Here is a 230,686-nt window from a genome sequence, read left to right on the forward strand (position 1 = left end):
TTCAAGGTATATATATCATCTAATTGAATAAGTGTAGTCATGGGTTTGAAGCAATTATTAAATGACAGTTTTGAAAGGTTTAATGAATAATCAGAGTTATTTGTGTGCATAGTTGGTTCTTGGATGCTATTCAAGTAATTCTTTGAAGTTACGTTATTCGAAACTAATTTATATGGCGATTTATAATGACCCTTTTTAAATAAAAAAATATACTTTTTAGGTGGCATATGGATGTAATATTTAAAATGTTTAGAATAAGTTGTTACATTCAAAAAGCGATATTTAATAGCGACTTCATAGATACTTTTATTATCTTGAATAAGGTCATATAGGGATAAAGCAACTCTTAATGAAGTCGTATAATGTTTAAAATTTATGTTGATATTACTAGAAAATAGTATGGATATATACGACTGTGAAATATAAAACGTTTGAGATAAATGCTTTGTGTTTAATGTCTCGCATATATTTTCGTGAATGTATTTCGTAATACGACCTACTAATGGGTGTTTAGTATTTAAATAAGGTATGTAGATGTTATTTAACATTACCCGTGCTTCTCTTAATAAGAATTCAATAATACTAGATATATACATATTCATACTGAACTCATCTTGGATGGGCTGGTGTATGCTTTCTAGAACTAAGTTCCTAAATTGTTCTACAAATTGAATACGGTTAAAATCGAAATATGATTTTGAAATATTGGTATCTTTTTCAATAAAAAGTGGTAAAGGGATTTTTAACTCTAATAGCTCTTGAACATCTAACATTTGATATAAATCTGCATTATTAACAATTATGCCATCAGTGACTGTAATAGTTGTTCCATTTAAATTGATCTTACAGGGTTTGTTTAATGGGAGCAGTATAACAATTTCATTGATGCATCTTGTTAATTCAGATGTATAATGATTCCTAATAGATAGCGTACTAATCAAAAATATCACCTTTATCTAGATATGAGTCTTTTACCTTGTAGTAGTATGCCTATTGTACAACTCTATACTTTAAAAAAGGTAGACAACTAATAACATTAATAAAATGAATGCTTAGATTAATAAAATGTCATTGTGAAAAGAAGCTAAGGGTATATTTGTTAATAAAATTTTAGTGATATAGTAAAAAAATAAATAGTTATATTGATATATGCTATATAACAGAGTATGAAAGTTTATAAAAGTGAGTAAAAAAATATTTTGTAAAGAGAGTAATACGATCACAAAGGATGTTAAATTGTTATGCTTTTAGTAAAAAGGTTTGAATTTCATAATTAAACTAGGGGGATAAAGGTTAAAAAGAAGGGGATAAAATAATAACTTCACTAAAGTTGATAAGAAGGCAGAATATGAATAAGATCTAAAGCTACTGCCTGAAAGTAACTTTAGATCTTATTTTTTCAAGTAGCAATAATCTACTTGATTAGAATGTTGTGATATATCATGTCTTAAAATGGGTGCATAAAGTCTAATTCTGGGAATGGAATATAACTATGATGATAAATGGCACGTTACTACCTTATGATATATTAGACATTCTATATTAATATTATATAAACAAAATCAAAACCTTGCAATATAAAATTAAATAGTTTTTGAATAGAAGTAGTTAAAAATAATTGAACATAATTAGATACTGCTACCAATTTATTATTTAGAGACGTACTAGTCAAAGTAAGCTATCTGTTTTGTTTATAAAGATCGATTGCTTTGTATAAAAATATTAATACAGAGATAAAGAAAAACAAAGTAAATAAACCGTTAAATATCTCGTTGCTAAATAGACTAACAACTGTTGCACTACTTAGTGTATTTAAAAATAGTGAACCGGTTGTTTCGATTTCAAATAAATCAAATGAAAATAAAACTAATGTGATTAGTAACATGTAACCTACTGCAATAAGAAATAGGTTTAACAAATCAACAAAAAATAATTTTCGCATCACAACCAGCCTCCTCCCTTAGTTCTCTATATCCCATTTGGAAGTAATTAATCTTAAGTATTTGTAATTTTACTTTTAAATAATAGTTTGTCGAATGATTTGTTATTTTCATATTTTGTCTTTAGTAGACGCAAAAGTTTATAAAATAAATAGGAAAAGTAAAATTAATTATTAAATATTAATTGAAATTAAGTTAAAACTGTTTCAACTTAGTCTAAACGTGCTAAACAGTAGGTAAGTCTGATTTTTATCAAGAAAGGGAGGTTATATATGTATAAAGCTATTATTTTTGATGTTTATGGTACAATATTTGATATGAAATCGCTAAAAAACGATATGGATCAATTCAACGAAGTAGAAGCAAAATCCATTTCGCAACTTTGGCGTAAAACTCAGTTAGAGCATATGTTTTTAAGACAAGTGATGCAAAGATATATTCCTTTTGATGAATTGACTAAAGAATCACTGCGGTATGTATTAGATGTTCATGAAATTCAATACAATAGAGAAGATGTAAATCAACTCTTTGAAGCATTTTTAGATTTAGATTATTTTAAAGAAATTCCAAAAGTGCTGTCGGAGTTAAATTCGAAAAACTTAGAAGTTGGTGTATTATCAAATGCTAATGACAATATGTTAATGCCTTTAGTCGACAATTCCGAAATTAATAAGTATATAAATACGGTTATCAGTGTTAATGAGATAAAGCAATATAAGCCTAGTCCTGCTAGCTATTCCTTAATACTGAAATATTATCAAATGGCGCGTGAAGATATTCTATTTGTTTCCTCAAATGCATGGGATGTTTCAGGTGCAGCTAATTTTGGATTTGATACAGTATGGGTAAATCGTAGTAAATCACATTTTGACTATAACGGACAATCTCCAACTATGACAGTAAATAATTTAAATGAAATGGTTAAATGGTTAGAAATGAATAAAAGATAAGGCTTTAATAGTTAAATGAGTACTTAAAAGTACAACTGACTTTTATAAAAATAGGGGCGGGAAGACGTAATCAAAATTTATGATTCGTTTTCCCGCCCCGAACAAGGCTAAGTAGATTGTAATACTAATAATGTTTCGTGTTTAATAAATTTGAACTCAAACATTATTTAGATTGATTTAGATGCTCTGTATTTAGATGCTCTGTTAATAATTGAATGTACAAATCAATGAATGTAAGATATACATCTTTATATACGTATTCATCGACTTGGTGTGCCTGTCCTGTTTCACCTGGACCATACATGACAAATGAGAAATCTTCATCTTTGTCTTTCATTAAATAAGAAGCATCTGTAGTTGCAGTAGAAGAAGTTACTTCTAAATTTCTGTTGAAATATTCGTCGCCTAAAGATTTAGCCAATTTTAAAAATGAGTTATCGCCTGTAGTGTAAACAGGGTCACGATTAACATAAGGATTTACAGTAATGTCTCCGTTACTTTCTTTTTCAATTTTTTCTTTAATACGATTGAATAGTTCTTCGAATTTTTTATTATCAAATTGTGGAATAGTACGCATATTAAATAGCGACTCAGCGTATTCAGGAATAGAGTTAACTTGGTCTCCGCCATTTATAATTGTTGAATTCATCGTAGGAGTGCCTAATAACTCACTACTTGCGTCCACTTTGTTATATTCTTTATTTAAATAATGAATGAAATCAACTAAAGGATTAATTGCATTAAAGCCTAGCTCAGGCATGGAACTATGTGACGATTTCCCTTTAGAAGTAACTTGTATGTCCATCGTACCTTTGTGTGTATAGACAATGCCATCTTGAGATGGTTCTGCAATTAATAATGCGTCTATATCGTCCATGTAGCCTTTTTCATGTAACAAGGCGGCTCCATTACTTGTGACTTCTTCACCAGCTGTAGCCATAAAGCGAATAGACCCCTGCTTCAATAGACCTGCTTCTTTAATTTCAATTAAACTAATTGCTAACGCTACAAGTCCGGATTTCATGTCTGCTGAACCACGGCCGTGTAATCTTCCTTGATCATCTTCAGTTAATTTGAAAGGATCATAATGCCATTTATCGCTATCACCTGTTGTTACGACGTCCATATGTCCTGAAACGCCGACTACAGGTTTACCGTTTCCGATTTCTGCAATAAGGTTAGCACGGGAAGATTCACCATCCAACGTTAGAATTTCTGTATGAATATCATGTTTTTTAAAAAGTTGTTGCAAATAATGAGCAACATCAAGTTCTTTTTCATTTACAGACTGAATTTCAATAACATCTGATAATATTTTCACACGCTCATCTTTTGAAAATACTGCCATATAAACACTTCCTTCAAAATAAATCAATACATTATAATTAATACCACTAAGTCTTAATAACAAAACAAATTAATAATTTACGGCTAAGAGAACGAAATCTATACGAAGAAATTATGTTTAAATCTCGTTCCTAATTTCAGTTTGAAATTATAGAAGTATTGATTTTTGAAAAACATGTTTTAGTTATATATTATTTGTCAAAATTATTTAAATCTAATTGGTAAAATGCAAGATCTAGCCATTTATCGAATTTATAACCTACTTGTTGTATTGTACCTGAATGTGTGAAATTGAATTTTTTATGTAAATAAATACTGTAATCATTTGTAGCATCTATACCAGCAACTAATGTTTTATAGCCACTTCTTTGTGCATGATGGATGATTTCAAGTAATAATTTCGAAGCGATGCCTTTTCCTCTGTGATACTTACTTACATAAATTGAGTGTTCAATAGAATATTGGTAAGCTGGCCAGTCCCTAAATGAACCATAAGTTGCAAAGGCAATAGCTTCGTCATGTTCCACATAAACTAAAATAGGCTCGTTATTCTTTGATTTATTTTCAAACCAAGCCTCGCGCGATTCAAGTGTCTGCGGATTGTAAGTATATACGGCTGTGGTATTTAAAATGGCATCATTGTAAATGTCTAATATATTTGGTAAATCTGATTTAACTGCTTGTCTTATCATAAAAATCCCCCCACGATCTTTTATATTATGTCATATGTTTATTTAACACTTATTTTATGCAAGGTGCAATTTTTTGTTATGAAAATTAACGTGGATATATACATGCTTTTAATGATTTTATATTAATAAATATAATTAATGAATTGTGCTATACTTGATACGACTTTTAAATATGAAATTGCTCAAAAGGAGAAACAAAAAAGATGAAGAAATGGACTAATCACCTGATTACTGTGGTAGGTATATTACTTATTTTAGCGGCGATTTACCTTTTTGCGAAACCACATATCGATGATTATTTAACAAAGAAAGATGATGCAACAAAGATAGAAACTTATGATAAAGATACTTTGAAAAATAAAAATCAAGAAGTTGAAATTCCTAAAGATAAAACGAAAATGGCTGGCTATTTATCAATACCAGATGCAGATATTAAAACGCCAGTCTATCCAGGACCTGCTACACCGGAACAACTCAATAGAGGGGTCAGCTTTGCTGAGGCTGATGAATCATTAGAAGATCAAAACATCTCGATTGCTGGCCATACCTATACAGGAGGTTCAGATTATCAATTTTCAAACTTACCAGAGGCAAAAGTAGGCAGTAAAGTGTATTTTAAAACAGGAAATAAGAAAAATGAGTATAGAATTGTTAAAATCTTTGACGTAAAACCAGAAGACGTAGAAGTGCTTGAAGAACAACAATCGGCTAAACAGCAGCTTACATTAATAACGTGTGACAACTATAACGAACAAACGAATCAATGGGAAGACCGTAAAATATTTATTGCTGAAGCGGTATAATAATAAAATTAAAGTAGCTGAGACATTCATCAATAATGTCTCAGCTACTTTAATTTTATGTGTTTAAAACGTTAATAAATCGTTTGGTAATATCCTTAGGGCGTGTAATGGCACCACCAACAACAGTACAATGTACACCTAAATCTGTCACAGTTTTAAACATTTCAGGAGTGACGACATTGCCTTCAGCTATGACTTTCGCATCGACATGTGCCAATACATCTTTTAGAAATTGGAAGTTATTTTCATATAAAATATGACCTTTAGTATATGACGTATAACCGTGTAAAGTAGTGCCAATATAATCAAAACCAAGTTTATCAGCATTAATTGCTTCATCTAGTGTTGAAATGTCTGCCATAATTTCAATATGAGGTGCTTTTACTCGAACATAGGATACAAGCGATTTTAATGATTCTTTAGGACGTGTTTGTTTGGTAGCATCTAAAGCAATGACTTCACATTGACTTTCAATTAATTCATCAATTTCTTTACTGGTTGCAGTAATGAATACATCAGAATAATCGTAATCTCGTTTGACGATACCAATTACAGGTATATTAATCTCTTGCTTAATCGCTATAATATCTTCTTTAGAATTTGCTCTAATACCAACAGCGCCGCCTTCATAAGCTGCTAACGCCATTTTTGACATGATAAATGACGAGTGTAGCGGTTCATCAGGTAATGCTTGGCATGACACAATTAATCCTTGTGGTAACATAATATACACTCCATAACTTTGATAAATTTAATAATTCATTAAACTCCTTTAGATTTGTAATTTTAATATAACATTGAGAAAATAATAATCAATACATTTAATTGTTATGAAAAATATTTTCATTTATACTGAGATTATATTCATAGATTGAAGAGGAGGATCTAGATGAAATTTGAAAACCGTGTACAACGCTATCGTCACTTATTTACGAAAACAGACAAACAAATAGTTGAATACATTCAAAGTAATCAATTTGATGATGCTTTTTCGACGATTAATTCATTGGCGCATGCTATAGGTACGTCACCAGCAACTATTACGCGCTTTAGTAATAAATTAGATTATGATAACTTCCAAGACTTGAAGTTTAATTTACAACAAGAAATGACAGACAATGTTATAGAAAATAGTCCACTTATCCAACGTATTCATAAGTATCATCAAGATATTATTCAACAGACAGGCGAGTTTATTTCGGATGAAAAAATTCAAAGGCTGGTAAATCAAATTATGCGTAGTCGACAAATTATTTATGCAGGACTAGGGAGTTCTGGCTTATCCGCGACTGAATTTTATTATCGTATGATGCGTATGGGATTAAAAGGGAATGTATCAACAGATGCACATCAAATGAAAATTTTTGCATCGCTATTAACGGCCTCTGATACATTTGTAGCTATTTCAAATAGTGGGGAAACTACTGAACTTATTGCAGCAGCAGAAGTAGCTCATGAACGTGGGGCATTTGTTGTCGCAATTACAAATTACGAGGGTAGTGCGTTAACACAATGTGCAGATTTAGTATTAATTACGACAGATCAGTCTAGAATAAATGATACAAGATTTATTAATACACAAATAGCAACGCTTTTCTTAATTGATATTGTAAGTTATTTGCTATTAGATGATGATTATATGCAAAATGTCTATCAGCATACAAAAAAAATTATATTAAATGAGTAGCTTTCAACTATGTAACTTTAATAAGTGTTCCGTAAAGTAAGAATGTACATAAACATGGATTGAAAGCGTACTTGTACCTATTAGTACTCATGAAAATTATGGATGCGAAACGTTAACTTCAATTGGAAATGAAATTTAGACTTGTTTCGCATCCACAATCAAATTTAGAATGATGATTATAAAAATCTAGATATTGCGCCATATAACGAGGCGTGATTTTGGGTTTGAGTAGTTTGTACTGGAGCGTGACCATAATTGGACGGTAAGAATTCTTCGAGTTTAGGCGTGATATATTTTAGTAATTTCTCGCCTTGAGAAGATATACCGCCACCAATTAAAATTAACCCTGGATCGTAAACGATTTGAATTTGTGCAATGCCTTCTGCGACATGCGTACTCCACCTATCTAGAATGGAGATTGCTAATGCATCTTGTTGCTCAGCTAATTCAAATAGTTTGGGTACATCGTCTGAATAAGCTAATGCATGTGTTTTCATTAGAAACTTTAACGCATTAGTTGAAGCACGTTGCTCAAACGTTAATCTATCCTGTTGTTTGTATAATAAATAACCGATCTCGTTGGCTCTATTTCGCTCACCATTGTATAAATGACCAACTTTATTATAAAAAGCTCCTCCTATACCTGTCCCCAATGTAAGGCAAAAAATATTATCTGCTTCATAATCATGTAAAGTAAGCTCCCCTAATAACGCCGCATTCACATCATTAAACACTTTTACTTCTGCATTTAATGGTGAAAGTAATTTATGAAAGTTTGTGCCAATAAAGTTTGGAATCGTAGGACCCGCATAAACCACAGTTCCTTCTTCTTCATTGATGACACCCGCACTAGAAATGCCCACTTGCAAAGGATGTATCATATAAGTTTCTTTAAAATGAGACACAAGCTCAAAGATTGCATCAGCAATAAATTCATTGATGTTATTTGGTGTAGGTATTCTTTGATAATTTATGAAATTTAAATTTTCATCTAGTACAGCCGCTTTAATATCAGTACCTCCGATATCAATTGCTACTTTATAATTAGTCATAATTCATACCTCCATTCAGTATACTTATATTAATGTGTAGCATTTTTTAATTTAAAAGTTTAGTTATAATAATCTTGAAAAATATTTTCATCAATATTCATAATAAGTGATTAATATTTTCAAAATGCTATTGCTACTATTAATGGTAGCGTTTACAATTTGAACTGTAAATAGAAAAGCTTTATATCCTTAATTAAAATTAATTGTAATTTTAAGGATTAAAAAATATATGAACATAAGATGGAGGGAAATTTATGGAAGAGAAATTTAAAGGATTATATGCAGCATTATTAGTTCCGTTTGATGAACATGGGGAAGTGAAAGAAGATGGCCTAAAACAAATTGCTAAGAATGCAATTGAAACTGAGGGTTTAGATGGTTTATATGTGAACGGTAGTTCAGGAGAAAACTTTTTACTAAGCAAGGAGCAAAAGAAGCAAGTATTCAAAGTTGCCAAAGAAGCGGTTAATGACGATGTAACAATGATTGCACAAGTAGGATCCTTAGATTTAAATGAAGCAATTGAATTAGGGAAATACGCTACACAACTAGGTTATGATGCTATTTCTGCGGTGACACCATTTTATTATCCATTTACCTTCGAAGAAATCAAAGATTACTATTTTGAGCTAATTGAAGCGACACAAAATAACTTGATTATTTATGCAATTCCTGACCTTACAGGTGTCAATATTTCTATTGAACAATTTGCTGAACTCTTTAATCATGAACAAGTAATTGGTGTTAAATACACTGCTCCAAACTTCTTCTTATTAGAACGTATACGTAAAGCTTTTCCTGATAAATTAATACTTTCTGGATTTGATGAAATGCTTGTACAGGCTGCGATTTCAGGTGTAGATGGAGCCATCGGTTCTACGTATAACGTAAATGGTAAACGTGCAAGACAAATATTTGAAAAAGCCCAATGTGGTCAAATTGATGAGGCTTATCAAATTCAGCATGATACAAATGACATTATTGAAACAGTTCTATCTATGGGGATATATTCTACATTAAAAGAAATTTTAACAACACGTGGTATTGATGGTGGTTTACCGAAACGTCCATTTAAACCATTTAATGAAGAGAACAGAAGTAAATTAGCAAAGTTAATCAAAGACTATAACTTATAAGACATCACGTTAGGGGTTGAAGTAAATGCAGCAAGTAGGGTTTGGTGCTTGGAACTGGGTAGCAGTTATTGCTTACCTTGTCGTTATGTTATTAATTGGAGCTTATTTTACGAAACGCGCGAGTCAAAATACAGATAGTTTTTTTACTGCAAGTGGTAGATTACCGTCTTGGGCAGTAGTCTTTTCTATTTATGCTACAACATTAAGTGCAATTACGTTTATGTCTACACCTGAAAAGGCATTTTTGACTGACTGGTCATATATAGCAGGTAATATAGCAATTGTCGCTATTATTCCAGTACTCATTTATTTCTATGTACCATTCTTCAAAAAGTTAAAAGTGACATCGGCATATGAATATTTAGAAGCGAGATTTGGACCTAGTGTCCGTGTTATTGGGTCATTACTTTTTGTATTCTTTCATTTAGGAAGAGTAGCTATTGTAATTTATTTACCGACGCTTGCAATTACAGCAGTATCTGATTTGAATCCATATGTCGTTGCAAGTTTAGTAGGTATTTTATGTATATTATATACATTCTTGGGTGGTTTTGAAGGAGTTGTATGGAGTGATTTTATCCAAGGGGTCATTTTGTTAGGTGGCGCAGCAGCTATTATTATCTTAGGCGTCATGCATATTCAAGGCGGCATGGGTACGGTTGTATCCGATGCACTTGAACATAAAAAGTTCATTAGCGTAGATAATTGGAAACTTAACAGTGCAGCGGCAGCAATTCCAATTATTTTTCTTGGTAATATTTTCAATAATTTACATCAGTACACAGCGAGCCAGGATGTTGTGCAACGTTATCAGGCATCTGAATCTATGAAGGAAACGAAAAAATCATTATGGATGAATGGTGTATTAGCATTAATATCAGCACCTTTATTTTATGGTATGGGAACCATGTTATATTCTTTCTATAACCATGAAAGTTCATTGCCTGAAGGATTTAATACATCTTCAATCGTTCCGTATTTTATTCTTACTGAAATGCCACCATTTATTGCTGGTCTATTAATTGCAGCGATATTTGCTGCAGCACAGTCTACAATTTCATCAAGTTTAAACTCAATTTCAGCTTGTTTATCGGTAGATATCAAACATAGATTCTTTGGTAAAGGCGCAGAAAAAGATGAAGTAAGAACTGCGAGATGGATAATTATTATTTCAGGATTATTTGGATTTGGCATGTCTATTTATTTAATAGCTTCTGATTCAAATGATCTATGGGATTTATTCTTATTAATTACAGGCCTTGTGGGCGTGCCATTAGCAGGTGTGTTTGCTGTAGGGATCTTTACAAGAAGAACAAATACATTTGGTGTTATAGCGGGATTAATATTGGGAATTATTTTTGCATATATCTTTAATGGTATGGGTGGTGGCAACTCACCATTCTTTGTATCGATTATTTCATTTGGTGTTGCATTTATTTGTTCTTACATTATTAGTATCATTATACCTGGTAAACAAAAAGACATTAAAGGCTTAACGATATTTGATATTAAAGAAAGCACCAATTATATTGCGAAGATTCATGACAAAAAAGAAAAATAGTTTAATGTCACGGTGGATGAGTTATTTTCTTAGGCATATCAGTTTCTTTTTAAACGAGGGAAGTTTAATATAAAGCTATTAAATTAGTAATGAAGCGAGGAATGAACTTATGTCTACACTAGTTGTAGTTGCGCATCCAGACATTAACAATTCAACTGTTAATAAGGCATGGAGAGATGAATTGTCTCAACATGAGGAATTGGTAACTGTTCACGAAATTTATCCAGAATACCCTCATGGTCAGATTGATATTGGAAAGGAACAAAAATTGCTTGAAGCACATGATCATATTATTTTTCAATATCCGCTATATTGGTACAACTGTCCACCATTATTAAAGCAATATTTAGATGAAGTGTTTACTCATGGCTGGGCATATGGTTCACAAGGAAATGCGTTAGAAGGAAAGAAAATTGGATTAGCGATATCTATCGGAAGTGTACCTGAAGCTTATACTCTTGAAGGTAACGTTCAGTTTACAATAGATGAGTTAGTTAGTCCGATGATTGCGACAACACGTTTTGTAAAAGCAAATTATGTAGGGGCACATAAATTATATAGTGCATTTACGATTACACCGAGTCAATTAGCAGAAAACACACAATCATATTTAGAATTCATTAAACAAATATAAAATAATTGAGCCTGCGACTAAAACATGTCGTAGGCTCAAATTTGATTTTAATAGTAACTAAATTTATAAGTTTATAAATAATATTACGTAAGCAAAAACTATAAGGACATTGTTGAATTTGAATGAATTATTTTAATTACATTACTAATATTTATAAAGTACATAGGTTTACTTTGAAACAATGAATATTGCCGATATAATGAAAGGGCGTACATATAAATTGGAAGATTTGAGGGGACAATATGATAAAAGCAATTGCAGTTGATATGGATGGTACATTTTTAAATTCAAACAAGACGTATGACGAGCATAGATTTGATATGATATTTCAGCAACTTAAAGCTCAAAATATTAAATTTATAGCAGCAAGTGGTAATCAATATGCAAAATTAAAATCTATATTTGGCGAACGTGATATGTTCTTTGTAGCTGAAAACGGTGCTGTCATTTATGAAGGGAATACTTTATACGACTATCAAGCGTTTGATAGAGATTTTTACCAAGAAATGATTGACTATTTAAATATTGAACGTGAAATTGATAATTTAATTGTATGTGGTCTAAATAGTGCTTATATTTTAAAAGATAATACAGATGCCTTTAAAAAAGACGCTCACTTCTACTATCGCGAACTAAAAGAGATAGATACTTTTCAAGATTTACCAGAAGATGAATATGTGAAAATTGCACTTAACATTAATAGAGAATCTCACCCTACACTAGATGAAGATTTAAGTATAAGATTCAACGAAAATTTAAAGTTAGTGTCTAGTGGCCGTGATAGTATAGATTTAATTATTCCAGGCATGACTAAAGGCAGTGCTTTAGAAAGACTTTTAAAGCATTGGCAATTAGCTGCAGAAGATTTGATGGCTTTTGGTGATGCTAATAATGATTTAGACATGTTGCAATTAGCCAAACATAGTTATGTCATGGCAAATAGTGAAGATGAAACATTATTTAAAATAGCTAATTATGTAGCGCCGTCTCATGATGAACAGGGCGTGTTAACAACGATTGAGGAAAAAGTACTTCAGTCATTAAATTAAGGATGGATGAAGCTTTCGTAACTTGTTGTGAATTTTATAAACATATCGTTTTAATAAGATATGAAATTTGACTATACTAAAAAGTACTTAAATTGAAAGGTAGGGTATAAAAGTTATGGATCAAATGCAACAAACGCTGCTAAATGCTTTTAATTTTAGACATGCAACAAAACGTTTTGATGCTAATAAAAAAATTTCAGATAGTGATTTTAATACTATTTTAGAAACGGGGAGATTGTCTCCGAGCTCATTAGGATTAGAGCCGTGGAAATTTGTAGTAGTTCAAAACCGTGAAATAAGGGATGAACTTAAAAAAATTAGTTGGGGAGCACAAGGTCAATTAGATACGGCAAGTCATTTTGTTTTGATTTTGGCACGTAAAAATGTGACTTCACAATCACCATATGTGCAACATATGATCCGAAACATTAAACAATATAGTGAAGAGAGTATTCCTGCTACAGAACAAAAATTTGATGATTTCCAAACTGGTTTTCATATAAATGATACGCCACAGTCATTACTAGATTGGGCGAGAAAGCAAACTTATATTGCCCTTGGTAATATGATGACAAGTGCGGCATTACTTAATATAGATTCTTGTCCAATAGAAGGATTTGATTTAGATGCTGTCACAGCTTATTTATCAGAAAAAGGTATTGTTGATTCTGAAAATTTTGCCCCTTCAGTTATGGTAGCTTTTGGATATAGAGAAACTGAGCCTAAAGCTAAAGTACGTCAACCACAAACTGATGTCGTGGAATGGTTAGAATAATTAATAAATAAGGAGTAGGACAGTAATTTTGAATTTGAATTACTGTCCTACTCCTTATCTGTTACCAAAGTAATTTAAATTTTATCTGCTACAAAGCTTTCATGGCTGTGTATGATAATTTCAAAACCCTCTGGTCCCTCAAAGTGTGCTCTATCTGCATTTGGTTTGTAAATTGACACTTTTGCTAAACCAAGGCTGCTGTCATTGTCTTGGCGTACGATATTGGATTGCCATGTGTTAATAGCGATGTGATGATGGTAATAATTCGTAGACATGAAAAGTGCTTGAGGAAAATCAGAGATATGCTCAAGCCCTAGCTTATTTAAATAAAAATCTTGTGATGTCTCTAAATTGGCTGCTTTCAAATGTAAGTGGCCAATTTTCGCACCGTCAGGCATGTCTTGCCAACCAGCTTTACTACGTTGTGCCACTAAGTCATCGACATCTACTGCCAGTGTATCCATATTAACTTTATTATCTTCCCATAGCCAATTCTCTTTAGGGCGATCAGCATAAATCTCAATGCCATTACCTTCAGGGTCATCGAAATACAACGCTTCACTTACAAGGTGGTCTCCACCACCAATTTGTACGCCTAAACTTGCGGCATGATATAAAAAGTTACCTAAATCTTGTCTATTAGGCAGTAACAAAGCGATATGAAATAGCCCAGATTCTCTTATAGAAGGACGTCTACCATCTTTGACTTCTTGTAAAGTTAAGGTATGTCCGCCACTTCCTATATTGAAAGTAACGTCTCTATTAGACTCTGACTTTATAGATAAGCCTAAAATTTGTGTGTAGAAAGTTGTCATTTTTGCTAAATCAGCAACATTTAAAGTGATACTAGTGACTTGAATGGATTGATTATCATGAAAAGACATTGTCAAACTCCTTATAGCTTACTTGTATTTTTTATGATTACAAGCATTACTTTAGTATAAAAAGTATACCTAGTCAATGGAATGAGCTTATAATGATGATACTTTTTTAATTAGTATATATGGTATTAAATAGGGTATAACGTTATGACGAAAAATACATAGATAGGACTGTTAAATATGACACACTATTATTTCAAAGAAAACTTTTTTAATGCTTCAAAGTCTAAAATAGATATATACGATGATAATGGGGAAGTAACTTTTGAATTACAATTATTTTATAGCTCTATGGGACAAGAAGCGATGGCATTATTGGGGAACAATAAACAAAACTTTGAAATCACAGATGGCCATGATACCTTTCGGATTTTACAAGAAAGAACGTTTAGTGGTGCTATTAAAACACCATTTAAAACAGTTTGGCAAGTAGAAAAGAATGGTAAAAAAATTGGAATATTCCGCTCTAAAATGGGATTTAAACCTTCTATGCAGTTCGAAGGTGATAAAGGAGATATATTAAAATTCCAATCAGGATTCTTTTCAAGAAGTGTTAAAGTATCTGATGGCAATAACTAGTTGATGCAAACTAAATCAGAAAGGTTCAAATTAGCTTCGAGACATGATTTGTATATTGAAACTAAAACATATCATCCAGCAATGCTTATTATGCTATTTCAAGTTTTTTATGAATTTCAAGAACAACAAAGAAGAAATTCAAATTAACTTTAACGAAATTGGATTTAGTGTAAATGATGTACTTTCAACTTGAACTTAATAACAGAAGACTGAAACCTGAAATCTATGTAAAAGCGCTAGATTTTAGGTTTCTAATTTTTTATGGAATTGTAAGCGAGATTAGTGTGTAAAATATCTATTTTATTGACATATGGTAAGATATAAGGACATAGATAAAAAAGTTCATTGGGGGTGATGAAATGAAAGTATTTTGGAAATTGGGATGGTTTTTTAAACAGCAGAAATTAAGCTATATCATTGGGTTAGGGACATTATTTTTAATTGCACTAATTGAAATCGTGCCACCACAAATTATAGGGCGAGCGATAGATCAAATGACAACAAATCAATTAACAGCTAAGTTATTAATCGTTTATTTAGTTATATTAGTTGTAGTTGCCATATTAACTTATGTACTTAGATATGTATGGAGGTTATCCATATTTGGAACGAGTCAAAAACTAGGACAAATATTAAGGACATATCTTTTCAAAAAGTATACAGATATGAGTGCTATATTCTTTCAAAATAGACGTACAGGAGATTTAATGGCTCATGCCACAAATGATATACGTGCTGTACAAAATGCTGCAGGCGCTGGGATTCTTATGATTGCGGATTCATTGATAACAGGGGGGACCGTGATTTTAACGATGGCTACAACAGTAAGTTGGAAACTTACATTGATTGCCTTGATACCCTTACCATTTATGGTGTTATTAACAAGCTTTTATGGATCGCTTTTAAGTAAAGGATTTAAAAAGGCTCAAGCTGCTTTTAGTAAATTAAATGATAAAACACAAGAAAGTGTTGCAGGTATTAAAGTTACTAAAACATTTGGCTATGAATCCAGTGACCAAGCGGACTTTAAAGATTTAAGTGATGATGTAGTTGATAAAAACCTTAAAGTATCTAAAATAGACGCATTATTTGATCCAACAATTACGTTAGTCATTGGTATGAGTTACTTTTTATCTATCGTGTTTGGAGCAAAAATGGTCTTTCATGAAGAGATAACATTAGGACAACTCATTACGTTTACGACGTATTTAGGAATGTTAGTCTGGCCGTTATTGGCATTGGGATTATTTTTTAACATTGTGCAAAGAGCAAAAGCTTCTTATGAACGTATAGAGGAAATCGGAAACTTACCTAATGGCATCGATACACAATATAAAATTGATAAAAGTCCTCGAGGTGATATTCAATTAAATATCGATCATTTTAATTTCCCGGGTAATGATAAGCGAGGGGTATATGATATTAATTTTACAATCAAACAAGGCACAACCGTAGGTATTGTTGGTCGTACAGGTTCTGGTAAGAGTACATTGATAAGACTATTGTTGAGAGAGTTTGATACCAAAAATGCACAAGATATAACATATGGTGGTTATCCGTTGCGTGACTATAAAGTTGAGTTATTAAGGGAGCAATTTGGTTATGTGCCGCAAGAACACTTCCTATTTTCTACTACGATTCGAAATAATATAGCGTTTAGTAATGAGAATATAGAAGATGAGCAAATATATGAAGTAAGTAGGTTGAGTCATATACATGATGATATTATGAATTTTACTAATGGTTACCAAACCGTTGTAGGCGAGCGAGGCGTATCATTATCAGGTGGACAGAAGCAACGTGTTTCTATAGCAAGAGCTTTATTATTAAATCCTGAAGTACTGATATTGGATGATTCATTATCTGCTGTTGATGCACAAACTGAAGAGGTGATATTAGGTAACTTGGAACGTTTGAGAAAGAATAAAACTAATATCATAACAGCGCATCGTATGAGTGCCGTGAAACATGCTGATCTTATTATTGTTATGGATGAAGGGGAAATAATTGAACGTGGTCATCATGAATCATTAATGCAACAACGTGGCTGGTATTATGAAACTTATCAAGCACAAGCGTTACAAGCCAAGTTGTCGAGAAACTTAGACAATCTTACGAAAGGGGATGGTGAAGATGACTGAATATGAACACGCTAACTTAACGGCTAAAGACCAAGGAAGTGTGATAATAAGGTTATTTAAATACACATTACCCTATAAGTGGATTATTGTTTTAGCATTCTTAACATTGATTATATCAACTGTTGCCAGCATGATGACGCCCTATATGGTAAAAATATTTATTGATGATTATTTAATGCCACAAGACTTTCCGAGGAGTGCTATGATTTGGCTCATTGTGATTTTCTTAAGTGTACAAATAATTGGGGCGTTAACACTTTATTTTAGCCAATATCTCTTTCAATATTTAGCATTTAAAGTGATACAACAATTGAGGATTGATGCTTTTAATAAACTAGGGAAATTAGGCATGAAGTATTTTGATGAGGTACCGAGTGGTAGTATTGTCTCACGACTAACAAATGATACGGAAACAATTGTAGACATGATTGTGGGAGTGTTCTCAACTTTTATTATGGCATTATTTTTGATGATATCTAGTTATATCATGATGTTTGTATTAGACATCAAATTAGCTTTAATAGCGCTTGTCTTTTTGCCGATTATTTTTGTTATTTTGTCTACTTATCGTAAGTATTCAGCGTATTTATTTTCAAAATCAAGACAGCGTTTATCTGATTTAAATTCAAAATTAGCAGAGTCAATTGAAGGCATGAAAATTATACAAGCTTTTAATCAAGAAAGACGATTAAACAAAGAGTTCAATGAGATTAATGACGAACATTATCATTATATGTTGAAAACAGTGAAACTAGATAGTTTACTGTTAAGACCGGCTATTAGTTCTATCTCAATCTTTGCTATTGTAATGATTCTTGGTTATTTCGGTGTAATTAGTTTTACCACTGGCGTGACAGCAGGTGTAGTTTTTGCATTTATTCAATACATGGAACGCTTTTTTGAACCAATTAATCAAGTTAGCCAAAACCTAAATGTTTTACAGCAAGCACTTGTATCGGCCAGCAGAGTTTTTACGTTAATCGATGACGACACTTATGAACCACAACAAAATGAAATTGAATCAAATCACATAAATTCAGGGAAAATAGAGTTTGAAAATATTAGTTTTAGTTATGATGGTAAGACAGATGTACTAAAAGATATTAATTTTACTGCAAATCCTGGAGAAATGATAGCACTTGTTGGACATACGGGATCTGGTAAAAGTTCAATCATCAATTTATTTATGAGGTTTTATGAATATCAACGAGGAGATATTAAGATAGATGGACATTCTCTCAAGACAATACCTAAATTAGAATTAAAAGAAAAGGTTGGCTTAGTATTACAGGATGCATTTATCTTTTATGGATCTATAGCGTCTAATATAAAATTATATCATCCTACAATGACGTATGAACAAGTGAAGGCAGCGGCAGAATTTGTTTATGCTCATCGCTTTATTGAGCAACTACCTGAACAATATCAGCACAAAGTAATTGAAAAAGGTAGTGCTTTTTCAAGTGGTCAAAGACAGTTAATTGCATTTGCTAGAACAATTGCTACGGACCCTAAGATTTTGATTTTAGACGAAGCAACTGCCAATATTGATTCTGAGACTGAAGAGCAGATACAACAGTCATTAAATGAAATGCGTAAAGGTCGCACGACGTTAGCGATAGCTCATCGTTTGTCTACAATTCAAGATGCAGATCAAATCTTTGTTTTGAATCGGGGAGAGATAGTTGAACGTGGTACGCATGAACAATTAATTACGCAAAAAGGGATATATCATAATATGTATTTACTTCAAAATGGTTAACGCTTTGTTCTAAAAGATAGTAGTATATTTATATTTAACATAATAAAAAGGTGAAACTAGGACATTTATTTCTGCTTAGTTTCACCTTTCGTTTGTATGCAAATGAAATAAAGACATGTCGAACGAATCAAATATTAATGCTGTTTGATTTGAAATTATAGCTTTATCCAGCGTATACATCTTGATATTCATCATTTTTTTCAATCACGTCTTTAGCAAATGGGCAACTAGCAACAACTTTTAAATTGTTTTCACGAGCATAATCAACTACGGATTTTACTAGTTGTGAACCGATACCTTGGCCACCTAGTTCTTTAGGAACACCAGTGTGATCAATATTGATTTGATTATCTCCTTGAGGTTGGAAAGTGATTTGTGCTTGTGGATTATTTTCGTCGTCACCGATATAAAACTTGTTTGAACCTTGTTTAATTTCAGCCATACTATCTCTCCTATTTATAAGTCATATATATTAAATATCACATTTTAATGAATGTTAAACAAAACGAGTCTTGAATAAAGAAAAAATATTAGTAGATTAAGTAAAAACCATTGAAATATCATGAAAATAAGTTTATAGTTTTAACGGAATAATTTCGATTTGGAGGGGCGTTTTTTGAGAAAAAGTATAATACTCATTATGGCATGTGTAGTTGTTGTAATGTTAAGTGCATGTGGCAATATCAATAAAGGCGAAAACAAAGACGTCAGTTCAAAAAATAAACTTAAAATTTATACTACAGTATTTGCGTTTCAAAGTTTTACAGAACAAATAGGCGGTAAATATGTAGATGTAGAATCTATCTATCCGCCAGGTGCTGATATGCATACCTTTGAACCGACCCAAAAGAAAATGGTCAACATTGCAAAGGGTGATTTGTTTATTTATTCTAACCAAGAAATGGATCCAGTTGCTAAAAAAATCGCAGGTTCTATTAATAATAAAGATTTGAAATTAGCATTAGCAGCTAACTTTACACATGACGATTTAGTTGTAAATCATGAACATGAGCACGAGCATGAAGGGCATGAACATGCTCACGAAGAGGAAGGACATGAACATGAAGAGGGTAGTGAAGACCCACATGTTTGGCTAGACCCAGTACTTAATAAAAAAATGGTGAAATCGATCAAGGATGATTTAGCAAAAAAAGATCCTCAACATAAAGATTATTATGAGAACAATTATAAGCAAGTTGTTAACGATTTAGATAATATAAACCAGAGATTAACTCAAGTTACGGAGCATCCAAAGCGTGACACTGTAGTGATTTCTCATGATTCTATTGGTTATTTAGCCAATCATTATGGATTTAAACAAGAAGGTGTCAGTGGTATGAATAACGAAGAACCTAGTCAAAGAGATTTGATGGATATCGTTAACAATATCAAACAGACTAAACAACCTTATGTACTTTATGAACAAAATATTTCATCTAAAGTTACCGATGTAATACAGAAAGAATCTAATTCAACGCCATTAAGTTTTCACAATATGGCAACACTTTCTAAAGAAGAAAGCAAAGAGGGAAATATTACTTATCAATCCTTAATGAAACGAAATATAAAGTCATTAGATAAAGCATTAAATGAATAAGATTAACAAACCCCTGAGACAGATAACGTCTCAGGGGTTTTTACTACTATTTGACTAAAAAGATAATTATTTTAAAATTTTCTATATCAAGTTTTTAATCATATCTTATATAAGAAACAGTTGTGTTGTAATATTCTTCTAAACCGTGTACACCATCGGCACCACCAATACCAGATTCTCTCCAACCTGCATGGAATCCGTTCACTACTTCTTCGGCTTCACAATTTGCATAGACTTCACCAAACTTAAGTTTTTCAGTAGCTAACATAATTTCTTTTAAATTTTCAGAGAAAATAAAGGATGATAAACCAGCATTTGTATCATTAGCTTGTGCAATTACAGCATCAAAATCTTGATAAGTTACGATAGGTAGAACAGGACCGAAAATTTCATTTTTAAAAGCATCATCTTCAACGTTTACGTTATCTAAAATAGTTGGTTCATAGAAGAAACCAGAACGCTCTATCTTATGCCCTCCTGTAATTAAAGTAGCGCCATTTTTTATGGCATTTTGTACTTTTTCATCGATACTATCAAGTTGTTGTTGATTAATAATGGCACCGTAATCAGTTTGTTTATCGAATGGGTCACCTACTGTTAATTGTTCCATGCTAGCTTTTAATTTATTTACAAAATCCTCGTGAACGTCCTCGTGCACAAAAATACGTTCAGGGCATGTGCATACTTGTCCAGCATTATTGATTCTGGCAGTAACGATATAATCAACGGCTTTGTCTAAGTTCGCATTAGGAGTTACTAGCACAGGTGCATTACCACCCAATTCTAAATTAACTTTTTTAACTGTATTGGCGCTTTCAGCATACACTGATTTACCAGCTCTCATACTACCTGTAAGTGAAATGAGTTGGATATCAGGGTGTTGTGCTAATTGAGTACCTACTGTTTCTCCTGTACCAGGAAGTATTTGCACAAGTCCTGCTGGTATTGTTGAATCACGAATGAGTTCTGCAATTTTCAGTGTAATTAATGAGGTCGCTTCACTCGGTTTAATTATTACAGAACAACCTGTGATTATCGCAGGAATGACCTTTCTCATTAATACCATAATAGGCGCGTTCCATGGAACGATGCCTGCGGTCACACCTATTGGCTTTTTAGTTAGTAAAATGGTCTCGTTCTCTCTAGTATTTTGTAAAACTTCCCCTTTATTGTTCATACTTAAGCTTGTCATATAATCAATAAATTGTATTGCTTTATCTATTTCACCTTTTGCAGATGCGAGCGTTTTACCTTGTTCTTTAACATATAATGTTGCAAGTTCATCTTTGTTTTTTTCGAGTAGGGGTATTAATAACTTAACGTGATCTGAGCGAGCAGGTTCTGGTGTTTGCTCCCATTCTAGTTGGGCATGTTTAGATTTAGCAACTGCATCGTTCACCTCGTGCTCAGTAGCAAATGTTATTGTATCTATTTTTTCTCCGGTTGCAGGATTGATTACGTCCATAGTGTCTGTTGATTTACTTTCGATAAATTCATTGTTTATAAATAATTGATTCAATGTTTGACACCTCCACACTCTATGCATACCACTGATAATCACTATGAAAACGAAATACTTTATTTTTCTAAGAGTAAATGATTGTAGTTAATAATGAAATTAGGAGCAAAACAGCTTATTAGAGGTTACTCAGGACTTATTGATATAATTTTTATACTTAAACGTTTGACTTATTGAAAAATGGGAGTTATAATTTATCTCGAATTCGAAATAAAATTCAGGAAGTTGGTGAATTCTATGGATCGTACGAAAGAATCTTTAAATTCGTTTGTTGGCTTAAATAGAACGGTAGATCATTTAATGAAGATTGTTAAGAAGGATGTCCAAAGGCATGGCTTAAATGTAACTGAATTTGCAGTTATGGAATTACTTTATAACAAAGGCGACCAACCGATACAACGTATTGGTAATAGAGTACTTATTGCAAGTAGTAGTATTACCTATGTTGTCGATAAACTTGAAGAAAAGGGATGCGTCAGTAGGCAACGTGATGAACAAGATAAACGTGTGACGAATGCATCGTTAACTAAAAAAGGCTATGCAATGATGGATGAAATTTTTCCTGATCATGCTTCAACATTAGAATCAACATTTTCTGTATTAACTAATGATGAATTAACTGTATTGCAACAAGCTTTAAAAAAACTGAGTGCTCAACCTATAGAATAGTAGTAGCACTTAAAATTTTAAATTAAATTACTTCGAAATCGAGATAAAATAATAAAGAGGAGTTTTACTATGACAAATAATCAATTATTAGGAATTCACCATGTAACAGCTATGACAGATGACGCTGAAAGAAACTATAAATTTTTCACTGAAGTCTTAGGCATGAGACTTGTTAAGAAAACAGTCAACCAAGACGATATATACACTTATCACACATTTTTTGCAGATGATGAAGGTTCTCCAGGTACGGATATGACCTTCTTTGATTTTCCTGATATTCCTAAAGGTGCACCTGGCACAAACTCAATTACACGCCCATCATTCAGAGTACCTAATGACGCGGCTCTTGAATATTATGAACAACGTTTTAATGATTTTGGAGTGCAACATGAAGGAATTCAAGAGTTGTTTGGTACAAAAGTATTACCATTTGAAGAAGCAGATGGACAAAGTTACCAACTTGTATCTGATGAACATAATGAAGGCGTTGCACCTGGTAAACCATGGAACAAGGGCCCAGTACCGAATGATAAAGCGATTTATGGTTTAGGACCTATTGAAATTACTGTAAGTTATTTTGAAGACTTTAAGAAAATTTTAGAGGAAATTTATGGTATGAAAGCAATTATTGAAGAATCAGATGTAGCAATTTTAGAAGTTGGCGAAGGCGGTAATGGCGGCCAAGTTATTTTGAGAAAAGATACTGAAGGTCCTGAAGCGAGACAAGGTTATGGTGAAGTACACCACGTATCATTTAGATTGAAAGATCATGAAGCAATTGAACAGTGGTTAGAAAAATATAAAGCAGCTGGCATAGGTAATTCAGGTTTAGTCGATAGATTTTACTTCGAGGCGCTATATGCACGTGTTGGTCATATTTTAATAGAAGTATCAACAGATGGTCCTGGATTTATGGATGATGAACCATATGAAACGTTAGGCGAAAGTTTAGCGTTACCACCATTTTTAGAGTCACAACGTGAGTATATTGAATCAGAAATACGTCCGTTTAACACTAGAAGATAATTAGTTAAGGTCATGATTAAAAAACAAAATTATATTGAAAATATAATAATAAAACAATTAGAAAGTTAGGAGGGAGTAATATGGAGGCAATTCAACATATCCATCATATTTCAGCAATTGTAGGTAACCCTGAAGAAAATATAAAATTTTATAGAGATATATTAAACTTGAAACTAATCAAGAAAACGGTAAATTATGATGATCCTTCAACTTATCATTTATATTTTGCGAATGATTCAGTAGATAATGGCACAATCATTACTTTCTTCAACTGGCCAAATACACACAAAGGACATATTGGTAACGGGCAGGTAGAACGTATTGCTTTCAGAGTTCCAAAAGGATCTATAGAGTCTTGGGCACAGCATTTAGAAGTAAATAAAATAAAAACAACGACTACGCAATTATTTGAAGCTAAAACATTAGAGTTTGAAGATATACACGGATTGCCGCTAGCATTAGTAGAAGATGATAAAGTGCAAAGAGACCAACAAGCCATTATAGGTTTTCATGGTGTCACACTATTATCTTCAAACCCACAAGAGACAGTAAAAACATTGACAACTGATATGGGTCTGGTTAAAACGAACGAAGATGAAGCATATATTCATATTGAAACGCAAGGTAAGTGGCGTCATCATGTTATAGTGAGAAAACAAATTGCTGACACAAACGTTCATTGGGGAGTTGGCGTCGTGCATCACATTGCCTGGTCAGTGCCAACAAACCAAGCACATCTTGATTGGCAAGCTTATATGAGTAATAAAGGTTATCTCGTAACAGAAGTTAAAGATCGTAGCTATTTTAATGCAATTTACATGAAAGAACATGGTGGTATTATCTTTGAATTTGCAACAGAAGGTCCTGGGTTTACAATAGACGAACCATTTGAGCAATTAGGTCAACAGTTAGTATTACCGCCACAGTATGAAGATAGAAGAGAAGAGTTATTACGATTATTACCACAGATACGCATTTAACATTAATGATGAAAAAGGAGATGAAAATTTATGGAACATATTTTTAGAGAAGGTGAAGCAAACGCACCAACGTTCATTTTATTACACGGTACTGGCGGAGATGAAAATGATTTAATACCATTAGGTCAAGCGCTTAATCCTAAATACAATATTCTCAGTATCAGAGGTGAAATTTCTGAGAATGGTATGAATCGTTTCTTCAAAAGACTTGGAGAAGGAAAATACGATTTAGAAGATTTAGAATATCGTACTAATAGATTAATCTCATTTTTAAAAGAAGCGTCTGAACGTTATAGTTTTGACCTATCAAAAGCAATACCTGTTGGATTTTCAAATGGTTCAAACATCGCAATCAGCATGATTTTACATCCGGACACATCTTTTGAAAAAGCTTTATTATATGCGCCATTATACCCAGTAGATCTTGTTAATAACAAAGATTTAAGTGACATGAATGTATTGCTTTCAATGGGGAAAAATGATCCGATTGTTCCTGTTGAAGCTAGTGAAAATGTAATCACTATCTTTGAAAGTCGTGGTGCTCAAGTAGAACAAGTTTGGGTTAATAGTCATGAATTAACACAAGCAGGTGTAGCAGCAGGACAATCATTATTAGATTAATAAAATAATAAGTCATCGACATTATACATTAGTGCAGTATGATGTTCGGTGGCTTTTTTTATATGAGTTTAATTTGAGTAAGTGATTAAAAAATCATTTATAATGTTTGTTGAATACCCAATAGAATAAAAAGGTGGAATTAATAAATGCGGAATCGCCAAGCGCTTATTGTCATGGATATGCAAAATGGAATAGTGAGTGGGTTAAAACAGAAAGATAGCGTTATACATTTTAATAAACAAGCAATCAATTTTGCTCGTCAGCAAAATATACCGGTCATTTTTATACGTGTTGCATTTACAGGAGACTTTTTAGAGGTTTCACCTAATAATAAAATGTTTGCACAAATGAAAGCTAATAGCATAGCGATGAATAAAGTAGATGAAGAGACACAAATTATTGACATATTAGGACGTCAAGCACATGAACCACTAGTTACAAAACATAGATTGAGTGCATTTACAGGCAGTAATTTAGAAGTGTTATTGCGTGGACTACAAGTAGAACACCTGGTTTTGACTGGAGTAAGTACTAGTGGTGTTGTACTATCAACGGCTACTGAAGCGGCAGATAAGGATTATAAACTGACTATATTATCAGATGCTATAACCGACCAAGATGAAGAAAAACATCAATTTTTACTCAATAAAATTTTAACAAGATACGCTGACATAATAACCACAGATTTATGGACAAGTAAATAACTTAATTAAAAAATCCCAAGTCATCGTTTGTGACGCCTAAACATAAGTAATTATGTTTAACGTGTTTGACATGACTTGGGGTTAAATATTACATAAGGCCGATGAGTTTCATCCACAGTGATCCAACGCCTAACCATACTATAAAATAGAAGAAGGCAAGTATTGCATTCATAGTCCACCAGCGATTTTGTGAAACATAGCCAGCTGAATATAGGATGGGTGCGGGGCCACTACTATAGTGTGTTGTAGAAGCCATTAGATTTCCGAAGAAACCTAACATTAATGCGCTATATAATGGTGGAGCTCCCGTAGCGATAGCTACACCGAGTAAGGCTGAGTACATTGCACTAACATGCGCGGTTGAGCTCGCAAATAGATAATGTGAATAGAAATAAAAGAGTATCAAAATAATTAAAACGATTGGCCAACTTAAGCCGCCTAAACTACCTGATATCGATTCACTTAACCAAGGAATAAAGCCGAGTTCATTGAGTTGATTTGCCATCATCACTAGGATTGAGAACCAAACTAATGTATTCCATGCACCAGTCTCTTTAAGGATATCATTCCAAGTGAGAACACCTGTGATGAGTAATAGTGACAGTGCGATAAAGGCAGTTAAAGTGGCATTAATATTTAAAGTACTACCTAGAATCCAAAGTCCAAGTGCAATAATAAAAATTGCAATCATGAACTTTTCACTTTTAGTCATAATACCCATATCAGTGAGTTCGTTTTGTGCCCATGACTTGGCATTTGGTGTTTCCTTAATTTCTGGTGGATACATTTTGTAAATTATAAGTGGTACTAGTATTAACGAAATAATACCTGGAATTAATGCCGCTAAGAACCAGTTCATCCAAGTGATATCAACACCTTGATGTTTTGCAAGAGATTGTGCAAGTGGATTACCAGCCATAGCAGTCAAAAACATAGCTGCGGTAATTAAGTTACCATGAAATTCTGTAAAGATAAGAAAAGCACCCATTTTACGTTGTGTACCATCTTCAGGTTTTGAACCAAATGAACGAGATAGTGCGTTGATAATGGGGAACATAATGCCTCCTGCTCTAGCAGTGTTACTTGGCGTGGCAGGTGCAAGTATTAAATCAACACCGATGAGTGAATACCCTAGGCCAAGGGTTTTCTTACCGAATAATTTAACGAATTGCAATGCAATACGTCGTCCCAAACCAGTTTTCACAAAGCCTCTAGAAATGAAAAAGGCCATTGCAATTAACCAAATACTACTATTACCAAATCCCGCTACAGCAGTATCAATTTTAACCGTATTAGTTAACACAGTTAATGTAAAACCTATCATGGCGATTGCACCTATCGGTAGTGGTTGTGTAATACAACCAATGATTGTTGCTACAAAGATAGCAAACATGTGCCAAGCAGCAGGGTCTAAACCATCTGGTCTAAGTGGTGTGAATAGCCAGATGATAATACCTGCAACGATAGGGAAAATAAACTTTTTGTAGTTAATGCCTTCGTGCATTAGAATCATCTTCCTTTACGTATGATTGTGATAAAAAAATAGTAATATAGAAATGAGAAATATAATTTATAGTGCCCATATATTTTCTTATCCTATTAATTTATTATAAATTTGTCATAATAATTATAATTATGACAATACATATTGTAAAGTTGGTGTTAAATAGATGAATCTTTTGAAAAATTATAATAACGTTTTATAGTACGGTATTAAGCATAAAGTCGCCATGTAAAATTAAATGTGTCTATTTTCGTAATATTCCTTTTACCAAGATTGGTATTAATAGAATAAAACCAAATACGCCCATAACTGGAAATACTTTGCCTATTAATTCAATAAAACCAATAAATGTTGTGGCAAATGTAACGATTGTCATCACAATGATTAGTCGATAATAAGCTTTACTATAAGGAGTAGTGAATCTTGAAGCGAAAGCATACATAAGACCAACAACGGTATTATAAATTACCAATACCATTACAATCGACATAAAAAATCCAATAATTGGAGAAATATGTTTTGCTAACAATAACGAAGGTAACGCAACACCTGTAATTTGAGTAAATTCAGTAATCATACCTAAGTTGAGCATTAAGAGTAAGAAAGTGATGATGATACCGCCTAATATACCTCCCCAAATTGTTGATTTCTCAAATTTTAAACGCCCCCCCATAACTGATAAAAAGCTAAAAGCGGCGGCAATTTGTAGACTGCCGTAATTAATAGCATCAAACCACCACCATTGATCTGAGCGACCTTCACTGTTTGCATAATGATGTGCAGCATTGAAGTTTAATTGACCTGTAGAAAAATAATATATAGCAATGATTGTAACAATAATCACTAGAAATGGTGTGACCATACCTAAAACAGTAATAAGACGATCAAATTTTAAGAACAGTGTTAGTAAAATAATGAGAACTAAAATTAATGAACTTAATACATAAGGCATTCCTGTACTTTCGTGAATTGTTGATGCGCCACCAGCTGTCATTATCATAGCTAGCGCAAATAAGAATAATGTCAAAATAATATCGAATACTGTTGCGATAGGACGCGGTAAATAGTGCTTAATTGGTTCAGTATGATTATGAGAGCGTAGAAGATAGCCAGTACGTAGTACAAAAACACCGCCAATTGTAATGATGAAGCCTGTAATAAACACACCATAAACACTAAAATTCCCATTACTTGTAAAAAACTGAAAAATTTCTTGCCCGGTTGCAAATCCAGCGCCCACAACAACGCCAACAAATGCAAAAGCTACAATAATAATTTCCTTCAAGTTTGTCATAAAAGTTGAAATCCTTTCATTGTTTTAGATTATAAAATTTTTTAGAAAAGTATCACAATGAATCATTCTATATGAAAATAAAGTAAAATTAAACATTAAAGTTTATATAGTGAGTACAATTGTTTATATAGGGTGAACTTTCGGGAGCGAGATAAAGTAATAAAATAAAAGGAAAACACTTTTAGTGCGTTAAGATATAATTTTTGATAATATGTTTTCTTATTGCTTTATTTTATGCTTTAATTCAGTAGCTAATTACATAAAAATACCGGGTAATAAATATAAAAAATTGGGAGAGTGTGAGTCATGTGTCATTATTAAATTTACCTTTAACATTACTCATTGTTATATTTTTGGCATTGGGTATTTTTAGTCAATGGTTTGCGAATAGAATTAAATGGCCGTCTATCGTAGTTATGGCTATCGTTGGATTGCTTGTAGGACCAGTATTTGGTTTGATCAATCCACAAGAAAGTTTAGGAGAAGAAGTATTTAGTCCCTTAGTTTCATTAGCAGTGGCAATTATCCTGTTTGAGGGAAGCAGTAATTTAGATTTTCGTGAAATTAAAGGAATTTCTAAAGCGGTTATACGCATTATCACAATAGGTGCAATTATTGCTTGGATACTTGGGGCAGTCACGCTACATTATATTATTGGTTTTTCACTATCTATTTCGTTAGTGTTGGGTGGCTTATTTTTGATTACGGGACCCACTGTAATTCAGCCATTATTAAAACAAGCTAAAGTTAAAAAGCGTGTTGATTCAATACTAAGGTGGGAAAGTATTATCCTTGATCCTATTGGACCAATGCTTGCTTTAGGCGCATTTTATATTTTTCAAATTATAGAACAAGGGTTTGATTTGCAATTAATAGCTAAATTTATTATAAGTTTATTCATTGCAATTGCTATAGGGTTTGGTGCATCATACTTATTTATGTGGTTAATTAAAAAAGACCTTATACCACAAAATTTAATGCCACCGATACAATTAATTTTTATCTTATTAATTTTTTCAATATGTGATGAGATTTTACCGGAATCAGGCCTATTAGCAGTTACAATATTTGGTCTGATGATGGCGCGTATGAAGAGACATGATTTAATCTTTAAGGAATCAGATCATTTTATTGAAAATACATCATCGATCATGATTTCTACTGTATTTATATTAATCACTTCTTCGTTAACTTTAGAAGTATTAAAAAGTGTCATGTCTTGGAAATTATTTATTTTTTGTGCAATTATGATTATCTTAGTAAGACCAATTTCTATCCTATTGTCTACAGTAAACACTGAGATATCTAAACGTGAGAGAGCAATGGTGTCAATGATGGCTCCTAGAGGTATTGTTGTACTAACTGTAGCGCAATTTTTCGGTGGTTTATTTATTGAAAAAGGAACACCGATGGCAGAATATATAACGCCAGTTACTTTTGGCTTAGTGTTTATTACTGTTGTGATATATGGGTTTAGCTTTTTACCATTAAGTAAAATTATGCGTATATCTAGTACTGAACCACCTGGTATTATTATAGTAGGGGAAAGTGAATTTTCTTTTCATCTTGGAGCAAAATTAAAAAGTCATAATATACCAGTTATGACATTTAATTTATTTAGTAATACAACACAACGTTCAAAAGAATTAGGTTTTGAAGTTTTTGATGGAAACTTACTATCAAGTAATGATCGAATATACGCAGATATGACAAGATACAATAAATGTATATTGATGACACAATCTTTTATATTTAATAGTTTAGCATTTAATGAGTTAGTTCCAGAATTTGGTTTGAAGCATGTAGATATGATGCCAGTGTCGTTTAGCGATGAACATGAGCGTAGTAACCTAGATGGACCAATTAGAAATCATATTCTGTTTGATTGGAATTTCACGTCACGTTGGTTTAATCGTTATATAAGTGAACACAATATTTTAGAAATACCAGCGAAAAAACAAAATCAATTAACTAAAAATGATATGGTACTCTATCATATAGATAATAATAGTGTAGTAACATTTAAGCGTAGTAATCAACTTGTCTTTGAAGCTGAAGATGGCGTAATAGGCTATTTAAAAGATGCTTACTCACATCAAAATATATAAGAAGTGACAAAAAGTGAGAACATGTTCTCAGCCTAAACTGTCGGCAAAACATTTAGCTTTGTCGACAGTTTTTTTGTATGTTTTATAGAGGCTTCTTATATTCATAGAAAATCCGAGACATAAAACTATGTCTCGGATTATTTTATATATTCTGTTTTATGAGTATATCTAGTTTACAAAACGATCATGCATTAATTCTTTTAAAATATCAATCTGTGCTTGAATTTCATGCCCAGTATTTGTATCGCGAATTTTTTTACGTTGTAATTCTTTATCTACGACACGACGAATTGATAATTCATCAGCGCCGTTAAGCAATACGTGCTTTTTAGAGTTGAAGTGTTGATGGGCCACCAACTGCATACCAAACGAATTATAGAGTAGCGTATATCCTGCAATACCTGTTGTTGATTGATAAGCTTTTGAGAATCCACCATCTATGACAATCATCTTACCATCAGCTTTAATTGGGTCTTCCCCATCAATTTCTTTCACTGGTGTATGACCATTAATGATATGACCTTGTTCAGGATCTAGACCGAAGTCTTTTAGCATTTTTTTACACATATCTACATCTTCACGTAAATAATAATAAGGATTTTTAGTTTCTTTATGCGCTGTTTTATCTTTAATGAAATAGCGCTCAAATGTAGTCATTGCACGTTTACCAAATAGGGAAGAGTATTTACCAGTCCATAAATACCAAACTAAATCTGTTGCTAAATCATCTTGAATATCTTTATGGTCAAATGCTATTCGTACATACTCTTCGAAATGGTCTAATAAATCTCTGCCATAACATTTCACTCCATCAATCACCATTGATTCCATTTCGCCTTGTTCATCGACGGGAATGCAACCATGGATAAGTAAGTTTCCATTATAAGGTAAGTAGAGTTTACCTTTTTGCATAAGGAAAGTCATGTGACGTTTTAGCTTTTCAGATTGTTGAACTGATAATAATAATTTATCGATGACATCTGCTTCTTCATCAGTTAATTTGTTTGGGTCATTAGGATCAACTGTTTGGAAACAAGTGTGTTCTAATGGATATGTTTTTCCGTAAAGTGTTGCTTCATTTTTATCATAGTCAATTTTTTCTAATACTAAACGTTCTTCCATTTCAAATGCAGGTCGACGTTTGATAATTGGTGCTTCTAATTTAAATTGTATAATAGCTATAGCTTGATGGAGTTTAGTGATTTGTTCTAACTCTAACTCAGATAAACCTTCGGCATTTTTAGGACGGAAAGCTGGATTTGAGCCATCATAATACTTGTCGGCAAGTGTTAATAACGGTCGTAAATTGATTCCATATGCATCTTCAATAATATCTAAATTGTCATAACGTGCACAAATTCTAAGTAAATTTGCAAGGCAAACCTTAGACCCTGCATATGCTCCAATCCATAGTACGTCATGATTGCCCCATTGAATATCGACAGAAGGGTAGTCTATGAGTGTTTCCATAATTTTATCTGGCTCAGGTCCACGGTCGTATATGTCACCGACAACATGTAAGTGATTTACTACAAGATGTTGTACAGTGAAAGATAGTCCAATAATTAAATCATCTGATTGTTCTAGTTCTATAATTTGTTTGATTAACGTTTCATAATATGAGTGTTTATTATTATATTTATTACTTTTATATAATAATTCTTCAACAATAAAAACATAATTTTCAGGTAAAGATTTACGTAGTTTTGTCCGTGTATATTTTGATGAGGCATAAGTAATAAGTTTAATTAGACGGTTAATAGTCGTGATATACCATTCATTTAATTCTGATTTTGAACTAAAACTATTTTTAATGAGTTGTAATTTTTCTTCGGGATAATAAACTAAGGCAGAAAACTCATTGATCTCTTTACGCGTCAGCGTATCTTGGAAAATATCATTAATTTTTGAACGAACATTTCCTGAACCATTTCGTAAAACATGTTGAAAGGCATGGAATTCTCCGTGTAAATCACTAACAAAGTGCTCTGTCCCTTTTGGAAGTTCCAAAATAGATTCTAAATTGATGATTTCAGTTGCGAGCGCTTCTTTTGTATTAAATTGTTCAGAAAGTAAATCTAAAAATCTTTCTTTTACACTCTTGTCTGTTGAATTATGCATTATTTATGTCACTCCAGTTGAATAAATTTCTAAAGTATAAAAATAAAATAGTAAAACGCTTCCATTATATGTTTCTTATTGTAGCATTAAAATACAATCTTTTGTCTACTACTTATTATATTATGAATTTTAATTAAATTCGAAGATATGGATTGATTGTATAATCTAGTACGAAAAGATGTTTTATATGAATATTTAAAATAGCATAATTGAAGTGATATGATTTGATGTTACTCAAATATATTATTTTTGGTATTTATATAAATGTTGTGGTAAACATACGTTTTTATGAATGTTAAAAGAGGTATTTTTGTTTTAATCGTGTAATTATACTATTATAATTTGTTGGTGGCAAAATCTTTTAATATCAGTGTTTAGAGCGTGATATTTGGCTGTTATATATATAAGGTAACAAAAAATTTACGATTTATTGTTTAATTTGATGATTATTTTTGTATAATATATGCATGTAACAAAATTATAAGGGGAGGAGTTTGTTTCATGTTTACATTGGGGGCATCATTATCGAGCCAAGTAGATCCAAATTGGCAAACATATATTATGCTGAGTGCTTATTTTATTATTTTATTAGGCATAGGATACTATGGATTTAAACAATCTACGAGCAACGTAAGCGAATATATGTTAGGTGGAAGAAATATTGGTCCATATGTGACCGCATTGTCTGCGGGGGCATCTGACATGAGTGGTTGGATGATTATGGGATTACCAGGAGAAGTGTATTCAACTGGATTATCTGCAGCATGGTTAGCCATAGGTTTAACAATTGGCGCATACATAAACTATGTAGTTGTAGCACCTCGTCTTCGTGTTTATACGGAAAAGGCAGGAGATGCAATTACATTACCAGATTTCTTTAAAAATAGAGTAGATGATAAATCTAACCTGATTAAAATAATTGCAGGTGGAATTATTGTTGTATTCTTTACGCTTTACACTCACTCCGGAATGGTTTCAGGTGGAGTTTTGTTTGAAAGTGCCTTTGGATTGAATTATCACTTTGGTATGTTATTAGTGGCAATTATAGTTATTGTATATACATTCTTCGGAGGTTACTTAGCGGTATCATTAACAGATTTTTTCCAAGGGGTTGTTATGATAATTGCTATGGTAATGGTTCCGATAGTGGCTATGATGCAATTAAGTGGTCTTGATACCATATCACAAGCAGCAGAATTAAAACCAACAAATTTAGATTTATTTAAAGGAACAACATTTATAGGTATTATTTCTTTCTTTGCTTGGGGGTTAGGTTATTTTGGCCAACCACATATAATTGTTCGTTTTATGTCAATCAAATCTATCAAGCAATTACCGACAGCTAGACGTTTTGGTATAGGTTGGATGGCGATTAGCTTGCTTGGTGCAGTGGGTGTTGGACTGGTAGGTATCACATTTGTAAATAGTGGTGGACTAGAGTTAAAAGATCCAGAAACGTTATTCATTTTAATGGGACAAATATTGTTCCATCCACTTGTTGGCGGATTTTTACTTGCTGCAATTTTAGCTGCTATTATGAGTACAATTTCTTCACAATTGTTAGTGACATCAAGTTCATTAACAGAAGACTTTTATAAGTTATTTCGTGGTGAAGAAGCCGCTAAAGAACATCAAAAAGAATTTGTATTGGTTGGGCGTTTATCAGTTATAATAGTTGCAATAATATCTATATGGATTGCATGGTCGCCTAATGATACGATATTAAATCTTGTAGGTAACGCTTGGGCAGGTTTTGGTGCAGCATTTGGACCGTTAGTGCTCTTTTCGTTATATTGGAAAGGTTTAAGCCGTACTGGTGCTATTAGCGGTATGTTGTCAGGTGCAATAGTGGTTATACTATGGATTGCATTTGTTAAGCCATTAGGAGAAACAAACGATTTCTTTAATTTATATGAAATCGTACCAGGTTTTTTAGCAAGTCTGATTGTTACATTCATAGTCAGTAAATTGACTAAAAAACCACAGATCGATGTAGCTACTGATTTAGCTGATGTGCGTCGAATTTTAAAAAATAAAGATGAACAGAGTGAATCATAATTTAAAAAGGGGTTTAAATTATGACTAATACTCACATGTTCAGTGTAATGTAATAAGGGAGAAATTTTATATAGAACGTGAAATGCTAACTTCTAAGGGGGAAGTTAGCATTTTTTATGTCAAATATTGATGACGTTATGGAATTAAAGACATGAGTATGAAAAACGCTCTAGTCACAATGATTTTTATTGCTGCGACAAGAGCGTGAAAGTTTCATTACATTTAAGTGAGTTAAATTAGCCAGTTAATTTATTACGCTAAGTTGACTCATTCTTATTGGACGCGGTCTTTTTTGAAAAGTTTATAAACGACATAAATCGCCGCTAAAATAATAATGACATACATAATATAGGAATAGGTATGCAAACCATTCATTAATACATCCCAACTACCACTTAATAATTTACCTAAATAAATTAAAGCGAAGTTCCAAATGGTTGTACCAATTAATGAAAGAATTGTAAAAACTACAACATTCATACGATTGATTCCTGCAGGGATAGTAATGAGTACACGTAAGACTGGTATGAAACGACATATGAACACTGCAATGGCACCATATTTCTTAAACCAATCGTTTGCACGTTCAACATCTTTGCCTTTTAGTTTAATCCATTTCCCATATTTATCAACAAAGCGATATAAACGTGTTTCAGAAACAAGTCTACTTATATAGTAGAGCACAAGTAAACCTATCAACGATGCAATTGTTGAAATTGTAAAAAGTATAGGTATAGATAATCCTGATTTGACAGACATTAAACCAGCAAAGGTTAAGATAATTTCAGAAGGTATGAAGGGTAATATATTTTCAAATAATATTAATATTGCAATGGCAGCATAGCCCCATGTGCTAATAAAGTCGGTAAGTATTTGTTCCATAATTCTATGAATGGCTCCTTTAAAATCAAACTTTGTTAATTTTTTCTACATATTTAAGTATAATCTAAAATACTAAATTGTCCATGGAACATATGTAGGGCTCAAGTATGATATTATGATTGATTTTATTTAGTAAGGGAGAAAGTGAAAAAGTTCTTGTAAGCGATTTCATGTTGTGGTAATATCATTAAAAACAATAGGTCATATGATGACTGGATACTTAAGGGAGAAAGTTGGAGAGAAATGAAAGAAAAAAGAACAAATATTAGATGGTACTTTGCAATAGCATTTTTTATTATCGGAGTAATTGCTTATATGGACCGTTCTAATATATCTATAATTGCAGGGCCTATGATGGAAGACTTAAACTTAAATAAAACACAATTCGGTTTATTAGCATCATTCTTCTCATTAGGCTATGCATTGATGCAAGTGCCTTCTGGATTTTTGGCAGAAAAATTTGGGTCAAAAAAATTATTAACTATTGCACTTGTTTGGTGGAGCGCTTTTACGATTTTAACAGGTGTTGTAAAAAATCATGGTATGCTATACGCCGTGCGTTTCTTATTCGGTATTGGGGAAGCACCAATGTATCCTTCTAATGCTGTTTTTAATACAAACTGGTTTGCCAAAGGAGAGAAAGGGCGTGCGTCTAGTGCGTTGCTTGCGGGGTCATACTTTGGTCCTGTAATTGCTCCAGTAGTTACGATAGCAATTGTAAATATGTTTGGTTGGCAAGCGGTATTTTATATATTTGGTGCGGTAGGTTTTGTTATCGCTATATTATGGATAGTAATTGCTAAAGATTTACCAGAACAACACAAGATGGTAAATGAAGCAGAGAAAAATTATATTATTGAAAATAGAGATGTTATCAAGACAGAAAAATCAAACGCACCATGGAATATCTTTTTCACGCGTTTTAGCTTTTATGCGATAGCAGCACAATACTTTGTAGTACAGTTTGTAGTTTCATTATTTTTAATCTGGTTGCCTACATATCTTACGGAACAGTATAAAGTGAAACTTACTGATCCAGATATGGCTTGGGCAGCAGGCGCGCCTTGGATAGCGATGTTCTTACTTATACTTTGTGGAGGTGCCATTTCAGATAAACTGTTACAAAGTGGTAAATCACGTTTTATTGCCCGGGCATCAATCGCGATTATTGGTTTCTTAGTATTCTGTATCTCACTATTTATGTCTTTACAAACTGACAATCTAGTAGTTAATGTATTTTGGTTATCATTATGTTTAGGTGGTATTGGTATAGCAACAGGAATGAGTTGGGCAGCAGCAACGGATTTAGGACGTAATTTCTCTGGTTCAGTATCAGGTTGGATGAATCTTTGGGGGAATATCGGGGCATTGTTAAGTCCTTTATTAGCAGGTATCATGGTTGATATTGTGGGTTGGACAATGACATTAGAATTAGTGATTATTCCAGTAGTATTTGCAATTATTATGTGGTTCTTTGTAAAACCTGATCAACCTTTAATTATAGAAAAAGAAAATTTATAAAGTTTAATCATTTGTGTTTTTCGATTATCCCCTAGTATAATAATTATACTTATGAGGAGGAGAAAAATATGATTACTATTAATGCAATAATGAAAATTGACCCAGCTAAAAGAGAAGAATATTTAGAATTAGTAAAACCATTACTTGAAGGTGCTAGCACTGAGGAAGGTTCATTATTTTATAAACATTTTGAACAAACTGATGAACCTAATACTTTTGCCTTTATCGAACGTTATAAAGATCAAGCAGCTGTTGAAGCACATAATAATACTGATCACTTTAAAGCATTCTTTGCTAAAGTAAGTCAATATTTAGTCGAAAAACCAGACATTAGTATTTCTCAAGATCAAACAACATAAATAATTATTTGAAAATGTATTGAACTAATAAGAGAGTGGGATAGAGATCAAAGTTGAATTTTGATTTCTATCCCACTTTTTATCTTGGAAAAAATAAGCAATATACTGTTTTAATCATATTAATAAGCGTATAATTTTATGTTGCGGGTAATATAATAATGATTTTGATAGAGAAAAGTAGTTTTAGGAGTGTAAAAATAATGTTATATCAACATGGGACTTTAGGAACGTTAATGGCTGGTTTATTAGAAGGTACTGCAACAATTAATGAAATTTTAGAGCATGGTGATTTAGGTATAGGTACACTCACAGGCTCTGATGGCGAAGTGATTATTTTAGATAATCAGGCATTTCACGCAAATGAATATGGAGAATTCAAGGAGTTACATGGTGATGAGTTAACACCTTTTGCAACGGTCACACCATTCAAACCAGACCATCAATTTGATGTTCGTAATATAACTGATTCTGAAACATTATTGAATAAAGTACAACAAAAGGCTTTAAGCGACAATATTTTTATCGCTGTAAAAATAACAGGTAAATTTGAAATGGTACATGTGCGTATGATGCCAAAACAAGAGAAACCATATACGAGACTTATTGAATCTGCTAAGCGTCAACCGGAATTCACGCATGAACAAATAGATGGTACGATTGTTGGCTTTTATGCCCCAGAACTATTTCATGGCATAGCTGCTAGTGGCTTCCACTTACACTTTGTAGATGATCATAAATCAGTTGGAGGGCACGTGTTAGATTTTGAAATGAATCACGGCATAGTTGAATTGAGTAATATAGAGACACTAGAACAACATTTCCCAGTAAATAATCAAATATTCTTAGAAGCGGATATTGATTATTCAAATGTGGAAGAAGACATTAAAGAAGCCGAGTAGTAATAGTAAGAATTCATTTTTTAGTTCAATAAATTGAAAAATGTTTATACGAATCTCATCTAGAAGAATTTAGAAAAAGTGTTAAAATAGATGAGTAATGTATTTAATTAAACTAAATAATTTAAGAACAAATTCACTGAATCATATGGCTTTCTAATAAGCAAGCGTATTAAAATAGTAAGTAATGTTAGTCGTTGTTATTTAAGTTGGACGTAGCAAATCGATTATCTGACAAATAGGACGATATGTTTCAATACAAGACTTTTAACTATTTAATCGGCCTTATGAGGGCGGGAATAGAAAATCATATCTTTGATTTCTGTCCCGCTCTATTTATGTGGCAGAATATTTAATTAAATTATGCATATTATTGTAAAATAAAATAGAAAAGGAGATGTCTGACCATATTGGCTAATTATATAAAATCTTTATTACGATTTGATTCAATGAAAATCGATGTAACAAAAGGAATTAGGCAATGTATCCTAATGTTAGTTCCTTTACTTATTGGTTATGCCACTGGCTATTTTTCTATAGGATTACTAATTTCAACTGGTACATTGGCACATATCTATGTTTTTGGAGGTCCGGCTAAATCTAAATTACGCATGGTGCTCTTTTCAGCAATAGGTTTGTCTTTAGCTATGGTTCTAGGGACACTAACTGTTAACCAACCGATCATATTTGGTGTATTGCTTTTAGTTGTTTCGGTAATACCATACTACATCTTTAGCTCTCTCAATATCCCTGGCCCGTCTTCCACTTTTTTTATCGTTGCATTTAGTTTGCCAATCAACTTACCTGTAGCGCCAGAAGAAGCTTTAATAAGAGGTGGTGCAATGTTTGTTGGAGGACTGTTAGCAACTGTTATTGTGATAATAGTAATATTGTTATCCAAAGAATCTACAGAATCAAAAGCTATTAAAAGTGATTATAATATTATCAAACAATTGATTTATAATTTTGATGATGCAAAGGCATTTGCTAAAGCGTCACAATTTGCAGTAACGGCATTTAGAAATTCAGATATTCAACTAATTACATCGAGTACAGCGAAATCTAAAGAATCAGCAGAGTTTCAACGTCTGTTATTGCTACATAATACGGCACAAGGGATTCATTCAGAATTATTAGAACTAAATGAAAAGGATGCTCGTCCTTTGCCAGAAGAAATAAAAGAGATGGCAGATTATGTAATTAAACGTGTGTATTCACGTGGTAATACAATGCGTCAGTGGACACGAAAAGTAGAAGTTGATGCTGTATACCAAAATTTAGTTGATAGTATTATTAAAGTAGATGCGATTATGAATGCTGACAGTGAACGTGTGGAACATGAAATAGATATTCGAGTGCCAATTTACGGACAACGCATGATGCAAAATTTAACTTTAGATTCATTTGTATTTAGAAATACGATACGTTATATAGTCATCATGGCAATTACTATTTTTATTGCGCTCATGTTCGATTTTGAAAAAGCTTATTGGATTCCTTTAAGTGCACATACTGTATTGTTAGGATCAACTGCATTGCACAGTTTTGAACGTGCAGGTGCTAGGGGCATTGGTACTATTATCGGTGTGTTATTCTTATCCCTAATATTGTTAGCAACGCCACCAATTCCAGTAGCAATTATATTATTAGCTGTTGCAGCAGGTATAACTGAAATGTTTGTGGGTGCCAACTATTCGTTTGCAGTGATATTTATTACAATACAAGTTATTTTATTAAATGGACTTGCCTCTAACCATTTGACTATTCTAATAGCCTTGCCAAGAGTAATAGATGTTATAGTAGGTATTCTCATTGCTGTCATTTGTTTGCTGTTTATTGGCAGAAAGACGGCTTCGTCTATGTTGCCAGATACTTTGGCAGCAGTTGCTAGAGATGAGGCTCTCATTTTCCATTATCTATTCTCAAGTAATAAATATGCCTCAAGAGAACAAGATAAACATGAAATGCTAAAACTTAGCGTGAAATTAAATAATATGACACAAGTTTATAACAGTGCTAACGGTGAAATATTTAGTAATAAAATGGTAATACAATACTATTATCCAAGTATTTATGCTTTAGAAGAAATCAGTTTCATGCTGACAAGGGCGTTAAGTAATGAACAGCGTTATCATATAGATGATGATACGATGGGAGATTATTTATTGATTTTTGAAAACATTGCTAAACACTTTGAAAGAGGTAACCATATTCAATTAAAAACATTACCAGATCTACCTCAGTATGCACATATAAAAACGTCATTGCTGAGTATTCAAACTAACTGTATGAATGTTAGACAAGAAGCGACATTATAATTAAATGAATAAAATAAAGCCACCCTTAGCTAGTTTTTGTTAGCGTAAAAGGTGGCTTTTTTGTTAAGTGTATATTAGTTCTTACTTTCAATATAATAAGATGGAACAGACTGCGGTTTGTCTAGGGTTAGACTATCGGGAAGTGTTAAAAGCTAATTGTTATTGTCATATTGATTAGCTTTCGCTTCACTTTCTTGTTTTTTCGCTTTGATTGCATCTTGAGCCTCTTCTTCTCTTTCGGCACGTTCGTTTTCATCTTCGTTCATTTTTTTGTACCGTTGTTTTTGTCGATAACCATACGTACTTTCTAATATCTGTGCTTCATTGTTTAAACCAGCACCAATCGCCCCAGCAACGGTAGAAATAGAAGTCGCAAACCATGCGAGATTAATATAAGTAATGAAGTTAGCAGAGCCATTTAACTGCAATGTTTGTCCTAAATAGCCTGGAGGTAACACTACTAGTGAAGCTAATAAAAAAAGAAAAAATAAAATTAAGTAATAAAAAACGACAGATACAGTTAAAGTCAAAGTAGTTGTTAGATTATATAAAATTGTTATTTGTTTATTGTTACTTTCTTTTGATGATTCCCATAAATTATGGGCGACAATAATCCATACCATCATACCTATAATGGCAACTAGCATAATTAATAGCATGCGCCAAGCAGAGTAGACAAAACTTAAATTCCACATTGTAGTAAAAACGATACCAAAAGCACCTGTGGTGAAGGCAATCGCAACTACGTTACTAAGACTTTTTAACATATTAAATGGATTATTTGCAAAAGTCATACCGCTAACTAAACGAAATGAACCTTTCGTATTTGAAGAAACATAATATAATGTATGTTGAGAATTAGTATCTTCAAAGTATTCAGTTTTGGTAACTAAGTTTGAAAAAGGAAACTGAGCATTTAATTGTTGTTCACTTTCATCTTCATCTTGTTTTTGTTTTGTAGTTGGTTCATTATATTCATCGATAGCTTCAATGATACCTAATATAGAACGCTGGAGCCGTTTTTTTATAGGACGCCAACCGTAAGAAGGTATAGAGATTAAACTTGCGCCATTGCTACTATTGATATCAAACGCGACAGCATTTCCATTTCTGATAATTGGTAAATCGGTTAGTCCAATTGTATATTGCCATTCGTTGTTATTTTGGTAATCAGAAATCTTACGAAATATTTTTTGAACAGTTTCAGCAGAACCTGTAAGAGGGTCAATAATTGTTTCAATTTGCCATTCACTGTTCTCAGAAAAATATGAAGCAAGCAGGTCTGGCAGCTCTTTTTTTAGTTGGTAGGAAATTTTTTCAGTTACTCCAGGAGCTGCAACTAAGCCGATTTTCACGATATTACTACACATTACTTACCGCTCCTCTCTATGTGTTTGTTTCTGCCCTACATAAGAGTGATGGTCTTCGTGTTTAACATAAGTATCTTCATCTTCTTGTTCTAACTGTTTATTTCTATAATATTGTCTGAAGGAATATGTTACACGTTTAATTTTATCTGCATTCTCTACTGTTGAACCCATAGCTCCTGCCAAGATACCAAGAGAAGTTATAAACCAAATTAAATTAATATAGTTAATTAAAGTAGGTTCTTTACTATTAAGTGTTGTCCAGTTGGAAAATAATTCTGGTGGGACAAATAGTAAAGTACTGACTGTTAGTAATAGAAATAAACTTAAAAAGTTAAAGAGTGTGATGGTAGTTAAAGTGGTCACAGTTGTGAAATTATAAATATATCTATATAATTTTTGAGTTTTAGGGCTTTGTTGTTCCCACAAATTATAAGAGTATATTAGCCAACCCACCATCCCGAATATAGATAGCAGCATAAGTAAGATAAACCGCCAATAATTATAATCTAAACTTAAATCCCAAGGGGTAGAGAAAATAGAGATATAAGTTCCAGTAGCAAAAGAAACTGAAATTATTTTTTTAAAGTCGAAAATTGCGGACCATGGCTCATTGGCATAGGTCATTCCTGCTATTAAATGAAGCCATCCTAAAGTAGTGGACTTTACGATGATGCGTTGATGATTTTGATCTTGTGTTTCTTCATTAGGAATAACAGTGTTGAATTGAGTTAATTTAAAGTGTCGCTTATTTAGAGGCTGTTTATCAGAACCACTATTGCGTAATAGTTGAACGATATAAGTAATAAAATATTTTAACTTCTTTTTAAGTTTTATTGCACCTAAGACAGGCAATGAAATGAGTGCAATATTATTATCGTAATTTATATCACAGATAACAGTTTTACGATTAGAAAAGTTTGGTAAATCAGTAATACAAATGGCATAATCCCATTCTTTTTGCTTTTTCATGTTTGCTGCTATATCCATTGCTTTATCCATATGTTCAGCAGTACCAACTACAGAAGCAACGTGCTTATCAAACCGCCAATCTTCATAATTTGTCTGCTCTTGTAATGCTCTCGGTAATTCATCGTATATTTTATTTATGATTTTATGTGGCATATCAGGTGAAGGGATTAAACCAACTGTGATATTCGCCATAAGACTCCCTCCAATGATTATAGGGTTTGTTAACTTAATACATGTACTACATTTCCCTTTATGACAATGTTTAATCATGATTAGCTTTATAATCTATGAGATGGATTGAGCGCAATGAACCGTTTACACTAATTTATTAGTGGTAAACAATAAGCAAGAATAAATAGATTGGAAGTGGTATTCATGCCTTGGACAATGGAAGATTATCCACAAAGTTGGAAAAATTTTGATGAATTAGAACGTAAAAAAGCAATTGATATAGGTAACGCCATGTTAAAAGATGGCTATGAGGAAGAAAATGTTATTCCTATCGCAACTAAACAAGCTGAATCATGGTATAGAGATGCCTCAGATAGTGAATTACAAGAATTAAAAAATAAAAAAATTACAAAGCATAAACGAGATGACTCAGCCAATCCGAAATTAAATAAAAAAGACGTTCATGTATATTATGAAGATGATGAATGGAAAGTTAAATCAGACGGTGCAAAACAAGCCTCAGATACTTTTCTTAAAAAAGCAGATGCCATGAAACGAGCGCGTAATATTGCTGATAATAGAGAAACAGAAATAATAGAGCATAAAAAGAATGAATAACTACAATGACTAATTGACTATAGATAACATTATACAACTGTTGAAATAGTAAAACAGTTTTTGACATAACTAGAAATTAAGGACTATATAGTCCTTAATTTCTAGTTATACATGTCGGGGCGGGACAATAAAATCTTTTATCAAAAATTCATTTCTGTCTTGCTCCTTTTTTATGTATAATTTTATGAATATTAACTGACTAAATTACATAGCGTTTGACAATCAATACATATTCAATATGGAAATAATTGTAGAGATGTATGTCTTTATATTTAAATTGTAAATTAGAATTAGCTATAATGCTCTATAAGAAGTTATTAATTGGAGGTACGAAATATGTACATAGAACATAAACCTTCGTTAAATGTAGACGACTTGAAGGAAGAATTTAAAGAAAGTATAGATCATATTAATGAGTCGGAAGAGGCTCTAGAAATGGTTGTTGGTTTTGTTGCCTTGGAACAACTTTATTCTTCAGCATTAAAAGAAATAAGTACAAAATTAGATATATTAGATGATCAATTTCAGCAGTTGTATAAACACAATCCAATACATCATATGGAACGTCGTGTTAAAGAGATGAGAAGTTTGATAAGTAAATTAGCACGTAAAGGTTGTGACATAAGTACAGAATCTGCTAAAGAGAATATATTAGATTTAGCTGGTATTCGTGTTGTTTGTAATTATTTGGATGATATTTATGTGATTGAAGATTTATTGCTTAAACAGGAAGATGTTACTTTGATAAAGCGTAAAGATTATATTGAACATCCGAAAGAAAATGGATATCGTAGTTTGCATATTGTAGTAACTATACCCGTTTATTTAGCACATTCTATGGAACTTGTACCAGTAGAAATTCAAATAAGAACAATAGGGATGGATATGTGGGCTAGTCTAGAACATAAAATCCGTTATAAAAATAGTGAAAATACAGAAAAGTATAGAGCTATATTGAAACAGTGTGCAACAGATATTACTTCTGTAGAAGGCAAATTACAAGATGTTTATTCTGAAGTATTTAAAAATTAAATAAATTGCTTGCTAATTACGTAACGTCATCATATATATTTTTGATTGAGGAGGTATAAAAATATGACTCAATATCAAACTGGTGAATTAGCAAAGCAATGTGGTGTCTCAATAAGAACAATCCAATACTATGATAAGAAGGGGCTGTTAACTTCAACTAAAACTGAAGATAATGGAAGACGAGTATTTGACACGCAAAGTAAGCAAGACTTAGAAATTATTTTAATTCTTAAGCGGTTTGGATTTAGTTTGAAAGATATTAAAAAAATTATAGCAGAAGAGAATAGATTAAAGATGATACGATCCATGATTGAACAAAGAGCGCTAAACATAGAACATGAAATTCAAAAAAATAAAATGCTTTTATCAGAAATGAAGCAATTTAAAAGTTATATTGGCAAAGATTCTGAGGCTCCGTTAAATAAATTGTTAGAAACCAGTCAATATGTAGCAAATAAAGGCATCATGAGCTCATTAACTAGGTCAATCATATATCGAGTACTACCAGTGGTGATTGTACAATATACGGCCTTATTAACAAGTAGTATTATGAAAAAGTGGTGGCCGAATTTTGTTGCATTACCGTTTTTAATTATTTTTGCTGTCTATTTTACAAATTTTATCTATAAGCGATTGATGTATGTTTGTCCAAATTGTCAGGAAGTTTTTAGACCAAATATAAAGTCTTGGCTCTTTGCATCACATACACCGAAGACTAGAAAGTTACAATGCCCTAATTGTTATGAGACTAGTCATTGTATGGCAATAGCACAGAGAATTGAAGATTCAAATGAATTAACGAAAGTGTAATTATACTAAATAAGAAAAAGGATACACACTTGCATTAGCGTCACTAAATAAAATTTTCACCGACATGTTAGGTCTGAAAAACCTGGTGTGTCGGTTTTTTATGATGAAAAAATATTAATCAACAATTGCAAGCGCTTGCAATATTGGTAGTTGTGTATTACCATACTTGTATACAAGTATATCGTGTTGATTAAGAGGTGGTGTTTTAGTGGATTATTCATATCCTGAACAATGGTTAGACGGTATGTCAAAAGGCGAAATGATTGCAGCTGAAATTCGTTTGAGAATTGTTGATGGTACGATAACACCTGACACTTTATTGACGGAAAATCAAATTGCTAAAGAATTTAACGTTAGTAGGTCACCAGTTAGAGACGCTTTTAAATTGTTAAAACAAGATCAGTTAATTCATCTAGAAAGAATGGGTGCAGAAGTTTTACCATTTGATGATACTGAGCAAAAAGAACTTTATGATTTAAGAATTATGCTTGAGTCATTTGCTTTTAGTAGAATTAAGCCCATAATGCATAATCAAATTGTAAAAGAATTAAGAAAGCAATTGGAAATGATGAAGGTAGCGGTTAAATTTGAAGACGCAGAAGCATTTACTGAACATGATATGAAATTTCATGAAGTAACAATTATGGCGTCTAAACATCAATACTTAAAAACATGTTGGAATAATTTACGCCCAGTGATGGAAGCACTTATTTTATTATCTATGCGTAAACGTATGAATGAAAATCCTAAAGACTTTGAAAGAATTCATCAAAATCACGAAGTATTTATTGAAGCAATTGCAAATAAAGATGCGCATAAATTGAAAGAAGCATTTCATTTGAACTTTGATGACGTAGGTGATGATATCGAAAGCTTTTGGTTAACTTAGCGTTTTAATGCTGTAAAGAATCGGGAGGCAAAACCATGAAATACATGATAGGTGTCGATATAGGTACAACAAGTACGAAATCAGTACTTTATGACGAAAATGGTCAATTTATAATGAAACATAATATTGGGTATCCTTTGCATACACCGAATGTGGAAATATCAGAAGAAAATCCAGATGAATTGTTTGATGCGGTGCTCATGACAATTAAATATGTCATGAGAGAAGCAGATATTGATAAAAAAGACTTGAAACTAATTTCGTTTAGCGCTCAAATGCATAGTCTTATAGCAATGGATGCTAGCAATCAACGTTTGACTGAAAATTTAACTTGGGCAGATAATAGAGCGAGTAAATATGCAGAAGAAATTAAAAAGAACCATAATGGTGATGCGATTTATCAAAGAACTGGCACGCCGATACATCCTATGTCTCCATTATCTAAAATATTTTGGATGAAGCATGAGCAACAAGAAATATATAATCAAACAGCTATATTTGCTGATATCAAAACATATATTTTCTATCAATTATTTGAGAAGTTTGTAATAGATCAATCTATGGCATCATCAACGGGTATGTTGAACTTGGAAACATTATCTTGGGATAAAGAAGCGCTCGAATTATTAGGTATTAACGAATCGCAATTACCTGAACTTGTACCAACGACACATATATTAAAAGGTATGAAACGTCGTTATGCAACATTGATGGGCATTGATGAGGATACACCAATCGTTGTTGGCGCAAGTGACGGTGTATTATCTAATTTAGGAGTGAATGCTTTTAAAAAAGGTGAAGTTGCCGTAACCATAGGTACTTCAGGTGCGATAAGAACAGTTATAGACAAACCACGTACAGATTATAAAGGCAGAATATTTTGCTATGTATTAACGGATGATCATTATGTTATCGGTGGGCCTGTGAATAACGGTGGTGTAGTACTGCGCTGGTTACGTGACGAATTATTAGCAAGTGAAGTTGAAACGGCAAAACGCTTAGGAGTCGATCCATATGATGTACTTACTAAAATTGCTAATCGAGTTAAGCCAGGTGCAGAAGGTCTAATATTCCACCCATATTTAGCGGGTGAACGAGCACCATTATGGAACGCAGATGCGAGAGGCTCCTTCTTTGGATTGACGCTATCTCATAAAAAGGAACATATGATTAGAGCTGCTTTAGAAGGCGTTCTTTATAATCTATATACAGTTTATTTAGCCTTAATTGAGGTTATGGATGAGACTCCATCAACTATTAAAGCCACTGGTGGCTTCGCTAAAAGTGAAGTTTGGCGTCAAATGATGGCAGATATTTTCGATACTAATTTAAGTGTCCCAGAAAGTTATGAAAGCTCATGCTTAGGGGCTTGTGTATTAGGAATGAAAGCATTAGGAGAAATTGAGGATTTTTCAATTATTGAGGAAATGGTTGGTACTACAAACGAACATAAACCAAATGAGGACAATGTGAAAGTATATCAACAATTAATTTCAATATTTATAAATTTAAGCCGTTCATTAGAGGATCGTTATACTGAAATTTCGGCGTTCCAACGTGAACATATGGATTAATGATAATCGAGTAAGTACATAGGTAGAGGGGAAGGTAAGCTGTAATAAGTTGCTGTTATTGGGTGATAATTTACTTAATTACCTTTCCTACATATCTATAAATGTCACAGTTAGAAGAGTTTTTTTTAGAACGAAAAGAAAGCGTTACCAAGAGTGAAGGTAGCTATGTCTGTTAGCTATATTCAGTCTTTACTATGGAAGGGGAGAACGATGATGTTTGAAACAATTTGGCCACTGGTTACGGTGGTAATAGGGATTATCGTATTACTATCATTAATAATTTTCTTGAAATTAAATACCTTTATTTCATTAATAATTACATCTATTGTAACTGCAATATTACTGGGAATGCCTTTAGATAAAATAATAGAAACTATTGAAAATGGTATGGGCAGCACACTGGGCCATATTGCTTTGATTTTTGGACTTGGCGCCATTTTAGGTAAATTACTTGCTGATGGCGGCGGCGCAACACGTATAGCTGACACACTCATTAAAAAGTTTGGCTATAAACATGTACAATGGGCAATGCTTGTTGCAGCATTTATTGTAGGTATCGCATTATTCTTCGAAGTGGGATTAGTATTATTAATACCATTAGTGTTTACTATAGCTAAGCGTGCAAATGTATCACAATTGAAACTAGGTTTACCGATGGTAGTAGCTTTATCTGTGACACACGGCTTCTTACCACCACATCCAGGTCCAGTAGTTATTGCAAAAGAATTGGAAGCTAACCTTGGTCATGTACTCATGTACGGTATTATTATTGCTATTCCTGTTACATTGATAGCAGGACCATTATTTAATAAAATTGCACAAAAAATAGCACCAACTGCCTATACACGTGAAGGTGACATATCTGCATTGGGTGCACAAAGAGAATTTAGTGAAGCTGAGATGCCAAGATTTAGTATTAGTTTATTAACAGCTATTTCACCAGTTATCTTAATGTTGTTTTCTACAATTGTGCAGTTAGTTACAGGCAATGAAACAGCGACGAATGGATTTGAATCAGTAGTTTACTTTGTAGGTACAGCGGGAACGGCGATGCTTATTGCAGTATTATTTGCTATATTTACAATGGGAATTAAGCAAGGACGTAATAACTCAGAAATCATGGATTCAGTATCTAATGCAATTTATCCAATAGGTATGATGATCTTAATTATTGGGGGTGGCGGTACCTTCAAACAAGTACTAATTGATGGTGGCGTCGGAGATACAATTGCTAAATTGTTCGAAGGTACAGAAATGTCACCAATACTATTAGCGTGGATTGTGGCTGCAGTGTTACGTATTGCGCTAGGATCTTCAACTGTAGCAGCGATTTCTTCAACTGGTATCGTATTACCATTATTACAAGCGTCAGATGTTAACGTGGCTTTAGTAGTGCTTGCTATAGGTGCAGGTAGCGTTATATTATCTCATGTTAATGATGCAGGATTCTGGATGTTTAAGGAATATTTTGGCTTAACAGTTAAAGAAACATTTTTAACTTGGTCACTACTGGAAACAGTAATTTCAGTTTCTGGACTTGTGTTTATATTGATATTAAGTATTTTTGTATAAATTAGTTAAATCTAATAAGTTTTCATTGAATTAATAAAGTAATGACAATGAAAAACTTGAGGAGGCAGGTATGCGAAATCAAACTTTGGTTTCTACCTGACTCCTTTATTTTTATCAACACAATGACAATTTAAAATTATATAATATAAGTAAATAATATTATGACTAACAAGGAGGAACTGTAAATGACAAAATTTAGTACAGAGAGTTTTTCTGTAAAAGGAAAAAATGCAATTGTGACAGGTGGCGCTAGAGGTTTAGGTAAATATTATACTATCGCTTTAACGATGTATGGTGCTAATGTCACAGTTGTAAGTTCTTCAAACCAAGCATGGGAATCTTTAAGAGAAAGTGTTGAACAGAACGAAGGTAACGTGGCTTTTATACAACAAGATCTTAAAGAACAAGGTGCTGCCGAAAAAGTGGTTTCACAGGCAGTCGAAACATGGGGAAGTTTAGATATTTTAGTAAATAATGCTGGCGTTCAAATTCGAAATAATGTTTTAGATTATAAAGATGAAGATTGGCAAAATGTTATAGATATCAATTTGAACGCAACATATTATATGGCACATGAAGCTGCTAAAGTTATGACAGAACAGCAAACCGGTAAAATTATTAATATAGGTTCTATGCAGTCATATCGTGCAGGTAAAAATATCTTTCCATATGCAGCTAGTAAACATGGCGTCGTTGGTATTACCCGTGCGTACGCTGATGCATTAGCGCCTTATAACATACAGGTGAATGCTCTTTCTCCTGGTTATATTCGCACTGATATGACTAAAGTATTAGAAGAAGATCCAATTAGAGGGCCAGAAATTAAAGGGCACATACCATCTGGTGAATGGGGCGTGCCTGAAGATTTAATGGGACCATTAATATTTTTAGCAAGTAGTGCATCTGACTATGTTACTGGGACAACATTACCTGTTGATGGTGGTTACTTATTAAGGTAACAAATAAGCACTATCAATTAGTTATAGGAGGCGAGTACATGGTTTTTGTACTAGTCTCTTTTTTATGGAATATTGGGTGTTAATAATTAACTGAATGGTCATCTGAAAAGATACACTATTGAAAATACAACAATAATTACACTTTAAATGATAAAATATAGAAACGATTGCTCATTATATATATGATGAATGAAATATCGAGTTGTAAGTTAGCCAGAAATTTATACTATATAAATTCAATCATTTTATGATGATTTAAGGGGTAAGTTATTTTGTCTTTTTAAAATAGGGGGAATTTACATTATGAAAAGGATTTTATTAATTGCAAGTGCATTTATTGGTGTCATTGTGGGTGCTGGTTTTGCTTCTGGTCAAGAAGTCCTTCAATATTTTACAAGTTTTGGTATTATGGGCACGTTTGGTGCAATTATTACAACTGTACTATTTACATATGTTGGTATGATGCTTGTATGGTTAGGTAGTAAATTTAAAACGGATTCTCATAAAGAAGTGATACATAATATAACGGGAAAATCATTAGTAGGAAAAGTACTTGGTTGGATTATTGATTTAGTCATTATTTTTACATTATTTGGCGTAGGTGTAGTGATGATTGCAGGTGCGGGTTCAAATCTTAATCAACAATTTGGTTTACCTCCTATTGTGGGTACGTTATTAATGACTGTATTAATCTTACTGGCAGGTATGTTAAAGGTTAAAGGTGTGGTAAAAGTTATTGGCAATATAACGCCATTTTTAATAATATTTATTATCCTCATTTCAGTTTATAGTTTTATTACTACAAACACACCATTTTCACAGCTTAATACATTATCAGACGCTAAACCTTCAACATTGCCAAACTGGTTTGTAGCTGGAGTGAACTATGCTTCATTTAATACTGCTGTTGGTGCTTCGATGGCTATAGTCATGGGGGGATCAGAGAAGAATACGAAGGTTGCTGCAACTGGTGGATTAATTGGTGGTCTTGCTTTAGGTATAATGATTGTATTGAGTCACTTGGCTATTTTCACACAAATTGATGTCGTGGGAGATATGGATATGCCAATGTTAGGTATCGTCAATAATATTTCACCTGTGCTAGGTATTATTATGGCAATCGTTATATTCGGTATGATATTTAATACTGGATTAGGAATGTTTTATGCTTTTGCATCGCGTTTTACTGTAGTAGATACGATGAAATTCAAAATATTTTATACGATAGCAGTTATTGTAGGATTATGCTTAAGTTTTGTCGGATTTACAGATTTAGTAGCTATATTCTATCCATTAATTGGCTATTTAGGGCTCGTACTTATTTTAGTATTGTGCTATGCGCCATTTAAACTTAAGTTTAATAATAAAAATGAATAAACGATTTAAAAAATGATATTAAAATAAAATTAAATTTACACCCCATTCCTTTATTTTTAGTTATAATAAAATAAAGGGATGGGGTGATTTTTTATGAATGAGCAGACGTTAGAAATTTTACAAATGAATGCGCTTCAACTATTAGGCATCCAATTAGAAGGCTATGATATGAGTGATATAAAGGGTATTAGCACGCATATTAAGACACCCTTTACAAATACTGCAAGAAAACAGTTTAAAACTGAGTTAAAGCACTTTATTGTCCATATGAATAGTAATAAAATTTATCATTATTCGAATAGTTTTGATGTTAATTTTTTGATTTTTAAATTCAAGAAAAATAAACAGATTTATATTATTGGACCTTATATGGAGCAAAGACCGAATGAACGCCGCTGTAATGAACTATTACAAAGAGCAGATATCAAAATATCAAAGTTGTCGATATTAAAACAATATTTACTTAGCGTACCTTTATGTCATCATGTTAAAGCTCAAAAGATGTGCCGGCTAGCAATTCGTTTTTTAAAAAAGAGGAACGTTGTTTATGAAACAGTAAAAATTGATTTCGAATTTCATTCAACTATAGAGATGTTAGCTGAATCAAGAGCACAAATGGATTACACATTACAAGAAATAGAACAACGCTATAATTTAGAAAATCAATTACTTACTGCAGTTGAAAACGGAAATGTGACAGAAGCATTATCAATTTTAAATGAAATGAATGTATCTGTATCAGGTTTGCGTAGGGTTAAAGATGATATTTCTAATGAACAGTATAAAGCCTTTCTTATCAATACGTTATGTCGGAAAGCAGGGGAAAAGGCCGGTATTAGCTTAATTCACATTGATGAAATATCTGAGAGGTATGCTTCTATTATTGATCAGACAATGGATAGTAAGATGCTTGACGAAATTGTTCATGAAATTGTTAAAGAGTACGCGGAAAGAGCTATGAAGACTAAATCCAATGCTTACAGTCCAAAAGTCAGTAAAGTAATACAGTATATAGAACGAAATTTGGACAATACGCTGACCTTAAATGAATTAGCTAGTCACGTTGATTTAGCACCTAGTTATTTATCAAGAATATTTAATCAAGAAATTAACAAATCAATTTCACAATATATCATTGAACTAAGAATTAAAAAAGCACGTGACTTGATTGCTAGAACTAAGATGACAGTTTCTGAAGTTGCTTCATATGTAGGATTTAAGGAACAAAGTTACTTTACACAATGCTTTAAAAAGCAATATGGTGTGCCTCCATTAAAATATAGAACAGAGCATAAAGAATTTTACTAAAAAATTAACTTCAAAAATTAAAAAATATAAATAAAGTTGCTGTTTAGGTAAAGTTTTTATTAAAAATGTAAAAATAATCTCAAAAAATAATCGAAATAGTGTAAAAAATGCAATTTTACAATATGATAAAGCAATACAAGCAGTGCATTTTCTAATTGATGCTTCCTGTATATGTAATTTTCACCATATACCTTAGTTATAGCTTTTATTCGTGTTATTTCAGTTTAAATCACGAGGATGTAAATTATATATTTATAACAACGTTGTTATTTTTGTATTGACTGTTTTATTTTTAAAAATATAATAAAGGAAAGATCTCTATAAATTAATCGTAGGGGATGTATTTAATCATGTAAAATGATGAAGAAATTTGTAGAGTTACTTTTTTTTACGCATATAAGAAAACGCTTACAATATAAAGTCCTTTTCTTATTGAATGATAATTATGAATACATACTAAGAAGTTACTGGAAGAATTAATTATTCCAAGTGCTTTTATAGTGGAAAGAGGTAATCGATATGGTTACAGCAAAACTAAAGCCTGCAAACAGTAAACTAAAGCGTTTTAAAGAAATTCAGAATCCTAGATTGAAATTTAAGGAAAAGCTATCTTATGGATTTGGTGACTTAGGTAATGGCATGATGTTCGATATGGGGCAGATTTACTTACTATTATTTTATACTGATATTTTAGGTATACCTTCGTGGGTAGGGGGATTAGTATTTTTAGTCTCGAAGTTCTTTGATGCCTTCGTCGATACAGCTGTAGGGACAATTGTAGATAATCAAACTAATTTTGCTAAACGTGGTAAATTTAAACCATTTATTTTATACGGCAGTATACCATTAGCAATACTTACAGTAATAACGTTTCTATCACCAGACATAGGAGAAACAGGTAAAATTATATGGGCTTTTGGTTCATATTTGTTATTTAACGCAGCTTATTCATTTGTAAATATTCCATATGGCTCACTGTCTGCATCTATGACTATTAATGCGGATGATCGTACACAATTATCGGTATTCCGTAACATGGGGTCTCAAGGCGCAATGTTTATATCTGGTATTGTCGTGATACCTGTTGTTAGTTTATTTCCAAATCATCAAATTGGTTATCCAATGGCAGTTGGGATGCTTGCTATTGCTGGAGTGATATTCCATATGATTTGTTATAAAGGGGTTACTGAGAGACATACGATTGAAAGACCGAAAGAAAAAGGGCTTGGCCGTAAAGCATTTCTAAATTTATTGAAAAATAGACCCTTTATCATATTAGCAATTTATACACTTTTAACAATAAGTGCACTATTTTTACAGCAAGCTTCACAATTATACTATTTTAAATATGTATTAGGAGAACAAAATTTAGTAGGGATAGTTAGTACGTTAAACTTCCTTGTGCTAATTCCTGCATTAGTATTAACGACGTTCTTAAGTAAATTGATTGGTAAGAAAATGACGGCGATTATAGGTGTAGGAGGCTTCATTTTATTCCAATTTATCAACTTTACTTTTTTCTCAGATCATATCGTGATGTTCTTAATTATTAATACTATTGCACAATTATTCTTAGTCATTCCAAATACTGTAACTTGGGCATTTATTGCTGATGTTGTGGAATATGGGCAATGGCAATCGGGGATTAGATCTGAAGGGATTATATATGCGAGCTATAGTTTCACAAGAAAAATATCACAAGGTTTAGCAGAATTTATACCAGGTGCATCTTTAACAATTATTGGATTTGTTCCTAATGCTACTCAATCAGCAGATACATTACATGGATTGAAAGTGTTATTCTTTATCGTTCCTGCGACAGCTTGTTTAATTGCAGTCATACTATTCTTCTTTGCATACCCATTAACTGACCGTAAACATAAACAAATCGTTAAAGAGTTAGCATTGAGAGAAGAATTGTAGATAGATTTTATAAAATTGAAAGGAGTAACTAAATATGTTGTATCCAGTTGTAAATGAATTTAGAAGTATCATTGATTTGAACGGTATATGGCGCTTTAAATTAGAGGGGAACGAAGATCAGATTGATGTATCACAACCATTAAATACTGAACAAGTCATGGCTGTGCCAGGGTCATTCAATGATCAAGGGGTCACTGCTAACATTCGTAATCATGTAGGAAATGTATGGTATGAGAGAACATTTACCGTTCCCAACGTATTAAATAATGAACGTATTGTCTTAAGGTTTGGTTCTGCAACGCATAAAGCAACCGTATATATCGATGGTAACGAAGTAACGTCAAACCAAGGAGGTTTCCTACCATTTGAAGTAACATTAGAAAAAGCATACACAGTTGGGACGCATCGTTTAACGGTATGTGTTAATAATATCTTAGATGAAACGACTTTACCTGTTGGGGATTATAGCGAAACAACAGATGCACAAGGAAATGTGATTAAGAAAAATATACCAAATTTTGATTTCTTTAATTATGCAGGTTTACATAGACCTGTAAAAATATACACTACACCTAAGACACATATTCAAAATATTGAAATTGTACCTGAAGTGCAAGGTGATGATGCTTTCGTAAATTATAAAGTGAGCACGAATCATAGCAGAGGAGCTGTTAAGGTTCAATTAGTGGATGAAGACAAACAAGTTATAGCTGAATCAACAGGAGTAGAAGGTACAATAAAAGTTCAGAATCCACATCTTTGGCAACCACTAAAAGCGTATTTATACCATTTAGAAGTGTCGCTTATAGAAGATGAAGAGATAATTGACACTTATGCTGAGCGTTTTGGTATACGTTCTGTCAAAGTAGATAAGGGTAAATTTTTAATTAATGGAGAGCCGTTTTATTTTAAAGGATTTGGTAAGCATGAGGATAGTTATTATCATGGCAGAGGTATGGATGAAGTAGTAAATGTATTAGATTTTAATTTGATGAAATGGATTGGAGCCAATTCATTTAGAACTTCCCACTATCCATATTCAGAGGAAATGATGCGTTTGGCTGATGAACAAGGCATAGTGGTGATCGATGAAACGACTGCTGTAGGTGTTCATTTAAACTTTAATGCAATTTTAACTGGAGAAAAAGAAAGAAATACTTTTAAAGAGATAGGTACGAAAGCAGCGCATGAGGCTGTGATTAAAGGGTTAATAGAACGTGATAAAAATCATGCATGTGTGGTCATGTGGTCTATTGCAAATGAACCAGCTTCTGATGAACAAGGTGCAAAAGCATATTTCGAACCATTAGTGAATCTAGCACGAACGTGTGATCCACAACAGAGACCTGTTACAATTGTAACAATATTGACTTCTCAACCAGACACATGCCAAGTTCAAGATTTAGTCGATGTATTATGTTTAAATAGATACTATGGTTGGTATACTCAAACAGCAGATTTGAAAGCAGCTAAATTAGCATTAGCAGAAGAATTAGATGGCTGGAGTATTAAACAACCAGATAAGCCAATTATGTTTACTGAATATGGCGCAGATACTGTGGCAGGAATGCATGCATTAAATGATGAATTGTTCACAGAGGAATACCAAATACGTTATTATGAAGCAAACCATGAAGTTATGGATAAGTACCCTCAATTTATCGGAGAACAGGTATGGAATTTTGCAGATTTTGAAACTTCTTCCGGTATTATTAGAGTGCAAGGAAATAAGAAAGGAATTTTCACCCGTGAAAGAAGACCAAAAGCTGTTGCTCACTATTTCAAAGAAAGATGGTCGAATATTCCGGATTTTGGATATAAAATATAATATAAATGAAAGGGAAGTGGACAGAAATCTAATTAATTTAAAAGGTTTCTGACACACACCAGGATGTAGCTGTCCCTTAATAAAGCGAGCCAACAATATAGAAGTATTGAATAAAAAGAAGCACTCAGATGAATTAAATATGATGTGTAGCCCATAAGTTAGATTTTTAGTCCAACTTTTGGGGTGCACATCAATCATCTGAGTGCTTCTTTTTATGCATTTATATTATAATTTGGCTTGCCATTTATCAGTCCAAACCAAATCGTTATAAGAACCTTTAAAAGTGCTAAATCCCATAATTTTATCGACCGTTTGTTTAATACTTTCAGGGTTAGAATGATAAGCGTTTATATAAGCTTTCACCATCGTTGCATCATGTAAGTGTGTTGTGAAGTTTAAAGAAACAAATACCGTTGGCACTTCATGTACATACCAAGGGATTTCATTGCTCATAGCAGTACCCCATTTGATTCGGTAGTTATTTTCAGCAGCGTAACCAATAATATTAGCAAAGACAAGTGCTGCATCAACGTCCTCACGATAAGATAAAGTTTTACCTTTAACACGTGTAGAACCATCATTTAAAGTAACATTAAAACCTCTTGATTCAAGTTCTTTAATAATGTCTTCAGGCACATTATTAGCAGATTTATAAATGCCATCTTTTTCACCTTCAATTACATAAAGACGAATGTTTTTATGTGTTTCTGGACGAATCGGTAATTGATCTAAAGTGTTTTTTACTAGTGTAATACCTAAATCAGCAGCTTCAGCACGCATATCTAAATGTTCTTGACAGCCGATAACTTGCAAGTCTTCTTTAGCGCGAATGATTGTTCCATCTACTTGTTTTTTGTGTAAATTCAATTGTGCTTTAAGTCCTAAGATACGACGAACAGCATCATCTAAACGTTCATCTGTGATGATACCATTATTATATCCATTTAGCATAAATTGATAATCTTCTTCTAAATCATTGAAGAATAGGAACATATCACATCCAGCAGCAATTGAAAGAGGTACGTAATCTTCACGACGCATAGCAGCAGTCATTCCTAACATATGACTAGCATCTGTAACGACTAAGCCATTAAAATGCATATCGTCTTTAAGTAAATCAGTGATAAGTTCTTTTGATAATGTTGCTGGCAAAATATCTTTATCTTCTAGGTTTGAGTTTAACTTTTTAGAATAAGCAGGCTGTGCGATATGACCAGCCATAATCATTTGTACACCACGATCAATATGATGTTGATAAACTTTACGGAAACTATTGTCCCATTCTTCTGTAGATAATTCGTTTACACCTAACACTAAATGTTGATCACGTTCTTCTGTACCATCTCCAGGGAAATGTTTAATACATGTAATCATGTCATGTTCTGAATTGAAACCATCAATAAAAGCACTAGAATATTTGATAACTGTTTGTGCCTCTGTACCGTATGAGCGTGTATTTACGATAGTATTGCGCCAGTTCTTAAGAATATCAACACAAGGATCAAAATTGATATGAACACCTAATGCTGAAGCCTCACGTGCAGAAACGAGTCCAGCATTGTATGCGACCTTAGTATCTTGTGCAGCTTCACATTGTGCTGCACTCGCAATATAAGTCCCATCTTTACATGCGCCATTACCTCCAGAATCACAGTTAGCTGCAACAAGTACAGGAACCTTTGTATTTTGTTGTAAGTCATTGAGTAATCTTTGTACATCAACTTTATTACCGCCTTCGTAACGTGCGCCACCAATATGATAACGTTCTAAAACTTCTTTATTACTCAAATCTGCATCGTGGAATTTTTTTCCATCTTCTAATGAAAATAAATTGAAAAAGAGTTGGCCAATTTTTTCTTCATTTGATAAATCTTTTAGTGTTTCTTCAACCCAAACAATTTGTGTGTCGTCTAAATTATAAGGTGATGTTTTTAGGTTTACTTTTATCATTAATTATTTCGCTCCTTCAAAATTATTATAAAATATAGAAATTAAAGAAGATTGGATTTCTTGATTGAAACGACCTTCTCTGAATAGTTTTAAGTATTTATTGTGAAAATCTAACCATGACTGATCTTCGTGGCCAGCAAGGATAGGATAAAAATACAAATCATGCGTTTGAGCAGCTTCTAAGTCTCCTTTGGCATCACCTAGCATAATAATATCTTCTAAATTATAAAATGACTTTAATACTTCAAGACAATGCTCTTTCGTACCTGATTCTTGGGCGAACATACCACTCAAGTATGGTGTTAAGTGAAATGACTCCCACTCATGTTGAACGGCAGAAAGGTTGGCTGATGATACGATAGCTATATCTGCAAATGAAGCGGCATCTTTTAAGGCGTTGTGTACGTGATTAAAAGGACCGATACTAGGAAGTTCTTTAATACGTGAATTGACTTTATGAGACCAAGATAAAGCTTTACGTAAACCAGATTGGCTTGGGTTGTCTTCGATAGCTTCTTCAAGACTAGGATTTGAAAAAGACTGGGTAGTTTGTACCCATTGTTTTATGTCGTCATATCCTTTAATGTCTAAACCCTCTGCAACAAGTTCTTCTAACATTTTTTCAAGACCTCTAAAACGGTTGATGCCTCTGGTTATTTCATAAAGGTTGAATGCATTCCATCGTTCTAAGATTCTTTCTGACTCATCTTCGAGGTGCCATTCTTCGACAAGCGCTGGACCAAAAGCTCGTTCATGTTTAATAGTCATAGAATCAATGGCACATCCATCTGAATCGACGCAAATGAGTTTATTATATTTAGCTTTATAGTGTGATAAAGATTGAATCATTTTAAAATTCCTCTCCCTTAAGTTTTAAATAAAGTGATTATCATAATGTCTTTTAAAATCTTAATTGAGTTGAGTAGCGTAAAAGACGATTGAAATTATTGTTCTATATAAAGCAGATAATCCATACGATAAAGCGCTTTCTTTACACTATTAAAGTTAGCATTTCGAATTCAAAAAAACTACAGAATAATCTTTAATTATGTGATTTTATTCACAAAATAGCTATTTTAGGATAATTTATTTCTAAAAATGTCAATAAGTTTATAAAAAGGAGCTTATATTTCAATAATTCAAATGATTAACTACGCCACTACAAATTTGCACACTATTTAATTTTTATATCTTTTGAATTTTGAGATACTAGTATTGTTTGTACATCTATCAAGTGATTTCAAACGATTCTAATGCAAATGATATAGTGACACTATTTAGACATATTTTTATTGTAATTGACTGAAAATAAATAAAAAATATAATGAAAGTGAGTTGAGTATGAGATTTTAATCAGAAAAAGGAAGATGATAATGAATAAAATGAGAACTTTACAACAACTACAAGAAAATTATTTGGTTGCGGTTGTAAGAGGTAATACGGAGGATGATGCATGGCAAAAATGTAAACAAATTATTGAAGGTGGCATACTAAATATTGAAGTTACATTCACGACACCACATGCAGAAACAGTAATAAAATCTTTGAGTCAGAAATATAAGAAGGATGTTTTAATTGGTGCCGGGACAGTTATGGATGCTACTACAGCACGTATCGCAATTATGAATGGAGCAAACTTTATTGTGAGTCCTCATTTTGATGCACAAATAGCAATGATGTGTAATTTATATACGATACCTTATTTGCCAGGATGTAGTTCAGTTACGGAAATAACGACTGCTTTGCAACATGGAGTTGATGTAGTGAAGTTATTTCCAGGAGATGGATTAGGAGCAGATTTTATAAAAAATATACATGGACCGATACCACAAGTAGAAATGATGCCTTCAGGCGGCGTATCTATAGAAAATATGCATGAATGGTATGAAAAGGGGGCGTTCGCCATAGGTATTGGTAGTGCATTAACCAAAGGTGCTCAAGATGGAACAGATCGAATTATTGTAGAACAGACTCGTGCATTTGTGGAAAGATTTAAAAATATCAAAGCTTAACATTTTAACTTTGATAACTGGTAATTCTCATAATTTAAGTGAATATTATAACACTACTAATTGTTGTATTAACAAACAATATAGGTAATAAGCGTAATAAAAAATTTTCGCGCTTTTAGAAAGCGTTTATATTCATCCTTGTAATTACAACGATAAAGACAGTTATATTTACAAAGTTTTAATGCTTAAGTAAATGTTTAGGGAACATCAAACGTTAGAAAGAGGTCATCTTATGGTTTCAATGTCAGCGAAGAAAAAACAAACCAAGCAAGAAAAATTTGACGATATTAGTACACCAAAATTAAAATTCAAAGAAAAATTATCATACGGTTTAGGTGATTTAGGTAACGGTATGATGTTTGATATGGGACAAATATATTTATTGAAATTCTTTACGGATATACTAGGTATTTCCGCTTTTTATGGTGGGCTGGTATTTCTTGTATCAAAAATATTTGATGCTTTTGTAGATACTGGTGTAGGTACTTATGTGGATTCGAGAACGAATATTGGTAAACGTGGTAAATTTAGACCGTTTATTTTATATGGTACAGTACCACTTGCGATTTGTACGGTTTTATCTTTTATTGCACCAAATTTAGACCAAACTGGTAAAATCATTTGGGCATTTGCAACGTATATGTTATTTAATGCGGCATATTCAGTTGTGAATATACCTTATGGCTCACTTTCTGCGTCTATGACTGTTAATGCTGAAGACAGAACGCAGTTATCAGTATATAGAAATTTAGGGTCACAAGCGGCATTATTTGTGGCAGGTATTGTGGTCATACCGTTAGTTAATCAGTTTCCGAATCAGGCAGTTGGATATCCTGTTGCAGTAGCATTATTAGCTATTGTCGGCGTTATTCTACATTTAATTTGTTATAAAAATGTTAAAGAAAGACACGTGATACAACGTCCTAAGACAAAAGGTATGGGTAAAAAAGCTTTTGTGAGCCTATTGAAAAATGGGGCATTTGCAATATTAGCAATTTATACATTATTAACAATTATGTCGATGTTTTTAAAACAGTCATCTCAATTATATTACTTCGAATATGTTATGGATGCACCTAATTTAGTTGGTCTTGTGAGTACTTTAAACTTTGTTGTGCTTATTCCAGCACTTTATATAACAACGTTGTTAAGTAAAAAGGTAGGAAAAAAGATGACAGCTATTATAGGTATAGCAGGATTCGTATTGTGTGAAATATTAAACTTTGCACTTTTTGGAGATCATATAACAACATTTTTAATAGTAAATACAATTTCTTCATTCTTTTTAGTTATACCTAATACAGTGACTTGGGCATTTATTGCTGATGTTGTTGAATATGGGCAATGGAAATCTGGAATACGGTCTGAAGGTATTACGTATTCAAGCTATAGTTTCACCCGTAAGATTTCACAAGCTTTGGCAGGTTTTATTCCTGGTCTTGCATTAACTATGATTGGTTATCAACCAAATGTTGCTCAGACTACGGAAACATTAGCAGGTCTTAAAATATTATTCTTTGCCGTGCCAGGTGTAGGATGTTTAATTGCGCTAATTATATTCTTAATTGGTTACCCACTAACAGATAAGCGTCATAAACAAATTGTTAAGGAACTAGCATTAAGAGAAGAAATATAAGGGAAAGGGCGTTTTCAGTCATGACACAATTTATCACTGATCATTTTATGTTACAAAATAAAAAAGCAGTTGTGTTATATAATAAATACGCAAAAGATATGCCGATTTATGATTATCATTGCCATTTAGACCCACAACAAATTAGTGAGAATACACACTTTGATAATATAACAACGTTGTGGCTAGGGGGAGATCATTATAAGTGGAGAGCAATGCGGGCACAAGGTATTGATGAATACTATATAACTGGTGATGCTTCACCTCGAGAAAAGTTTAAAAAATGGGCACTTACTTTGGAAAATTCAGTTGCAAATCCTCTATATCATTGGTCTCATTTAGAGTTAGCTATGTATTTTGATGTGCATGAAGTGTTAAACGAACACAATGCTGATCAAATTTATAATCAAGTTAACAGTTATTTACAGCGTCATAATATCACAGCACAATCTTTGATTACGCAATCAAATGTTAAGTTGATTTGTACTACAGATAGCCCTACAGATGATTTACGTTATCATGATAAATTGCATAAGCAAAAGGACTTCAAGACTAAGGTCTTACCTTCATTTAGACCAGATATTGCTTTTAAAGTTGGGGAAGAATGTTTTGTAGATTTTGTAGAAACATTAAGTGACTTAACACACTCTATTAGTAATGTAGATGATTTTATAGAAGCTATGAAAATACGAGTTAATTATTTCCATGACAAAGGTGGACGATTAGCAGACCATGGATTAAATACGATTGAATATCAGTCATATAATCACGTAGATATTGATGATATTTTCAAAAAAGCATTGAATAAACAGCAAGTAAGTAATAAAGCACATGCACAATTTCAAACATTCTTATTAAATGAATTAAGTAAGATTTATAATGAAAAAGGCTGGGTTATGCAAATTCATTTTGGTGCAATACGTAATAATAATACTGTGGCATTTGAACAATTAGGACCCGACGCTGGGTTTGATTCTATACGTGATCAACAAAATCTTGCTGAAAACTTGAATAGCTTGCTAAATATGATGGCTTCAGATCATCACTTACCAAAAACAATATTATACAATTTGAATCCGACATATAATGACATTGTAGGGACTACTATAGCAAATTTCCAAAACCAATCTCACATACAAAGTAAAGTACAACATGGTGCGGGATGGTGGTTTAACGATACAAAACGTGGCATGTTAAATCAAATGACATCATTGGCAGATCAAGGGTTATTGATGCATTTTGTTGGTATGTTAACAGACTCTAGAAGCTTTATTTCTTACTCAAGACATGATTATTTTAGAAGAATTCTGTGTACTTATATTGGTAGTTTGGTGGAGTTAGAAGAAATACCAGATGACCCAAGGTTATTAGAGAAGTTAATTAAAAATATTTGTTATTACAACGCTTATAATTACTTTAAATTGATTTAGAGAGGGGCGCCATTAGGAATGAAAATGACATTTAGATGGTATGGTAAAGATGATCCAATCAGTTTAGAATATATCAAGCAAATACCAAGTATGAAAGGTATTGTCAGCGCGATTTATGATACCGGTAGGCGAAGTGTGGCCATTAGATAAAATCCAAGAGTTAAAATCAGAAATTGAAAATGCTAATTTAGAACTATCGGTCATTGAGAGTGTACCCGTGCATGAAGATATCAAATTAGGGAAGGCAACGCGCGATAAATATATTGAAAATTATTGCCAAACGTTACGACATATTGGTCAGGTAGGTATTAAAGTAGTGTGCTATAACTTTATGCCAGTATTTGATTGGACGCGCTCACAGTTGGATTTTCCGTTAGTAGATGGTTCGACAGCACTAATATATGATGAAGAAGCAATTGCTAAAATGGATCCACTAAAAGGTGAACTCTCGCTACCGGGGTGGGATTCAAGTTATACGCAAGAAGATTTAGCAACGCTCTTTGCAGATTACAAAACTATTGATAAAGAAAGGTTATGGGAGAATTTAAGTTACTTTATTAATAAAGTAATACCTGTTGCAGAAGAAGCGGATGTATTGATGGCAATACACCCAGATGATCCACCTTGGAGTATATTTGGGTTACCCAGAATTATTACAAATAGAGAAAATCTAGAAAGGTTCATTCGCTTACACCCGTCTAAGTATAATGGTTTGACTATGTGTTCAGGTTCTTTGGGTTCGGATAAGTATAACAATTTTCCAGAAATGTTAGCATATTTTGGCCAAAAAGGACGAGTACATTTTGTCCATGCACGTAATGTGAAATTAGTTGGAAATAAGTCATTCCAAGAAGCTGCACATTTATCAGAAGCAGGTTCTATCGATATGTATGAAGTTATAAAGGCATTGCATGACTTTGGTTACGAGGGACCGATTAGACCAGATCATGGACGTATGATTTGGGGAGAAACAGGTAAAGCAGGCTATGGTTTATATGATCGAGCATTAGGCGCAACCTACTTAAATGGTTTATATGAATCAATGGAAAAAAATAGCTTAGCAAATAAGCGTCAGCTTCTATAAAGTATTCAATAATGATTATGGTGGATGACGATATGATGTTTGAGGTAAAGAGAGAAATGTCAAATATAAGATTTTAATAGAATAAGGAAAAAGAATAAAAGTGATGAATTTGTGAAAACAATCACAAAATGCTTTTAATTTGATGGAACATAGATTATGATAAGGGTGTAGAAGATAAACAAAGCTTCTTAATAGAAAACTACGGAGTGATTATTTATGAGAAAAGTAATTGAAGCAGTTATTTTTTCAAACGAAAGTAGTTACGAAATTTATACGCACACAGGCGTAAACCAAGGTATTATTAATGACATTAAAGATGGATACAGAAGTATTGACTATATAGCTTACATCGATGCAGAGAAAATTTACAACTATGGTTTAAAGAAAGAGCTATTAGTTAACCAATAATACACTGTATACATCGATGTGAATTGAAGTTTAATAGTGTTTTAATATGCGCTTACAATAAAACCTATTAACTTCGTGTAAGTTTTTCTCCCCAGTGAAACTTTCATGATTTATTTAAACACCCTCACCCCCAGTATTAAGAAAAGCCTACGCATACTCTTTCTACAGTATGTGTAGGCTTTTTCTATAATGATTTAAAGGAAACCCTATTAAATAGTTAATCCTAAATATATGCCTTGAAATTATGTTTAACCGAATTAAAGTCATAAACGGAATTATACATACGCATGCGAATGTGATCTTGTGAAGCGTAAGGTATGCGTAAGTGATCATGTTGTTCTACATATCTACGGAATTCACGTTCTAATTGATTGCGATGATTTAAAGACATTTGAATCCACTCTTCTTGTTCAAACAATACTTCAAAACGAAAGTCAAAGTTATCTTTGGCCATAGATGCATGTAAATGATTGATTCTTTCATCAAAGTTCAAATTTAATCCCCCTTTAAACAAACGTTATTAAATTGATATACACCCATTATATACCCACATTAAATGGAAGTATAGGTAATGAATAATTGTTATAATTCAAAAATTTAATAAAAAATAAATTAACATGATAAAATAAGTAAAAATAGGGAAATAACCTTATACATAGTTAAATTGAAAGAGAAAGGAAGATATGGATGAGCGAGTTAAAAAATAAAGTTGCAATTGTTACAGGTGCGAGTAGTGGTATTGGCGCAAGTATTGCCGAAACATTATCACAACATGGCGTGAAAGTAGTATTAACAGGACGTAATGAAACACGTTTATCTGATGTAGCTAAACAACTTCGAGAAAATAGTCAGTCTGAAATTGATACACATATCGTCGATGTTACGCAAAAAGATGAAGTAGCCAAATTAGTAAAAGAGACTGAAAATAAATTTGGTCGTGTAGATATATTAGTGAATAGCGCTGGTTTAATGCTTTCTTCTGCAATTACAGATGGTGATGTTGAGGCATGGGAAAATATGATTGATGTCAACGTCAAAGGTACTTTATATGGCATTAATGCCGTTTTACCAATATTTTTAAATCAAACTACAGGACATATTATAAATATTGCTTCTATTTCTGGTTTTGAAGTTACAAAACAAAGTACCTTATATAGCGCATCTAAAGCAGCGGTACATACTATTACACAAGGGCTAGAAAAAGAATTAGCTAAAACAGGTGTAAGGGTTACAAGTATTTCACCTGGTATGGTAGACACACCACTAAGCGGTAATACTGATTGGGGTTCTCGTAAAAAGTTAGATCCGCAAGATATTGCCGAAGCTGTCGTTTATGCGTTACAACAACCTAGTCATGTCAATATCAATGAAGTTACGGTAAGACCAGTATAAAATATCACAGGTAAGTATTGTTTCACATATTTTGTACTTTGTTATCTGTTAATCATATGGGAGTGAGATGAAAATCAAATTATAAATATTGATTTTTGTCTCACTCTTAAAATTTATATTTTTGTACCTCTTTATATGAAAGAAGTGATAATAAATGTATTATAGACGATTAACTGAAAGTGACGTAAAGCAATATCGTAAGCTGCGTTTGAAATCATTGCAAACTGATCCGAAAGGTTTTGCATCTACTTACAAACGTGAGGTGGAATTCCCACTAAGTAAGTTTAAATCGCGAATTATATCTTCAGAAACTCAATTTACAATTGGTGCGTTTGATGACACTGCATTAGTTTGTATAGGTACTTTTTATAGCGAAACCTTAGAAAAGGTGAAGCATAAAGGCAACTTAGTGACGGTATACTGTGATCCATCTTATAGGCGACAAGGTATTGCCAGTTTATTGATACAAAAAATAATTAACGAGGCAAATGAACTAGGCTTTGTGAAAATAATTGGATTATGTGTACTATCTGAAAATGAAAGTGCTATTGCATTATATGAACAATTAGGATTTAAGCGTTATGGAACTGAGCCCAAAGCACTATTTGATGGTAGTAATTATTATGATGAAGATTTAATGTACATGGAATTATAATATATAGCAGTTGTAAATATTAAACTAAGGTGGGGGAAAATATGGAAACAGATTATATTATGGAGACAAACTTTATTATTGTAACAGAGCGATTATATTTAGTAAGACCTTCTCAAGAATATTTAACTGACTTACACAGTTTACATTCAGATCCGAGAACAAACATTTATAATCCAGCAGGGCCTCATCAAAGTATCGAAGAAACAGAAGAGATGCTTAAGTCATGGATTGAACATTGGTTTAAATACCGTTTTGGTTACGCATTAATGATAGAAAAAGCAAGCGGTCAAATGGTTGGTATGTGTGGTTTGACATATAAATCAATGTTAGGTGAAACATATCTTAATTTGGCTTATCGACTGAATCCAGAATATGCCCGAAAAGGTTTTACCAAAGAAGCATGTTTAGCAATCATAGATTATGTGAAAGAGGACATACAAGTGAACCATCAAATACTTGTACGCACAAAAAAAGACAACTTCCCATCTATTATGACTGCGCAATCGTTAGGATTTGAAAAAATAAGCAGTTATAACAATTATGAGGAAATGGGCGACATTTATCTGTTTGAGTGACGTCTGTTTATGACTATAAGATATGTGTTGGCGATGAGTTGTTACATAGTTCAACTTCCAATAATTGTAAACTTTTAGAAGGCCATCTGAGTATGGCTAATGTGTATATCTCGATAACTCAATACTGATTACCTGAGCTAGCGCTCATGCATAAGTCCCACTAACTCTCAAAAGAGGAACACCTGAGTAGGAACTCATGTGTAAAAAGTGTAGTTAATGATTACCTGAGCTGGTGCTCATGCATAAGTCCCACTAACTCAATAAATTGAGAAGTGGGACTTTAAAGAAGTGGCTCTTTATATAGAGTCGATTTATAGCCATTCTATAATTTCAATTCTATTGCCAAATGGGTCGTAAATATAAAAGCGATCAGCACCTTCAAGTTCATCTCCATATATAATTTCGACTTCTTGTAATTCAAGGTTTTTCCTTACTTCTGTTGCATTGTGTACTGCAAATGCAGGGTGTGCCTTTTTGGCTGGGCTAAAATTGTTTTCAACGCCAATATGAAGTTGTTGTTTACCGATTTGAAACCAGAGTCCACCTTTTAGTGTAAGGTTATCTGGTTTAGGTATTTCTTTAAAACCTAATTTTTCAGCATAAAAAGTTCTAGCTAAATCTTCTTGATTTGCTGGTGCTGCAACCTGAACATGATCAATTCCTATAAAGTGCTTTTGCATAATAACAACTCCTTTTGTAATTTATAGTATCAAAAGTGTAAAAACAAAACGACTATTATAATTTATGATATTGAAAAATGTAATGGAAGTACAATACTATGCAAAGGGTTAATATTTTGAAGAAATTATTATATTTCATGTTGTGTTTATTATTATTTTTAACGACTTGTGGCGATAATACTGAGTCTAAAGATGCAACTTCAACAGAAGGTAGCAAGATGAAAACATATACAACAGATGAAGGCAGCAAAATTAAAACCTGATTTAAACATTACATATAAAGAAAATAAGAATAACAAAAATTAACGAAAATTGCGCCAGCTGTTCCAATAAAGGTGCAGAACATGGATTATAAAGATACACATATAGAAATAGGTAAACTAGTGAATAAAGAAGCAAAAGCTAAAGAGCAAGCAAATAAATTATCGTCCAAATTGGCAAAAGATGGTGAAGCAATTAAAAAAGTAATCGGTAAAGATAAAACTTTTTCAATTATGGACATTCAAGCTAAAGATATTTATCAATTCGGCCTAGATATGGTCAGGGCAGTGAAGCAATCTATGAAGGATTCAATTTAAAATAGAACCCTAAAGCTATAAAAGCTATGCCCAAAGAGAAATTCAATGCTTATTCAGGCAACTATTTATTACTCCCTACAAAAGGTGTGAAGAAACCTAATAATGATTTCGTAAAATCAAACACTTGGAAAAATAATCAAGCTGTACAAAACAATCATATAATTTATTATGATATGGATGAAGCGATATATGCAGATTTAATTTCTGCAGAAAAACAAGCAGAATTATTTAAAAAAGAGTTGTTGAAAGACAAATAAAAAAGGCGAGATGAATTTGGACTATCTAAATCTAATTAAAAAAATAGATTTTGTTCCAAATTCATCTCGTCTTTGTATTTAAGATATTATTACCAATGATTAATATCTGTGCGTTCCCCTTTGAAATTATTAGCGGTTTTATGACGTTGAGCGAGAACTTGTTCCACGTCGTCAAATTTTATATCTAAGGCGTGTAATAACACAAATAGATGATACATTAAATCAGCAGTTTCATTCGTTACTTCTTCGCGATCATTTTTCATTGCACCTATAACAACTTCAAATGATTCTTCACCGAATTTTTTTGTGATTTTTTCTAGTCCTTCATTCAATAAATACTGCGTATATGAGTTTTCTTTATTAGATTTGGCACTAGTTGTTACAGTTTGCTCTAGTTGTTGCACGTTGAAAGGCGTAGGTGTGTTAAAGCAACTTTGACTACCTGTATGGCATGTTGGCCCATTTGGTACAACATCGATAAGGAGTGTATCTTGGTCGCAATCTAAATGGATATTCTTTACGATTTGAGTATTGCCAGATGTTTCTCCTTTTGTCCATAAACGATCTTTGGAACGTGAATAAAAACAAACAACGCCACTTGTGAGTGTTTGTTGATAAGCTGATTCATTCATGTAACCGAGCATTAGCACTTGTTTTGTATTAACATCTTGCAATATAGCTGGTAAAAGCCCTTTGCTAAAATCAGGTTGTTGTGTAGTCATCTAACTGGGATACCTCCTTGTGCCATTGTTTTTTTAATTTCATCTACAGTTGTTTCTTTATCATGTAAAATACTTGCGGCAAGACCGGCAGAAACATCAGTTTGCTTAAATAAATTAACAAAATGCTCTGGATTGCCACCGCCACCACTAGCTATAACTGGAATGTTCACAAGTTGTTCGATTTCATGCAAGTGAGTGACATCGAACCCTTGTTTCATACCATCATGAGTCATACTTGTGATAAGTAACTCACCTGCACCTAAAGCTTCAACTTCTTGAATCCAGTCATAGACACGTTTATCAGTACGTTGCTTACCACCATGTGTATAGCAAAAATAGTCATTTAATTCACTATCATAATTACTATCAATAGCGATACAAATGCATTGGCTGCCAAATTTTTCACTAGCTTCTTTAATAAATGATGGATTTTTAAGTGCACTTGAATTCAATGATACTTTGTCAGCACCATGATTTAACAGTTGAGAAATATCATCAATAGTTGATATTCCACCACCGACAGTTAATGGTATAAATAGTTTATCTGCAGTTTCTTCAATAACATCGAGTACTAGGTCATGACCCGCTTCAGTACGTGAAATATCTAAAAAAACTAATTCATCAGCGCCTTGCTCGTTATAATACAGTGCATATTCGACTGGGTTACCAATATCTCTTAATCCTTTAAATTGTATGCCTTTAACGACGCGTCCATCTTTAACATCTAAACAAGGAATGATTCTTTTTTTAATCATGACAAGCCCTCCCAAAAAGTAGGGTTATGGGCAGCTTTACCCACGATAGCTGCAGAGACACCAAGGGATTCTAATTTTTCTAAATCTTGTTGATGACGAATACCACCAGAAGCTACGACAGGTTTTTGAGTTGCGTTGACTAATTGTCCAGTAATTTCAAAATTAGGGCCTTCTAGTCGCCCATCTTTCGAAATATCTGTGTAGATGATGCCCCCAATTGGTAAAGACTCAATTTTTTCAATTAGCTCAAATAAATCTAGTTCAGCATCTTGTTCCCAACCGTTTATTTTTACTTCTCGTCTATAGGCATCTACTGATAGGTATAAACGATTAGGAAATTGGTGTGCCATTTCGGCTAACCATTCTAAATCTTGAATGCCTTTGGTACCGATAATACAATAATTAATACCATCGTTAAAATAAGCTTCAATTGTTTTTACACTTCTAATACCACCACCAACTTCTATAGGTTTATCAGTTAGGGTACGTAAGTCTTTAATATAGTCTTGTTCAATAGATGACTGTTGTTTAGCACCGATTAAATCTACTATATGAATACGATCTACACAATTGTATTGATTATAAAATTGAATACTTTCTTCAGCGCTACGGGACATTTTTTCTTCTGAATCATATTTACCCTCAGTAAGACGTACACTTGTTGCATTTATTAAATCAATGGCTGGCCATAGTTTGATCATTTAGGAATCCACCTTTCAGTGCTTGATTGAGTATTGCTAAGCCATCATCGCCACTCTTTTCAGGGTGGAATTGGATGCCTATATAATTTTTAAATTGTACAATTGCAGGGACTTGTGTGCCATATTCGGCAAATGCTACAACATATTTTGACATTTCTGCTTGATAAGAATGTACAAAATAGACATCTTGAGAAAGTGTTGGTTGATTACTAATTAGATTGTTCCAACCTAAGTGAGGTACTGGATAGGGCGTTTCAATTGGTATAATACGGCCAGGAATTAGTTTTAAACCAGATACATCACCTTCGGCACTCCATTCATATAGCAGTTGCATACCAAGACAAATACCAATCACAGGTTTGTTTGTAACAGATTGCAAAACTTCCACCAAACCTCGTGATTGAATCGCTTGCATGGCATCTTTAAAGTGACCGACGCCAGGTAGAATAATCATATCAGCAGCTTCAATATCTTTTGGATCATCTGTTAATTTAGATTCATAACCAAGATGATTGATTGCACGTTGTACATTTTTTATGTTGCCTAAACCGTAATCAATAAGGGCAATCATTCTATCACACCCTTAGATGACGGCGTGCCTTCGATGTCATTGCTTGATAGAGATTCTTTAAGTGCACGCGCAAAAGATTTGAAGATTCCTTCTATTTCATGGTGCGTATTACCACCACGTATTAAATCAATATGCGTTGTTAAGCGGCCATTAATGACTAATGCACGGAAGAATTCTTCTACTAATTCCGTATCAAAAGTGCCTACCTTTTCACGACTTAAATGCGCATTAAATGAAAGGAAAGGACGTCCACTAATATCAACGACCGTACGTGCTAATGTTTCATCCATAGGGATATAACTTACGCCATAACGTTGAAAGGATTTTCTTTCTCGAGTCATTTCTAACAACAACTGACCTAAAACAATACCAATATCTTCTGTGACGTGGTGATCGTCTACTTCTGTATCACCATTTGCTTCGATAGTAATAGATAGGTTGCTATGGAAGGTGAAGAGGGTCAACATATGATCTAGAAAACCCACGCCAGTGTTGATTTTGCTTGGGCGATTGTCATCTGCAAGTGAGATAGATAATTGTGTTTCAGCAGTGTTACGTGTTTTTTGATAAATCATATTGAGACCTCCAAGTTTTAATAATTTCTTCTAAGTCATCCAATTGTGAATCTGTCGCAATAGAGTAACGCACATAGTCATTCATTTCTGGCTCATCATACAATCTAGGTAAAAAACCATGTGATTGAATATATTGGCCTAAATTTTGTGCAGCTGCTCCTTTAGTAAGTACAAAATTTGTATATGATGGAAAGACGACCATAATATCTGCAACGTAATCGTTAAATAAGTTTCTTAATCTAAGTGCTAATTGGCGTTGATGATCAATAAATTGTTTGGTTTTTTCTGGATGTTCAAACATATATAAAGCGATGTGTAGCGTAAGCGTATTTAATGGATAGGGATGCTCAATACTCTGTATATGTTGAATTGTCTCAGGTGTACCAATTAGAACGCCTAATCTTAAGCCAGCGATACCGAACGCTTTTGATAAGGTACGCATTTGGAGTACGTGTGATTGCATATCAAACTTGTAAGCTTCACCGAAATCTAGGTATGCTTCATCTATTACGAAATAACCACCAATAGAGTTCATCTTGTCAGCTATAGCTTTTAAAAATGTTGTACCGTATTGTTTGCCAGATGGATTATGTGGATTGCTCATTATAAAAAATGCTGGCTGTACTTCCTCAATGCGTTGTAAAATCTGTTCAAGGTTAAATGTTAAATCGTCCTCAGCTTCCACAAATTCAATAGGACGATTTACTTGAGCGGCATAAGCCTGATACATGAAAAAATCTGGGTTAAGTGTTAATGCCGGACCCTCTGGCATGATTAACATCAATTTTTGAATCAGTTCATCAGATCCATTACCAGCTATGACTTGTTCAGCAGTATAGCCATAATAATTTGCATAAGCGGCTTTAAAGCGTTCATATTCATCATCTGGATAAAAGTTAAAGGATGCTTCTTGTATTATTGTAGCTAGTTGTGAATCTGTTAAAGGACGAAGTGGGCTTTCATTTTTGTTAATTCTTATCATCAATATGACCCCTTTGTTGTTCTAATTTCGATAGATTGTTCATGGTTATATAGTTGTTCAATATGAGCAAGCTCACGAGCAGGTTTTTCAATTTGATTGAAAGTATCTTGAGACAAATCTATGACCGAGTGACGCGTTAAAAAGTCATTCACTGATAAACCGTTCGTAAACCTTGCTGTTTGATTAGTAGGTAATACATGGCTTGGGCCAGCAACATAATCACCTATGACTTCTGGTGAATAATGACCTAAAAACAAAGCTCCTACATAACGTACATGATTTAAATAGTCTCGTGGTGAAGCGGTTTGAATTGACGCATGTTCAGGTGCGATTTGATTCATTAAATCGCAGGATTCTGTAAAGTCATCAACTGCAATCAAAAAATGATGATTAGCTAAACTTGCCTTTACGATAGATTGACGTTCAATACGAGTGAGCGTTTGTTGGATCTTTTGTTCAAGTTGTTGTAGGAGTGCCTTATCTTCACTGATAACAAATGTACGTGCTAATTCATCATGTTCAGCTTGCGCAAATACATCATATGTAATTGCATCTAAATCAGCAGTCTTATCAATGATTAAAGCAATTTCACTCGGGCCTGCAATTTGGTCTATACCCACTTGTCCAAAGAGGTATTTTTTCGCATAAGCAACATATTGATTGCCTGGGCCAACGATTTTATCTACTTTAGGTATCGTCTCAGTGCCATATGCAAGAGCAGCTATACTTTGTGCGCCACCAACTTGAAAAACATAATCAACGCCAGCAATATAACATGCTGCCAAAACGATATCAGGTAGACCGCCTGCTTGTGGTGGTGTTACAACTGTTATATTTTCGACACCAGCAACTTTCGCGAGTGTTGCAGTCATTAATACAGTTGAAGGATAGCTCGCTTTACCACCTGGTACATAAACACCAACGCGTTCTAATGGATGATACATTTCATAACATTCAGTAGAACCTTGTTGGTCTGTCCATTTGATAGATTTTTGATAAGTTTCAATACGAGCATGACTATGTTGTAAAGCTTCTCGTAAATTATTGTCTAAGCGATGAAAGGCTGCTTCCAACTCTGAGAATGGAATTGCTAATTGAGGTGTATCTACTTTGTCTAACTCTTTATTATATGCTTTAAGCGCTTGATCACCTTCTGATTTAACTCTTTCACAAATCTCTTTAACCAATGGATACAAATCCTCGTTTAAAGAGGATTGATCTAAATAGTCATTTAAAAATGTTTCTTTATTTATAATCAATGAGTGACACCTCCAAGGTTTGAATTAAATCATCAATTTCTGTTGATTTTTTAAAGTAAGATTGCTTGTTGGTAATAAGTTTTGCATTTATATTCTTAATGGTATCTTTTTCAACTAATCCGTTAGATTTTAACGTTGTGCCGGTTTGGACGATATCGACGATGCCATCTACCATATCAACTAAACAAGCTAACTCGATAGAACCAGATAATTTTACGAGTTCTACATCAAGTCCTTGTGATTCAAAATATTTACGTGCTGTTTTCATATATGAAGTAGCAACTTTAGTGAAATTAGTTGTTTCTGGTTTAGAGGCTAAAGCAAAGTGACAATTGCCAAATGGTAAGTCCAGAAGGTTATTGATTGTATAATTACTTTCCTCCAGCACATCACTTCCGACAATACCTACATCTGCTACACCTTGTTCTACATAGATAGGGACATCACTACCTTTAACTAATACAAATTGGATAGAACCAACAGTAATTAATAATTGACGTTCTCTCTGTTCTAACGCTTGCGCATATGATTGTTCATTTATGTCATTTAAATAAGCAATAAAGCTTTTTAATAATCTTCCTTTTGCTAAAGCTACTGTAAGCATGTGTGTCGCTCCTTTTTTTATAAAATAAACCCGAGTCCAAATCCTTCTAAATCACCTTTGTAAAAACCACCAGTTAGTTGTTGATTTTTATTTTCTTTAAGGTGACATCTCATAAATGCGCCTTTATAATATGAGCGAGGTGGCTGAGGTGTAATATCTAGATGTATATCGCTAATACCAAGTGACTTGAACCACTGATCCCAACGTCTTAACGCTTGAATAGTACGATGATCGTGTTGGAATAGTTGACTTAATAGATCTAGTTGCTCTGTCGTTTTAGTAGTTAATAATTGAACGATTGGATGAGCGATACCAAGTTGCGAAGTAAGCTCTGAAATATTGCGTTCTTGAACAAGTTTTAGAATCTCGTTAGTTTGTTCTTTAGTCGTTAAAAGTAGGTCAATAAGTTGGTAATGACCTAAAATAACAAAATCTATCTCATCGTTAAGTGAGTTTTTTATAAATTCATAAAAAGTCATAAAGTCATCTTGCATGTTTGTAATGGTAGGGTTGTAGTGTTCTATACCTAATTGAGTATAGACTTCATTATCACGCACAATAGGCCCTGAATATGCTACATTGCTTAACTGCCGTGGATAACTACTATAATAACGCAATAATTGATCAGTAAAATCATTGCGTAGCGCAAAGATATGATGGTCATGTTGCCAGAAACTACGCTCTGTCATTTGTTGAAGGTCGTCTTTTGTAAGTGTTTGCCATGACAGAGATTCTATAAAGCTGAAATCAACAAGTTTAAATCCAGCTTGTTGAAAATGCTTTAAAAATGCGAGTTCAATTTCTTTGTTTTTGATAAGTGTTGTAGCATTCATAATATAACCATCCTTTACATATACTTTGTTTCTCTACCGAACTAAAGTGAATTGATAAAGAACACTTTAACATAGATATTTTTGTAATTCAATAAATATTCTGAAAATAATTGGTGGAGTTAATAGTAGTCATCTTAAAATATACACATGATACATTTTAATAAATAATAAAACTAAAGTCCGAGGCATAAATAGATGTCTCGGACTTAGTATGTTTAGTCATCATTAACTAGGTGAGATAATAAAATTATTTTATTAAAAATTGTTTGCTATCCCACTTCGAACTTCTAAGTTTCAATATTAACAATAATAAAATTTAACTAAGGATGTAATTATTTGGAGTAGGTAATTTTTATATATTGTTGTAGCAAAGAGTGAAGTTAATATTGATTATTTTCAACTAAGTTCTTGCCATAATCTACGTAATTAAGCATTTCATCTTTAGGCACCATATTACCACCGGTTGCCCAAACGATATGGTTCGCATTTTCTACAGCAATTCCCTTATTAATCGCTGTTTGAGTTGCTGCATTTATACCAGCAAATCCAGAAGCTGCTGAAGGTTCAATGAATATGTGTTCCTTTTGGCTCAAAGTATATAAATATCGATACATTTGCTTATCTGATACAGTACATGCGCCATAAAGTAAGTTGTTCATTATTTGTCCAACGAGGCGAGAGGGACGTGATACTGCTAAACCGTCAGCATCTGTACGTCCATCCAAACCAATATCTGTGACAGCAATTTCATCATGAAGTTGTGTCATCATACCTAGTAACATGCATGGGGCATGCGTTGGTTCAACGAACACACAATAAACGTGATCACCAAAAATTTGATTTAAACCAAAAGCTACGCCACCGGGTCCACCACCAACTCCACATGGCAAATATACAAAGAGAGGATGCTCAGCATCAACTTGTATATTTTGTTCTCTAATTTGCGATTTTAATCTTAAAGCTGCTACGGCATAGCCTAAGAATAAATCGGCTGAGCCTTCATCATCTAAGAAATGACATGTAGGATCATGTTCAGCAGCTTTCCTGCCTTTTGCAACAGCAAATTGATAATCAGATTGATGTTCAATAACTTCTACCCCACGGTCGCGCAATAAATCTTTTTTCCATTGACGTGCGTCGCTCGACATATGGACTGTTACACTGAATCCAAGTTTTGCACTTATAATACCAATACTTAAACCAAGATTTCCTGTTGAGCCAACAGCTACATTATATTGGCTAAATAGTGCCTGATACTTTGGTTCAGCTAAAATACTGTAGTTATCACTATAGTTTAAATCACCTTGATCCATTGCAATGGTTTCTGCTAACTTCAGTACTTCATAGATGCCACCACGTGCTTTTATAGAACCAGATATCGCAAGGTGGCTATCGCATTTAAGCCATAATTTTTCTATCTTAGTTTGAAAGTCTGATTTCGTTAAAGCGTCTTGCATAAATGGAATATGTTTTAAAGGTGATTCTATTAAGCCATCATTTTTCTCGGTTTCAGGAAAAACTACACGAATATAGTTGCTAAACCTTTCTAATCTTGCGGCAGCTTCTTTAATATCATTAATAGAAAAAGGGAAAGATCCTGGTTTTTGAAAATTTGGATTTTCCCAGAATAAAGGTTTATAGTCTTGTAACTTATTAATTAAAGGAAACGTTTGTTTCAATTGATTGAGAGTGGTCATAGTCATCCTCCTACAGTTCGAATTCATTCTCATATATATTATAGCAAAGTGTTTTTAATCATCGGTGTATAGACGCGGATGATTAAAAACTTACTAAATGATTAAGTATCTGAGAAACATTGTGAGCCATGTGAGAGAGCATGGTTTCAGTTAACAAATAGAAACAGAAGTGGCATAGAAACCACGATTTAATTTGATTTCTATGCCACTTTTATGAGCTTATTAGATGAGCAGTACCTGCTCATCTAATAAGTAAAACACTTTAGAGGCGTGACTTTAAAATAAAGTGTTAAGAAATTAGTTTATTTTTTAAAAGATTTTCGTATTTTAGTAAACCAACCTTTGCGATTATTAGCTGACATAACTTGAGGTTGTGCAGATTTTTCTTGTAAAGATTGACCAAATTTAATAGCTTCATTCATAAGATATGCTTGTGAATTTAATGGTGACAAATTATTTTCAATATAGTGGTAGTTACCGTTTTGATCTTGGTAACGTCCTTTTTGATTATCAGAAAGTTGAAGATTCATATAATCTAATAGACGGCTTGCGATCGCTTTATCTTCAACAGGGAATAAAATTTCTACACGTTTAATCATATTTCTCGTCATCGCATCTGCAGAAGAGAGATAAATCTTATCTTCTCCATTATTATGGAAGTAATAAATACGAGAATGTTCTAGAAAGCGTCCGACTATGCTCACTACTTCAATGTTTTCACTGATTCCTGGGACTCCTGGTTTTAAGCAACAGATACCACGAATAATAAGTTGTACTTTGACACCAGCACAGGATGCTTCGAATAATTTGAGTATAATATCTTTATCAGTTAAAGAGTTCATCTTCATAATGATCTTTCCATTACCATGTTCTAGATGAGTCTTAATTTCATTATCTATACGAGCTAAAAAGACATCACGGATATCAAATGGAGCCACGATCAATTTGTTATAAACTGGTTTTATCGAATAGCCACTGAGATAGTTAAAAAAGTTAATTGCATCTTCGGCAATCTCATTGTTCGTCGTTATAATTCCCATATCAGTATATAGCTTAGCGGTTTTATCATTATAATTGCCGGTTCCTAGATGTACAAAAGAAGTAAGTTTATTGTTAATGCGTTTAACCACTAGCGAAATTTTACTATGTGTTTTTAAATGTGTCATACCATAAATAACATGGCAACCGGCATCTTCTAACATTCTAGCCCAATGGACATTATTTTCTTCATCGAAACGTGCTTTTAATTCTACCAAAACGGTAACTTGTTTGCCGTTTTCAGCAGCATTTTTCAGGCTATTGATGATAGGTGAGTCTTTGCTGACACGATAAAGCGTTTGTTTAATTGCAATCGTGTCAGGATCTTCGGATGCTTCACGTATAAAATCTACGATAGGCTCGAAAGATTCATAAGGGTGGTGGAAAAATATATCTCTTTTTAGTGATAGGTCATAAATATTATTATCACCTAAAGATTGTGGAATTTGTGGTACGTATTTATTATATTTTAAGTGTTTTAATTTATTAGATAAATGTTCAACTAAATCAGAAAGCATAGTTAAGTCGAGTGGCCCATCTAAGAAATAAACATCATTGTCTTGAACTTCTAATTGATTCATAATCCATACAATATCTTCATGTGTTGCATCTCTACCATCTACTTCTAAACGAACAGCTGTGCCACGTTTTCGTTCTTTTAAGAAACGCTCGATTTCTATTAATAAATCTTCTGCACCATCTTCGTGGATGGTTAAATCTGCATTTCTTGTAATTCTAAAGGTAAATGTATTTATGACATTAAACCCAGTAAATAAATCATTTATAAAATAAGTGATAATGTCTTCGACCATAATAATGTATTGCTTATCACCTTCATTAAATGCATAAAAACGTGGTATTAATGATGGGATTTGAACAATAGCAGAATTAATTTCATCAGGTGTATCGATGTTTACAAAAATGTTTAAACTCTTATTATTTAATTTAGGAAAAGGATGATAAGCATCGATACCTAACGGTGTCAAAGTAGGCAATATACCAACTTTGAATTCTGTTTCAAGTCGTGCCAAGAGCGTTTTAGGTAACTTATGAGGTTTTACGATTTCTACTTGATACTGACGTAAATCATTGATTAATTCATTATAAACTTCATATTGTAAATCAACGTTTTTCTTGTTTTTTATTTTAATCTGATCAAGTTGTTCTTTTGGTGTTAATTGTGCTTTGTTTTCTGGTTTATCATAGCCCAATTTCACTTGATCTTGTAGACCGGCTACTCGTACCATAAAAAATTCATCCAAATTTGAGCTGAATATAGAAACAAAGTTAAGCTGTTCTAATAATGGATTGTTTTTATCTTGTGCTTCTTGTAACACACGATAGTTAAAATCTAACCAACTCAGCTCTCTATTATTATAATGTTGTGGCGAATTTAAATATTTCTCTCCCAAATTTCTATGCATAACTGTTAATACACCTCATTAGTAGTCTTAGATACATGTTTTGCTACACTTAATTTATCATAAGAATTTTAAGATTTTGTAAAGATTATAGAAACATTTTCCTTTAATATTTTATCGATATGTTTCTTTTGTCTATGCGCTTGATATTCTTCAGCGATGGGCGCGCCATTATAGTAAACGTATAGGGTATAACCATCATTTTCATGTTTAAGATTTAAGCGCTCAACTGCACTTGTGTGAGAAATATTAAGTGCATTAACGAATTTTATAATGCCTCCTAGGGATTGAATATTATCTAGTTCCTTACCGCGAAGCCATTTTGTTTCATGACTAAAGAATTTTAATAGCGACTTATTTTTAAAACTTGCGAGCAACGCTAATTTGACACGATCTTCGTGCTTGAAGCCATCTATCATTGAATTGGCAATAATATAATAGGTATGTGGCGAACTAGAGTCCGCATCAATAAATCTACCTAGATAATACAAGTATGCCCCCTCAGCAAATAAAGATTTTTCTTTTTCTGAAACTTCAATTTTATCCCATTTTATTAATTGCTCTAAGAGTGATTGTGCTAATTTTACGCGTTGGTTAGCGCTAGTTTCTTCGATACCGTATTCATTCGCTAAATGATACAAAGCATCCGTTCTAATATTTTCTTTTTTAAATTCTTCAGGGTGGCGTTCGCCTATAACATTCATGGCATAGCCTTCACGAAGACCCTTTCGAGAGAATGTAAATTGAGTAGCATCTATTTTATTAAATAGAGTATTAAAGACTGCTACGGCTGGCAGTATAATATCCACACGGTCTCTACTTAGTCCATCAATATCCTTTAAATCATCACGTGAACTCTTTTTAATGATTGTATATACTTCATCAATATCTTTTTCAGACATTGTATAATTGTGCACACCGCCGATAGGGTACGAGTGTTCTGACTGATGAATTCGTGCTACGTTACGAGCAGAACCACCAATACCTACAAGTGCAACTTCTTGATTTTTTATCCATGGTAATTGATCAAATTGTTTAGATAAGAATTTTTCCATATCTTTAATTGCAGATTTGTCGTTATGATCTTTGCCATCGAAAAATTTGCGTTGTAAAGTAACGACTCCGAAAGGGAAACTATGCGATTCTATTAGCCTCTTATCTTTAAAAAGTGTAACTTCTGTTGAACCACCACCAATATCAACAGAAACACCATCATTAATGTCTGTAGTATGTGTAATAGCATAAAATCCATAAAATGCTTCTTCTTGATCGTTAATAATTTTAATTTTGATATTAAGTTCTTTTTTTATTTTTTCGATGATTTTATCTCTGTTTGTTGATTGTCTGATTGCTGCAGTAGCTACGGGATGCAATGCATCAACTTCGAATTTGTCTGCTACTTTTTTAAAGCTACTTAAGGTTTCAGTTAACACATTGATTCCATCGTCGCTCATTGCTAAATCTTCAGTTAGATACTGACTTAGCCTTGCGGGTGTTTTTATATTTAATAATTCATTTAATCCTGTTTTTTTATCAAATTCGAAAATAACCAATCTAATGGTATTTGATCCGATATCAATTAATCCTATACGTTCCATAATGCCTCCTAAAATATTTAATGAGGTAATTTATATTGTTCTATTTTATTTACCCATTTCTTAAGATTATATTACATTAAATATAATAATTTGTTACTAATTATTTTCATGCTGCTCAATAGAAAATAATTTGAAATAAATCGTATAAATTACAATGTGTAACATAAAAGAGACGAATCGGACAGTCAAATTTATACTGAAAGATTTGTCTCTTATGTGTGGAAATTTTTAAGTATTATTTCATATCTAACGGACCACCAGGACCTAATGGCCAACCTAACAAATACCAAATAATCATAAACAATGGCCAAACAATGCTTAAAATGATGGTATAAGGCATTAAACTTGAAAGTAAAGAACCTAATTTCATATGCTTGTCATATTTTTGCGCATAAGATAATAGTAGTGGTAAATATGGCATCATTGGAGTAATCGGATTACTGATGGAATCACCAATTCTATAAAGCATTTGTGTAAACGCGGGGTGAAATCCGACAAGCATTAACATTGGTATGAAAATAGGTGCCAAAATTCCCCATTTAGCCGATGCACTCCCTATCAATAGGTTAATGAGCCCACTTAATATGATAATACCTAAAATTAACACAATTCCATTTTGCCCTTGGAGCAATGAAGCTCCTTTAACAGCAACAATAACACCGAGATTACTCCACTCTAGGAATGCTAGTAGTTGCGCTGCAAAGAATACTATAACAATAAAGGACCCCATCGATCCCATAGAATCAGCTAACATTTTACCTAAGTCTTTAGAGTTATGAAATACTTTCATTTTGATTCCATATACTAAACCAGGTACTAAAAATAAGACTAAAATAATCAAACCTACGCCATTAATAATCGGTGCATCATTAAGTAAGCTACCTGTTTTAGCATTTCTTAGAAAACTGTTCTGTGGGATTGCTAAAAGAATGAGTAAAGCAATCATTGCGAAGAAGCTTATGTTTGCCCAAAAAACTGCTTTATTTTCTTCAGGTGTTAGTCCTTTATTTTCTTCATCAACTTTAATATCTGAGTTGGATGTATCATACGTTCCAAGTCTAGGAATGACAAATCGCATGGTTACCCAATATACAGATGGTAATAAAACGATAATACTAGCAGCTATAAAGTACCAATTCATTGCGACGTTTACGTGTACATTATCAGAAACTATTTTTGCTGCAGGCTCTGTAAAAGCATAAAGTAAAGCATCGGACATACCAATCATGACATTAGCCGAGAAACCACCAAGTGCTGATGCATAAGCCATAGCTAATCCAGCAATAGGATGGTAACCTAATTTAATAAATACCATGGCAGTAAGTGGTGGTAACACGATAGTAGCGGCATCACCAGCAGCATTACCTAAGATACCGACTAATATAATTACCGGAATTATAATTTTCTTTGGCGCTTTATGTACGACTTGTATCATCAATTTATCAAAGTAACCTGTTTTTTCCGATACGCCAATACCAAGCATGACTGCTAATACGAGACCTAGTGCGGGAAATTCAGAAAAATTCTTAATAGCATCATTCAATATCATTGATAAGCCATCGCTACTTAAAATACTTTTAATTGCAATGGTATCACCGCTTCCGGGATGTTTAACCGTGATAGAGAAAAATGAAATAATCCAAGTTAATACGGCGAGACCTAAGCACATTAAGAAAAATAAAATACTAGGGTCAGGTAATCTGTTCCCAATTTTTTCTACTATGTTTAAAAATCTATTGATAAGCGTTGGTTTTTCTTTTGAATTTAATGACATAATCCTTACCTCCCAATTAAGTTGTCGAAAGTATAACAAATTAAAGTTAATAATTAAATGAAAATTTTGACAATTTAAATAGTTGAACAAATTAAATGCTGTAAACGTTTTTATTTAAAAATCCTATTAAATGAAGTTTCGCAGGCAATTAAAAAAGGAACTGTATAACTGTTATGTCTTAAGAAGGAAAGTAATTTTAGAAAAGGAGTTGTGAGTAATTATGGGAAGATTAGAAGATAAAGTAGCTATATTAACAGGTGTTAGCACAGGTATTGGGGCTGCTACCGCACATGTTTTAGCTAAAGAAGGTGCTCATGTTATAGCAGTAGATATCTCAGAAAAAGTACACGATACCGTTAAAGAAATTAATAATGCAGGGTATAAAGCTTCAGGTTATACTGTTGATATTTCAGATGAACATGCTGTAGAACGATTTGTAGAAGCTATTAAAGAAAAATTTTCAACAATCGATGTACTCTTTAATAATGCGGGGGTTGATAATGCTGCTGGTAGGATACATGAATATCCTGTAGAAGTCTTTGATAAGATAATGGGAGTTGATCTGAGAGGGACATTTTTAATGACTAAGTTTTTCTTACCTTTAATGATGGATGAAGGTGGTTCTATTATTAATACGGCGTCATTCTCAGGTTTAGCAGCAGATTTAAATCGTTCAGGATATAATGCTGCAAAAGGTGGCGTAATTAATTTCACGCGTTCAACTGCAATTGAATATGGACGTGAGAATATTAGAGCGAATGCGATTGCACCAGGTACTATTGAAACGCCACTTGTCGATAAATTGACTGGGACTGCTGAGGAAGAATCTGGTAAAGCATTTAGAGAAAATCAAAAATGGGTTACACCTTTAGGTAGATTAGGAACACCAGAAGAAGTTGGGAAACTTGTTGCGTTTCTAGCTTCAGACGATAGTTCATTTATTACTGGTGAGACGATTACTATTGATGGTGGGGTAATGGCTTATACATGGCCTGGTGAAATGTTAAGTGATGATAGTTGGAAAAATACGACTAAATAAAAATAATGTATAAAAGAGAGAGGCTGAGACAAATATTTTGTCTCAGCCTCTCTTAGAACGTTGACAAACCCTTCGCGAATCAATGCGAAAGGTTTGTTTATTTTCTATTTTAAATAAATTTTTCAAAATAGTAGTAATCTTTCAGACCATTAATGGTCCTTTTATTAGCCACATTACGCTTTTTTAAGATTCATGTCAGCACAAATCAGTGTGATATCCATGGAAACTTTGTCATGGCTTCTATACCTCGTTCATCGCATACCACGCTGCACTTTTGCATCATCAAAGCTTCTCTCTACTGTTTGACTTCGCATTTTATATTGTTTTTTACTATATCCACCAATCTTATATATTCAACATAAACACCATCACTGTTTAATTTACATATATTATCATAATTTTTTTGTCATGTTGGCAGTGGTTTATGCCGACTCCTGCGGGAATAGCACTAGCCGAAGACTACAGGCTAAGGCATTGCCCGCGGAAAGCGTGCATAAAAAAATGCCAACAAAGTCGGAGACATTGTCTCAGCCTCTCTTATTAAGCATAAATTGGCAGTAGTTTAAAGCCCTGCTGATATGCTAATTGTATTATGCATTTTTACGTAGTGTGTGATTATTAACATATAAAAATTAGTTAAATAAAATTACTCAAGATATGTTAGAAAGATTACCAAATAATTTCTTCTACAACGTCATCATTTAGAGATTTAACAATTTCAGTCACAAGTGCAACTGAATTCTTGTAATCATCTGTGTGTAGTACCGACACATTTGAATGCATATAACGTAAGGCGACACCGATAGAAACAGTTGGTATGCCTTCATTCGCAACATGTATACTACCAGCATCAGTACCGCCACCAGCTGTAGTATCTAATTGAATAGAAATGTTGTGTTTCTTAGCTACCTCTTTAATATGTTTGGTAAAGCCAACATGGCCGATATTAGAAGCATCCATAATAATGACAACAGGTCCATTACCAATAGCTGTATCACTCACTTGTCCAGACATTCCTGGTGTGTCATATGCAATTGCAACGTCAACAGCGATAGCTAAGTCGGGTTTGATTTTATTAGCAGCAACTTTAGCACCACGTAGGCCAACTTCTTCTTGAACATTTGCACCAGCGACTAAATTGACATCGATGGTTTCATTTTTTAATTGTTGTAACACATCAACAGCAAGTGCACATCCATAGCGATTATCAAATGCTTTTGCAGTTAAATATTTGTTGTTAGCTAATGTTTCAAATTCACTATATGGCGTAATCATATTTCCAATTTCAATACCGAATTGCTCGGCTTCTTTTTTACTTTTAACACCAATATCTATAAACATTTCTTTCATATCAATCGTTTTTTTACGTTCTTCAGGTGATAGTACGTGCGGTGGTTTAGAACCGATAATGCCTCTGATTTTCTTACCTTTGTCTGTTGTGACAGTAACTTTTTGTGACAACATGACTTGATTCCACCAACCTCCAATTGGAGTGAATTTTAAAAATCCATCATTATCAATTTTAGTAACGATGAAACCAATCTCGTCTAAATGCCCAGCAACCATCAATGTCTTGTTACCATTTGTTGCGGATTTTTTACCAAAAATTCCTCCAAGATTGTCTTCTACGATTTCGTCACTTACTGGTGCCAAATAATCATGCATTAAAGCCTTCACTTTCATTTCATGACCTGCGATGCCGTCGACATCAGTTAAAGTTTTTAATAGTTGTACTGATTGATTCATATTAACCCTCCCAAGTTTGATTTATAGACATATTTTACCATTTTAAGATTAATAGCATATAGTCATTTGATTTAAATGGAAATTGATAAGAACTGTATAAATATAAAAATAAATCATACTAATTCACTAAGACTAAAAGTGTGCAATAAACAAACAATCGTGTTTCAATAAATACATTAGATAAAGTGGAGGGGTTAAAATGACAAAAGTTAATTATCTTACATTGGGTTCAAATGAAGCACCAATTCAAGTCGAATCTTTTATTAATTTTGCATGTCCATATTGTAAGAACTATTTTAGAGCTGCAGACAAGGCACTTAAACCATTTATTGATGCAGGTAAAGTGCAACATGTGATTAAACATTTTGATAAAACTAAGCAAGCCTTACTAAAAGGAACAGTTGCTAATATACATTTAGATTATCAAAAAGTTAATGAAACGATAGAAGTTATACGCGACTTATACGATACGCAAGATGAATGGAAAAAGAGTTTTACTGCAATTGAAGAAAAAATGACTCAAACATTTAACTTAACACCTAACAAAGAAGCGGACGAACGTTCATTAGCAATTAATGAAGAAACATTTAAACGTGGTATTAAAGGTATTCCAACAGTATTTATTAATGAAGTTCAACTTGAGTTCAATCCATTAAAAGATGAACAGAATGAAATAGAAACATTAATTACTGACAAAATAAATCAACTAAACAGTTAAAAATAAAAACACTATGACAGCAATTAGAAAAGCTTGTCATAGTGTTTTTTAATTTTTATTCATGCTCAATTAGTTTTAATTTATAGTCTTGGATAGATTGAATACTGCCATCATTATTTTTGATAATAATATGATCTTTAGTAATTTGTGTCGGTGATTCAACACCAACCGCAGCTGCAATATTAAATAAACCTTCATGCAAACTTGTTACAAAGTTAGTCACACGGTATTTTTTCTCATCAATAATTAGGCCTTTTTCTCTTTTGGGGTCTGTTGTGGCAACGCCTACAGGGCAAGTGTTCATGTGACATTGTTGACTCATAATACAACCTACGCTAATCATCATGCCACGAGCTATGTTGATTAAATCGGCACCTAAACCAAGCGCAATTGCAATCTTATCGGGTGTGATTAGCTTGCCTGAAGCGAATATTTTAATGCGATCTCGAATGCCGTACTTTTCTAGTAAAGAAGTGAGTATAGGTAGTGCTGTAAAAAGGGGTAAACCTACACCATCTTCTAATTCTTGGAAAGTTGCGCCAGTTCCGCCTTCACCACCATCTATGGTTATAAAGTTTGGGTATTGTTGTGTGTCAACCATTGTTCGTACTAACTCTTCTATCTCTGAGACCTTACTAATTACAATTTTAAAACCAACAGGTTTTTGACCAAGTTCCTGTAATTGATGTACCCAAGAAAGTAATGCAACGGGATTATCGATTTGATCAAAACGATTAGGTGAATTTATCGTCTTCCATGGTTCAACTTTACGAATTTCTGCAATTTCTTCAGTGACTTTATTACCTTGCATATGACCGCCTCTTGTTTTAGCACCTTGAGCTAATTTGATTTCAAAAGCTTTAACTCGTGGATGCTGTGATAAATCTCTAAAGGCGTCTGTATCAAAATTGCCTTCTTTATCACGGACTCCGAATAGACCTGGTCCAATTTGGAAAATAATATCTACGTCACCAGAAAGATGGTGTTTTGATAGTCCACCTTCCCCAGTATTCATCCAAGTGCCAGCTTGTCCTAAACCTTTGGAAAGGGCAGTGATTGCATGACTACCTAGCGCACCATAACTCATACCAGATTGGCCAACCAAACGTTTTAATTTGAAAGGTTGTTCAAGATCTGGTCCGAGAATAATTTGATTATCATCTGATAAATAATAAGGGTCAATTTCTGTTTTAATTCTATGCTCATCACGATCAAATAGACGTTCATTGTCTATCTGATAAATAAAAGAAGATATCATAGGTGATTGGTCAATGTGTAATTCTGATGATTGTAATGGAAACATAGTGTTTTGAATATAAAAGCCATCTTCATAATCACGTTGAGTACCGAAACTTGTCATTCTAGAATTGTATTTGCCTGCTAAAACGATATTAGTGAAATCATTTCTAGAAAAAGGTTTACCCTTAGTATCTGGCAAAAAAAGATATTGGCGTAATTCCGGGCCTATTTTCTCACCAAAATAACGTATTCTAGCTAACAAAGGATAATTACGTAATACGCTATGTTGTTTTTGACGCTTATCTTTAAATAGTAATAGTGCTCCTATAATAAGCCCACTTATTAGAAATAAAACAATGATTATATTAACAATAAACTGTAGTACGGTTAATATTGTCATAAAGCATCCCCCCATTTAACTATATGTTACAACAAAATGATCATTTTACAATAAAATAACCGGATAAAGAAAAAGTCACTTAATATTAAAGTTATAAAAAATGAAATAACACTAAAAATTTTATAAAACATATATAAGTAATTTGAATCATGATATATTTATAATATATAAATATGAAGGAAGGTGCCTTGATGAATGACAAATCAACGTTAAAAAGAACGGAACCAATACAAGAAAAAAATAAATGGCAGAATAAGCATATAGTGAAAAGAGATTTCTGGCTTATTCCTTTTTATATACTATTCAATCAAGTTGTACCTTTAATTGTCTTAGCTGTAATATTTGAATTTTCATTTTTACTTAACAATAAAAATGAAGTAGTAGGCAATGATTACATAATTATAGGTAGCGTAATCTCCGAAATTATTATTTTGCTAAGTTTTTATTTAATACATAAGAAACATCGATTAATACCGATTGCGATAAAGCGCTTTAAGAGAGCCCAAAAATATTTATTAATAATTTTGGTGACTTATATTGTTTCACTATTATTAATTACTGGATATGAATGGATGACAGATTTTTTGCCTGAATCTCTTCAATATGGAGAAACTCAAAATCAAATGTTACTAGAAGAATTGTTTAATAATAATTGGATGCTACCAATGTTGTTTATAGACATCGTTATTTTAACGCCTTTTATTGAAGAATTATTATTTAGACACTTAATTATTCATGAATTAGGTAAAAAAATAACCTATGGTTTTGCTACAGTTCTGTCTGTAATCCTTTTCGCGAGTGTACATGTTATGGGTGCCACGTCACCTTTCGAAATAGGGAGTTATATAATAATTGGTGCCAGTCTAGCCTTTGTTTATCTAAAAAGTGGCATGAATTTAGCTGTTTCTATCACACTACATAGTTTAAATAATTTTATATCATTTATAGCTATTGTTATCTTAAAATAATTTTTAATAATGAGTTGTTAACTTATATTTTTGTAGAAACTGGTTATTTCTATCATTTATTAGGGAATAATGGTGAGTAAAGCAAATATTAGGGAGGCCTTAGCATGTTAGAACTGAAAAATGTTTCATATCATGTTGATAACCGTGACATCATCAACAATATTTCTTTAAAAATTGAACAAGGAGACACTATTGCGATTGTAGGTCCTTCAGGAAGTGGGAAAAGTACACTAATGCGTTTGATTAATAATTTAATTAGTCCTACAGAAGGTGAACTTTATTTGAACGGTGAGCCTTACAATCAGATTGATCCAGAAACATTGCGTATGAAAATTAGTTATCTATTACAAGAAAGTGACTTGTTTGATAGAACTATAGGAGAGAATTTAGCTTTTCCAGCAGAAGCGCGCAATGATAAATTTGATCGCAAAAGAGCAAAATATTTATTGAAGTCTGTAGGTTTGGGTCATTACAATTTTAATACAAGGGTTAATCATTTATCCGGTGGTGAAAGACAGAGAATAACTATAGCAAGACAGTTAATGTACAAACCACAGATACTATTACTAGATGAGGCGACTAGTGCACTAGATGAGCAAAATAGTGAAAAAATTGAAAAACTAATTTTTCAAATGGCTAAAGAAGGAGTCTCTATTTTATGGATTACTCATAGTAATGAACAAAGTATTAGGCACTTTAAAAAAAGAATTAGAATTGTTAAAGGTCGAATTGCACAGGAGGATGATTTATCATGAGTACAACTGCGTTAGCATTAACCGGTCTTCTGTTGCTATTTCCTATTATCGTCTCTTATAAAGAAAAATTACATATAATTAAAGATTTATTAGTTGCTACATTACGTGCAGTGGTACAACTGGTCATATTGGGTTATCTCTTACATTTTATTTTTGGTGTTAATCAAAAGTGGCTACTGCTTATATTTGTATTGATAATCATTATAAACGCTTCTTGGAATACAATAAGTAGGGCTTCACCAGTCATGCATCATGTGTTTTGGATTTCATTTATGTCCATATTCGTTGGTGTTGCCTTGCCATTAGTTGGTGTTATCTTAACTGGTGCGATACAGTTTAAACCGAATGAAGTTATACCGATAGCAGGTATGTTAGGAAGTAATGGTCTGATAGCCATCAATTTAGCCTATCAAAATTTAGATAAAGAATTTGTGAAAGAAATGAGTCAAATAGAAGCTAAATTAGCTTTAGGCGCGACCCCTAAGTTATCCTCTAAGGCAACTATTAGAAACAGCATTAAAACTGCAATTGTACCTACGATTGATTCTGTAAAAACATATGGTATTGTCTCTATACCTGGTATGATGACCGGTTTGATATTAGGCGGCGTTGCACCATTAGAAGCAGTGAAGTTTCAGTTAATGGTTGTATTTATCCATACAACTGCGACGATTATGTCAGCTTTAATTGCGACTTACCTAAGCTATAAACAATTCTTTAATCACCGAGATCAACTGATCGGACGCCACATGCATACGAAAGAAAGATAATGGTTACTTATCATATTTATAAATTAGGCGAAATACCAACAAAGTTACGTGTTTTGTTGGTATTTTTTGCGTTTTTTTGAACTTCTAAATTTTAACGATACAAAGACGAATTGTTATTTTAATACCTGACGATATATAGGTAACCATTGTTATTTTAAAATATTCAAACGTGTTGACGAATGGTTTATAATATAGTGGTTATGTAAAAATAAAAATTTATTAAAGGGAGGAGTGAATTTATGTCAGTGATGAGAATCGCAACATTCATTTTAAGTATATTTATAGTAGGTATGGTTGAAATGATGGTTGCTGGGATTATGAATTTAATGAGCAATGATTTGCATGTATCAGAAGCGATAGTGGGTCAGTTAGTGACTCTATATGCGATCACATTTGCTATAGCCGGTCCAATCTTAGTAAAATTAACTAATCGCTTTTCACCGAGGCCAGTCTTATTATGGGCGTTAACAATTTTTATTATAGGGAATGTAATTATTGCTATGGCGCCTAATTTTTCAATCTTAGTGTTTGGACGTATTTTATCATCTGCTGCGGCAGCGTTAATCGTGGTGAAAATCTTAGCATTAACTGCTTTATTAACAGCTCCACAGCACCGTGGAAAAATGATTGGGATTGTTTATTCAGGGTTTAGTGGTGCTAATGTATTTGGTGTGCCTATTGGGACAATTATAGGTGACTTAGTAGGATGGAGATATACATTCTTATTTATCGTCGTAGTCAGTGTGCTAGTTGGTATACTAATGTACTTTTATGTACCACAGCCACAATTTGAAATGCCAAAAGCAGGTACAGAAACAACGCAACGTACAAGTAGTTATTCTAAAATATTGAGACCGGCAGAAATTGTAAAATATTTGAGTATAACGTTTTTACTACTCGTTGCCAATTCAGTGACGTTTATTTATATTAATCCATTGATGCTGAAAAGTGGCCATGATTTATCCTTTGTGTCTATCGCATTGTTGATTAATGGTGTAGCAGGTGTAATAGGGACATCAATGGGTGGATTCTTATCTGATAAACTCACAAGTAAACGTTGGTTAACGATTGCGACAACCATTTTTATCGTTATGATGTTAATCTTAAATGTTTTCTTACCAGGTACAGGCCTATTATTGATGGTTATCTTTATTTGGAATATCATGCAGTGGAGTACAAATCCAGCTGTACAAAGTGGTGTCATTGAACATGTAGAAGGTGATACGAGCCAAGTCATGAGTTGGAATATGTCTAGCTTAAATGCAGGTATTGGTATAGGTGGTATAGTAGGGGGCTTAGTCGTTTCAAAAGTAGATGTTTTTGCAACAACTTACTTTAGTGCGGCGATTGCGTTATTAGCCTTTATATTAATCATTAGTTTGAAAAATGTCGCGAAATTTAACAAAGCTCAGGTTTAAGAATTATAAATAATAACATGTAAAAATTAACCATGTATATAACTTATGATTAATCAAAAAATTGTTTAAATCAACTAACTTAAAGATAAATAATGGGGACAACTATCCGATACTAAGCTTTACTTAATATCTTGGATAGTTGTCCCCATTTTAAGTTCAAATTTAAATTAGTAATTTTAGATTGCTACCACGCCGATCAATACAGCGATAATTAACATAATAATAGCAAATCCCCATATCCAGAAAAAGGCATATTTTATATATGTCCCCATATTTGCCTCTGCAAGGCCAATTGCTAACCATAAGGCTGGTGAGAATGGGCTGACAAAGGTTCCGATGATATTACCAATTATCATTGCGTATGCTGTAGATATAGCAGGGACACCAAATTGACCAGCAGTCTGTTCTACAATTGGAAGCACAGCAAAATAATAAGCATCTGTACTCGTGAGTAAATCAAGTGGTACACCAAAAATACCTACAATAATATGTAAATATGGACCAACTGCATCTGGAATAATAGCTATAAAGTTTAAAGCTATTGCTTCTAGCATACCAGTTTTATTTAGTACGCCTAAAAACATTCCTGCTGCTAAAATTACAGCTGCCATCATTAACGCATTGGGCGCGTGTGCTTTCAAACGGCTCATTTGTTCATCTACATTTGGGAAATTGATTACCAATGCGATTGCAACACCTATCATGAAAGCGAATTCTGGTGGTGCAATATTAGCTAACATCATGACGATAATTATAATCGTTAGTAACCCATTAACCCAATTAATCCATGGTTTAGATACGGCAGTTCCACGTACGGGAAATTTTACTGCCTGATCTTTTTCGTAATTATCCACAATTTTATGAATATCTAAATGTTGTGTGTCTCTAACTTCACCTTTATTTATAGCTTTGTTAATTCTAGCCTTCTCTCGAAGTCCTAAATAAGCTGCAAAAAACAGTACAAGTGCAAAGCCTGTTAATTGAATAGGTATAATTCCGTACCAAAGTTCATTGACATTTTTGACATTTAACACTGAAGCAGTACGTGCCATAGGACCGCCCCAAGGTACCATGTTCATAATAGCAGCACTTAGTGCTAATAATAGTAGTAATAAATACCGATTCATATTCAACGCTTTATAAAGTGGTAATAATGCCGGGATAGATAATAAAAAAGTTGTTGCTCCAGCACCATCAAGTTGTGCGAAGATACCTATTAAAGCAGTAACGATACAAACTACTATGACGTTACCTCTAGTAAGTAGGATTAATCTTTTTACAAGCGGTTTAAATAAACCACTATCACTCATTATACCAAAGAATATAATAGCGAAAATAAACATAATAACAACATTTATAACTTGATCTAATCCACTATTGAAAAATTTTACTAAATCCCCAACATTGTATCCTAAAAGTAATGCGCCAATACTCGGTATTAAAATCATACCAACTACAGGACTAATACGTTGCGCAATTAATAAGCCTACAATAGAAATGATAATCACTAGGCCTACAATTGTTAACCAAATACTCTCTTGTTGCATAGTACTTCCCCTCCCCTAATTTAAAGCGCTTACAAAAAACGAAACATCATTTGATTAATTTGTAATGATTATAGATAATTGTAACAAAATTGAATATTGTTAAGTGATTATTGTTGTATTATTTCATATTAATTTGCTTATATTAAATAATAAGTAAAACAAATACAGGAGATAAAGGTATATTTTTTAAATGTACAATATAAAAAAGGAAGCAGATTGAAATTATATAATTTCTAATCTGCTTCCTATCAAAGATAATTTTGTTAATTTGTTTTTTCTGAAAGTTGAGTTGTATTTAAATGTATATCATTTATATTTAAACTAGCTTTGCTATTTGAAATTTGTGCAATAGCAAGTGAAAGTAGAATATAAATTAAAGTACCTATAATATAACTAATTTTCAAATCAGATATTAATAAATAAGACTGATATAGTAAAACAATTATAGCAGTAATTGCTATAACGATTAGTACTGGATAGGGTACTTTAAAAGGTGATTGCTTATAGGCATCAGGATATTTTTTAGGTAATTGTGTTACAGCTAATGCAGGAAACGCAAATACTATTAATGATATGCCTGTACCTAATTGAGCAACAACATTTAGCGACATACCCGTAACGATAGGTAGCGCACCTATAATATAAAAAATAAGTAGTAACCAATGTGGTGTGCCAAATCGCTTGTTCACGTGTCCTAAGGATTTGGGCAAGTAACCGTCATGAATTGCGATTAATAAACTTTTAGTTACCCAAGTAAAAGTTGAGTTAAGCGTTGTAGCTAAAGCAAACATTGCGCCACCAATCATAAAGAAAATAAAAATGGGAGTAGGTAGTATTTCTTTTGCTACGCTAGTTAAAGGTCTGCCTGCTACTTCAGGAATCGGTAAAACACCAACTGCAATTGATGCAATAAAGGCATATAATATACCAACAAAAATAGTAGCTACAATTATAACAATTGGTATATCTCTTTTTGGATTTTTCATTTCTCCACCTAATTCAGCAACAACCTGTGCGCCACCAGTAGCGAAAGAAACTAAACCTACAGCAGTGAAGAATCCTGTAAATCCATCTGGGAACATTGAGTTAGAATTAAATACGTCAAAATTAACATGCGGTATACCAAAGATGATGAAACAAGATAGAGCTACAATTAAAGTGATTACCATCAAATTTCCTATAATTGATGCAGACTTTATGCCAATGATATTCACAATAAATAAAATAGTTAACAATGAGAAGGCGACAGTTCTAACTGGTACACCAGGAAAAAGGCCTTCTAAATATTGCGCAAATGATAGCGCATATAAGGATAAGGTGATTTGTAAAAACATAAATAACATCAGCCAAAAAACACCTGTTTTAGGGGACAATAAACGACTAGTATATTGGTACATGCCTCCGGTAGTAGGTAATGTTGAACCTAATATAGCAATTGGAAACATAGTCAGTAACGTTATAACAGCAGATAAAATGAAGGCTGGTGTTATACCACTACCTGTCATCTGTATGCCAATACCAGTTAATGACATGACACCAGCTCCGATAATTTGACCAATCGCAATTCCCAAAACATCTGTAAGACCTAACACTTTTTTTAAATTTGTTGCTTGTTGCATTCAACCACCTCTATATACTATGTAATTGTAAAAATAATAAAAAAATCATAACATAATATGCACCTAATTCATAGTACATCAATCGGAAAACTTGGTTTAAAGATAAAAATAACCGAAATAGAGCGTTTTATAGTAGAATGAAAATAAATGAAAAATATAATGAGGTGCAATTGTTATGACAAATCAACAAAATCATATAAAAGTAGATGCATTTATCGATAGATTAAAACAGTGGCAAGATGAATTTAAATTGATGCGTGAAATTATTAGAGAAACGGAATTAGTTGAGGATTATAAATGGATGCACCCTTGTTATACATTAGAAGGTAAAAACGTAGTGATTGTCCAAGACTTCAAGCACTATTGTGCATTGTTATTTGAAAAAGGTACAATTATGGAAGATCCTTATCAAACGTTGATTCAACAAACTAAAAATGTCCAGGCAGCTAGACAATTACGCTTTGAAAGTTTAGAAGATATCGAAAGACGTAGAGAAGAAATTAAATGGTATATTGAAGAAGCCATAAGAATTGAAAAATCAGGTGAAAAAGTGCCAATGAAAGAAACAAAAGACTACGAAATGCCAGTAGAATTACAAGCAAAATTTGAGGAAAGGCCGGAATTAGAAAAAGCATTTCATCAGTTAACTCCTGGTAGACAGAGACAATATATGTATTACATTGGACAGGCTAAAAGAGCTTCAACGCGTGAGGATCGCGTGTTGAAATATATAAATCATATTTTAGATGGTAAAGGCATAAATGATAAATAATTTTTAAAACGCGTAAAATACTACGGCTGGGGCTCATAATTAGTGTCTCAGCCTTTAATTATCCTTCTTATTACAAGTGACATGGCAACGTATTTAAAATAAAATATATTATAAAATATGATAATATACCTATGTCTTTAATTTAGAAGTTATAGAAAAATAAAGTTGCAACTTTAGTGTTTATCGTATATAGTTTGCTCGAATATAAAATACTACGAGACAACAGGTCAGATAGTACATTGAGAAAGAAGGTGTATGAATGCCAAGAGTTTCCAAACGGATACAATTATTACAGGCAGCTGCAACTATCGTGGATGAACAAGGTAGTGAATATTTAACTTTAGATGCTGTTGCTAAAAAAGCTGGTGTCAGTAAGGGTGGTTTATTGTATCATTTTCAAAATAAATTTGCGTTAATACAAGGGCTTGTTGATCATGCAGATGAACTATATCGCAACAATGTTAATGAACATGTAGAAAAAGATAATAATAAGAATGGTAAATGGGTTCGTGCTTTTATCGAAGCAACTCGTGAACATCGTGCTGAAAATGGTTCGATTACATCTGGTATGCTTGCTGCCCAAGGCATAAACAGTAATTTACTATTACCATTACAGGACACATACAAAGAATGGCAACATAATATTGAAAATGATGGTCTAGATAAAGTAGACGCTACAATAATTAGGTTGGCAGTTGATGGATTGTGGTTGTCAGAAATTTTCGGTTTAGATAATTTAGATGAATCGATGAGAGAAAAAGTCTTGGACAGGTTGACCGAATATACTCAAATTGATAAAAATGACTAAATTATTCTTTGAACCTATGTAATTTATAAAAAAATAATAAAATGAATAAGCTATGGTAAATACTGTTGCTAAAGGGATAATCGACAATTTAAAGTTGATTATCCCTTTTTTTGAATCTCTAAAGGCTTGAAACTAAACCGTCCAGTTGGTACACTAACCGATGTATTAAAAACTCTCTTGGAGGTTTATAACAATGAAAAAAGTTATGCTAACAGCAGCATTGACAGGTGCTGGAGATACTGTAGATAAAAATAAGCATGTCCCTGTAACACCACAAGAAATTGCTGATTCTGCAATTAAATGTGCGAAGGCAGGTGCTACTGTAGCACATATTCATGCGAGGGATCCAGAAACAGGGGGCATTAGTCATAATGTGGAGTTTTTTAGAGAAGCAGTAAGACTAATTAGAGCTGCCGATGAAGATATCATTATCAATATTACGTCAGGTGGAGGCGGAGATTTCATTCCGAGCCTTGATAATCCATATAAAGCAGAAAAAGGATCCGATTTGCAAACCCCTGATGAGCGACATGAACCAGTTGGCACATTATTACCTGAAATGTGTACATTAGATTGTGGTAGTGTCAACATGGGGGATGCTATTTATTTGAGCCCTGCAGATTGGTTAAGGAAACAAGCGCAATTGGTCAAAGATGCAGGTGTTAAACCAGAATTAGAGTGCTTTGATAGTGGCCATATTTCTTTTGCGAAACAATTGATAAATGAAGGGCTTATAGAAGGTACGCCATTATTCCAATTCTGTTTAGGTATACCATGGGGCGCTGAGAATGATACAGAAACGATAGAATATTTTAAAACACGTATACCTGAAAATGCAGAGTGGTCAGCATTTGGTATTGGAAGAATGCAATTTCCAACTGTAGAGGAAGCAGCAAAACGTGGTGGTAATGTTCGTGTTGGTTTAGAGGACAATTTATATTTAGCAAAAGGTGTAAAAGCTTCTAACGAGCAACTTGTTGAAAAAGCAGTAGCAATACTTAAAGATTTAGACATTGAGCCGATGACACCGGCAGAGGCGCGTGAAAAGTATCAGCTTAGAGCGCCACAAGGAGGTACAAAATGAAGTTTGCAGTTGTAGGTACAGGTGTAATCGGTAGCGGTTGGATTACAAGAATGTTAGCACATGGACATGAAGTCATTGCGACTGATCCGAGTGAAAAAGCATTTGAAAGTATGTTGAAACAAGTGAAACAAAATTGGCCATATGCCGAACAACTTGGTTTAGCAGAAAATGCATCTTTAGAAAACTTAACGTTCACACCTCATTTAGAAGAAGCAGTTAAAGATGCAGATCACATTCAAGAAAATGTGCCAGAAATTGAATCGATAAAAGATCAAGTATTAACTGAGATAGATTTTTATGCAAAGCCTGATGCGATAATAGGTTCTAGTACATCGGGTATTATGCCTTCAGAATTACAAAAGAATTTACAACATCCAGAAAGGCTAGTGGTAGCACACCCATTCCATCCTGTGTATATTTTACCTTTAGTTGAAATTGTTCCTGGTAAACTAACTACAGAAGAAACAACTGAAAAAGCTGAAACAATTTACGAGAGTATTGGTATGGATGTACTACATGTGAGACATGAAATAGAAGGACATGTGGCTGACAGATTGATGGAGGCTTTATGGAGAGAAGCGTTGCATATAGTCAATGATGGCATCGCTACTACAGAAGAAGTAGATAAAGCATTTACCCACGCAGCTGGATTACGTTATGCACAATATGGTCCGTTTATGACTTTCCATTTAGCTGGTGGTGAGGGCGGTATGCGTCATATGTTAAAACAATTTGGCCCTGCATTGAAAAAACCTTGGACTAAGTTATTGGCTCCTGAATTAACACAAGAACTTTATGATGAAGTCGTCAATGGATGTGAATCTTCATCACAAGGACAAACGATGTCAGAACTTGACCAAAAACGTAATGAATTTTTAGTTAAAGTTAAACAACTTGCAGAAACGTATTGGCCAGAAGACACTCCTTCAATGAAAAAAAATAATCAGTCGGTGTATTAATATGACTCAATCACTATTTGAATATACAACAACAGTAAAACAAATTTGGGTAGATCATAATGGTCATATGAATGATGCTGAGTATAATCGTGTATTCAGCGATGCAACAGACGCGTGGTTAGCTACTTTGGGGTTAGATTTACAAGCAATCGAACAATTGAAATATACAATATTCACACTTGAAAATCACGTGATGTATTTAAAAGAAATAAAAGTAAATGAGTCTATCACTGTCACAGTAGAGTTGTTTGATTTTGATGCAAAGCGCTTACACGTATTTATGACATTAAATAATGAGCGAAATGACAGATGTGCGACATATGAAGTGATGTTAATGGGGATGGATACTGAATCTAATAAACCAAAGCCATTTCCAGAAACTATTAGAAAATCAGTTGAATTTTATGCAGATATAGCATCGATCCAACATCAACCTGAAGAACTTGGCCATCATATTGGGATTAAACGAAAATAAATTTTAGGCTATTGAATAAAACGATTTTTGAATGTATTGAGAAACAAAATTCATCATTATAAATTGTTTAATTTTATTAATTGATGTATCTTGTTATATATAGGTTGATAAAACATCTACGAAAAAATGACTATTTATTTATATGTATTTAGCGAAACATGAATAAATTAGGGCTATATGTGCTCATGTTTTTACTTATTTTAGGATTTGTATAACATCCACAAGTAGCCCTAAATTTATTAGGAAATAGTTGAAATTGAATATGTACATAGAAAGGAACTGACCCATGTTAAGTATTAAAAACTTATCTAAAGTTTATGGCGGCGGTAAAAAAGCTGTGGATAATATTTCATTAGAGGTTGAATCTGGTGAATTTATAGCATTTATTGGTACGAGTGGTAGTGGTAAAACAACTGCCTTAAGAATGATAAATAGAATGATAGAAGCGACTGAGGGACAAATTACAATTAATGGCAAAGATGTTCGAAAGATGAACCCAGTAGAATTACGTAGAAAAATTGGTTACGTTATTCAACAAATCGGATTGATGCCACATATGACTATTAGAGAAAATATTGTTTTAGTACCTAAATTGTTGAAATGGTCACAAGAAAAAAAAGAAAAAAAGGCAAAAGAATTAATTAAATTAGTCGACTTACCTGAAGAATTTTTAGATAGATACCCATCGCAACTTTCTGGTGGTCAACAACAGCGTATTGGTGTTGTTAGAGCATTAGCAGCTGAGCAAGATGTTATTCTGATGGACGAGCCTTTTGGGGCATTGGATCCAATTACTAGAGATACGCTACAAGATTTAGTTAAAGAGTTACAACAAAAACTAGGTAAAACATTTATATTTGTCACGCATGATATGGATGAGGCGATTAAGCTAGCCGACAAAATTTGTATTATGTCAGAAGGTCAAGTGATTCAATATGACACACCTGACAATATTTTACGTCACCCAGCTAACGACTTTGTACGTGACTTTATTGGTCAAAATAGATTGATACAAGATAGACCTAACATGCGTACGGTTAAAGATGCGATGATTAAACCAGTGACAGTACATGCAGATAGTACATTGAATGAAGCGGTAGAAATTATGAGAGCACGTCGTGTCGATACTATTTTTGTAGTAGGTAATAATAGCAGATTATTAGGTTATTTAGATATTGAAGATATCAATCAAGGTTTAAGAACAAATAAAGACCTTATTGATATGATGCAACGTGATATTTATAGAGTGAGAATAGACAGTAAGTTACAAGACTCTGTTCGTACAATCCTTAAGAGAAATGTAAGAAATGTGCCAGTAGTGGATAGTGATGGCAAAACATTGATTGGATTAGTAACGAGAGCCAACTTAGTAGATATCGTTTATGACAGCATTTGGGGAGAATTAGATGAGGATGTTAGCGCTACTGAAGCTGCAATTGTAGAGGCCGATAATGTAGGAGCTGATATATAATGAAACAATTCATAGAGCAATATGGTGGTCAACTGATTTCTAAAACAGTAGAACACTTTTATATCTCAATGATCGCTTTGTTGATTGCCATTGTAGTAGCTGTGCCATTAGGCATAATTCTATCCAAGATGAAACGAACTTCAAATATTGTGCTTACAGTTGCTGGTGTACTACAAACGATTCCTACATTAGCTGTACTTGCAGTCATGATACCAATTTTTGGTGTGGGAAAATTACCAGCAATCATCGCTTTATTTATCTATGTACTTTTACCAATATTAAATAATACTGTATTAGGTGTTAAAAATATCGATAGTAATATTAAAGAAGCGGCGATAAGTATGGGGATGACTCGTTTTCAATTAATGAAAGACGTAGAATTGCCATTAGCCTTACCGCTGATTTTAGGTGGTATTAGATTATCATCAGTTTATGTAATCAGCTGGGCCACACTTGCAAGTTATGTCGGTGCCGGCGGTTTAGGTGACTTTGTATTTAATGGATTAAACTTATACGATCCATTGATGATTGTAAGTGCTGCAGTGCTTGTCACAGCATTGGCATTAATTGTTGATTTATTACTATCGTTAGTTGAAAAATGGGCAGTGCCAAAAGGATTAAAAGTATCCAGATAAATTAAGGAGGACATTATGAAACGATTGAAACAGTATTGTATCGCGCTTGTACTGTGTCTGACGGTGTTATCTGGATGTAGTTTACCCGGTTTAGGTGGAAATAGCTCAGACAACGAAGTCAAGATTACAGCGCTTGCGACGAGTGAATCACAAATTATGTCTCATATGCTGAGACTTTTAATAGAACATGATACAGATGGAAAGATTAAACCAACATTAATAAATAACTTAGGATCAAGTACAATTCAACACAACGCTCTTGTAAATGGTGATGCTAATATGTCTGGGGCTCGTTACAATGGTACAGACTTAACAGGTGCATTAAATGAAGATCCTATTAAAGATCCAAAAAAAGCAATGGAAGTTACCCAAGATGGTTTCCAAGAGAAGTTTAATCAAACATTCTTTAACTCGTATGGTTTTGCAAATACATATGCGTTTATGGTTACAAAAGAAACAGCTAAAAAATATAACTTGGAAACAGTATCTGATTTGAAAGCACATAGTGATGAATTAAAACTAGGCGTCGATAGTTCATGGTTAAATCGTGAAGGCGATGGTTATCCAGGGTTTACGAAAGAGTATGGTTTTAAATTTAATACTGTTAGACCGATGCAAATTGGTTTAGTATATGATGCTTTAAATTCTAAAAACCTTGATGTAGCAGTAGGATATTCAACAGATGGTAGAATTGCGGCATATGATTTAAAAGTATTGAAAGATGATAGACGCTTTTTCCCACCTTATGCAGCTAGTTCGGTAGCTACAAATGAATTATTAGATAAATATCCTGAGTTAAAACCGATTATAAATAAGTTAGAGAATACGATTTCAACAAGTGAAATGCAAGAGCTTAATTATCAAGCTGATGGTAAGGGCAAAGAGCCGGCAGTTGTTGCAGAAAACTTCTTGAAAAAACATAACTATTTTGAAAATGATAAGAAGGGTGGTCAAAACTAATGGAGGGTAATTTATTACAGCAATTAGTCGAATATTATTCAGTAAACTTTGGCTACCTTTGGGATTTATTTATTAAACATTTACTTATGTCTGTGTATGGTGTGTTATTTGCAGCTATTGTAGGTATCCCATTAGGTATTATTATAGCTAGATATAAGAAACTGTCATGGACGATTATTACGATAGCGAATATTATACAAACCGTACCTGTTATAGCGATGCTTGCTATTTTGATGTTAGTTATGGGTCTAGGGCCAACGACTGTAGTAGTAACGGTATTCTTATACGCTTTATTACCAATTATTAAAAATACTTTTACAGGTATCGTGGGCGTAGATGAAAATATTAAAGATGCTGGTAAAGGTATGGGTATGACACGCAACCAAGTCTTACGCATGATAGAGTTACCATTAGCTTTATCTGTTATCTTAGGCGGACTCAGAATTGCACTTGTCGTAGCTATTGGAGTTGTCGCTGTTGGATCATTCATTGGTGCACCGACATTAGGTGACATTGTAATTCGTGGAACAAATGCTACAGATGGCACGACATTTATTTTAGCTGGTGCCATACCTATCGCATTAATTGCAATTTTAATAGATGTTGTATTAAGATTATTAGAAAAACGATTAGACCCCACGAATAGAACACAGAAGAAACAAAAGCATAGACCTCAGGGTATTAATCAGTAATGAAAGTAGTGAAGTCATATGGCGTTGTTAACGATAAATTACAAATCCAAAACCATTGGTATGAATCATTCATTTATAGCAATTTTACCTGAAGATGTTAGCTATTTTAATACGGAGACAGAGCCAAAACAATTAAAGACAATGTTATTGTTACATGGCTTATCGAGTGATGAAACATCTTATATGCGCTATACAAGCATTGAACGTTATGCAAATGACCATCAAATTGCAGTTATTATGCCTAATGCTGACCATAGTGGTTATAGTAATATGAAATTTGGTCATAAATACTTTGATTATGTATTAGAAGTATTAGACTATGCACATCAAATCTTACCGTTATCACAGAAGAGAGAAGATAACTTTATTGCTGGGCATTCTATGGGAGGATATGGAACGATAAAATATGCCTTAATACAAGGCCATCGTTTTGCTAAAGCTTGCCCATTATCATCTGTATTTAATGCACAATCCTTTATAGACATTGATTGGAACGACTTTTCAGGCCAAGCAATTGCAGGTGTAGACAAAATGACACAGGACACAGAACTTGATCCGTATTATTTAGTCGATCAAGCAGTAGCTGAAAGCAAAGTAATACCAGAGTTACTTATTATGTGTGGAACAGAAGATCAACTCTACGAAGATAATAAGCAATTTATAGCATATTTGGACAAACAAAATGTCCCTTATCAATTTGAAGATGGACCTGGTAAGCATGATTATGCTTATTGGGACAAGGCAGTAAAACGTGCAATTGAATGGTTCATAGGATAAATAATAAATTATAATAATGATTTATCATAAATAAAAAACCACCTCAATCATAAAAATGATTGAGGTGGTTTTATTTTGAAAAGATTGAACGTACAAACGATGAGACAAAGGCTAATTGTCATTACAATATATTTTCTTTAAAGTAAAATTGTTGCAAGAATTGGAGCAACAACTACTACAATCACACCGACAATAACTAATGAAATAGATGCCATTGAAGCTTCGGTTTCACCAAACTCTTGAGCTGAAGAAACACCCAAAGAATGACCACTTGTGCCAAGCGCAAGGCCACGCGCGATAGGATTAGTAATATTAAATAATTTGATTAACTTTGTGCCGAGTGCGTAAATAATTACGCCATTTAATATAACAGCTAATGAAGTTAATTCTTTAATTCCGCCGATATCTGCTGAAACAGGTAGTGCGATAGCAGTTGTCGCACCTTGAGGTAACATAGATGCAATAATGCCATTAGAAAATTGGAATGCTTCAGCTATTAAGTAAATGCAAATTAGAGCTGCCGTAGTACCTAATGTAATACCGCCTAATACTTGTTTCCAGTATTTTTTTAAAACATCACGTTTTTTATATAAAGGAATAGCAAAACATATAGTTGCTGGTTCTAGGAAGAAATTAATGATGTCGCCACCTATTTTGTAATTTGCATAATCTATACCAGTTAATTTTAGAAATGCTATACCTACTACCATACTTACAAATAACGGTGTGAATAAGAAAAAACCATTAGTTTTTTTAAATAAAAATGTAGCAATAATAAATGGTATCAGTGAAAGTAAGATACCGAAATAAGTCGTGTTAATAGCTAAATGTTCAATCATAATTTATCCTCCGCAAGTTGTTTTTGTAGTCTTTTTCTTGGAATAAAGGATTTAGTTATAAGCATTTGAGCAAAGAATCCTGTACATAATAATAATAAGAGTGTTGAAATAATGATTAATAAAATAATCAGGATAGGGCTCGTACTTAAAATGCCTAGTGAATTAATAACTGATACACCTGCTGGTACAAATAGGAAACCAATATTGTTTGTTAACGTTGTACCGACTTTCTCGACTTGACCAAGTTTAATAACACCTGTACATAGTGCTATAAATAGTAGCACAAGACCTATAACTGAAGCGGGCATAGGAATTGGCATGAAACTTTCGATAATATTTGAAATAAGCATAATAATAGCAATTACAAGTGCTTGATGGAAAAAATTATATGTTTTTGAATGTTGAGTTTGTTCTGTATTTTGTTGTTTGTTTGCTTCCATAATTAAAGTTCCTCCCGTATTGATCTTGGGTTAATTATAAAATGAAAGCGATTACTTTTGTTGGATTCGCGAGCGACTTACTAGACTTTGACTCCGAAATGCATAAATTAGAACTTGAAAATCAAGATAGTCCCATGTCTTGTTTAAATGGTTTCATGTAAGAGCGACTTACTTGGAATTTTAATTGATTGGTCATGGTTAATTGATAGGTATAGTTAAACCAATGCTCAATTGTTTGAATATGTGTTTTGTTAATTAAAGTGGCACGATGAATTCTCATAAATTGAGTAGTATCTAATTTTTTTTCGTAATAATTCAGTGGTTCAGAAGTATCAAATTCATCAAGCGTTGTATTAATTGTTGTGACCCCATTATTGACGGAAATTGCGATAATATCATCTAAATTGATAATATGAATACGCTCGTTAACTTCTATAGGGAGTACGTTGGGCGTATTTTCAAGTTTGTTATGTGAATCATTAGGGTTATTATCATTATTTATAAAATTTTGTTTTTCAATATTTGGGTGAAGCACTTGTTCAACTTTATGGATAGCTTGTGCGATTCTTTGTTGTTCAAATGGTTTCAAAATATAGTCAATAGCATCTAATTCAAACGCTTTTACTGCAAAAGTGTCATGTGCAGTTGCGAAAATAATCAAAGGGCGATGCTTCATTTTTTTGATTTTATTGGCTAAATCAAGACCGCTTTCATCCATTAAATTAATGTCTAAAAAAATAACGTCGTAGTTATCATAAAGTAATAATTCTAAAGTTTCAGAGATATTTTCGGCTTCTTTAATTAAGTCAAAAGAACGAATCTTATTTAATAAATAGTGTAGTTCATTACGTGCTAGCGGTTCATCATCTACGATAATTGCTTTCATATTTATCCCTCCTCTGTAGTGTGATGCGGAATTGTGCAACTTACTTTTGTACCTTGTTTATTTGATTCAAATTGAAGTTTAGCTTTATAGCCAAATAAACCATCTAATCTTTGATTTAAATTTTCTAACGCACTTCCTGTACCAGATTCTGAATAAACACTAGTTTTTCCAATTTTATCAAGTTTATTTACTGGTATGCCTTGTCCATTATCTGAGACAGAAATATTTAATCCGTAGTTATTTTGGTGGGCTTTTACAATAATATTGTTATCATATTTTCTATTTTTAAATGCATGTTTAATTGCATTTTCAACAAGTATTTGAATTGCAAAAGGGGGGACTAAAGCACCATAGCTTGAATCATCGATATCAAAACTAACATTAAATCGATCTGGATAACGCGCTTGTTCTAATGATAAATAAGCCTCAACCTGCTGTAATTCTTTTTCTAAAGAAATAGTGTTATTACGTGTACCTTGTAAGTTTGAACGGAAAAATTGACTGAGTTGTAATAATAATTCTCGTGCTTTTTCGCTATCGATTCGTACTAATGCCGAAATAGTGTTAATTGAGTTAAAGAAAAAGTGAGGATTGACTTGAGCTTGGAGCGACTTAATCTCAGCATCTCTTATTAACGCATTTTGCGTTTCAGCTTGACCCAGTTCAAGTTGGCTAGAAAATATATCTGCCAGTCCTGTTGCTAGCTGTTTATCTGAAAAGTTAACGTCATGCTTGTTAGTAAAATAGAGTTTTAGTGTACCAACGACTTCATTTTTTACATATAATGGCACAACAATAGCAGCCTCTAACGGACAGCCAGGGTGGTTACAACCAATTTCTTTACTTGAATATGCTTCTTTTAAAGTGCCAGTTTGAATAGCAATTTTTGATAAATCTGTAATAATTGTTTTTTGTGCAACGTGATGATTACTTGCAACACCAACGTGGGTTAATATATCTTTACGATTTGTAATAGCAACGGCTGAAACTCGCATTAAATTTAAAATAATTTCAGCAGCTTGTTTAGCAGATTGCTCATTTAAACCTGAACGGAAATAAGGCAATGTTTGGTTAGCCAATTGTAAGACATCATGAGTTTGGATTGCACGGGTTTCTTCTTCTTTCTTAATCGTAGAAAGGATGATTGATAAAAATATAGCTGTACCTATTGAATTAATGGAAATCATAGGTAAGGCAATAAGTTTTACTAACGTCCATGCGTGTAAAGTATTATCGGAAAATACTAAAATGCAAAGCATCTGAATAATTTCTGTAGCACCACCGATGAGCGCGCCTTTTACAATTGTTGGATATCTGTTAGCTCGCATAGCTTTATGACCAAAATAACCAGAAACAAGTGCAATAATAATTGAAGAAATTAAATATATGTATGCATCTGCACCTCCGATATAGACACGATAAATGCCTGAAATTAGTGATACAGCTAAGGCGACGAAAGGGCCACCAATTAACCCAGATACTCCAATTGTTAATACGCGTGTGTTAGCTAACGACGCATCAGGACTCAAATGATTATAGACCGTGCCGTTAATAATTTCATCACCACGAATTTGTACTCCGGTAAAGTTTGAAAGCATAGAGAAACAACCGAATATGATAATCAGTTGCCATTGTGAACGTCGCTTTTCTCGGTCATTCATCATTGATTTAAAATGATTAATATTCATTAAAATATATGCAATCAGTATAATTAAACCAACACGTTCTAATAATAAGATAAATAAATTTAACATGATTTCACCTTTTTTAATTAGTTTGTCATGGTTGATTATACAGAATTTTATAAAACTATGAGTTTTATGTGAATTATTTTATTTAGATTATATCCTAAAGACCCATCATACCAGTGATTAGAGTAGGAGAATCAAATTACTCTCTATGTAAATAAATACATAATTGACGCAGTTCTTTAGCATTATTGCGAGTGAAGTGTTATTTTATTAATATTGGCTTTTAAAAGGATTTGTAAAAAATGTAGATATTAATATAAAATTAATTGTATATAATTATTACGGAATTTTAAGTCAATTGCATCTTAAAAGATTATTTTTGAAATAGATATAGACTTTTTTAGCGGTTTTTCAGTTTGTAAGGAAGATAGCGTTAAAGGCGTGTATACCTTTTTTGAAATGTGATCTATGTGTTTACGGGAAAATAGGAGGAAAAAAGCATATGGAATCAACACATTCGTTTGAAGGAGATAATAAACTTCTTGTAGGTATTTTCTTAGGAGTTATTACATTTTGGTTGTTTGCACAATCATTAGTAAATATTATTCCAGATTTAGAATCATCATTTGATACTAATTATGGAACAATAAATGTGGCTGTGAGTTTAACTGCATTATTATGTGGTTTATTTGTAGTAGGAACAGGAGGACTTGCTGATAGATATGGCAGGGTGAAAATGACCTATATCGGATTAATATTAAGTATTGTTGGTTCGTTATTAATCATAATACCAGGATTTATGCCATTACTTGTTGTTGGTCGTGCGATTCAAGGATTATCTGCAGCATGTATTATGCCTTCAACTTTGGCTATTATCAATGAATATTATATTGGTAGTCGGCGTCAACGGGCATTGAGTTATTGGTCAATCGGTTCTTGGGGAGGGACTGGAGTTTGTTCATTATTTGGTGGTGTAATGTCTACCTTTATTGGTTGGAGATCAATATTCATTATTTCAATTATTGTAGCATTAATGGCAATGTACTTAATGAGACATACTCCAGAAACAAAAGCTATACAAACAGAAGAAACAAAAAAAGCTAAATTTGATATAGTAGGCCTTATTATTTTAATTATTGGAATGCTAAGTATTAATTTGATTATCACAGAATCATCGAATTATGGGCTTTTCTCGCCATTTATCATGACACTAATTGTTGTGTTTGTGATTTCAGCACTTTGTTTTTTATATTATGAAGGCAAAGTTAAAAATCCACTTATAGATTTTAAACTATTTAAACATAAAGGTTATAGTGGTGCTACAATTTCCAACTTTTTATTAAATGCAGTAGCAGGGACACTTATTGTTGCTAATACGTATTTCCAATCTGGATTACATTTTAGTTCTTTCCAGTCTGGAGTCATGTCTATTACGTATTTAGTAGCGGTACTTGTAATGATTAGAGTCGGAGAAAAAGTGTTACAAAAGATTGGTCCAAGAAGACCAATGCTAATTGGTGCAGCACTTAATGCTATTGGTATTATTTTAATTTCATTTACGTTTTTACCTACACCAGCTTATATTGTAGTGTGTATAATAGGTTATTTAATCTATGGTATGGGATTAGGTATGTATGCAACACCATCGACAGATACAGCAGTATCAACTGCGCCAGAAGATAAAGTAGGCGTTGCATCTGGTGTGTATAAAATGGCATCATCATTAGGAAATTCATTTGGTGTCGCATTATCTGGTACTATCTTTACTGTTATGACTGTAGTATCTAATATACAAGTAGGAGCAATGATGGGATTGTGGTTCAATGCAGCATTAGCGATTATCGCATTTTTAGCAGTACTCATATTAGTACCAAAAAATCAATTTAATAATTAATGTAAATCTATAGAACTTTAAATTATAATTTTTTATTGTCGAAACGGGGTTACGAAGTCAATTTATAATATTGATTGCGTAATTCCGTTTTTTATTTTTTGTTGTTCATATTATATTAAGCGGAGGAGTATTAATTTTAAAAAGCTTTTCACGGGAATATATTGCTTATGGAATAAAAAACATATTATAATTAAGTAAGCGTTTGCATGAGGAGGGGTTATATGGCACAGCAACTATGGCAAACTTATGAAGATAGATTGAATTTATTAAAAAGTTTAGTTAAACATGAAACAGTTACTAGTACTCAAGGTGAGATTACATTTCCTAATTTTGTAAAGAATCTGCTATTAAAATTGGAGTATTTTCAACAGCATCAATCTCAAATATTACTTGAAGCTACTGAAGATAAAAAAGAAGCTGTTGTAGCTTTTTATCAGGCACCTACTTCTAAAAAGACAATCGTACTAATCAGTCATTTTGATACAGTTGGTGTAGAAGATTTTGGCTCATATAGTGAGCATGCTTTTGATCCTGATGCATTAAAGGAAATATTTAAAGATAATAGTAGTTACCTCAGTGAAGATGCCATTGAAGATTTAAATCGTGATACATATTTATTTGGTCGTGGTGTAATGGATATGAAAGCAGGTTTAATGTTGCATTTATCTTTAATAGAACAAGCAAGTATTGAAGCATGGGATATTAATTTGATTTTAGTCACTGTACCAGATGAAGAAGTGAATTCTTCAGGTATGCGCAAAGCTGTAGAGACGATTGCTAGACTAAAACAACAACATCAGCTAGATATTCAGCTTCATTTAAATAGTGAACCTACTTTCCAACAAGCTAGCGCAGATGAACATCATTATATATACTCTGGCTCTATTGGGAAAATAATGCCAGGTGTATTATGTTATGGAAAAGAAACGCATGTAGGAAACCCAATGGATGGATTAAGTTCTAACTTTATGATGAGTTATATTAATCAAGCGATAGAATATAATGATGAGTTTAAAGAAACATTTGAAAATGAAACGACACCTTTGCCTGTTTCATTAATGACAAAAGATATTAAGCAAACATATGATGTACAAACACCATTTAGAACAATGGCATTATTTAATATGTTCCTTTTCAAACAGAGACCTGCTGACTTATATAGGCAATTTATAGATACAGTTATTAAAGCAACAGAACGCTGTGAAAGTGATTGGTTATCGATTTTAGAAAGTGAAGATATTCCTTTTGATACTAAAATTAACGTACTAACATTTGAACAATTGAAAACATATGCGATTAAACATCATGGTGAAGCATTTATAAATAAAGAAATAGCAGAAGTGATACAACAAACTAAAGATCTACATTTACAAAGTATTAAAGTAACAGATAGATTAATGCAAATCTGTAGAAATATTGCGCCTGCGGTCGTGACTTTTTTTGCAACACCATATTATCCTGCAGTTAATACGTCTTATGATGCAAAAGTTGAGCAAACTATTGAATTGGTTCGCCAAACTTTACAAGAACAATTTCAACGTAAAAGTGAACGTGTTCATTATTTTAATGGTATTAGTGATAGTAGCTATTTAAATTTTTCAGGCGACATGTCTCAAATAGTTACTTATCAGCAAAACGCGCCTAATTTTAATCAAACTTATTCGATTCCTTTTGAAGCAATACAAGTTATTAGTGCGCCAACCATACTCTGCGGACCAATCGGTAAAGATGCACATAAATTGAGTGAAAGACTACATAAGAATAGTGCATTTGTAGAATTACCATTTGTATTAACTCGTATCGTAAAGTCATATATTTAAAACAAAATAAGTAATTACTTGATATAATGTTTTTAAATTTACTAATATTTTTAGTATAAGTTTTGAAAAATAGGGTATTATGATATATCAGTAAAGATATGTACTTTAAAAGTTCCACAAGAAGAAAATGGAGTGGTAAGCACATGCTAGAGGCATACAAAGATTTTTGGAGAAAATATATAGATTTTAATGGCAAATCAAATAGACTAGAATTTTGGACACCGGTATTAATTCATATCATTAGTATATTTATCATTGCGCTCATCGGTATCATTTGCTTTATTACAGGTAATTTTATTGTAGCGGCAATATTATCAGCTTTTGTAGGTATATTTGCTCTTGCGATAATCATACCTATGTTTACCATTACATTGCGCAGGTTTTATGATGCCGGTAGAAAACGTGCAACAGCAATCATATTAATTGTACTATCTATATTTGTTAATATTACCTTTGATATTATTCAAATTAATAGCGTTGCAGTATCATTAAATATTATTTCATTAATATGTACAATTATTCTTGTGGTAGAAACATTATTACCATCACGTAATGTAGCTGATTCAGAATTGAAATGGTTATAATTTTATTTTCTCTGCTATTTAAATTAAAAATTATGTGAAGTTAGAAAAAATAGAGGGCAAGTTGGATAAATGGTTATTAGCCATTGATTTACACAAGTCACTATTCTTTCAACGGGATTATCGGGCGATACACTTATGTGTGTTGCCCTTTTTCTATTAGTAATATTTAAAATTACTATAATTATGACAAAAGGTTATAAACCATTGAATTTTTGATAATTTTTATTGTATTTAGAAAATTTAAAATTATAATGTAGGCATAAGGAGGGGTTTTATGGAATGGTTAAAGTTAATTGGTATTCTAATTATTATATTGGGGTTCCTGTTTAAGATTGATACGATTGCAGTAATTTTAATTGCTGCTGTTGTTACTGGTATCGTATCTGGGTTAGATTTTTATTCCATTTTAGAAACACTAGGTAAGGCGTTTGTTGATAATCGTTTAGTTACATTATTTATATTAACGTTACCGATGGTCGGTTTGATCGAACGATTCGGTTTAAAAAAACAAGCTTCTAACATGATAGGAAAGGTGAAACGAGTTACAAGTGGGCGTCTGATGACAATATATTTATTAATTAGAGAAATAGCTGGCGTGGCTTCAATACGAATCGGTGGTCATCCTCAATTTGTGCGTCCACTGATTAATCCAATGGTTCAAGGTGCGTTAAAAACTAGATATAATTTGAAAGACGATGAAGTTGATGAATCAGACATTGAAAAGATAAAGGCACAAACTTCTGCAATGGAAAACTATGGAAACTTCTTTGGACAAAACTTATTCGTTGGTGCTGCAGGGGTTTTATTAATGGTAGGGACATTTCAATCATTAGGCATTAAAGTAGATGCAATTGAATTAGTGTTGGCTTCAGTACCCATAGCACTAATTGTATTAGTGCTTGTCTGGCTTAATAATATAAGATTTGATAAATATTTAGATAAAAAATATGACTCAAAGCAGGTGAAACGTGATGAGTGAACAAGTATTAAATAATATCTTAGAAGTTTTTTATATTTTAATAGGTTTACAATTACTATACACTGCGTTTCGAATTTTGAAATCTTCTACACATAAAAAGAAATATGGCACAGCATTATTTTGGATTTTGCTAGCTGCAACATTTATTGTTGGTCCGTATATTCCAAATGTAATTAATGGTTTATTTATTTTAATCATGGGGATACTGACTTTATTTAAACAAGTGACAATTAATAATATTGTCGATGTAACTGAAGAAGAAGGGGTGCATGGTGCTCGAAAATATGGAAATAAGCTATTTATTCCAGCTGTTATCTTAGCAATTGCGGCGATAGCTGTTTCAAATTGGACCCCTTTAGGTGGCGCAATAGGTTTAGGTGTTTCTTCTATATTAGGGTTAATAGCTGCATATATAGTAATTAAACCTAAAATAAAATATGTATTTTATGATAGTGATCGACTAACACAACAAATTGGTACTGTGGGTATATTACCTCAATTTTTAGCTGCTTTAGGGGTATTATTTACAGTAAGTGGAGTTGGAGATGTCATATCGAAAGGTATTTCATCGATATTACCTGAAGGAAATCACTTGGTAGGTGCAGCTGCATATATATTAGGTATGGTATTTTTTACTATGTTAATGGGTAATGCTTTTGCAGCCTTTACAGTAATTACTGCAAGCATTGGTATTCCGTTCGTCATCGCACAAGGTGGAGATCCTGTTATCGCAGGTGCACTAGCTATGACTGGTGGATTCTGTGGCACTCTACTAACACCGATGGCAGCTAATTTCAATACATTGCCGGTAGCATTGTTGGAAATGAAACAAGAATTTGGTGTTATCAAAGCACAAGCACCGATTGCACTTATACTTATAGTAATACATATTGGCTTAATGTATGTATGGGCGTTTTAACTGATTTCAATTAAAAAGGGGCGTTTTAAAAATGAGAATCTTAATAACTGGATTTGATCCATTTGGTGGAGAAGAAATTAATCCTGCATTAGAAGCGGTGAAACAATTACCTGATAATATTGAAGGACATACGATAGATAAGTTAGAAATACCAACCGTCTTTCATAAGAGTAAGCATGTACTAGAAGCAAGTATGAAACAATATGATTATGATATTGTGCTAGCAATTGGACAAGCTGGCGGAAGGTTTGAATTAACACCAGAGCGTGTTGGTATTAACATTGATGATGCACGAATAGCGGATAATGAAGGTCAACAACCGATTGATGAATGTATCCAACAAGATGGGGCGCCGGCATATTTTTCTAATTTACCTGTAAAACGTATGACTGAAGCTATTAAAGCGAATGGTGTGCCTGCACGTTTATCTAACACGGCTGGAACTTTTGTATGTAATCATATTTTGTATCAATTAGGTTACTTACATGCAACGCAATTTCCTCATATAAAATTCGGCTTTATTCATGTACCTTTTATACCTGAGCAAGTTGTAGATAAACCCGAAAAACCTTCAATGTCTGTAGAAACAATTCGGAAAGGATTAAATGCTGCTTTAGAAGCTATCATTGAGTCTGACGAAGATATTAAAGTAGCACTTGGAGAAACACATTAAAGTAAAAGTTAATAAATTCCATTGAATAATATAAACAAAGGGCTACGAGATCTTTAAGACAAGATTTCCTAGCCCTTTTTATTTGAGTTGAATTTAATTATCATGTTCAGTACGTGTGTAGTCCATGCGGATTTCGTTATATGTTTTGCCGAAGAAAGTAGGTTGTTTATAGGGTGTTTTTTTAAATCCAACTTGTTCGTAGAAATTAATGGCGTTAGTATTTTCTTCTACAACCCAGAGTGTTACGTTATCTGGGTAAGACAGTTCTAGCGCTCTCTGTGTTAAAGCATAGCCAATCATATGTCGTTGGTATGCTTCTAAAAGATACAACGCGTATATTTCACTCCAATTGTCAGATTCTGAAATAGATTTTGTTTTACCATAAGTGATAAATCCTACAATCTCATCCTTAACAGTTGCAACTAAGGTAGGAAAATCGTGTATAGAGGACTTCTTGATAAATTGTTCTTTATCAAGGTTTTCTAGATAGTCGTTTTCAGAAATATGATTATATGTTTTTAACCAACTCTCGTAATGGACATTGGCTTTACCATGACGATCTTCCTCCGTCAACGCTCTAATTGTAAAATCCATAGAATGCCCCCTTGCTAACTAAATTGATGTTATTATAGCATCATTATTTTAAAAAAAGAAATTTTTCAATTCAAAATAATTATAAAAAGCAAAATATTAAGTGACCAAATAACAAAGTTTTAAGATGCATTTAAGTAAATTTACGCTCATCTAACTCATCTTGAAGATGCATTGCTTTGTTGCGTGCAAGTTTACCATAATAAGAATGTGCAAAATGCATTTGAATAATTAAAAATAATCCTCCAACGGTCCAATATAACCCAAGTGCTGCAGCAGAATATAGTGAAATATATGTGATGAAAATAGGTGATAAAACCATCAATACATAGTGTGTTTTTCTTTGGTCTTTAGGGTAATGACATGCATTCACTAATGGCTGGAAGAAATATACTATTGCTGCAATTAGTGAAATCCAAAGATTAGGTTCAGTTAAGTTGAACCACAAAAAGTTTGGATAACGATCAATACCATCTCCAGTAGGATACTTTAAAGTAATAATTAAACCTAATAATATAGGTAATTGAATCATTATAGGCAAACATCCTAGAACATTTTTTAAAGGATTAATATCATATTGTTTATAAAAATCCATTAGTGATTTTTGTGCTTCGTTTTTTTCTTCTTGTGAATTCGCAATTTTAATTTTGTTTCTCAAATCATCAATTTGTGGTTGGAGAATTTTGTTTTTTTCGCGCATCATATGCATATTTTTTACTTGGGCAAGCATAAAAGGAAGTAAAAATAATCTTATTAGTAACACGATTGTGATGATTGCTAAACCATAATTATCTCTGTATAAATGCCCAAAACCATGTAACAATATGTCGATGGGATGGACAAAAATTGAATGAAATAAACTACTCACAGCTTCATCTTTAGAATAATCACAACCAGTTAAAAATAGGGGGACTAATAATATAATAAGCCCTTTCCAACACATAATATATTTCCTCCAATTAATGTATTAATAAATATAACTTAACACAATTTGAATGTGATTTTAAGGTTTTAAAAATATAAAGTTACCTTCATATTTTATATTGCAATAATGTAAAAAAAGTCACTACCCCAACGTGAAATAAGGTGTAGTGACAGTGGTTTTATTTTGAAGTTAAGATGATCTCATTATAATTAATATGTTCTCTGACTTGTGCAGCAACATGTTCATCTATTTGCTTATTTTGGATTAGTTCATCAAGATAAGTTCTCTCTGCGTATAATCCTTCTAACTTATGTGCTTCAGTAATTGTATCTGGTGTCTCATTTTGTTTATTACGATTTCTTCTAATTCTGTGAAGTCTGTTGTAATACTGGTTTAAAACAATGTTTATTTCTAATACGTTTTCATTCGTTTGTTCTTCTTTTAAACGCAGTGCAACATTATGATGTACGATACGCATAACTTTCTTCACTTCTTGAAAATTTGATTTAAATTGTTTTAATTGTGTACTTTCTACATGTTTCTTTGCTCTCCATCTTAAGATTAACATTTTAATAACAACTTTAAATTTATGGACAGCTGATGATTCCTTAAATTGTCTTGATGTTTCTATAGCTGAGCGATAGTTCAAAATCGTTTGACGGTCAACTTTATTTTGAGTTACTAAACGTTCTAACGTTTCGGTCTCTGTTTCACTAGCAATTGTTTCTAGTCGCTTGACTTCCTTAGCATTATTTTCCTCTGGCGTCATCTGCAGCAGAAAGAATAGTTCATCAAAATAATCAGAAATAACGGTACTATAATTTGTTGATGTGTGTGCTTTAGACTTTGTTTTAAAATGTTTAATAACATGTTGTACTATATAAATTTTGGCAACCGCATAGCTCATAGTCGATGAGGTTGATTTCTCTTCCGAAGGTGTAATAATAGGTAGCACGATTTGAGCCATGACTAAACTAATAATTACCATTAATGAAGCAATAAATAGTAAATCATTTTTATAAATAAAGGGTTGTTGTTGTGCTAATAATGTAGGTAATGTTAATGCCATAGATAGAGAAATTGTACCGTGAATGCCACACATTGTCATAATGAAGGCGTAGTGTGCACGTTTTGGTGGCACTTCATATTGGTCATTAAGATAAGATTGAATGTTATTTGGATAGTAAAATTGTTTGAATAACATAAAGACCCAGATAAAACGAAAAACATAAATAGCTAGTGCAATTAATAAGGTTGTAATAATCAAGAATATAATGTTCTGTGGTTCGTCTTTGAAAATTGCAGAAACAACTTCAGGTACAATATAACCTAATACGACAAAGACAAAGCCTTTAAGTACATAACTTAATGTACTCCATATCTGGTTATAGTTCATTTGTAGTTCGGTTTGAGCACGAATCAATCGTTCACGTTCGAATCCATGTATTAAACCAGCTACTACAACTGCAATAATCCCTGATGCGTGTAACATTTCGGATATGAAATAAACGACGAAAGGTGTTAATAATTGAATGAAGATCATTGTATTACCATCTTTAAGACCTTTATGCATAGATAGATAAACACGTAGTCGTACAATCATAAAGCCAAAAATTGCACCTATTAATATGCCTAGAATAGTTGAAATAATAAATTGTTCTATGGCATCGAATGTAGAAAATGCACCAGTAATAAGTGCTGTAACAGCAATTTTGAAAGAGATAATACCAGCAGCATCATTTAATAACGACTCACCTTCTAAAATAGTTAATGCACCTTTAGGTAATATTTTTCCTTTAGTAATAGCTTGTACAGCTACTGCATCTGTTGGGCATAAAATGGCTGCTATTGCGAAGGCAGCAGGCATTGGTAACTCAGGCCAAATCCATCCAATAAAATAACCTACACCTATAACAGTTGTAAATACTAACGCCATCGCCATTAAAATAATAGGTTTGCGATATTCTAACAGTTTAGATCGTGATACATGTGTACCCTCAACAAATAGTAATGGGGCAATCACAGCCATCATAAACACTTCTGGTTCAAATTCAAAGTGTAAAGGGATTGGGAGAATATATAAACAAACACCTAACCCAATCTGAATGAAAGCCATAGGTATCTTTGGAAACTTGTTATGTATAATTGAACTTATAATTACTGCTATAATAAATATTAAAAAAGCTTCTAATAATAACATACTTACTCCTTATTTTTTTGATTGTTTTATATTACCATTATCACAAAAGCATAGATAGTAATTTTTTGGAAATATAATAGACTTCAATAGTTAATTAATTTATAGGCGCATGATTTAAAAATGAATATACAAATGTGTCATAATAGAGCTGTTAAGATAATAGAGGATTGTGATAGTAATGAAAATAGGTGTCATATCAGATTTGCATATTGATCGTCACAAGAAGTTAACTCCAGAAGATTATACAAACGAATTAGTAAATGCTATACAAAAACAAAGAATAGAACTCTTGCTTATTGCAGGAGATATTTCTAATAACTATAAATTAACGCATCGGTTTGTCGATGATGTAGAGACGCAATCACATATAAAAATATTATTTATCCCAGGAAATCATGATTTTTGGGCTACAGATACGGATGCATCGTCCGCTGAAATTTTAGATTACTATATGAATATGGAAGCGTGTTTGATAGGGAATCCTTATCATCTCAATGATTCATGGGCAATTGTTGGTAATACAGGTTGGTATGATTATACGTATGCAAGTTCAGAATTTTCCCTTGAGCGCATTGCTCGTAGAAAATATTACGGTGCAACTTGGCAAGACAAAGTCAAAATAGATTGGCCTATGGAAGATAGAAAGCTATCGTCAATTGCAGCAAAGCAAACAATTAAAGATATGGAACAAGTGAAAAATAAGCGTATTATTTTAATGACTCATATTGTGACACACCCTAGGTTTGCTGTGCCGATGCCGCATAGAATATTTGATTATTTTAATGCTTTTATTGGGACGTCTGATTTTGATCAGATTTACCAGCAATATGATATTCGATATAGCATTATGGGACATGTTCATTTTAGAAATGCTTTTGAAGAACGGGGGATAACATATATTTGCTCGTGTCTTGGTTATCAAAGGGAATGGCGTTCTAATAATATAGCACAAGAAATTAATCATGCTTTATATACAATTAACATATAATGAAAGAAGCGGCCATCATTATGAAATGGTCGCTTCTTTATTATTTAGATTTACTGTAATTATTTGTAGTAGCGCCTAATACGACTATTTGATAAGTGATTCATTTTTGATAAGGCAAAGTAAAAATAGTTATGGCTGAATATGAAAACTTAGACGGCCGGGTGCGTCATAACTTTGTGCTAACTTGGATTTTTTAATTTTTATTACTTGATATTTATTAGGTATTAATGCCGGAAATACAATTAATTTTCCTATGTGAGACCAAAGTGGATCGATGTAATAATAATGATCGTCATCATAACCAATAAGTAAAGTAACATGAATATTAGATACTAACTTAGTAGGCTGATTATCTAATTTATAAGTACGACGCAAAGGTCGTTGCCCGAGCACAGTATGATAAATAACTACGGGTTGACCATTGTCTAAAACTGTACATAATTCAGTTAAAGACTGACCAGTACTATCTATGATTTTTTTGTCATATTGTTTGAGATGTGGGACAAGAGCAGAAGGGAAAATAGTTTGATGATGTCCCAATTTAATCCATAAGTGATGCCCTACGTAACCTTTATAAGGGTTGTTTTTATGTTTAGGCCAATATCTCATTATTTGAGTGGCGGGTATTTTATGCTGATTGAATTGTAACATCATTGCTGTGGATACACCTTCACAGCCCATAATCATTGGTATTGGAAATAATTGACTAATTGGTTTAACGGGTAATATATTTAATTTCATGATGATGCTCTCCCTAATGATTTGTACTTCAATGCAAAAAATGAAGCAATTTTACATTGTATTTATTATATAGCTATTTTTAAAAGTTGCCTATTAAGATGCTTAAGTATTATAGCAATAGTTTGGAATAGATATTATTGAGCTATTTTGGTTATAATAGCATAAAAAAAGGTGGGGAATTACATATGAAACATAGAATAGAAACACTACCAACGTTATCTGTACTAGGAGAAAAAAGAGAATATGCCACAGGACAAAAAGCACAAGAAAATATTTTTATGTTCTGGATGGATTTTGATGAAAGTGGTAAAAAACATGACTTATTAAAATTAAGTAATGAACATTTACCAGGTCTATTAGGAGTATGTAAACCACTGGATAACGGGGAAATGCATTATTTAATAGGTGTTACGAGTGATGAAGATAATGAAATTTGGCATCAAACAGAATTAGCAAGTGGTAGATACCTCGTATTTGATGCTGAGGGACCAGTCCCAGGTTCTATAAAAAATGCAATGGAATCTATTAATAGACATATTTTACCAACATTAGATTATGAATTACGAAATGCGCCATTTTTTGAGTTTTATAAAGAAGGGGAAATTAGAGCAGAGGATTATATTACAGAAATTTGGTTACCAATTGTTTAAACTAAAAGTAAAAATTTAATTAAAATAGGGACAGGTTACAAATCAAAAATTTTAAAAATTGATTTTGTATACCTGTCCCATTAAAGATGATTAGGAAAGAAATCGCACTTAATATAATTTTTTCTATCTTAGTCATTTTTGACTCGTTAATCGGTTTTCTTACCACTATTAGAGTGATGTTTATTACTCTTAGATACTAAAATTTTAGAGATTACGCATTTCGCTTAATCATGATAGATTTTAATAGCACTTCTAATAAAATAATTAATATAGTAGTAATAACTAGGATGATGAGATAAGGCATAACACTGTATTCACCTTTTAAACCAACAAGAGGAGACATAATTCCACCTAATATAAATTGGAATAGTCCAAGCAAGCTTGATGCGTTACCACTGCCGCCTGTTCGAGATTCCATAGCTAATGTGAAACTTAATGGACCAATTCCTGTTACAGGACATACATTAAGGAAAAAGGCGATGATTAATACCCATAATGGTAAATGGAGTATAAGTGCGAAAAGAATCAACACAACACCTGAAATTTGTATTAATGTTAGCAGTACAAGGAGAAAATAGCGATTGATATATTCTACGAGTAGCGCTGTTAATTGACTCGTAATAATTAAGCCGATACCATTTAACGCAAATAAAATACTAAATTGCTGTGGTGTCATATCATAAATCTTCTGAGTAATAAACGGTGCAGCAGAAGAAAAACTAAAGAGCATTACATAGGTTAATCCTTGTAATAGCATTGGAATGATAAACGCAGGTTTCTTTAGCAGATACCCAAAGTCTTTAAATATTAAGGCAAAGTTAAGTTTAGTAAGATCAGCATCTCTTGTTTCTTCCATTTTAAAAAAAGCAAAAATTAAAATTGCAAAGCTGACAATGGTTAAAATTAGGAATATTGCTTTCCAATTTGAAACGCTTAAGGCATATCCGCCGATTAAAGGTGCAAGAATAGTGATAATTCCATTAACAACTAATAATGAGGCTAATCCTTTTGCTAGAGATTTTCCTTTATGCTGATCGCCAATGGACGCTTTGGCAATGACGATAGCGCCTCCTCCAGTTAACCCTTGTATGAGGCGTATTACTAGTAATAGCGATAGTGATGTTGTAAATACGGCTATTAACGAAGCGATGACGTATATTGAAATAATGAGTAATGCAATTTTTTTACGACCATATGCATCAGATAATGGCCCAAATGTAAATTGCCCAATTGCAAGTCCAATCATAGCAAATGACAGTGTAAGTTGTACTTGTGAAGTAGTTGTACCAAAATCACTCTGTACATTTGGAAGTGAAGGAACATACATATCTATTGTTAAGGGCCCAAAAGTAGTCATAATACCCAACATAATAATGACCATCAATGGTAGTTGGCGATTCGTAATTTTATCCATATATAGTACTCCTTTAAGCACATTTAGTTACGTTATGATAAAGAAAAATTGAATGTTTAGTAACTAGATTATTATCGCACACGTGAATATAAATGCAATGACAAAATGGCATGTTTAATATGCGTGTACTGTTCCAGATATTATTTTTAATATATAATACAATATATTATGATAAAATACTGATTTATAAGCAATATATATTTTTACACATATCTCAGCTTGGTTAAACAAGCTATGTTTAATTGTAGTATGGTCATTTTAGATTGTCACACAAAGGAGAAAATTGATGCATTTAACTAAGACACAGTATGAAATTATAAAATTTATTCTTGTTGGTGGAATTAACACCTTTAATTATTACGTGGTTTATTTATTTTTATTAAAGTTAATTGATATAAATTATTTAGTCAGTCATATCAGTGGATTTATTGTTAGCTTTATAGTTTCTTATTATCTAAATTGCTATTTTGTTTATAAAGTAAAACCGACATGGCGCAAATTCATTCAATTCCCATTAACACAAGTAGTAAATATGGGGATGCAAACGATTTTACTATATGTATTTGTACAATGGTTCCATATTTCATCTGTTATCGCACCATTTGCTGGACTTATTATTACCATACCAATTACGTTTGTATTATCTAAATATATATTAAGAGACTGACATCAAAATTAAATTTTGACGAAATGATATTATATTATTGAGCATTATTAGTTGCCTATCTGTAATAATAAAGTGGGCTATGATAATGCTTTTTTAATATTGTTATGTTCTATAAATATACAGTAAAATGCTGATAGAAATACTTAGAGATACATTCTTGATTTACAGAATATAATTTGATTTTTGCACAATTTAACAATAAATTTTAGGAATGGCTAAAAAAAAAATTAACTAAAAAATATTAAATAATTATATAATAAAAAATGTTGTAAATATGCTTGTGATAGGTCATAATATATAATCCAATATCAATTAAGGTGGATGTAGCACATGACACAAAGTGAGAATTTAAAACTTGCACAAAAAGGTGCATACCTGAGTTTAATCGTCTATATTATACTTTCTATTTTGAAATTTATAGTAGGATATATTTATGAATCGGCGGCAGTAAGAGCTGATAGTATAAACAATATGACTGATATTGTTGTCTCATTAGCAGTTATTATCGGATTGAAAATTTCTATTAAGCCTGCAGACAAAAACCACCCATATGGACACTTAAAATCTGAGAATATTTCATCATTACTGGTTTCGTTTATTATTATGTTTGTGGGTATTCAAGTAGTAATTGAAAATTTGCCTAATATATTTTCTAATGAACACAGTACACCAAATGCGATTACGATTTATGTCAGTGTTATTAGTGGCGTGATTATGTTAGTCGTTTTTATTATCAATCAAAAGCTTGCTAAGCGTACAAATAGTAGTTCACTTAATTCAGCTGCAAAAGATAATTTATCAGATGCTTTAGTTAGTATTGGTACCGCGATAGGCTTAGTGTTTACTCAATTTGGTTTACCAATCATCGATACATTACTAGCAACGGTTTTAGGACTACTAATCATATATACAGGTTTCGGTATTTTCAAAGAGGCTATCTTTACATTAAGTGATGGATTTAATGAACAGGAGCTAGAAGCATATAAGAATTATGTATTAGACATTGAAGAAGTGATTGATGTTCATACTATTAAAGGTAGATATCATGGAAGCAGTATTTTTGTCGATGTAACAATCGTTGTAGATTCAGACTTATCATTAGAAGAAGCGCACCATATTTGTGATAAAGTAGAGCAACATATGCATGCTAAAGGGATATCGTCTGTGTATGTGCATCCTGAACCTGCTTCAATACAGTAAAATCGATTATTACAATAAAAAAATATAATTCATAAATATCATACAACTAAATAGGTATATAGCATTTTGTGTTGTAGTGGATTAAATAGAAAATTCAATTGATAATATTTGTTGAGTCATGTTATAAAATTAATATACAAGGTATCTCGTCAATTCAGTTTAGTAGTGTTTACTAAACTATTCGAAGGTACCTTGTTTTTTTAAAAGTATTTTAATGTGAAGTTACATACGAACATGTTATTTTTGGTGATGCACTTGAGGCTACAGGATAAAGGTGTCCCTTAAGAAAGCGACCTACAATATGAAGTATTGAATAAAAAAGAAGCACTCAGATGAATTAAATCATCTAAGTGCTATTTTTATGGGATTTATGTCCCAGTATTTGTGTATATTATTTAAACCTAGAAATTAGGTATTATACTTACCACCAGCCGTTAGCTACACGGAAATCAATTGCTGCGTCAACTGAACCATAACGTTCTTCGGCATAGTTAATCATACCTTTTGTTTGTTCTTCAACTGATCCAGTTCCCCAAGATTCTTTAGTTTGTCCTAAACCTCTATAGCCTAATTCATTTACAGCATCTGGGTTACCACTTGATTCTGGCATTACAATATTGTCCCATAAAGCTTTAGTACCGCCTGCTTCAATAAATTGATCGTATACATCACTTGTTGATTGTGTTGTTTGTTGTACAGGAGTTTCAGCTGCGTCAGCTGTTGACACATTTGAGTTTACACCAAACCCAGTTGCTGCAATTGTAATCGATGCGAAAGATGCTAATAATAATTTTTTCATTGTTAAAAATCCTCCTAATTGATTTTACCTGTGTTTAGAAATGAAATATACAGGTTTTATATTTCTTAATCGTTATGTGCTATATTTACTTATTCATTTTTAATTTCTTAATTCAACGTTTACAACTATAACACTATAAAAAAGCGCGTAGGTTACAGTGAAATAAAAATAAAGTATCTTTTGTGAATAAAAGAAGACAATTATTTCAAAAACGTGTGTAAATTGTTATAATTTTAATATATAGAGAATCAAGATAAATACATAAATGCTTTTATGAAAGCATTTATGATATAATTCATAAATTATTTTTGTTGTAACATTTCTGTAAAAAACAGAAAAATTATATTTTATTTAATGAAAGAAGGAATAATATGCCAAAATTAATTTTATGTAGACATGGACAAAGTGTTTGGAATGCTGAAAATTTATTTACAGGATGGGCAGATGTAGATTTATCTGATCAAGGTAAAAACGAGGCTATTACTTCTGGTAAAAAACTAAAAGATCAAGGTATTGAAATTGATATTGTATATACTTCTTTACTAGAAAGAGCAATTAAGACTACGTTTCACTTGTTAAATGAATCTGATCAATTATTTATCCCAGTTATAAAGTCGTGGAGACTAAATGAAAGACATTATGGTGATTTGCAGGGTCTGAATAAAGATGACGCACGTGAAAAATTTGGCGAAGAACAAGTACATATTTGGAGACGCTCTTATGACGTTGCGCCACCTAAACAGGGTGAAGAACAAAGAAATGATTATTTAAATGATAGAAAATATGAACATTTAGATAGAAGAGTTATGCCTGAATCAGAAAGTTTGAAAGATACACTAATAAGAGTAATACCCTATTGGAATGATCAAATCTCTCAACAACTTTTAGACGGTAAAACTGTGCTCGTTTCCGCACATGGTAATTCATTACGTGCGCTTATCAAATATTTGGAAAATGTATCTGATGAAGATATTATTAGTTATGAAATAAAAACAGGCGCACCATTAATATATGAATTGACAGATGATTTACAGGTAATAGATAAGTACTATTTATAATACAAAAATTTATATGAAAAAGGACCGAGGCATTGTTTTCATGTCTCGGTCCTTTTGTATGTGTATTAATACTTGTATATTTGATTCTGCAGTTAGTTACTTAAGACTTGAGATTGGGCTTATCAAGTCTTATTTATAACATTTTAATATTAGGGGGATCACTACCAAATTATTAATCTGCAATAAATAAAGAGTTAATGAATTATTTATTACGCTTATGTTGTTGAATAATCTTACGTGCACGTTTTCTTGTTTTAATGTTTGGGCTATTCAAGTTACGTCGTGCTGTTTGTAAATCTAATTTCATAAGATATGACCTCCTTCACAAAAGTAATTATGAAGGCAACATGCAATTTTGTAAATAGTAATTGTTACGATTTAATCGAAAAATAGCACTTTTCTGAACGATATGTCAAAATTACAATATTTTTGAGTATTTTTAATGTTATATTCAAAAAATATATGTATAATGCACCAATGTGGCTCATTTCTCAAAGGCTAAACTAATAGAAAATGTAGGAGATAAAAATGACTCAAAAAACTAAAATAATAATGATATTGATGATGTTGTTTGGTGGTTTCTTCGGACTTTTAAATGAAACATTGTTGACTACAGCATTACCAAGTATAATGACAGACTTTAATATAGATTATACGCAAGTACAATGGCTAACTACAGCGTTCTTATTAACTAACGGCGTCGTTATACCATTATCGGCAATGGTGATTCAACGCTTTTCGACAAGACAAGTATTTTTAACGGCAATTTTAATATTCTTTATTGGTACAATTATTGCGGGCTTTAGTCCGAATTTTACAGTTTTATTAAGTGCAAGAATTGTTCAAGCACTTGGTTCAGGTATCATGATGCCTTTAATGATGACAACTATACTAGATATATTTGAACCACACGAACGTGGTAAATATATGGGGACTTTTGGTCTAGTGATTGGCTTGGCTCCAGCGATTGGTCCAACTCTATCAGGTTATCTAGTTGAATACTTTGATTGGCGCTCGTTATTCCATGTAGTTGCTCCAATTGCAGCGTTGACATTTATAGGCGCATTTAAATTTGTGAAAAACGTAGGAACAAATAGAAAAGCACCAATTGATATAATATCCATTTCCTTATCAGTATTAGGATTTGGTGGGCTCCTATATGGTACAAGTTCAATTTCACGCGACGGGTGGAACGATCCTATCGTTTTAACGTCAGTGATAGGAGGTATAATTCTTGTTGCGATTTTTATTTTCCGTCAAACAAGACTAGAAACACCATTACTTGATTTTTCAGTATTTAAAAATAGCCAATTTGCAGTAGGTATTGTTATTATGGCGTTTACAATGATATCAATGATAGGTTCAGAAACTGTACTTCCAATGTTTGTCCAAAACATAATGAATGATTCTGCACTTCAATCAGGATTGATATTATTACCTGGTGCGATCGTAATGGGTATTATGTCTGTAGCTTCAGGTTTTTTATATGAAAAGTATGGCGCGAAAATATTAGCATTTATCGGTATGCTCATTGTAGTAATTACAACATCATACTTTGTTATAATGGATGAAAATACTTCTGCAGCAATACTAGCAACTGTTTATGCAATTCGTATGATTGGTATTGCACTTGGATTAATGCCACTAATGACACATACAATGAATCAATTATCTCGTGATATGAACGCCCATGGTTCTTCTATGACTAATACGGTGCAACAGATATCTGCTTCAATAGGGACAGCAGGTTTAATTACAATCATGAGTCAAGTAGCAAAAGATTTCACTCCTAATATGAGTGATTACAAAGGCATGGGTAAAAAAGAAATGGCCATGCAAATACAACATGAAGCACTATTAAGTGGTTATCATGCAGCTTTCTGGTTTGCAGTAATTATTTCGTTTATTAGCTTAATCAGTGTGTTTATGTTGAAAAGTAAACGTAAAATTGAACAAGAACAAGAAAATTTATAATAATGGAGCGTGAGCCTCATAGAACATTCGATGAGATTAAATGATGAACCATTTCAATTAGTAAAAGAAGGTACAAAGACCATTGAAGTGAGACTGAATGATGCTAAAAGACAGGAAATACAAAGTGGAGACTTTATTACTTTTACAAATTTAAAATCGGCAGAGCAAATAACAGTTGAGGTTATTAGAACCGAAGTATTTACATCGTTTCAAGCACTGTTGAATCATTATTCAAATCAAGTGACTGGCTTTAGCAATGATATACAATTATCACAAAAATTAGCATCAATTTACCAGATATACTCACAAACAGATGAGTTAGATTACGGAGCGTTAGCGATTGAACTTCGATTAATAACCAAATAGTTTCAATCATATAAAGTAGACTAAATGATATAACTCAAAACACCCATTTATTATTGTAATATGTAACTAAAAGTTGGCTTTTAAGCCTAAACTTTAAGTAATGCATAACTAATAAAATGAATGGGTGTTTTTATAGAATTAGTTATTTTTACGTGTGATTTAAAGCTATTATTGAATTGCTGTACACTGCATTCAGTTGGTTATCATGAAGATTACTAATAATCCTCAAAAAAGTTACAGCAATTTATATCATGTGCTTTATTACATATTGATATAGTATATTTTATATATTGGGTGTATGATAATATTTATGGTGATAATGTATATTTAAATATCTACTTGATATAGATAAGTTTTAGGAGTGAATTGTATATTATGAAGAAGTTATTGATTTTACTTGCTATATTTGGACTGGTACTTGCTGGATGTAGTAGTGGAAAATATGCTGATAAAATAGATAAGGCAGTAAATAAGCAACAGCAATATCAAAAAGAACTTGCTAAACAACAAAAAGGCGATGTGGAACGTAAATTTGATAAAAAAGACGCTAATATCTACGTTAATGAAAAAGGAAAACACGTTACAATTGCTTATAAACCATTTAAAAATGATGAGGAAGTTCATTATTATACTTATAAGTTTAAAGATGGAAAAGCAAAGTATATAAAAGATTTTAATTCTAAAGGTTATTTACATAAACATGAACCAGATTATAAAGAAGAAAATATGGATCTGGAAGAATAACAAAAATAAAATAACGAGTTAGAGGTGTACTAATAGGAATATGAAAAAGTTATGGTTATGTATAGGATTAGTAGCTATTATGATATTAGTCACAGCATGTTCAAGTGATCAACATGTACATAAAGATGATAAAATAGATGAAAATGGCAAAATTAAAATAATTGAATATGGTGATTTTAAATGTCCATACTGTAAAAAGGTAGAAACTAATGTAATGCCTAAATTAAAAAAAGAATATGTCGATAAAGACAAGGTAGATTATCAATTCGTAAATATGGCATTTTTAGGTGATGACTCTATTATAGGTTCAAGGGCTGGTCACGCTGTTAAGCAAGTTGCACCGGATCAATATTTAACATTTCAAAAGTTAATGTTTGAGCAGCAACCAGACTCTGAAAAGGAATGGATTAATAAATCATTAGTAGATAACCAAATAGATAAATTAACGATAAACCAAGATATGAAAGATAAAATTAAAAAGGAATATACAACGCCAGACAGTAAATCTTGGAAAGCTGCAAAGAAAGATCAAAAGCAAGCTAAAGAAAACCATGTTGAGACAGCACCAACAGTATATGTTGGCGGTGAAAAATTAGAAGACCCTTATAAATTTAAAAATTATAAAAAAATATTAGATAAATAAACATAATTGTATGTATAGTATACTGTGAATCATTATAATTTATAATAAAATGCTTTATTAAAGTGGTGTAACTAGACTTATTAAGATATAAGTCTAGCTACGCCGCTTTTTTATAATATATTTTAAATCGTAAAAATTACGATTAATTCTCTGTTTACTATTGCGCTTTGGAAAAAAGAGGCATATAATTATAAATCGTAACAATTACTATTTGGGGGTTTAGAAATGAAAAAATATACATATATTATGTTCAGCGTTATAGCTTTAGTAATGGTGCTAGCAGGGTGTGGCAAAGCTGATTCTGATAAGGGAAACGAAAAAATAAAAGTTAATACAACTGTATTTCCTTTAAAATCATTTGCAGAAGAGATTGGTGGCAAACATGTAGAAGTGGAGTCTATTTATCCTGCAGGTACAGATTTACATAGTTATGAACCAACGCAAAAGGATATTATAAATGCTTCAAAAGCGGATTTATTCGTTTATACTGGCGATAATTTAGATCCTGTTGCAAAAAAAGTTGCAGCTACAATTAAAAAAGATGACCAAAAACTATCTTTAGAAGATAAATTAGATAAATCACAATTACTTACTGATCAACATAATCACGATGAATCTGAACACGAAGAGAATCATGAACACGAACAGGGTGAACACCATCATCATGGTGGATACGATCCACACGTTTGGTTAGATCCAAAGCATGATCAAGTTTTTGCAAAAGCAATTAAAGATGAATTGATTAAAAAAGATCCTGATAATAAGAAGTATTATGAAAAAAATTATAAGAAATTAAATGACGAATTAAAAAATATTGATGAGAAGTTAAAAGAAACTAGCAGTAAGAAGCAGGGAAATACAGTATTCATTTCACATGAATCTATTGGTTATCTAGCTGACAGATATGGCTTTGTCCAAAAAGGCGTTCAGAATATGAATGCGGAAGACCCTTCACAAAAAGCACTTACAAAAATTGTCAAAGAAATCAAAGAATCAGGTGCGAAATATATATTATACGAAGATAATGTATCTAATAAAGTAACAGATACAATAAGAAAAGAAACATCAGCGAAACCATTAAAATTCTATAATATGGAATCATTGAATAAAGAACAACAAAAAGATGAAAATTTAACTTATCAAAAATTAATGGAAGAGAATATTAAAAATATTGATAAAGCATTAAGTGATAATATCCATAGTGATGATGATCAACATGAGTCGAAACATGATAAGGCTATTTCTGATGGTTATTTTAAAGATAAACAAGTTAAAGATAGAGCATTATCTGATTATAAAGGAGATTGGCAATCGGTTTATCCTTATCTTAAAGATGGTACTTTAGACGATGTGATGAAGCATAAAGCTGAAGATGATGATGCTATGTCTGCTAAAGAATATAAAGCTTACTATGATAAAGGGTATAAAACAGATATAGATAAGATAAAAATCACTGATGATACAATTACATTTAACAAAAATGGGAAAGATATAACTGGAAAATATAGTTACGATGGTAAAGATATTTTGAAATATGAAAAGGGGAATAGAGGCGTTAGATACACATATAAATTAGTAGATGATAATAAGGAATTACCAAAATATGTTCAATTCAGTGATCATAATATAGGGCCTAAGAAAACAGGACATTTCCATATTTTTACAGGTGACGATAAAGACAAAGTGTTGAAAGAACTAGATAACTGGCCAACTTATTATCCTGAAAAATTAACGAAAACTGAAATCAAAGAAGAGATGTTGGCGCACTAAATATCATTATACCTACATTTAGATTTTATATTTTAAATGCATGAATTTCTATTTAAAGGGAATAAAATATAAAGAAACAAAGAAAATAAGCTTTTTTTGTTGATATATATTATATAGTTGGTATAATTAGTATATTAACAAAACTTAAATACTTTGGAGGTATGTTTATAATGACAAAATTTAATTTTGACCCAGCACATTCCGTAGTTGAATTTTCAGTTAAACATTTAATGATATCTAATATTAAAGGTAGATTTACAGAATTTGATGCAAATATAGATGGTGATTTAAATGATTTAAGCTCTTTATCAGGGGATTTCACTATCAATGCTAATTCAATTGATACACGTGTAGAAGATCGTGATGGTCATTTACGTAGTGGTGATTTCTTAGATGTTGAAAACCATCCTGAAATTAAATTTGAATTAACAAAAGCTGATGAGTCATCTGTTACAGGTAATGTAACAATTAAAGGCGTAACAAATGAAGAAACTTTCGATTTTTCATATGAAGGTCAAAGTAAAAATCCTTTAAATGGTGCTACAACAGCTGGATTTATTGTTAATGGTAAAATTAATCGTGAAAAATATGGAATTACATTTAACCAAGCGCTTGAAACTGGTGGCGTTATGATTGGTAAGGATGTATTATTCCAAGTAAGTTTAGAATTCGCTTTAGAAGACTAATACAGTTTTTAAATATAAAAGAATGAGTCTTATTAAAAAGACTTATTTTCAAAAATAAAGGACTAATCCGTATTAATACGGATTAGTCCTTTATATATATCACGGTTTTAATCACGTATGACTTCTTAGAGTGGTGGATAAGTTTGCGCCTATATGGTCTTGGTCTTATACTTATGATTGACTTGAGTCGTCTAATTTTTTTTCGCGATAATATTTGATAATTGTATAAATGATAAAACTCCAAGATATAATCAGTAAGACAATTGAGGAAATATTTACATAATTTTTGTTCGTAAAGTCACCACCTGTAAATAGTGTACCAATCAGATTGGGTACGCATAACAATAGAATAAGACCGGCGTAAAGTTTTTGTTTTAAAATAAAGCAAGTCAGCATTGTTAATAATAAAAGTATTAAACCTAGTGTGAAATTAGTTGTTTGATTAGGTGACCAAATGATATAAAGCGGGTAGTTACGTAATAAATATTCACTTAATATATATAAACCAAAAATAGCTGCAGATGAAATTCCAATAATAGTATAAGTTATTTTACTGTCTCCCCAGCGCATAATTACTTTTTTGGCAAAGTATAAAATAAAGATAAATGACCCCAAAAAAATAAAGAGGAAATAACAAATTAAAGCAATTGTTAGCTGAAATGAATTATCTAACATTCTAGGAATTGTCGTCATAATGAACATGAAGGATATCAAATATAAAATATATTTGAATAAGCCCTGTGTCATATTTAAATGTGTTGAGAATTTATCTGCATAAGACTTGATAGGTGTATTTAATAGAGCGTCGATATTTTCATTATTTTCTTCAGCAATTGTAATATGGTCTCGTAATTCCTCTTCAATTGCATTTACCTCATCTTCGTTTTTTCCACGAAATAATAATTCGATTCTTAATTTTAATAAAAAATCTTCTGCCTTTTTACTCAACATTATAAACACTCCTCATTACATTATTCATACCATTATTTAAATAGTTCCATTTGTAAACAAAATTAGTTAATTCTTCTTTACCTTCTGCTGTGATGCTATAGTATTTACGCTTTGGGCCACCTGTATCTGATTTTTTGGAAATAGAAGTCACATATCCTTTTTTACTTAATCTCAATAACACAGGATAAATACTACCATCACTAATTTCAGGGAATTGTTGAGCTCTCAATTTATCTAAAATTTCATAGCCGTATGTTTCTCCTTGAGCAATTAGACCTAAAATTACACCATCTAACAACCCTTTCATCATTTGATTTGAAACTGACATGACATCCCTCTTCTCGCTATCTTACTATATAAGATAGTAAAGGAAACCGGAAATGTCAACTATCTTTTATAATAAGATAGTTGAGGTGGAATTTAATTCTGCTTAATTTGGGTATATTAAGCAGAAAAGAGGAGGTTGATGGTATGTTAACAGAATTACCAAATATAGGTAAACCAGCAACTAATGCTTTGCATAATATAGGCGTGAAGTCATTAGAAGAGGTATCTAAATACAAACGTACTGCATTACTAGAAATTCATGGAGTTGGACCTAAAGCGATTGAACTTCTTGAAGAAGCATTAAAAGCACATGATTTAAATTTTAAAAATGAAACGGATTTTGAAGTTCCATTTGAATTATCAGGTGATTTGTCTTGTGACAATGCGCCAAAGAGAAGGACAATGTTAACATTTTTAATTGCTTCAGCGACAGTTGATAAAAAGAAATTATCAAACTTAGTTACTGATGACTTTGTCTGGGAAGTTCCGGGAAGTTTTAAGTTAGAAGGTTTTGGTGACTTTTATAAAGAACTCGAAGCCCATAGAATTAATATTGCCTCCCTTGAAGTGAAGGATAATATCTCACGTGGCAAAGTAGGCGCAATACACGGGACGCAAATTGCACAAGATGGCTCAATAGTTTATTTTACATATATTTTTAAATTTGCAAGTCACAGTAAAGATGCTAAAGTTAAAGCTATCACGTCATATATCATTATGAATGAAGGAGAATCATAAATGAGTATTCAAATAGATGAAAACAAAATCATTTTTACGCGAGATTTTAAAGCAACAGCTCAACAAATATTTAACGCTTATACGGATCAATCGTTGTTTGAAAAATGGTTCCATCCTCAAGGCGCTACCACGGAAGTATATAAATTTGATGTACAAACGGGAGGTGGTGCATTTTTTGCAATTCGTGCACCTCAAGGTACAAGTTATACAGTGACCCATTATAATGATGTTATTGAACCTAAAAAAATTGACTATAATGATTATTTTGCTGATAAAGATGGCAATATAGATGAAAAAATGGCAGGTATGCATAATATCATTCATCTAACAGAAAATGATGACGGCACTACAATGATTCAATCTACAGCTGAATTACCAGACCCTAAAGCTGCGCAACAGTTGTTGGACATGGGTGTTGAAGCAGGTATGAATAGCACTTTTGACAACTTGGCAAAATTAGTTGAAAAATAACTAAAAGTATAAAAGTCAAAGAAATGTTAAAAATGTCACAGTTAGGACACCGCTCTTTTAGATATAATAAAGAGTGAAAAGAGGTGTGTCTAATGAAAAAACGATATATTAAAGTACTTGGATTATATTCTTTTAGTACTTTTATACCAGCTGTCATAGCAACAGAAAAATTAGTCCCCAATCATACATTGAAATGGGTATTACGTACATTAGCTGGATATGGTATTTTTGCCTATGGATTACACATATTAAGTAAGTTTAAACAATAATAAGAAGGTCCGAAACATAAATATATGTTTCGGACCTTCTTATTATGCTTATATTTAATCTAACCATTCACCATTTGATTCAATAACTTTACGGTACCAATCAAAGGATGCTTTTTTCTTTCTCTCTAACGTGCCATTACCTTCGTTATCTCTGTCTACGTATATTAAGCCATAACGTTTCTTCATTTCACCTGTAGTAAATGAAATAATATCTATAATTCCCCAAGGTGTATAGCCTATAAGGTCAACACCATCTTCATCAACAGCAGCGATAGCAGCATCAATATGCGCTTTTAAATATTCAATACGGTATGAATCGTTAATTTCGCCATTAGCATTTATTTCATCTACTGCGCCAAAACCGTTTTCTACTATAAATAGTGGGATTTGGTAACGGTCATATAATATATTCAACGTGTAGCGTAAACCTGTAGGATCGATTACCCAGCCCCAATCACTTTGTTGAATATAAGGATTATCTACTGAATTAGCTAAACCACCGTTGGTAACATTTTCCCCAGTGTATGCTTCAGCGTCGTGTTTAACAACTGTACTCATGTAATAACTGAATCCAATGTAATCCACAGTACCTTCAGTTAAAATTTGTTCATCACCATCTTGCCAACCTATGTCGTAACCTTTACGTGCGAGCATTTTGTTTGCGTAACTTGGGTAATAGCCACGTACTTGTACATCAGGGAAGAAAAAGCGTAGGCGGTTTGCTTTAACCGATTCCATCATATCTTCAGGATTCGAAGAATAAGGATAGATTGCGACATGAGAAATCATTAAACCAATTTCAAAGTTTGGATTGATCTCTTTACCAATTTTAACTGCTTTTGCGCTAGCGATAAGTTCATTATGAGCAACTTGATATAAAACTTCTTCAGGATTTTCATCTTCCTCAACAAGTACTCCTGAATTGGTCCATAAGAAAATAGGGTTGTCTGTATCCATTTGGTTATTAATCTCATTAAACGTCATCCAATACTTAACTTTATCTTTATAACGGGTGAACACTGTTTCCGCAAAACGTGCAAAGAAGTCTGCTACTTTTCTATTTCTAAAGCCACCATATTCACGTGCTAGGTGTAAGGGCATTTCGAAGTGAGATAATGTGATGACCGGTTCGATATCATATTTTAATAATTCATCAAATAAATCATCATAAAATTTTAAACCTGCCTCATTTGGTTCAGTTTCATCACCGTTTGGGAAAATACGCGACCAAGCGATTGAAGTACGCAAGCACTTCAATCCCATTTCATTAAATAGAGCAATATCTTCTTTGTAGCGATTATAGAAGTCGATACCAATATGATTTGGATAATATTTATCAGGTTCTACATCTTGAGTGATTTCACGTGCTTTACCATGAGCGCCACCAGTCATAACATCTATGACACTTAGCCCTTTACCATCTTGATCATAGCCACCTTCGAATTGATTGGCAGCAAGAGCGCCACCCCATAAAAAGTCTTTTGGTAATTTTGTCATTTTAATTTCCTCCTAGTAGATTATTATTTATTAATGATAGTGAGTAATTCATCATTTGTTGTTATGTTTGATTCTTTTGTTGCTATAGTCTCACTAAATTCAGCGGAATTAGTTATAATGACAGGAATTATGCTGTCATAATTTTTTGAATCAAGTAAGCTTTTATCAAATTTTAATATCGGTTGTCCTTGTTGTAATGAGTCGTTTTCTTTAACTAAAATATTGAATCCTTCTCCGTTCAATTGAACAGTGTCTAAACCAACATGAATCAATAGTTCTACTCCTGTTGAAGAAGTAATTCCTATAGCGTGTTTACTAACTGCAATCATACTCACCACACCATCAAAAGGTGCGTGGACGGTTTGAGACTCAGGTTTAATAGCTATACCTTGTCCCATCATACCTTCAGCAAATATAGGATCATTGACCTTTGAAAGTGATACGACTTGCCCATCAATAGGTGCATAGACAATCGTTTCTAAAGGATTGTCTGTGCTTTGAGTATCAGGTGTTGAAGCTGTTTCATTATCAACTTCTTCCGTTGTATCATCTCCGTATCCTAAAAATTGAATTAAAATAATCGGTAAAAGTATAGCAACTGTTGATCCGATTATAATTCCCCAAATTGATGAAGGGTTATCAGCACTATAACCGTTAACAATTGTAATAGGTCCTGGTAAACCAGCGTATGCATAGTATTTAGGATTAAAGAAACTAGCGATAAAAGCACCAATTGCACCACTTATACATGCAATAATAAAAGGCTTTTTGAAGCGTAAGTTAATCCCATACATTGATGGTTCGGTAATACCGAATATGCCTGTAATACCTGCAGATGAAGCTACACGTTTAATTTCTGTACGTTTCGCCTTGATTAAGACTCCAATTACAGCACCAATTTGTGAGATTACAGCAATGGTTTGGAAAGCTTGGAATGAATCGCTTTGATGTTGTTCAAAGTTAGCTAATACCATAGGTGTAATACCCCAATGTACACCGAAAATGACAAATACTTGCCACAAACCACCAATAAGGGCACCTGCTAACCATGGTGCGACGTCTACAAGATAATTAAATCCTCCTGCAATACCGTGTGCAGCGATTGTTGTGATTGGTCCTATAACTAATAATGTAATTGGTACCATGATGACAATACTTAAAAATGGTGTGAATAAAGGTTTAACAACATCATGAATCCATTTATTTAAATATTTTTCAACATAGGATAATATCCATACTAAGAATAGTGGTGGTAAAACAGAAGACGTGTAACTTGTTTCTGTTAATGGGATGCCGAACAATTTGATTGTTTCTCCATCCTGAATCCTTTCAATCATGTTAGTTAAATCAGGACTAACAAGCGCAGCTGTACAAGCGACAGCGATATAGACATTGACATTGAAATGTCTAGCAGCTGTCATAGCAATAAATATTGGTAAAAAAGTAAAAGGCGCCCAGGACATAAAGTTAAATACTTCATAAGTACCTGTGTCTTTAAATGATGGCATAATAATATTTATGACAATTAATAAACCTTGTAAAATACCTGCTGCAGCTAAAATATAAATGAACGGAGCAAATACTGCAGACATGGTTGCAATGACTCTATTGAGTATGGAACCTTTGTTATCAGAATGATCATCGTCATCATGTTGGCGTTCACCTGTTAAATCTTCGAAATAGTTAAATACTTCACCAACGTTATTTCCGATAACGACTTGGAATTGTCCGTTATTTTCTACAACTGTTACAACACCTTCGATTTCTGATACCTTTTGTTTGGCATCAGGAATTGATCTTTTTAATACTAAACGTAATCTCGTAGCGCAATGCGTACTATTGACAATATTTTCTTCACCGCCAACTGCGTCTAAAATATGTTGTGCCAGTATCTCGTTTTTATTAGCCACGTGCTTCAACTCCTTAATATATTTATATAAACAAAATGTAAGCGTTTCATTTAAATCTCATTATAATTATACCGGTACAATTTGTAAAGACCCTTACAAAAATTATGGTGCAGTTTATTTATATCGTGTACGTGTTATAATAAGTTGAATTTATAATTTAAAGGAGTAAATATATGCTCAAGTATGAACAGATTGCACAAAAGATTAATATATTTATTGAAGAAGGGCATTTTCAAGCAGGGGATAAATTGCCAAGTGTTGAAACTTTAAAAGAGCAATACCAAGTGAGTAAAAGTACAGTAATTAAAGCTTTAGAAGTACTAGAGAAACGAGGAATTATATATCAAGCTCGAGGTAGTGGTATTTATGTACGTAATAAACAAAGAGAAGGCTACCTCAATCTATTTTCTACAGGAGGATTTAGTGATGAGATTGTAGGTCTTAAAGTGACAAATAAAGTCTTGAGAGTAGAGGAAGTAACTCCACCTCAAAGTGTTCAACAAAAATTGAAACTAAAAGATGACGTGCCAGTTTATCTGCTAGAGCGTATTGTATACGTAAATGATGATATTCTTTGCTATGAACGGTCATATTTTAATAAAGATATTGTATTATTTTTAAACGAATCAATTGCTGAACAATCTATTTTTAGTTATTTAGAGCAACATCTAAAAGTTAAAATCGGTTTTTCAGATATTTATTTTACCGTAGACAAATTAAATGCGTCTCATGCGGAAAAGTTGGGGTTAGTAGAAGGTGATCCTAGTTTAAATTATGAACAGGTATTCTATACAACAACAGGGGTTCCATTTGATTGTTCTCATTTGCACTATCATTATCAAAATGCCTATTTTTATATACCTTCACAAAAATAAAATGCTTGTGTTACGAGCTTTACTCAGTGTATTAAATGAGTCGTAAGCAAGTAGCACAAGCGTTTTTATAATTGGCCAATGACATTTAATTATAAACCTGTATTTGTTTTTCATATGATGAAGTTTATGTATTTTTGCAAAATCGCAATAAATTAAATTTATAAAAAATTACTGAATACACTATTAAATATCAAGTGAAACCAATATAATATGGTTATTAGTATAGAAAAGTGTTAAAAAATGAATTACAAGAGGTGCTTAAATGTCAATGATAGATAATAACAAGGCTATAAAAGATACATATATGTCGAATGAAACTATTGAAAACATTAACAACCAAGTACAAATGAAAGAAGTTATGTTTAATCAAACGCCAGGACGTTATGCACTTAAATCTGTGATGTCAGGATTTTTGTTAGCTATTGTTACAGTGTTTATGTTAGGTATCAAGACACAGTTTGCTGGAACAAATGAAGGTTTAGTTAATTTAATGGGGGCTATTTCTTTTAGTTTAGCCTTAGTCTTAATTGTATTAACACATTCTGAATTATTAACGAGTAATTTTATGTATTTAACTGTCGGTTGGTATTATAAAATTATTGGAATGAATAAAGCGTTTGGAATTATGCTTGTCTGTTTCTTCTTTAACATTATAGGTGGTCTTATACTATTTGGATTAATGAAATTCACACCTATTATGACAACAGAAATGGTTAACAGTTTAACTAAAATGGTAAATGGTAAAACAGTTGATGCAACGTGGTATGCTATTTTAGTGAAAGCTATTTTCTGTAATTTCTTTATTAATATTGGTATTTATGTATCAATTCAATTTAAGGATGGTTTATCTAGAGCATTCTTTATTGCCTGTGGTGTGGTTGTTTTTGTGTTTATGGGCTATGAACATGTTGTGTTTAATGCTGGATTATACTCAGGTATGATTTTTTATGATTTTGACGCTGTGGCGTGGTTACACGTATTGAAAAATATTGTATTTGCATTTATTGGTAACTATATCGGCGGTGGTATTTTTGTTGGGCTTGTATATGCATATTTGAACGGTAGAAGAGATAGTTTGAGCAATTAATTTATCTCTAATAAAAATACTAATTGTGACTTTAATATAATTATGACAAAGTTTATGTTGAATCTTATCAAGCGAATTAAGTAATTTAAATACTAAGCATTTCTCAAGCAGTGAGGTAACGAAAGTTTATTCATTAAGAATAGATGATTGTCTCACTGTTTTTTATTTTGATTTAGGTTTATAAAACGTATCAATTGACTCAATTATTAAGAAGCCATATTGTATTGATATGATTGCAAAAATTGTTTATTATTATAGGAATATTTTAGTGGATAAATGTGCGAACAATAGATAGGAGTGACGATATGTCTGATTATAATATAAGAGTTGCAGTAGAATCCGATGCGGAAGTAATACAAGAGTTAATGTACGAAGCATTTACACCGTTAAGAGAGTTAGGGATTGATTGGCCATCTGTTAATGCAAATGTAGATTTGGTCAAGAAAAATATCATTACAAGTACGACATTTGTATTGGAAAATGAGTCGGAAATTATTTCAACAATTACGGTTCGTTATCCTTGGGAAGGTAAACGTCGCATTTCTCATTATCCATTTGTCTGGTGGTTTGCTACAAAACCGTCTTATGATGGGAAAGGTTATGGTAGTAAACTTTTAAATTATGTCGAAGAAACATTCTTACGAGATACACTAAAAGCACCTGCGGTAACTTTAGGGACCTCTGCACGTAAGCATCCATGGTTATTAGATATTTATAAAAAACGTGGTTATGAAGTATACGCGGAACATGAAAGTGATGACGGAGATTTGGGCGTCATCATGCGTAAAGTGTTAATACCAGAAAGATTTGATGAAGAAGTCTTAGGTATGCCACCTTTTCATTAATTAATGAATAAAAATATATGTCAGGGAATCCTTTTATTTTGAGTATAAGGGGATTCCCTATTTTTATATATTCATGTGAATTAATTCACATTAAATTGTAAATTTGTATTACAATGCAAGTATAAGATGGGTGGTGAGGAAATGGCTGAAAATATTTTAGTAATACATGGTATGAGAAAAGGTGAACAGAATAATATAATTTATGATTTTGTACAACAATTGATGAGGTCGAAGCACAGACATGTACATATTGCATTTTTAGAGAGTGAAAAACGCAATTTGAAAGTTGTCATAGACAACTTAATAAGTCATGGATATTTTGAATTTAATATCATCCCTGTGTTGTTGTTTCCGGCAAAGCACTATTTATATGATATACCATCAGTTTTGAAATCATTGAAAAACGCCCATCCTCATATTATAAACAATATTGCACAACCGTTGGGCACACATAGAGAAATGCCGAATATTATTAACAGACGTATTGCTAAAGCTTTAGTAACAGCAGAGCATGTAAACAGAATTATTTTGATTGCACATGGAAGTTCTTGTTATAAAGAGCCAGATTACGCATTAAAAAAATTAATGAACGATTGTAATGGCTTTAATATACCCATTCAGATGATGACAGTGTATGGAGACTATAGCTATCAATTGCACATAGAACAGTATTTAAATAAAGGTGAAGGTATATTGATCGTGCCAGTTTTTCTTTATAACGGTTTTTTAGTAAAAAAAATAAAAAAAGAAATTAGCCAATTAAATAGAGTATCGCGTGTTTATTATAGCGATGTGATTAATTTTAATAATGAGCTTTTGGTAATAATAGAAGACAGAATACAAGAAATTGAGGAATTAGCCAATGTATCCTATTCAACTTAATCTAACCAACAAACAAATTGTCATTATAGGTGGGGGCAAGATTGCATATAGAAAACTAATGAAAATATTAAAAGAAGATGCTTGTTCAGTAATGATTATTAGTAAAAAATTTTTACCTCAATTTTTTGAGATTGAACATTCCAACGTAAAGCTATTAACAAAGTGTTATGACAAAAACGATATAAAAAATGCATCTTTGATTATAGCTGCTACTGATGATCCAAAGGTTAACGATCAAATAAAAAAAGATGCAAAGGCGCACCAACTTGTTAATCATACAAGTGATCAGCTACAGTCCGATTTCTTTAATATGTTAGAGATAGAATTTGAAGATATAAAAATTTGTTTGAGATCCAATGGGAATGATTGTGTAAAAGTGAAGCGAATATCACAAGCAGTGCAAACTTATTTAACAGAGGTTTATAAGGAGGAGAAACATGACTAAGGAAAAATTAGTAATGATTGGTAATGGTATGGCAGGGCTACGTACGATAGAAGAAATATTGGAGCGAAACGCAGAAAAGTATGAAATAACGATAATTGGTAAAGAACCATATCCTAATTATAATCGAATTATGTTGTCGAATATTTTACAAAAGAAAATGACAGTAGAAGAAACTATCATGAATAGCTACGATTGGTATAAAGAAAACCATATACAACTTATTACCGGTGATACTGTTGTAGAAGTTAATCGAGCATTAAAATATGTAACGACAAAAGCTAGATGTAAATTTGAATATGATGTATGTATATTTGCTACTGGTTCAAAAGCATTTGTATTACCAATACCTGGTTCAACATTACCAAGTGTAATCGGTTGGCGTACTATTGAAGATACTGAACGTATGATTGAAATTGCACAATCTAAAAAACACGCAATTGTAATTGGTGGAGGATTACTTGGGTTAGAATGTGCAAGGGGTTTAATGGACCAAGGTATGGAGGTTACAGTTGTACACTTAGCAGAATGGTTAATGGAAATGCAACTTGATAAAAAAGCAGGAGGACTGTTAAAAGCAGATTTAGAAGCACAAGGTATGAACTTTAAATTACAAGCAAGCACGAGTGCCATACTTGGTGATGAAGATGTGACAGGTATTGAATTATCAGATGGAACAACGATGGAAGCGGATTTAGTAGTTATGGCTGTCGGTATAAGACCCTTTACAGAAGTTGCTAAAGAAAGTGGACTTGAGGTGAATAGAGGTATTCAAGTAAATGATTATATGCAAACCAATGACTCGGCTATTTTCGCAGTAGGTGAATGTGCAGAACATGATGGAAAAGTATATGGATTAGTTGCTCCTTTATACGAACAAGGAAAAGTTCTAGCTGATTATTTAACAAGAGGTAGTACGGAAGGTTACAAAGGTTCTACAACATTTACTTCATTGAAAGTTTCAGGGTGTGATTTGTATAGTGCTGGACATATAATTGAAGATAAAGATGTTAAAGGCATTGAAATTTTTGATAGTCAACAACAACATTATAAAAAAGTGTTTTTAAAAGAGAATGTAATTGTGGGAACAGTATTATATGGTGACATTGAAGATGGGCCGCGTTTCTTTAACATGATGAAAAAATCAGAATTACTTGATGATTATACAATGGTATCGCTACTACATAAAGGTGGTGAGTCATCAGGACTTAGTATTGAAGATATGGCTGACGACGAAACAATTTGTGGATGTAATGGTGTATCGAAAGTTACGATTGTTGAAGCCATTAAAGCAAATGGATTAACAAATGTGGAAGAAGTAACAAAGACGACAAAAGCTGGTAATTCATGCGGTAAATGTAAAGGACAAATAGGTCGGATTTTAGAGTTTACATTAGGTGATGACTTCATTGCTGCTAAGCCTACAGGTATCTGTGCATGTACTGATTTAACTCGTGACCAAATTGTTACGCAAATAAGAGCAAAACAATTAAAAAATTCTGAAGATGTGAGAAAACAATTAAACTTTAAAGATAAAGATGGATGTCCTAAATGTAAACCAGCATTAAATTACTATTTAAACATGGTATATCCATTTGACCACGAAGATGAAATTGCTTCAAGGTTTGCAAATGAACGTTATCATGCAAACATTCAAAAAGATGGTACTTTCTCTGTAATTCCGCAAATGCGTGGCGGTGTGACAGATGCAAATCAATTAATTCGATTAGGGGAAGTTGCTAAAAAATATAACGTACCATTAGTGAAAGTAACAGGCTCTCAACGTATCGGTTTATACGGTATAAGAAAAGAGTTGTTGCCACAAGTCTGGGAAGATTTAGAGATGCGCTCTGCTTCTGCATATGGTAAAAAGACACGTTCAGTTAAAAGTTGTGTAGGAAAATCATTTTGTCGTTTTGGCACACAACATACAACACAACTAGGAATCAGGTTAGAAAAAACATTTGAGTACATCGATACGCCGCATAAGTTTAAAATGGGCGTGTCTGGTTGTCCAAGAAGTTGTGTAGAATCAGGTGTGAAAGACTTTGGTGTCATTGGTGTGGAAAATGGTTTTCAAATATATATTGGTGGTAATGGTGGTACAGAAGTAACCGTTGGCCAGCATTTAACCACTGTGGAAACTGAAGATGAAGTAATTTTATTATGTGGTGCATTGATGCAATATTATAGAGAAACTGCAAATTATGCTGAGCGTACGGCGCCTTGGTTAGACAGAATGGGATTTGAAAATGTACAAACAGTTCTATTAGACCCAGAAAAACAACAGAAATTATTTGATCGCATTATGGATGCGAAAGCAGCAGTTCATAGTGAACCATGGAGACAGATTGTAGACAACGAATTTGCACAAAGTATATTTGAAGTGGAGGAAGTGAAAGTATGATAGCGACGAATAAAGTAAAGGTAGCGAGCGTTGATGAACTCACGCCATTAATAGGAAAGAAAGTAAGATTTAAAGAACATGAAATAGGTATCTTTTTAACGGCGAATGGTGAAATTCATGCAGTTAATAATATTTGTCCGCATAAACAAGGACCACTTTCTGAAGGGACAGTGAGTGGTGGTTTTATATATTGTCCCTTACATGATCAAAAAATTGATTTAAAGACAGGTATGGTACAAGAACCAGATACAGGATGTGTAGAAGTATATAAAGTGGAAATTATCGATGGGGACGTTTATATATGCATTTAGTAGAATCTGGAAAAGTGTATCTTGTCGGTGCGGGACCAGGCGATCCAACACTTTTAACAAGAAAGGCTGAGCAATTGATAAGAAGTGCAGACATTATATTATACGATAGGTTAGTAAATCCTTTTATACTACAATTAGCTAAACCAGAAATTGAAATTATCGATGTGGGAAAACGACCTTACCAAAAGCATATGCAACAAACCGAAATTAATGAACAAATTGTTTTAGCGGCAAGACGTCATTCGTGTGTTGTCAGATTAAAAGGGGGCGACCCTGCAATATTTGGTAGAGTACAAGAAGAGGCCGTGGCATTATCTGAACAGGGCATTACTTTTGAAATTGTACCGGGTATTACATCAGCTAGTGCTGCGATTGCTAAACTAGGTATCGGACTAACTGCTAGAAATGTTGCTAAAGCTATTACTTTCACAACTGCTTCACACTGTAAAGGGCAAGTAGAAGAACTTGATCTACACAGTTTAACGCAAGGCGGCACATTGGCTATTTATATGGGCATAAAAAGGTTGCCTCAAATAGTAAAACAAATACTTCAAGAAACAAAAACAGATTTCCCTATTGCTATTTTTTATAATGTGTCTACTTATAATGAACAAATGATTTCTGGCAAACTTACTACAATAATTAAACAAGTAGAAGAGCAAGATTTAGGAATGACACCGGGCATAATTCTTATAGGTAACGTCATGGATATGGTAAATGAAAAGTTCAGAAATATTGATAATGTGAAACGAAAAAACTATTTGATTTCCGGAGCGAGAAGTTTAGCTATTGAAAAGGCTTTTGAATTGTATGACGTGGGTCATTATTGTTTGATGAAAATAGATTCACAACAGCCTTATCATAAATCTCAATTTAAACTTTACGAACAACTGGAAAAAGAATTGAAATTTGATGAACGAATAGTTCTGGATAATTATCAATATTAGATAATTTTATGATAACAATAAAAAAGTTGAGTTGATATTTAAATCTTTATCACTTTCATAATTTAATAAGCAGATAAAATAAAAATGACAAATTACTAATATAGTGATTTGTCATTTTTATTTGTTCTAATAGTAGATAGATAAGTTAGATTAAATCCGATGCTTAAGGGTTTTAATTTATATAAAAGAACTCTTAAATTAAGTCTTATTATTTAAAAAAACCAAATATAGCAAACCAATATAAAATAATGTAATTGAAATTTTACAATAATTTAATTTACAACAATATAAAATGTGTTAAATTATAAATGTACAGTTATTAATTGGGGAAGCAACTTTATTTTGAGAGGGGATCTTTTTGGGAAATATGCTATGAGGTGATCTTAATGAAAAGAAAAGAGAAACAATCTACAAAAACAGAGGTACAAAGATTCAGAATTAGAAAGTATTCGGTCGGAACAATTTCAGTATTAACAGTAATATTTTTTATAGCAAATGGACATGTTTCTGAAGCAAGTAAATTGGATAATGAACAAGAAAGTAATAATGGAAACAATATTACAACGATTAATTCCAACAAAGATAATGCTATGAATTCAAATCAAGATAAACAAGCCCCTTCTGACAATAATTTTAAATTAGAATCAAGTAATGCTCCTGAAGCATTTAGTCAGCAATTATCTGAAATATCTTCCGTATCACACAAGGACTTAGTAAAACAAAAGTCACCTACTATTCAAGATGCGCCAACAGAAAAACAAGATACAACAATTGAAAAAAATAATAGAGTTAATCAAAGCAATGGTCAAAAGCAACTAGCAGATGTTGATAATGAAAATAAAGCAGAAGCAGAAAAAGCAGAAGAAGCTCCAAATAAAGCAGAAGCAGAAAAAGCAGAAGAAGCTCCAAATAAAGCAGAAGCAGAAAAAGTAGAAAAAGCCTCGAATAAAGCAGAAGCAGAAAAAGCAGAAGAAGCTCCAAATAAAGCAGAAGCAGAAAAAGTAGAAAAAGCCTCGAATAAAGCAGAAGCAGAAAAAGTAGAAGAAGCTCCGAATAAAGCAGAAGCAGAAAAAGCAGAAGAAGCTCCGAATAAAGCAGAAGCAGAAAAAGTAGAAAAAGCCTCAAATAAAGCAGAAGCAGAAAAAGTAGAAGAAGCTCCAAATAAAGCAGAAGCAGAAAAAGCAGAAGAAGCTCCAAATAAAGCAGAAGCAGAAAAAGCAAAAGAAGCTCCAAATAAAGCAGAAGCAGAAAAAGTAGAAAAAGCCTCGAATAAAGCAGAAGCAGAAAAAGCAAAAGAAGCTCCAAATAAAGCAGAAGCAGAAAAAGCAGAAGAAACTCCGAATAAAACAGAAACAGCTCAAACAGACATTGAAAATAAAAATGAAGAAAACAGCAATGAACAAAAGGTAAAAAATTTAAAAACAAAAAATGGTTTTAATCCAAATAAAAATGAAGTGAAACAAGAATCTAAAAATAATCCGACAAAAGTAAAAGATTTAGAAGGCAATAAACAAGCTACAACACGTAATCGTTCTAAAGTGCAACAAACTGAGGTCGAAACTTTATTAAATACAGCTAAAAAAGCAGAACAAGGTGTACATGTAAATAAATATCCAATTATATTGGTACATGGTTTCTTAGGGTTAATGGATGGTAATAAACCAGATTTGTATCCAACTTATTGGGGTGTAAAGAAATATAAAGTGAAGGAAGCATTAGAAAAAGCAGGTTATGAAGTATACGAAGCGAGCATAAGTGCAGTTGGTAGTAATTATGGTCGTGCTGTAGAGTTATATCACTTCATTAAAGGTGGTCAGGTAGATTATGGTGCGGCACATGCTGCAAAATACGGGCACAATAGATATGGTAAAACATATAAAGGCGTGATGCCTAATTGGGAACCAGGTCAGAAAGTACATTTAATTGGTCACAGTATGGGCGGACAAACAATTCGTTTACTTGAGCAATTTTTAAGATTTGGGAATCCAGAAGAAATTAAATATCATGAACAACATGGTGGTACAATATCTCCATTATTCGAAGGACAAAAAGATAACATGATTTCATCAATTACGACATTGGCAACGCCCCATAAAGGTTCTCAGGCTGCTGACAAGTTAGCAAATAAAGATTTTATAAAAAATATATTAAACAATGTAGCAAAATTAGGTAATAATAAAATAACCAAAATTGATTTTGGACTTTCACAATGGGGTTTCGAACAACAGCCTAATGAAACGTATATAGAATATGTAAAGCGATTGAGAGATAGTCCAATTTGGAATACAGAAGATAACGCAGCTAGAGATTTAACAACATTTGGTGCTGAGGATTTGAACTTAAAGACATCAGTTAACCCTAATATTGTCTACACATCTTTTGCAGGACAAGCTACTCATAAAAATAGTTTAGGTCATCACGCACCTAACATTGGTTTGTTTGGACTGTTGAATTTAACAAGTAACTTGATAGGCAAAGATTCTAGAGAGGATTGGCAAGAAAATGATGGTGTGGTAGCAGTAACTTCTGCTTTAAGTCCAACTGGACAACCCGCTAAAAAAGTACAAGATTTAACGCAAGCTACTGAAAAAGGAGTTTGGCAGGTTATGCCAATTAAAAATGATTGGGACCATGTCGATTTCTTGGGGTTAGATAATCTCGATAGAAAACGTACAGGACAAGAACTTGAAGCATTTTATACTGGAATTATTGATCATTTGATGCGCATAGAGTCACGTGAAAAACAAGTAGTTGCCGTATAAAAAAGAAAATTGACGTTCAAATTTTAATTAAAGCTTTCTTTACTTGTAATGATGGTAATCATTATGACGAGTAGAGGGAGCTTTTTTATGCTCAAAATTTATTAGGGGATTCTTTTAGCTAAATAGGTAAATCCCTAATGTTTAGACTTTGTGAAAAAATGTACAATGATTATAAGAATTAAAGAAATACAAAATTTGTGAATGCTATATAAATTATACATGAATGATGTGAGAGGATGTATAAAATGAAAAAATTTGGATTGCAATTCTTTAAACCAACAGAAAAATTTAATGGTGATTGGTCAATCTTAGAAAGTAAAAGTCGTGAATGGGAAAAAATGTATAGAGAACGTTGGAGTCATGACAAAGTAATAAGAACGACACATGGTGTGAACTGTACAGGATCTTGTTCTTGGAAAGTATTTGTGAAAAATGGTGTGATCACTTGGGAAAACCAACAAACAGATTACCCTAGTTGTGGACCAGACTTACCTGAATTTGAGCCACGTGGGTGTCCTCGAGGCGCGTCGTTTTCTTGGTATGAATACAGTCCTTTACGCATCCGATATCCTTATATTCGTGGTAAGTTATGGGAGTTGTGGACAGAAGCATTAGAAACGCATCAAAACAATACGATAGCTGCTTGGGCGTCGATTGTTGAAAATGATGAAAAAGCTAAAATATATAAACAAGCAAGAGGTAAGGGTGGATTAGTAAGAACGAATTGGAAAGATGTTTCAAAACTCATTTCAGCTCAAATTATATATACAATTAAGAAATATGGTCCAGACAGATTGGCTGGTTTTACGCCGATCCCAGCTATGTCGATGCTAAGTTATGCTTCTGGTGCACGTTTTATGAGTTTATTAGGTGGAGAAATGTTGAGCTTTTATGATTGGTATGCTGATTTACCACCTGCTTCTCCACAAATATGGGGTGAACAAACTGATGTACCAGAATCTAGTGATTGGTACAACGCATCTTATATTATGATGTGGGGATCTAATGTTCCATTAACAAGGACACCAGATGCGCATTTTATGACAGAAGTTCGCTATAAAGGCACAAAGGTAGTATCAGTTGCCCCTGATTATGCAGAAAATGTTAAATTTGCTGATAATTGGTTAGCTCCGCATCCAGGCACAGATGCTGCAGTCGCACAGGCGATGACGCATGTTATTTTACAAGAACATTATGTAAATCAACCAAATGACTATTTTATTAATTATGCAAAACAATATACTGACATGCCATTTGTCCTAATGTTAGATGAAGATAATAACGGCTTGAAAGCTGGGCGTTTCTTACGTGCGCAGGATTTAGGTCAACACACTGAAAATGGCGACTGGAAACCTGTGATTTTTGATAAATTAGCAAAACAATTAACAGTTCCAAATGGCACGATGGGTCAGCGTTGGGAAGATGGCAAACAATGGAACCTAAAATTAGAAAATGAAGAAGGTCAGCAAATTGACCCAGCAATGAGTTTTGCGGAAGATGACTATGAATTAAAGCATATACAATTTCCATTCTTTAACAATGAAGGTAACGGTATATTTGAGCGTCCTATTGCTGTACAAAAGGTTAAATTAGCAAATGGTGAAGAGAAATATATTACCACTGTATTTGACCTAATGACGAGCCAGTATGGTGTGAAACGTTTCAATCATGAACTTGAGGCATCAGGATATGATGATGCAGCATCATATTACACACCGGCATGGCAAGAAAAAATAACTGGAGTTAAACAAAATGTTGTGACCCAAGTTGGTAGAGAGTTTGCGCAAAATGCAATTGATACCAATGGTCGTTCAATGATTATCATGGGAGTTGGTATTAATCATTGGTTTAATTCCGACACGATTTATCGCTCTATTTTGAATCTAGTATTATTATGTGGATGTCAAGGTGTAAACGGCGGTGGATGGGCACACTATGTTGGACAAGAAAAATGTCGCCCTATCGAAGGATGGAATACGATTGCCTTTGCTAAAGACTGGCAAGCACCACCTCGATTACAAAATGGAACAAGTTGGTTTTACTTCGCAACAGACCAATGGAAATATGAAGAATCAAATATCGATAGCTTGAAATCTCCATTGGCAGAAAATATTAAACATCAACATCCTGCTGATTACAATGTCTTAGCTGCTAGATGTGGTTGGTTACCATCTTATCCTCAATTTGATAGAAACAGTTTATCTTTTGGTGAAGAAGCCAAAGACGCTGGAGAATTTAATAATGAAGCAATCATGAAACGTGCGATTGAGTCCGTGAAGTCTAGAGAAACGAAATTTGCAATTGAAGATCCAGATTCAAAACAGAATCATCCAAAAACATTATTCCTTTGGCGCTCTAATTTAATATCAAGTTCTGCTAAAGGACAAGAATACTTTATGAAACACTTACTTGGTGCTAAATCAGGGTTATTAGCTGAGCCAAACGAAGAGGTGAAGCCAGAGGAAATTAAATGGAGAGAAGATACAGAAGGTAAACTGGATTTACTTGTATCCCTAGATTTTAGAATGACATCCACACCATTGTATTCAGATATTGTTTTACCTGCTGCAACTTGGTATGAAAAGCACGATTTGTCATCGACAGATATGCACCCATTTGTACATCCGTTTAATCCGGCGATAGATCCATTATGGGAATCACGTTCAGATTGGGATATTTTTAAAACATTGAGTAAAGAAATATCAGAAATGGCAAAAATACATCTAAAAGGTGTTTATAAAGATGTTGTTACAGCACCACTTGCACACGATTCAAAACAAGAAATCTCTAATGTTAATGGCATAATTAAAGACTGGACGAAAGGTGAAATTGAAGCAATACCTGGAAAAACAATGCCAGGTTTTGCAGTAGTCGATAGAGATTATACTAAAATATTTGATAAATACGTTACGGTAGGACCTTTATTAGAAAAAGCTAAAATAGGGGCTCATGGCGTAAGTTTCTCAGTAGCAGAACAATATGAAGAGTTAAAAAGCATGGTTGGAACATGGAATGAAGAGGTCGAGGATTCCATAAAAAATGATAGACCGAGATTAGATACTGCAAGACGAGCTGCAGACGTTGTATTAAATCTGTCTTCAGCTACAAATGGTAAGTTATCGCAAAAATCTTATGAAGATTTAGAACAACAAACAGGTATGCCGTTGAAAGATATTTCAAGTGAACGCGCATCAGAAAAAATTTCATTTTTAAATATAACTGCTCAACCCCGAGAAGTCATTCCAACAGCTGTGTTCCCGGGATCAAATAAGAATGGTAAACGTTATTCACCATTTACTACTAATATAGAACGTTTAGTTCCATTTAGAACATTAACGGGACGACAAAGTTATTATGTTGACCATGAAGTGTTCCAACAATTCGGTGAAAGTTTACCCGTGTATAAACCAACTTTACCGCCAATGGTATTCGGTACGAGAGACAAGAAGGTAACAGGAGATGAAAGTACGCTTGTCTTGCGCTATTTAACACCACATGGCAAATGGAATATCCACTCAACTTATCAAGATAATCAACACATGTTGACTTTATTTAGAGGTGGTCCAACTGTATGGCTTTCCAATGAGGATGCAGAGAGACACGAAATCAAAGATAATGACTGGTTAGAAATATATAACCGCAATGGTGTTGTAACAGCAAGAGCAGTAGTATCTCATAGAATGCCAAGAGGAACGATGTTTATGTATCACGCTCAAGATAAACATATTGAAACACCAGGATCACAAATTACAGACACAAGAGGTGGTTCACATAATGCGCCAACACGTATTCATTTAAAACCAACACAACTTGTTGGAGGTTATGCACAAATTAGTTATCACTTTAACTACTATGGTCCAATAGGGAATCAAAGAGATGTTTATGTAGCAGTGAGAAAGCTGAAGGAGGTTGACTGGCTTGAAGATTAAAGCGCAAATTGCAATGGTGTTAAATTTAGACAAATGTATAGGTTGCCACACATGTAGTGTTACTTGTAAGAGTACGTGGACTAACCGTCCTGGTGCAGAATATATGTGGTTTAACAACGTAGAAACAAAGCCTGGTATTGGTTATCCGAAACAATGGGAAGATCAAGAGCAATATAAGGGCGGTTGGTATTTAAATAAAAAAGGTAAATTAGAACTGAAATCAGGCAGTAAGTTATCGAAAATTGCTTTAGGGAAAATATTTTACAATCCTAATATGCCAGTGATTAAAGATTACTATGAGCCGTGGACATATAATTATGAAAATCTTACAACTGCTAAAGCGGGGAATCATTCCCCGGTAGCTACAGCACATTCATTGATTTCAGGTGATAAATTAAATTTAGAATGGGGACCAAACTGGGAAGATGATTTGGCAGGTGGTCATGTTACTGGACCAGAAGATCCAAATATTAAACGTATTGAAGAAGATATTAAATTTCAATTTGATCAAACATTTATGATGTATTTACCAAGATTATGTGAACATTGTTTGAATCCAAGTTGTGTAGCATCATGTCCATCTGGAGCAATGTATAAACGTGACGAAGATGGTATTGTACTTGTAGACCAGGAGGCTTGTCGTGGTTGGAGATATTGTATGACAGGTTGCCCTTACAAAAAAGTTTATTTTAACTGGAAAACAAATAAAGCAGAGAAATGTACATTCTGCTTCCCTCGTATTGAGGCGGGGATGCCGACAGTATGTTCAGAAACGTGCACGGGCAGAATGCGTTATTTAGGCGTATTACTTTATGACGCTGATAGAGTAGAAGAAGCTGCTACAGCTGAAAATGAGCAAGAATTATATGAAAAACAATTGAATTTATTTTTGAATCCTTATGATGAAGCTATTATAGAGCAAGCGCAAAAAGATGGCGTCTCATTAGAATGGATAGAAGCTGCTCAAAATTCTCCAGTTTATAAATTAGCCATTGAATATAAATTGGCATTCCCTTTACATCCAGAATATCGCACGATGCCAATGGTATGGTATTGTCCACCACTCAGTCCAATTATGAGCTATTTTGAAGGGCAAACTGCAGCAAAGGCGAATAGAAATCCTGATATGATTTTTCCAGCAATCGAAGAAATGAGGTTACCAATTCAATATTTGGCTAACTTATTCACAGCAGGTGATACTGAACCAGTGAAATCTGCATTACAACGCATGGCAATGATGAGAAGTTACATGCGCTCACAAGTAACAAATAAAGCATTTGATGTAGATAGATTATCAAGACTTGGGTTATCAGAAAGACAAACTAAAGATATGTATCGATTATTGGCAATTGCTAAACATGAGGACCGTTTTGTAATACCTACATCACACAAAGAAGTATATATGGACACATATCGTGCACAAGGTAGCGAAGGATATGGAGGAGAATACTTCGGCTCAAATTGTGAAGGATGCGGTGTACCTGTAACTACTTCTTCTGGAAAATCAGGACAAGAAATCTATAATGATAATTTCTATGGAGGGATTTTCCGTGATTAATTTAGTGCAGTTTAATAAACATCAAGAGGTACTTGGATACTTTGCCCAGCAATTATTATTTCCAGATAAGCTGACATTGCACCCTAAAACGTTTGAAGAAGTTATTCATATGGAACACCCGGCGTACCAAGATTTAATTCAGTACCGTGAACAAATGTATGAATTAAGTTTATTGCAAATAAAGCAATTGTATTCCGATACATTTGATTTTAATAAAACTGCGCCACTCTATATGACATATAATAAGTTTGATACTCAAAAGGAACGAGGGCAATTATTAGCTAAATTAAAAGTATTATACGAAATGTTTGGATTGAAAATGGCAGATAATGAACTATCTGATTTTCTTCCATTAATGCTTGAATTTTTATATATTGCACAGTGGAAAAACGATCCACGAGCAAAAGGGAACATTGAATTTGTTATTATGATTATTGAAGATGGTACGTATGCGATGGCAAATCAATTGGCAGAGCAAAATAGTCCTTATTATTTCTTGATAAAAGGGCTAAGAGAGACATTAAAAGCTTGTATAGAGCCTGTAAATGAGGTGAAGCAACATGTTTAATCAATTCTTATGGGTGATTATGCCCTATTTATGTATAGCTATATTTTTTCTTGGACATCTTGTTAGATTTAAGTTTGATGAATTTTCTTGGACTGCAAAATCTAGTGAATTTATAGAAAAGAAACAACTTAAATGGGGCAGTTTGATGTTTCATTTGGGTATTATACCTGTAGCGATGGGACATATAGTAGGCTTGCTTATTCCTGCTTCTTGGCTAACAGCAGTAGGTGTAAGTGATCATTTATACCACATTGGCGCTGTTTATATTGGAAGTGTTTTTGGTATAATAACACTGATTGGTATGTTGTTATTAACTGCACGACGAGTAACTAAAAAAAATATTAGAAGACTAAGTTCAGCATCTGATATTATTGTTAATTTCTTATTATTAGCAATTGTTTTTATGGGATGCTATGCAACGCTTGTAACTAACGCAATGACACCATCATTTGATTACAGAGAGACAATATCAGTTTGGTTTAGACAATTATTTATATTTTCTCCAGATGCTAATTTGATGTTACAAGTGCCACTAGCTTTTAAAACACATATACTTTTAGGTTTTATTATTATGGCATTCTGGCCGTTTACTAGACTCGTTCATGTATGGAGTGTACCACTCACATATGCAAGTCGCAGTTATATTATTTATCGTAAACATAAAGTTTGAATGGAGGCGGTAAGTTGAATGCATTATCGTTAAGAGAAAGTATTAATTACCAATCAATATTAGACTCAATTCGAATCGAAGAAGGATTTGATTTTGCTGCAATAGCATTTTATGAGCAAGAAAGTGATATTTCACCAATTAAATGGTGTTATGCCTCTGGAAATTTGAATAATCGTTATAAATTGATCGTACTTCGCAAAGGAAAAGGATTAGCAGGTAATGTAATGAAGACGGGGAAACGTATGGTGATAGAAAATGTAGCACAATTATTATCCTCACAGGAACAACACAAATATCCTATAGTTCTTTGTGAGTTATTAACGGCGATGGTTGCAATACCATTATGGTATGAAAAGAAAGTTTATGGTGTTTTACTATTAGGTCAGCGCAATCAACAACCCTTGCCCAAAACATATAAAAACATATCACTTAAAAATAAATTGGGCATATTTAATGAAGAAGACTAGGTGATTATAATGGAAAGCAATCAACAACTAGATATGGAATCATTGTTAATGCAATATTTTAATAAAACGAGTGAAAAAATTGTATTTGTTGATAATCATGGTCAAGTGATTGCAATGAACCAAGCAGCAAGTGATATTATCTCATTGGATAATGATTATGAGGTCATGACTAATGTCATATGTAACCATTGCGATGGTTATACTAATGAATTTGATTTACAATCTTGTAGACATTGCTTTTTAGAAGTAGAAAATGTTGGGAATACAAGCTTTCAGGTGTTTATGAAAACGACACGTGGTACAGTTGAGCCTTTTGCAGCTACTTATCAAACAATCGATGAATCCAAAGGAATTAAAGCGTTCACGTTACAAAATGTGTCGCCTCAAATAGAAAGACATGACAAGATGTATCAACGAAAAATGATGCAAAAAACAATCTCTGCTCAAGAAAACGAAAGAAAACGGATATCTAGAGAATTACATGACAGTGTAGTACAAGAAATGTTAAATATAGATGTTGAATTAAGACTTTTAAAATATCAACAAGACATAGAGCAGTTAGTTAATGGTTCTAAGCGCATAGAAGGATTGATGTCTAAATTAATTGATGATATACGTAATTTATCTGTAGAACTCAGACCATCTTCATTAGATGACTTAGGATTAGATGCAGCCTTTAAGACATATTTTAAACAGGTAGAAGTGAATTATGGTATCAATATAATCTATCAATCTAATTTAACGATGCGTAGGTTTGATAATGAAATTGAAACGGTAGTCTATAGAATAGTACAAGAAGCTTTGTTTAACGCTATTAAATATGCGAACGTAGATACAATTGAAGTTGAAGTACAAGTTAGCCACGGTAAACTAATTGCAGAAATTATAGACAGAGGCAATGGATTTATAAAGACAGACCAGCCAAAGGGAACTGGCTTGGGACTTTATGGTATGAACGAGCGTGCAGAACTTGTAAATGCTGAGATAAATATAGATACTCAAATTGGTAGAGGCACAATTGTTACATTAGAAGTTCCAATATAGGGGATAAGGAGACATTAATTTTGAGAATAGTTATCGCGGATGATCATGCAGTTGTGCGTACTGGATTTACAATGATATTAAATTATCAAGAAGATATGGAAGTCGTCGGGACTGCAGCCGATGGTGTGGAAGCGTATCAAAAAGTGATGAAATACAAGCCAGATGTACTTATTATGGACTTAAGTATGCCGCCTGGTGAGTCAGGGCTTATAGCAACAAGTAAAATTACAGAAAGTTTTCCAGATACCAAAATACTAATACTAACAATGTATGATGACGAAGAATATTTATTTCACGTATTAAGAAATGGTGCTAAAGGATATATTTTGAAAAATGCCCCAGATGAACAATTGATACTGGCAATTAGAACAGTATTTAAAGGTGAAACATATGTTGATATGAAATTGACGACATCGCTAGTCAATGAATTCGTGAATAATTCAGGTAATGATAAGCAAACCACAACGGATCCTTATAAAATTTTATCAAAGCGTGAAATAGAGATATTACCTTTAATAGCAAAAGGTTATGGGAATAAAGATATCGCTGAGAAATTATTTGTTTCTGTAAAAACAGTAGAGGCACATAAAACACATATCATGCAAAAATTAGAATTAAAATCAAAGCCGGAATTAGTAGAATATGCCATGAAGAAAAAATTGATTGATTTTTAAAGTAGTACTTATACAAAAGAGCTAACTTAATTGCCTAAAATGAGCAGGCTTAAGTTAGCTCTTTTTTTGTTGTTTAGAATTTATTAAATTAAAGGTGAAACTGGAGAAGAGCTAAACTTCAAATTATGTTTCTTGTGTAAGCTTCATTAAATGAAGTAGGGAAATTCCACTATTTGTTAAGGGATAATCCTTATGTTCATTTTTTCACAAAGATTTTATAATTAGATTGTGGCCGGTATTCTGCTAATAGAAACGTTTATACTTACTCATACTACACTGGTGCTGATGTTTATGATTACTACATAGAAATACAGCACTTCAACTATATGCAAATACTGGCCTGAATTATCAAAATAATTATAAAATTGAAGGTGAAATGAATGAACAAAGCAAGTGGTAGTTTTCAACTAACATTGCAGTCTTTAAGCCTTGTTGTAGGGTTCATGGCATGGAGCATTATTGCGCCGCTAATGCCTTTTATCTCTCAGGATGTACATATAACAAGCAGTCAACTTTCTATTATTTTAGCTATTCCTGTTATATTAGGTTCTATTTTAAGAGTACCGTTTGGTTATTTAACAAATATTATTGGTGCGAAATGGGTATTCTTTTGTAGTTTTATTATATTATTATTTCCGATTTATTTTTTAAGTCATGCACAATCACCTAAGATGTTAATGATATCAGGTTTCTTTCTTGGCGTAGGTGGTGCTGTATTTTCAGTAGGTGTAACATCTATTCCTAAGTATTTTCCAAAAGATCGCGTAGGATTAGCAAACGGTATATATGGGATGGGGAATATAGGAACTGCAATTTCTTCATTCTTAGCACCTCCGATAGCTGGTATCATAGGTTGGCAATCAACAGTTAGAGGTTATCTAATCGTCATAGTGCTTTTTGCAATTTTTATGTTTTTGTTAGGGGACAGTAAAGAACCTAAAATTAAAGTACCATTAGTAAAACAATATAAAATATTGATAAAAGATTTAAGGTTATATTATTTATCACTTTGGTATTTTATTACATTTGGTTCATTCGTAGCTTTTGGATTATTTTTGCCTAATTTCTTAGTACAAAATTTCGGTATTAATGAAGTTGATGCGGGTATAAGAGCAGGGGTGTTTATCGCATTAGCTACTTTCCTAAGACCGTTAGGTGGTGTATTAGGAGATAAGTTTAATGCTGTAACTTTACTAATCTGTGATTTTTTATTAATGATTACAGGTGCGATTACGTTAGGTCTATCAAGTCATATTTTATTATTTACAATAGGATGTTTACTAATTAGCATGTGCGCTGGCCTCGGTAATGGTTTAATATTTAAGCTTGTACCAACTTATTTTGGAAAAGAGGCTGGATCAGCTAACGGCATTGTTTCGATGATGGGCGGCTTAGGTGGTTTCTTCCCTCCATTAGTCATAGCATTTATAACGAGTCTTACTGGAACAAGCCATTTCTCTTTTATCTTATTAGCTATATTTGGCGTGATTGCTTTAATTACTATGATTCATATTATGAAACGTGAAAAATTAAATCCGACATTATAAAAAAAACTGTAGTTAGATAACCAATCTAACTACAGCTTTTTTTAATTTATCTTATAAAGATTATCAGTAGTCAATAAAGTGACTATATTAATCTATTTGAATATTTGATGCTGAGTGTTCTTCTTGTTCTTTTTTAGGTAGTGTTACGTTTAACACACCATTTTCAAACGATGCTTTAATAGCAGTTTCATCTATATTATCAAAAGGATATTGACGTTTAACATCGCTATAAGTTCGTTCTTGATGAAGGATGCGACCATCTTCATCTTGTTCTTTAGTGTCGTTTGATTGCTTACCTTCAATTGTTAGAGTGTCGTTTTCAAATTGTAAACTAATATTTTCTTTTTTTAAACCAGGGAGTTCAGCTTCAATTATGAAGGCATGATCGAACTCTCTTACATCTGATTTAATGCTTGAAGTTTCAGGAAAATTTCCAAAAAATTGACGTCCAAAATCTCTGAACAACTCAGTTGGATCACCTTCAAAAAATGGATTGTTATACGGTTTTTTATCAAAAGCCATTATACATCTCTCCTTAAATTTTCAAATTTAGTCGATTGAAATTTGTGTTTTTGTTTGCTTGATTGGTAATTTTATCGTTAAGATGCCGTCATTCATAGTTGCTTTTATTTTATTTGTATCTATATGTTTAAAGATAAACTGTCTGCTTTGCTGATTAGAATTGCGTTCATTAATTAAATAAGAACCTTGTTGTTCTAAATTAGATGCACGTTTTGCTAGTATAGTTAATGTTTTATGTTCAAAATTAATAGTAATATCATCTTTTTGATAACCAGGAAGTTCAGCTTCAACTGTATAACTATCTTGTGCTTGGTATACAGTTACTTTGAAATCGTGATGGTCTGAGACTAAACTTTCTAATAAATCTTTAGTAAGATTGTTAGTACTTTGTATCATCTCTATTCACCTCTCCTTGTATCTTACAAATATAGTATAATATATTAGTCAAAGAAAGTCAAAGTCAAACTAAATAGAAATAAAAAAGACTAACCATTAGTTTAATTGAGTTAGTGTCATTGGTGGGGTGGGGACATAGTGAAAAAAGATTTAAGTAAGAGGAAAGTAAAGTCAAAAATTAAAACATGAAAACTAGAACTTCTAACTTTAACTTTACCTCTAACAGATTAAATATCTTTAGAAAAATGTTTGTTAACGAAGTGTTGTAATGTTTCTTTTAGATTAATAGCTTCATCCATATCCATATCGAATTCGCTAAATACACGTTTTGATACTTTAGAGAGTGGCTCTTTAACATTTGCACCTTTTTCAGTAAGTGCAATTTGTAGATTACGCTCATCATCAATTTCACGTGTTCTAGTTACATAGCCTTTTTTCTCAAGTTTTTTAAGTAAAGGTGTAAGTGTCCCTGAATCTAAATAAACACGTTCGCCAAGTGTTTTAATATTGAGTTTTTCATCTACTTTAATCGCTAGTAGCACAATATAGCCTGTGTATGTTAAATCAAATTCTTTTAAGTAAGACGTATACTTCTTAATGATCTCTTTAGAAGACACATAAAAAAGAAAGCATAGTTGTCTTTCTAAGTAGCTGTCTTTTTCCTCCATTTAATCACCCCTTTTGAAATTTAACCTTATTATGAACTATGGTTGTTGTCAAGGAACAGTTGTGCACCTCTTTCTACTATGGAAATAATATTTGTCGATGTTTAGTTAACTAGAAACTATATAGTGAAAAAGTACTGTAATTTATAGTGCCTTTTAAACTAATGAAGTGTGCTTTTAGAAAATGGAAAATGATGTTATATGAGAAATTAATTTAAGGAGATTTTGTTACAAAAAGTCTATATGACTTTATAAATTATTTGTAATCAGTCATACTAATAATATTATGTATTTTATTATATGATAACAGTGTAATAAAGGGTTAATGAGCGGCATAACAACACATCTATCAGTTAGAAAGTTATCGTTTTAACTAAAGGAGATTAATGATGAAAACATTTTTGAAAATCATGGGTCTATTAGTGTTGTCTCTGATTATTGCTATTGTATTTTTCTTTGGCATGAGAACATATCAGGGGCACAAAAATTTAGAATTAGTAGATCATTATATGGATGAACAAAATTTAACTGAAAAAATTGAATCTGAGAAAACATTGTATAGTGCTAAAAAAGGTTTATATTATAAGCAAGTTAAATTTAAAGATGATTCAGAACATACGTATACAGTGCAACCAATTAGTACATTTAAAGGTATTTTAGTACAAGGTTTTGATAGTGAAACTAATAAAAATATCAAAGATGCTAAACATAACGAATTTAAGCAAGATTATAAGCCAAAAGAGAAGTAGGCATACTTTATTAATAAATGAGGAGAGGCTAAGACAATTAATTTGTCCTTGCCTCTCCTCATTTTTATATTATATATTATCATGTAATTAGAGAAGTGCATGTTTGAGTTTTTGCATAGTGACTATTGTACAAATATTACATACCTTTCATTTCGCCCATGTCGTGGATTTTCATCATTAAACCATGAGGAATATCATCATGATCAACAACTTCCATTTTACTAAAGGAACCATCGCCTTCAGCTCTAATCAACTTAACAAAATCTCCTTTTTTAGGTGAAAACCCTGATTCAGCCGGTAACTTAACATCTTTTTCTATTTTATGATCTTTTTCACTGATAATTTTATCGGCAGTTGTTTCATTTTTCATATAGCCATAATAAGTTTCTTTTTGACCACTAGACAACATCATAATAATCAATACAATAGCAACAATTAACATTATTGCACTTATAGTAATTGCGAACGCTTTACTGTTTTTCAAAGTATCATACTCCTTTATATCTATTTTCTTCTGTTATATCTAAAATATTTAATTTATGCAATTGAAAGTACCAATCATCATTTAGTTAAAGTATCTTAATACAATTTAAAACTTGTTAAGTTTGTCACAATTGCAATTTTAAATTATGAAGATTTAAGACGGTAATATTCGAATATATTTTAGTTCATCATGATGCAATATAAAGTCTAAGCTATTTTTAAATTGCGTAAACTGTCTAATTTCTGCTTTTGGTATAGTGGATTGTTCAATATATCGTAATAAGGATCTTTCAATATATATGTCGTTGAATGAAGGTGGTAAAGCATAGTCAATAAATCCGCGTTCTCGGTTCAATGTCTGTATAAACAATGTGATTTTTGAATTTAATATAGGTTGTTTTAATGAAAGATTAAGTACTTCTTTTGGAGAAGTACGATGATTTACAGAATTAAATAAGAGTAAATGAATTTCTTCTTTTTCTTTTAGCATAATAAAGTTTTTATGAATAGAAATTGGCTTGCCAATAAAAGGTCTAATGAATTGATATATATACATTAAGGGTTCATAAATTCCATGGCTATTCATCAGAGCTACATCAGCTTTCTCTTTACGTATTAATTCGTAGCCAACACCACAACCTCTCTCTAACAAGATAAGAATATGACACATTAAATCAGATATTTCCAAAGGATGGCTTTCTTCATAAAACTTGAAGCAGTGCTTAGTAAGTTTTGTATATACAAACTTTGATGTATCAATATGTGATGCTTTGATTACTTTATTAAAGTAATCATAATAACTCATCGAATTATTAAAACCTTCACCTTTTTTATTTAATAGATTTCGGACTTGTACTTGTTCTATATCAATAAAATGATAATTAAAATTAAACCTTTGGAGTAATGTAAAAGCATTTTTTAAAGAATTAACCTGATTAATTACACCTTCGATGGTAATAGCCATTTTTATATTAAAGTTCAGATTTTTTATTTTAATATATAAACGATTAACATCGTTTAATGATAAATGAGATGTATCAAAGAGAATTAGGAAATTATAATTGTGTTGATGTTTTACATACTTTGGTTTGAATTTTAAAAATTGTAAGATCAAGCTTTCAATAAAATCAAACTGTGATATAGACTTTATTCTGATTGCAATGCCGATATAATCAGAGAATAGCGAATCAATAAAATCAATCATACCAGTAAGACTTAAATTTTCTAAAGAGAGATTCCTAAGATTATTAATCAATACGTAGGCATCAGTTAAATCTTTAAAACTAAATTTAGAATTAAAGTCAGACTGAATAATATCCATTAGATTATCTATGTGAATAAAGATAGTAGTGGGTTTTGCCAAATCCTTAAAATCTAATTGCTTGGCATCAATTCGTAATTGATTCGATGAAACAGGCTTTTCTTTAGTTATCAGATCAATTTGAGGTTTGAATCGATTCAAATTATTATTGATAAGTACGATGTTGTTTTGTTGTGAAGCATGTACTGATTTTCTGAATTCATTAGGTGTCATATTTAAGAAATATTTAAACTGATGAATATAATTTGAATAATGATTGAATCCATAATACTCGGATATATGGTAAATAGCGTGTTTCGTTTGAATAAGATCAGCGAGTGACAAAGCGATTTTTAGACTGGTGATATAATGTTTAAAACTAATACCTAAATATTTCTTAAACAATATAGAAATATAAGGCGCAGAAATATAAAATGTACTCGAAACATCTTTGGATGAAAGTGGTTGAGTAACATGAGCTTTTATAAACTCAGTTATATCATTTAGTAAGGTGTTTTCTGTGCATATAGATGGGATATAAGTATAGTCATGTACTATTTTTGCTTCCTTATTAATTATCGTTATAATTTCATCAAGTAAAGGTGATTCAATAGGTCCGCATTTGCTCAACTGTTGAATCATCGTTAAAATTTGAAATTTAAGATATTCATTTGAATTTAACAATTTATAATTATAGTAAAAATTGAAGAAACTTTTGATTGTTTTTGTGAATTGTTGAATGGGGATACTCAATTCTACTACTTGTTCAGCATCTGAAATATGATATAAATCATTGTGGTTTATGATAATAATATGATTTTCTGCAGATAATTGATATCCATTTAGGGTAACATCTAGCTTATTATTTAATGAAAATAAAAGTATGACTTGATGTATACACCGTTGTGTATGAGTATTTAGAAATTCATGAATACACAAAGTTGTACTTTTCATAGTAAAGGCAACTCCTGATAATAATTTAAAGTGGTATATTGTTTAAAATACATTATATTACAAAAAGTTATGAATTTTAATGCTTTAAATATAAATAATTTTTAATATTATAAAGAGGTTAGGTGTTAAAAATTAAATTTTGGGCAATGTATTTTGAGTAAAAGATAATTTTTTCTGAGAAATCAACTTAAAATTTCATATTGTTCGGTTTGTCGCGGAGGTTTTAAAATGCAACATATTTATTCTGAATTTTACAATCAAGAATCTAAAATCACGAAATTAAAACCAGAAGTATTAGGTATCGTGTTACATGACGATGCAGAAAATAATAGTGCAGAGGATTATATTGTCTGGCTACAGCAAAGGATAGATAATAATGAATTGGAAAAAGGATGGGCGTGTGTGTATGTTAATAAGCAAACATGTTATTGGTTTCATCCATCTCAATATGTAGAATGGCACTGTGGTAATGCTTTTGCGAATGATCATTATATTGGTATAGAACGTTGCCAATCAAAAATTAACGGGATATTGACTGATGAACAATTTGGGGAGAATGAAGAAGCAAGTTATTGGATTGCAGCCTTACTATTGAAAAAGTACCAGTTACCTGTAAATAGAGAGACAGTGAAACTACATAAAATGTTTTTTGATACGGAATGTCCTGCAAGGGCGTGGTCAATTCATTTGAATAATGCACCTACAAATGAAGAAAATATAAAAATGTTACAAGACTATTTTATCGACAAGATTAAGTATCATTACTTCAATATAAAAGAAAGTGATATGTTAGCAGTTGACTAAATCTTAAAACTTTAAATATAGTCACAAAGAATATACAAAAAGAGGATTGCGTTATTTATTGGAACCGATTACAATATGATTATAGAGTTTTTTGGTACCGGTTCCATTAATTGAAGGAGGTTATATAATGAATTATAAAAAGTCTGCAGAAAATATATTGCAAGCGCTTGGTGGGGAAGATAATGTTGAAGCAATGACACATTGTGCAACGCGCTTGAGACTTGTATTAAAGGATGAAGGCTTGGTTGATGAAAAAGCGTTAGGGGACATGGATGTTGTAAAAGGAACGTTTTCAACTGGGGGACAATACCAGGTTATCATTGGTTCTGGTACGGTAAATAAAGTATTTAGTGAATTAGAAAATATTACCGGCAAAGAAGCATCTTCGGTGTCAGAGGTGAAAACGCAAGGCACTAAAAACATGAATCCTTTTCAAAGGTTTGTGAAAATGCTCTCAGATATTTTTGTTCCAATCATACCAGCAATTGTAGCTGGTGGTTTGCTCATGGGTATCAATAATATATTAACTGCACCAGGTATTTTTTATGATAATCAATCATTAATAGAAGTACAAAATCAGTTTAGTGGCTTAGCTGAAATGATTAATATTTTTGCTAATGCCCCATTTACATTATTGCCTATACTAATTGGTTTTAGTGCTGCAAAACGATTTGGAGGCAATGCATACCTTGGAGCGGCGCTTGGAATGATATTGGTTCATCCAGAATTGATGAGTGCTTATGATTATCCTAAAGCATTAGAAGCGGGAAAAGAGATTCCTCATTGGAACTTATTCGGTCTCGAAATTAATCAAGTAGGGTACCAAGGTCAAGTCTTACCAATGCTAGTAGCTACATATATTCTTGCAACAATTGAAAAAGGACTAAGGAAAGTTATACCAACAGTATTAGATAATTTATTAACACCTTTATTAGCAATATTATCAACTGGCTTTATAACATTTTCATTTGTTGGTCCATTAACACGTACTTTAGGGTATTGGCTATCAGACGGTTTAACGTGGCTATATGAATTTGGTGGTGCTATCGGTGGGCTTATATTTGGTTTGTTATATGCGCCAATCGTTATTACAGGTATGCATCATAGTTTTATTGCTATTGAAACGCAACTTATCGCTGACAGTTCATCAACGGGTGGTTCATTTATATTCCCTATTGCAACAATGTCTAATATTGCACAAGGAGCGGCTGCCCTTGCAGCGTTCTTTATTATAAAAGAAAATAAAAAATTAAAAGGCGTAGCCTCTGCTGCAGGTGTATCAGCTCTATTAGGTATTACAGAACCAGCAATGTTTGGCGTGAACTTGAAGCTAAGATATCCATTTATAGGGGCAATCGTAGGTTCAGGTATTGGTTCTGCCTATATAGCATTCTTTAAGGTTAAAGCTATTGCATTAGGTACTGCAGGTATACCAGGATTTATATCTATTAGTGGTCAAAATAATGGTTGGTTACATTATGGTATAGCAATGATTATTGCATTTATCGTAGCTTTTGGCGTAACATACGCTTTGTCATATAGAAAGAAATATAGAAGCATAGTAGTATAAAAGTATATTAAGGTTGAGGGTATTACAAAATTTATATTCTCAAAATAAAAGACTAATCCTTATGAGAATGGATTAGTCTTTTTTATATTTATGCATACTTCTAGTGAGATAAGTCGATCCTATAGTCTTTCATTCACACTATTTTCACGAGTTTAAGTACGTTTTTAAAAAATTATAGAGATTTTGTACGAGTTAATAAGCGTTTTTAATCTAATTCACAACTTTTGTTTGCGCCATAAAAATGCGCCTACGATGGTCACGATAATTAGAGAAATGCCAATCACAATGAGCCATGAAATATAACTATGGTCATCAATAGGTAAGGGGACATTCATACCGAAAAAACTAAATACTAACGTTGGCAAAGTTAAAAATACAGTGAAAAGCGTTAATGTTTTCATCGTATTATTCATCTCATTTGATAGTAATGATGCGTATGAAGTAGTAATACTTTCTAATATATCTGTATAAAGTCTCGTCGTTTCTAAGGCTTGATTATTTTCGATTAATAAGTCCTCTAAAATGTCTTCATCTTCATCAAAGCGTTTCATAGCAGGTAAACGGAATAATTTTTTTACTATGCTTTCATTACCTTTAAGTGCAGCTAAAAAATAAACTAAACTTTTTTCTACTTCCATTAAATTATAAAGTTGTTTATTTGTGACGTTATTCTTTAAGTCACGTTCAATACGTACACGTGTTTTATTCAGCAATCTCAAATTTCTGTTGTAATGATTTGTAATTGTTAACAATATGTTTAATGCAAAACGACTATGAAAGCGTAAGTTTATATTCTGACGCGCAAAGTTTTCTAAGAATTCATTTTCAACATTACATATAGTAATGATTTTTTTATTTCCAATAATAATTCCTAAAGGAATAGTAATAAATGACAATACTTTTGAATTAGTGTCATTAATAATAGGCAAATCTAATATAATTAATGAATAATGCGAATCTTCATCGTATTCAACACGCGCACTTTCTTCTCTATCTAGTGGATCGCGTATGAAATCTTCAGGAACGTCATAGCGATCTATAAGCATTTCGATTTCCTCCCAGTTGGGATCAACGACATTAACCCATGAAGCTGTGTGATCCAGTTCAGATTCGATTACTTTATCTGTTTGTGAATGTTTATATGCAGTTATCATGATAATTTGGGGTCCTTTCTTCAGAAGTGTTATTTATATTGTTCTTTTGCCATTAGACGTAATGGACCGTTAAATATAATTTTGAATAAATGATCGGCAACAATATTGGGTTCCATTCTATTATTATCTTGTACCCAATGTTTGATAAAAGAAATCGTCGCACCTGAAACATAACTATGAAAATAATCTATTGGAATGCCTGAAATTTTTTGCTTATTGCTAATAATTTTAACCATATTAGCGTACATAAGCTCTGAAATTTTATCTTCAAGCTGACTCTTTCTATCTAACTTAAAAATAACTAAGTAAAAATCGATATCTTTTTGTATATGAAGAATGATATTTTTAAGAATTTTTTTCGAAAAATTTTTAGCGAAATCTTCTAAATTTGAGTCTTGCATAACTAATTTAGAAGTACCTATTTCATCAACTAAACTAGCGAGAATCTCATCTTCCAGGTCTGAAAGTAAAATATATTTATCTTCGTAGTGTAAATAGAAAGTCCCTCGGTTAACATCTGCAAGCGTTGTTATATCTTGTATCGTTATCCGTTCTAGTTCTTTTTCTGCTAATAATTTTATAAAAGCTTGTTTTATTGCATTTTTAGTTTTTCTGACACGACGATCTTCTACCATTTTGTTCAACTCCTTAATCTTTAATAGACAAACCATGTTTATTTGTTGATAAACAAACAAAATGAGGTTTATTGCATATTGCTTATTGAATTATGCTTATTATAATAAACAAAGTGGTTATTAATCAACACGGTGTTCAAAAAGGGGGTCAATTATATGAATATATTTAAAAATAAATTACTTTGGATAGCACCCATAGTAATTCTAATCATCTTGGCCATATTTTCAATAGCATTTTATCCAGCTTATAATCCTAAACCAAAAGCTTTACCAATTGCTATAGTTAATCAAGATGAAGGTACATCTATTCAAAATAATGACATTAACATTGGTGAAAAATTAGAAGATAAACTATTAAACAGTGATTCTGATACTATAAAATGGGGTGAAGTAGATAATGAAAAAGATGCTCGAAAAGGATTAGATGAGCAAAAATATTTTGGTGCAGCTATTTTTGAAAAAGATTTTTCAAAACATGCAATGAGTAAAACTCAAAAAGTAGTAATGGATAGTAAAAAGCAAGAAATGCAAGAGAAAATACAATCAGGTGAAATACCGCCAGATCAGGCTAAAAAAATGCAAAGTCAAATGGCTAAGTCTGGTGCTTCACAAGACATAACTGCCAGTCGAGCAGAATTTAAAACATTGACTAATAGTGGTGCGAATATGCAAGCATCACAAATTTCTTCAAATGTATTAAAAGGTATCGGTGATAATTTAAATGAACAAATAACACAACAAGGTTTAGATACTTTAGAAAAACAGGATGTTAAAGTTAACCCTAGTGATATTCAAGGACTTACAAATCCTGTAAAGGTATCAGATCAAAAGCTTCATAAAGTTAAAGGTCACCAAGGTAATGGAAATGCATCATTCTTAATGTTTATGCCAGTGTGGATTAGTTCAATCGTTGCATCTATTTTGCTATTCTTTGCATTTAGAACTTCAGATAACATTATAATTTCTCACCGTATTATTGCGTCGTTAGGTCAATTGGCTATTGCAGTTGTTACTGCCTTTGTAGGTGGATTTGGTTATGTATACTTTATGTCTAGTGTTCAAGGATTTGACTTCCCTGACATTAATAAAATAGGCCTTTTTGTTTCTATTGCATTATTAGGCTTTATTGGACTTATTTTAGGCGTTATGAGTTGGTTAGGTATGAAATCTATTCCAATATTCTTTATAGCAATGTTCTTTAGTATGCAACTTGTAATGTTCCCTAAACAAATGCTTCCTCAATTTTATCAAGATTATGTTGTGAGTTGGAATCCATTTACTCACTATGGTGAATATTTGAGAGAATTACTTTATATGAATCAACCACTAGAAATGAATACGACTATGTGGATGTTTGTCGGTTTTATTATTTTTGGAGTTATTTCTTCAATAAGTGCCGCAATCATTAGAAAACATAGTGAAAAACGTACAGAAGTTCCTTCATAAGCATATAAAATATAGCACTATTTCTTGTATTGTTATTGATTAAAAGAAAAGATTTTTATTAGCGGGGTTAGCTATCAATTTGATAGCTAACCCCTTTTAATATAAGAAATTTATTAAAATGCTTATATTAAAAGGGGCGTATAAATCATAAATAGTCATTTATTTGAAAGTTAATTGTTATAAAATAGAATGCTTTTGTTTTTATTAAACTCTGTCATTGCACTGTTTATAAGCATATTGAAAACTAAATGAAATATGATTACATAATTGTTTAGCACATTTTCTATAATTTTAATAAAGAATTAACATTTGCTTAACAAAAATAAGTTATAATTCACATAGTTTACAAATAATTTAAAGAGGTGTGACGATGGATTCTTCTGTAATGGAGATAATTTTCACTTTTATCGGTGGTTTAGGTATATTCTTATACGGAATTAAACAGATGGGCGATGGCTTACAAGCAACTGCTGGCGATCGACTGAGAAGTATATTAAATAAATTTACGAGTAATCCAATCATGGGTGTTTTGGCAGGTATGATTGTTACAATTTTAATTCAAAGTAGTTCAGGGACTACTGTCATTACGATTGGTCTTGTAAGTGCAGGATTTATGACAATGCGACAAGCAATCGGAGTTGTTATGGGAGCGAATATAGGTACCACGGTTACAGCATTTATAATAGGTATTGATATTGGTGCTTATTCACTACCCATCCTAGCTATTGGCGCGTTTTTAATTTTCTTTATTCAGAAAAGAAAAGTTAAAAATATAGGTATGATTTTATTTGGGTTTGGTTCTCTTTTTTATGGTTTAGAGTTGATGAGTGGTGCAGTGAAGCCACTCGCTAATTTAGATGGGTTTAAACAAATCATGTTAGATATGTCATCAAATCCAATATATGGTGTTTTAGCTGGTACATTCTTAACAGTTATCATCCAAAGCTCAAGTGCAACTATTGGTATCTTACAAGGGTTCTTTGCTAATGATTTAATCAGTTTACATGGCGCGCTACCAGTATTACTAGGTGATAATATCGGTACAACGATTACTGCAATACTTGCAAGTTTAGCAGGGTCTCTCGCAGCAAAACGTGTTGCAGCAGTTCATGTCATGTTTAACGTGATAGGTGCAGCAATATTCTTGCTCATCTTACCGTTGTATCAATTAGTTATTGAGTGGATGCAAGGCGCATTGAATTTAAAGCCAGAAATGGTTATTGCATTTGCACACGGTACATTTAATGTAACAAATACTTTAATTCAATTACCATTTATTTTTGTACTGGCTTGGATAGTTACAAAAATTATTCCAGGTGAAGATATCAATGAAAAATACAAACCAAGACATCTTGATAAGAACTTAATTAATAGAGCACCTAACATTGCTCTACAAGAAGCTCAAGATGAAATTCAAAACATTGGTAGAATGACGTTATCCATGTTACAAAAAGTCAATCACTATGATGAAAAAACCGAAAAGGATATTATTCAGAAACATGCAGCAATTGACAATATGTATGATAATGTTAGGCAGTATCTTACTAAAATTTCTGAGAAGAAGTTGTCACAAGATGATGCCGAAAGGATGTCCGTGTTATTCGACGTTAATCGCACGATGTTGAAAGTAGCTGGCTTATCAGAAGCTTATTTATTAGATTTGAAGAAAAAAGATACAGATCCTATCAAAATATCTGATAAAGCTGAACAAAGTATTGAAAAGCTTTACAATCATGTTAATATGTCATTTGAAAAGACAGTTGAAATGTTCAACGTTTATGACAGAGTTAAACGTGATGAAATTGTTAAAATAAGTAATGACTCTTACAAACTAGAACATGATTTAAGGAAGAAACATATTAAGCGTTTAAGTTCAGGTGAGTGTTCACCAGAAGGCGGCTTATTATATCTAGATATGATTGCAATATTAGAGCGAATTGGTTACCATTCTAGAAATATATCAGAATCAATGGTTGATATTGATGAAATAGAATTAGAAGAACATGTGGAAAATCCATTAGGTTGGTCTTACTAAATAATATGTAATCGTAAAAATTAGCATTTAAGTAATTATAAAATGGCGACAGCGACATTAGACGAGACAGAAATCGAATTTTGATTTCTGTCTCGTCTTTTATATATAAATTATTAAAATAACTATTACTGATGTTAGTTACAGATTTATTAAGTTATGCAGTTTTTTATATTTTAAAGATTACTTTAGTAGCAATGCTAAAGCAGATGCCAAAGTTCATATATACTATTTAGTAATTGAATTGTTTAGAGTGAATATACAGGAATTATATTCAGAATTAAATATAGAAAACGAATTCAGTAAGCGTTTACACTATCTTTGAATATCAATTTATTTTACAATTATAAATAATAGACGAAATAAATGGAGGCTACATATATGAGTGTTTTAGACAAATTTAAATTAGATGGTCAAGTCGCAATCGTGACAGGAGGTGCTTCAGGACTAGGAAAAGCAATGGGGAAAGGATTGGCTGAAGCTGGTGCAAACTTAGTTATTGCCGATATTAATTTAGATTTAGCAAAAGAAACAGCAAATGAATTTGAAACTGAAACAGGAAATCAAGCTTTGGCATGTAAAGTAGATGTAACAAATGTGTCAGACGTTGAGCAAATGGTTTCAGATGTAATGGATAAGTTTGGACGTATTGATATTCTATTCAACAATGCTGGAATCAATGAACATGTTAAATTTGAAGATATGCCTTACGATCGTTGGGTTAAAAATATGGATGTCAATATTAACAGTATGGTTTTAGTGTCACAAGCTGTAGGTAAAGTGATGATCGAACAACAAAAAGGTACTATTGTAAATACTTCTTCTATGTCAGGTATCATTGTAAATACGCCACAACCACAGGCGGCATATAATACTTCTAAAGGTGCAGTAATTATGTTTACTAAAAGCTTAGCAAATGAATGGGCAGAACATGGTATACGTGTAAATACGATTGCTCCAGGTTATATGGAAACAGAACTAACTAGAGACTATTTTGCTCAAGGTGGAGAAATGATTGATACATGGATGAATTTCACACCATTAGGTCGACCTGGTGTACCAGAAGAATTACAAGGTGCAGCATTATATTTAGCTTCTGATGCGTCATCATTTGTTACTGGTAGTGTTGTTACAATTGATGGGGGATATACAGCATTATAAATAATTAGTGCTTAACTCTGATAATAGTGTACAACTCTTGGAATTTAAGCGCGCGGCTTAAATTATGTTTCACAACTTTCAAAGCAACAAACGATGATAAAAAGCTTTTCATAACAGATTGTGACTATTTTAAAATTATATAAGAATATTGAAATAGGGGTTGAGGCAAAATAATACTCAATCCCTATTTTTTATGATGGTTTTTAAATTTCTTATATTAAATGACTCTTAGGTGTCTAATATTATTTAATCCTTACTAAAACGATAAGAATACTTGACAAAAATGTTTGAGGAGCATAATATTACTAGTAATCTAATATTCAGAAAACTGATTTGGGGGGATTACATATGACATCTATGAGTATTCTAGATCAAAGTCCAATTGATATTAATGAAACTGTAAATGATGGTATACAACGAACTGTTGAATTAGCACAACTAGCAGATAAATTAAAATATACGAGATATTTTGTTTCAGAGCACCATAATATTCCAGAAGTTGCGGGTACAAGCCCAGAAATATTAGTGACACATCTACTCAACAAGACTAACGAAATTCGTATTGGCTCAGGAGGAGTCATGTTACAGCACTATAGTCCTTTTAAAGTAATAGAACAATTCCATTTTATTAGCCACCTTGCACCAGGTAGAGTAGATTTAGGTATTGGTAAAGCACCTGGTGGATTTCCATTATCTACTCAAGCATTGCAGTCAGAATTCAAATCGCCACAAGTTACATTCAATGATAAATTCCAACTGTTAAACAATTTCAATAATCGCAGTTTTAAAGAAGATGACGCATATAATCAATTACAAACTTCTATAAGAGATGGTGATATCCCAGCACCTGAGCTCTTTTTATTAGGAGGTAGCGACCATTCCGCACAATTTGCAGCAAAAGAAAATGTCGGCTTTGTATATGCTTTCTTTATAAATTCTAACGTCGATATATTACGAAGTGCAGTAAAATCTTATAAACAACAATACCCAGAAGGACGTTTTATTGTTGCTGTAGCAGCAGTAGTAACAGAAAATGAAGATGAAAAAGCATTAGTTGAAGAGGGTCGTACAAATTATGCTTTGCATTTTAAAGATGGTAGAAAAATTACTGTAAATACTAAGGAGCAATTAGAAGAATTTAGTAAACAAAGCCCAGAACATTTTGAAGTAGAAGAAAAGCAAATAGACGTTTTAGAAGGATCAGCTGCTGAAGTTCAACATCAATTATCTCAGTTGAACAATGAAGGGCTCATCGATGAGTTTATGTTGCATATGCCAATACAGAATCACAAATTAAGAGTGAAAACAGTGGAGCAACTTGCTCCATCATATACAATTGCTAACCAGAAAGAAGGGGTATTATGAGTCAGAAAAAAATAGATTTCGGTATTATGTTAAATGGTCCGGGTAGTCATATGCATGCTTGGAAATCTAATGAGGTTCCTAGTGATGCAAGTACTAACTTTGAATACCAACTAGATATTGCTAAGAGAGCAGAGCGAGCAGGTTTTAGTTTTGTTTTTGTAGCAGATGGACTTTATATTCATGAGAAATCTATTCCTCATTTCTTAGACAGGCATGAACCTTTAACACTACTTGCTGCACTTGCGCCGATTACTCAAAAAATTGGTTTAGTTGGTACAATTTCAACTTCCTATAGTGAACCTTTCACTGTTGCGAGACAGCTAGCTACGATCGATAATATCAGTCATGGACGTGCAGGTTGGAACGTTGTTACATCACCACTTGAGGGTAGTGCTGATAACTATAGCAAAGGTGCTCATCCAGAGCATGATACGAGATATGATATCGCTGAAGAGCATATTCAAGTTGTACAAGGACTTTGGGATTCATATGAAGATGATGCCTTTAAATTTGATAGTGACAAAGGCGAATATTTAGACAAAAACAAAATGCACACATTAGATTATAAAGGTGAATATTTCCAAATAAAAGGGCCGTTAAATGCAAGTCGTTCTGAACAAGGTCAACCAGTTATTTTTCAGGCAGGCGCTTCACCTAAAGGACAAGACTATGCTGCCAAATATGCAGATGCAGTTTTCACATTAGGAGAATCAAAAGAAAGTGCACAACGGAATTATGAAAGTATTAAAGATCAAGCCAAGGCTTATGGACGTAACCCCGATGAGGTAAGAGTATACCCGATTTTAGCACCAGTCATAGCTAAGACTGAATGTGAAGTAGAAGCACGTTTTGAAAATATTAAGACTTTAGCAAATATTGATGAAGCGTTAGATTATTTAGGGCGTTATTATGATCATCATGATTTTAGTCAATATGACTTAGATGCACCTTTTCCAGATTTAGGCGAAGTTGGTCAAAATAGTTTTCGAGCTACAGCAGATGCAATAGCTGATCGTGCAAAAACAAATCACTTAACGTTAAGAGAAGTCGCGCTAGAAGAAACAGTCAGACGCTCTCCATTTATGGGAACATACGAAGATGTAGCAGATTTAATTATTGAATGGGTAGAAGACGGCGCAGCAGATGGTTTTATTTTTGGTCCTCATATATACGGCGCGGTTTATGATGAATTCTTAGAAAATGTATTACCTATTTTAGAGGAAAAAGGCTATTATGATAAAGCGTTTCATGGTGAAACATTAAGAGATCATCTTGGTCTTCCTTTTAAAGAAAATAGATATACACAATCTAAACAATCTCGTGTTACAAATTAAAGCTTTGCAAGCATTGAAATTGATGGGCACAACTAAAATATAAAAGTTGTGCCTGTTTTTATTATAAGGAGTGAACGACTATGTCAGAATCTAGTACAACATCTTATCAAAATACTGTTAATCAAACAGCAAATAAAAACACTATAAAGACAAAAAGTAAATTAGAGTTACCACATGTGTTATTAATGATGTTAATAATGATGATGTTTGCTTGTTTTTTGACATATATCATTCCTGCTGGCGCGTTTAGTACCGAGAAAGATGGGTCGATGATACAAGGGACTTACCACGCAATTGCTCAACATCCTGTGAATCCATTTTATGCAATAACTCTGATTCTAAATGGTGGTATACAATCTGCTCAAACAGTCACTTTACTATTATTTATAGGTGGTTCGATGGGGGGCATTCTGCAGTTGAATTCAGTTACGAAAATAACCAATTTCATGATTTATCGGTTTGAACATGCAGGTGCATTACCTTTAATCATAGGTTTATTCTCATTGATGGCATTTATCGGATTCTTTGTTGGTGGGGACCAAATGATTGTGTTTGTAACCTTGGGCGTCATTTTAGTAAGACGTTTAAAATTGGATCCCATTATGGCTTTAGCGATTACATTTTTACCTTTGTATATGGCATTTTCAGTTTCACCATCAGGCATGGCTAAAATCGGACAAATTGTATATCCTGATGTCGCACTTTATTCAGGTTACGGTGGTAGGGCAATTATGTATCTTGTATTTTTAGTTGTGACCTTATTATATGTAATTTGGTATGCGCGAAGAGTAATTAAAAATCCAGATAATAGTATGATGACAACAAAAGTTTGGCAACAGCAAAATGATTCTCCATCAAATAGTGAAGTGAATTTAGAAGATAGCACAGTAAGTTGGAGAGATATTATTGTCGTTAGTTTAGTTGTCGTGACACCAATCATTTTAGCTTTAGGGAATGGTTTGCTCAATTGGACTGAACGGTATGGTAATGGTGTTTTTATTACAGTATTTGGTTTGAGTTTTGTGTTAGCCTATGTTGTTAAAGGGCAACGGCCATCTGAAATGGTGGATGGATTTTTAGAAGGAGCGAAACCAATGCTTGTAGTTGCTTTTGCAATCATTATGGCAAATACTATTAGTGTGATATTGGAAAAAGGTCAAATATTAAGTACTATAGTGCATGGACTGACGACGCAACTTGATGGTGCCTCATCGGGTGTTGTTTCAGTGTTAGTGTTTTTCATAGCTACAATATTTAATTTCTTAGTGCCTTCTGGTTCTGGATTGATGAGCGTGATGGTGCCTATATTACAGCCTGTTACCACAGCATTAGGAGTTAATGATCAAATATTATTAACTTCATTATCTTTTGGTGGTGGATTAGGTAATCTCATCACTCCGACACTAGGTGCTACAATTGGTGCTATAGCTATAGCTAAAGCTAATTTTGGTTCATGGTTTAAATTTATGGCACCGCTATTTGTCATATGGATGATAATTGGTGGTGTGATACTTTATATATTTACGGCAATTGGCTGGAGCGGTGGTATATAATTGATATTCAAAATAAAAGGAACAATGATGACTTTATCTAAAAGTAATTTTACGTTTAGAACATTAAAGTCCATCATTGTTCCTTTTTTTGTTTTTTATTTTTTCATGGTGCTACTGTTAATGAAAATGGTACATTCTGTTTCCATTTATTTGATGGTGTTTCATCAGTTATAACTTCTGTAATGTCACTGATTTTTGCAAATGAAAGTGTAGAGGAGATATCGAATTTACTTTTATCAATAAGCGCAATGACATTTTCACTCTCTTTTACCATTTGTTTTTTTAATTGAACTTCAGGTAAAGAGAAATCAGTCAAGCCATTTTCAAGTGTAAAGCCGTTCGCAGATAAAAAGAAATAATCTATGTGATACATTTCAAGTATTTGTGAATCGATATTACCTGTAATCGCATTTGAATCTTGTGAAACAAAACCTCCAACTACAAGAACTGTTAAGTGTGGATTCTCTTTTAGTAATACTGCGTTTTCTAACCCGTTTGTGATAATAGTTAGTTCCATTGTTGTTTCCGTTAATAGTTTAGCCAATTCATAAGTTGTAGAACTTGCATCAATCATAATACATTGTTGTGGTTGTATTTTTTTCAAAGCATGTCTACTAATTTTATGTTTTTCTGAATGTTTTTGAGTTAAGCGATAAGAAAAATTCAAATTAGAACCAAGATTATCAATTATTTTTGCACCGCCGTGCGTACGGATTAATTTATTTTCACCTTCAAGACGTCTTAAATCACTTCTTACAGTTGCTTCTGTAACATTTAAGTAATCAGAGAGCTGTTTTACCGTTGCGCGTTTATGAGATTTTATATAAGTATAAATATGTTCTCGGCGCTCATCAGCATACATTTTCATATGAATCACATCCTCCTTTATATCATTATACATTTTAACATAAATAGTGCACAAGAAAACTAAAAAAAATCGAAATGAAAATAAACGAAAGAATATTTGAAAGAAACGAAAAAATATATTAAAATGATAATTGTTAATGAAAACGTTTTCTAAAAAGAAAAAGGGGAGCTTTTAATTATGACTAAGAAAAATTATCCAGAACAAATGAATGCTGTTGTAGCTTATGCACCTGGTGAATATAAATATGAAACAGTTGAAACTCCGAAAATAGAAAATTCAAAAGAAATTATCGTAAAGGTAGAAGCATGTGGCATCTGCGCAGGTGATATTAAAGCGTATGATGGTGCGCCAAGCTTTTGGGGTGATGAAACACAGCCATCATACATTAAATCACCGATGATTCCAGGGCATGAATTTATTGCTCGTATTGTTGAAAAGGGCGATGATGTTATAGATTTTGAAATTGGTGATCGTGTAATTTCTGAACAAATCGTACCTTGTTGGGAATGTAGATTCTGTAATCGTGGAGAATATTGGATGTGTGAAAAACATGACTTATATGGCTTCCAAAACAATGTGAACGGTGGTATGGCAGAGTATATGAAATTCACAAAAGAAGCAATCAATTACAAAGTGCCTGAGGATATGCCTATAGAAAAAGCAATTTTAATTGAACCATACGCCTGTAGTTTACATGCGGTACAACGTGCCAACATTAAATTAGGAGATTTTGTTGTACTTTCAGGTGCCGGAACATTAGGTTTAGGCATGGTAGGTGCAGCTAAAAAAGCAGGTGCTGAGACATTGGTTGTCTTAGACATGAAAGATGAAAGATTAGAACTAGCTAAAGAATTTGGTGCTGATATCGTAATGAATCCAGCTAAAGTTGATGTTGTGAAAGAAATCAAGTCAATGACGGAAGGATATGGCTGTGACACATATATTGAAGCTACGGGTCATCCTAAATCCGTTGAGCAAGGTTTGAGTGCAATCAGAAAGTTAGGTCGTTTTGTAGAATTCTCTGTATTTGCTGATCCAGTAACAGTAGATTGGAGTATTATTTCGGATCGTAAAGAATTAGATTTGATGGGTAGCCACTTAGGACCTTATTGCTATCCACTAGTCATTGATGGAATCCAAAAAGATGACTTTCCAACTGATGGTGTAGTCACACATCAATTATCTTTAAAAGATTTTGAACAAGGATTTGATTTGATGAAAAAAGGAGACAAATCATTAAAAATTGTTCTTGTACCTTAAAGCCAATGGCTAAAGAATTTATGTTATAAAAGGAGCGCATTGAAATGAAAAAAATGGTTAATAATCCAGACCATGTTATTGATGAATTAATGACTGGTTATTTAGCGGCTTACCCTGAATATTTAAGACGTTCAGAACTTCATAAAAGGGCTTTAATAGGTAACAAAAGAAATCAAAAACGCAAAGTAAGTGTCTTGATTGGTGGAGGATCTGGTCATGAACCAGGGTTTTTAGGATATGTAGGTCAAGGTATGGCGGATGGCGTGGCTGTCGGTAATATATTTGCCTCACCTTCACCGATACCAATTCAAGCTGTAACAAAAGAAATTAATCAGGATCACGGCGTGTTGTATATATACGGTAATTACGCTGGTGACTTAATGAACTTTGAGATGGCTAGCGAAATGACAGAAATAGAAGATGATATCCAAACGGCTGCTGTTATCGGTAACGACGATGTCGCTTCATCTAAAGATATTGACGACCGTAGAGGTATAGCCGGTGAATTACTTGTGTATAAAGCTGCTGGAGCGGCGGCAGATTTTGGATATAATTTGGAAGAAGCAAGACGTATTGCTCAATTTGCTAATGATCAAACACGTTCTATGGGGATTGGTTTAAGCCCATGTTATCTACCTCAAACTGGAAAACCAAGTTTTGATTTAGAAGATAATGAAATGGAAATAGGGTTAGGACATCACGGCGAGCCAGGCATAGAAAAAACAACGGTAAGAACAGCTAAAGAAACAGTAAACGTGATTATGCAGAACATTTTAAAAGAAGCAATTTACCATGAAGGTGATGAAGTGGTTGTCTTAGTTAATGGTCTGGGCGCTACATCTCAAATGGAACTTTATATAATTAATAAAGAAGTAAGTGAAATATTAGAAGATAAAAATATTAGTGTTTATAAAACATTTGTCGGTAATTTTATTACTTCGATGGAGATGGGTGGTTTTTCAGTGACATTAATGAAAGTAGATGAAACGCTGAAAGTATGTGTAGATCATCCAGTAGATTGTCCGAACTTCAAGGTAGTTTAGGGGGGCGTGAATATGGTATTAACAAGTCAAGCATTTAAAGATTATATATTAGCGTTAACAACGTTATTTGAACAGAAAAAAGATGAGCTTTGTGAGCTAGACAGAAAAATTGGTGATGGTGACCACGGCGTCACAATGGATATTGGTTATCAAGCTGTAAAGGAAACGATTCATAATGAGTTAGCATCACAAAGTGATATTGCGAAAATTAGTGTAGCTGTGGGGAAAAGTTTTTTAGATGCTGTGGGTTCATCAGTTGGTCCATTATATGCGTCTGGTTATTTAAAAGGCGCAGTAGCAATTAAAAATCAAACAGAGCTTGATGATGAAGGGTTATATCAATTTTGGATTGCATTTAGTAAAGGAATTAAAGATAGAGGCAAAGCCGAAATTGGTGATAAAACAATGATAGATACTTTAGAGCCGTTTTATAAATCATTAATAGAATCGATGGACCAAGATGTGGCTTTTACAGAAGGTTATAATAAAGCATTAAAAGAAGCACATTTAGGCATGGAAAGTACAAAAGATATTATTTCCAATAAAGGGCGCTCTAAGAGATTAGGATATAGATCACAGGGACATGTGGATCCTGGTGCGATGTCTGCTTATCTAATGCTACAGACATTTGGAAGTTTTATAGAGGATTAATAGACAATATTAAGGAGGAAATGAAATGAAAATAGCAATTGGTGCAGATCATAACGGATACGATTTAAAAGAAGCGGTAAAAGAACATGTTGAAACATTAGGTCATGAAGTTGAAGATTTTGGTTGTCATCAATGTGCAGAAACAGATTATCCAGATGTGGCAGCTGAAGTTGGTAAAAGCATACAACAAAGGCAAAATGCCCGTGGTATTTTAATATGCGGTACAGGTATCGGTGTAGCTATAACAGCTAATAAATTAACAGGGATACGTGCTGCGTTAGCACATGATTATTATTCTGCAGAGCGCGCTCAACTTAGTAATAATGCACAAATTTTAACAATGGGTGCACAAATAATTGGTATAGAAGTCGCTAAAAAAAATGTAGAAGCCTATCTCAATGTGAGTTGGGAAGGTGGCTCTCAACGAAAAGTTGATAAAATTGATGAAGTTGAAAGAAACGAGTCTAACTAAATAATAAAAATAATAGCTATAAAGAAATTTATCTTCATGAATTCTTTATAGCTATTTTTATTGTTTTGATATCTATGTCTAAAATAAATACGCCTAATCCTTTTTAAGAAGTTTGTAGAATTGTCACTGTAATTTTTAAAATATTATCCTATAATATGCTTAAGGAGGATTATCTATGCGTAGAGTACTGTATGCTTTTTTAGTTTATACAATATTAGGTTTATTAAGTGGATTTTATTATCGTGAATTAACGCTCGCTCATAACTTTACTGGAGATACACAACTCGTAGTTGTACATACACACACGTTAATATTAGGTATGTTTATGCACCTTATTTTATTACCTGTTGTGAAAATATTTAAATTAGATAGTTATTATTTATTTAACTGGTTCTTTATTATTTATAATGTTGGTGTACTGACTACGATAGGTATGATGTTTACGAAGGGAACTTATCAAGTTATTGGGCTTACTGTTCCAGATTCGTTTGCTGGCTTTGCGGGTATGGGTCATACTATTTTAACTGCAGGCTTTATATTGCTGTTTTTCGTATTAAGAAACGCAATTATTAAAGATCCTAGAGATTAATAAAAATAGTGGATAGCAATTTATAATAATGTTAAATCGCTGTCCAGTTGTAGAGAGAAATAAGAAATTCCAAAATTTTGGATTTCCTATTTCTCTTTTTTAATTACAGATTTTATCTTAAATTATATTTTCTTAATTATGATTCTTACATGTTATATCAATATAATGATAATTAAATAGAGTAATCTAAGATGATAAGTAAATGTATAAAAATGGAAGTTATAAAGGCTTTTCATTGATAATGGTTATCAATTATAGCATAATGTATGTAAGATACATGTTAAATTTGGGAGGAAGCTTTATGGATGACGTTATAATAATTGGTGGCGGACCAGCAGGATTGTTTGCTAGTTTCTATTCAGGATTACGAGGGATGAACGCTCGTATCATAGATATTCAAGATAAACTTGGGGGCAAGATGCATGTCTATCCAGAAAAAATTATATGGGATATTGGCGGATTAGCGCCGAAACCATGTTTTGAAGTTATTCAAGATACAGTTAGACAAGGCCTGCATTTTAATCCCGCAGTAAATTTAGAAGAACGTGTAATTGATATTAGAAAAATTGCGGAACAACATTTTGAGGTTAAAACGGATAAAGGGAAAATATTTTCAGGGAAGTCGGTAATTATAGCGATTGGTGGAGGTATCATTAATCCTAAACAACTAGACATTAAAGACGCAGAAAGATATAAATTGACTAACTTACATTATGTCGTACAGTCTTTGAAGAAATTTAAAGATAAAAATGTATTAATTTCTGGTGCAGGTAATTCAGCTCTGGATTGGGCTAACGATTTAAGTGGTTACGCTAAAAGTGTTACGCTCATTTATAGAAAAGCTGATATTAAAGGTTACGAAGCAATGAGAGAGAAAATGGAACAATTGAATGTTGAAAAAATACCGAATACACATATATATCAACTTATAGGTGACCAAGGACAAAATCAAATTGAAAAAGTGATATTAGAGCATATTGAAACAGGAGAACAAACGGTTAAAGCATTTGATGATGTGATTATCAGCCATGGTTTTGATAGAGAAAATACATTGCTAGAGGCTTCTTCAACTCAAGTAGACATGTTTAACGAGTACAGTATTAAAGGCTTTGGCAATACTGCTACGAGTATTGATGGGCTGTATGCATGTGGTGATATTATATATCATGAAGCAAAGGCACATCTTATTGCAAGTGCTTTTAGTGACGCGGCTAATGCTGCAAATTTGGCTAAGCTTTATATTGAGCCCAAAGCAGATGCAGAAGGGTATGTATCAAGTCATAATGATGTCTTTAAGGAATCAAATAAAGTAGTTATGAAAAAATATTTATAATATGATTTTTAGGAGAAAATAATAAATGATTGAGTTAAAGCATGAACCACCAACCGTTGAAGACTATAGAAATTTACGTAAAGTAGCTGGACTGAGTGAAAAATCTCGAAAAGCTGCAGAAAAAGGTATACCTAATGCATGTTTTAATGTCACAATCTATGATCAACAGGCATTAATAGGTATGGGAAGAGTGATTGGCGATGGTGGAACGGCATTTCAAATCATTGATATAGCAGTTAATCCAGCATATCAAGGCCATGGCTATGGAAAAGAAATAATGACAAATATTATGGAATATATTGACACTAAGTCCGAATCAGGAACCTATGTCAGTTTAATAGCTGATTATCCTGCAGATCAGTTGTATGCACAATTTGGATTTATTACTACAGAACCTAACTCGTGTGGTATGTATTTCAAATATTAATAGTTAAGCATTAATTTATAGTTTGTAATCTGAATATAACAAATGAGGAGGCTGGGACAAATTAATTGTCTCAGCCTCCTAGCTAATTGCTATTTAGTTTCTTCTATATTTGCATTTGCAGCGTTTGTTCTAGAACGTAAGTCTGCTTCAATTTCTTCTAAACTACGACCACGTGTTTCTGGTAAGTATTTGATTACAAAGATTAAGGCACAAATACCAATCGCAGCAAAGATTAAGAATACTTGTTCAACCGGCAATACATCCGTCAAAATCGGGAAGAATTGCGCAACTAGTAAGCTACCGATTGATAGCACAAGTGCTGCGACACCAGTTGCCGCACCACGTGCACGCATTGGGAATAATTCAGGTAACATAACCCAAAGTACTGGTCCCCATGTAAAGCCAAAGAATATAATGAATAAAGTTAAACAAGCTACGATAATCCATGCGGATGATTGAATACCGATTGTCCAAATTAAGACAGCCATAATCAGTAGTGAAGCTACCATACCAATGTTACCAATGACTAATAGACGCTTACGATCTACTTTATCAATAATCATGATAGCAACAATTGTAATTAAGACATTCACGGTACCAATTCCTACTGTACCTAAAATAGAAGTAGCATTACCTAAACCAGCTTTATTGAAAATAGTAGGTGCGTAATAAATGATTGCATTAATTCCTATTATTTGTTGAAGTAATGCAAAGATACTTCCGATAATCAGTGTTGGTCGTAACCATGGTGATTTTAAAACATTCCATGTGCTTTCAGAAATGCTATTAATTTCTTTCATATCCGCAATTTCTTTGTCTATTTCACTATCTTTAAATGTTAATTTCATCACATCACGAGCTGCTTTTTCACTTCTGTGCTCAAGTAACCATCTTGGACTTTCAGGCATAAATGCCACACCTATTAATAAGATAACTGAAGGTACTATTGCAAGTCCAAGCATCCATCTCCAACCCTCGATTGGTGTGAATGCATAGTTGATTAAGTATGATGATAAAATACCAATTGTAATCATTAATTGGTTTAAAGAACTTAATGAACCACGTTGTTCTGTAGGTGCCATTTCTGATAAATAAACTGGTACGATAGCAGTAGAACCACCTACAGCTAAACCAATGATTAGACGACCGAGAACTAGTATAGGCATGGAAGGTGCTAAGGCTAATATTAAAGCACCTACTATGTAAATAATTGCTATAATAAATACAACACGTCTGCGGCCTAACCTATCAGACATCGGTCCACTAGCACCTGAACCAAATATTGCCCCAACTAACATAGACGAAACTACAAGACCTTCAGTAAAACTATTTAAAGGTATATCATCTCTTATAAATAATAAGGCGCCAGATATTACTCCCATGTCATAACCATAGAGTAAACCTCCCAATGCACCAAGGAAAAAGATGAGCTTTTTATTTACTTTTATTCCCATAAAAACCCTCCTGAATGTTTTCGATAAAGATAAGTATACGCTTTCATATTTTGCTTGTAAATATTAAAGTATAAGATTTTTATTTATTCATATCTATTTATATGATATGTAATTTTTATTCATATGCATAAAAATGTGGGTTTATATTAATAGAAATGAATCGAAAAAGAGCGTAAATATGAAAACAAATTTTAAAGTTTGCTTTCATATTTACGCTCTATTCAAGAGTGACAATTTATGAATTGTTTATAATTTGAAACATTATTTTGTATTCATTTTATGCTTCAAAGTCGATGACAATACGGCCAGAATTTTCATGTTCAAGTACTTGTTTAATACTTGCTTCAATATCATCAAATTTAATAACTTGTTTTATGTCATGTAATTGATCTGGTTTTAAGTCTTTTGCTAAACGACGCCATATATGTTTGCGCTGTTTCATTTCAGTATAAACTGAATCGATACCTATAATACTAGTACCTCTTAATATAAATGGAAATACAGAACTATCAAAGTTTGTTCCACCGGTCATACCTATTAAAGCAACGCTGCCATCATAATCTAATTGTTTAATGATTTGTGATAAACTCTCGGCACCGACTGGATCAATAGCGCCTTGCCAAGTACGTTTACCAAGTGGTTTGTTATCACTTTCAGAAATACGAGGTATTACTTCTTTCGCACCTAAAGATTTAAGCTTAGCTTCAGCGTTTTGTTTACCGGTACTTGCAACAACATCAAAGCCGATAGAGTCCAACATCATTACTGCAAGGGTACCTACACCGCCTGTTGCACCACGTACAAGTACATCTTCTTTTTCTACAGATAAACCATTATGTTCTAACTTTTCGATAGCTAAACCTGCTGTATAGCCAGCTGTTCCATAAATCATAGCTTCTTCAAGGGTTAAGTCTTTTGGTAAAGGCACAATCCATTCTTCTCTAACACGTGCGTATTCACTAAAACCACCAAAGTGGCTGATACCTAAGTCATAACCAGTAACAATAACTTCGTCACCAGCTTCAAAAGCATGAGTATCAGAATGTTCTACTACGCCAGCTAAATCAATACCTGGAACCATTGGGTAGGATTTTACGATTTTTGAATTTTTCACTGTTGCCAGTGCATCTTTATAATTGATACCAGAATACTTAACTTTTATAAGTACTTCGCCCTCTGGTAAATCATTTATTGATAAATCTTTATATTGGTTAATTACTTTGCCGTCTTGTTCATCGACTACAAAAGCTTTAAATGTTTCAGTCATTGCCAAATGGCACTCCCTTATGTATATATTTAAGAACAATTAAAAAACTAGAACTACTTTATCATGTAATTGAATATTACACAATAAGGCTAAACTATACGTTTTTTAGGTAAGCGCTTTAAATTAAAAACAATTTGATTTTTGTAAAGAAAAATAAATAATTATAAAAGTATTATTGTTCAATAGTAAGATAAGCAGTGTTTTAGTATAATTGATTTTAAAGAGAGAACAAAGTAGGGGGGAGTAATATGACGACTCATATTGAATTGGTAAAATCTAATGAGCTAGAACAATTGCGTCAACTTAGTATCACTACATTTAAGACAACATTTGAAGACGGTGGTTACACTGATGAAGATTTCGAGAAATACTTTAATGAAGCTTATAATTTAGAACAACTAAATAAAGAGTTAGAAAATAAATCATCCTTCACTTATTTTTATAAAGAAAATAAAGAGATAGTAGGATATTTTAAATTAAATATTAATCAAGCCCAATCGGAAGAAAAAGGCAATGAATACCTCGAAATACAACGTATTTATTTTTTACCAAAGGCTCAAGGGGGCGGACGAGGAAAACACGTTTTTGAATTCGCAATTGAAAAAGCGCGAGAATTAAAGAAAACTAAAATTTGGTTAGGTGTTTGGGAGCATAATAAGCAAGCGCTTAATTTTTACGAAAAACAAGGACTGCGTGTTACAGGAGAACATCACTTTTATACTGGTAATGTAGTCGATATAGATTTAATTATGGAAAAAGAAATTTAGCAACAAAGTTTCGTTGAATGATTTGTGACATAATTTAAATATGTTATGGAACTGTAATAAAGTTGAGAAATATTTTGACTTTGTTAAATTTATATAATTTTTTTAAGGATTTTTCATTAAAGATGTTTAGTGTTAATTTTATAGTGAATAATAAACTAATTCTCATTCAACCTCTTGGGGAATGATATACATAGATACTGACCATTAGGTTGTGAGTATTAAAAAATAAGGAGGTTTTTCTATATGAAAAAACTATTAGCAGGTTTTCTTACTTTATCTTTAGCACTCGCGGCTTGTTCAAATGGTAGCGATGAAGACAGTAGCAAAAAGGACGATAATTCAAAAGACAGTCAATCATCTGATGATAAATCAAAAGATTCTAAAAATGATGACAAGAAGAGCAATGATAGCTCTGACAAAGACTCAGACAAAAACTCAGACAAAAACAAAGATTCAGATAGTAAATCTAACAAAGATGGTTCTTCAGATGATGATGCTAACAGTAATGGAAATAATTCTGACAGTACATCAAATGATAGTAACAGTTCTTCTGATGACAATGGTAATACCACAGGTAATAGTTCTGATTCAGATGATAACAACGGATCTAGTGATGCGAATAGTGGAAATAGCGCATCAAATTCAGGAAATGGTGACAATACAAATAACAACAATGCGAATAGTGATAATACAAATGGTAGTAACAGTGCTAGCAATAATGCCAATTCAAATAATAATGCATCAAACTCAAGCACATCACAATATGTAGTTCCTTATCAAGGACAAAATGCTGTACCAGTAGCGCAAAATATTACATCTGGTAACGTAGATCCACAAACTGCATTACAAAGTTTACCTAATTTCCAAAATTCATTGGACAACGCCACTGCTGAAGTTAACTCATTAAATGGTCAATCTAATCCATTCAATGATTATGCTATTGAAGGTAGCGAAGGGAACTATAGTTATATCTTTAGTTTCCAAAATCAAGCACAACCAGGGACTTATACAATCGCTACAGTAGACCAACAAGGTACAGTTAGAGTAGTAGACCCAGCGTATCAACAATAAAAATAATATTATGAAGTAAGTAACAGGAGAATAAGGGCCAATTATTCAAAATAAGAGAGCTAATCGATTTAGATTAGTTCTCTTTTATATTTAAAGTGCTAGGATTTTTGAACATGTAAAATTTAAGGACGATAAGAATATATGGTGCAAGCCTGTTGCCTCTCACTCATATTATTCTCTTGAATATCACCACATAACAAAATTAAATAAAACAACGAAAACGTCAATTTCTATTGAAATTGACGTTTATTTTTAAGTTAGAAAGCTTTATGACTGATACATTTTTAACATGTATTAATAATTGTACACGTAATTAAAAAGCTGAATATTATATTTTACTTAGACTTAGTGCATTTATGAATGACGTGAGAAATAGTTTCAAAAGCATGGTTATCTTTATTTACAAAAGAATTATCGTGTATATCTTTCATTTGATGACTTATTAGATCGTTGAGTAATGCTTTAGCATCACTGTAGCGTACTGTAGATAGCGCGTGCATTACTTCTTCATAAACACCACGTTCAGAAACATATTTTTCGTGATTTGGCGTGTATTGACAGACCGTTTTATCAATAGTTAATGCATCAAAAATAATCGATGAATAGTCAGTTAAGACTATATCTGAAATCAATAGTAAATCTTGAACTTCTATATGTGAAGGCGCAATAATTGCGTTCTCCGGAACATAGTTAGAATTATCTTCAACATGTCCTTTGAAAATAACATTGTATTTATTTAGAAGGCCATCGCTTATTGGTAATAAATCAGACTCATCATAATCGGTGCGCCAAGTAGGTGCATAAAGTAATGTCTCTTTTTCTGGATTTAATTTCAATTCTTTTTTGATAAATGAAATATAGTGATGATCAGATTGTTTATCTAATAAGTACCGAACTCTTGGATAACCACAATTTAATATATGTGTTTGTTGTTGTGGGAAAGCAGTTTTAAAATAATCAATGATCGCTGAACAATCACTGACGAAATAGTCTTGTTGCAACCATTTGTTATATTTGCGTGCACGATAATTATAAATATTAAGGTTTTGAGTTGGTTCAGGACTATCTAAAAATAATTTTTTTATAGGGGTGCCATGCCAAAGTTGTATAATGGTTCCGTTTGGTTTTAGTGAGTCTGGTATATAACTTTCTAATATAACAACTTGTGCAGTTTCGATAAGTAATTTAGCTTTTGGATCATCTGGTTTAATAAAATTAGGGCCGTTTACATCGTTAGTAATAAAATAAATAGGTAATTTAGTAAAATGTTTTGCAAAGTGATTAAATAAGTAACGAGAATTACCACGGAAACCATAATCAAAACCTAAGAAAACGATGTGATTTTTAACTTTAGATTTGTCTTTTTCATAAATATAACTTGCTTCACGATGTTTTTTGTCAAAATGTTGTTGAAGCATATGATAAAACCAATGAGGCAATTTAAAACCGGTATTTTTTAAGCATTTATCTGTAAAGCGCAATTGCTCTGGTGCGAGTGTTTCACTATTTTTAAATGGCACAGCATGTTTATGTTCATAAGCCAATTTATTCAGGCTAAATTTAGTCGTGTTTAATGGCGTTAATTTATAAATTTCATTCCAAATATGGTCGCTTGTAATAAATGTAGATTCAAAATTAAAGACCACATGGCTATCTGTACAAACATCATCTTGTAATAGTGAAACCAGCGATAAGTCAAAAATATTGTTGACTTCAAAATTTTTTAAGTTATTTTGTGTTGTTTCTATATGGAAAATAACATTTGGAAAGTGGTTAATATTTTCAATCCAATCATTAAAAGTTATTTCTGATTTTCCAAAATAGCGACAGTCGTTGACGTATTGTTGCTGAACTGTATAGTCTGCTACAATCGGGCATGGTTTTAATTCAACCGCTTCAAGCATATTTTGATATATTTCAATATGGTCATTAATTAATACAAAGTGTGAATAACCCTCTAATATTGCTTTTTCCAATTCAGACTCTAAAAGGTGCAACGCTGTAATTTCAATTTGTTTTATCATTTGTATACCTCTACTTAATAGTTGTTTATACTATTTTATCATGTAAAGAACCTATGACAAAAGATTCCCTTGTAAACTTAAATGCATCAAACTAATTATTTTTTAAGCTTTAAATTATTGGAAAATGACTTTTAAAATTTATAAAATAGGGGAAACATTAACGAGGGGAAATTAATTCTCAAAAATTTATTGTAATTAGAAAGAAAAATGTTATAATTTAATTGTGAAAAAAATCACAATGTTAGGTTCTTCAATATCAAATAAAAATAGAAAATGGAAGTGAGTCAAAATGTTTGTAGAATCTTTTAACCCCTTTGGTAACATCTTGTTATCAACATTAGTAGCAGCAATACCTATAGTTTTGTTTCTTTTATGTCTAACTCTTTTTAAGATGAAAGGTATTTATGCTTCATTAACAACTGTAGTTGTTACACTTATTATAGCAATGCTATTCTTCAAACTACCTGTGATGATAGCATCAGGAGCAGTGGTTGAAGGATTTTTCCAAGGTATTATACCAATTGGATATATTGTAGTTATGGCAGTTTTACTTTATAAGATTACGAATGAAACTGGCCAGTTTAATACAATACAAGATAGTATTTCTAGTATTTCACAAGATCAGCGTATCCAATTATTGTTAATTGGTTTTGCTTTTAATGGCTTTTTAGAAGGTGCAGCAGGTTTTGGCGTACCAATTGCGATTTGTGCATTATTACTAACACAGTTAGGGTTTGGGCCGTTACAAGCAGCGATGCTTTGTTTAATAGCTAATGCGTCTGCAGGTGCATTTGGGGCAATTGGTCTACCTGTCACTGTTATTGATACATTAGGTTTGCCAGATAATATTTCAGGGATGGCAGTCTCACAAATGTCAGCATTAACTTTAGTATTTATGAATCTGTTAATACCATTTTTATTAATATGGATTATTGATGGTTTTAAAGGTATTAAAGAAACGTTACCAGCTATTTTAATTGTCGGTGGGACTTTCGCAGTCTTACAAGGTTTAATTACTGTATTTATTGGACCTGAATTGGCGGACATTATACCACCATTAGTTTCAATGTTAGCTTTAGCTTTATTCTCGAAAAAATTCCAACCGAAAAATATTTTTAGATTGAATAAAGATGAAAAGCCACAAATAATTACAAAACATAAACCTAAAGAAATTATTTATGCTTGGAGCCCATTTGTGATTTTAACTGTGATTGTAATGATTTGGAGTGCGCAAAGCTTTAAATCACTTTTCGCTCCAGATGGTGCATTATCTGCACTTGTCTTTAACATAACGTTACCAGGAACTTATAGTGACATTGCAAATAAAGCAATCACGTTACCACTGAATATAGTAGGCCAAACAGGAACATCTATTTTACTTGTAATTATTATCACAATTTTAATGTCAAAAAATGTAGAATTTAAGGATGGCGTACGACTATTTAAAGAGGCATTTAAAGAATTGTGGTTACCAATTATAACGATTTGTTTTATCTTGGTAATTTCTAAATTAATGACATACGCTGGTCTAAGTAGCGCAGTAGGTGAGGGTATTGCGAAAACAGGAAGTATCTTCCCATTGTTATCTCCAATATTGGGTTGGATTGGGGTATTCTTAACAGGTTCTGTTACAAATAACAACTCATTATTTGCACCAATTCAAGCAGCAGTAGCAAATAATATTGGTGCTAGTGGCGCTTTACTAGTATCAGCAAATACTGTTGGTGGTGTGGCGGCTAAGTTGATATCACCACAATCTATTGCAATTGCGACAGCTTCTGTACAACAAGTCGGAAAAGAATCTGAATTGTTGAAAATGACATTACGTTATAGCATTGCTTTACTTATATTTGTATGTGTTTGGACATTCTTATTACATTTATTCTTGTAATAATCAAATTTGTTAAACTATAAATAAAAAGTCGTCTTAATTAAGTAAATGCATCTTATTTATGAAGAAAAATTAAAAACACGCTCGTATAAATTCATTTTGCTATGAATTAAACGAGCGTGTTTTTTATGCATTATTATATTGCATGCGCCTTAAGTACATATCTTGATTCTTGAATTTGTTAATAAGGTATTTAGCAAATTTTATACTAATTCGTTTTTGCAATTATTCAACATTAATCTAATCAAGCGTTTAGCATAGTTAAAAAGTCTTGATAAATCGCTTTTGGTGCATAAGATGCAACGGTTTTATAACCATTTTGAATGACAACCTCGTCTTTAAACTCTTGGTTTATGAGACGGCGTAATTGATCAGATAATGCATCTACGTTTTCATGTTCAATTAAATAGCCATTTATATTGTTTTGGATGATTGCATCAGGTCCAGCATTGCCATCAAAACTGACTACTACGCTACTTTGGTTCATAGCTTCTAATATCACCATACCGAAACCTTCATTACGCGAAGGGATAACCGTAATTTCACTTATTGCTAGTTTTTCGTTTAATTGCTGCGTGGAGCCATATAATTTTATAATGTCTGATAGATTATATTGATTAATCAGTTGTTGTAAATTCACTTGTTCTTTGCCTTCACCATATATATGGACTTGATAATTAAATTTCCTAACAGCTTGTTGAATATGATTAATACTTTCAATTAATAAATCAAACCCTTTTTCATATTCTAAACGACCAGCCGCACAGATGATTTTTTCTTTCGGCTCGTGGAGACGAACTTCATTGATAATATTAGGAACTACGAATATAGGTGTATCGATATGTGATTGGTATTTATGTTTATCTGCAGTAGTTAATGTTGTTACTTTATCTAAATCTTTGTAGCTTTTAATAATTTCTTGTTGATATGGTTCAGAATGTGCGTCAAAGTTCATATGCTCCATACCAATTTTTTCAATTTGAGTACTACCGTATTTAGCAATTAATATATTAAAACTTGCACGTGTACCTACAATCACATCTGTAGAAACATTGCTTATAGCTTTAATCATTTTCTTCTCTATATAGTGAGAAAATTGATCAATGCCTGGTTCAAATTGCGAAATATATTTTGGTCTGGAAAATGATGTGAATTTAGCGATTCTATTTATAACAATATCTTTTAGATTAAGTGGATGAAATTGATAGTTAATTAAAGGTTTAATTTTAATGGATTCATGAATATCAAAGTAAGGCGAATCAGCCCCTTTAAAAATAGTTATGATTTCTACATGATGTCCTTTTTCAGCTAATATATTTGCCATTTGAGAAATAGATTTGACGGTGCCTCCCATTGCATAAACATTATGCATGAAAAATGTTATTGATTTCATTAAAAAAACCTCCAAAAGAACTTTACTTAAATTGAAACTCATTATAGCATGAAATGAATTTTGTATAGGTATAATAGCTAAATAATTTTAAACTAGCAATTAATATAGCGTTATATTAGCCTTTTCACTAAGAAAGTGTAAGAATTTCTGTGTGAGCTAGTTAACACATATTAACAAAATTTGTGTAGAATTTCTGAAAGCCCTTTTTTCATGAGCTGATTATGTATATAATTAGAGAGGTATGGAAATATATTGTGTTGTTGCTTAATTACATAGCGATAATACGTGCTTTATTATTTTAATCTATAGAAAACGCTTTATTTTTATTGATGTGAGTAATAACATTAAAGACAACGTTTCTATTTAACACATATAAAAGGGGGACTGTATTTGTTATGAGCACACAACATAGCAAAACAGATGTCATCTTAATTGGTGGCGGTATCATGAGCGCAACGTTAGGAACATTATTAAAAGAACTCGCACCTGAGAAAGAAATTAAGATGTTTGAAAGGTTAGCTACACCTGCGGAAGAAAGTTCCAATGCATGGAATAATGCAGGTACAGGTCATTCTGCGTTATGTGAATTAAACTATACTAGTGAAAATAAAGATGGAACAATAGATATCAATAAAGCAGTTAAAATTAATGAACAATTCCAAGTTTCAAAACAATTTTGGAGTTATCTGATTAAAAAAGGACAACTTGAAAATCCAGAGAAATTTATCAAACCAGTACCACATATGAGCTTTGTTCAAGGTGTTAAAAATGTTGATTTCTTGAAAAGACGTGTAGACAGACTAAACAAAAACATTTTATTTAGTAATATGGAAATCACAGATGATAAAGATAAAATCGCTGAATGGACACCACTTATTATGGAGGGCCGTACGTCCAATATACCAATGGCGATTAGTTATGATAAAACAGGAACAGACGTTAACTTCAGTGGATTAACTAGAAAGTTATTCGAAAATTTAGAAGATAAGCAAGTAGAGTTGAATTATGAACATGAAGTAAGAGATATTCAGCAACGTAAAGATGGCGTGTGGGAAGTGAAAGTTAAAGACTTGCAAACGAACGATGAGACGATTGTTGAAAGTGACTTTGTATTTATTGGCGCTGGTGGTGCTAGTTTACAGTTGTTGCAAAAAACAGGAATTAAAGAGTCTAAACATATTGGTGGTTTCCCAGTAAGTGGATTGTTCTTAGTATGTAAAGATGAAGCTATTGCCCAAAAGCATTTAGCTAAAGTTTATGGTAAAGCTCCAGTAGGTGCTCCACCAATGTCAGTACCACATTTAGATACACGCTATATAGATGGCAAACGAACTATTTTATTTGGTCCATTTGCAGGTTTTTCACCAAAATTCTTAAAAACGGGTTCTAATATGGATTTAATCAAGTCTGTTAAGCCAAACAACCTTATTACGATGTTATCTGCAGGAATTAAAGAGATGAATTTAACGAAATATCTTATCTCGCAATTAACGTTATCAAATGAAGAACGTATGGAAGATTTACGTCAATTTGTACCTAATGCTAAAAGTGAAGATTGGGAAATTGTCGTTGCTGGTCAACGTGTGCAAGTAATCAAGGATACGGATCAAGGTAAAGGAACATTACAATTTGGTACGGAAGTTATTACGTCAGAAGATGGTTCATTATCTGCACTTTTAGGTGCTTCTCCAGGGGCGTCTACGGCAGTCGACATTATGCTTGATTTGCTCAAGCGTTGTTACAAAGACGAATTCGTTACTTGGGAAGATAAAGTCAAAGAAATCATACCTTCGTATGGCATGAAACTATCAGAAAATGAAGCGTTATATACTCAATTAAATAAAGAAATAACGGAAAATTTAAAAATTAATTAATCACTTAATACACTAAAGCTTGATTATATATCTAAGTCTATTGTTTATATTAATAGAGACAAACTAATCGCTCTTATAGCGTGCAGTTTGTCTTTTTATATTGTTTTTTAATTATAAAGAAAATGCTGAGAGAGCACGTAAATATATGTGCAACTCCCAGCATTTTGTACTGTCACTAGAAATATTTATCTTAGTCTCAATGAACAAGACTCACTTTTTTAATCTGAATTATAAAGGTAGTGCCTTCATTCTTTATACTATGGACTGAGATAGTGCCGTCATGTAGTTCAAATATTGTTTTTGCTATAGCTAGACCTAAGCCATTACTATTATCATGACTACTTGCTTTATAAAAACGTTCGAATAAACGTGCTTGTGTTTCTTTAGACATACCTTCTCCGTCATCTGTGATTTTACAAGTGATTGTCTCGAAATCTTGATTAAGCGTGATATCGATGATACCGCCTTGTTGCGAATATTTTATGGCATTGGTAATTATGTTTTGGAAAGCTTGATGTAAAAGGCGCTCATTACCAACAATAGTAATTTCAGCTAAGTCAGACATGATAATTAAATCTTTTTCATTAGCAGAAAATTGTTCGTGACGAATGATTTGTTTGAGCAATTGGTTTAATTCAATATGGTCTTCAAAGACTAAATGTTCTCCGTTATCAATTTCTGATAATAATAACAATGCTTTAGTTAAATCACTTAGTTGACTTGTAATTTGGTATATATCATCAATATATTGTGTGCGTGCTTCAGCATTTTCAGCAAATTTTAACTGGTCCAATAAATGGTGAATATGTGTTAATGGTGTTTTAATTTCATGTGATACGTTTTGAACAAAATGTTGTCGCATATCGTCTAATTGTTTAAGTGAAAGACGCATACGATCGAAGCGAAATTGCAATGTCCCAAACTCATCTTTTCTGGTAACATGAATTGGCGTATCGAAATTACCTTTCATAAGTCTTTCAGTTGCATGTTTTAATTGTTGAATAGGTTTGATAATAGTATAGGTTGATAAAATGACTAATATAATAGAAAACAAAAGTAATAATGAGATTAATATAACTAAAAATACTCTGAATTCACTAAATGTTTTCCCGATATCAGGTCTCATGAATACTGCGTACTTTTTGCCTTTATCTTCAAAGGACATACCTACAGTATTTTGCGTAGTATTTTCAAAGAAACCAGTAACAATTGGATTATATGGTAGGTTTCGAATACCATGGTAGTCTTTGCCCTTTAATACGGTTTGGATGACATTGTTATCTACGTTATCTTTTCTAAATTTAGCACCATAAAAAGAACGTTGACCATTTTCAGAAACTGTCATTACTTGGTAATTCATTTCACCTAAATGGTTGAAAAAAGGATCTAAAGATTTAATATTTGTTTGTTTTTGATAACTGATAGCATCTTCTAAAGTACGCATGATTTTTGCATCGTTATTTGCTTTTAAATGGTTATGATAAATGATATTTGTGCATAAAAAACTTACAATAGCACTAAATAACATGACGGCAATTGTGTATATCGCAATTCTTGAATATAGTGATTTAAACATGGTCATCCACCTTATAACCTAATCCGCGTACTGTAAAAATCGTCACGTTAGCATTTAATTTTTCAAGGCGTTTCCTTAGGCGTTTGATATGGACATCGACTGTACGTTCGTCGCCTTCATAATCAAATCCCCATATTTTTTCTATTAATACATCACGATTAAATACCTGCCTAGGGTGAGATGCGAGTAAAAAAAGTAATTGAAATTCTTTATTAGGTAAATTCATTGATTTTGTATCAGATTGAAGTTCTAAATATGCTTGATTTAAAGTAATATTACCGATAGTGATTTCATTATATGCATTAATATTATAACGTTTAAGTACTGCTTTGATCCTAAACATTAACTCTTTAACTTCGAAGGGTTTCGTCACATAATCATCAGTACCAGTTAAATAGGCTTGCTCTTTATCACTTAATGCATCACGAGCAGTTAGCATAATGACAGGAAGTTCATAATCATCTTTTAATATTTTGCAAAGTTCAAAACCACTCATGCCTCCCATCATGACATCAATAATTACAATATCCACTTGATTTGTTTCAAGGTAAGTTAAGGCATCTTCAGCGCTAGATTGCGTAATTGTATTTAAACCTTCACGCTGTGTGTAATTAGAAACGTACTCTAGTATTTTTTTGTCGTCATCAACAATTAAACAAGTTGTCATGCCCAAAATCTCCTTATTCAGTATTATTGCCATTATAAACATAACCAAATAACTTCACAAATAGTAAAAAATTAACAATTGTTCATATTGAGTTCACATAATGATATTAGACTCTAAATATAAGTTTTAGAGAAGGAGTGGGAATTGATGAAGTTAGCATGGCAAGAGATTAAATATTATAAATTTCGTTATATTTTAATCATGTTAATTATATTATTGCTTGGCATTATGGTGTTATTTATTAGTGGGTTAGCACAAGGTTTAGCCAGAGAAAACATATCAATGTTAGATAACATGAAAACTGAAAAATACGTTTTACAGGATAATAAACAACCAGATATTACAAAGTCTATTATTAGCCCTGAACAGCAAAAGAAAATTGAAGATATTACGGACCAAGAACCATTAAAGTTAGCATCGCAAACGTTAAAAATAAATAAAGACGAAGAAGACGTTATCACGACGAATACAGTGAAAAATGAAAAGCCAGAATTGAAAGATGGTAACTATCCAACAAAAGACAATGAAGTAGCCATCAATACTAAGCTTACAGCTGATGGTATTAATATTGGTGATACTATAAAAGTGAAAGATGGAAAAAAACTTAAAGTATCAGGTATTCTAGACGATACAATGTACTCTCATAGTTCAGCAGTAATGATGAGTAATGACGGCTTTGATAACTTGAATAAAGAGAGTAGTACTGTTTACCCTGTAAAAGAGTTATCTCAAGCACAGCAAGATAAAATTAAAGACATTTCAGGGGTGAAAGTATTTAGTGAGGATGATATTACAAGTGAAATTGCCAGTTATCAAGCAGAGCAAGCACCATTAAATATGATGATTATAAGTTTATTTGTAATTTCAGCAATTGTATTAAGTGCATTTTTCTATGTAATGACAATCCAAAAAATTCCAGAAATCGGTATTTTAAAAGCAATTGGTATTAAGACAAGACATCTAATTAGCGCACTTATAATCCAAATATTAATTACAACTATGATAGGTGTATTGATTTCTGTAGGTATTATTAGTGGTTTATCACTAGTTATGCCAGTATCTATGCCATTCCACGTAACACCATCTAATTTACTGCTCGTGGTCGGAGTATTTATCGTGGTAGCTATTATTGGTGCTGCCTTATCACTAATTAAATTATTTAAAGTTGATCCTATTGAAGCAATTGGAGGTGGAGAATAATGAGTTTACAAGTTAAAGATATTAAAAAATCATTCGGTAAAGGTCAATCAGAAACTACTGTATTAAAAGGTATTAACTTTGAAGTGAACGATGGTGAGTTCGTTATACTCAACGGTGCTTCAGGTTCAGGTAAAACGACATTATTAACTATTTTAGGTGGTTTATTATCACAAAATAGTGGTGAGATCTTATATAATGATGCACCTTTATATGATAGTAACAAGAAAGCATCAGAATTAAGGTTGAATGAAATTGGGTTTATCTTTCAATCATCTCATTTAGTACCTTATTTAAAGGTAAAAGCGCAATTAACAACAATCGGTAGAGAAGCGGGTATGTCTAAAAAAGATGCAGACCAAAGAGCTGAAATGTTGCTAAACCAAATCGGTTTGTCACATAGATTAAGTGTATTTCCTCATATGTTGTCAGGCGGTGAAAAACAGCGTGTAGCAATTATGAGAGCTTTAATGAATAATCCTAAAATAATTTTAGCAGACGAACCAACTGCAAGTTTAGATGCAGAAAGAGCAACTGAAGTTATAGAGATGATTAAAAATCAAATCCAAAGTAAAAAAATGATTGGTATTATGATTACTCATGATAAAAGATTATTTGAATACGCAGATAGAGTTATAGAACTCGATGATGGCGTTATTGTAAATAACTAATAGAAACTATAAGAGCCAAGGGCGTTGATTTATGCCCTTGGCTTTATTTTATACTTTTATATTTACAAATTAAGTAATGCAATTAGGTTACAGATGAGGAATATGCCAAAATGCAATAATACATATAAAAAAGAGAGTAGCAAAATAAATAGTTAACATCATTTTATATTGATACATTAATGCTAAAAAATCTCGTATTAATGCGATTTCAAAAAAATGATAAGGTGTATGACTACCAACGCCAGATAACTTTAACTTAAATTTTTCTCCAAAACGTAATGCACGCATTATATGAAATTGACTAGTTACACAGACAATTTTAGGCTTATAAGAAAAAGCATCTTGAATAAGTTGCGTAGTGTACATAATATTTTCTAAAGTGCTTGTCGATTGATCTTCTAATATAATGTTATGAGGAGCAACGCCGTTATGAATTAAATAGTGTTGCATCGCGCGTGCTTCTGAAATAGGTTCGTCAGGCCCTTGACCACCACTCACAATAAATGTTGCATTTGGATTTATTTCAAACAAACGCAAAGCCTTATCAAGTCGGCATGCTAACATTGGTGTGACTTGTTCCGTGAAAATACCAGCCCCTAAAACAAGAATAGTATCAAATTCGCGAGGCGCTTTTTTATTTAAAAAAGCAGACGAACATAGCACATAACAAATAAAGGTGAATATAGAACTAAAAGCAATTGCTGCAATCCATAAGAAAATCACATTAAGGGCAATAGGGATAAAACTAATATAATAGCAGGCAAGCATAAAGACGACGATTCTAAAAACAACAAAGTATAGTCGTTTTAAAAATAATGTACTCTTTTGATGGTGTAATAAGTGCTTGTGTTTCACGTGTAATAGTATAACGCCTATCAACATAGTGACTGTTAAATCTATCGGTAAAGTATGTTGACCGATATGTAAAATGATTACAGCATATCCAACTATTACCTGGGAAATATAACTGATGAGATTTGTAGAAAAGTTAAAATTTAAGAACATACTTATGAATGCGATTAATATTAAAATACATAAAAACAATGACAACATGTTAATGCTTCACTCCAGATTGTTTAGTATATTAAATGTAGTTTAATATTCTAAAATAAGCAACTCTAACAATGCTTAAGTTTGCTGAAATATAGCTATTGTTTTAAGTGAAATAAACTTATCAAATTTTACTTTTATACAGCTGTAAATATTGATATTATTAACATAATATAAAAATATAAATGAAATGTTTTATACTTAGAAGATATAGGGGTGTAACTGATGGTGAAAAATTTAGGCAACCACATTGTATTCATGGGAGAATTCATTGATGATGTCAACACATTATTAGCTAAGTTATTGAAAGAGTTAAGAGAAGAATATAATATATCTAAAGAGCAAGCTAACGTTATTTTAATGCTTGAGAATGAAAAAGCAATGACTTTAACTGAGATAACTGAAAGACAAGGGGTTAATAAAGCAGCAGTTAGTAGAAGAATCAAGAAATTAATTCAAGCTGAAGTAGTGGAATGGGTTAAAACAGAAGAAAGCACAGATCAAAGATTAAAATACATAACATTGAGTGAGAAGGGGAAACAATTTAATCGTGAAAGTAAATCGATTATAAATGATATTGTCAGTGACATGTTACATGATTTGTCTGATGATGAAATAGAACAAGCGCGTTATGTTCTAGAAATCATTGGACAAAGATTAAAAAACTTCAATATTAAAAATCATTCATAAAATATTAGAGTATAGCTTATGACATAAGAATATATTCGATTCGAAAATGGGTACCTTTTATTTAGTTAAAGTTATTGAACAGTTTGTTACAAGATCAAAGTAATACTAGACTAAATATGTATATCAATTTAGATTTAGATTAAATATAATATAAATGATGCAATAGCGTTTTGTGTTGTTTAAAACTATCCTTCATACTATAAAGAACCATGAAGAACATACATATAGTTTCAACTTATAATATGTTAAAATAACGGGATAGTGCAAAAATTCAGGTATAAAGTTGGTGAGAAAATGCAAAAATGTCCTAAGTGTGGGGGAAATACAAGAGATGGACAACGAAAATGTGGCCATTGTGGACGGTTACTACGTCAAGATGATTCAGCAAAAATGACGCGTTCATCCAAAGAAACTAAAAAAATAACAAATATTAAAGCGCGTAAAATTATACCCTTGGGAATTGCATTTTTTATCGTAATTTTACTTATCATAATTTTTATCTTATTAAAAAATTTCAATTCACCTGAGGCACAGTCAGAAATCTTAATCAATGCAATTGATAATAATGATACTCAAAAACTTTCTACTATTTTAAGTACACAAAATAATAGTGTAGATGAAAACGAAGCAGAAGCTTATATAAGATATATCAAAGAAGAAGTAGGTATGGATAACTTTGTAAAAGATGTAAACCAAAAAATAGAGAAGTTAAACAAGAGTGATACGAAAGAAGCTGATTCTGTAACAGCTAAAAATGGTGAGAATGTATTACGTGTTAGTAAAAATGGCAGACGCTATTTAATATTTGATAATATGAACTTTACCGCACCGACAAAAGAAGCGATTATAAAACCTAAATATGAGACTACTTACAAATTTAAATCTGGTGATAAACAAAAAACTGTTGTAGCAGAGAAAAACAAAGCAACCTCATTAGGTAAATTTATCCCAGGTGATTATGCTTTAGAAACTAAAAAAGAGATGGAGAATGGACAGTTTGATGGTCATCTCAGATTTGATTTTAATAACAGTAATAACGAAACCGTAGATGTACATGAAGATTTTGATGAGGCATACATTCAAGTGGAGTTAAGCGGTGCATCAGAGATAGATAAAGACTCGGTTAAAGTGAAAATTAATGATAAAACTTATGATTATGCTAAAGCAAAAGAAATTGGACCATACCCTAAAACAAAAGATTTAACAATATCTGCTGAAGGGGAAGCCAAGAAGAAAATGTTTAAATCAGCAGAAACAACTGTGAAAACAGATAATCTTAAAGATAAAACGAAAGTTACTATGAACTTTGATAGTGATAAAATCAAGGAATATGTAGAAAAGAAAGAAAAAGAAGAAAATAGTTTCAGAAATAAGGTGGCTAATTTTTTCGGTAATTACACAGCTGCAATGAATAGTGCACATAGTCAAAGCAACTTTTCATTAGTTTCTAATTATTTGAAGAAAGATACTGATAATTATAAAGCAACTAAAGGTGGGGTAAAAGGAAACAATTTATTATATTTACAACAACCTCAAATTACTGAAATCGTAAAACAAGGTAAAACTTATTATGTAACTGCCAATACATTGAAAGAAAATGGTCAATATGGCTCGGTTGATTATCAATTAGAGGGCGATGATGATGCAGGTAATTTAAAAATAGTTAAATATTCTGAGTGATTTAAACAGTTTATGCTTTGATTAGAGTTAAATATGTTGAGTAGAGGTCTAGGACATCAGTTGTTGTCTTAGACCTTTTTTAAAAACCACTTCTCTAAAGAACCACCTCTATAAAGAACCACCTCTCTAAAGAACCACTTCTCTAAAGAACCACTTCTCAATTTATTGAGTTAGTGGTTCTTACACATGAGTTATACTCAGGTGTTCCGCTTTTGAAATTGAAGCGGTTCTTACACATGAGTTTTACTCAGGTGTTCCGCTTTTGAAATTGAAGCGGTTCTTACACATGAGTTTTACTCAGGTGCTCCGCTTTTGAAATTGAAGTGGTTCTTACACATGAGTTTTACTCAGGTGTTCCGCTTTTGAAATTGAAGCGGTTCTTACACATGAGTTTTACTCAGGTGCTCCGCTTTTGAAATTGAAGTGGTTCTTACACATGAGTTTTACTCAGGTGCTCCGCTTTTGAAATTGAAGCGGTTCTTACACATGAGCAATAGCTCATGAGGATCAAAACACGTCACTTATAAATCTACATTATTTAGAAAGAACATTCAGCTTATATGAGTTATAAGTAACTATTTAAATATCTCATTATTAAAGCTATAATAGTAGCAATGAACTTTAAAAATAACTTGTAAAAGAATGTTTATAATTTTAAGAAATTAATAAAATATAAACCTTTTCATCAACGAAATCACACATCATTGTGAGGAGAATAAATATGTCTAATTATCAAGAACAAAGTAAGCAGCCTTTATTGTTCGTAGTTATACTCGGGGCACTTACTGCAATTGGTGCATTATCTATTGATATGTTCCTACCTGGTTTGCCACAGATTCAATCTGATTTTAATACTACAACCTCAAATTCACAATTAACTTTATCACTCTTTATGATTGGGCTAGCACTAGGTAACTTATTTGTTGGGCCGATATCTGATGCTATAGGTCGTAAAACACCGCTTATAGTCGCAATGTTACTATTTACTTTAGCGAGCATTGGGATTATTTTTGTAGAAAATATTTGGATAATGATTGCTTTAAGATTTGTTCAAGGCTTTTGTGGTGGGGCTGGTGCTGTTGTTTCAAGAGCTATTTCCAGCGATTTATATAGCGGTAAACAATTAACGAAGTTTTTAGCATTGCTTATGTTAGTTAATGGAGTGGCTCCAGTTATTGCGCCAGCACTTGGTGGCGTCATACTATCATTTGCTACTTGGCGAATGGTCTTTGTTATATTAACAGTTTTTGGAATTTTGATGCTATTGGGAACTCTGCTAAAAGTTCCGGAATCTTTAGCAGAGGAACGCAGAGATAGCCCGCATATTTTAAGCATATTTAAAAATTTCAAATTACTATTGATGACACCTAAATTTGTATTACCTATGTTAATTCAAGGCGTAACGTTTATACTGCTATTTAGTTATATTTCAGCATCGCCTTTTGTCACGCAAAATATTTATCATATGTCTGCTCAACAATTTAGTATTATGTTTGCATTGATTGGCATAAGCTTGATTTTCTCTAGTCAACTAACAGGAAAATTGATTGATTATATAGATAAACAATCATTATTACGGATATTAACAATGATTCAATTAATAGGTATTGCAGTTGTATCAGTTACGTTAATTACACATTTACCAATTTGGATTTTATTTATTGGTTTTATTGTACTCGTTGCACCAGTTACTGGAGTAGCAACCTTGGGCTTTTCTATTGCAATGGAAGAACGTACTGGGGGAAATGGCAGTGCATCAAGTTTATTAGGGCTTGTACAATTCTTATTAGGGGGCTTAATATCCCCATTAGTAGGTATGATGGGAGAATTGAGTTTCGTACCTTACGTTTCAATAATTATCATAGCTGGTATCTTACTAATTATCTTACAGGTAATAAATTATTTTGTTTTTAAACCTCAATCATTTTAAAATTAACAAAAGACGCTATATTTTAAGATAGCGTCTTTTTTATGCTTAAGAAAATTCGTGGTGATAGCAATTCAAATATGTTGTTATCGTCTTAGTTTAATTACATTTGCAAGGAGAATTTGAGCAAGTTCGTCAGCTGATTCAGGGCAGCCTTCACGTATCCATAAATATACAATACCAATTTGTCCGCCCAACGCGTAAGTAACAAATTGCTTTTTCTTTTTTATATTTGTATAGTCTATAATAATTTTTGTATATGTTTCCTTAGTAAGCGTTACATAATCGGAAAATAAATCGCGATTAGGGTGTGAAACAAATATCGCATGGAAGAACCCATAATGTCGTTCAATATAAGTTAAGATACTTTTGAAAAATTTATATAGTTTATAATGATTTATCTCTTCTTTATTTTGACTGTCATATAACGAATTTAATAACTTTGAATATTTTTGTAGGTGATACATCTGTATTGTAGATAACAGATCATATTTATCTACAAAATAATCGTAAAATGTTGTTCGATTTATTCCACTATACGCACATAACATTTTTATCGTGATGTTTTCAAAAGGGTATTCTTCTAATAGTAAAATCATACTTTTAATTATTTTATCTTTTGCTCTTTGTCTCATTTTTACTCCTTCAAAAACACGGTAGATACAAACCCAACACATTTTATAGAAGTGTTGGTGTTTTTTTATTGTACATGTATCTATAATATATAAAGTGAATTTTAAAAGCAAATAGGAGGAAAGAGTAATGAAAAAAATGGTATTAATTAACATCATTACCATTGTAGTTCTTGTGATTATTGGTGTAGTCGGTTTCCACTTTTATAATCAAGCTACAGGATTTGTAAGTACAGAGAATGCCAAAGTTGACGGAGAACAAATTAAAGTGTCTGCGCCAGCATCAGGCGAAATCAAATCATTTGATGTTAAAAATAATGAAAAATTAAGTAAAGGCGACAAAGTTGCTGAAATAGCAGCTAAAGGTGAAGATGGCCAATCACAAAATATGGATATTAAAATGCCACAAGACGGAACAATTGTAAAAACTGATGGCATGGAAGGTTCAATCGCGCAAGCAGGATCTCCAATTGCTTATGCTTATAATTTAGATGATTCTTATATTACTGCAAATGTTGATGAAAAAGACATTTCAGATGTTGAAGAAGGTAAAGATGTAAATGTAAAACTTGACGGCGAAAAAGCTGAACTTAAAGGTAAAGTTGAAGAAATTGGTAAAGCTACAGCTTCAAGCTTTTCAATGATGCCTTCATCAAATACTGATGGTAACTACACTAAAGTTTCTCAAGTAGTACCTGTGAAAATCTCACTTGATTCAAAACCATCTAAAAACGTTGTTCCAGGAATGAACGCTGAAGTTAAAATTCATAAAAATTAAGGGGGGTCTATAAATGACAATGACCTTCATTATTATTTACGTAGTCATAGCGCTCATTTTTGTTGGATTGATTAATCTTTTTATGGCAAAGAGTAAGAAAAAACGATCAAAAAGACAAATGGAACAAATGAAGCAAGAAGATAACGCTTCTGATGAAAATTATCAATCTAAATTTAATATAAGTGACAAAGAAGGTTCTAACGAATCAACTATGGAGTCAGAAACAGCAACAACAGAAGAGAATTTGGAAGATGACGATACTTTAAGTAGTGAAGTTACAGATCAATCAATTGATAACTCAGATGAGACAACAGATGCTGATCATCAAAATATCAATCCAAATTCTGAAGAAGCAAAAGTAAACGAAAAATTAAAGGAAAAACATAGTTCCTTTATGTTTGGTAAAGGAACGTCACAAGGTAAAGTGCTATTAGCAATGATATTCGGTATGTTTATAGCAATCTTAAACCAAACGTTATTAAACGTTGCCTTGCCTAAGATCAATACAGATTTTAATATTTCAGCGAACACGGGTCAGTGGTTAATGACAGGGTTTATGTTAGTAAATGGTATTTTAATTCCGATTAGTGCTTATTTATTTAACAAATATTCTTATAGAAAACTATTTTTAGTAGCGATGACGCTATTTACAATTGGTTCCCTTGTCTGTGGTATGTCAGGTTCATTCACAGTAATGATGGCAGGACGTGTATTACAAGCGATTGGTGCTGGTATACTGATGCCGTTAGGTACGAATGTATTTATGACTATCTTCCCTCCAGAAAGACGTGGAGCTGCGATGGGTACACTTGGTATAGCGATGATTTTAGCGCCAGCTATTGGTCCTACTTTATCAGGTTATATCGTTGAGAACTATCACTGGAATGTTATGTTTTATGGCATGTTCATTATTGGATTAGTTTCACTAGCAATTTCATATATTTGGTTTAGAGTTTATCAAGTTACAACCAATCCAAAAGCGGATATACCGGGTATAATCTTCAGTACAATCGGTTTTGGTGCATTATTATATGGATTCAGTGAAGCTGGTAATAATACATGGAGTTCACCTATAGTAGTGATTTCATTAATTGTAGGAGTCATCTTTATCATTGCCTTTGTGATTAGAGAGCTCACAATGCGTGTACCGATGTTAAGTATGGAAGTATTAAAATACTCTGGATTTACTTTGACTACAGTAATCAATATGATTGTAACGATGAGCTTATTCGGAGGTATGATTTTACTACCATTATATCTTCAAAACTTAAGAGGATTTACACCGATTCAATCTGGTTTATTATTGCTACCAGGTGCATTAATCATGGGTGTTATGGGTCCTATTGCAGGTAAATTGTTAGATACAATTGGTATTAAACCATTAGCTTTAGTAGGTACGGGTATCATGACTTACGCAACATGGGAATTGACAAAATTAAATATGAATACGACGTATGGACATTTAATGCTTATTTATATTATTCGTTCGTTTGGTATGAGTTTTATTATGATGCCTATTATGACGGCAGGTATGAATTCATTACCTCAAAGACTTATTTCACATGGTAATGCTTTATCAAATACTTTAAGACAATTGGCTGGTTCAATTGGTACAGCACTATTGGTGACAGTAATGTCAACACAAAGTACACAATACGCTGCTGGTTACGCACAAGATTTAGATAAAACAAATCCATTTTTAAAAGACCGTTTACAAGAAATGGCACAAGCAATGGGTGGAGAGCAAATGGCTACTTCACAAATATTAGAATTTGTACAAAAACTTGCTTCTATTAATGGTGTGAATAGCGCATTCTTAATTGCAACAGCATTAAGCGCGCTTGCATTTATCTTAAGCCTATTCTTAAAAGGAAAAGCACACTACATTTCAAATGAAAAGTAAGTTGGTATTAAAATAAGCTAATATATATTGTATAAAAGACATGAATTTCATAAACTAGAATATAATATCTTCTAGTTAAAAATAAACGTCAATTTCTATTCGAGTAATATAGAAATTGACGTTTTTTAATTTTATAAACTTATGTGGTTTGTTGAACTACTATTACTTATCATTATCCCATATCCAAAATTTAGTATAAGCATAATAAAAACCATACAATTTAGTTATTACTCGAATTGTATGGTTACTTTAATAATATAATTTAAACAATTACTTTTTTATTATTTTTGCGATTTCTAAAAAATAGACTAATTAAAATAAGTGCAATGCTACAACCTAGTAATATAAATGCATTATGAAGCGCATCTGCTTCAGTTAAGATTTGTGATGGTTTGATTGAAACGTAGTATTGACTCATGGAATCAGCAATATGTGTAGCAATATTTTTAATAAGGTATGAAAAACCAAAAGTAATAATCAACATAATAGCAATAACAAGTAAATTTACAATCTTTAATGCAGTTCTATTAAACACGAGTGTAAAAATAGTTAAAACTAAACTAACGATACAAGCCATAAAGAATACATAAAAGACTAATATTAATCGATCTATACTTGTTTGAAGATCATCAATGCTTTCGATATTAATGTTAAGGTTCGAAAAATCATTGATTGAATCTTGGAAATTAGTGAGTTGATGGAAATTAATAGTTTCTTGAACAAAAACTAAATTGAAAATAGGTTCTTTAAACATACTATAGCCTGTAATCGCTATTAATATTAGAACGATGATATGAATGATAATACTAACCCACGATTTTTTCTTTTTTTCATATTGTAAACCACGTTGCATAGGTTCACTAGTTAAGGTGTGTTCAAAGTCCTTGAATTGTTTGTGTTTATCGGCCATAAGTACTCCTTTCACTGCATATTGCTAGCATTTATTTATTTTGTGACTTTTGTTTTGTTATAATGTTTAATAGTTGATACATTTTAAGTATTACTAACATGACTTTTAAATATAATAATAATCAAATTGTTAGTTTTTAAATTACCCACATTATATTATAACTATGATTTTTGATCATTATATTAATTTTACCATAACATTTATTTTTTTTAATAAGTAAAACAAAGAATATTGGACGATAGCATAATAAATATAGATTGGATGGATTATGGAATGAAATCAAGACTAACAACTAAATTTATAAATAAATACTTATTACCTCATAGATCTATTATTTTTAATACAGATCAAGATTTTGAGTCATTCATGGAAAAGCGTGAAAAGATTAATGATAAAAAACATAAACAGCCAGAAACACTAAATGTTAAATCTGATTTGGATAAGCAAACACTAGATGACTTACAAGTATTTAGATTCAGATTTAGACATAGTAAAGAAAAAAAGATTTTATATATTCATGGTGGTTATAATACTTTACAACCATCAGCTTTTCACTGGAGATACATGGATAAACTGGCATTAAGTACTTTATATGAAGTTGTTATGCCTATCTATCCAAAAGCACCGAAATATAATATTGATGATACATTCGATGCTATTTTTAAAGTATATAATGAATTGTTAAAAGAGGTTGATAGTAAAGACATTATCGTTATGGGTGACGGCACTGGTGGCGCTTTAGCACTTAGTCTAGTTCAACAGTTGCAAGAGCAAGGACAACCAATGCCTAGAAAACTATATCTATTTTCTCCATTATTAGATGCACAATTAGATAATACAGAAATTACTGAAGCACTAGATCGAAAAGATGTACTCGTAGATAAAGACGGTGTTCAAAAAATATTGAAACGTTGGTCGAACAACTTGCCATTAAATGATTCAAGACTCTCTCCTATAAATGGTAATTTGATTGATTTACCACCAATTTATATGTTTGGTGGTACTCATGAAATTTATCTACCAGATATGTTGAAATTTACTGAAATTTTAGCTTCAGCACAACAAGAAATTCACTTTTATGAGTATAAACGTATGGTTCACGCTTTCCCTTTATTACCAATAAGAGAATCTCATAAAGTAATTAAACAAATTGTTGGAACAATTAATGAGTAAATAAAGTCATAAATTTTAATATATAAAGGTGATTAACTTTAACGGACAGGATTGGAAACCAAAGTTGACTGGACTTCCAATCCTGTTTTTTGATTAGTAACAAACTTAATAAAGGATAAAACAACTGCCAATTAAGTTAACTTGATTGGCAGTAGAATTTCAATAAAAGGCAGAATATAGTTATTGATTTATAATTTTCGTATTAATAGAATCGATGATAAACTTTTGCCCCATTAAAGTGTAATGATAGGCCAATATCTCTTCGTAATCAGCCGTCGGTTGTGCGAGCATTTTAAATTTTTGTGAGGAAGTGTCATAATCATTTAAAACACTTGTTGCATACTCATTAAAATTTGAAATAAAAGCCTGATTATCTGGATAAGACTTCAAAATGGAATCAATGTAATCAATAGCTCTTTTTTGTCCTTGTAAATAACTAATATCTAAGCCACGTTTAATCAATTGACTATCAGGTCCATTGATAACAAGGCTCTTACTTTGATTAAGCTCGCTAAGTTCAAATTTAGTTTGGTCAAATAAATCACATAAATGTGATTCAACACTTGTATGGATGTTCTTTGTCATTTTTTTCTCAACTCCTTATCTAGTAATTCTTATACGGTGACCCAATTGCTTTGGCCAGTCGATGCGCCGTTGATTATTATAATAGGAAATAATTTCATTTGCATATTGTTCAGGGAAAGGGGATGTTTTATTAGTTTTGCGATTGATACCTAACATCAAAGCTTCATTAGTTGCAACAGTTGTACCATCTGTTTTTGTCATGATTGAGAAGAAGTGTACGCTTTTCTCATTATAATCGTATAAGTAAATAGTGATTTGATATTCATCATTTTCTACTAATTCAGATAAATAAGCGGTTTGTTCTTCAACAGTAAATAAGGTATAGCTTAATGTTTCTCTTTCCTCTAAAGATAATCCCTTTTGGTAATTAAACTGGTTAATAGCGTCACTGAAAATCATATTATATTGCGCATCATGTACATGATTATTGTGGTCAATCATATCTTGTGTTACGTAGTGATTAATAGTAAATGGATTTTGCATCAAAACACTCCTTGATAGTCGAAAGTTAATAATCAAATGGTAACAAGTTTTTCTTGTCTACAATGTTAGTTTACTAAAAATAACATAAACTTACACTTGAACGGTTTCATGGTAAAATAAGGTAAATGATTTAGGGAGGGGAAATATGACAATTACAGTTAAATATCAAGTTCCTGGACAAGCATTAACAGAAGCTTCGTGCTTTGATGATGTACCTGAATCAGCAACATTCGTTTGGTACGATTTTCACAAGCCTTCAGCACCAGAAAATGAGATTTTTAGGTCGTATTTTAGCTTTAATAAACTTGAAATCGATGATACAGTTAATGGAACACCTAGGGCAAAATATAAATCATATGATACATATCAATATATCGTATTGCATAGTATTGACACGAATAACAGTGGTGACAAAGCGTTGAATTTATTTATAAAAGATGAAGTGCTTATTACGTACCATCATCAGCCTTTTTCAATTTTAAATAACTTTACAGATGTATTGATGAAAGAAAATAAAAATGTTTTGCAAACATCTGATGTTGCATTGCACATCATAGATAAAATGGTGGATAGTTACTTTGATTTGATCTATGAAATTGAAGATAAAGTATACGAATTTGAGGATTATCACCTAAAGGATGCTTCAGTTAAAAATATTATGGAAGAAGTATTTAAAATAAGATCTAATATTATAAAAATGAAGCGCATTGTTTATCCAATTCAAGAATTAGTTGATAACATCAAAGAAAGCGGCCTATTACTTGTAGATAAGAAGAATCATATGTATATTCAACATATAGAGGACCATATTATAAAACAACAAAATATTTTGAAAATGTCTCAAGAGATGACTGATGAAATTAAAGATAATTATTCGTCATATAACTCTTTCAAAATGAATAGTATAATGCAAGTACTGACTCTGGTATCGGTAGTATTTCTACCTTTGACATTGATTACAGGTATATACGGCATGAATTTTACAAATATGCCTGAGCTGAAATGGCATTATGGTTATTATATTGTCTTAACAATTATGTTAGCGATAAGTATTAGCTGTATAGTCTACTTTAAAAAAGAAAAATGGTTTTAATGGTTATAGCAATATAAGGATAGTTCGATATAATGAATTTAATATAAAAATGTGTTGAAAGTAGGAGCGGAAAATGAGCGATATAAAAAGAGAACAACGTAAAAATGAACACGTAGAAATAGCAATGGCGCAGAAAGATGCAACAATTTCAGATTTTGATGAAATAAGGTTTGTACATCATTCTATTCCTAATATTGATGTTGATGATGTTGATTTAACAAGTAATTTAAAAGACTTTACGTTAAATCAACCATTGTATATTAATGCGATGACTGGTGGTAGTGAATGGACGAAACAAATTAATGAAAAATTAGCTGTTATCGCACGTGAGACTGGAATTGCGATGGCTGTCGGTTCAACGCATGCTGCATTGAGAAACAGCAAGATGGCTTCTTCCTTTAGTGTCGTACGTGAAACAAATCCAGAAGGTATTATTTTTAGTAATGTAGGAGCAGATGTACCTGTAGATAAAGCCGTAGAATCAGTGAAATTACTTGATGCTCAAGCTTTACAAGTTCATGTTAATGCGCCACAAGAATTAGTTATGCCAGAAGGTAATAGAACTTTTTCTACATGGATGGAAAATTTAGCACAAATTGTAGCACGAGTAGATGTGCCAGTTATAGTTAAAGAAGTTGGCTTTGGTATGAGTAAAGAAACGATTAAAAGTCTTAACGAAATCGGTATTAAGTACGTAGATGTAAGTGGTAGAGGTGGTACTAATTTTGTCGATATTGAAAATGAAAGACGTACATATAAAGATATGGATTACTTAGGCTTATGGGGGCAAACGACTGTAGAGTCTTTATTAGAAAGCACCGCATATCAACAAGATATGGATATTTTAGCAAGTGGTGGTGTCAGAACCCCTTTAGATGCAGTGAAATGTCTTGCACTTGGCGCTAGTGCAGTAGGAATGTCACGTCCATTTTTAAATCATGTTGAAAATTATGGCATCACTGAAACACTAAATTACACAGAACAATTTACGGAGCACATGAAAAAAATTATGACGATGCTTGATGCAAAATCAATTAAAGATTTACAACATGCACAAATGGTATTTAGTCCAAAATTACAATCATGGATTGAACAAAGAGGTTTAGATATTAAATAAACAAGTCAATGCTATAAAACAGTATATATGGGGAACAAAATTAAAACAAGGCCGGTGCAGTTTATCCAAACTGTTTCGGCCTTGTTTTTAAATGCATGATTTAGTGATACGAGTTTCATTCGTGTTAAAGCCACGTAATGATTGATTGAATTCATATGAAGTTAGCTGAAAATATTAATGAAAGTTGTAACTATAGGCACACCTAGTAAATCAATTAAAAATGCACCTACAATTGGTACAACTAAATAGGCTTTTGGAGACGCACCATATTTCTTTGTTATGACATCTAAGTTAGCCATAGCATTTGGCGTTGCACCAAGTCCGTGTCCAATAAACCCACCAATCATAACTGCTGCATCATAATCTTTACCTAATCCTCGGAATAAAATTAGTACAGAGAATAAGACAATAAATACAACTTGAACTAATACAATAATGATTAACGGAATTGCCAATTGATAAATTTCAGTTAGTTGAATACTCATTAATGCAATAGATAAAAAGAGGCTAAGTGAGACGTCACTAATACTGTTAATGAGCTTCATATCAATAATATTTAAATTACTGTATTCGGATATATTACGTATAATGACTGCAATAAACATTGCGCCAACATATATAGGAATATTTATACCTGTTAAATCAGAAAATTGAGTCCCTAAATATGAACCGATAGCCATACAAATGGCAACAATTGCAAATTGCATTAGAAATATAGTAGTGGGTGCCATACGCTTATGTAGATATTGATTAGCGGTTACATCGCTATAATCTTTCATCGTTTCTTCAGCATTTTCAGGTTTTAAGTTATATTTATTAATTAAAAATTTTACAACTGGGCCGCCTACTAAACCACCAGCAACTAAACCTAAGGTCGCTGCAGCTAAGGCTGCTGTTACTGCAGAATCAATACCTAGGCTCTGGACTGTTTTACCATAGGCAGCTGCATTACCGTGTCCGCCTTCCATTGACATAGAACCGGCTGTTAAACCTAATAAAGGCGGTATATTTAATAATTTTGCCAGTGATACACCAATGATGTTTTGAAAGAATGCTAGGACACCACAAAAAATAAAATATAATATTAAGACTTTACCACCTAAACGAAGAAGTTTAAATGATGCTCCTAGTCCAATCGTTGTGAAAAATGCAAGCATAAAGAAATCTTGAATAAAGTCAGAATCTAACTTTATAGTTAATAAACCTGTTGTTTCTAAAATTGCTACAATAATAGCAAAGAGTAAACCACCAATTACTGGCGCAGGTATACATAATCTTTTTAAAATACCAACATGATTAATAATATAGATACCTACAAGGTATAATACACTTGCCAAGGCTAAAGTAGTAATTGCATCTAACTCTAGCATGTTCATTCCTCCCTTAATACTAATATACAAAACTAATAAGTTAACCATTTATAAACGTCTTATAAGTTAGCGCTTACAACACCCGTAATTTCGATTATACATTTTTGGAAAATATAATGATAGTCATAGAAATGATTATCGAAAAATTTAATTGAAAAGCATAGTGAAATTACTTAATTGAATAAAAAATTAATTGATATTGGGAATTTAAATATTGAAAATAGCAAATTAAAAAATAAAAAAATTGGTGACGGTGAAAACTTAATTAAGATTGTAACTGATACAGGTGATGTGACAATTAAATAGTAAGTGTCGAAAGAGGAGATAATGTATATAAAATGACATTATCTCTTTTTTGATTTACCATATATATCATATAAAATACCTAGGTAATAAGGAGCTCATTTATGGAACAAACTATGCGAAGTGAAAAACAATATGGCGCCTTAGCGCTATTGCCTTTGGCAATATTTTTAGTGTTATATATAGGCGTAGGTATTACTTTTACCATTCTAGGTAAAGAAGATGCTTTCGATCAATTGCCACGTCATGTCGCAATATTAATAGGTATTGTTATAGCTTGGACTTGCTATGACAGAAAAACAGCTTTTACTAAAAAAGTACAAATATTCACTGAAAATGCAGGTAATTCAGGCATAGTGAATTTAGGTTTGATTCTACTACTTGCAGGTGCATTTTCGGCTGTTACGTCTGAAATGGGCGGTAAAACCGCAATGGTGAATATGGGACTTTCTGTTATTCCGCCAAGTTTACTTATTCCTGGAATATTTATTATGAGTGGTTTTGCTGCATTAACATTAGGTACTTCAACTGGTGCACAGGCGGCTTTTATTCCAGTAGGTGTTGCAGTAGCACAAGCCGCTGATTTAAGTGTCGCAGCAGCTGGTGCAGCTGTTATAGCTGGCGCTTACTTTGGCGATAACTTATCTATAATTTCTGATACTACAATTGCTGCAACTAATGGTGTTGGCGCTAAGATGAGAGATAAATTCAAAATGAATGTCCTTATTGCATTACCTGCTGCCATAATTACAGCTATTTTCTACACTATTGTAGGTGGAACGGGTAAAGTGGATGGCGACTTAAGTTATAATTTTATCAATATTTTACCTTACTTATTTGTATTAATTGCTGCAATAGCAGGTTTAGATGTCATTCTGGTGCTTATTATTGGAATAATTATGGCGGGGCTACTTGGTATCGTTCAGGGACAATTAGGTATATTTCAGTTCACAAGAGCTATCGGTGATGGAATGGAAAGTATGTTTACTATCTTTTTAGTAGCCTTTTTAGTTTCAGGACTTGTCGCTTTAATTCGATATTATGGTGGTATAGATTGGATTATTAAGGCAATGAAAGCCAAAGCTAAAGGGCGTAAGAGTGCAGAATATGTAATTAGCTTAATGTCTGGTGTGCTCTCTGCAGCATTATCGCATAACACATTAGCAATTATTATTTCTGCGCCAATTGCAAAAGAAATTGGTGATGAATACAACGTACCACCAAAACGTATGGCAAGTTTATTAGATATATTTGCTTGTTGTGCATTAATGGTTTTGCCACATGATAGTGGTATGTTAATGGTAGAACAATATGGAGATGTGTCTTACTTAGAAGTATTAAAATATTCATTTTATCCAGTAATATTTGTGATCTGTACTATAATAACAATTCAATTTGGATTATTAGATCGTGATAAAAAGCATTAAAATAAAATTTTATCTATGCTATTAAACGGCAATGATGATGTTTATTTAGCAAAAAATAAGAGGTTGAGATATATAATTGTCTCAACCTCTTATTCAAGTTAAAGATAAAGTTATTATCGTTAATATTAATTACGCCAAGTTACATCTGGATGTTTCATATCAGATTTGCGCATTCTTGAAACATATGGGTTACCTTGTACAGTAAAACGTAAAGGTTTATTTGTCCATTCACCTTTATTGGGTATTCCTATACGGCCACTTGATTCAATTATTTTAGGATGTTTTCTATTTTTAGTATCTATTTGTAAGCGTCCTTCATTGATTTTAGAGCCATCTAAATGTCTTGGAATATTGAATGCTTTAGTCCATTTTCCAGGACCATTTGTTAAGTCAAAACCTAATTTGCCTCGATTGAGTGACATCGCCTCAATACCTTCTTCAGGTTCTACCGCTCTGATTAATACACCTTCAGGTTGACCTTCTAATTGGGTTACAAAATTAATAAGCAAGTGTGTATGCATCACGTGTGCGTAAATAGTACCACCGGTTTTATATAATGATTCAACTTTGGGCGTTCGCTTGCCATTAAATCCGTGTGCTGCACGATCTTTTTTGCCTACATAGGCCTCTGTTTCTACTATATAGCCAGTGTATGTTTGTAATTCATCGTGATAGATGACACGCACCCCTAATAAGTCTTTGGCAATTGTAACAGTATCTCGTTGTATAAAATCCATAAATTGCCCTCCAATATATAGTTTGTAAATTTAAATTTTTTTCGATATTTTTTAAAAAATTGTAAAATTGTGTTACCACTAAGATTAAATTTTGTTACACTATTTGTATGATAGGGTTAGTAAGTTTTTTACATACGACCTATTAAAATCTAGTATAAAATAAATCTTATCCTAAACAAATGAAAATGAAAAGAGGGAGATTATGGAAAGGAAAATTGGCTTTGGACAAGCGCTTAAATTATATTGGAAAAACTATGTTAACTTTACTGGTCGGTCACGTAGAAGTGAATATTGGTTTATGGTATTGTGGCATATTATCTTCTTGTCACCTGCAATTATAGTAGGATTCATAGGTTTATGTATGTTTATAGCGAGCGTTTCTGAGACTACTGGTTCTGCAATAGGGCTAAGCGCGATTTTATTACTGTTAAGTATAATATATATGTGTATTTATTCTATAGCAACGTTTATTCCAAACTGGGCCATATTAATAAGAAGGTTCCATGATACAGGTAGAACAATGGTCATGCCGTTAGTTTATCTAGGGATCTCATTGATTGCTAATGTGGTGAATTTTGTCTTTGAGCAGAATGATTCGAGTGAAACAAATATAATCACTAGTATTATTTTGCTTGTCTTTGGATTGCTTAACTTAGGATTAGGTATTTATATTATTGTCATTGCTTGTTTGGATAGTGAAAGAAAAACAAATAAATATGGCAGTAGTCATAAATATGGGCAACATATTCAATCTTCAGATCACACACAAAATAATCACTCAAATTCATTCAATACTGAGTCTGTTCAAAATGATGAGCGTCATTCACAACAATTTAAACATGATGTTGAGTCATTTGATGAAAGTAAAAATCCAGAGAACAAACAAGATGATTTTAAATATTAAGGTCTAATTAGTTATGCATTTGATTATAAAAATAAACATAGGAGTTTGAGACATCAATTGGTGTCTCAGACTCCTATGTTTGTTTTATAATACTAAAATTACTAATCAATATATGAAAGTTCAGGATGTGTTTTCCCTAATAAATCATGTAATGACTTGTATCTTTGGAATAGTAGTTCATATTGTTTTACTTTTTCCGGTTCTGGCTGTTTACGATAATATATAGGTTGCTTCATTTGTTGCACAGTTTCTTTTAATGATGCATAGGCACCACCTACATTTGCACCTAACATTGCAGCGCCCAAAGCAGTAGCATTGCTTGAATCGATAACTACAATTTCTTTATTAAGTACGTTTGCATAAATATCAACTAAGAGTTCGCTTTTAATTGGAATGCCACCAGCAGCATATACCGTGTGCACTGGTATATTATTATTTTCGAATTGTTGCATAATCATTTTAGTACCGAATGCAGTTGATTCGATGTGAGCACGATAGATCATTTCGTATGGTGTCTGTAATGTTAAGCCGAAAATACTTCCAGTTAAATGACTGTCGCTCAAAATACTACGATTACCGTTATGCCAATCAAGCACTGTAACATGTTGCTCGTCAATGGCTATTTCGCTAGCAATCTTTTCTAAGTGTTCAAAAAGGGAAAGTCCTCGTTGTTCAGCTTGATCTACAATTGCTTTTGGCGCAAGGTCTGCAGCATAATTGAATAAATCACCCACGGCAGCTTGTCCAGCTTCATAAGCATATAAGCCAGGGATAATTGCATCTTTTACAGAGCCAGTTATAGCAGGAATAGGTTGCTGTTTAGGGTCTAACATAAGATGACAAGTGCTTGTCCCAATTACTGGTGTAAATTCACCTTGCTCGATTGCGCCTACCCCTAATACACCTGAATGAGCATCAATGATATAGGGGGATATTTCAACCGTATCAGAGAGCCCCCACAATTGTTGGTAATATTGACTCAGATTACCGGCGCTTTCACCGATATGTACCACAGGGGCTTCGCATTTATTTTTTACAATGTCAGGCAACTCTGGGTCTACAGCTTCAAAAAATTCATAATTAAAGCCATCATTTTCATTATAAAAACCTTTAAAGCCGATACCACAATTAGAGCGAATATTTTTATTGGTAAGTAAACTTACGAGGTAATCGCCTGCTTCCATGATATAAGAAGTTTGTTTTAATATTTCGGGTGCTTTATGTTTAACTTCTAATATTTTTGGTATCATCCACTCACTATTGACACTGTGCCCATAATAATTTAACCATGATGGATTTATTTCATCACTGACTTCTTTCATTTGTGTAGCTTCGTCTTGTGCACCATGATGTTTCCATAATTTCACATAAGCATGTGGGTTATCCGTTAATTCAGGATTAAGATGTAATGGTTTGAAGTCTTCATCTAAGAACACTATCGTGCAACTTGTAAAATCAATGCCAATACCAATAACAGAATCTAGTTTAATATTACTATCATCCAACACATGTCTAACGCCTTCTTCTAATATTGAAGTGTAGTCTTCAGCATGTTGTAAAAAATAATTGTGTGGTAGATGTTTACCATTTAAAGATTTAGAGATAGTGCCATGCGGATATTCCTTTATATAGGTAGAGATAATTTCTCCATTAGATGTATCTACTAAAAAGACTCTACCTGAAGCGGTGCCATAATCGATGCCGATACTATAAGTCATGTTGCCATGCCTCCCATTTGTTATTGGTGAACAATAAGTATTAAGTTCTTATTTAATTTTATGATAGTGCTTACATTATTTAATGTAAAGCTAAGGACATTAATAGTTATATTGGATGATATATTTTGTTGAAAATAAATGCTATGATTTTATAAAAATTAATATTTAAAATGTATGTGTAATAGAATAAATGGTATGATATGACTAAAGTAATTTCAAAAGAGAGGGGCACACTTGCCATGTCATTACTTATTGAACATGTCACGAAAAAGTATAAAAATTTTACTGCTGTGAATGATATTTCACTTTCTCTAGAAAAAGGGAAAATGTTAGGTTTTTTAGGAAGAAACGGAGCAGGAAAGACGACAACTTTTAGAATGATTTTAGGGTTGACTCCGATTACAGAAGGAACGATAACATATAATGATAAAGTGATTGATAGGTCATTATATAATCGTATTGGTTATTTACCTGAAGAACGTGGTTTACATCCTAAGATGAAAGTAGAAGATGAATTGCGATATTTGGCTACATTAAAAGGCATGAAGTCAAAAGATATTACTAAAGCAATTGATTATTGGCTAAATCGATTTAACATTAAAGAAAATAGAGAAAAGAAAATTGAAGCCCTCTCTAAAGGGAATCAACAAAAAATTCAACTGTTAGCAAGTATATTACACAAGCCTGAGTTACTGATTTTAGATGAACCCTTTAGTGGACTCGATCCTGTAAATGTGGAATTACTGAAATCTGCTGTTCAAGATTTGAATGATGAAGGAACAACAATTATTTACAGTTCGCACCGCATGGAGCATGTCGAAGAACTTTGTGATAACGTCTGTATTTTAAATAAAGGGGAACTTGTTGTTTCAGGACCTATTGATGAAGTGAAATCAAATCATGGTTATAAACGTGTAGTTATTGAGACAGAACATGAAATGCCTGAAATAGATGTTATTACAGGGGTGATAGCTGTAGAAAGAAATAAACGAGAAATTAAAGCGACTATTGAGTCAGAAATGATTGCGGAAAAAATTTACGATGTTGTTACACAATATGGCTTTGTTAAACGTTTCCAAGTTGTAGAACCATCACTTAATGAAATCTTTATAGCCAAAGTAGGTGATATCCATGAGTAAATTTTGGGCTACTTTTTCATTAACTTATAAAAATAAAGTGAAAGCTAAATCATTTATGATATTCACAACTGTAGTAATAATTCTAATGCTCGGCGCATCAAATATTAATAAAATTATTGATTTATTCGATGATGGTCCTGATAAAGTTGGGGTTGTATCGTCTAATAATGAAATTTATAAAGTTATTAAGTCTCAGGGAAACCAGCTGGATGAAGGCGCGAAATTTAGTAAGGTATCTGAAAAACAGGCTAGATCACAAGTAAAAAGTGAAAAATTAGATAAAGCTTATATCATTAAATTAAAAGATAACCAAAAGTTATCAGGTAAAATTTTAAGTAAAGATACTGTTTCAGAGCAAGATAAACAAAAATTAAAGGCGACCTTATCGACGATTCAAACTCAATTTGTAGCTAATAGTCTTGATTTATCTCAAGGAGAGTTAAAGCAACTACAAGCACAAAGTGATGTTTCCGCAGAGATAATTGCTAATAATGCTAAAAGTTCGAATCTAAGTGAAGCACAAAAAGGTTTTAATACTGCAATCGTTTATCTTGGTATTATGCTCATGTTCTTCATTATATTTAATTACGCAAGTCAAGTTGCAATGGAAATTGCAACTGAGAAAACGTCACGTGTCATTGAAATGATTATCACAAGTGTATCGCCGGTAACACATCTCTTTGCTAAAATGGCGGGGGTAATTGCAGTTGCGTTAACCCAAATTAGTATTTTTGTAGTAGTAGGTGTGATATGCTTCTTAACATTTGACATTAGCGATATGTTACAAGGATTTAAAGTAGAACCTAATGAATTAACACTTCAATTAGTTGTTGTAGGTTTTGTGTCATTGATTATAGGTATTTTTTCATATATAATTTTAGCCTCAATTCTTGGTTCAATTACGTCACGTATTGAAGATATCAACCAAGCATTAATGCCTATGACATTAGTTAGTATGATTGCCTTCTATATCTCATTATTTAGTGTAATGAATCCAGATACATTGCTTGTGAAAATTGTTAGTTTTATACCGCTTATGTCACCCTTTGTTATGTTTGTTAGAGCATCGACACCAGATGTTGCGACATGGGAAATTATGGTTAGCGTAGCCTTGTCAATTATAACAATATTTGTATTATTATGGATTGCAGTGCGCAGTTATAAAGATACAATTTTGAGTTTTGATAAAGGTTTTGTGAGCTCGATGAAACGTATTTTCAATAAAAAAAGTTAATAAACTAAAATAAGAGGCTAGAGCATAAAATTGTTTTAGCTTCTTAACTTTATTTATTAGTAATCTTTAGCTAGTCGTTTTAACTCAAATAATATTGAAATAAACGAAAACACATGAAAAAATAGTGAAAAATAGAAAAAACTATAACAATTTTCAATATTGTTTGATAAAATGCAACAATAGTATAGCTTATTATTTGTATAAATTGTTACAATATAAGAGAGTTATATTATAGATAGGGAATTTTTATATACATACCAATTGATAACTTATTATATTTAGCTGATTGTTTAAATCATAATTTATGGTTGAGGGAAGCGTGAATTATGAAAGTAGGCATACAGTCAAATAGTTCAATGATTAAAGTGTGTAACAGTATAGTTTGAATATGAGCGATTTTAGTTATTTAGTTACTAATTTCGTAATAGTTCGATATATAATGAAGTCTTTAAATTGCCCAATAATATACTTGAGCTTCTCAAGTTTTGCAGTTTTTAGCTTGCATTTGAAATTGATGTTTTATTCATGACAACACCTATCGCTATTAAATAAACGGCGACGGGTTTGAAAGGGAGTAATTGAGGATGTTTGCAAAAGTAGAAAGTCAAAGTAATGGTATTGATTTAATTAAAATTGATAATGAAGATACGAAAATAGTTTTCACAAACTATGGTGCTAGAATTGTTTCATGGAAGTATGACGATAACAATATTGTACTAGGTAATGTAGTTGAAGCAGATGAGTTTTATATTGAAAACCCTTATAACTTTGGTGCTACTGTTGGAAGATACGGCGGTAGGATTGCAAATGCAACATTTGAACTAGATGGTGAAAAATACAACCTTGAAGCCAATAACGGTCCACATAATATTCATGGTGGACCTAAGGGTTTAGATAAACGTTTTTTTGATTATAAAATTGAAGAACAAGTTGGCCAAGTTAAAGTGATTTTTACTACGGTTATAAAAAGTGAAGACGACTACTTTCCAGGAAATATAGATTTAGAAGTTATACACACATATGACGTTGACCATAAATGGACAATTGAATACAAAGCTACATCTAATAAGAAAACGTTGTTTAATCCAATGAATCATGTATATTTCAATCTTAATAGAGACAATAATGTTATCGATAACCACAGTATTTCAAGTTCTAAATTAGATATGTATACATTGGATGAAGATAATATTGTAGAGAAGAAAGAACCGATTGATCTAGTAGATATATTTAATGAACAAAACATCCAATTTAAGGATATTTTTAATAGTGAAGATGCAATAGTTAAAGAACAAATGGAACGTTTTGGTGGCGTGGATCATCCGTTCGATATAGGTGGCAATGAGATGACTGTAGAAAATAAACATTTTTTACTAACAGTTAAAACAGACATGCCGAATATTGTTATATTCACATTTAATGATACAACAGGTTGGCAAAGTGACTTTAACATTTATAAAGCGCACTCTGGTTTTACCTTAGAAACGCAATGTATACCGAATGATATCAATTTATTTGGAGAAAAAGCACCATCTATATTAGAGGCGAATCAGCCATATTACTCTAAAACATCATATAAAATTTCAGAGAAATGATATAGTTTATGCTAAGTGGATTTTGCTATATAAAGCTATTTAACCTTAATCTATAAAACAGAAATAGGGAGTGGGTTTAAGAAATCAAATGTAACATTTGATTTCTGACCCACTCCCTTAATTATTGTTTGCTTTTTTAGCTCGTGTTAAAAATCTTTCTAGTTTTGATATTCTTTCTTCTGTTAAGTATGGATTTTTTATAGCGTATGCTAAGCGCTCAATATTTTTATTATCAGTATAATAGATTTCATTCAAATCAAAAACTGAAAGTAATGTTTCATTATCGGCATATTTAAGTAACTCCAAATTTGAATCTTCTTGAACATAACCTTCTTTTAAAACCCTAAGATAAAAACCAGTTTTACCAGAATCGGACATACGTTTAATTAAATAGGGAATTTTATACTTTTCTTGAATTTTCCAACATGGCTCTCTAATTTCTGAAACTTCTAATACTGCATCGCCTAATTTGAATTGATCCCCAAAATGTACGTCTTGTTCATCCAAATCAGAGACGGTGATATTTTCGCCAAACATCGCATATTCTGGAAGTACTGTCACATCTTGTTCCCAAAGAGAATAATTTTTCTTACTATAAAGACAAACAGCTTTATCTGGACCACCGTGTCCTTTATATTCTTGTTCATCTTCAACAAATCCAGTCTTTGATAGCCACATACTGCCGGCAAATCTTTTTTTATTTAAAGCTGAGCGCATTGATCGTTTAGTACTATAAGGTAAATCTTCGACTTTACCTGTTGAGATAGCTTCTAAAGTATAAATCATCATTTTGTACCTCCAGATAGTTGATAATTATAATTTTAAAACAATATAATGAATATGCAAGTAAAGGTATAATTTACTACAGAAAATGATTTTTCAACTATGTATTTTAATGAATCTCATGTACAATAAGGATAAAAGTACAGTATAAAAGGGGAAGCATTATGGATAAGAAACAGTTGAAAATAAGTACATTTAATGATGCATTAGACCAAATCAAAGACGGTATGATTGTAGGAATTGGCTCTGGATCAACAATTGAATTGCTTGTCCCAAAAATTGCAGAGAAACTGGAACAAGAACAAATTAATATAACTGGTGTTTGTACCTCCAATAAAACTGCATTAATTGCAAAAGAATTGGGGATAAGTGTGGTCGATGTTAATGATGTCGAAGCAATCAATATTGCTATTGATGGTGCTGATGAGATTGATAACAATTTAAATTTGATCAAAGGTGGCGGTGGCGCATTATTTAGGGAAAAGGTCATTGATGCCATGGCTGATAGATTTATCGTTTTAGCGGATGATAGTAAATGTGTAGATTATCTAGGCCAAACGTTTAAATTACCTGTTGAAGTTGATAAATTTAATTGGTTACTCGTGTCTAAAAAAATAGAAGCATATGATAATTTAAATGTCATACGTCGTGTTGTAGATGATGTACCATTTATTACAGATAACGGTAATTATATATTGGATGTTGAATTAAATGAAAATATAAAACCTGCCGAAATGCACGAATATTTAATACATCTCGTAGGCGTCTTAGAAACAGGGTATTTCTTAGATGTTGTAGATCAAGCAATTATTGGTACAGAAGCTGGAGTTAAAATAGTTAATAAATAATTTTTGTGTCTCATTTCACTTAATTTTAATAATAGTAAAGATTAAAATTGTTTATGTACTTAATGCTTGATAAAAGATAATCATAATATAAAAACAAGAGCTAGGACATTTATGTCCTAGCTCTTGTTTTTATATATTAACGACGGTGACCACGTTTACTCTTTAAATCAAATGGTGAGCGTTCATTACTGTTGTCATTGTCGCTAGCGTAGTCATCTTGTGCTTTCGACTCTTGCACATTCGCGTCATGTTGACTTGATGATACATCTCTTGAGTTTGGATGTGCTTTTTCTGTTGATGCTTCGACAGCGCTATTAGTATTACGGTTTACTTTAGTGTTATCTTCTTGTGGTTTGTCATGATGCGCCATTGTATCAGATTCTGTTGAATCGGTAGAAGGTGTATTTTCCTTAATGATATTAGCACGGCTATTATCTTCTTCTGTATCAATTGTGTTGTCTTCTTCATAGTTATAATCTGCTGTTGTGTCATCATTAGTGTGATTTTGTCCTGCCGTTGTCGAACCGTATGCCACGGAATCATCTGAGTTTGATTGTTGCTGATGATTCTCATTTTGATTGATCTCATCTTCGGTAGTAGAATCATCGTTTGGATGTTCTCGATTCATAACGTTATTAGTATGGTTTTGAGGATAATCTGATGTTATATCATTTTGGTCATCTTCATTAATATGATCAAGATAGTTGTTTTCTTCAACTTCATCCAAGTTGCGTTTCGTAAAGAAATAAAGTATTACACGGATAATTAGATTAATTAAAATGTATACAACTGCTACCGCAACTGTAGATAACGCGATTACTTTCATAGCAAAAACTTCACCTAATTCTTCATTAAACAAGAAGACAAGGCCAAATGACATGGACGCATGAAAAATTGTTGCGATATAAACTGTACGTCCTTTTGTAGCACGAATCAATTCTCCAGCAATCATTGAAAAGGCAAATGAGTATAGGAAACTGTATATTGCATAGTCAAAACTAAACGCAATATTAACGTTCCATATAGAATACATAAAACCAACGATAATAGAGGCGAAAAATGTATTCATTTTATTTTCAACGATATTTTGTAAATATGAACGGAAACCAAGTTCCACAAAGAATGCCATTACAATTTGTCCAATTATAATAGAAAAAATTGAAACAGATAAGTCTTCTGTTTGTAAAAGAACAAAACTATCAGCAAAGATGTTAAAACTTACCATAGCAATGATAAAAATAAGCAATGGTAACACAATTGCTAAAATGACACGTTCAATTACCTTTAAGCTAATAGAGAGTTTTAAGCTTGCTAATTGCGTACGCTTTTGTTTAAAAACGATAAGACAGATTATAGTAGCAATTAGTGGCGCTAAGGTACTCATGTCAAAGACAAAACTCTTAAATGGTACTGCACTTTGAAAATCTTTAAGTATAATCGGTAATGTATAGGCTATAATGAAGAAAATAAATATCATCATTGCCCATTGAAAACCAGGTATACGTTTTGTATTCATTATGTAACCTCCAATAGGGTTTCAGAAAAATCATTCGTTCTTAATTATACATATATATGATGCAGAAATAAATTAAATTAAGGATTTATCATTGAAATGTAATAGTTTTACATTATCTAACATCTAATTGAAATATTTTTTAGTAACTTTTTAAAATTAATATGTGGGCAATTGGGTAAAGATAATTATAAATTGAATTGGTTTAAATGTAAGCGTATACTTTTAGGTGGTATTTAATGATTAAAGGAGGAGAATTATGTATAAACTGGCACAACGTGATCTTTGGACAGGCAGAATAGATAGTGAAACAGATGAATCGCAATTTAGACATTTTCAAACGATACAGTTTCGCAATATTGAGGATGACTACAATGAAACACGTCAAGGTGTAGGTTTATTAGGTTATGCAGTAGATAAAGGGGTCGAACTCAATAAAGGGAGAACAGGTGCTAAAGAAGGTCCTGACGCAATTAAAAAAGTGTTTGCTAATTTACCTGTAACTAGAAAGTGTAACGTATATGATTATGGTAATGTAGAGCATGACCATCAAACGTTAGAAGAAACACAGCAAGAATATGCCCATTATGTAGCTAAATCGATTAAAAGACATAAGCAAACATTCCTGTTAGGGGGTGGGCATGATATTGCATATGCACAGTACTTAGGCACACGTGAAGCTTATCCAGATGCATCGATTGGCGTTATCAATATAGACGCTCATTTTGATACAAGAGAGGCAGAAGGTTCCACATCTGGTACAAGTTTTAGACAAATATTAGAGCAAGACGACAATGCAGATTATCTTGTATTAGGTGTCCAACAAGGTGGTAATACACAAGCATTATTTGATTATGCTGAAACTAAAGATATCGGTTATGTTTATGCGGAAGAATTACTGCATCAAATTTCTCCTCCAATTAAGGATAAAGTAGAACGTTTTATTCATGATCATGATGTCATCATGTTTACGATATGTATGGACGTTATTGATAGTGCATTTGCACCAGGTGTAAGTGCCAACGGTGTGCTTGGTTTATTTCCGCATGTTGTACTCGAACTATCAAAACGTATTATACCGAATGAAAAAGTTTCAACAATCAGTATTGCTGAAACTAATCCCAAATATGATGTCGATAATAGAACGGCTAAATTATCAGCTAATTTCTTCCACCATTTCATTCTTTAAAATTCCAATAGTTTATACATTGATCAATGAAAGAAAGCACGCGTTCAGAGTGCTTTCTTTTTTTTAGGTAATTGATGTAAATAGAACGACCTAACGTAGGTCGGATATCTATTGCATCTAAGTCTCGCGCGTTAAAAGATTGATAATAAACACGTGGAATAATTGCATACCCTAATCCTCTATGGACAAAGTTAGTTGCCGCTTCGAAGCGGTCAGCTTCGATAACAATATTTGGGTGCATATTCATTCTATTAAAATAGTCATCAAGATGCTTACGCACTTGGGAACCTTTCGTTGGTAAAATAAGTGGTAAAGACGCAATTGATGTTGTTCGTTTATATGAAAATGCTTTTTTAGGTGTAATTA

At 32.5% G+C, this 230,686-nt stretch carries 210 protein-coding genes and 2 pseudogenes (2 of these 212 cut by a window edge); 136 read left to right on the plus strand and 76 right to left on the minus strand.

Going from position 1 to position 230,686, the window contains the following annotated elements; genetic code table 11:
• Together ACM591_RS03135 and ACM591_RS03140 are read right to left on the minus strand one after the other, a co-directional pair.
• A protein-coding gene (locus ACM591_RS03135) for a helix-turn-helix domain-containing protein (protein WP_418354420.1) crosses the window boundary here: on the minus strand, nucleotides 1–950 show its beginning. The gene continues 1,135 nt to the left of window position 1, outside the view; the window shows 950 of its 2,085 coding nt (coding positions 1–950); its start codon is at nucleotides 948–950; the stop codon falls past the left edge of the window.
• Between the two features lie 728 nt (nucleotides 951–1,678).
• Nucleotides 1,679–1,942: a hypothetical protein gene (locus tag ACM591_RS03140; RefSeq protein ID WP_029378230.1), complete on the minus strand. Its 264-nt coding sequence runs from the start codon at nucleotides 1,940–1,942 to the stop codon at nucleotides 1,679–1,681.
• A gap of 270 nt (nucleotides 1,943–2,212) precedes the next feature.
• Between ACM591_RS03140 and ACM591_RS03145 the strand changes: the two genes are divergently transcribed.
• Nucleotides 2,213–2,890 (plus strand): haloacid dehalogenase type II, encoded by a 678-nt coding sequence (locus ACM591_RS03145; protein ID WP_029378231.1) that lies wholly within the window; start codon nucleotides 2,213–2,215, stop codon nucleotides 2,888–2,890.
• Between the two features lie 163 nt (nucleotides 2,891–3,053).
• Here the strand turns inward: ACM591_RS03145 and ACM591_RS03150 are convergent, their stop codons facing one another.
• Both ACM591_RS03150 and ACM591_RS03155 read right to left on the minus strand, forming a co-directional pair.
• Nucleotides 3,054–4,238 (minus strand): ArgE/DapE family deacylase, encoded by a 1,185-nt coding sequence (locus ACM591_RS03150; protein ID WP_326026667.1) that lies wholly within the window; start codon nucleotides 4,236–4,238, stop codon nucleotides 3,054–3,056.
• 190 nt (nucleotides 4,239–4,428) lie between these two features.
• Complete coding sequence (locus tag ACM591_RS03155) at nucleotides 4,429–4,929, minus strand: GNAT family N-acetyltransferase (protein ID WP_042362023.1); 501 nt, start codon at nucleotides 4,927–4,929, stop codon at nucleotides 4,429–4,431.
• A gap of 203 nt (nucleotides 4,930–5,132) precedes the next feature.
• Here ACM591_RS03155 and srtA point away from each other — a divergent pair, with 203 nt between their 5' ends.
• Complete coding sequence (srtA, locus tag ACM591_RS03160) at nucleotides 5,133–5,732, plus strand: class A sortase SrtA (protein ID WP_029378234.1); 600 nt, start codon at nucleotides 5,133–5,135, stop codon at nucleotides 5,730–5,732.
• A 55-nt stretch (nucleotides 5,733–5,787) separates the two neighbouring features.
• Here the strand turns inward: srtA and ACM591_RS03165 are convergent, their stop codons facing one another.
• Complete coding sequence (locus ACM591_RS03165; RefSeq protein ID WP_135059155.1) at nucleotides 5,788–6,456, minus strand: N-acetylmannosamine-6-phosphate 2-epimerase; 669 nt, start codon at nucleotides 6,454–6,456, stop codon at nucleotides 5,788–5,790.
• A 165-nt stretch (nucleotides 6,457–6,621) separates the two neighbouring features.
• Between ACM591_RS03165 and ACM591_RS03170 the strand changes: the two genes are divergently transcribed.
• The gene (locus ACM591_RS03170) at nucleotides 6,622–7,419 is read left to right on the plus strand and encodes a MurR/RpiR family transcriptional regulator (protein ID WP_029378236.1); all 798 of its coding nucleotides are present in this window, start codon (nucleotides 6,622–6,624) and stop codon (nucleotides 7,417–7,419) included.
• Nucleotides 7,420–7,595: 176 nt separating this feature from the next.
• Here the strand turns inward: ACM591_RS03170 and ACM591_RS03175 are convergent, their stop codons facing one another.
• The gene (locus tag ACM591_RS03175) at nucleotides 7,596–8,471 is read right to left on the minus strand and encodes an ROK family protein (RefSeq protein WP_326026666.1); all 876 of its coding nucleotides are present in this window, start codon (nucleotides 8,469–8,471) and stop codon (nucleotides 7,596–7,598) included.
• A 254-nt stretch (nucleotides 8,472–8,725) separates the two neighbouring features.
• Here ACM591_RS03175 and ACM591_RS03180 point away from each other — a divergent pair, with 254 nt between their 5' ends.
• The 5 genes from ACM591_RS03180 (at nucleotide 8,726) to ACM591_RS03200 (ending at nucleotide 13,626) form a co-directional block, all read left to right on the plus strand.
• Nucleotides 8,726–9,607, plus strand: a complete 882-nt coding sequence (locus ACM591_RS03180) for an N-acetylneuraminate lyase (RefSeq protein ID WP_029378238.1) — start codon at nucleotides 8,726–8,728, stop codon at nucleotides 9,605–9,607.
• Nucleotides 9,608–9,632: 25 nt separating this feature from the next.
• A complete protein-coding gene (locus ACM591_RS03185; RefSeq protein WP_418354421.1) occupies nucleotides 9,633–11,168 on the plus strand; it encodes a sodium:solute symporter in 1,536 nt (511 codons plus the stop codon).
• Between the two features lie 109 nt (nucleotides 11,169–11,277).
• Nucleotides 11,278–11,802, plus strand: a complete 525-nt coding sequence (locus tag ACM591_RS03190; RefSeq protein ID WP_029378240.1) for an NAD(P)H-dependent oxidoreductase — start codon at nucleotides 11,278–11,280, stop codon at nucleotides 11,800–11,802.
• 242 nt (nucleotides 11,803–12,044) lie between these two features.
• A complete protein-coding gene (locus ACM591_RS03195) occupies nucleotides 12,045–12,851 on the plus strand; it encodes a Cof-type HAD-IIB family hydrolase (RefSeq protein WP_029378241.1) in 807 nt (268 codons plus the stop codon).
• Nucleotides 12,852–12,966: 115 nt separating this feature from the next.
• Complete coding sequence (locus ACM591_RS03200; protein WP_029378242.1) at nucleotides 12,967–13,626, plus strand: NAD(P)H-dependent oxidoreductase; 660 nt, start codon at nucleotides 12,967–12,969, stop codon at nucleotides 13,624–13,626.
• A gap of 74 nt (nucleotides 13,627–13,700) precedes the next feature.
• Here ACM591_RS03200 and ACM591_RS03205 read toward each other — a convergent pair whose 3' ends face one another.
• The gene (locus ACM591_RS03205) at nucleotides 13,701–14,510 is read right to left on the minus strand and encodes a VOC family protein (RefSeq protein WP_081225128.1); all 810 of its coding nucleotides are present in this window, start codon (nucleotides 14,508–14,510) and stop codon (nucleotides 13,701–13,703) included.
• A gap of 177 nt (nucleotides 14,511–14,687) precedes the next feature.
• On the opposite strand from ACM591_RS03205, the pseudogene ACM591_RS03210 reads away from it, so the two are divergent.
• The 3 genes and pseudogenes from ACM591_RS03210 (at nucleotide 14,688) to ACM591_RS03220 (ending at nucleotide 18,989) form a co-directional block, all read left to right on the plus strand.
• Nucleotides 14,688–15,233, plus strand: a pseudogene (locus ACM591_RS03210) (tubby C-terminal domain-like protein).
• A gap of 212 nt (nucleotides 15,234–15,445) precedes the next feature.
• Nucleotides 15,446–17,227 (plus strand): ABC transporter ATP-binding protein, encoded by a 1,782-nt coding sequence (locus ACM591_RS03215; protein ID WP_029378245.1) that lies wholly within the window; start codon nucleotides 15,446–15,448, stop codon nucleotides 17,225–17,227.
• The gene (locus ACM591_RS03220; protein ID WP_038679146.1) at nucleotides 17,220–18,989 is read left to right on the plus strand and encodes an ABC transporter ATP-binding protein; all 1,770 of its coding nucleotides are present in this window, start codon (nucleotides 17,220–17,222) and stop codon (nucleotides 18,987–18,989) included. The genes ACM591_RS03215 and ACM591_RS03220 overlap by 8 nt, the downstream gene beginning before the upstream one ends.
• A gap of 163 nt (nucleotides 18,990–19,152) precedes the next feature.
• Here the strand turns inward: ACM591_RS03220 and ACM591_RS03225 are convergent, their stop codons facing one another.
• Nucleotides 19,153–19,431 carry a GNAT family N-acetyltransferase gene (locus tag ACM591_RS03225; protein ID WP_029378247.1) on the minus strand — a complete coding sequence of 93 codons (279 nt, stop codon included), beginning with the start codon at nucleotides 19,429–19,431 and terminating at the stop codon, nucleotides 19,153–19,155.
• 174 nt (nucleotides 19,432–19,605) lie between these two features.
• On the opposite strand from ACM591_RS03225, the gene ACM591_RS03230 reads away from it, so the two are divergent.
• Nucleotides 19,606–20,586 carry a metal ABC transporter solute-binding protein, Zn/Mn family gene (locus ACM591_RS03230; protein WP_418354422.1) on the plus strand — a complete coding sequence of 327 codons (981 nt, stop codon included), beginning with the start codon at nucleotides 19,606–19,608 and terminating at the stop codon, nucleotides 20,584–20,586.
• A 94-nt stretch (nucleotides 20,587–20,680) separates the two neighbouring features.
• Here ACM591_RS03230 and aldA read toward each other — a convergent pair whose 3' ends face one another.
• Nucleotides 20,681–22,132, minus strand: coding sequence for an aldehyde dehydrogenase (gene aldA, locus ACM591_RS03235; RefSeq protein ID WP_135059152.1), 1,452 nt, complete (start codon nucleotides 22,130–22,132; stop codon nucleotides 20,681–20,683).
• A 210-nt stretch (nucleotides 22,133–22,342) separates the two neighbouring features.
• On the opposite strand from aldA, the gene ACM591_RS03240 reads away from it, so the two are divergent.
• The 5 genes from ACM591_RS03240 to ACM591_RS03260 all read left to right on the plus strand — a co-directional run bounded on the left by ACM591_RS03240 (nucleotide 22,343) and on the right by ACM591_RS03260 (nucleotide 26,105).
• Entirely contained in the window at nucleotides 22,343–22,774 is a 432-nt protein-coding gene (locus tag ACM591_RS03240) for a MarR family winged helix-turn-helix transcriptional regulator (RefSeq protein ID WP_225489479.1), read from the plus strand.
• Between the two features lie 69 nt (nucleotides 22,775–22,843).
• Nucleotides 22,844–23,800 carry a ring-cleaving dioxygenase MhqE gene (mhqE, locus tag ACM591_RS03245; protein WP_326026664.1) on the plus strand — a complete coding sequence of 319 codons (957 nt, stop codon included), beginning with the start codon at nucleotides 22,844–22,846 and terminating at the stop codon, nucleotides 23,798–23,800.
• 80 nt (nucleotides 23,801–23,880) lie between these two features.
• Nucleotides 23,881–24,780 carry a VOC family protein gene (locus ACM591_RS03250; RefSeq protein WP_038679140.1) on the plus strand — a complete coding sequence of 300 codons (900 nt, stop codon included), beginning with the start codon at nucleotides 23,881–23,883 and terminating at the stop codon, nucleotides 24,778–24,780.
• A gap of 30 nt (nucleotides 24,781–24,810) precedes the next feature.
• Nucleotides 24,811–25,401: a methylhydroquinone degradation carboxylesterase MhqD gene (mhqD, locus tag ACM591_RS03255; RefSeq protein WP_038679138.1), complete on the plus strand. Its 591-nt coding sequence runs from the start codon at nucleotides 24,811–24,813 to the stop codon at nucleotides 25,399–25,401.
• 146 nt (nucleotides 25,402–25,547) lie between these two features.
• Nucleotides 25,548–26,105, plus strand: a complete 558-nt coding sequence (locus ACM591_RS03260) for an isochorismatase family cysteine hydrolase (RefSeq protein WP_325996900.1) — start codon at nucleotides 25,548–25,550, stop codon at nucleotides 26,103–26,105.
• 88 nt (nucleotides 26,106–26,193) lie between these two features.
• Here ACM591_RS03260 and ACM591_RS03265 read toward each other — a convergent pair whose 3' ends face one another.
• Nucleotides 26,194–27,609: an anion permease gene (locus ACM591_RS03265; protein ID WP_029378255.1), complete on the minus strand. Its 1,416-nt coding sequence runs from the start codon at nucleotides 27,607–27,609 to the stop codon at nucleotides 26,194–26,196.
• Between the two features lie 244 nt (nucleotides 27,610–27,853).
• A complete protein-coding gene (locus ACM591_RS03270) occupies nucleotides 27,854–28,903 on the minus strand; it encodes a hypothetical protein (protein WP_225489480.1) in 1,050 nt (349 codons plus the stop codon).
• 308 nt (nucleotides 28,904–29,211) lie between these two features.
• Between ACM591_RS03270 and ACM591_RS03275 the strand changes: the two genes are divergently transcribed.
• Nucleotides 29,212–31,011 carry a cation:proton antiporter gene (locus ACM591_RS03275; RefSeq protein WP_029378257.1) on the plus strand — a complete coding sequence of 600 codons (1,800 nt, stop codon included), beginning with the start codon at nucleotides 29,212–29,214 and terminating at the stop codon, nucleotides 31,009–31,011.
• A gap of 168 nt (nucleotides 31,012–31,179) precedes the next feature.
• Here the strand turns inward: ACM591_RS03275 and ACM591_RS03280 are convergent, their stop codons facing one another.
• Nucleotides 31,180–33,132 carry a fructose-1,6-bisphosphatase gene (locus tag ACM591_RS03280; RefSeq protein ID WP_029378258.1) on the minus strand — a complete coding sequence of 651 codons (1,953 nt, stop codon included), beginning with the start codon at nucleotides 33,130–33,132 and terminating at the stop codon, nucleotides 31,180–31,182.
• 501 nt (nucleotides 33,133–33,633) lie between these two features.
• Here ACM591_RS03280 and putP point away from each other — a divergent pair.
• Nucleotides 33,634–35,190 (plus strand): sodium/proline symporter PutP, encoded by a 1,557-nt coding sequence (gene putP, locus ACM591_RS03285; RefSeq protein ID WP_029378259.1) that lies wholly within the window; start codon nucleotides 33,634–33,636, stop codon nucleotides 35,188–35,190.
• A gap of 273 nt (nucleotides 35,191–35,463) precedes the next feature.
• Here putP and ACM591_RS03290 read toward each other — a convergent pair whose 3' ends face one another.
• Nucleotides 35,464–36,072: a DedA family protein gene (locus ACM591_RS03290; RefSeq protein ID WP_038679133.1), complete on the minus strand. Its 609-nt coding sequence runs from the start codon at nucleotides 36,070–36,072 to the stop codon at nucleotides 35,464–35,466.
• A gap of 243 nt (nucleotides 36,073–36,315) precedes the next feature.
• Here ACM591_RS03290 and ACM591_RS03295 point away from each other — a divergent pair, with 243 nt between their 5' ends.
• The 4 genes from ACM591_RS03295 (at nucleotide 36,316) to ACM591_RS03310 (ending at nucleotide 41,166) form a co-directional block, all read left to right on the plus strand.
• Nucleotides 36,316–37,593, plus strand: coding sequence for an MFS transporter (locus tag ACM591_RS03295; protein WP_029378261.1), 1,278 nt, complete (start codon nucleotides 36,316–36,318; stop codon nucleotides 37,591–37,593).
• A gap of 68 nt (nucleotides 37,594–37,661) precedes the next feature.
• Nucleotides 37,662–37,952: a putative quinol monooxygenase gene (locus ACM591_RS03300; RefSeq protein WP_029378262.1), complete on the plus strand. Its 291-nt coding sequence runs from the start codon at nucleotides 37,662–37,664 to the stop codon at nucleotides 37,950–37,952.
• Between the two features lie 200 nt (nucleotides 37,953–38,152).
• Nucleotides 38,153–38,851 carry an acetolactate decarboxylase gene (budA, locus tag ACM591_RS03305; RefSeq protein ID WP_038679130.1) on the plus strand — a complete coding sequence of 233 codons (699 nt, stop codon included), beginning with the start codon at nucleotides 38,153–38,155 and terminating at the stop codon, nucleotides 38,849–38,851.
• A 407-nt stretch (nucleotides 38,852–39,258) separates the two neighbouring features.
• Nucleotides 39,259–41,166 carry an FUSC family protein gene (locus tag ACM591_RS03310; RefSeq protein ID WP_029378264.1) on the plus strand — a complete coding sequence of 636 codons (1,908 nt, stop codon included), beginning with the start codon at nucleotides 39,259–39,261 and terminating at the stop codon, nucleotides 41,164–41,166.
• 152 nt (nucleotides 41,167–41,318) lie between these two features.
• Here the strand turns inward: ACM591_RS03310 and ACM591_RS03315 are convergent, their stop codons facing one another.
• Both ACM591_RS03315 and ACM591_RS03320 read right to left on the minus strand, forming a co-directional pair.
• Nucleotides 41,319–42,536 (minus strand): hypothetical protein, encoded by a 1,218-nt coding sequence (locus ACM591_RS03315; RefSeq protein ID WP_029378265.1) that lies wholly within the window; start codon nucleotides 42,534–42,536, stop codon nucleotides 41,319–41,321.
• 3 nt (nucleotides 42,537–42,539) lie between these two features.
• Entirely contained in the window at nucleotides 42,540–43,697 is a 1,158-nt protein-coding gene (locus tag ACM591_RS03320; protein WP_037557180.1) for a hypothetical protein, read from the minus strand.
• Between the two features lie 183 nt (nucleotides 43,698–43,880).
• Between ACM591_RS03320 and ACM591_RS03325 the strand changes: the two genes are divergently transcribed.
• From ACM591_RS03325 to uidA, 11 genes are all read left to right on the plus strand, one after another.
• Nucleotides 43,881–44,294: a DUF2188 domain-containing protein gene (locus ACM591_RS03325; protein WP_029378267.1), complete on the plus strand. Its 414-nt coding sequence runs from the start codon at nucleotides 43,881–43,883 to the stop codon at nucleotides 44,292–44,294.
• A 336-nt stretch (nucleotides 44,295–44,630) separates the two neighbouring features.
• The gene (locus ACM591_RS03330) at nucleotides 44,631–45,326 is read left to right on the plus strand and encodes a GTP pyrophosphokinase (protein WP_029378268.1); all 696 of its coding nucleotides are present in this window, start codon (nucleotides 44,631–44,633) and stop codon (nucleotides 45,324–45,326) included.
• 63 nt (nucleotides 45,327–45,389) lie between these two features.
• Nucleotides 45,390–46,136 carry a MerR family transcriptional regulator gene (locus ACM591_RS03335; protein ID WP_326026662.1) on the plus strand — a complete coding sequence of 249 codons (747 nt, stop codon included), beginning with the start codon at nucleotides 45,390–45,392 and terminating at the stop codon, nucleotides 46,134–46,136.
• 208 nt (nucleotides 46,137–46,344) lie between these two features.
• On the plus strand, nucleotides 46,345–47,025 hold the full coding sequence (locus ACM591_RS03340; protein WP_326025952.1) for a GntR family transcriptional regulator: 681 nt from the start codon (nucleotides 46,345–46,347) through the stop codon (nucleotides 47,023–47,025).
• A gap of 35 nt (nucleotides 47,026–47,060) precedes the next feature.
• Complete coding sequence (gene gntK, locus ACM591_RS03345; protein WP_029378271.1) at nucleotides 47,061–48,599, plus strand: gluconokinase; 1,539 nt, start codon at nucleotides 47,061–47,063, stop codon at nucleotides 48,597–48,599.
• A gap of 213 nt (nucleotides 48,600–48,812) precedes the next feature.
• Nucleotides 48,813–50,171, plus strand: a complete 1,359-nt coding sequence (locus ACM591_RS03350; RefSeq protein ID WP_029378272.1) for a gluconate:H+ symporter — start codon at nucleotides 48,813–48,815, stop codon at nucleotides 50,169–50,171.
• A 185-nt stretch (nucleotides 50,172–50,356) separates the two neighbouring features.
• Nucleotides 50,357–51,130, plus strand: a complete 774-nt coding sequence (locus ACM591_RS03355; RefSeq protein WP_029378273.1) for an SDR family oxidoreductase — start codon at nucleotides 50,357–50,359, stop codon at nucleotides 51,128–51,130.
• 303 nt (nucleotides 51,131–51,433) lie between these two features.
• Complete coding sequence (locus ACM591_RS03360; protein ID WP_029378274.1) at nucleotides 51,434–52,507, plus strand: membrane protein; 1,074 nt, start codon at nucleotides 51,434–51,436, stop codon at nucleotides 52,505–52,507.
• A 93-nt stretch (nucleotides 52,508–52,600) separates the two neighbouring features.
• On the plus strand, nucleotides 52,601–53,815 hold the full coding sequence (locus ACM591_RS03365; RefSeq protein WP_418354423.1) for a helix-turn-helix domain-containing protein: 1,215 nt from the start codon (nucleotides 52,601–52,603) through the stop codon (nucleotides 53,813–53,815).
• Between the two features lie 519 nt (nucleotides 53,816–54,334).
• Nucleotides 54,335–55,738 carry an MFS transporter gene (locus ACM591_RS03370; protein ID WP_418354424.1) on the plus strand — a complete coding sequence of 468 codons (1,404 nt, stop codon included), beginning with the start codon at nucleotides 54,335–54,337 and terminating at the stop codon, nucleotides 55,736–55,738.
• Nucleotides 55,739–55,772: 34 nt separating this feature from the next.
• Complete coding sequence (gene uidA / locus ACM591_RS03375; RefSeq protein WP_081225118.1) at nucleotides 55,773–57,566, plus strand: beta-glucuronidase; 1,794 nt, start codon at nucleotides 55,773–55,775, stop codon at nucleotides 57,564–57,566.
• A gap of 225 nt (nucleotides 57,567–57,791) precedes the next feature.
• On the opposite strand, the gene ACM591_RS03380 is transcribed toward uidA, so the two are convergent.
• Together ACM591_RS03380 and ACM591_RS03385 are read right to left on the minus strand one after the other, a co-directional pair.
• A complete protein-coding gene (locus ACM591_RS03380; protein ID WP_418354425.1) occupies nucleotides 57,792–59,516 on the minus strand; it encodes a glycoside hydrolase family 3 protein in 1,725 nt (574 codons plus the stop codon).
• Between the two features lie 3 nt (nucleotides 59,517–59,519).
• Nucleotides 59,520–60,365 carry an HAD hydrolase-like protein gene (locus ACM591_RS03385; RefSeq protein ID WP_038679123.1) on the minus strand — a complete coding sequence of 282 codons (846 nt, stop codon included), beginning with the start codon at nucleotides 60,363–60,365 and terminating at the stop codon, nucleotides 59,520–59,522.
• A gap of 524 nt (nucleotides 60,366–60,889) precedes the next feature.
• Between ACM591_RS03385 and ACM591_RS03390 the strand changes: the two genes are divergently transcribed.
• The 5 genes and pseudogenes from ACM591_RS03390 (at nucleotide 60,890) to ACM591_RS03410 (ending at nucleotide 66,083) form a co-directional block, all read left to right on the plus strand.
• Nucleotides 60,890–61,528, plus strand: coding sequence for a bifunctional 2-keto-4-hydroxyglutarate aldolase/2-keto-3-deoxy-6-phosphogluconate aldolase (locus tag ACM591_RS03390; RefSeq protein WP_029378280.1), 639 nt, complete (start codon nucleotides 60,890–60,892; stop codon nucleotides 61,526–61,528).
• A 241-nt stretch (nucleotides 61,529–61,769) separates the two neighbouring features.
• Complete coding sequence (locus tag ACM591_RS03395) at nucleotides 61,770–63,164, plus strand: MFS transporter (protein ID WP_228064947.1); 1,395 nt, start codon at nucleotides 61,770–61,772, stop codon at nucleotides 63,162–63,164.
• Nucleotides 63,165–63,184: 20 nt separating this feature from the next.
• On the plus strand, nucleotides 63,185–64,591 hold the full coding sequence (gene uxaC / locus ACM591_RS03400; protein WP_326026658.1) for a glucuronate isomerase: 1,407 nt from the start codon (nucleotides 63,185–63,187) through the stop codon (nucleotides 64,589–64,591).
• A 24-nt stretch (nucleotides 64,592–64,615) separates the two neighbouring features.
• A pseudogene (gene uxuA, locus ACM591_RS03405) lies at nucleotides 64,616–65,675 on the plus strand (mannonate dehydratase).
• A 216-nt stretch (nucleotides 65,676–65,891) separates the two neighbouring features.
• Complete coding sequence (locus tag ACM591_RS03410) at nucleotides 65,892–66,083, plus strand: hypothetical protein (RefSeq protein ID WP_029378284.1); 192 nt, start codon at nucleotides 65,892–65,894, stop codon at nucleotides 66,081–66,083.
• 223 nt (nucleotides 66,084–66,306) lie between these two features.
• Here ACM591_RS03410 and ACM591_RS03415 read toward each other — a convergent pair whose 3' ends face one another.
• The gene (locus tag ACM591_RS03415) at nucleotides 66,307–66,576 is read right to left on the minus strand and encodes a DUF1413 domain-containing protein (protein WP_029378285.1); all 270 of its coding nucleotides are present in this window, start codon (nucleotides 66,574–66,576) and stop codon (nucleotides 66,307–66,309) included.
• 194 nt (nucleotides 66,577–66,770) lie between these two features.
• Between ACM591_RS03415 and ACM591_RS03420 the strand changes: the two genes are divergently transcribed.
• The 3 genes from ACM591_RS03420 to ACM591_RS03430 all read left to right on the plus strand — a co-directional run bounded on the left by ACM591_RS03420 (nucleotide 66,771) and on the right by ACM591_RS03430 (nucleotide 68,705).
• The gene (locus ACM591_RS03420) at nucleotides 66,771–67,475 is read left to right on the plus strand and encodes an SDR family oxidoreductase (RefSeq protein WP_029378286.1); all 705 of its coding nucleotides are present in this window, start codon (nucleotides 66,771–66,773) and stop codon (nucleotides 67,473–67,475) included.
• A 154-nt stretch (nucleotides 67,476–67,629) separates the two neighbouring features.
• Nucleotides 67,630–68,130, plus strand: coding sequence for a GNAT family N-acetyltransferase (locus ACM591_RS03425; RefSeq protein ID WP_029378287.1), 501 nt, complete (start codon nucleotides 67,630–67,632; stop codon nucleotides 68,128–68,130).
• Nucleotides 68,131–68,171: 41 nt separating this feature from the next.
• A complete protein-coding gene (locus tag ACM591_RS03430; protein ID WP_029378288.1) occupies nucleotides 68,172–68,705 on the plus strand; it encodes a GNAT family N-acetyltransferase in 534 nt (177 codons plus the stop codon).
• 311 nt (nucleotides 68,706–69,016) lie between these two features.
• Here the strand turns inward: ACM591_RS03430 and ACM591_RS03435 are convergent, their stop codons facing one another.
• On the minus strand, nucleotides 69,017–69,385 hold the full coding sequence (locus ACM591_RS03435) for a VOC family protein (RefSeq protein WP_029378289.1): 369 nt from the start codon (nucleotides 69,383–69,385) through the stop codon (nucleotides 69,017–69,019).
• A 116-nt stretch (nucleotides 69,386–69,501) separates the two neighbouring features.
• Here ACM591_RS03435 and ACM591_RS03440 point away from each other — a divergent pair, with 116 nt between their 5' ends.
• From ACM591_RS03440 to ACM591_RS03450, 3 genes are all read left to right on the plus strand, one after another.
• Nucleotides 69,502–69,648: a hypothetical protein gene (locus ACM591_RS03440; protein ID WP_228064943.1), complete on the plus strand. Its 147-nt coding sequence runs from the start codon at nucleotides 69,502–69,504 to the stop codon at nucleotides 69,646–69,648.
• A gap of 81 nt (nucleotides 69,649–69,729) precedes the next feature.
• Nucleotides 69,730–69,963 (plus strand): hypothetical protein, encoded by a 234-nt coding sequence (locus ACM591_RS03445; RefSeq protein WP_326026657.1) that lies wholly within the window; start codon nucleotides 69,730–69,732, stop codon nucleotides 69,961–69,963.
• 26 nt (nucleotides 69,964–69,989) lie between these two features.
• Nucleotides 69,990–70,220: a hypothetical protein gene (locus ACM591_RS03450; protein ID WP_081047818.1), complete on the plus strand. Its 231-nt coding sequence runs from the start codon at nucleotides 69,990–69,992 to the stop codon at nucleotides 70,218–70,220.
• A gap of 89 nt (nucleotides 70,221–70,309) precedes the next feature.
• Here ACM591_RS03450 and hisIE read toward each other — a convergent pair whose 3' ends face one another.
• From hisIE to ACM591_RS03515, 13 genes are all read right to left on the minus strand, one after another.
• The gene (gene hisIE, locus ACM591_RS03455; protein ID WP_107539265.1) at nucleotides 70,310–70,942 is read right to left on the minus strand and encodes a bifunctional phosphoribosyl-AMP cyclohydrolase/phosphoribosyl-ATP diphosphatase HisIE; all 633 of its coding nucleotides are present in this window, start codon (nucleotides 70,940–70,942) and stop codon (nucleotides 70,310–70,312) included.
• Complete coding sequence (gene hisF, locus ACM591_RS03460; RefSeq protein ID WP_326026656.1) at nucleotides 70,939–71,697, minus strand: imidazole glycerol phosphate synthase subunit HisF; 759 nt, start codon at nucleotides 71,695–71,697, stop codon at nucleotides 70,939–70,941. The genes hisIE and hisF overlap by 4 nt, the downstream gene beginning before the upstream one ends.
• A complete protein-coding gene (gene hisA, locus ACM591_RS03465) occupies nucleotides 71,694–72,398 on the minus strand; it encodes a 1-(5-phosphoribosyl)-5-((5-phosphoribosylamino)methylideneamino)imidazole-4-carboxamide isomerase (protein ID WP_029378294.1) in 705 nt (234 codons plus the stop codon). The genes hisF and hisA overlap by 4 nt, the downstream gene beginning before the upstream one ends.
• Nucleotides 72,373–72,969 (minus strand): imidazole glycerol phosphate synthase subunit HisH, encoded by a 597-nt coding sequence (hisH, locus tag ACM591_RS03470; protein ID WP_029378295.1) that lies wholly within the window; start codon nucleotides 72,967–72,969, stop codon nucleotides 72,373–72,375. Before hisH ends, hisA begins: the two co-directional genes overlap by 26 nt.
• Entirely contained in the window at nucleotides 72,966–73,544 is a 579-nt protein-coding gene (hisB, locus tag ACM591_RS03475) for an imidazoleglycerol-phosphate dehydratase HisB (RefSeq protein WP_326026655.1), read from the minus strand. Before hisB ends, hisH begins: the two co-directional genes overlap by 4 nt.
• Nucleotides 73,522–74,526, minus strand: coding sequence for a pyridoxal phosphate-dependent aminotransferase (locus ACM591_RS03480; RefSeq protein WP_038679119.1), 1,005 nt, complete (start codon nucleotides 74,524–74,526; stop codon nucleotides 73,522–73,524). The genes hisB and ACM591_RS03480 overlap by 23 nt, the downstream gene beginning before the upstream one ends.
• Nucleotides 74,526–75,782, minus strand: a complete 1,257-nt coding sequence (gene hisD / locus ACM591_RS03485) for a histidinol dehydrogenase (protein WP_029378297.1) — start codon at nucleotides 75,780–75,782, stop codon at nucleotides 74,526–74,528. The genes ACM591_RS03480 and hisD overlap by 1 nt, the downstream gene beginning before the upstream one ends.
• Nucleotides 75,772–76,389, minus strand: a complete 618-nt coding sequence (gene hisG, locus ACM591_RS03490; protein WP_029378298.1) for an ATP phosphoribosyltransferase — start codon at nucleotides 76,387–76,389, stop codon at nucleotides 75,772–75,774. Before hisG ends, hisD begins: the two co-directional genes overlap by 11 nt.
• A gap of 17 nt (nucleotides 76,390–76,406) precedes the next feature.
• Nucleotides 76,407–77,222 (minus strand): ATP phosphoribosyltransferase regulatory subunit, encoded by an 816-nt coding sequence (locus tag ACM591_RS03495; protein WP_037557181.1) that lies wholly within the window; start codon nucleotides 77,220–77,222, stop codon nucleotides 76,407–76,409.
• A gap of 380 nt (nucleotides 77,223–77,602) precedes the next feature.
• Nucleotides 77,603–78,919: a D-serine ammonia-lyase gene (locus ACM591_RS03500; protein WP_326026654.1), complete on the minus strand. Its 1,317-nt coding sequence runs from the start codon at nucleotides 78,917–78,919 to the stop codon at nucleotides 77,603–77,605.
• Between the two features lie 302 nt (nucleotides 78,920–79,221).
• Entirely contained in the window at nucleotides 79,222–81,381 is a 2,160-nt protein-coding gene (locus ACM591_RS03505; RefSeq protein WP_029378301.1) for an RNA degradosome polyphosphate kinase, read from the minus strand.
• A gap of 68 nt (nucleotides 81,382–81,449) precedes the next feature.
• Nucleotides 81,450–82,979: an exopolyphosphatase gene (ppx, locus tag ACM591_RS03510; protein WP_217972582.1), complete on the minus strand. Its 1,530-nt coding sequence runs from the start codon at nucleotides 82,977–82,979 to the stop codon at nucleotides 81,450–81,452.
• 232 nt (nucleotides 82,980–83,211) lie between these two features.
• Nucleotides 83,212–84,750 carry an AbgT family transporter gene (locus ACM591_RS03515; protein WP_029378303.1) on the minus strand — a complete coding sequence of 513 codons (1,539 nt, stop codon included), beginning with the start codon at nucleotides 84,748–84,750 and terminating at the stop codon, nucleotides 83,212–83,214.
• A gap of 220 nt (nucleotides 84,751–84,970) precedes the next feature.
• Between ACM591_RS03515 and ACM591_RS03520 the strand changes: the two genes are divergently transcribed.
• On the plus strand, nucleotides 84,971–85,789 hold the full coding sequence (locus tag ACM591_RS03520) for an SDR family oxidoreductase (RefSeq protein ID WP_029378304.1): 819 nt from the start codon (nucleotides 84,971–84,973) through the stop codon (nucleotides 85,787–85,789).
• Nucleotides 85,790–86,458: 669 nt separating this feature from the next.
• Here ACM591_RS03520 and ACM591_RS03525 read toward each other — a convergent pair.
• Entirely contained in the window at nucleotides 86,459–87,535 is a 1,077-nt protein-coding gene (locus ACM591_RS03525) for a M42 family metallopeptidase (protein ID WP_029378305.1), read from the minus strand.
• 199 nt (nucleotides 87,536–87,734) lie between these two features.
• Here ACM591_RS03525 and ACM591_RS03530 point away from each other — a divergent pair, with 199 nt between their 5' ends.
• Nucleotides 87,735–88,253 carry a thioredoxin domain-containing protein gene (locus ACM591_RS03530; RefSeq protein ID WP_029378306.1) on the plus strand — a complete coding sequence of 173 codons (519 nt, stop codon included), beginning with the start codon at nucleotides 87,735–87,737 and terminating at the stop codon, nucleotides 88,251–88,253.
• 55 nt (nucleotides 88,254–88,308) lie between these two features.
• On the opposite strand, the gene ACM591_RS03535 is transcribed toward ACM591_RS03530, so the two are convergent.
• The gene (locus ACM591_RS03535; RefSeq protein ID WP_326009211.1) at nucleotides 88,309–89,892 is read right to left on the minus strand and encodes an FMN-binding glutamate synthase family protein; all 1,584 of its coding nucleotides are present in this window, start codon (nucleotides 89,890–89,892) and stop codon (nucleotides 88,309–88,311) included.
• Between the two features lie 191 nt (nucleotides 89,893–90,083).
• On the opposite strand from ACM591_RS03535, the gene ACM591_RS03540 reads away from it, so the two are divergent.
• From ACM591_RS03540 to ACM591_RS03555, 4 genes are all read left to right on the plus strand, one after another.
• Nucleotides 90,084–90,860: a CPBP family intramembrane glutamic endopeptidase gene (locus tag ACM591_RS03540; protein WP_029378308.1), complete on the plus strand. Its 777-nt coding sequence runs from the start codon at nucleotides 90,084–90,086 to the stop codon at nucleotides 90,858–90,860.
• A gap of 104 nt (nucleotides 90,861–90,964) precedes the next feature.
• Complete coding sequence (locus tag ACM591_RS03545; protein WP_029378309.1) at nucleotides 90,965–91,615, plus strand: ABC transporter ATP-binding protein; 651 nt, start codon at nucleotides 90,965–90,967, stop codon at nucleotides 91,613–91,615.
• Entirely contained in the window at nucleotides 91,612–92,385 is a 774-nt protein-coding gene (locus tag ACM591_RS03550; RefSeq protein ID WP_029378310.1) for an ABC transporter permease, read from the plus strand. Before ACM591_RS03545 ends, ACM591_RS03550 begins: the two co-directional genes overlap by 4 nt.
• Before the next feature lie 239 nt (nucleotides 92,386–92,624).
• Complete coding sequence (locus tag ACM591_RS03555; protein ID WP_029378311.1) at nucleotides 92,625–93,803, plus strand: MFS transporter; 1,179 nt, start codon at nucleotides 92,625–92,627, stop codon at nucleotides 93,801–93,803.
• A gap of 176 nt (nucleotides 93,804–93,979) precedes the next feature.
• Here ACM591_RS03555 and ACM591_RS03560 read toward each other — a convergent pair whose 3' ends face one another.
• Together ACM591_RS03560 and ACM591_RS03565 are read right to left on the minus strand one after the other, a co-directional pair.
• Complete coding sequence (locus tag ACM591_RS03560) at nucleotides 93,980–95,350, minus strand: CitMHS family transporter (RefSeq protein ID WP_029378312.1); 1,371 nt, start codon at nucleotides 95,348–95,350, stop codon at nucleotides 93,980–93,982.
• A gap of 263 nt (nucleotides 95,351–95,613) precedes the next feature.
• Nucleotides 95,614–96,969: an APC family permease gene (locus tag ACM591_RS03565; RefSeq protein WP_029378313.1), complete on the minus strand. Its 1,356-nt coding sequence runs from the start codon at nucleotides 96,967–96,969 to the stop codon at nucleotides 95,614–95,616.
• 175 nt (nucleotides 96,970–97,144) lie between these two features.
• On the opposite strand from ACM591_RS03565, the gene ACM591_RS03570 reads away from it, so the two are divergent.
• The 10 genes from ACM591_RS03570 (at nucleotide 97,145) to ACM591_RS03615 (ending at nucleotide 105,602) form a co-directional block, all read left to right on the plus strand.
• The gene (locus tag ACM591_RS03570; protein WP_029378314.1) at nucleotides 97,145–97,741 is read left to right on the plus strand and encodes a YdeI/OmpD-associated family protein; all 597 of its coding nucleotides are present in this window, start codon (nucleotides 97,145–97,147) and stop codon (nucleotides 97,739–97,741) included.
• A 259-nt stretch (nucleotides 97,742–98,000) separates the two neighbouring features.
• Nucleotides 98,001–98,549 (plus strand): TetR/AcrR family transcriptional regulator, encoded by a 549-nt coding sequence (locus ACM591_RS03575; protein ID WP_029378315.1) that lies wholly within the window; start codon nucleotides 98,001–98,003, stop codon nucleotides 98,547–98,549.
• Nucleotides 98,550–98,742: 193 nt separating this feature from the next.
• Entirely contained in the window at nucleotides 98,743–99,633 is an 891-nt protein-coding gene (locus tag ACM591_RS03580) for a 3-keto-5-aminohexanoate cleavage protein (RefSeq protein ID WP_029378316.1), read from the plus strand.
• Nucleotides 99,630–100,592 carry a 3-hydroxyacyl-CoA dehydrogenase NAD-binding domain-containing protein gene (locus tag ACM591_RS03585; RefSeq protein ID WP_029378317.1) on the plus strand — a complete coding sequence of 321 codons (963 nt, stop codon included), beginning with the start codon at nucleotides 99,630–99,632 and terminating at the stop codon, nucleotides 100,590–100,592. The genes ACM591_RS03580 and ACM591_RS03585 overlap by 4 nt, the downstream gene beginning before the upstream one ends.
• 1 nt (nucleotide 100,593) lies before the next feature.
• A complete protein-coding gene (locus tag ACM591_RS03590; protein ID WP_029378318.1) occupies nucleotides 100,594–101,067 on the plus strand; it encodes a thioesterase family protein in 474 nt (157 codons plus the stop codon).
• 286 nt (nucleotides 101,068–101,353) lie between these two features.
• The gene (locus ACM591_RS03595; RefSeq protein WP_029378319.1) at nucleotides 101,354–102,538 is read left to right on the plus strand and encodes a betaine/proline/choline family ABC transporter ATP-binding protein; all 1,185 of its coding nucleotides are present in this window, start codon (nucleotides 101,354–101,356) and stop codon (nucleotides 102,536–102,538) included.
• Nucleotides 102,538–103,173: an ABC transporter permease gene (locus tag ACM591_RS03600; protein WP_017722793.1), complete on the plus strand. Its 636-nt coding sequence runs from the start codon at nucleotides 102,538–102,540 to the stop codon at nucleotides 103,171–103,173. Before ACM591_RS03595 ends, ACM591_RS03600 begins: the two co-directional genes overlap by 1 nt.
• Before the next feature lie 15 nt (nucleotides 103,174–103,188).
• The gene (locus tag ACM591_RS03605) at nucleotides 103,189–104,133 is read left to right on the plus strand and encodes an osmoprotectant ABC transporter substrate-binding protein (protein ID WP_029378320.1); all 945 of its coding nucleotides are present in this window, start codon (nucleotides 103,189–103,191) and stop codon (nucleotides 104,131–104,133) included.
• A complete protein-coding gene (locus ACM591_RS03610; RefSeq protein WP_029378321.1) occupies nucleotides 104,133–104,825 on the plus strand; it encodes an ABC transporter permease in 693 nt (230 codons plus the stop codon). The genes ACM591_RS03605 and ACM591_RS03610 overlap by 1 nt, the downstream gene beginning before the upstream one ends.
• A gap of 18 nt (nucleotides 104,826–104,843) precedes the next feature.
• Nucleotides 104,844–105,602, plus strand: coding sequence for an alpha/beta hydrolase (locus tag ACM591_RS03615; protein WP_418354426.1), 759 nt, complete (start codon nucleotides 104,844–104,846; stop codon nucleotides 105,600–105,602).
• 137 nt (nucleotides 105,603–105,739) lie between these two features.
• Here the strand turns inward: ACM591_RS03615 and lrgB are convergent, their stop codons facing one another.
• The 4 genes from lrgB to ACM591_RS03635 all read right to left on the minus strand — a co-directional run bounded on the left by lrgB (nucleotide 105,740) and on the right by ACM591_RS03635 (nucleotide 109,521).
• Nucleotides 105,740–106,441: an antiholin-like protein LrgB gene (gene lrgB, locus ACM591_RS03620; RefSeq protein ID WP_418354427.1), complete on the minus strand. Its 702-nt coding sequence runs from the start codon at nucleotides 106,439–106,441 to the stop codon at nucleotides 105,740–105,742.
• The gene (gene lrgA, locus ACM591_RS03625) at nucleotides 106,438–106,881 is read right to left on the minus strand and encodes an antiholin-like murein hydrolase modulator LrgA (protein ID WP_029378324.1); all 444 of its coding nucleotides are present in this window, start codon (nucleotides 106,879–106,881) and stop codon (nucleotides 106,438–106,440) included. The genes lrgB and lrgA overlap by 4 nt, the downstream gene beginning before the upstream one ends.
• Before the next feature lie 121 nt (nucleotides 106,882–107,002).
• Nucleotides 107,003–107,767 carry a response regulator transcription factor LytR gene (locus ACM591_RS03630; protein WP_029378325.1) on the minus strand — a complete coding sequence of 255 codons (765 nt, stop codon included), beginning with the start codon at nucleotides 107,765–107,767 and terminating at the stop codon, nucleotides 107,003–107,005.
• 2 nt (nucleotides 107,768–107,769) lie between these two features.
• The gene (locus tag ACM591_RS03635) at nucleotides 107,770–109,521 is read right to left on the minus strand and encodes a sensor histidine kinase (protein ID WP_038679101.1); all 1,752 of its coding nucleotides are present in this window, start codon (nucleotides 109,519–109,521) and stop codon (nucleotides 107,770–107,772) included.
• A 439-nt stretch (nucleotides 109,522–109,960) separates the two neighbouring features.
• Between ACM591_RS03635 and ACM591_RS03640 the strand changes: the two genes are divergently transcribed.
• The 6 genes from ACM591_RS03640 to pcp all read left to right on the plus strand — a co-directional run bounded on the left by ACM591_RS03640 (nucleotide 109,961) and on the right by pcp (nucleotide 116,327).
• A complete protein-coding gene (locus tag ACM591_RS03640) occupies nucleotides 109,961–111,352 on the plus strand; it encodes an MFS transporter (RefSeq protein WP_058625877.1) in 1,392 nt (463 codons plus the stop codon).
• Nucleotides 111,353–111,573: 221 nt separating this feature from the next.
• Nucleotides 111,574–113,172 (plus strand): M20/M25/M40 family metallo-hydrolase, encoded by a 1,599-nt coding sequence (locus ACM591_RS03645; protein ID WP_058625876.1) that lies wholly within the window; start codon nucleotides 111,574–111,576, stop codon nucleotides 113,170–113,172.
• Nucleotides 113,173–113,315: 143 nt separating this feature from the next.
• Nucleotides 113,316–113,756, plus strand: coding sequence for a DUF805 domain-containing protein (locus ACM591_RS03650; RefSeq protein WP_029378329.1), 441 nt, complete (start codon nucleotides 113,316–113,318; stop codon nucleotides 113,754–113,756).
• Nucleotides 113,757–114,030: 274 nt separating this feature from the next.
• Complete coding sequence (locus ACM591_RS03655; protein WP_029378330.1) at nucleotides 114,031–114,735, plus strand: DUF969 domain-containing protein; 705 nt, start codon at nucleotides 114,031–114,033, stop codon at nucleotides 114,733–114,735.
• Nucleotides 114,728–115,654 carry a DUF979 domain-containing protein gene (locus tag ACM591_RS03660; protein WP_029378331.1) on the plus strand — a complete coding sequence of 309 codons (927 nt, stop codon included), beginning with the start codon at nucleotides 114,728–114,730 and terminating at the stop codon, nucleotides 115,652–115,654. The genes ACM591_RS03655 and ACM591_RS03660 overlap by 8 nt, the downstream gene beginning before the upstream one ends.
• A 31-nt stretch (nucleotides 115,655–115,685) precedes the next feature.
• Nucleotides 115,686–116,327: a pyroglutamyl-peptidase I gene (pcp, locus tag ACM591_RS03665; RefSeq protein WP_029378332.1), complete on the plus strand. Its 642-nt coding sequence runs from the start codon at nucleotides 115,686–115,688 to the stop codon at nucleotides 116,325–116,327.
• A gap of 93 nt (nucleotides 116,328–116,420) precedes the next feature.
• Here pcp and ACM591_RS03670 read toward each other — a convergent pair whose 3' ends face one another.
• The 3 genes from ACM591_RS03670 to ACM591_RS03680 all read right to left on the minus strand — a co-directional run bounded on the left by ACM591_RS03670 (nucleotide 116,421) and on the right by ACM591_RS03680 (nucleotide 120,043).
• Nucleotides 116,421–116,921 (minus strand): GNAT family N-acetyltransferase, encoded by a 501-nt coding sequence (locus tag ACM591_RS03670; protein WP_058625873.1) that lies wholly within the window; start codon nucleotides 116,919–116,921, stop codon nucleotides 116,421–116,423.
• A gap of 130 nt (nucleotides 116,922–117,051) precedes the next feature.
• Entirely contained in the window at nucleotides 117,052–117,861 is an 810-nt protein-coding gene (gene yidC / locus ACM591_RS03675; protein WP_069796927.1) for a membrane protein insertase YidC, read from the minus strand.
• Nucleotides 117,862–118,021: 160 nt separating this feature from the next.
• Nucleotides 118,022–120,043 carry a cation:proton antiporter gene (locus ACM591_RS03680; RefSeq protein ID WP_418354428.1) on the minus strand — a complete coding sequence of 674 codons (2,022 nt, stop codon included), beginning with the start codon at nucleotides 120,041–120,043 and terminating at the stop codon, nucleotides 118,022–118,024.
• A 178-nt stretch (nucleotides 120,044–120,221) separates the two neighbouring features.
• Between ACM591_RS03680 and ACM591_RS03685 the strand changes: the two genes are divergently transcribed.
• On the plus strand, nucleotides 120,222–121,031 hold the full coding sequence (locus ACM591_RS03685; RefSeq protein WP_038679092.1) for a metallophosphoesterase: 810 nt from the start codon (nucleotides 120,222–120,224) through the stop codon (nucleotides 121,029–121,031).
• 129 nt (nucleotides 121,032–121,160) lie between these two features.
• On the opposite strand, the gene ACM591_RS03690 is transcribed toward ACM591_RS03685, so the two are convergent.
• The gene (locus tag ACM591_RS03690; protein ID WP_038679090.1) at nucleotides 121,161–121,772 is read right to left on the minus strand and encodes a C39 family peptidase; all 612 of its coding nucleotides are present in this window, start codon (nucleotides 121,770–121,772) and stop codon (nucleotides 121,161–121,163) included.
• Nucleotides 121,773–121,957: 185 nt separating this feature from the next.
• On the opposite strand from ACM591_RS03690, the gene ACM591_RS03695 reads away from it, so the two are divergent.
• On the plus strand, nucleotides 121,958–122,422 hold the full coding sequence (locus ACM591_RS03695) for a GyrI-like domain-containing protein (protein WP_038679088.1): 465 nt from the start codon (nucleotides 121,958–121,960) through the stop codon (nucleotides 122,420–122,422).
• A 211-nt stretch (nucleotides 122,423–122,633) separates the two neighbouring features.
• Here the strand turns inward: ACM591_RS03695 and ACM591_RS03700 are convergent, their stop codons facing one another.
• Entirely contained in the window at nucleotides 122,634–123,836 is a 1,203-nt protein-coding gene (locus ACM591_RS03700; protein WP_038679086.1) for a multidrug effflux MFS transporter, read from the minus strand.
• Between the two features lie 286 nt (nucleotides 123,837–124,122).
• Here ACM591_RS03700 and ACM591_RS03705 point away from each other — a divergent pair, with 286 nt between their 5' ends.
• Both ACM591_RS03705 and ACM591_RS03710 read left to right on the plus strand, forming a co-directional pair.
• Entirely contained in the window at nucleotides 124,123–124,503 is a 381-nt protein-coding gene (locus ACM591_RS03705; RefSeq protein WP_029378340.1) for a GtrA family protein, read from the plus strand.
• Between the two features lie 330 nt (nucleotides 124,504–124,833).
• Nucleotides 124,834–125,703: a cation diffusion facilitator family transporter gene (locus tag ACM591_RS03710; protein WP_029378341.1), complete on the plus strand. Its 870-nt coding sequence runs from the start codon at nucleotides 124,834–124,836 to the stop codon at nucleotides 125,701–125,703.
• A gap of 421 nt (nucleotides 125,704–126,124) precedes the next feature.
• Here ACM591_RS03710 and ACM591_RS03715 read toward each other — a convergent pair whose 3' ends face one another.
• Nucleotides 126,125–126,502 (minus strand): hypothetical protein, encoded by a 378-nt coding sequence (locus ACM591_RS03715; protein ID WP_186335531.1) that lies wholly within the window; start codon nucleotides 126,500–126,502, stop codon nucleotides 126,125–126,127.
• A gap of 371 nt (nucleotides 126,503–126,873) precedes the next feature.
• Here ACM591_RS03715 and ACM591_RS03720 point away from each other — a divergent pair, with 371 nt between their 5' ends.
• Complete coding sequence (locus tag ACM591_RS03720) at nucleotides 126,874–127,560, plus strand: 2,3-diphosphoglycerate-dependent phosphoglycerate mutase (RefSeq protein ID WP_029378343.1); 687 nt, start codon at nucleotides 126,874–126,876, stop codon at nucleotides 127,558–127,560.
• 202 nt (nucleotides 127,561–127,762) lie between these two features.
• Here the strand turns inward: ACM591_RS03720 and ACM591_RS03725 are convergent, their stop codons facing one another.
• Entirely contained in the window at nucleotides 127,763–127,867 is a 105-nt protein-coding gene (locus tag ACM591_RS03725; protein WP_017722768.1) for a putative metal homeostasis protein, read from the minus strand.
• A 221-nt stretch (nucleotides 127,868–128,088) separates the two neighbouring features.
• Here ACM591_RS03725 and ACM591_RS03730 point away from each other — a divergent pair, with 221 nt between their 5' ends.
• From ACM591_RS03730 to ACM591_RS03755, 6 genes are all read left to right on the plus strand, one after another.
• A complete protein-coding gene (locus ACM591_RS03730; protein ID WP_058625870.1) occupies nucleotides 128,089–129,534 on the plus strand; it encodes an MDR family MFS transporter in 1,446 nt (481 codons plus the stop codon).
• 30 nt (nucleotides 129,535–129,564) lie between these two features.
• Nucleotides 129,565–129,900 (plus strand): ASCH domain-containing protein, encoded by a 336-nt coding sequence (locus ACM591_RS03735; protein ID WP_029378345.1) that lies wholly within the window; start codon nucleotides 129,565–129,567, stop codon nucleotides 129,898–129,900.
• A gap of 375 nt (nucleotides 129,901–130,275) precedes the next feature.
• Nucleotides 130,276–130,644 carry a cystatin-like fold lipoprotein gene (locus ACM591_RS03740; protein ID WP_029378346.1) on the plus strand — a complete coding sequence of 123 codons (369 nt, stop codon included), beginning with the start codon at nucleotides 130,276–130,278 and terminating at the stop codon, nucleotides 130,642–130,644.
• Nucleotides 130,645–130,684: 40 nt separating this feature from the next.
• On the plus strand, nucleotides 130,685–131,287 hold the full coding sequence (locus ACM591_RS03745; protein ID WP_058625869.1) for a DsbA family protein: 603 nt from the start codon (nucleotides 130,685–130,687) through the stop codon (nucleotides 131,285–131,287).
• A gap of 225 nt (nucleotides 131,288–131,512) precedes the next feature.
• Nucleotides 131,513–133,057 carry a zinc ABC transporter substrate-binding lipoprotein AdcA gene (gene adcA, locus ACM591_RS03750; protein ID WP_058625868.1) on the plus strand — a complete coding sequence of 515 codons (1,545 nt, stop codon included), beginning with the start codon at nucleotides 131,513–131,515 and terminating at the stop codon, nucleotides 133,055–133,057.
• 170 nt (nucleotides 133,058–133,227) lie between these two features.
• Nucleotides 133,228–133,743 (plus strand): YceI family protein, encoded by a 516-nt coding sequence (locus ACM591_RS03755; protein ID WP_029378349.1) that lies wholly within the window; start codon nucleotides 133,228–133,230, stop codon nucleotides 133,741–133,743.
• 171 nt (nucleotides 133,744–133,914) lie between these two features.
• Here ACM591_RS03755 and ACM591_RS03760 read toward each other — a convergent pair whose 3' ends face one another.
• Nucleotides 133,915–134,694 (minus strand): hypothetical protein, encoded by a 780-nt coding sequence (locus tag ACM591_RS03760; RefSeq protein WP_326026652.1) that lies wholly within the window; start codon nucleotides 134,692–134,694, stop codon nucleotides 133,915–133,917.
• Nucleotides 134,684–135,022, minus strand: a complete 339-nt coding sequence (locus tag ACM591_RS03765; protein ID WP_029378351.1) for a PadR family transcriptional regulator — start codon at nucleotides 135,020–135,022, stop codon at nucleotides 134,684–134,686. Before ACM591_RS03765 ends, ACM591_RS03760 begins: the two co-directional genes overlap by 11 nt.
• Nucleotides 135,023–135,165: 143 nt before the next feature.
• Here ACM591_RS03765 and ACM591_RS03770 point away from each other — a divergent pair, with 143 nt between their 5' ends.
• The 3 genes from ACM591_RS03770 (at nucleotide 135,166) to ACM591_RS03780 (ending at nucleotide 136,499) form a co-directional block, all read left to right on the plus strand.
• Nucleotides 135,166–135,759 (plus strand): DNA-binding protein, encoded by a 594-nt coding sequence (locus ACM591_RS03770; RefSeq protein ID WP_326026651.1) that lies wholly within the window; start codon nucleotides 135,166–135,168, stop codon nucleotides 135,757–135,759.
• Nucleotides 135,760–136,230 carry an SRPBCC family protein gene (locus ACM591_RS03775; RefSeq protein WP_029378353.1) on the plus strand — a complete coding sequence of 157 codons (471 nt, stop codon included), beginning with the start codon at nucleotides 135,760–135,762 and terminating at the stop codon, nucleotides 136,228–136,230.
• Between the two features lie 92 nt (nucleotides 136,231–136,322).
• On the plus strand, nucleotides 136,323–136,499 hold the full coding sequence (locus tag ACM591_RS03780) for a hypothetical protein (protein WP_029378354.1): 177 nt from the start codon (nucleotides 136,323–136,325) through the stop codon (nucleotides 136,497–136,499).
• 54 nt (nucleotides 136,500–136,553) lie between these two features.
• Here the strand turns inward: ACM591_RS03780 and ACM591_RS03785 are convergent, their stop codons facing one another.
• Nucleotides 136,554–137,996 (minus strand): 6-phospho-beta-glucosidase, encoded by a 1,443-nt coding sequence (locus ACM591_RS03785; RefSeq protein WP_418354429.1) that lies wholly within the window; start codon nucleotides 137,994–137,996, stop codon nucleotides 136,554–136,556.
• 23 nt (nucleotides 137,997–138,019) lie between these two features.
• A complete protein-coding gene (locus ACM591_RS03790) occupies nucleotides 138,020–139,906 on the minus strand; it encodes a beta-glucoside-specific PTS transporter subunit IIABC (RefSeq protein ID WP_038679080.1) in 1,887 nt (628 codons plus the stop codon).
• Between the two features lie 173 nt (nucleotides 139,907–140,079).
• Between ACM591_RS03790 and ACM591_RS03795 the strand changes: the two genes are divergently transcribed.
• From ACM591_RS03795 to ACM591_RS03875, 17 genes are all read left to right on the plus strand, one after another.
• Nucleotides 140,080–140,781 carry a GntR family transcriptional regulator gene (locus ACM591_RS03795; protein ID WP_029378357.1) on the plus strand — a complete coding sequence of 234 codons (702 nt, stop codon included), beginning with the start codon at nucleotides 140,080–140,082 and terminating at the stop codon, nucleotides 140,779–140,781.
• 268 nt (nucleotides 140,782–141,049) lie between these two features.
• Nucleotides 141,050–141,868: a formate/nitrite transporter family protein gene (locus ACM591_RS03800; protein WP_029378358.1), complete on the plus strand. Its 819-nt coding sequence runs from the start codon at nucleotides 141,050–141,052 to the stop codon at nucleotides 141,866–141,868.
• Nucleotides 141,869–142,173: 305 nt separating this feature from the next.
• Nucleotides 142,174–142,713, plus strand: a complete 540-nt coding sequence (locus tag ACM591_RS03805) for a GNAT family N-acetyltransferase (protein WP_029378359.1) — start codon at nucleotides 142,174–142,176, stop codon at nucleotides 142,711–142,713.
• A 141-nt stretch (nucleotides 142,714–142,854) separates the two neighbouring features.
• Complete coding sequence (locus ACM591_RS03810) at nucleotides 142,855–143,595, plus strand: sirohydrochlorin chelatase (protein ID WP_058626036.1); 741 nt, start codon at nucleotides 142,855–142,857, stop codon at nucleotides 143,593–143,595.
• Nucleotides 143,576–144,040 (plus strand): precorrin-2 dehydrogenase/sirohydrochlorin ferrochelatase family protein, encoded by a 465-nt coding sequence (locus ACM591_RS03815; protein ID WP_326025933.1) that lies wholly within the window; start codon nucleotides 143,576–143,578, stop codon nucleotides 144,038–144,040. Before ACM591_RS03810 ends, ACM591_RS03815 begins: the two co-directional genes overlap by 20 nt.
• On the plus strand, nucleotides 144,033–146,444 hold the full coding sequence (gene nirB / locus ACM591_RS03820) for a nitrite reductase large subunit NirB (RefSeq protein ID WP_326025932.1): 2,412 nt from the start codon (nucleotides 144,033–144,035) through the stop codon (nucleotides 146,442–146,444). Before ACM591_RS03815 ends, nirB begins: the two co-directional genes overlap by 8 nt.
• Entirely contained in the window at nucleotides 146,441–146,755 is a 315-nt protein-coding gene (nirD, locus tag ACM591_RS03825; RefSeq protein ID WP_029378363.1) for a nitrite reductase small subunit NirD, read from the plus strand. Before nirB ends, nirD begins: the two co-directional genes overlap by 4 nt.
• Nucleotides 146,746–147,702, plus strand: a complete 957-nt coding sequence (gene cobA / locus ACM591_RS03830; RefSeq protein ID WP_278197736.1) for a uroporphyrinogen-III C-methyltransferase — start codon at nucleotides 146,746–146,748, stop codon at nucleotides 147,700–147,702. The genes nirD and cobA overlap by 10 nt, the downstream gene beginning before the upstream one ends.
• A 386-nt stretch (nucleotides 147,703–148,088) precedes the next feature.
• Nucleotides 148,089–150,464 (plus strand): YSIRK-targeted triacylglycerol lipase, encoded by a 2,376-nt coding sequence (lip, locus tag ACM591_RS03835; protein WP_418354430.1) that lies wholly within the window; start codon nucleotides 148,089–148,091, stop codon nucleotides 150,462–150,464.
• 245 nt (nucleotides 150,465–150,709) lie between these two features.
• Entirely contained in the window at nucleotides 150,710–154,393 is a 3,684-nt protein-coding gene (locus ACM591_RS03840) for a nitrate reductase subunit alpha (protein WP_418354431.1), read from the plus strand.
• Nucleotides 154,383–155,951 (plus strand): nitrate reductase subunit beta, encoded by a 1,569-nt coding sequence (narH, locus tag ACM591_RS03845; protein WP_029378366.1) that lies wholly within the window; start codon nucleotides 154,383–154,385, stop codon nucleotides 155,949–155,951. Before ACM591_RS03840 ends, narH begins: the two co-directional genes overlap by 11 nt.
• Nucleotides 155,944–156,519, plus strand: coding sequence for a nitrate reductase molybdenum cofactor assembly chaperone (narJ, locus tag ACM591_RS03850; protein ID WP_038679068.1), 576 nt, complete (start codon nucleotides 155,944–155,946; stop codon nucleotides 156,517–156,519). Before narH ends, narJ begins: the two co-directional genes overlap by 8 nt.
• Nucleotides 156,512–157,189, plus strand: a complete 678-nt coding sequence (gene narI / locus ACM591_RS03855) for a respiratory nitrate reductase subunit gamma (protein ID WP_042362134.1) — start codon at nucleotides 156,512–156,514, stop codon at nucleotides 157,187–157,189. The genes narJ and narI overlap by 8 nt, the downstream gene beginning before the upstream one ends.
• A 14-nt stretch (nucleotides 157,190–157,203) precedes the next feature.
• The gene (nreA, locus tag ACM591_RS03860; protein ID WP_029378369.1) at nucleotides 157,204–157,656 is read left to right on the plus strand and encodes a nitrate respiration regulation accessory nitrate sensor NreA; all 453 of its coding nucleotides are present in this window, start codon (nucleotides 157,204–157,206) and stop codon (nucleotides 157,654–157,656) included.
• Nucleotides 157,657–157,665: 9 nt separating this feature from the next.
• Nucleotides 157,666–158,700, plus strand: a complete 1,035-nt coding sequence (locus ACM591_RS03865) for a sensor histidine kinase (protein ID WP_029378370.1) — start codon at nucleotides 157,666–157,668, stop codon at nucleotides 158,698–158,700.
• Nucleotides 158,701–158,720: 20 nt separating this feature from the next.
• Nucleotides 158,721–159,374 carry a nitrate respiration regulation response regulator NreC gene (nreC, locus tag ACM591_RS03870; RefSeq protein ID WP_029378371.1) on the plus strand — a complete coding sequence of 218 codons (654 nt, stop codon included), beginning with the start codon at nucleotides 158,721–158,723 and terminating at the stop codon, nucleotides 159,372–159,374.
• 380 nt (nucleotides 159,375–159,754) lie between these two features.
• A complete protein-coding gene (locus ACM591_RS03875) occupies nucleotides 159,755–160,921 on the plus strand; it encodes a nitrate/nitrite transporter (RefSeq protein WP_038679065.1) in 1,167 nt (388 codons plus the stop codon).
• Between the two features lie 87 nt (nucleotides 160,922–161,008).
• On the opposite strand, the gene ACM591_RS03880 is transcribed toward ACM591_RS03875, so the two are convergent.
• The 3 genes from ACM591_RS03880 to ACM591_RS03890 form a co-directional block, all read right to left on the minus strand.
• A complete protein-coding gene (locus tag ACM591_RS03880) occupies nucleotides 161,009–161,443 on the minus strand; it encodes an Hsp20/alpha crystallin family protein (protein ID WP_058625535.1) in 435 nt (144 codons plus the stop codon).
• Between the two features lie 27 nt (nucleotides 161,444–161,470).
• Nucleotides 161,471–161,839 (minus strand): Hsp20 family protein, encoded by a 369-nt coding sequence (locus ACM591_RS03885; RefSeq protein ID WP_029378374.1) that lies wholly within the window; start codon nucleotides 161,837–161,839, stop codon nucleotides 161,471–161,473.
• Between the two features lie 227 nt (nucleotides 161,840–162,066).
• The gene (locus ACM591_RS03890) at nucleotides 162,067–162,507 is read right to left on the minus strand and encodes a MarR family winged helix-turn-helix transcriptional regulator (RefSeq protein ID WP_029378375.1); all 441 of its coding nucleotides are present in this window, start codon (nucleotides 162,505–162,507) and stop codon (nucleotides 162,067–162,069) included.
• A gap of 386 nt (nucleotides 162,508–162,893) precedes the next feature.
• Between ACM591_RS03890 and ACM591_RS03895 the strand changes: the two genes are divergently transcribed.
• Complete coding sequence (locus ACM591_RS03895) at nucleotides 162,894–163,253, plus strand: DUF3139 domain-containing protein (protein WP_080661267.1); 360 nt, start codon at nucleotides 162,894–162,896, stop codon at nucleotides 163,251–163,253.
• A gap of 136 nt (nucleotides 163,254–163,389) precedes the next feature.
• On the opposite strand, the gene ACM591_RS03900 is transcribed toward ACM591_RS03895, so the two are convergent.
• Together ACM591_RS03900 and rsp are read right to left on the minus strand one after the other, a co-directional pair.
• The gene (locus ACM591_RS03900; protein WP_029378377.1) at nucleotides 163,390–163,737 is read right to left on the minus strand and encodes a DUF4889 domain-containing protein; all 348 of its coding nucleotides are present in this window, start codon (nucleotides 163,735–163,737) and stop codon (nucleotides 163,390–163,392) included.
• Between the two features lie 153 nt (nucleotides 163,738–163,890).
• Nucleotides 163,891–165,990 (minus strand): AraC family transcriptional regulator Rsp, encoded by a 2,100-nt coding sequence (rsp, locus tag ACM591_RS03905; RefSeq protein ID WP_418354432.1) that lies wholly within the window; start codon nucleotides 165,988–165,990, stop codon nucleotides 163,891–163,893.
• A 228-nt stretch (nucleotides 165,991–166,218) separates the two neighbouring features.
• Here rsp and ACM591_RS03910 point away from each other — a divergent pair, with 228 nt between their 5' ends.
• Nucleotides 166,219–166,794, plus strand: coding sequence for an N-acetylmuramoyl-L-alanine amidase (locus ACM591_RS03910; protein ID WP_058625533.1), 576 nt, complete (start codon nucleotides 166,219–166,221; stop codon nucleotides 166,792–166,794).
• A 127-nt stretch (nucleotides 166,795–166,921) separates the two neighbouring features.
• Complete coding sequence (locus ACM591_RS03915) at nucleotides 166,922–168,364, plus strand: sucrose-specific PTS transporter subunit IIBC (protein WP_058625532.1); 1,443 nt, start codon at nucleotides 166,922–166,924, stop codon at nucleotides 168,362–168,364.
• Between the two features lie 215 nt (nucleotides 168,365–168,579).
• On the opposite strand, the gene ACM591_RS03920 is transcribed toward ACM591_RS03915, so the two are convergent.
• Together ACM591_RS03920 and ACM591_RS03925 are read right to left on the minus strand one after the other, a co-directional pair.
• Entirely contained in the window at nucleotides 168,580–169,518 is a 939-nt protein-coding gene (locus ACM591_RS03920; RefSeq protein WP_058625531.1) for a magnesium transporter CorA family protein, read from the minus strand.
• A gap of 29 nt (nucleotides 169,519–169,547) precedes the next feature.
• Nucleotides 169,548–170,153: a TetR/AcrR family transcriptional regulator gene (locus tag ACM591_RS03925; RefSeq protein ID WP_326026647.1), complete on the minus strand. Its 606-nt coding sequence runs from the start codon at nucleotides 170,151–170,153 to the stop codon at nucleotides 169,548–169,550.
• A 156-nt stretch (nucleotides 170,154–170,309) separates the two neighbouring features.
• Here ACM591_RS03925 and ACM591_RS03930 point away from each other — a divergent pair, with 156 nt between their 5' ends.
• The 6 genes from ACM591_RS03930 (at nucleotide 170,310) to ACM591_RS03955 (ending at nucleotide 179,044) form a co-directional block, all read left to right on the plus strand.
• Nucleotides 170,310–171,599: a YhgE/Pip domain-containing protein gene (locus ACM591_RS03930; RefSeq protein ID WP_058625530.1), complete on the plus strand. Its 1,290-nt coding sequence runs from the start codon at nucleotides 170,310–170,312 to the stop codon at nucleotides 171,597–171,599.
• A gap of 370 nt (nucleotides 171,600–171,969) precedes the next feature.
• Entirely contained in the window at nucleotides 171,970–173,634 is a 1,665-nt protein-coding gene (locus ACM591_RS03935; RefSeq protein WP_029378384.1) for a Na/Pi cotransporter family protein, read from the plus strand.
• A gap of 378 nt (nucleotides 173,635–174,012) precedes the next feature.
• Nucleotides 174,013–174,792, plus strand: a complete 780-nt coding sequence (locus tag ACM591_RS03940) for a glucose 1-dehydrogenase (protein WP_029378385.1) — start codon at nucleotides 174,013–174,015, stop codon at nucleotides 174,790–174,792.
• Between the two features lie 348 nt (nucleotides 174,793–175,140).
• Nucleotides 175,141–176,157, plus strand: a complete 1,017-nt coding sequence (locus ACM591_RS03945) for an MsnO8 family LLM class oxidoreductase (RefSeq protein ID WP_326026646.1) — start codon at nucleotides 175,141–175,143, stop codon at nucleotides 176,155–176,157.
• Complete coding sequence (locus ACM591_RS03950; RefSeq protein ID WP_326026645.1) at nucleotides 176,154–177,491, plus strand: LLM class flavin-dependent oxidoreductase; 1,338 nt, start codon at nucleotides 176,154–176,156, stop codon at nucleotides 177,489–177,491. Before ACM591_RS03945 ends, ACM591_RS03950 begins: the two co-directional genes overlap by 4 nt.
• An 80-nt stretch (nucleotides 177,492–177,571) precedes the next feature.
• The gene (locus ACM591_RS03955) at nucleotides 177,572–179,044 is read left to right on the plus strand and encodes a Na+/H+ antiporter NhaC family protein (protein ID WP_069796911.1); all 1,473 of its coding nucleotides are present in this window, start codon (nucleotides 177,572–177,574) and stop codon (nucleotides 179,042–179,044) included.
• A gap of 103 nt (nucleotides 179,045–179,147) precedes the next feature.
• On the opposite strand, the gene ACM591_RS03960 is transcribed toward ACM591_RS03955, so the two are convergent.
• Nucleotides 179,148–179,912 (minus strand): DeoR/GlpR family DNA-binding transcription regulator, encoded by a 765-nt coding sequence (locus ACM591_RS03960; RefSeq protein WP_029378389.1) that lies wholly within the window; start codon nucleotides 179,910–179,912, stop codon nucleotides 179,148–179,150.
• Between the two features lie 177 nt (nucleotides 179,913–180,089).
• Here ACM591_RS03960 and ACM591_RS03965 point away from each other — a divergent pair, with 177 nt between their 5' ends.
• The 7 genes from ACM591_RS03965 (at nucleotide 180,090) to ACM591_RS03995 (ending at nucleotide 185,687) form a co-directional block, all read left to right on the plus strand.
• A complete protein-coding gene (locus ACM591_RS03965; protein WP_029378390.1) occupies nucleotides 180,090–181,172 on the plus strand; it encodes an MDR/zinc-dependent alcohol dehydrogenase-like family protein in 1,083 nt (360 codons plus the stop codon).
• A gap of 44 nt (nucleotides 181,173–181,216) precedes the next feature.
• The gene (locus ACM591_RS03970) at nucleotides 181,217–182,215 is read left to right on the plus strand and encodes a dihydroxyacetone kinase subunit DhaK (protein WP_418354433.1); all 999 of its coding nucleotides are present in this window, start codon (nucleotides 181,217–181,219) and stop codon (nucleotides 182,213–182,215) included.
• A 12-nt stretch (nucleotides 182,216–182,227) separates the two neighbouring features.
• Nucleotides 182,228–182,866: a dihydroxyacetone kinase subunit DhaL gene (gene dhaL, locus ACM591_RS03975; protein ID WP_029378392.1), complete on the plus strand. Its 639-nt coding sequence runs from the start codon at nucleotides 182,228–182,230 to the stop codon at nucleotides 182,864–182,866.
• Nucleotides 182,867–182,891: 25 nt separating this feature from the next.
• The gene (gene rpiB, locus ACM591_RS03980) at nucleotides 182,892–183,338 is read left to right on the plus strand and encodes a ribose 5-phosphate isomerase B (protein ID WP_326026644.1); all 447 of its coding nucleotides are present in this window, start codon (nucleotides 182,892–182,894) and stop codon (nucleotides 183,336–183,338) included.
• 175 nt (nucleotides 183,339–183,513) lie between these two features.
• Nucleotides 183,514–183,927, plus strand: coding sequence for a DUF2871 domain-containing protein (locus tag ACM591_RS03985; protein ID WP_017723240.1), 414 nt, complete (start codon nucleotides 183,514–183,516; stop codon nucleotides 183,925–183,927).
• A gap of 301 nt (nucleotides 183,928–184,228) precedes the next feature.
• Nucleotides 184,229–185,260: an NAD(P)/FAD-dependent oxidoreductase gene (locus ACM591_RS03990; RefSeq protein ID WP_326026642.1), complete on the plus strand. Its 1,032-nt coding sequence runs from the start codon at nucleotides 184,229–184,231 to the stop codon at nucleotides 185,258–185,260.
• Nucleotides 185,261–185,285: 25 nt separating this feature from the next.
• Complete coding sequence (locus ACM591_RS03995) at nucleotides 185,286–185,687, plus strand: GNAT family N-acetyltransferase (RefSeq protein WP_058625526.1); 402 nt, start codon at nucleotides 185,286–185,288, stop codon at nucleotides 185,685–185,687.
• A gap of 89 nt (nucleotides 185,688–185,776) precedes the next feature.
• Here ACM591_RS03995 and ACM591_RS04000 read toward each other — a convergent pair whose 3' ends face one another.
• Both ACM591_RS04000 and ACM591_RS04005 read right to left on the minus strand, forming a co-directional pair.
• On the minus strand, nucleotides 185,777–187,141 hold the full coding sequence (locus ACM591_RS04000) for a sugar porter family MFS transporter (RefSeq protein WP_029378396.1): 1,365 nt from the start codon (nucleotides 187,139–187,141) through the stop codon (nucleotides 185,777–185,779).
• Nucleotides 187,142–187,418: 277 nt separating this feature from the next.
• Nucleotides 187,419–188,408 carry an acryloyl-CoA reductase gene (locus ACM591_RS04005; protein WP_326025920.1) on the minus strand — a complete coding sequence of 330 codons (990 nt, stop codon included), beginning with the start codon at nucleotides 188,406–188,408 and terminating at the stop codon, nucleotides 187,419–187,421.
• A 248-nt stretch (nucleotides 188,409–188,656) separates the two neighbouring features.
• Between ACM591_RS04005 and ACM591_RS04010 the strand changes: the two genes are divergently transcribed.
• A complete protein-coding gene (locus tag ACM591_RS04010; RefSeq protein WP_029378398.1) occupies nucleotides 188,657–189,175 on the plus strand; it encodes a GNAT family N-acetyltransferase in 519 nt (172 codons plus the stop codon).
• Nucleotides 189,176–189,418: 243 nt separating this feature from the next.
• Complete coding sequence (locus ACM591_RS04015; RefSeq protein ID WP_326025919.1) at nucleotides 189,419–190,246, plus strand: hypothetical protein; 828 nt, start codon at nucleotides 189,419–189,421, stop codon at nucleotides 190,244–190,246.
• A gap of 335 nt (nucleotides 190,247–190,581) precedes the next feature.
• On the opposite strand, the gene ACM591_RS04020 is transcribed toward ACM591_RS04015, so the two are convergent.
• A complete protein-coding gene (locus ACM591_RS04020; protein WP_029378400.1) occupies nucleotides 190,582–192,270 on the minus strand; it encodes a CDP-glycerol glycerophosphotransferase family protein in 1,689 nt (562 codons plus the stop codon).
• A 289-nt stretch (nucleotides 192,271–192,559) separates the two neighbouring features.
• On the opposite strand from ACM591_RS04020, the gene ACM591_RS04025 reads away from it, so the two are divergent.
• On the plus strand, nucleotides 192,560–194,161 hold the full coding sequence (locus ACM591_RS04025) for an L-lactate permease (RefSeq protein WP_326026641.1): 1,602 nt from the start codon (nucleotides 192,560–192,562) through the stop codon (nucleotides 194,159–194,161).
• 244 nt (nucleotides 194,162–194,405) lie between these two features.
• Here ACM591_RS04025 and ACM591_RS04030 read toward each other — a convergent pair whose 3' ends face one another.
• Entirely contained in the window at nucleotides 194,406–195,554 is a 1,149-nt protein-coding gene (locus tag ACM591_RS04030) for a glycosyltransferase family 4 protein (protein WP_029378402.1), read from the minus strand.
• A gap of 395 nt (nucleotides 195,555–195,949) precedes the next feature.
• On the opposite strand from ACM591_RS04030, the gene mqo reads away from it, so the two are divergent.
• Nucleotides 195,950–197,428 (plus strand): malate dehydrogenase (quinone), encoded by a 1,479-nt coding sequence (gene mqo / locus ACM591_RS04035; RefSeq protein WP_029378403.1) that lies wholly within the window; start codon nucleotides 195,950–195,952, stop codon nucleotides 197,426–197,428.
• 196 nt (nucleotides 197,429–197,624) lie between these two features.
• Here mqo and ACM591_RS04040 read toward each other — a convergent pair whose 3' ends face one another.
• Both ACM591_RS04040 and ACM591_RS04045 read right to left on the minus strand, forming a co-directional pair.
• A complete protein-coding gene (locus tag ACM591_RS04040) occupies nucleotides 197,625–199,004 on the minus strand; it encodes a sensor histidine kinase (RefSeq protein ID WP_418354434.1) in 1,380 nt (459 codons plus the stop codon).
• Entirely contained in the window at nucleotides 198,997–199,671 is a 675-nt protein-coding gene (locus ACM591_RS04045) for a response regulator transcription factor (RefSeq protein ID WP_029378405.1), read from the minus strand. The genes ACM591_RS04040 and ACM591_RS04045 overlap by 8 nt, the downstream gene beginning before the upstream one ends.
• Before the next feature lie 147 nt (nucleotides 199,672–199,818).
• Here ACM591_RS04045 and ACM591_RS04050 point away from each other — a divergent pair, with 147 nt between their 5' ends.
• Both ACM591_RS04050 and ACM591_RS04055 read left to right on the plus strand, forming a co-directional pair.
• Nucleotides 199,819–200,871, plus strand: a complete 1,053-nt coding sequence (locus ACM591_RS04050; protein ID WP_038679041.1) for an ABC transporter permease — start codon at nucleotides 199,819–199,821, stop codon at nucleotides 200,869–200,871.
• A complete protein-coding gene (locus ACM591_RS04055) occupies nucleotides 200,871–201,539 on the plus strand; it encodes an ABC transporter ATP-binding protein (RefSeq protein WP_029378407.1) in 669 nt (222 codons plus the stop codon). The genes ACM591_RS04050 and ACM591_RS04055 overlap by 1 nt, the downstream gene beginning before the upstream one ends.
• A gap of 87 nt (nucleotides 201,540–201,626) precedes the next feature.
• On the opposite strand, the gene ACM591_RS04060 is transcribed toward ACM591_RS04055, so the two are convergent.
• Nucleotides 201,627–202,592 carry a YdcF family protein gene (locus ACM591_RS04060; RefSeq protein WP_029378408.1) on the minus strand — a complete coding sequence of 322 codons (966 nt, stop codon included), beginning with the start codon at nucleotides 202,590–202,592 and terminating at the stop codon, nucleotides 201,627–201,629.
• A gap of 222 nt (nucleotides 202,593–202,814) precedes the next feature.
• On the opposite strand from ACM591_RS04060, the gene ACM591_RS04065 reads away from it, so the two are divergent.
• From ACM591_RS04065 to ACM591_RS04075, 3 genes are all read left to right on the plus strand, one after another.
• Complete coding sequence (locus ACM591_RS04065; protein WP_418354435.1) at nucleotides 202,815–203,279, plus strand: MarR family winged helix-turn-helix transcriptional regulator; 465 nt, start codon at nucleotides 202,815–202,817, stop codon at nucleotides 203,277–203,279.
• A 294-nt stretch (nucleotides 203,280–203,573) separates the two neighbouring features.
• A complete protein-coding gene (locus ACM591_RS04070) occupies nucleotides 203,574–204,959 on the plus strand; it encodes a TcaA NTF2-like domain-containing protein (protein WP_029378410.1) in 1,386 nt (461 codons plus the stop codon).
• 721 nt (nucleotides 204,960–205,680) lie between these two features.
• Nucleotides 205,681–206,889, plus strand: a complete 1,209-nt coding sequence (locus tag ACM591_RS04075) for a multidrug effflux MFS transporter (protein ID WP_029378411.1) — start codon at nucleotides 205,681–205,683, stop codon at nucleotides 206,887–206,889.
• An 83-nt stretch (nucleotides 206,890–206,972) separates the two neighbouring features.
• On the opposite strand, the gene ACM591_RS04080 is transcribed toward ACM591_RS04075, so the two are convergent.
• On the minus strand, nucleotides 206,973–207,521 hold the full coding sequence (locus ACM591_RS04080) for a TetR/AcrR family transcriptional regulator (protein ID WP_029378412.1): 549 nt from the start codon (nucleotides 207,519–207,521) through the stop codon (nucleotides 206,973–206,975).
• A 127-nt stretch (nucleotides 207,522–207,648) separates the two neighbouring features.
• On the opposite strand from ACM591_RS04080, the gene ACM591_RS04085 reads away from it, so the two are divergent.
• Together ACM591_RS04085 and ACM591_RS04090 are read left to right on the plus strand one after the other, a co-directional pair.
• On the plus strand, nucleotides 207,649–208,296 hold the full coding sequence (locus ACM591_RS04085) for an HlyD family secretion protein (RefSeq protein WP_017723219.1): 648 nt from the start codon (nucleotides 207,649–207,651) through the stop codon (nucleotides 208,294–208,296).
• Between the two features lie 13 nt (nucleotides 208,297–208,309).
• Nucleotides 208,310–210,199, plus strand: a complete 1,890-nt coding sequence (locus ACM591_RS04090; protein ID WP_029378413.1) for a DHA2 family efflux MFS transporter permease subunit — start codon at nucleotides 208,310–208,312, stop codon at nucleotides 210,197–210,199.
• Nucleotides 210,200–210,461: 262 nt separating this feature from the next.
• Here ACM591_RS04090 and ACM591_RS04095 read toward each other — a convergent pair whose 3' ends face one another.
• Nucleotides 210,462–211,109, minus strand: a complete 648-nt coding sequence (locus ACM591_RS04095) for a hypothetical protein (protein WP_029378414.1) — start codon at nucleotides 211,107–211,109, stop codon at nucleotides 210,462–210,464.
• Nucleotides 211,110–211,382: 273 nt separating this feature from the next.
• Between ACM591_RS04095 and ACM591_RS04100 the strand changes: the two genes are divergently transcribed.
• Entirely contained in the window at nucleotides 211,383–212,282 is a 900-nt protein-coding gene (locus ACM591_RS04100; protein ID WP_232164530.1) for an alpha/beta hydrolase fold domain-containing protein, read from the plus strand.
• 180 nt (nucleotides 212,283–212,462) lie between these two features.
• Here ACM591_RS04100 and ACM591_RS04105 read toward each other — a convergent pair whose 3' ends face one another.
• Together ACM591_RS04105 and ACM591_RS04110 are read right to left on the minus strand one after the other, a co-directional pair.
• A complete protein-coding gene (locus ACM591_RS04105) occupies nucleotides 212,463–212,867 on the minus strand; it encodes a hypothetical protein (protein ID WP_326026639.1) in 405 nt (134 codons plus the stop codon).
• A 15-nt stretch (nucleotides 212,868–212,882) separates the two neighbouring features.
• Nucleotides 212,883–213,350, minus strand: coding sequence for a thioesterase family protein (locus tag ACM591_RS04110; protein ID WP_326025914.1), 468 nt, complete (start codon nucleotides 213,348–213,350; stop codon nucleotides 212,883–212,885).
• A 145-nt stretch (nucleotides 213,351–213,495) separates the two neighbouring features.
• Between ACM591_RS04110 and corA the strand changes: the two genes are divergently transcribed.
• Together corA and fni are read left to right on the plus strand one after the other, a co-directional pair.
• A complete protein-coding gene (gene corA, locus ACM591_RS04115) occupies nucleotides 213,496–214,443 on the plus strand; it encodes a magnesium/cobalt transporter CorA (RefSeq protein WP_038679038.1) in 948 nt (315 codons plus the stop codon).
• 73 nt (nucleotides 214,444–214,516) lie between these two features.
• A complete protein-coding gene (gene fni / locus ACM591_RS04120; protein WP_029378419.1) occupies nucleotides 214,517–215,560 on the plus strand; it encodes a type 2 isopentenyl-diphosphate Delta-isomerase in 1,044 nt (347 codons plus the stop codon).
• 161 nt (nucleotides 215,561–215,721) lie between these two features.
• Here the strand turns inward: fni and gltS are convergent, their stop codons facing one another.
• Nucleotides 215,722–216,930 (minus strand): sodium/glutamate symporter, encoded by a 1,209-nt coding sequence (gltS, locus tag ACM591_RS04125; protein ID WP_029378420.1) that lies wholly within the window; start codon nucleotides 216,928–216,930, stop codon nucleotides 215,722–215,724.
• A 177-nt stretch (nucleotides 216,931–217,107) separates the two neighbouring features.
• Between gltS and ACM591_RS04130 the strand changes: the two genes are divergently transcribed.
• The gene (locus ACM591_RS04130; RefSeq protein WP_255200678.1) at nucleotides 217,108–217,236 is read left to right on the plus strand and encodes a hypothetical protein; all 129 of its coding nucleotides are present in this window, start codon (nucleotides 217,108–217,110) and stop codon (nucleotides 217,234–217,236) included.
• 101 nt (nucleotides 217,237–217,337) lie between these two features.
• Nucleotides 217,338–218,660 (plus strand): Na+/H+ antiporter NhaC family protein, encoded by a 1,323-nt coding sequence (locus ACM591_RS04135; protein ID WP_029378421.1) that lies wholly within the window; start codon nucleotides 217,338–217,340, stop codon nucleotides 218,658–218,660.
• Nucleotides 218,661–218,785: 125 nt separating this feature from the next.
• On the opposite strand, the gene ACM591_RS04140 is transcribed toward ACM591_RS04135, so the two are convergent.
• Entirely contained in the window at nucleotides 218,786–219,397 is a 612-nt protein-coding gene (locus ACM591_RS04140; RefSeq protein ID WP_029378422.1) for a DNA-3-methyladenine glycosylase, read from the minus strand.
• Between the two features lie 202 nt (nucleotides 219,398–219,599).
• On the opposite strand from ACM591_RS04140, the gene ACM591_RS04145 reads away from it, so the two are divergent.
• Nucleotides 219,600–220,301 (plus strand): DUF805 domain-containing protein, encoded by a 702-nt coding sequence (locus ACM591_RS04145; RefSeq protein ID WP_326026638.1) that lies wholly within the window; start codon nucleotides 219,600–219,602, stop codon nucleotides 220,299–220,301.
• A gap of 101 nt (nucleotides 220,302–220,402) precedes the next feature.
• Here ACM591_RS04145 and ACM591_RS04150 read toward each other — a convergent pair whose 3' ends face one another.
• Nucleotides 220,403–222,019 carry a ribulokinase gene (locus ACM591_RS04150; protein ID WP_029378424.1) on the minus strand — a complete coding sequence of 539 codons (1,617 nt, stop codon included), beginning with the start codon at nucleotides 222,017–222,019 and terminating at the stop codon, nucleotides 220,403–220,405.
• A 239-nt stretch (nucleotides 222,020–222,258) separates the two neighbouring features.
• Here ACM591_RS04150 and ACM591_RS04155 point away from each other — a divergent pair, with 239 nt between their 5' ends.
• The 3 genes from ACM591_RS04155 to ACM591_RS04165 all read left to right on the plus strand — a co-directional run bounded on the left by ACM591_RS04155 (nucleotide 222,259) and on the right by ACM591_RS04165 (nucleotide 225,987).
• Nucleotides 222,259–223,158, plus strand: coding sequence for an ABC transporter ATP-binding protein (locus ACM591_RS04155; RefSeq protein WP_326026637.1), 900 nt, complete (start codon nucleotides 222,259–222,261; stop codon nucleotides 223,156–223,158).
• A complete protein-coding gene (locus tag ACM591_RS04160) occupies nucleotides 223,151–224,392 on the plus strand; it encodes an ABC transporter permease (protein ID WP_029378426.1) in 1,242 nt (413 codons plus the stop codon). Before ACM591_RS04155 ends, ACM591_RS04160 begins: the two co-directional genes overlap by 8 nt.
• A gap of 584 nt (nucleotides 224,393–224,976) precedes the next feature.
• Nucleotides 224,977–225,987 carry an aldose epimerase family protein gene (locus ACM591_RS04165; protein WP_326026635.1) on the plus strand — a complete coding sequence of 337 codons (1,011 nt, stop codon included), beginning with the start codon at nucleotides 224,977–224,979 and terminating at the stop codon, nucleotides 225,985–225,987.
• Between the two features lie 117 nt (nucleotides 225,988–226,104).
• Here the strand turns inward: ACM591_RS04165 and ACM591_RS04170 are convergent, their stop codons facing one another.
• Nucleotides 226,105–226,773, minus strand: coding sequence for an MOSC domain-containing protein (locus ACM591_RS04170; RefSeq protein WP_326026706.1), 669 nt, complete (start codon nucleotides 226,771–226,773; stop codon nucleotides 226,105–226,107).
• 158 nt (nucleotides 226,774–226,931) lie between these two features.
• On the opposite strand from ACM591_RS04170, the gene ACM591_RS04175 reads away from it, so the two are divergent.
• Nucleotides 226,932–227,618 carry a ribose 5-phosphate isomerase A gene (locus ACM591_RS04175; RefSeq protein ID WP_038679031.1) on the plus strand — a complete coding sequence of 229 codons (687 nt, stop codon included), beginning with the start codon at nucleotides 226,932–226,934 and terminating at the stop codon, nucleotides 227,616–227,618.
• Between the two features lie 136 nt (nucleotides 227,619–227,754).
• Here the strand turns inward: ACM591_RS04175 and ACM591_RS04180 are convergent, their stop codons facing one another.
• Nucleotides 227,755–229,134, minus strand: coding sequence for a CPBP family intramembrane glutamic endopeptidase (locus ACM591_RS04180; protein WP_029378430.1), 1,380 nt, complete (start codon nucleotides 229,132–229,134; stop codon nucleotides 227,755–227,757).
• Nucleotides 229,135–229,390: 256 nt separating this feature from the next.
• Between ACM591_RS04180 and hutG the strand changes: the two genes are divergently transcribed.
• Nucleotides 229,391–230,320 (plus strand): formimidoylglutamase, encoded by a 930-nt coding sequence (gene hutG / locus ACM591_RS04185; protein ID WP_029378431.1) that lies wholly within the window; start codon nucleotides 229,391–229,393, stop codon nucleotides 230,318–230,320.
• On the opposite strand, the gene ACM591_RS04190 is transcribed toward hutG, so the two are convergent.
• Nucleotides 230,310–230,686, minus strand: partial view of a LysR family transcriptional regulator gene (locus tag ACM591_RS04190; protein ID WP_326026634.1) — the 3' end only. 499 nt of this gene lie beyond the right edge of the window; 377 of the gene's 876 nt are visible here — the last part of the coding sequence; its start codon lies beyond the right edge, outside the window — the gene reads right to left on this strand; it ends in the stop codon at nucleotides 230,310–230,312. The genes hutG and ACM591_RS04190 overlap by 11 nt on opposite strands.

Source organism: Staphylococcus sp. Ze2 (assembly GCF_048568365.1).
Lineage (GTDB): Bacteria > Bacillota > Bacilli > Staphylococcales > Staphylococcaceae > Staphylococcus > Staphylococcus xylosus.

What these genes read in the sequence shown, in the direction of transcription:
- ACM591_RS03700 (WP_038679086.1), bottom strand. Translation starts at nt 123,836, where the DNA reads ATGGATAAAATTACGAATCGCCAACTACCATTGATGGTCATTATTATG.
- ACM591_RS03565 (WP_029378313.1), bottom strand. Translation starts at nt 96,969, where the DNA reads ATGCAACAAGCAACAAATTTAAAAAAAGTGTTAGGTCTTACAGATGTT.
- ACM591_RS04000 (WP_029378396.1), bottom strand. Translation starts at nt 187,141, where the DNA reads ATGGGAATAAAAGTAAATAAAAAGCTCATCTTTTTCCTTGGTGCATTG.
- rpiB (WP_326026644.1), top strand. Translation starts at nt 182,892, where the DNA reads ATGAAAATAGCAATTGGTGCAGATCATAACGGATACGATTTAAAAGAA.
- gltS (WP_029378420.1), bottom strand. Translation starts at nt 216,930, where the DNA reads ATGCTAGAGTTAGATGCAATTACTACTTTAGCCTTGGCAAGTGTATTA.
- ACM591_RS03765 (WP_029378351.1), bottom strand. Translation starts at nt 135,022, where the DNA reads ATGTCAGTTTCAAATCAAATGATGAAAGGGTTGTTAGATGGTGTAATT.
- ACM591_RS03355 (WP_029378273.1), top strand. Translation starts at nt 50,357, where the DNA reads ATGACAAAATTTAGTACAGAGAGTTTTTCTGTAAAAGGAAAAAATGCA.
- ACM591_RS04140 (WP_029378422.1), bottom strand. Translation starts at nt 219,397, where the DNA reads ATGGATTTTATACAACGAGATACTGTTACAATTGCCAAAGACTTATTA.
- ACM591_RS03710 (WP_029378341.1), top strand. Translation starts at nt 124,834, where the DNA reads ATGACACAAAGTGAGAATTTAAAACTTGCACAAAAAGGTGCATACCTG.
- ACM591_RS03570 (WP_029378314.1), top strand. Translation starts at nt 97,145, where the DNA reads ATGACAAATCAACAAAATCATATAAAAGTAGATGCATTTATCGATAGA.
- ACM591_RS03360 (WP_029378274.1), top strand. Translation starts at nt 51,434, where the DNA reads ATGAAAAGGATTTTATTAATTGCAAGTGCATTTATTGGTGTCATTGTG.
- ACM591_RS03715 (WP_186335531.1), bottom strand. Translation starts at nt 126,502, where the DNA reads ATGAAAAAATTATTATTAGCATCTTTCGCATCGATTACAATTGCAGCA.
- ACM591_RS03705 (WP_029378340.1), top strand. Translation starts at nt 124,123, where the DNA reads ATGCATTTAACTAAGACACAGTATGAAATTATAAAATTTATTCTTGTT.
- ACM591_RS04005 (WP_326025920.1), bottom strand. Translation starts at nt 188,408, where the DNA reads ATGACTGAAACATTTAAAGCTTTTGTAGTCGATGAACAAGACGGCAAA.
- hisIE (WP_107539265.1), bottom strand. Translation starts at nt 70,942, where the DNA reads ATGACTACACAACAACCTGATTTTAGCAAAGGGCTTTTACCAGCTATA.
- ACM591_RS03225 (WP_029378247.1), bottom strand. Translation starts at nt 19,431, where the DNA reads ATGGCTGAAATTAAACAAGGTTCAAACAAGTTTTATATCGGTGACGAC.
- ACM591_RS03545 (WP_029378309.1), top strand. Translation starts at nt 90,965, where the DNA reads ATGTTAGAACTGAAAAATGTTTCATATCATGTTGATAACCGTGACATC.
- ACM591_RS03350 (WP_029378272.1), top strand. Translation starts at nt 48,813, where the DNA reads ATGTTTGAAACAATTTGGCCACTGGTTACGGTGGTAATAGGGATTATC.
- dhaL (WP_029378392.1), top strand. Translation starts at nt 182,228, where the DNA reads ATGGTATTAACAAGTCAAGCATTTAAAGATTATATATTAGCGTTAACA.
- ACM591_RS04080 (WP_029378412.1), bottom strand. Translation starts at nt 207,521, where the DNA reads ATGAGACAAAGAGCAAAAGATAAAATAATTAAAAGTATGATTTTACTA.
- ACM591_RS04170 (WP_326026706.1), bottom strand. Translation starts at nt 226,773, where the DNA reads ATGATTTATACTTTAGAAGCTATCTCAACAGGTAAAGTCGAAGATTTA.
- ACM591_RS03655 (WP_029378330.1), top strand. Translation starts at nt 114,031, where the DNA reads ATGGAATGGTTAAAGTTAATTGGTATTCTAATTATTATATTGGGGTTC.
- ACM591_RS03595 (WP_029378319.1), top strand. Translation starts at nt 101,354, where the DNA reads ATGTTAAGTATTAAAAACTTATCTAAAGTTTATGGCGGCGGTAAAAAA.
- ACM591_RS03190 (WP_029378240.1), top strand. Translation starts at nt 11,278, where the DNA reads ATGTCTACACTAGTTGTAGTTGCGCATCCAGACATTAACAATTCAACT.
- ACM591_RS04160 (WP_029378426.1), top strand. Translation starts at nt 223,151, where the DNA reads ATGAGTAAATTTTGGGCTACTTTTTCATTAACTTATAAAAATAAAGTG.
- ACM591_RS04020 (WP_029378400.1), bottom strand. Translation starts at nt 192,270, where the DNA reads ATGATAAAACAAATTGAAATTACAGCGTTGCACCTTTTAGAGTCTGAA.
- ACM591_RS03650 (WP_029378329.1), top strand. Translation starts at nt 113,316, where the DNA reads ATGCTAGAGGCATACAAAGATTTTTGGAGAAAATATATAGATTTTAAT.
- ACM591_RS03680 (WP_418354428.1), bottom strand. Translation starts at nt 120,043, where the DNA reads ATGTTATTATTAGAAGCTTTTTTAATATTTATTATAGCAGTAATTATA.
- ACM591_RS03920 (WP_058625531.1), bottom strand. Translation starts at nt 169,518, where the DNA reads ATGATAACTGCATATAAACATTCACAAACAGATAAAGTAATCGAATCT.
- ACM591_RS03265 (WP_029378255.1), bottom strand. Translation starts at nt 27,609, where the DNA reads ATGCACGAAGGCATTAACTACAAAAAGTTTATTTTCCCTATCGTTGCA.
- ACM591_RS03840 (WP_418354431.1), top strand. Translation starts at nt 150,710, where the DNA reads ATGAAAAAATTTGGATTGCAATTCTTTAAACCAACAGAAAAATTTAAT.
- ACM591_RS03290 (WP_038679133.1), bottom strand. Translation starts at nt 36,072, where the DNA reads ATGGAACAAATACTTACCGACTTTATTAGCACATGGGGCTATGCTGCC.
- ACM591_RS03175 (WP_326026666.1), bottom strand. Translation starts at nt 8,471, where the DNA reads ATGACTAATTATAAAGTAGCAATTGATATCGGAGGTACTGATATTAAA.
- ACM591_RS03420 (WP_029378286.1), top strand. Translation starts at nt 66,771, where the DNA reads ATGAGCGAGTTAAAAAATAAAGTTGCAATTGTTACAGGTGCGAGTAGT.
- ACM591_RS03250 (WP_038679140.1), top strand. Translation starts at nt 23,881, where the DNA reads ATGGAGGCAATTCAACATATCCATCATATTTCAGCAATTGTAGGTAAC.
- mhqE (WP_326026664.1), top strand. Translation starts at nt 22,844, where the DNA reads ATGACAAATAATCAATTATTAGGAATTCACCATGTAACAGCTATGACA.
- ACM591_RS04050 (WP_038679041.1), top strand. Translation starts at nt 199,819, where the DNA reads ATGAAGTTAGCATGGCAAGAGATTAAATATTATAAATTTCGTTATATT.
- ACM591_RS03330 (WP_029378268.1), top strand. Translation starts at nt 44,631, where the DNA reads ATGTACATAGAACATAAACCTTCGTTAAATGTAGACGACTTGAAGGAA.
- ACM591_RS03965 (WP_029378390.1), top strand. Translation starts at nt 180,090, where the DNA reads ATGACTAAGAAAAATTATCCAGAACAAATGAATGCTGTTGTAGCTTAT.
- lip (WP_418354430.1), top strand. Translation starts at nt 148,089, where the DNA reads ATGAAAAGAAAAGAGAAACAATCTACAAAAACAGAGGTACAAAGATTC.
- ACM591_RS03535 (WP_326009211.1), bottom strand. Translation starts at nt 89,892, where the DNA reads ATGACAATATTAACCGTACTACAGTTTATTGTTAATATAATCATTGTT.
- ACM591_RS03530 (WP_029378306.1), top strand. Translation starts at nt 87,735, where the DNA reads ATGACAAAAGTTAATTATCTTACATTGGGTTCAAATGAAGCACCAATT.
- ACM591_RS03910 (WP_058625533.1), top strand. Translation starts at nt 166,219, where the DNA reads ATGCAACATATTTATTCTGAATTTTACAATCAAGAATCTAAAATCACG.
- nirD (WP_029378363.1), top strand. Translation starts at nt 146,441, where the DNA reads ATGATAGCGACGAATAAAGTAAAGGTAGCGAGCGTTGATGAACTCACG.
- narI (WP_042362134.1), top strand. Translation starts at nt 156,512, where the DNA reads ATGTTTAATCAATTCTTATGGGTGATTATGCCCTATTTATGTATAGCT.
- ACM591_RS04075 (WP_029378411.1), top strand. Translation starts at nt 205,681, where the DNA reads ATGTCTAATTATCAAGAACAAAGTAAGCAGCCTTTATTGTTCGTAGTT.
- lrgB (WP_418354427.1), bottom strand. Translation starts at nt 106,441, where the DNA reads ATGATTGAACATTTAGCTATTAACACGACTTATTTCGGTATCTTACTT.
- ACM591_RS03865 (WP_029378370.1), top strand. Translation starts at nt 157,666, where the DNA reads ATGGAAAGCAATCAACAACTAGATATGGAATCATTGTTAATGCAATAT.
- ACM591_RS03145 (WP_029378231.1), top strand. Translation starts at nt 2,213, where the DNA reads ATGTATAAAGCTATTATTTTTGATGTTTATGGTACAATATTTGATATG.
- ACM591_RS03720 (WP_029378343.1), top strand. Translation starts at nt 126,874, where the DNA reads ATGCCAAAATTAATTTTATGTAGACATGGACAAAGTGTTTGGAATGCT.
- ACM591_RS03810 (WP_058626036.1), top strand. Translation starts at nt 142,855, where the DNA reads ATGGCTGAAAATATTTTAGTAATACATGGTATGAGAAAAGGTGAACAG.
- ACM591_RS03885 (WP_029378374.1), bottom strand. Translation starts at nt 161,839, where the DNA reads ATGATACAAAGTACTAACAATCTTACTAAAGATTTATTAGAAAGTTTA.
- ACM591_RS03335 (WP_326026662.1), top strand. Translation starts at nt 45,390, where the DNA reads ATGACTCAATATCAAACTGGTGAATTAGCAAAGCAATGTGGTGTCTCA.
- ACM591_RS04180 (WP_029378430.1), bottom strand. Translation starts at nt 229,134, where the DNA reads ATGAATACAAAACGTATACCTGGTTTTCAATGGGCAATGATGATATTT.
- ACM591_RS04105 (WP_326026639.1), bottom strand. Translation starts at nt 212,867, where the DNA reads ATGACAAAGAACATCCATACAAGTGTTGAATCACATTTATGTGATTTA.
- ACM591_RS03770 (WP_326026651.1), top strand. Translation starts at nt 135,166, where the DNA reads ATGTTAACAGAATTACCAAATATAGGTAAACCAGCAACTAATGCTTTG.
- ACM591_RS03745 (WP_058625869.1), top strand. Translation starts at nt 130,685, where the DNA reads ATGAAAAAGTTATGGTTATGTATAGGATTAGTAGCTATTATGATATTA.
- ACM591_RS03640 (WP_058625877.1), top strand. Translation starts at nt 109,961, where the DNA reads ATGGAATCAACACATTCGTTTGAAGGAGATAATAAACTTCTTGTAGGT.
- ACM591_RS03390 (WP_029378280.1), top strand. Translation starts at nt 60,890, where the DNA reads ATGAATAAAATGAGAACTTTACAACAACTACAAGAAAATTATTTGGTT.
- ACM591_RS04025 (WP_326026641.1), top strand. Translation starts at nt 192,560, where the DNA reads ATGTTTGTAGAATCTTTTAACCCCTTTGGTAACATCTTGTTATCAACA.
- ACM591_RS04165 (WP_326026635.1), top strand. Translation starts at nt 224,977, where the DNA reads ATGTTTGCAAAAGTAGAAAGTCAAAGTAATGGTATTGATTTAATTAAA.
- ACM591_RS03875 (WP_038679065.1), top strand. Translation starts at nt 159,755, where the DNA reads ATGAACAAAGCAAGTGGTAGTTTTCAACTAACATTGCAGTCTTTAAGC.
- ACM591_RS03725 (WP_017722768.1), bottom strand. Translation starts at nt 127,867, where the DNA reads ATGAAATTAGATTTACAAACAGCACGACGTAACTTGAATAGCCCAAAC.
- ACM591_RS03205 (WP_081225128.1), bottom strand. Translation starts at nt 14,510, where the DNA reads ATGTCTTTTCATGATAATCAATCCATTCAAGTCACTAGTATCACTTTA.
- ACM591_RS04055 (WP_029378407.1), top strand. Translation starts at nt 200,871, where the DNA reads ATGAGTTTACAAGTTAAAGATATTAAAAAATCATTCGGTAAAGGTCAA.
- ACM591_RS03670 (WP_058625873.1), bottom strand. Translation starts at nt 116,921, where the DNA reads ATGGATTTTACAATTAGAGCGTTGACGGAGGAAGATCGTCATGGTAAA.
- ACM591_RS03930 (WP_058625530.1), top strand. Translation starts at nt 170,310, where the DNA reads ATGAATATATTTAAAAATAAATTACTTTGGATAGCACCCATAGTAATT.
- ACM591_RS03140 (WP_029378230.1), bottom strand. Translation starts at nt 1,942, where the DNA reads ATGCGAAAATTATTTTTTGTTGATTTGTTAAACCTATTTCTTATTGCA.
- ACM591_RS03970 (WP_418354433.1), top strand. Translation starts at nt 181,217, where the DNA reads ATGAAAAAAATGGTTAATAATCCAGACCATGTTATTGATGAATTAATG.
- ACM591_RS04085 (WP_017723219.1), top strand. Translation starts at nt 207,649, where the DNA reads ATGAAAAAAATGGTATTAATTAACATCATTACCATTGTAGTTCTTGTG.
- ACM591_RS03760 (WP_326026652.1), bottom strand. Translation starts at nt 134,694, where the DNA reads ATGTTGAGTAAAAAGGCAGAAGATTTTTTATTAAAATTAAGAATCGAA.
- ACM591_RS03525 (WP_029378305.1), bottom strand. Translation starts at nt 87,535, where the DNA reads ATGAATCAATCAGTACAACTATTAAAAACTTTAACTGATGTCGACGGC.
- ACM591_RS03365 (WP_418354423.1), top strand. Translation starts at nt 52,601, where the DNA reads ATGAATGAGCAGACGTTAGAAATTTTACAAATGAATGCGCTTCAACTA.
- ACM591_RS03890 (WP_029378375.1), bottom strand. Translation starts at nt 162,507, where the DNA reads ATGGAGGAAAAAGACAGCTACTTAGAAAGACAACTATGCTTTCTTTTT.
- ACM591_RS03785 (WP_418354429.1), bottom strand. Translation starts at nt 137,996, where the DNA reads ATGACAAAATTACCAAAAGACTTTTTATGGGGTGGCGCTCTTGCTGCC.
- ACM591_RS03605 (WP_029378320.1), top strand. Translation starts at nt 103,189, where the DNA reads ATGAAACGATTGAAACAGTATTGTATCGCGCTTGTACTGTGTCTGACG.
- ACM591_RS03575 (WP_029378315.1), top strand. Translation starts at nt 98,001, where the DNA reads ATGCCAAGAGTTTCCAAACGGATACAATTATTACAGGCAGCTGCAACT.
- ACM591_RS04040 (WP_418354434.1), bottom strand. Translation starts at nt 199,004, where the DNA reads ATGTTTAAATCACTATATTCAAGAATTGCGATATACACAATTGCCGTC.
- pcp (WP_029378332.1), top strand. Translation starts at nt 115,686, where the DNA reads ATGAGAATCTTAATAACTGGATTTGATCCATTTGGTGGAGAAGAAATT.
- ACM591_RS04045 (WP_029378405.1), bottom strand. Translation starts at nt 199,671, where the DNA reads ATGACAACTTGTTTAATTGTTGATGACGACAAAAAAATACTAGAGTAC.
- ACM591_RS04015 (WP_326025919.1), top strand. Translation starts at nt 189,419, where the DNA reads ATGAAAAAACTATTAGCAGGTTTTCTTACTTTATCTTTAGCACTCGCG.
- putP (WP_029378259.1), top strand. Translation starts at nt 33,634, where the DNA reads ATGTTTACATTGGGGGCATCATTATCGAGCCAAGTAGATCCAAATTGG.
- ACM591_RS03300 (WP_029378262.1), top strand. Translation starts at nt 37,662, where the DNA reads ATGATTACTATTAATGCAATAATGAAAATTGACCCAGCTAAAAGAGAA.
- ACM591_RS03295 (WP_029378261.1), top strand. Translation starts at nt 36,316, where the DNA reads ATGAAAGAAAAAAGAACAAATATTAGATGGTACTTTGCAATAGCATTT.
- ACM591_RS03280 (WP_029378258.1), bottom strand. Translation starts at nt 33,132, where the DNA reads ATGCATAATTCAACAGACAAGAGTGTAAAAGAAAGATTTTTAGATTTA.
- ACM591_RS03685 (WP_038679092.1), top strand. Translation starts at nt 120,222, where the DNA reads ATGAAAATAGGTGTCATATCAGATTTGCATATTGATCGTCACAAGAAG.
- ACM591_RS03615 (WP_418354426.1), top strand. Translation starts at nt 104,844, where the DNA reads ATGGCGTTGTTAACGATAAATTACAAATCCAAAACCATTGGTATGAAT.
- ACM591_RS04135 (WP_029378421.1), top strand. Translation starts at nt 217,338, where the DNA reads ATGGAACAAACTATGCGAAGTGAAAAACAATATGGCGCCTTAGCGCTA.
- ACM591_RS03695 (WP_038679088.1), top strand. Translation starts at nt 121,958, where the DNA reads ATGAAACATAGAATAGAAACACTACCAACGTTATCTGTACTAGGAGAA.
- ACM591_RS03955 (WP_069796911.1), top strand. Translation starts at nt 177,572, where the DNA reads ATGTCAGAATCTAGTACAACATCTTATCAAAATACTGTTAATCAAACA.
- ACM591_RS03950 (WP_326026645.1), top strand. Translation starts at nt 176,154, where the DNA reads ATGAGTCAGAAAAAAATAGATTTCGGTATTATGTTAAATGGTCCGGGT.
- ACM591_RS03540 (WP_029378308.1), top strand. Translation starts at nt 90,084, where the DNA reads ATGAATGACAAATCAACGTTAAAAAGAACGGAACCAATACAAGAAAAA.
- ACM591_RS03520 (WP_029378304.1), top strand. Translation starts at nt 84,971, where the DNA reads ATGGGAAGATTAGAAGATAAAGTAGCTATATTAACAGGTGTTAGCACA.
- ACM591_RS03985 (WP_017723240.1), top strand. Translation starts at nt 183,514, where the DNA reads ATGCGTAGAGTACTGTATGCTTTTTTAGTTTATACAATATTAGGTTTA.
- ACM591_RS03740 (WP_029378346.1), top strand. Translation starts at nt 130,276, where the DNA reads ATGAAGAAGTTATTGATTTTACTTGCTATATTTGGACTGGTACTTGCT.
- budA (WP_038679130.1), top strand. Translation starts at nt 38,153, where the DNA reads ATGTTATATCAACATGGGACTTTAGGAACGTTAATGGCTGGTTTATTA.
- ACM591_RS03555 (WP_029378311.1), top strand. Translation starts at nt 92,625, where the DNA reads ATGTCAGTGATGAGAATCGCAACATTCATTTTAAGTATATTTATAGTA.
- ACM591_RS03915 (WP_058625532.1), top strand. Translation starts at nt 166,922, where the DNA reads ATGAATTATAAAAAGTCTGCAGAAAATATATTGCAAGCGCTTGGTGGG.
- ACM591_RS03935 (WP_029378384.1), top strand. Translation starts at nt 171,970, where the DNA reads ATGGATTCTTCTGTAATGGAGATAATTTTCACTTTTATCGGTGGTTTA.
- ACM591_RS03200 (WP_029378242.1), top strand. Translation starts at nt 12,967, where the DNA reads ATGGATCAAATGCAACAAACGCTGCTAAATGCTTTTAATTTTAGACAT.
- ACM591_RS03660 (WP_029378331.1), top strand. Translation starts at nt 114,728, where the DNA reads ATGAGTGAACAAGTATTAAATAATATCTTAGAAGTTTTTTATATTTTA.
- ACM591_RS03445 (WP_326026657.1), top strand. Translation starts at nt 69,730, where the DNA reads ATGGATTATAAAGATACACATATAGAAATAGGTAAACTAGTGAATAAA.
- lrgA (WP_029378324.1), bottom strand. Translation starts at nt 106,881, where the DNA reads ATGGAAGCAAACAAACAACAAAATACAGAACAAACTCAACATTCAAAA.
- ACM591_RS03585 (WP_029378317.1), top strand. Translation starts at nt 99,630, where the DNA reads ATGAAGTTTGCAGTTGTAGGTACAGGTGTAATCGGTAGCGGTTGGATT.
- ACM591_RS03480 (WP_038679119.1), bottom strand. Translation starts at nt 74,526, where the DNA reads ATGATAAGAATTAACAAAAATGAAAGCCCACTTCGTCCTTTAACAGAT.
- ACM591_RS03180 (WP_029378238.1), top strand. Translation starts at nt 8,726, where the DNA reads ATGGAAGAGAAATTTAAAGGATTATATGCAGCATTATTAGTTCCGTTT.
- ACM591_RS03610 (WP_029378321.1), top strand. Translation starts at nt 104,133, where the DNA reads ATGGAGGGTAATTTATTACAGCAATTAGTCGAATATTATTCAGTAAAC.
- hisA (WP_029378294.1), bottom strand. Translation starts at nt 72,398, where the DNA reads ATGATCAAACTATGGCCAGCCATTGATTTAATAAATGCAACAAGTGTA.
- ACM591_RS03940 (WP_029378385.1), top strand. Translation starts at nt 174,013, where the DNA reads ATGAGTGTTTTAGACAAATTTAAATTAGATGGTCAAGTCGCAATCGTG.
- ACM591_RS03795 (WP_029378357.1), top strand. Translation starts at nt 140,080, where the DNA reads ATGCTCAAGTATGAACAGATTGCACAAAAGATTAATATATTTATTGAA.
- hutG (WP_029378431.1), top strand. Translation starts at nt 229,391, where the DNA reads ATGTATAAACTGGCACAACGTGATCTTTGGACAGGCAGAATAGATAGT.
- ACM591_RS03635 (WP_038679101.1), bottom strand. Translation starts at nt 109,521, where the DNA reads ATGTTAAATTTATTTATCTTATTATTAGAACGTGTTGGTTTAATTATA.
- ACM591_RS04095 (WP_029378414.1), bottom strand. Translation starts at nt 211,109, where the DNA reads ATGGCCGATAAACACAAACAATTCAAGGACTTTGAACACACCTTAACT.
- ACM591_RS04155 (WP_326026637.1), top strand. Translation starts at nt 222,259, where the DNA reads ATGTCATTACTTATTGAACATGTCACGAAAAAGTATAAAAATTTTACT.
- adcA (WP_058625868.1), top strand. Translation starts at nt 131,513, where the DNA reads ATGAAAAAATATACATATATTATGTTCAGCGTTATAGCTTTAGTAATG.
- ACM591_RS03630 (WP_029378325.1), bottom strand. Translation starts at nt 107,767, where the DNA reads ATGAAAGCAATTATCGTAGATGATGAACCGCTAGCACGTAATGAACTA.
- gntK (WP_029378271.1), top strand. Translation starts at nt 47,061, where the DNA reads ATGAAATACATGATAGGTGTCGATATAGGTACAACAAGTACGAAATCA.
- ACM591_RS04100 (WP_232164530.1), top strand. Translation starts at nt 211,383, where the DNA reads ATGAAATCAAGACTAACAACTAAATTTATAAATAAATACTTATTACCT.
- ACM591_RS03325 (WP_029378267.1), top strand. Translation starts at nt 43,881, where the DNA reads ATGCCTTGGACAATGGAAGATTATCCACAAAGTTGGAAAAATTTTGAT.
- ACM591_RS03600 (WP_017722793.1), top strand. Translation starts at nt 102,538, where the DNA reads ATGAAACAATTCATAGAGCAATATGGTGGTCAACTGATTTCTAAAACA.
- ACM591_RS03185 (WP_418354421.1), top strand. Translation starts at nt 9,633, where the DNA reads ATGCAGCAAGTAGGGTTTGGTGCTTGGAACTGGGTAGCAGTTATTGCT.
- ACM591_RS03645 (WP_058625876.1), top strand. Translation starts at nt 111,574, where the DNA reads ATGGCACAGCAACTATGGCAAACTTATGAAGATAGATTGAATTTATTA.
- ACM591_RS03590 (WP_029378318.1), top strand. Translation starts at nt 100,594, where the DNA reads ATGACTCAATCACTATTTGAATATACAACAACAGTAAAACAAATTTGG.
- ACM591_RS03450 (WP_081047818.1), top strand. Translation starts at nt 69,990, where the DNA reads ATGCCCAAAGAGAAATTCAATGCTTATTCAGGCAACTATTTATTACTC.
- ACM591_RS03880 (WP_058625535.1), bottom strand. Translation starts at nt 161,443, where the DNA reads ATGGCTTTTGATAAAAAACCGTATAACAATCCATTTTTTGAAGGTGAT.
- ACM591_RS03425 (WP_029378287.1), top strand. Translation starts at nt 67,630, where the DNA reads ATGTATTATAGACGATTAACTGAAAGTGACGTAAAGCAATATCGTAAG.
- ACM591_RS03240 (WP_225489479.1), top strand. Translation starts at nt 22,343, where the DNA reads ATGGATCGTACGAAAGAATCTTTAAATTCGTTTGTTGGCTTAAATAGA.
- ACM591_RS03260 (WP_325996900.1), top strand. Translation starts at nt 25,548, where the DNA reads ATGCGGAATCGCCAAGCGCTTATTGTCATGGATATGCAAAATGGAATA.
- ACM591_RS04145 (WP_326026638.1), top strand. Translation starts at nt 219,600, where the DNA reads ATGGAAAGGAAAATTGGCTTTGGACAAGCGCTTAAATTATATTGGAAA.
- ACM591_RS03165 (WP_135059155.1), bottom strand. Translation starts at nt 6,456, where the DNA reads ATGTTACCACAAGGATTAATTGTGTCATGCCAAGCATTACCTGATGAA.
- ACM591_RS03195 (WP_029378241.1), top strand. Translation starts at nt 12,045, where the DNA reads ATGATAAAAGCAATTGCAGTTGATATGGATGGTACATTTTTAAATTCA.
- ACM591_RS04060 (WP_029378408.1), bottom strand. Translation starts at nt 202,592, where the DNA reads ATGTTGTCATTGTTTTTATGTATTTTAATATTAATCGCATTCATAAGT.
- uidA (WP_081225118.1), top strand. Translation starts at nt 55,773, where the DNA reads ATGTTGTATCCAGTTGTAAATGAATTTAGAAGTATCATTGATTTGAAC.
- ACM591_RS03430 (WP_029378288.1), top strand. Translation starts at nt 68,172, where the DNA reads ATGGAAACAGATTATATTATGGAGACAAACTTTATTATTGTAACAGAG.
- ACM591_RS03925 (WP_326026647.1), bottom strand. Translation starts at nt 170,153, where the DNA reads ATGGTAGAAGATCGTCGTGTCAGAAAAACTAAAAATGCAATAAAACAA.
- mqo (WP_029378403.1), top strand. Translation starts at nt 195,950, where the DNA reads ATGAGCACACAACATAGCAAAACAGATGTCATCTTAATTGGTGGCGGT.
- hisB (WP_326026655.1), bottom strand. Translation starts at nt 73,544, where the DNA reads ATGATTTATCAAAAAACACGTAACACTGCTGAAACACAATTATCTATC.
- ACM591_RS03395 (WP_228064947.1), top strand. Translation starts at nt 61,770, where the DNA reads ATGTCAGCGAAGAAAAAACAAACCAAGCAAGAAAAATTTGACGATATT.
- ACM591_RS03435 (WP_029378289.1), bottom strand. Translation starts at nt 69,385, where the DNA reads ATGCAAAAGCACTTTATAGGAATTGATCATGTTCAGGTTGCAGCACCA.
- aldA (WP_135059152.1), bottom strand. Translation starts at nt 22,132, where the DNA reads ATGCATAGAGTGTGGAGGTGTCAAACATTGAATCAATTATTTATAAAC.
- ACM591_RS04090 (WP_029378413.1), top strand. Translation starts at nt 208,310, where the DNA reads ATGACAATGACCTTCATTATTATTTACGTAGTCATAGCGCTCATTTTT.
- ACM591_RS03995 (WP_058625526.1), top strand. Translation starts at nt 185,286, where the DNA reads ATGATTGAGTTAAAGCATGAACCACCAACCGTTGAAGACTATAGAAAT.
- ACM591_RS03500 (WP_326026654.1), bottom strand. Translation starts at nt 78,919, where the DNA reads ATGACCACTCTCAATCAATTGAAACAAACGTTTCCTTTAATTAATAAG.
- ACM591_RS03380 (WP_418354425.1), bottom strand. Translation starts at nt 59,516, where the DNA reads ATGATAAAAGTAAACCTAAAAACATCACCTTATAATTTAGACGACACA.
- ACM591_RS03315 (WP_029378265.1), bottom strand. Translation starts at nt 42,536, where the DNA reads ATGTGTAGTAATATCGTGAAAATCGGCTTAGTTGCAGCTCCTGGAGTA.
- ACM591_RS04065 (WP_418354435.1), top strand. Translation starts at nt 202,815, where the DNA reads ATGGTGAAAAATTTAGGCAACCACATTGTATTCATGGGAGAATTCATT.
- ACM591_RS03505 (WP_029378301.1), bottom strand. Translation starts at nt 81,381, where the DNA reads ATGCATAGAAATTTGGGAGAGAAATATTTAAATTCGCCACAACATTAT.
- ACM591_RS03385 (WP_038679123.1), bottom strand. Translation starts at nt 60,365, where the DNA reads ATGATTCAATCTTTATCACACTATAAAGCTAAATATAATAAACTCATT.
- ACM591_RS03410 (WP_029378284.1), top strand. Translation starts at nt 65,892, where the DNA reads ATGAGAAAAGTAATTGAAGCAGTTATTTTTTCAAACGAAAGTAGTTAC.
- srtA (WP_029378234.1), top strand. Translation starts at nt 5,133, where the DNA reads ATGAAGAAATGGACTAATCACCTGATTACTGTGGTAGGTATATTACTT.
- ACM591_RS03220 (WP_038679146.1), top strand. Translation starts at nt 17,220, where the DNA reads ATGACTGAATATGAACACGCTAACTTAACGGCTAAAGACCAAGGAAGT.
- ACM591_RS04010 (WP_029378398.1), top strand. Translation starts at nt 188,657, where the DNA reads ATGACGACTCATATTGAATTGGTAAAATCTAATGAGCTAGAACAATTG.
- ACM591_RS03730 (WP_058625870.1), top strand. Translation starts at nt 128,089, where the DNA reads ATGACTCAAAAAACTAAAATAATAATGATATTGATGATGTTGTTTGGT.
- uxaC (WP_326026658.1), top strand. Translation starts at nt 63,185, where the DNA reads ATGACACAATTTATCACTGATCATTTTATGTTACAAAATAAAAAAGCA.
- hisH (WP_029378295.1), bottom strand. Translation starts at nt 72,969, where the DNA reads ATGATTGCCCTTATTGATTACGGTTTAGGCAACATAAAAAATGTACAA.
- hisG (WP_029378298.1), bottom strand. Translation starts at nt 76,389, where the DNA reads ATGCTTACAGTAGCTTTAGCAAAAGGAAGATTATTAAAAAGCTTTATT.
- nirB (WP_326025932.1), top strand. Translation starts at nt 144,033, where the DNA reads ATGACTAAGGAAAAATTAGTAATGATTGGTAATGGTATGGCAGGGCTA.
- ACM591_RS03815 (WP_326025933.1), top strand. Translation starts at nt 143,576, where the DNA reads ATGTATCCTATTCAACTTAATCTAACCAACAAACAAATTGTCATTATA.
- ACM591_RS03775 (WP_029378353.1), top strand. Translation starts at nt 135,760, where the DNA reads ATGAGTATTCAAATAGATGAAAACAAAATCATTTTTACGCGAGATTTT.
- mhqD (WP_038679138.1), top strand. Translation starts at nt 24,811, where the DNA reads ATGGAACATATTTTTAGAGAAGGTGAAGCAAACGCACCAACGTTCATT.
- fni (WP_029378419.1), top strand. Translation starts at nt 214,517, where the DNA reads ATGAGCGATATAAAAAGAGAACAACGTAAAAATGAACACGTAGAAATA.
- ACM591_RS03495 (WP_037557181.1), bottom strand. Translation starts at nt 77,222, where the DNA reads ATGAATGCTACAACACTTATCAAAAACAAAGAAATTGAACTCGCATTT.
- ACM591_RS03155 (WP_042362023.1), bottom strand. Translation starts at nt 4,929, where the DNA reads ATGATAAGACAAGCAGTTAAATCAGATTTACCAAATATATTAGACATT.
- ACM591_RS03800 (WP_029378358.1), top strand. Translation starts at nt 141,050, where the DNA reads ATGATAGATAATAACAAGGCTATAAAAGATACATATATGTCGAATGAA.
- cobA (WP_278197736.1), top strand. Translation starts at nt 146,746, where the DNA reads ATGCATTTAGTAGAATCTGGAAAAGTGTATCTTGTCGGTGCGGGACCA.
- ACM591_RS03780 (WP_029378354.1), top strand. Translation starts at nt 136,323, where the DNA reads ATGAAAAAACGATATATTAAAGTACTTGGATTATATTCTTTTAGTACT.
- rsp (WP_418354432.1), bottom strand. Translation starts at nt 165,990, where the DNA reads ATGAAAAGTACAACTTTGTGTATTCATGAATTTCTAAATACTCATACA.
- ACM591_RS03755 (WP_029378349.1), top strand. Translation starts at nt 133,228, where the DNA reads ATGACAAAATTTAATTTTGACCCAGCACATTCCGTAGTTGAATTTTCA.
- ACM591_RS03560 (WP_029378312.1), bottom strand. Translation starts at nt 95,350, where the DNA reads ATGCAACAAGAGAGTATTTGGTTAACAATTGTAGGCCTAGTGATTATC.
- ACM591_RS03320 (WP_037557180.1), bottom strand. Translation starts at nt 43,697, where the DNA reads ATGGCGAATATCACAGTTGGTTTAATCCCTTCACCTGATATGCCACAT.
- ACM591_RS03215 (WP_029378245.1), top strand. Translation starts at nt 15,446, where the DNA reads ATGAAAGTATTTTGGAAATTGGGATGGTTTTTTAAACAGCAGAAATTA.
- hisF (WP_326026656.1), bottom strand. Translation starts at nt 71,697, where the DNA reads ATGATTAAAAAAAGAATCATTCCTTGTTTAGATGTTAAAGATGGACGC.
- ACM591_RS03960 (WP_029378389.1), bottom strand. Translation starts at nt 179,912, where the DNA reads ATGAAAATGTATGCTGATGAGCGCCGAGAACATATTTATACTTATATA.
- ACM591_RS03895 (WP_080661267.1), top strand. Translation starts at nt 162,894, where the DNA reads ATGAAAACATTTTTGAAAATCATGGGTCTATTAGTGTTGTCTCTGATT.
- ACM591_RS03580 (WP_029378316.1), top strand. Translation starts at nt 98,743, where the DNA reads ATGAAAAAAGTTATGCTAACAGCAGCATTGACAGGTGCTGGAGATACT.
- ACM591_RS03990 (WP_326026642.1), top strand. Translation starts at nt 184,229, where the DNA reads ATGGATGACGTTATAATAATTGGTGGCGGACCAGCAGGATTGTTTGCT.
- ACM591_RS03735 (WP_029378345.1), top strand. Translation starts at nt 129,565, where the DNA reads ATGAGATTAAATGATGAACCATTTCAATTAGTAAAAGAAGGTACAAAG.
- yidC (WP_069796927.1), bottom strand. Translation starts at nt 117,861, where the DNA reads ATGTGTTGGAAAGGGCTTATTATATTATTAGTCCCCCTATTTTTAACT.
- ACM591_RS03550 (WP_029378310.1), top strand. Translation starts at nt 91,612, where the DNA reads ATGAGTACAACTGCGTTAGCATTAACCGGTCTTCTGTTGCTATTTCCT.
- corA (WP_038679038.1), top strand. Translation starts at nt 213,496, where the DNA reads ATGACAATTACAGTTAAATATCAAGTTCCTGGACAAGCATTAACAGAA.
- ACM591_RS03945 (WP_326026646.1), top strand. Translation starts at nt 175,141, where the DNA reads ATGACATCTATGAGTATTCTAGATCAAAGTCCAATTGATATTAATGAA.
- ACM591_RS03150 (WP_326026667.1), bottom strand. Translation starts at nt 4,238, where the DNA reads ATGGCAGTATTTTCAAAAGATGAGCGTGTGAAAATATTATCAGATGTT.
- ACM591_RS03515 (WP_029378303.1), bottom strand. Translation starts at nt 84,750, where the DNA reads ATGTCATTAAATTCAAAAGAAAAACCAACGCTTATCAATAGATTTTTA.
- ACM591_RS03170 (WP_029378236.1), top strand. Translation starts at nt 6,622, where the DNA reads ATGAAATTTGAAAACCGTGTACAACGCTATCGTCACTTATTTACGAAA.
- ACM591_RS03805 (WP_029378359.1), top strand. Translation starts at nt 142,174, where the DNA reads ATGTCTGATTATAATATAAGAGTTGCAGTAGAATCCGATGCGGAAGTA.
- ACM591_RS03270 (WP_225489480.1), bottom strand. Translation starts at nt 28,903, where the DNA reads ATGACAAACTTGAAGGAAATTATTATTGTAGCTTTTGCATTTGTTGGC.
- ACM591_RS03370 (WP_418354424.1), top strand. Translation starts at nt 54,335, where the DNA reads ATGGTTACAGCAAAACTAAAGCCTGCAAACAGTAAACTAAAGCGTTTT.
- ACM591_RS04070 (WP_029378410.1), top strand. Translation starts at nt 203,574, where the DNA reads ATGCAAAAATGTCCTAAGTGTGGGGGAAATACAAGAGATGGACAACGA.
- ACM591_RS04110 (WP_326025914.1), bottom strand. Translation starts at nt 213,350, where the DNA reads ATGCAAAATCCATTTACTATTAATCACTACGTAACACAAGATATGATT.
- ACM591_RS04030 (WP_029378402.1), bottom strand. Translation starts at nt 195,554, where the DNA reads ATGAAATCAATAACATTTTTCATGCATAATGTTTATGCAATGGGAGGC.
- ACM591_RS03690 (WP_038679090.1), bottom strand. Translation starts at nt 121,772, where the DNA reads ATGAAATTAAATATATTACCCGTTAAACCAATTAGTCAATTATTTCCA.
- ACM591_RS04150 (WP_029378424.1), bottom strand. Translation starts at nt 222,019, where the DNA reads ATGACTTATAGTATCGGCATCGATTATGGCACCGCTTCAGGTAGAGTC.